This window comes from Enterobacter cloacae complex sp. ECC445 (assembly GCF_021892025.1).
GTDB lineage: Bacteria > Pseudomonadota > Gammaproteobacteria > Enterobacterales > Enterobacteriaceae > Enterobacter > Enterobacter chengduensis.
In genome coordinates this window covers 56,033-277,490 of the sequence record NZ_JAKLRZ010000007.1, presented here as the reverse complement: position 1 = coordinate 277,490, position 221,458 = coordinate 56,033, and the positions used below count along the sequence as shown (strand labels likewise).

Annotated in this window: 191 protein-coding genes, 2 tRNA genes, 3 pseudogenes and 3 CRISPR repeat arrays (1 of these 199 only partly in view); of the genes and pseudogenes, 107 read left to right on the top strand and 89 right to left on the bottom strand. The window is 56.1% G+C overall.

The features are described from left to right. The 4 genes from L6R44_RS09250 to L6R44_RS09235 all read right to left on the bottom strand — a co-directional run. Nucleotides 1-716, bottom strand: a 716-nt coding sequence (locus L6R44_RS09250; RefSeq protein WP_442876502.1) for a DDE-type integrase/transposase/recombinase, incomplete at its 3' end; no start/stop codon positions are given. Between the two features lie 130 nt (nt 717-846). After that, a complete protein-coding gene (gene deoR, locus L6R44_RS09245; RefSeq protein ID WP_032639124.1) occupies nt 847-1,605 on the bottom strand; it encodes a DNA-binding transcriptional repressor DeoR in 759 nt (252 codons plus the stop codon). A gap of 67 nt (nt 1,606-1,672) precedes the next feature. Continuing rightward, complete coding sequence (gene ybjG / locus L6R44_RS09240) at nt 1,673-2,281, bottom strand: undecaprenyl-diphosphate phosphatase (protein WP_032639129.1); 609 nt, start codon at nt 2,279-2,281, stop codon at nt 1,673-1,675. Nucleotides 2,282-2,288: 7 nt separating this feature from the next. Next, a complete protein-coding gene (locus tag L6R44_RS09235) occupies nt 2,289-3,017 on the bottom strand; it encodes a phosphatase PAP2 family protein (RefSeq protein ID WP_237423956.1) in 729 nt (242 codons plus the stop codon). A 168-nt stretch (nt 3,018-3,185) separates the two neighbouring features. Between L6R44_RS09235 and L6R44_RS09230 the strand changes: the two genes are divergently transcribed. Beyond that, a complete protein-coding gene (locus L6R44_RS09230; RefSeq protein ID WP_237423955.1) occupies nt 3,186-4,418 on the top strand; it encodes an MFS transporter in 1,233 nt (410 codons plus the stop codon). Between the two features lie 68 nt (nt 4,419-4,486). On the opposite strand, the gene L6R44_RS09225 is transcribed toward L6R44_RS09230, so the two are convergent. After that, nucleotides 4,487-5,299 (bottom strand): Cof-type HAD-IIB family hydrolase, encoded by an 813-nt coding sequence (locus L6R44_RS09225; RefSeq protein WP_032639133.1) that lies wholly within the window; start codon nt 5,297-5,299, stop codon nt 4,487-4,489. Continuing rightward, nucleotides 5,289-6,503: an MFS transporter gene (locus L6R44_RS09220; protein ID WP_080500328.1), complete on the bottom strand. Its 1,215-nt coding sequence runs from the start codon at nt 6,501-6,503 to the stop codon at nt 5,289-5,291. Before L6R44_RS09220 ends, L6R44_RS09225 begins: the two co-directional genes overlap by 11 nt. Before the next feature lie 81 nt (nt 6,504-6,584). Between L6R44_RS09220 and L6R44_RS09215 the strand changes: the two genes are divergently transcribed. Further along, nucleotides 6,585-7,136: a TetR/AcrR family transcriptional regulator gene (locus tag L6R44_RS09215; RefSeq protein WP_237423954.1), complete on the top strand. Its 552-nt coding sequence runs from the start codon at nt 6,585-6,587 to the stop codon at nt 7,134-7,136. A 21-nt stretch (nt 7,137-7,157) separates the two neighbouring features. On the opposite strand, the gene arsC is transcribed toward L6R44_RS09215, so the two are convergent. The 4 genes from arsC to L6R44_RS09195 form a co-directional block, all read right to left on the bottom strand. Then, nucleotides 7,158-7,589, bottom strand: a complete 432-nt coding sequence (gene arsC, locus L6R44_RS09210; RefSeq protein ID WP_032639143.1) for a glutaredoxin-dependent arsenate reductase — start codon at nt 7,587-7,589, stop codon at nt 7,158-7,160. A 12-nt stretch (nt 7,590-7,601) separates the two neighbouring features. After that, nucleotides 7,602-8,891, bottom strand: coding sequence for an arsenic transporter (locus L6R44_RS09205; RefSeq protein ID WP_237423953.1), 1,290 nt, complete (start codon nt 8,889-8,891; stop codon nt 7,602-7,604). Nucleotides 8,892-8,931: 40 nt separating this feature from the next. Beyond that, the gene (locus L6R44_RS09200) at nt 8,932-9,252 is read right to left on the bottom strand and encodes a metalloregulator ArsR/SmtB family transcription factor (RefSeq protein ID WP_087450787.1); all 321 of its coding nucleotides are present in this window, start codon (nt 9,250-9,252) and stop codon (nt 8,932-8,934) included. 253 nt (nt 9,253-9,505) lie between these two features. Beyond that, on the bottom strand, nt 9,506-11,191 hold the full coding sequence (locus tag L6R44_RS09195) for an aspartate:alanine antiporter (protein ID WP_014169303.1): 1,686 nt from the start codon (nt 11,189-11,191) through the stop codon (nt 9,506-9,508). Between the two features lie 279 nt (nt 11,192-11,470). Here L6R44_RS09195 and L6R44_RS09190 point away from each other — a divergent pair, with 279 nt between their 5' ends. Further along, nucleotides 11,471-11,839 (top strand): inner membrane protein YbjM, encoded by a 369-nt coding sequence (locus tag L6R44_RS09190; protein WP_080500327.1) that lies wholly within the window; start codon nt 11,471-11,473, stop codon nt 11,837-11,839. Between the two features lie 30 nt (nt 11,840-11,869). On the opposite strand, the gene L6R44_RS09185 is transcribed toward L6R44_RS09190, so the two are convergent. Further along, nucleotides 11,870-12,139 (bottom strand): GrxA family glutaredoxin, encoded by a 270-nt coding sequence (locus L6R44_RS09185; protein ID WP_028012502.1) that lies wholly within the window; start codon nt 12,137-12,139, stop codon nt 11,870-11,872. Nucleotides 12,140-12,321: 182 nt separating this feature from the next. On the opposite strand from L6R44_RS09185, the gene nfsA reads away from it, so the two are divergent. The 11 genes from nfsA (at nt 12,322) to L6R44_RS09130 (ending at nt 23,079) form a co-directional block, all read left to right on the top strand. Next, entirely contained in the window at nt 12,322-13,044 is a 723-nt protein-coding gene (nfsA, locus tag L6R44_RS09180; RefSeq protein ID WP_032639151.1) for a nitroreductase NfsA, read from the top strand. Nucleotides 13,045-13,113: 69 nt separating this feature from the next. Beyond that, on the top strand, nt 13,114-14,016 hold the full coding sequence (gene rimK, locus L6R44_RS09175) for a 30S ribosomal protein S6--L-glutamate ligase (RefSeq protein WP_237423952.1): 903 nt from the start codon (nt 13,114-13,116) through the stop codon (nt 14,014-14,016). 63 nt (nt 14,017-14,079) lie between these two features. Continuing rightward, nucleotides 14,080-14,556: a YbjN domain-containing protein gene (locus tag L6R44_RS09170; protein WP_032639153.1), complete on the top strand. Its 477-nt coding sequence runs from the start codon at nt 14,080-14,082 to the stop codon at nt 14,554-14,556. A gap of 351 nt (nt 14,557-14,907) precedes the next feature. Continuing rightward, nucleotides 14,908-16,020: a spermidine/putrescine ABC transporter substrate-binding protein PotF gene (gene potF, locus L6R44_RS09165; protein ID WP_032639154.1), complete on the top strand. Its 1,113-nt coding sequence runs from the start codon at nt 14,908-14,910 to the stop codon at nt 16,018-16,020. Between the two features lie 99 nt (nt 16,021-16,119). Further along, the gene (potG, locus tag L6R44_RS09160) at nt 16,120-17,253 is read left to right on the top strand and encodes a putrescine ABC transporter ATP-binding subunit PotG (protein WP_021240929.1); all 1,134 of its coding nucleotides are present in this window, start codon (nt 16,120-16,122) and stop codon (nt 17,251-17,253) included. Between the two features lie 9 nt (nt 17,254-17,262). Further along, nucleotides 17,263-18,216 carry a putrescine ABC transporter permease PotH gene (gene potH / locus L6R44_RS09155; RefSeq protein ID WP_032639155.1) on the top strand — a complete coding sequence of 318 codons (954 nt, stop codon included), beginning with the start codon at nt 17,263-17,265 and terminating at the stop codon, nt 18,214-18,216. Then, entirely contained in the window at nt 18,213-19,058 is an 846-nt protein-coding gene (potI, locus tag L6R44_RS09150) for a putrescine ABC transporter permease PotI (RefSeq protein ID WP_008503447.1), read from the top strand. Before potH ends, potI begins: the two co-directional genes overlap by 4 nt. Nucleotides 19,059-19,123: 65 nt before the next feature. Next, nucleotides 19,124-19,597 (top strand): YbjO family protein, encoded by a 474-nt coding sequence (locus tag L6R44_RS09145; RefSeq protein ID WP_032639156.1) that lies wholly within the window; start codon nt 19,124-19,126, stop codon nt 19,595-19,597. Between the two features lie 40 nt (nt 19,598-19,637). Further along, on the top strand, nt 19,638-20,768 hold the full coding sequence (gene rlmC, locus L6R44_RS09140) for a 23S rRNA (uracil(747)-C(5))-methyltransferase RlmC (RefSeq protein WP_237423951.1): 1,131 nt from the start codon (nt 19,638-19,640) through the stop codon (nt 20,766-20,768). Between the two features lie 150 nt (nt 20,769-20,918). Next, nucleotides 20,919-21,626: a response regulator transcription factor gene (locus tag L6R44_RS09135; protein ID WP_032639158.1), complete on the top strand. Its 708-nt coding sequence runs from the start codon at nt 20,919-20,921 to the stop codon at nt 21,624-21,626. After that, complete coding sequence (locus L6R44_RS09130) at nt 21,610-23,079, top strand: sensor histidine kinase (RefSeq protein ID WP_237423950.1); 1,470 nt, start codon at nt 21,610-21,612, stop codon at nt 23,077-23,079. The genes L6R44_RS09135 and L6R44_RS09130 overlap by 17 nt, the downstream gene beginning before the upstream one ends. Nucleotides 23,080-23,158: 79 nt before the next feature. Here L6R44_RS09130 and artJ read toward each other — a convergent pair whose 3' ends face one another. The 6 genes from artJ to L6R44_RS09100 form a co-directional block, all read right to left on the bottom strand. Continuing rightward, a complete protein-coding gene (gene artJ, locus L6R44_RS09125) occupies nt 23,159-23,890 on the bottom strand; it encodes an arginine ABC transporter substrate-binding protein ArtJ (RefSeq protein WP_033145047.1) in 732 nt (243 codons plus the stop codon). 173 nt (nt 23,891-24,063) lie between these two features. Then, complete coding sequence (gene artM, locus L6R44_RS09120) at nt 24,064-24,732, bottom strand: arginine ABC transporter permease ArtM (RefSeq protein WP_023310940.1); 669 nt, start codon at nt 24,730-24,732, stop codon at nt 24,064-24,066. Next, entirely contained in the window at nt 24,732-25,448 is a 717-nt protein-coding gene (gene artQ / locus L6R44_RS09115; RefSeq protein ID WP_045327345.1) for an arginine ABC transporter permease ArtQ, read from the bottom strand. Before artQ ends, artM begins: the two co-directional genes overlap by 1 nt. Nucleotides 25,449-25,454: 6 nt before the next feature. Next, nucleotides 25,455-26,186: an arginine ABC transporter substrate-binding protein ArtI gene (gene artI / locus L6R44_RS09110; RefSeq protein ID WP_008500032.1), complete on the bottom strand. Its 732-nt coding sequence runs from the start codon at nt 26,184-26,186 to the stop codon at nt 25,455-25,457. 19 nt (nt 26,187-26,205) lie between these two features. Beyond that, complete coding sequence (gene artP / locus L6R44_RS09105; RefSeq protein WP_237423949.1) at nt 26,206-26,934, bottom strand: arginine ABC transporter ATP-binding protein ArtP; 729 nt, start codon at nt 26,932-26,934, stop codon at nt 26,206-26,208. A gap of 226 nt (nt 26,935-27,160) precedes the next feature. Further along, the gene (locus tag L6R44_RS09100) at nt 27,161-27,679 is read right to left on the bottom strand and encodes a lipoprotein (RefSeq protein ID WP_021240920.1); all 519 of its coding nucleotides are present in this window, start codon (nt 27,677-27,679) and stop codon (nt 27,161-27,163) included. Between the two features lie 97 nt (nt 27,680-27,776). On the opposite strand from L6R44_RS09100, the gene L6R44_RS09095 reads away from it, so the two are divergent. From L6R44_RS09095 to L6R44_RS09085, 3 genes are all read left to right on the top strand, one after another. Further along, nucleotides 27,777-28,100 (top strand): heavy metal-binding domain-containing protein, encoded by a 324-nt coding sequence (locus L6R44_RS09095; RefSeq protein ID WP_023310944.1) that lies wholly within the window; start codon nt 27,777-27,779, stop codon nt 28,098-28,100. After that, entirely contained in the window at nt 28,097-28,927 is an 831-nt protein-coding gene (locus L6R44_RS09090; RefSeq protein ID WP_237423948.1) for an N-acetylmuramoyl-L-alanine amidase, read from the top strand. The genes L6R44_RS09095 and L6R44_RS09090 overlap by 4 nt, the downstream gene beginning before the upstream one ends. A gap of 274 nt (nt 28,928-29,201) precedes the next feature. Further along, nucleotides 29,202-29,825 carry a helix-turn-helix domain-containing protein gene (locus L6R44_RS09085; protein ID WP_237423947.1) on the top strand — a complete coding sequence of 208 codons (624 nt, stop codon included), beginning with the start codon at nt 29,202-29,204 and terminating at the stop codon, nt 29,823-29,825. Here the strand turns inward: L6R44_RS09085 and L6R44_RS09080 are convergent, their stop codons facing one another. Continuing rightward, nucleotides 29,826-30,458 (bottom strand): hypothetical protein, encoded by a 633-nt coding sequence (locus L6R44_RS09080; protein ID WP_237423946.1) that lies wholly within the window; start codon nt 30,456-30,458, stop codon nt 29,826-29,828. It lies immediately after the preceding gene. Then, the gene (locus L6R44_RS09075) at nt 30,458-32,023 is read right to left on the bottom strand and encodes a peptidoglycan-binding protein (protein ID WP_237423945.1); all 1,566 of its coding nucleotides are present in this window, start codon (nt 32,021-32,023) and stop codon (nt 30,458-30,460) included. The genes L6R44_RS09080 and L6R44_RS09075 overlap by 1 nt, the downstream gene beginning before the upstream one ends. Nucleotides 32,024-32,323: 300 nt before the next feature. On the opposite strand from L6R44_RS09075, the gene gspC reads away from it, so the two are divergent. From gspC to L6R44_RS09000, 15 genes are all read left to right on the top strand, one after another. Beyond that, nucleotides 32,324-33,055, top strand: a complete 732-nt coding sequence (gspC, locus tag L6R44_RS09070) for a type II secretion system protein GspC (protein ID WP_080283020.1) — start codon at nt 32,324-32,326, stop codon at nt 33,053-33,055. A gap of 13 nt (nt 33,056-33,068) precedes the next feature. Beyond that, entirely contained in the window at nt 33,069-35,000 is a 1,932-nt protein-coding gene (gene gspD, locus L6R44_RS09065; protein ID WP_237423944.1) for a type II secretion system secretin GspD, read from the top strand. A gap of 14 nt (nt 35,001-35,014) precedes the next feature. Further along, complete coding sequence (gene gspE, locus L6R44_RS09060; protein WP_237423943.1) at nt 35,015-36,493, top strand: type II secretion system ATPase GspE; 1,479 nt, start codon at nt 35,015-35,017, stop codon at nt 36,491-36,493. After that, a complete protein-coding gene (gene gspF / locus L6R44_RS09055; protein WP_032639172.1) occupies nt 36,493-37,701 on the top strand; it encodes a type II secretion system inner membrane protein GspF in 1,209 nt (402 codons plus the stop codon). Before gspE ends, gspF begins: the two co-directional genes overlap by 1 nt. Nucleotides 37,702-37,704: 3 nt before the next feature. Continuing rightward, nucleotides 37,705-38,154 carry a type II secretion system major pseudopilin GspG gene (gene gspG, locus L6R44_RS09050; RefSeq protein WP_032639173.1) on the top strand — a complete coding sequence of 150 codons (450 nt, stop codon included), beginning with the start codon at nt 37,705-37,707 and terminating at the stop codon, nt 38,152-38,154. Beyond that, nucleotides 38,154-38,639, top strand: a complete 486-nt coding sequence (gene gspH / locus L6R44_RS09045; protein ID WP_237423942.1) for a type II secretion system minor pseudopilin GspH — start codon at nt 38,154-38,156, stop codon at nt 38,637-38,639. Before gspG ends, gspH begins: the two co-directional genes overlap by 1 nt. Beyond that, the gene (gene gspI, locus L6R44_RS09040) at nt 38,632-39,012 is read left to right on the top strand and encodes a type II secretion system minor pseudopilin GspI (protein ID WP_237423941.1); all 381 of its coding nucleotides are present in this window, start codon (nt 38,632-38,634) and stop codon (nt 39,010-39,012) included. Before gspH ends, gspI begins: the two co-directional genes overlap by 8 nt. Next, complete coding sequence (gene gspJ / locus L6R44_RS09035) at nt 39,009-39,647, top strand: type II secretion system minor pseudopilin GspJ (RefSeq protein WP_237423940.1); 639 nt, start codon at nt 39,009-39,011, stop codon at nt 39,645-39,647. The genes gspI and gspJ overlap by 4 nt, the downstream gene beginning before the upstream one ends. Beyond that, nucleotides 39,644-40,654 (top strand): type II secretion system minor pseudopilin GspK, encoded by a 1,011-nt coding sequence (gene gspK / locus L6R44_RS09030; RefSeq protein WP_237423939.1) that lies wholly within the window; start codon nt 39,644-39,646, stop codon nt 40,652-40,654. The genes gspJ and gspK overlap by 4 nt, the downstream gene beginning before the upstream one ends. A 15-nt stretch (nt 40,655-40,669) precedes the next feature. Beyond that, nucleotides 40,670-41,803 carry a type II secretion system protein GspL gene (gspL, locus tag L6R44_RS09025; RefSeq protein ID WP_237423938.1) on the top strand — a complete coding sequence of 378 codons (1,134 nt, stop codon included), beginning with the start codon at nt 40,670-40,672 and terminating at the stop codon, nt 41,801-41,803. Further along, nucleotides 41,800-42,285 carry a type II secretion system protein GspM gene (gspM, locus tag L6R44_RS09020; protein ID WP_237423937.1) on the top strand — a complete coding sequence of 162 codons (486 nt, stop codon included), beginning with the start codon at nt 41,800-41,802 and terminating at the stop codon, nt 42,283-42,285. The genes gspL and gspM overlap by 4 nt, the downstream gene beginning before the upstream one ends. After that, the gene (locus tag L6R44_RS09015) at nt 42,282-43,079 is read left to right on the top strand and encodes a prepilin peptidase (RefSeq protein WP_237423936.1); all 798 of its coding nucleotides are present in this window, start codon (nt 42,282-42,284) and stop codon (nt 43,077-43,079) included. The genes gspM and L6R44_RS09015 overlap by 4 nt, the downstream gene beginning before the upstream one ends. Before the next feature lie 254 nt (nt 43,080-43,333). Next, entirely contained in the window at nt 43,334-46,048 is a 2,715-nt protein-coding gene (locus tag L6R44_RS09010; RefSeq protein WP_237423935.1) for a glycosyl hydrolase family 18 protein, read from the top strand. Between the two features lie 103 nt (nt 46,049-46,151). Next, entirely contained in the window at nt 46,152-46,592 is a 441-nt protein-coding gene (gene iagB, locus L6R44_RS09005; RefSeq protein WP_237423934.1) for a type III secretion system invasion protein IagB, read from the top strand. A gap of 133 nt (nt 46,593-46,725) precedes the next feature. Further along, nucleotides 46,726-48,549, top strand: a complete 1,824-nt coding sequence (locus L6R44_RS09000) for a glycoside hydrolase family 19 protein (RefSeq protein ID WP_237423933.1) — start codon at nt 46,726-46,728, stop codon at nt 48,547-48,549. Nucleotides 48,550-49,297: 748 nt separating this feature from the next. Here L6R44_RS09000 and L6R44_RS08995 read toward each other — a convergent pair. The 8 genes from L6R44_RS08995 to poxB form a co-directional block, all read right to left on the bottom strand. After that, complete coding sequence (locus L6R44_RS08995) at nt 49,298-49,477, bottom strand: hypothetical protein (RefSeq protein WP_237423932.1); 180 nt, start codon at nt 49,475-49,477, stop codon at nt 49,298-49,300. A gap of 119 nt (nt 49,478-49,596) precedes the next feature. After that, the gene (locus L6R44_RS08990) at nt 49,597-50,082 is read right to left on the bottom strand and encodes a hypothetical protein (protein WP_237423931.1); all 486 of its coding nucleotides are present in this window, start codon (nt 50,080-50,082) and stop codon (nt 49,597-49,599) included. A 3-nt stretch (nt 50,083-50,085) separates the two neighbouring features. Further along, nucleotides 50,086-52,083 (bottom strand): DUF3289 family protein, encoded by a 1,998-nt coding sequence (locus tag L6R44_RS08985; RefSeq protein WP_237423930.1) that lies wholly within the window; start codon nt 52,081-52,083, stop codon nt 50,086-50,088. Nucleotides 52,084-52,098: 15 nt separating this feature from the next. Further along, nucleotides 52,099-54,402, bottom strand: coding sequence for a type VI secretion system Vgr family protein (locus L6R44_RS08980; protein ID WP_237423929.1), 2,304 nt, complete (start codon nt 54,400-54,402; stop codon nt 52,099-52,101). A 208-nt stretch (nt 54,403-54,610) separates the two neighbouring features. Then, nucleotides 54,611-55,624, bottom strand: a complete 1,014-nt coding sequence (locus L6R44_RS08975) for an NAD-dependent epimerase/dehydratase family protein (protein ID WP_237423928.1) — start codon at nt 55,622-55,624, stop codon at nt 54,611-54,613. A gap of 91 nt (nt 55,625-55,715) precedes the next feature. Further along, nucleotides 55,716-57,152 (bottom strand): SDR family oxidoreductase, encoded by a 1,437-nt coding sequence (locus tag L6R44_RS08970; RefSeq protein ID WP_237423927.1) that lies wholly within the window; start codon nt 57,150-57,152, stop codon nt 55,716-55,718. A 10-nt stretch (nt 57,153-57,162) separates the two neighbouring features. Further along, complete coding sequence (gene ltaE / locus L6R44_RS08965; RefSeq protein WP_237423926.1) at nt 57,163-58,164, bottom strand: low-specificity L-threonine aldolase; 1,002 nt, start codon at nt 58,162-58,164, stop codon at nt 57,163-57,165. Nucleotides 58,165-58,202: 38 nt separating this feature from the next. Next, complete coding sequence (gene poxB, locus L6R44_RS08960; RefSeq protein WP_032639187.1) at nt 58,203-59,921, bottom strand: ubiquinone-dependent pyruvate dehydrogenase; 1,719 nt, start codon at nt 59,919-59,921, stop codon at nt 58,203-58,205. Between the two features lie 151 nt (nt 59,922-60,072). On the opposite strand from poxB, the gene L6R44_RS08955 reads away from it, so the two are divergent. Next, nucleotides 60,073-60,507 (top strand): DoxX family protein, encoded by a 435-nt coding sequence (locus tag L6R44_RS08955; protein WP_237423925.1) that lies wholly within the window; start codon nt 60,073-60,075, stop codon nt 60,505-60,507. Between the two features lie 166 nt (nt 60,508-60,673). Beyond that, nucleotides 60,674-61,484: a CRISPR direct-repeat array (repeat unit 28 nt; unit sequence GTTCACTGCCGTACAGGCAGCTTAGAAA). A 281-nt stretch (nt 61,485-61,765) separates the two neighbouring features. Here L6R44_RS08955 and hcr read toward each other — a convergent pair. From hcr to aqpZ, 4 genes are all read right to left on the bottom strand, one after another. Further along, the gene (gene hcr, locus L6R44_RS08950) at nt 61,766-62,734 is read right to left on the bottom strand and encodes an NADH oxidoreductase (RefSeq protein WP_237423924.1); all 969 of its coding nucleotides are present in this window, start codon (nt 62,732-62,734) and stop codon (nt 61,766-61,768) included. A gap of 10 nt (nt 62,735-62,744) precedes the next feature. Then, nucleotides 62,745-64,397 (bottom strand): hydroxylamine reductase, encoded by a 1,653-nt coding sequence (gene hcp, locus L6R44_RS08945; protein ID WP_237423923.1) that lies wholly within the window; start codon nt 64,395-64,397, stop codon nt 62,745-62,747. Between the two features lie 144 nt (nt 64,398-64,541). Beyond that, the gene (locus L6R44_RS08940) at nt 64,542-65,441 is read right to left on the bottom strand and encodes a lysine exporter LysO family protein (protein WP_237423922.1); all 900 of its coding nucleotides are present in this window, start codon (nt 65,439-65,441) and stop codon (nt 64,542-64,544) included. A 158-nt stretch (nt 65,442-65,599) separates the two neighbouring features. After that, nucleotides 65,600-66,295, bottom strand: a complete 696-nt coding sequence (gene aqpZ / locus L6R44_RS08935; protein ID WP_032642513.1) for an aquaporin Z — start codon at nt 66,293-66,295, stop codon at nt 65,600-65,602. A 290-nt stretch (nt 66,296-66,585) separates the two neighbouring features. Here aqpZ and L6R44_RS08930 point away from each other — a divergent pair, with 290 nt between their 5' ends. Continuing rightward, nucleotides 66,586-68,244 carry an ATP-dependent endonuclease gene (locus L6R44_RS08930; protein WP_237423921.1) on the top strand — a complete coding sequence of 553 codons (1,659 nt, stop codon included), beginning with the start codon at nt 66,586-66,588 and terminating at the stop codon, nt 68,242-68,244. Here L6R44_RS08930 and L6R44_RS08925 read toward each other — a convergent pair. Then, on the bottom strand, nt 68,241-69,197 hold the full coding sequence (locus tag L6R44_RS08925) for a VirK/YbjX family protein (RefSeq protein ID WP_237423920.1): 957 nt from the start codon (nt 69,195-69,197) through the stop codon (nt 68,241-68,243). The two genes, L6R44_RS08930 and L6R44_RS08925, sit on opposite strands and share 4 nt — an antisense overlap. A 159-nt stretch (nt 69,198-69,356) precedes the next feature. Between L6R44_RS08925 and macA the strand changes: the two genes are divergently transcribed. Together macA and macB are read left to right on the top strand one after the other, a co-directional pair. Further along, the gene (gene macA, locus L6R44_RS08920) at nt 69,357-70,472 is read left to right on the top strand and encodes a macrolide transporter subunit MacA (RefSeq protein ID WP_237423919.1); all 1,116 of its coding nucleotides are present in this window, start codon (nt 69,357-69,359) and stop codon (nt 70,470-70,472) included. Beyond that, nucleotides 70,469-72,409: a macrolide ABC transporter ATP-binding protein/permease MacB gene (gene macB, locus L6R44_RS08915; RefSeq protein WP_237423918.1), complete on the top strand. Its 1,941-nt coding sequence runs from the start codon at nt 70,469-70,471 to the stop codon at nt 72,407-72,409. Before macA ends, macB begins: the two co-directional genes overlap by 4 nt. A gap of 70 nt (nt 72,410-72,479) precedes the next feature. On the opposite strand, the gene cspD is transcribed toward macB, so the two are convergent. Further along, entirely contained in the window at nt 72,480-72,701 is a 222-nt protein-coding gene (cspD, locus tag L6R44_RS08910) for a cold shock-like protein CspD (RefSeq protein ID WP_008499993.1), read from the bottom strand. Between the two features lie 267 nt (nt 72,702-72,968). Between cspD and clpS the strand changes: the two genes are divergently transcribed. From clpS to cas6f, 9 genes are all read left to right on the top strand, one after another. Next, nucleotides 72,969-73,289 carry an ATP-dependent Clp protease adapter ClpS gene (gene clpS / locus L6R44_RS08905; protein ID WP_006174393.1) on the top strand — a complete coding sequence of 107 codons (321 nt, stop codon included), beginning with the start codon at nt 72,969-72,971 and terminating at the stop codon, nt 73,287-73,289. Between the two features lie 27 nt (nt 73,290-73,316). Next, a complete protein-coding gene (clpA, locus tag L6R44_RS08900; protein WP_237423917.1) occupies nt 73,317-75,596 on the top strand; it encodes an ATP-dependent Clp protease ATP-binding subunit ClpA in 2,280 nt (759 codons plus the stop codon). Between the two features lie 257 nt (nt 75,597-75,853). After that, nucleotides 75,854-76,294, top strand: a complete 441-nt coding sequence (locus tag L6R44_RS08895; protein ID WP_237423916.1) for a hypothetical protein — start codon at nt 75,854-75,856, stop codon at nt 76,292-76,294. Between the two features lie 175 nt (nt 76,295-76,469). Then, nucleotides 76,470-77,581: direct repeats of the CRISPR family, unit length 28 nt; unit sequence GTTCACTGCCGTACAGGCAGCTTAGAAA. 335 nt (nt 77,582-77,916) lie between these two features. Next, complete coding sequence (cas1f, locus tag L6R44_RS08890) at nt 77,917-78,900, top strand: type I-F CRISPR-associated endonuclease Cas1f (protein ID WP_237423915.1); 984 nt, start codon at nt 77,917-77,919, stop codon at nt 78,898-78,900. Next, nucleotides 78,897-82,163: a type I-F CRISPR-associated helicase Cas3f gene (gene cas3f / locus L6R44_RS08885; protein ID WP_237423914.1), complete on the top strand. Its 3,267-nt coding sequence runs from the start codon at nt 78,897-78,899 to the stop codon at nt 82,161-82,163. Before cas1f ends, cas3f begins: the two co-directional genes overlap by 4 nt. A gap of 355 nt (nt 82,164-82,518) precedes the next feature. Next, nucleotides 82,519-83,826, top strand: coding sequence for a type I-F CRISPR-associated protein Csy1 (csy1, locus tag L6R44_RS08880; protein WP_237423913.1), 1,308 nt, complete (start codon nt 82,519-82,521; stop codon nt 83,824-83,826). Then, entirely contained in the window at nt 83,823-84,758 is a 936-nt protein-coding gene (csy2, locus tag L6R44_RS08875; RefSeq protein WP_237423912.1) for a type I-F CRISPR-associated protein Csy2, read from the top strand. The genes csy1 and csy2 overlap by 4 nt, the downstream gene beginning before the upstream one ends. Before the next feature lie 13 nt (nt 84,759-84,771). Further along, nucleotides 84,772-85,770, top strand: coding sequence for a type I-F CRISPR-associated protein Csy3 (gene csy3, locus L6R44_RS08870; protein WP_237423911.1), 999 nt, complete (start codon nt 84,772-84,774; stop codon nt 85,768-85,770). Between the two features lie 9 nt (nt 85,771-85,779). Next, on the top strand, nt 85,780-86,334 hold the full coding sequence (gene cas6f, locus L6R44_RS08865; protein ID WP_237423910.1) for a type I-F CRISPR-associated endoribonuclease Cas6/Csy4: 555 nt from the start codon (nt 85,780-85,782) through the stop codon (nt 86,332-86,334). A gap of 21 nt (nt 86,335-86,355) precedes the next feature. On the opposite strand, the gene L6R44_RS08860 is transcribed toward cas6f, so the two are convergent. The 7 genes from L6R44_RS08860 to trxB form a co-directional block, all read right to left on the bottom strand. Next, nucleotides 86,356-86,829, bottom strand: a complete 474-nt coding sequence (locus tag L6R44_RS08860; RefSeq protein ID WP_237423909.1) for an RES family NAD+ phosphorylase — start codon at nt 86,827-86,829, stop codon at nt 86,356-86,358. After that, a complete protein-coding gene (gene parS, locus L6R44_RS08855) occupies nt 86,826-87,269 on the bottom strand; it encodes a type II RES/Xre toxin-antitoxin system antitoxin (protein ID WP_237423908.1) in 444 nt (147 codons plus the stop codon). The genes L6R44_RS08860 and parS overlap by 4 nt, the downstream gene beginning before the upstream one ends. Before the next feature lie 239 nt (nt 87,270-87,508). After that, nucleotides 87,509-88,439: direct repeats of the CRISPR family, unit length 28 nt; unit sequence GTGCACTGCCGTACAGGCAGCTTAGAAA. 164 nt (nt 88,440-88,603) lie between these two features. After that, entirely contained in the window at nt 88,604-88,822 is a 219-nt protein-coding gene (infA, locus tag L6R44_RS08850) for a translation initiation factor IF-1 (RefSeq protein ID WP_002211347.1), read from the bottom strand. A gap of 284 nt (nt 88,823-89,106) precedes the next feature. Then, nucleotides 89,107-89,811 (bottom strand): leucyl/phenylalanyl-tRNA--protein transferase, encoded by a 705-nt coding sequence (aat, locus tag L6R44_RS08845; RefSeq protein WP_237423907.1) that lies wholly within the window; start codon nt 89,809-89,811, stop codon nt 89,107-89,109. A 45-nt stretch (nt 89,812-89,856) separates the two neighbouring features. Beyond that, nucleotides 89,857-91,578, bottom strand: coding sequence for a heme ABC transporter ATP-binding protein/permease CydC (gene cydC, locus L6R44_RS08840; protein ID WP_237423906.1), 1,722 nt, complete (start codon nt 91,576-91,578; stop codon nt 89,857-89,859). Then, nucleotides 91,578-93,344, bottom strand: coding sequence for a heme ABC transporter permease/ATP-binding protein CydD (gene cydD, locus L6R44_RS08835; protein WP_237423905.1), 1,767 nt, complete (start codon nt 93,342-93,344; stop codon nt 91,578-91,580). The genes cydC and cydD overlap by 1 nt, the downstream gene beginning before the upstream one ends. Before the next feature lie 114 nt (nt 93,345-93,458). Further along, nucleotides 93,459-94,427 (bottom strand): thioredoxin-disulfide reductase, encoded by a 969-nt coding sequence (trxB, locus tag L6R44_RS08830; protein ID WP_032639235.1) that lies wholly within the window; start codon nt 94,425-94,427, stop codon nt 93,459-93,461. A gap of 544 nt (nt 94,428-94,971) precedes the next feature. Between trxB and lrp the strand changes: the two genes are divergently transcribed. From lrp to L6R44_RS08780, 10 genes are all read left to right on the top strand, one after another. Continuing rightward, nucleotides 94,972-95,466, top strand: a complete 495-nt coding sequence (lrp, locus tag L6R44_RS08825) for a leucine-responsive transcriptional regulator Lrp (protein WP_000228469.1) — start codon at nt 94,972-94,974, stop codon at nt 95,464-95,466. A gap of 135 nt (nt 95,467-95,601) precedes the next feature. Then, on the top strand, nt 95,602-99,285 hold the full coding sequence (locus L6R44_RS08820; protein WP_237423904.1) for a DNA translocase FtsK 4TM domain-containing protein: 3,684 nt from the start codon (nt 95,602-95,604) through the stop codon (nt 99,283-99,285). A 128-nt stretch (nt 99,286-99,413) separates the two neighbouring features. Beyond that, entirely contained in the window at nt 99,414-100,028 is a 615-nt protein-coding gene (gene lolA / locus L6R44_RS08815; RefSeq protein ID WP_032639238.1) for an outer membrane lipoprotein chaperone LolA, read from the top strand. Nucleotides 100,029-100,037: 9 nt separating this feature from the next. After that, on the top strand, nt 100,038-101,381 hold the full coding sequence (gene rarA / locus L6R44_RS08810) for a replication-associated recombination protein RarA (protein ID WP_237423903.1): 1,344 nt from the start codon (nt 100,038-100,040) through the stop codon (nt 101,379-101,381). A 92-nt stretch (nt 101,382-101,473) separates the two neighbouring features. Then, entirely contained in the window at nt 101,474-102,766 is a 1,293-nt protein-coding gene (gene serS / locus L6R44_RS08805; RefSeq protein WP_237423902.1) for a serine--tRNA ligase, read from the top strand. Between the two features lie 212 nt (nt 102,767-102,978). Further along, on the top strand, nt 102,979-105,423 hold the full coding sequence (gene dmsA / locus L6R44_RS08800; protein ID WP_237423901.1) for a dimethylsulfoxide reductase subunit A: 2,445 nt from the start codon (nt 102,979-102,981) through the stop codon (nt 105,421-105,423). Between the two features lie 10 nt (nt 105,424-105,433). Next, entirely contained in the window at nt 105,434-106,051 is a 618-nt protein-coding gene (locus tag L6R44_RS08795; protein ID WP_021240882.1) for a DMSO/selenate family reductase complex B subunit, read from the top strand. A 1-nt stretch (nt 106,052) separates the two neighbouring features. Further along, nucleotides 106,053-106,916, top strand: coding sequence for a dimethyl sulfoxide reductase anchor subunit family protein (locus tag L6R44_RS08790; protein WP_237423900.1), 864 nt, complete (start codon nt 106,053-106,055; stop codon nt 106,914-106,916). 274 nt (nt 106,917-107,190) lie between these two features. Next, nucleotides 107,191-108,339 carry an MFS transporter gene (locus L6R44_RS08785; protein WP_045261768.1) on the top strand — a complete coding sequence of 383 codons (1,149 nt, stop codon included), beginning with the start codon at nt 107,191-107,193 and terminating at the stop codon, nt 108,337-108,339. A gap of 123 nt (nt 108,340-108,462) precedes the next feature. After that, entirely contained in the window at nt 108,463-108,984 is a 522-nt protein-coding gene (locus L6R44_RS08780) for an anti-virulence regulator CigR family protein (RefSeq protein ID WP_237423899.1), read from the top strand. 35 nt (nt 108,985-109,019) lie between these two features. Here the strand turns inward: L6R44_RS08780 and pflA are convergent, their stop codons facing one another. From pflA to ycaO, 4 genes are all read right to left on the bottom strand, one after another. Next, a complete protein-coding gene (gene pflA, locus L6R44_RS08775; protein ID WP_024907799.1) occupies nt 109,020-109,760 on the bottom strand; it encodes a pyruvate formate lyase 1-activating protein in 741 nt (246 codons plus the stop codon). 203 nt (nt 109,761-109,963) lie between these two features. Next, complete coding sequence (gene pflB, locus L6R44_RS08770) at nt 109,964-112,246, bottom strand: formate C-acetyltransferase (RefSeq protein WP_237423898.1); 2,283 nt, start codon at nt 112,244-112,246, stop codon at nt 109,964-109,966. A 51-nt stretch (nt 112,247-112,297) separates the two neighbouring features. Continuing rightward, nucleotides 112,298-113,155, bottom strand: a complete 858-nt coding sequence (gene focA / locus L6R44_RS08765) for a formate transporter FocA (protein ID WP_129996308.1) — start codon at nt 113,153-113,155, stop codon at nt 112,298-112,300. A gap of 406 nt (nt 113,156-113,561) precedes the next feature. After that, a complete protein-coding gene (gene ycaO / locus L6R44_RS08760) occupies nt 113,562-115,322 on the bottom strand; it encodes a 30S ribosomal protein S12 methylthiotransferase accessory factor YcaO (RefSeq protein WP_237423897.1) in 1,761 nt (586 codons plus the stop codon). 127 nt (nt 115,323-115,449) lie between these two features. On the opposite strand from ycaO, the gene L6R44_RS08755 reads away from it, so the two are divergent. The 13 genes from L6R44_RS08755 to L6R44_RS08695 all read left to right on the top strand — a co-directional run bounded on the left by L6R44_RS08755 (nt 115,450) and on the right by L6R44_RS08695 (nt 130,373). Then, entirely contained in the window at nt 115,450-116,142 is a 693-nt protein-coding gene (locus tag L6R44_RS08755; RefSeq protein WP_237423896.1) for a DUF421 domain-containing protein, read from the top strand. A 162-nt stretch (nt 116,143-116,304) separates the two neighbouring features. Next, on the top strand, nt 116,305-117,393 hold the full coding sequence (serC, locus tag L6R44_RS08750) for a 3-phosphoserine/phosphohydroxythreonine transaminase (protein ID WP_032639261.1): 1,089 nt from the start codon (nt 116,305-116,307) through the stop codon (nt 117,391-117,393). A gap of 69 nt (nt 117,394-117,462) precedes the next feature. Continuing rightward, nucleotides 117,463-118,746, top strand: a complete 1,284-nt coding sequence (aroA, locus tag L6R44_RS08745) for a 3-phosphoshikimate 1-carboxyvinyltransferase (RefSeq protein WP_237423895.1) — start codon at nt 117,463-117,465, stop codon at nt 118,744-118,746. 185 nt (nt 118,747-118,931) lie between these two features. Continuing rightward, nucleotides 118,932-119,615, top strand: a complete 684-nt coding sequence (cmk, locus tag L6R44_RS08740; RefSeq protein WP_032639265.1) for a (d)CMP kinase — start codon at nt 118,932-118,934, stop codon at nt 119,613-119,615. 111 nt (nt 119,616-119,726) lie between these two features. Further along, nucleotides 119,727-121,400: a 30S ribosomal protein S1 gene (gene rpsA / locus L6R44_RS08735; protein WP_008499966.1), complete on the top strand. Its 1,674-nt coding sequence runs from the start codon at nt 119,727-119,729 to the stop codon at nt 121,398-121,400. A 170-nt stretch (nt 121,401-121,570) separates the two neighbouring features. Further along, a complete protein-coding gene (gene ihfB, locus L6R44_RS08730) occupies nt 121,571-121,858 on the top strand; it encodes an integration host factor subunit beta (RefSeq protein WP_008499965.1) in 288 nt (95 codons plus the stop codon). 214 nt (nt 121,859-122,072) lie between these two features. Beyond that, nucleotides 122,073-124,337, top strand: coding sequence for a ComEC family protein (locus L6R44_RS08725; RefSeq protein ID WP_237423894.1), 2,265 nt, complete (start codon nt 122,073-122,075; stop codon nt 124,335-124,337). A gap of 36 nt (nt 124,338-124,373) precedes the next feature. Continuing rightward, on the top strand, nt 124,374-126,122 hold the full coding sequence (msbA, locus tag L6R44_RS08720; RefSeq protein WP_032639269.1) for a lipid A ABC transporter ATP-binding protein/permease MsbA: 1,749 nt from the start codon (nt 124,374-124,376) through the stop codon (nt 126,120-126,122). Then, on the top strand, nt 126,119-127,096 hold the full coding sequence (gene lpxK, locus L6R44_RS08715) for a tetraacyldisaccharide 4'-kinase (protein ID WP_237423893.1): 978 nt from the start codon (nt 126,119-126,121) through the stop codon (nt 127,094-127,096). The genes msbA and lpxK overlap by 4 nt, the downstream gene beginning before the upstream one ends. 44 nt (nt 127,097-127,140) lie before the next feature. Next, nucleotides 127,141-128,370: a winged helix-turn-helix domain-containing protein gene (locus tag L6R44_RS08710; RefSeq protein WP_237423892.1), complete on the top strand. Its 1,230-nt coding sequence runs from the start codon at nt 127,141-127,143 to the stop codon at nt 128,368-128,370. A 45-nt stretch (nt 128,371-128,415) separates the two neighbouring features. Beyond that, on the top strand, nt 128,416-128,598 hold the full coding sequence (gene ycaR / locus L6R44_RS08705) for a protein YcaR (RefSeq protein ID WP_237423891.1): 183 nt from the start codon (nt 128,416-128,418) through the stop codon (nt 128,596-128,598). Next, entirely contained in the window at nt 128,595-129,341 is a 747-nt protein-coding gene (kdsB, locus tag L6R44_RS08700; protein WP_237423890.1) for a 3-deoxy-manno-octulosonate cytidylyltransferase, read from the top strand. Before ycaR ends, kdsB begins: the two co-directional genes overlap by 4 nt. 138 nt (nt 129,342-129,479) lie before the next feature. Further along, nucleotides 129,480-130,373, top strand: coding sequence for a YcbJ family phosphotransferase (locus L6R44_RS08695; RefSeq protein ID WP_237423889.1), 894 nt, complete (start codon nt 129,480-129,482; stop codon nt 130,371-130,373). On the opposite strand, the gene elyC is transcribed toward L6R44_RS08695, so the two are convergent. Beyond that, nucleotides 130,350-131,129 carry an envelope biogenesis factor ElyC gene (gene elyC / locus L6R44_RS08690; protein WP_237423888.1) on the bottom strand — a complete coding sequence of 260 codons (780 nt, stop codon included), beginning with the start codon at nt 131,127-131,129 and terminating at the stop codon, nt 130,350-130,352. The genes L6R44_RS08695 and elyC overlap by 24 nt on opposite strands. Nucleotides 131,130-131,253: 124 nt before the next feature. Here elyC and cmoM point away from each other — a divergent pair, with 124 nt between their 5' ends. The 7 genes from cmoM to L6R44_RS08655 all read left to right on the top strand — a co-directional run bounded on the left by cmoM (nt 131,254) and on the right by L6R44_RS08655 (nt 141,891). Continuing rightward, nucleotides 131,254-132,033, top strand: coding sequence for a tRNA uridine 5-oxyacetic acid(34) methyltransferase CmoM (gene cmoM, locus L6R44_RS08685; protein WP_023311004.1), 780 nt, complete (start codon nt 131,254-131,256; stop codon nt 132,031-132,033). Nucleotides 132,034-132,036: 3 nt separating this feature from the next. After that, nucleotides 132,037-133,359, top strand: coding sequence for a chromosome partition protein MukF (gene mukF, locus L6R44_RS08680; protein WP_032639283.1), 1,323 nt, complete (start codon nt 132,037-132,039; stop codon nt 133,357-133,359). Then, nucleotides 133,340-134,044, top strand: a complete 705-nt coding sequence (gene mukE, locus L6R44_RS08675) for a chromosome partition protein MukE (RefSeq protein ID WP_008499954.1) — start codon at nt 133,340-133,342, stop codon at nt 134,042-134,044. Before mukF ends, mukE begins: the two co-directional genes overlap by 20 nt. Beyond that, the gene (gene mukB, locus L6R44_RS08670; RefSeq protein WP_237423887.1) at nt 134,044-138,495 is read left to right on the top strand and encodes a chromosome partition protein MukB; all 4,452 of its coding nucleotides are present in this window, start codon (nt 134,044-134,046) and stop codon (nt 138,493-138,495) included. Before mukE ends, mukB begins: the two co-directional genes overlap by 1 nt. A 178-nt stretch (nt 138,496-138,673) precedes the next feature. After that, nucleotides 138,674-140,497, top strand: coding sequence for a L,D-transpeptidase (gene ldtD, locus L6R44_RS08665; protein ID WP_237423886.1), 1,824 nt, complete (start codon nt 138,674-138,676; stop codon nt 140,495-140,497). Between the two features lie 174 nt (nt 140,498-140,671). Then, complete coding sequence (locus L6R44_RS08660; RefSeq protein ID WP_032639289.1) at nt 140,672-141,223, top strand: YcbK family protein; 552 nt, start codon at nt 140,672-140,674, stop codon at nt 141,221-141,223. 20 nt (nt 141,224-141,243) lie between these two features. Then, nucleotides 141,244-141,891: an MBL fold metallo-hydrolase gene (locus L6R44_RS08655; RefSeq protein ID WP_112781204.1), complete on the top strand. Its 648-nt coding sequence runs from the start codon at nt 141,244-141,246 to the stop codon at nt 141,889-141,891. Between the two features lie 50 nt (nt 141,892-141,941). On the opposite strand, the gene aspC is transcribed toward L6R44_RS08655, so the two are convergent. From aspC to pncB, 4 genes are all read right to left on the bottom strand, one after another. Beyond that, complete coding sequence (gene aspC, locus L6R44_RS08650) at nt 141,942-143,132, bottom strand: aspartate transaminase (protein ID WP_237423885.1); 1,191 nt, start codon at nt 143,130-143,132, stop codon at nt 141,942-141,944. A gap of 184 nt (nt 143,133-143,316) precedes the next feature. Then, a complete protein-coding gene (locus L6R44_RS08645; RefSeq protein ID WP_272930053.1) occupies nt 143,317-144,423 on the bottom strand; it encodes a porin in 1,107 nt (368 codons plus the stop codon). Nucleotides 144,424-145,029: 606 nt separating this feature from the next. Continuing rightward, the gene (asnS, locus tag L6R44_RS08640; protein ID WP_032639297.1) at nt 145,030-146,430 is read right to left on the bottom strand and encodes an asparagine--tRNA ligase; all 1,401 of its coding nucleotides are present in this window, start codon (nt 146,428-146,430) and stop codon (nt 145,030-145,032) included. 165 nt (nt 146,431-146,595) lie between these two features. After that, nucleotides 146,596-147,798 (bottom strand): nicotinate phosphoribosyltransferase, encoded by a 1,203-nt coding sequence (pncB, locus tag L6R44_RS08635; protein ID WP_032639299.1) that lies wholly within the window; start codon nt 147,796-147,798, stop codon nt 146,596-146,598. A gap of 254 nt (nt 147,799-148,052) precedes the next feature. On the opposite strand from pncB, the gene pepN reads away from it, so the two are divergent. Then, nucleotides 148,053-150,665 (top strand): aminopeptidase N, encoded by a 2,613-nt coding sequence (gene pepN / locus L6R44_RS08630; RefSeq protein ID WP_237423884.1) that lies wholly within the window; start codon nt 148,053-148,055, stop codon nt 150,663-150,665. Between the two features lie 87 nt (nt 150,666-150,752). On the opposite strand, the gene ssuB is transcribed toward pepN, so the two are convergent. Genes ssuB through ssuE form a run of 5 tightly spaced genes read right to left on the bottom strand, consistent with a single transcriptional unit; the run spans nt 150,753 to nt 154,993 of the window. After that, complete coding sequence (gene ssuB, locus L6R44_RS08625) at nt 150,753-151,523, bottom strand: aliphatic sulfonates ABC transporter ATP-binding protein (protein ID WP_032639303.1); 771 nt, start codon at nt 151,521-151,523, stop codon at nt 150,753-150,755. Next, nucleotides 151,520-152,311: an aliphatic sulfonate ABC transporter permease SsuC gene (ssuC, locus tag L6R44_RS08620; RefSeq protein ID WP_237423883.1), complete on the bottom strand. Its 792-nt coding sequence runs from the start codon at nt 152,309-152,311 to the stop codon at nt 151,520-151,522. Before ssuC ends, ssuB begins: the two co-directional genes overlap by 4 nt. Nucleotides 152,312-152,320: 9 nt before the next feature. Further along, nucleotides 152,321-153,466 (bottom strand): FMNH2-dependent alkanesulfonate monooxygenase, encoded by a 1,146-nt coding sequence (gene ssuD, locus L6R44_RS08615; protein ID WP_032638814.1) that lies wholly within the window; start codon nt 153,464-153,466, stop codon nt 152,321-152,323. Beyond that, nucleotides 153,463-154,425: a sulfonate ABC transporter substrate-binding protein gene (locus L6R44_RS08610; RefSeq protein ID WP_237423882.1), complete on the bottom strand. Its 963-nt coding sequence runs from the start codon at nt 154,423-154,425 to the stop codon at nt 153,463-153,465. The genes ssuD and L6R44_RS08610 overlap by 4 nt, the downstream gene beginning before the upstream one ends. After that, complete coding sequence (gene ssuE, locus L6R44_RS08605; RefSeq protein ID WP_237423881.1) at nt 154,418-154,993, bottom strand: NADPH-dependent FMN reductase; 576 nt, start codon at nt 154,991-154,993, stop codon at nt 154,418-154,420. Before ssuE ends, L6R44_RS08610 begins: the two co-directional genes overlap by 8 nt. A 248-nt stretch (nt 154,994-155,241) precedes the next feature. On the opposite strand from ssuE, the gene pyrD reads away from it, so the two are divergent. Then, the gene (gene pyrD / locus L6R44_RS08600) at nt 155,242-156,252 is read left to right on the top strand and encodes a quinone-dependent dihydroorotate dehydrogenase (RefSeq protein ID WP_032639311.1); all 1,011 of its coding nucleotides are present in this window, start codon (nt 155,242-155,244) and stop codon (nt 156,250-156,252) included. Between the two features lie 166 nt (nt 156,253-156,418). Beyond that, nucleotides 156,419-156,961, top strand: a complete 543-nt coding sequence (gene zapC, locus L6R44_RS08595) for a cell division protein ZapC (RefSeq protein ID WP_023311020.1) — start codon at nt 156,419-156,421, stop codon at nt 156,959-156,961. Here zapC and L6R44_RS08590 read toward each other — a convergent pair. After that, nucleotides 156,958-158,067 carry a YcbX family protein gene (locus tag L6R44_RS08590; RefSeq protein WP_237423880.1) on the bottom strand — a complete coding sequence of 370 codons (1,110 nt, stop codon included), beginning with the start codon at nt 158,065-158,067 and terminating at the stop codon, nt 156,958-156,960. The genes zapC and L6R44_RS08590 overlap by 4 nt on opposite strands. 98 nt (nt 158,068-158,165) lie before the next feature. Here L6R44_RS08590 and rlmKL point away from each other — a divergent pair, with 98 nt between their 5' ends. The 6 genes from rlmKL to rmf all read left to right on the top strand — a co-directional run bounded on the left by rlmKL (nt 158,166) and on the right by rmf (nt 166,093). Next, the gene (gene rlmKL, locus L6R44_RS08585) at nt 158,166-160,274 is read left to right on the top strand and encodes a bifunctional 23S rRNA (guanine(2069)-N(7))-methyltransferase RlmK/23S rRNA (guanine(2445)-N(2))-methyltransferase RlmL (protein ID WP_237423879.1); all 2,109 of its coding nucleotides are present in this window, start codon (nt 158,166-158,168) and stop codon (nt 160,272-160,274) included. A 12-nt stretch (nt 160,275-160,286) separates the two neighbouring features. After that, nucleotides 160,287-162,194 (top strand): ABC transporter ATP-binding protein, encoded by a 1,908-nt coding sequence (locus L6R44_RS08580; protein WP_237423878.1) that lies wholly within the window; start codon nt 160,287-160,289, stop codon nt 162,192-162,194. A 13-nt stretch (nt 162,195-162,207) separates the two neighbouring features. Beyond that, a complete protein-coding gene (gene pqiA / locus L6R44_RS08575; protein ID WP_237423877.1) occupies nt 162,208-163,461 on the top strand; it encodes a membrane integrity-associated transporter subunit PqiA in 1,254 nt (417 codons plus the stop codon). Nucleotides 163,462-163,465: 4 nt separating this feature from the next. Continuing rightward, complete coding sequence (pqiB, locus tag L6R44_RS08570; RefSeq protein WP_237423876.1) at nt 163,466-165,106, top strand: intermembrane transport protein PqiB; 1,641 nt, start codon at nt 163,466-163,468, stop codon at nt 165,104-165,106. Continuing rightward, entirely contained in the window at nt 165,103-165,669 is a 567-nt protein-coding gene (pqiC, locus tag L6R44_RS08565) for a membrane integrity-associated transporter subunit PqiC (RefSeq protein WP_237423875.1), read from the top strand. Before pqiB ends, pqiC begins: the two co-directional genes overlap by 4 nt. A gap of 256 nt (nt 165,670-165,925) precedes the next feature. Further along, complete coding sequence (gene rmf, locus L6R44_RS08560; RefSeq protein ID WP_013097261.1) at nt 165,926-166,093, top strand: ribosome modulation factor; 168 nt, start codon at nt 165,926-165,928, stop codon at nt 166,091-166,093. A gap of 71 nt (nt 166,094-166,164) precedes the next feature. On the opposite strand, the gene fabA is transcribed toward rmf, so the two are convergent. Continuing rightward, the gene (gene fabA / locus L6R44_RS08555; protein ID WP_008499931.1) at nt 166,165-166,683 is read right to left on the bottom strand and encodes a 3-hydroxyacyl-[acyl-carrier-protein] dehydratase FabA; all 519 of its coding nucleotides are present in this window, start codon (nt 166,681-166,683) and stop codon (nt 166,165-166,167) included. A 68-nt stretch (nt 166,684-166,751) separates the two neighbouring features. Continuing rightward, nucleotides 166,752-168,512, bottom strand: coding sequence for an AAA family ATPase (locus L6R44_RS08550; protein WP_237423874.1), 1,761 nt, complete (start codon nt 168,510-168,512; stop codon nt 166,752-166,754). A 186-nt stretch (nt 168,513-168,698) separates the two neighbouring features. Here L6R44_RS08550 and matP point away from each other — a divergent pair, with 186 nt between their 5' ends. Continuing rightward, on the top strand, nt 168,699-169,151 hold the full coding sequence (matP, locus tag L6R44_RS08545) for a macrodomain Ter protein MatP (RefSeq protein WP_032639326.1): 453 nt from the start codon (nt 168,699-168,701) through the stop codon (nt 169,149-169,151). A 64-nt stretch (nt 169,152-169,215) separates the two neighbouring features. Here the strand turns inward: matP and ompA are convergent, their stop codons facing one another. Beyond that, the gene (gene ompA / locus L6R44_RS08540) at nt 169,216-170,271 is read right to left on the bottom strand and encodes a porin OmpA (protein WP_120286683.1); all 1,056 of its coding nucleotides are present in this window, start codon (nt 170,269-170,271) and stop codon (nt 169,216-169,218) included. Nucleotides 170,272-170,625: 354 nt separating this feature from the next. After that, complete coding sequence (gene sulA / locus L6R44_RS08535; RefSeq protein ID WP_032639331.1) at nt 170,626-171,135, bottom strand: SOS-induced cell division inhibitor SulA; 510 nt, start codon at nt 171,133-171,135, stop codon at nt 170,626-170,628. Between the two features lie 217 nt (nt 171,136-171,352). Here sulA and L6R44_RS08530 point away from each other — a divergent pair, with 217 nt between their 5' ends. Beyond that, nucleotides 171,353-171,979, top strand: coding sequence for a TfoX/Sxy family DNA transformation protein (locus L6R44_RS08530; RefSeq protein ID WP_237423873.1), 627 nt, complete (start codon nt 171,353-171,355; stop codon nt 171,977-171,979). On the opposite strand, the gene yccS is transcribed toward L6R44_RS08530, so the two are convergent. Next, the gene (gene yccS, locus L6R44_RS08525; RefSeq protein ID WP_237423872.1) at nt 171,936-174,098 is read right to left on the bottom strand and encodes a YccS family putative transporter; all 2,163 of its coding nucleotides are present in this window, start codon (nt 174,096-174,098) and stop codon (nt 171,936-171,938) included. The two genes, L6R44_RS08530 and yccS, sit on opposite strands and share 44 nt — an antisense overlap. A 19-nt stretch (nt 174,099-174,117) precedes the next feature. Then, nucleotides 174,118-174,564 carry a YccF domain-containing protein gene (locus L6R44_RS08520; protein WP_032639339.1) on the bottom strand — a complete coding sequence of 149 codons (447 nt, stop codon included), beginning with the start codon at nt 174,562-174,564 and terminating at the stop codon, nt 174,118-174,120. A gap of 123 nt (nt 174,565-174,687) precedes the next feature. Here L6R44_RS08520 and helD point away from each other — a divergent pair, with 123 nt between their 5' ends. Then, complete coding sequence (gene helD, locus L6R44_RS08515) at nt 174,688-176,742, top strand: DNA helicase IV (protein ID WP_237423871.1); 2,055 nt, start codon at nt 174,688-174,690, stop codon at nt 176,740-176,742. Nucleotides 176,743-176,800: 58 nt separating this feature from the next. On the opposite strand, the gene mgsA is transcribed toward helD, so the two are convergent. Continuing rightward, nucleotides 176,801-177,259, bottom strand: coding sequence for a methylglyoxal synthase (gene mgsA / locus L6R44_RS08510; protein WP_032642515.1), 459 nt, complete (start codon nt 177,257-177,259; stop codon nt 176,801-176,803). Between the two features lie 80 nt (nt 177,260-177,339). Next, nucleotides 177,340-178,002, bottom strand: coding sequence for a curli synthesis inhibitor (gene csgI / locus L6R44_RS08505; protein ID WP_032639343.1), 663 nt, complete (start codon nt 178,000-178,002; stop codon nt 177,340-177,342). 173 nt (nt 178,003-178,175) lie between these two features. Between csgI and L6R44_RS08500 the strand changes: the two genes are divergently transcribed. Further along, nucleotides 178,176-178,589 carry a CoA-binding protein gene (locus tag L6R44_RS08500; protein ID WP_008499920.1) on the top strand — a complete coding sequence of 138 codons (414 nt, stop codon included), beginning with the start codon at nt 178,176-178,178 and terminating at the stop codon, nt 178,587-178,589. Nucleotides 178,590-178,626: 37 nt separating this feature from the next. Here the strand turns inward: L6R44_RS08500 and hspQ are convergent, their stop codons facing one another. Together hspQ and rlmI are read right to left on the bottom strand one after the other, a co-directional pair. Then, nucleotides 178,627-178,944, bottom strand: a complete 318-nt coding sequence (hspQ, locus tag L6R44_RS08495) for a heat shock protein HspQ (RefSeq protein WP_008499919.1) — start codon at nt 178,942-178,944, stop codon at nt 178,627-178,629. A 60-nt stretch (nt 178,945-179,004) separates the two neighbouring features. Then, a complete protein-coding gene (gene rlmI / locus L6R44_RS08490; protein WP_237423870.1) occupies nt 179,005-180,195 on the bottom strand; it encodes a 23S rRNA (cytosine(1962)-C(5))-methyltransferase RlmI in 1,191 nt (396 codons plus the stop codon). Nucleotides 180,196-180,561: 366 nt separating this feature from the next. Between rlmI and L6R44_RS08485 the strand changes: the two are divergent. The 4 genes and pseudogenes from L6R44_RS08485 to L6R44_RS08475 all read left to right on the top strand — a co-directional run. After that, a pseudogene (locus tag L6R44_RS08485) lies at nt 180,562-181,071 on the top strand (PAAR domain-containing protein); the annotation flags it as partial. Nucleotides 181,072-181,078: 7 nt separating this feature from the next. Then, a pseudogene (locus tag L6R44_RS24920) lies at nt 181,079-181,306 on the top strand (hypothetical protein); the annotation flags it as partial. A 90-nt stretch (nt 181,307-181,396) separates the two neighbouring features. Then, nucleotides 181,397-182,821 carry a PAAR domain-containing protein gene (locus L6R44_RS08480; protein ID WP_237423868.1) on the top strand — a complete coding sequence of 475 codons (1,425 nt, stop codon included), beginning with the start codon at nt 181,397-181,399 and terminating at the stop codon, nt 182,819-182,821. Between the two features lie 804 nt (nt 182,822-183,625). Next, nucleotides 183,626-184,201, top strand: coding sequence for a recombinase family protein (locus L6R44_RS08475; RefSeq protein ID WP_237423867.1), 576 nt, complete (start codon nt 183,626-183,628; stop codon nt 184,199-184,201). A 211-nt stretch (nt 184,202-184,412) separates the two neighbouring features. On the opposite strand, the gene L6R44_RS08470 is transcribed toward L6R44_RS08475, so the two are convergent. From L6R44_RS08470 to L6R44_RS08460, 3 genes are read right to left on the bottom strand one after another with little or no spacing between them, the layout of a single operon-like run. Next, nucleotides 184,413-186,296, bottom strand: a complete 1,884-nt coding sequence (locus L6R44_RS08470; RefSeq protein WP_237423866.1) for a helicase-related protein — start codon at nt 186,294-186,296, stop codon at nt 184,413-184,415. Between the two features lie 47 nt (nt 186,297-186,343). Further along, on the bottom strand, nt 186,344-186,982 hold the full coding sequence (locus tag L6R44_RS08465) for a hypothetical protein (protein WP_237423865.1): 639 nt from the start codon (nt 186,980-186,982) through the stop codon (nt 186,344-186,346). Between the two features lie 5 nt (nt 186,983-186,987). Next, nucleotides 186,988-187,887 carry a HamA C-terminal domain-containing protein gene (locus L6R44_RS08460; protein ID WP_237423864.1) on the bottom strand — a complete coding sequence of 300 codons (900 nt, stop codon included), beginning with the start codon at nt 187,885-187,887 and terminating at the stop codon, nt 186,988-186,990. A gap of 337 nt (nt 187,888-188,224) precedes the next feature. Here L6R44_RS08460 and yccX point away from each other — a divergent pair, with 337 nt between their 5' ends. Further along, on the top strand, nt 188,225-188,518 hold the full coding sequence (gene yccX / locus L6R44_RS08455) for an acylphosphatase (RefSeq protein WP_237423863.1): 294 nt from the start codon (nt 188,225-188,227) through the stop codon (nt 188,516-188,518). On the opposite strand, the gene tusE is transcribed toward yccX, so the two are convergent. From tusE to L6R44_RS08425, 6 genes are all read right to left on the bottom strand, one after another. Next, nucleotides 188,515-188,844 carry a sulfurtransferase TusE gene (tusE, locus tag L6R44_RS08450; protein WP_032639348.1) on the bottom strand — a complete coding sequence of 110 codons (330 nt, stop codon included), beginning with the start codon at nt 188,842-188,844 and terminating at the stop codon, nt 188,515-188,517. The genes yccX and tusE overlap by 4 nt on opposite strands. Nucleotides 188,845-188,912: 68 nt before the next feature. After that, entirely contained in the window at nt 188,913-189,464 is a 552-nt protein-coding gene (locus L6R44_RS08445; RefSeq protein WP_237423862.1) for a LuxR C-terminal-related transcriptional regulator, read from the bottom strand. Between the two features lie 10 nt (nt 189,465-189,474). Continuing rightward, on the bottom strand, nt 189,475-190,632 hold the full coding sequence (locus L6R44_RS08440; protein WP_032639352.1) for a CfaE/CblD family pilus tip adhesin: 1,158 nt from the start codon (nt 190,630-190,632) through the stop codon (nt 189,475-189,477). 15 nt (nt 190,633-190,647) lie between these two features. Further along, the gene (locus tag L6R44_RS08435; RefSeq protein WP_237423861.1) at nt 190,648-193,350 is read right to left on the bottom strand and encodes a TcfC E-set like domain-containing protein; all 2,703 of its coding nucleotides are present in this window, start codon (nt 193,348-193,350) and stop codon (nt 190,648-190,650) included. 72 nt (nt 193,351-193,422) lie between these two features. Then, nucleotides 193,423-193,929 carry a CS1 type fimbrial major subunit gene (locus tag L6R44_RS08430; protein WP_032639357.1) on the bottom strand — a complete coding sequence of 169 codons (507 nt, stop codon included), beginning with the start codon at nt 193,927-193,929 and terminating at the stop codon, nt 193,423-193,425. Nucleotides 193,930-194,005: 76 nt separating this feature from the next. Continuing rightward, a complete protein-coding gene (locus L6R44_RS08425) occupies nt 194,006-194,749 on the bottom strand; it encodes a fimbrial protein (RefSeq protein ID WP_237423860.1) in 744 nt (247 codons plus the stop codon). A 309-nt stretch (nt 194,750-195,058) separates the two neighbouring features. Between L6R44_RS08425 and L6R44_RS08420 the strand changes: the two genes are divergently transcribed. After that, a complete protein-coding gene (locus L6R44_RS08420) occupies nt 195,059-195,814 on the top strand; it encodes a winged helix-turn-helix domain-containing protein (protein ID WP_237423859.1) in 756 nt (251 codons plus the stop codon). Then, nucleotides 195,811-196,287, top strand: coding sequence for a hypothetical protein (locus L6R44_RS08415; RefSeq protein WP_237423858.1), 477 nt, complete (start codon nt 195,811-195,813; stop codon nt 196,285-196,287). Before L6R44_RS08420 ends, L6R44_RS08415 begins: the two co-directional genes overlap by 4 nt. Before the next feature lie 55 nt (nt 196,288-196,342). Here the strand turns inward: L6R44_RS08415 and yccA are convergent, their stop codons facing one another. Further along, nucleotides 196,343-197,002 carry an FtsH protease modulator YccA gene (gene yccA / locus L6R44_RS08410; protein ID WP_023335168.1) on the bottom strand — a complete coding sequence of 220 codons (660 nt, stop codon included), beginning with the start codon at nt 197,000-197,002 and terminating at the stop codon, nt 196,343-196,345. Nucleotides 197,003-197,271: 269 nt separating this feature from the next. Between yccA and L6R44_RS08405 the strand changes: the two genes are divergently transcribed. Further along, nucleotides 197,272-198,900, top strand: coding sequence for an ABC transporter substrate-binding protein (locus tag L6R44_RS08405; protein WP_237423857.1), 1,629 nt, complete (start codon nt 197,272-197,274; stop codon nt 198,898-198,900). Nucleotides 198,901-199,030: 130 nt separating this feature from the next. Continuing rightward, nucleotides 199,031-199,118, top strand: a tRNA-Ser gene (locus L6R44_RS08400). Between the two features lie 127 nt (nt 199,119-199,245). Here the strand turns inward: L6R44_RS08400 and L6R44_RS08395 are convergent. The 6 genes from L6R44_RS08395 to L6R44_RS08375 form a co-directional block, all read right to left on the bottom strand. Next, nucleotides 199,246-200,082, bottom strand: coding sequence for an alpha/beta fold hydrolase (locus tag L6R44_RS08395; protein ID WP_032639368.1), 837 nt, complete (start codon nt 200,080-200,082; stop codon nt 199,246-199,248). Between the two features lie 156 nt (nt 200,083-200,238). Beyond that, a complete protein-coding gene (locus tag L6R44_RS08390) occupies nt 200,239-200,457 on the bottom strand; it encodes an acyl carrier protein (RefSeq protein ID WP_008499867.1) in 219 nt (72 codons plus the stop codon). Nucleotides 200,458-200,474: 17 nt separating this feature from the next. Beyond that, a complete protein-coding gene (locus tag L6R44_RS08385; protein WP_237423856.1) occupies nt 200,475-201,908 on the bottom strand; it encodes an AMP-binding protein in 1,434 nt (477 codons plus the stop codon). Further along, nucleotides 201,905-203,023, bottom strand: a complete 1,119-nt coding sequence (locus L6R44_RS08380) for an MBOAT family O-acyltransferase (RefSeq protein ID WP_237423959.1) — start codon at nt 203,021-203,023, stop codon at nt 201,905-201,907. Before L6R44_RS08380 ends, L6R44_RS08385 begins: the two co-directional genes overlap by 4 nt. Nucleotides 203,024-203,032: 9 nt before the next feature. Continuing rightward, nucleotides 203,033-203,155 carry a hypothetical protein gene (locus tag L6R44_RS24885; RefSeq protein WP_256371422.1) on the bottom strand — a complete coding sequence of 41 codons (123 nt, stop codon included), beginning with the start codon at nt 203,153-203,155 and terminating at the stop codon, nt 203,033-203,035. Then, nucleotides 203,152-204,288 (bottom strand): D-alanyl-lipoteichoic acid biosynthesis protein DltD, encoded by a 1,137-nt coding sequence (locus tag L6R44_RS08375; RefSeq protein WP_237423958.1) that lies wholly within the window; start codon nt 204,286-204,288, stop codon nt 203,152-203,154. The genes L6R44_RS24885 and L6R44_RS08375 overlap by 4 nt, the downstream gene beginning before the upstream one ends. A gap of 278 nt (nt 204,289-204,566) precedes the next feature. Between L6R44_RS08375 and L6R44_RS08370 the strand changes: the two genes are divergently transcribed. After that, nucleotides 204,567-204,654: transfer RNA gene (locus tag L6R44_RS08370), tRNA-Ser, on the top strand. A 79-nt stretch (nt 204,655-204,733) separates the two neighbouring features. On the opposite strand, the gene L6R44_RS08365 is transcribed toward L6R44_RS08370, so the two are convergent. After that, nucleotides 204,734-205,591 (bottom strand): AraC family transcriptional regulator, encoded by an 858-nt coding sequence (locus L6R44_RS08365; protein WP_237423855.1) that lies wholly within the window; start codon nt 205,589-205,591, stop codon nt 204,734-204,736. 228 nt (nt 205,592-205,819) lie between these two features. Here L6R44_RS08365 and L6R44_RS08360 point away from each other — a divergent pair, with 228 nt between their 5' ends. From L6R44_RS08360 to L6R44_RS08345, 4 genes are read left to right on the top strand one after another with little or no spacing between them, the layout of a single operon-like run. Continuing rightward, nucleotides 205,820-207,658 (top strand): DUF2264 domain-containing protein, encoded by a 1,839-nt coding sequence (locus L6R44_RS08360; RefSeq protein ID WP_237423854.1) that lies wholly within the window; start codon nt 205,820-205,822, stop codon nt 207,656-207,658. After that, a complete protein-coding gene (locus L6R44_RS08355; RefSeq protein WP_237423853.1) occupies nt 207,655-208,935 on the top strand; it encodes an oligosaccharide MFS transporter in 1,281 nt (426 codons plus the stop codon). The genes L6R44_RS08360 and L6R44_RS08355 overlap by 4 nt, the downstream gene beginning before the upstream one ends. A 13-nt stretch (nt 208,936-208,948) precedes the next feature. Then, complete coding sequence (locus L6R44_RS08350; RefSeq protein WP_237423852.1) at nt 208,949-210,139, top strand: glycoside hydrolase family 88 protein; 1,191 nt, start codon at nt 208,949-208,951, stop codon at nt 210,137-210,139. A 22-nt stretch (nt 210,140-210,161) separates the two neighbouring features. Then, nucleotides 210,162-210,761 carry a DJ-1/PfpI family protein gene (locus tag L6R44_RS08345; RefSeq protein ID WP_237423851.1) on the top strand — a complete coding sequence of 200 codons (600 nt, stop codon included), beginning with the start codon at nt 210,162-210,164 and terminating at the stop codon, nt 210,759-210,761. A 123-nt stretch (nt 210,762-210,884) separates the two neighbouring features. On the opposite strand, the gene L6R44_RS08340 is transcribed toward L6R44_RS08345, so the two are convergent. From L6R44_RS08340 to hpxO, 3 genes are read right to left on the bottom strand one after another with little or no spacing between them, the layout of a single operon-like run. Next, nucleotides 210,885-211,820 carry a PDR/VanB family oxidoreductase gene (locus L6R44_RS08340; protein WP_237423850.1) on the bottom strand — a complete coding sequence of 312 codons (936 nt, stop codon included), beginning with the start codon at nt 211,818-211,820 and terminating at the stop codon, nt 210,885-210,887. Nucleotides 211,821-211,831: 11 nt separating this feature from the next. Next, nucleotides 211,832-212,866 carry a molybdenum cofactor-independent xanthine hydroxylase subunit HpxD gene (hpxD, locus tag L6R44_RS08335; RefSeq protein ID WP_237423849.1) on the bottom strand — a complete coding sequence of 345 codons (1,035 nt, stop codon included), beginning with the start codon at nt 212,864-212,866 and terminating at the stop codon, nt 211,832-211,834. Nucleotides 212,867-212,883: 17 nt separating this feature from the next. Next, complete coding sequence (gene hpxO / locus L6R44_RS08330) at nt 212,884-214,038, bottom strand: FAD-dependent urate hydroxylase HpxO (protein WP_237423848.1); 1,155 nt, start codon at nt 214,036-214,038, stop codon at nt 212,884-212,886. Nucleotides 214,039-214,277: 239 nt separating this feature from the next. On the opposite strand from hpxO, the gene uraD reads away from it, so the two are divergent. Both uraD and uraH read left to right on the top strand, forming a co-directional pair. Then, entirely contained in the window at nt 214,278-214,778 is a 501-nt protein-coding gene (gene uraD / locus L6R44_RS08325) for a 2-oxo-4-hydroxy-4-carboxy-5-ureidoimidazoline decarboxylase (protein WP_237423847.1), read from the top strand. Further along, nucleotides 214,775-215,098, top strand: coding sequence for a hydroxyisourate hydrolase (gene uraH / locus L6R44_RS08320; protein ID WP_237423846.1), 324 nt, complete (start codon nt 214,775-214,777; stop codon nt 215,096-215,098). The genes uraD and uraH overlap by 4 nt, the downstream gene beginning before the upstream one ends. Here the strand turns inward: uraH and guaD are convergent. Together guaD and L6R44_RS08310 are read right to left on the bottom strand one after the other, a co-directional pair. After that, on the bottom strand, nt 215,078-216,397 hold the full coding sequence (gene guaD / locus L6R44_RS08315; protein WP_237423845.1) for a guanine deaminase: 1,320 nt from the start codon (nt 216,395-216,397) through the stop codon (nt 215,078-215,080). The genes uraH and guaD overlap by 21 nt on opposite strands. Before the next feature lie 104 nt (nt 216,398-216,501). Next, on the bottom strand, nt 216,502-217,998 hold the full coding sequence (locus L6R44_RS08310; protein WP_237423844.1) for an NCS1 family nucleobase:cation symporter-1: 1,497 nt from the start codon (nt 217,996-217,998) through the stop codon (nt 216,502-216,504). A gap of 144 nt (nt 217,999-218,142) precedes the next feature. Between L6R44_RS08310 and L6R44_RS08305 the strand changes: the two genes are divergently transcribed. The 3 genes and pseudogenes from L6R44_RS08305 to puuE all read left to right on the top strand — a co-directional run bounded on the left by L6R44_RS08305 (nt 218,143) and on the right by puuE (nt 220,547). After that, nucleotides 218,143-218,859, top strand: a complete 717-nt coding sequence (locus tag L6R44_RS08305; RefSeq protein ID WP_032639395.1) for a GntR family transcriptional regulator — start codon at nt 218,143-218,145, stop codon at nt 218,857-218,859. After that, nucleotides 218,859-219,727: pseudogene (locus L6R44_RS08300) on the top strand (aspartate/glutamate racemase family protein); the annotation flags it as partial. The gene L6R44_RS08305 and the pseudogene L6R44_RS08300, both read left to right, overlap by 1 nt. Beyond that, nucleotides 219,648-220,547, top strand: coding sequence for an allantoinase PuuE (puuE, locus tag L6R44_RS08295; RefSeq protein ID WP_229267783.1), 900 nt, complete (start codon nt 219,648-219,650; stop codon nt 220,545-220,547). The pseudogene L6R44_RS08300 and the gene puuE, both read left to right, overlap by 80 nt. Before the next feature lie 69 nt (nt 220,548-220,616). Here the strand turns inward: puuE and hpxZ are convergent, their stop codons facing one another. Together hpxZ and L6R44_RS08285 are read right to left on the bottom strand one after the other, a co-directional pair. Continuing rightward, on the bottom strand, nt 220,617-221,003 hold the full coding sequence (gene hpxZ, locus L6R44_RS08290; RefSeq protein WP_023311059.1) for an oxalurate catabolism protein HpxZ: 387 nt from the start codon (nt 221,001-221,003) through the stop codon (nt 220,617-220,619). Continuing rightward, nucleotides 221,000-221,458, bottom strand: partial view of an AtzE family amidohydrolase gene (locus L6R44_RS08285; protein ID WP_237423843.1) — the end only. The gene runs 939 nt beyond the window's last position; only the last 459 of its 1,398 coding nucleotides appear in the window; its start codon lies beyond the right edge, outside the window; the stop codon is at nt 221,000-221,002. The genes hpxZ and L6R44_RS08285 overlap by 4 nt, the downstream gene beginning before the upstream one ends.

The window sequence follows — 221,458 nt, the reverse complement described above, 5'->3', positions numbered from 1 at the left end:
GTCTGCGGATGATAAGGCCGGGAGTGGCCCACCCGGATACCGTGGCGCATCAGCCACAGCTCCAGCGCCGTCCAGGTGCCGGTGGTGTCGCCCCACGGTGCGCCGTTGTCCATGGTCATCCGGTCCGGCAGGCCGTAGCGTTCAAACACGCTGACCAGCTGCTGCTGCACGGTCTCAAGCCGTTCATCGGTACAGTGTGTGAGGCACAGGGAAAAACGGGAGTGGTCGTCGAGCAGGGTGAGCGGATGGCAACGGCCGCCGCCAAAGGGGAAGTGCCCCTTAAAATCCATCTGCCAGAGCCGGTTCGGGGCGTCATGTTCGAACCGTCCGGTGGCCGGAATACCCGGAGCCGTGCCGGGCAGCAGGCCGTGACGGGCCATCAGGTTATGGACAGTGCTGAAGGCAGGCATACGGTGGCCCTGGTCTTCCAGCCAGCGCTTAATCTTGCGGGCGCCCCAGCGTTCATGACGGTCATGGGCCATGCGCAGCAGGGCGGTGACGTCGTCAGACGAGCGGTTGGGGGAATGATGCGGCGTACGGGGACGGTCCTGCAGGCCGGGTTCGCCCTCGACAGCCCAGCGCTGAAGCCACTTGTAGCCGGTAGCAGGTGAAATGCCGAAGCGACGGCAGAGGGAACGGATGTTCGCCCCGTCCTGCGAGGCGAACAAAACAAACTCGGTACGTAATGACATGGTATCTCTCGCATCCCACGGCATAAGCGACTCCATAAACGGGTTCTTATGCCTTAGTTGTAAGTGTCTACCATGTCCCCGAACAAGTGTTCACTATGTCCCCGGACTGTACAGTGGGAGAGGGCCGGGGTGCGGGCATCAGACCGCACCCCGTTTAATACATCAACTTCACCTGCTGCGCCTTCGCGTGGGCCACAATCTCGTCGTCCGGGCGGCAATCGCTGACGATGGCGTCAAACTGCCCCAGCTCGCCCATTCTTGCCGAACGCACCTTGCCAAACTTACTGTGATCGACCACCAGCACGTGGTACTGCGCCGCGCTTAACGCCCAGTGCTTTACCGGCAGCTCCTCCAGATTAAAGCAGGTCGCCCCCTGACGCACATTCACGCCCGCGGCGGAATAGAACGCGATGTCCGGGCAGAGATTGCTGAGGGTGTCCTGCAGGTTGAGCGGCTTAAAGATAGCGTTGCTGGCGTGAAACTCGCCCCCGCAGAGGATCACCCGGCACTCGGGTTTCTCCTGAAGCGCCAGAAAGGTGTTCAGGGAGTAGCACACGGCGGTAAAAGGGATGCTGCTGTCGATGGCTTCGATAATCCACGGCGTGGTGGTCCCGCAGTCAAAAAACAGCGTCTGGTGCGGCTGCACCAGCGAGGCCGCAAGCCGCGCGGCTTTGCGTTTCTCTTCCACCAGGCGCGTCTTCTGGTCGCTGATCAGATAATGGCTGGCGCTGCGCGGCTCAAGAACGATGTATCCGCCCAGCAGCACGACGGGCGCGCTTTCGCTGTTCAGATCCCGACGAATGGTCATCTCTGAGACGCCGAGGAGGTTGGCGGCTTCCTTAAGATGCAGCTTATCGCTGCGCTTCAGCGCCTGAAGCAGCTGAGCTATGCGGTCATCGCGACGTGTTTCCATAGTTCCTCGGGATAAAAAAGTGAACCCCCGCAGGGCGGGGGTTCAAGTGTAACCTGTCAGGTCGGGGTTAGTCACGTATCCAGCCTTTGCGGATCGGGATAGCGAAAAGGGTGCGATAGAGTGAAGACAGCGTCCGGTAAAGCGCTTCGCCAAAGAGGCTCCACAGAATAGCCGCGCTTACGCAGCCAATCAGCCCTACCAGGAAACCGCCCACCATATCCAGCGGCCAGTGAACGCCCAGGTAAACGCGGGACCAGGCAATCGCCACGGCCGCCACCATCAGCACCGCACCAGACCACAGGCGATGCCAGAACAGGAAAGCCAGCGCGAAGGTGAAGATAACCGTACCGTGATCGCTCGGGAAAGAGTCATCGGGTGCGTGATGCAGGAAGGTATAACCGACATGGTCGACAAAAGGACGGTCGTGCGGGAACGCATGGCCAAGAATATAGCTGGCCAGTACGCTTACCCCGAGCGCCATCGCGACTTTGATCACCAGCTGGCGCTGTGCCTTCACCTGACTGCGGGGACCCCACAGCCAGAGAATGGCGGCCAGCGCGGGGACGATACCGATCAGGTCTTTTGCCAGAAAGGTGGCAAAGTCAATCATCCACTCTGGCGAGGCTGGCGTGGCGTTAATCAGATAAAACAGCTGATAATTCAGATTCTCTAACATAGCGTTATCACTCTTTAGCAAACCGGGTGGAAATCAGCCCGTAGACGGCCACCTGGGAAAACCAAACCCACCACCCGGCCCACAGGTTGTGAGAGAAAAAATGTGCCCCGCGCATCACCTGACCGAAGCCCATCGCCAGACCCAGCAGCACGCCGAGGGCGACGAAGCTCCAGGCGAGACGCGGACGCTCGCGCCAGAAGGCAAAAAACAGCCCCATCACCATAAACCCGCTGGAGGCATGACCGCCGGGGAAACAGCGCCCCGGACCGCTGTCAGCAGGGACGGCGCTGAACAGGGGATAAGACACCGCCTTACCGCCATATTCCACCAGATCCCACGGGCAGCTGTGATGGCTCACGCTTTTCAGCACGCCCACCACCAGCGCGCCAACGCCCATCAGCAGCGCCGCCGTCACCAGCCTTGCGTTACGCCTGTAAGCGCCGTAAAGCAGCGCCACGGCACCTAAGGCGATGGCGATATACTTCGCCAGGCGGTGGTTAAGCAGATCCAGCAGGTGGTCTTTCTGCAGCGGGAAACTCTGCGTTGCCGCGTCATACCAAAAGCCGGTGATCCATCTGTCGAGCGCTTCATCGCGCGAGAGCCACGTGAAAAGCACGGCAAGGACTAACAGCACGAAAAGCTGATAACCATAAAAGCGGCCCGGCAAGCGGTAAAGTCGTTTTGTCTTATTTGTCTGTAAGTTAGACAATTCTGAACGGCTGGAAGTGAGTGCCATAATTTGGGGTCGTTGACGAGTAATGGGGCTATCATAAATCTGTCAACTTAAGGAAACCTTAAACGAAGACGATATGTGCTTTATTTCTGTTTATCCTCGATAAATCACTATCTCGGGCTGCGGCATTTCATTAAACTCGTCGCGATTTTGTCATTATAAAGAGATTGCATGTTAAACCGTTGTTCTTCTGGTGCGCGTCTGGGTCGTCAGGCGTTGCTTTTCCCTCTGTGTCTGGTGCTCTACGAATTTTCTACCTATATCGGCAACGATATGATCCAGCCCGGTATGCTGACCGTTGTGGAGCAGTACAACGCGGGCATTGAGTGGGTACCGACCTCCATGACCGCCTATCTGGCCGGCGGCATGTTTTTGCAGTGGCTGTTAGGCCCGCTGTCGGATCGTATTGGCCGTCGCCCGGTGATGCTGACGGGCGTGGTGTGGTTTATCGTCACCTGTCTCGCCACGCTGCTGGCGCAAAACATCGAGCAATTTACCCTGCTGCGTTTCCTGCAGGGGGTGAGCCTGTGCTTTATCGGTGCCGTAGGGTACGCCGCCATTCAGGAGTCATTTGAAGAGGCGGTGTGTATCAAAATTACCGCGCTGATGGCCAACGTGGCGCTTATCGCCCCTTTACTCGGGCCGCTGGTGGGCGCGGCGTGGGTGCACGTTGCCCCGTGGGAAGGGATGTTTGTTCTCTTTGCGGTACTCGCCGCTATCGCATTCTTCGGCCTGCACCGGGCGATGCCGGAAACGGCTACCCGCATCGGCGAGAAACTCTCGCTCAAAGAGCTGGGCCGGGATTACAAAGAAGTGCTGAAGAATGGCCGCTTTGTGGCGGGCGCGCTGGCGACCGGGTTCGTGAGCCTGCCGCTGCTGACGTGGATTGCGCAGTCGCCGGTCATTATCATCAGCGGTGAAAAGCTCAGCAGCTATGAGTATGGCCTGCTGCAGGTGCCGATCTTCGGCGCGCTGATTATCGGGAACCTGGTGCTGGCCCGTCTGACGTCGCGCCGCACCGTGCGTTCACTGATTATCATGGGCGGCTGGCCGATTGCAGCCGGGCTGATTCTGGCGGCGGTGGCGACCGTTGCGTCATCACACGCTTATCTGTGGATGACGGCAGGACTCAGCATTTACGCCTTCGGGATTGGCGTGGCGAACGCCGGGCTGGTGCGCCTGACGCTGTTTGCCAGCGAGATGAGTAAAGGCACGGTCTCCGCGGCGATGGGGATGCTGCAGATGCTGATTTTTACCGTCGGTATCGAGGTAAGCAAGCATGCCTACGCGTTGGGCGGCAACGGGCTGTTCAGCCTGTTTAACCTCGCCAACGGCGCGCTGTGGGTTGGCCTGATGGTGGTATTCCTGAAGGACAAGCGCGTCGGCAACGCCCTGCAGCCTTAATCTGTCTTTTTCCTCTCCCCGTTGGGAGAGGGTCAGGGTGAGGGGGGAGGGCACCAGACCGCACGATATCAATTAAACGGCGCCTCGCCGTTCAACACCTTTTCAATCACATCCAGCACGCCTTCCTCGTTATTATGCGGCGCTTCGAAACGCGCCACCGCCTTGATGTGCGGTCTGGCATTCGCCATCGCAAAGCTGAACCCGGACTGACGCAGCATCTCAACGTCGTTGCCGCTGTCGCCGAAGGCCACCACTTCGCTGTCGTTTATGCCCCAGCGCTGTTGCAGGAGCCGCAGGCCGTTGGCTTTATGCACGCCGGGGATGATGAGGTCGATGCTGCCGTGACCGGTGGTGACGGGCACCATAATGTCGCTCAGCTTTTCATGCAGCATTGCCTGAATGCGCGGGATTTCATCGTCAGACACGTTAAGCCCGAACTTGAAGAAAATATCGTTCAGGTTGTCGAAATCACTCACCATTTCGAGACGGTGATAATACTTCGCCGCGATCGCCTTGAAGCCCTCGTCATAATCTTTCAAGGTGTAGGCGCTGCTCTTGCCGCAGGCGATAATCTCGATGCCCGGAACGTCGTTTAAGACCTTCGCGACGGACTCAAAATGGGCTTTCGACAGTTCACCGTTAAAGACGTCCTCACCTTCGCTCACCACCCAGCCGCCGTTTTCGGCGACGAATGAAATTTCATGCGCAATCTCCGGGAAAAAGGAGATCAGCTGGTAGTACTGGTTGCCGCTGGCGACCACGAAGCGAATGCCTTGCGCCTTCATGCGGGCGTACTGCGCCAGGAAGCGCGGGCGATTGTAGGTCTTGGCATCGCTCAGGAATGTACCATCCATGTCGACGGCGATCAGTTTAACGCTCATATCCCTTCTCCAGTGTCGTTTGATTCGTTTCCGGCTTCGCCACCGCGCGCGCCACCAGCGCCGCGACGATCACTAACCCCAATACCACCAGCATGGCGCTGCGCAGCCCGTAGTGTTCACCCAGGAAGCCGAGCAGCGGCGGCCCCACCAGGAAGGCGAGATAGCCGGTAGTCGCCACCACGCTGACGCGCGTCGGGGCATCCGGGCCGGTGTCGCTGGCGGCCGAAATGGTCAGCGGGAAGCCGAGCGACGCGCCCAGCCCCCAGAGGATCACCGAGACGCCGGCAATCCAGTCCACGTCCACAAAGATAATCATCGCGATACCCAGCCCGCCGAGCAGGGCGCTGGCGCGCACCACCGCCACGCGGCTGTAGCGGTCGATAAACCAGCCGCCGGTGAAGCGCCCGACGGTCATGCCCAGCGTAAACCCGGCGTAAATCAGCGAGCCGGAGGTTGGGCTAAAGCCGTGACCGTCCACCATCAGCAGCGGCAGCCAGTCGTTGGCGGAACCTTCCGCAAACGCCATCGCCAGCACCACCACGCCGATCAGCATCAGCTGGAAATCGCGGTAGAAGGGTAGTCCTTTTTCGGTCGAATGCTGTTCGTCAGCGGAGTTCTTGCCGGTGCCGGCCGGAATGGCCCGGATGCCGGTCAGGATCGGTATGATGCACACCAGCGCCGCCAGCAGAATATGCAGATTTGCGCTCACGCCCGTGGCCGTTAGCGCCATCCCCACGCCCGCACCGGCCAGCGTGCCGAGGCTGTAAAAGCCGTGCATCATCGGCAGCACGGTTTTGTTCATCTCGCGCTCGACCGCCGCCCCTTCAACGTTGATGGCCACTTCCGCCGAGCCGAAGCTGCCGCCAAATACCGTCAGCCCCAGGGCAAACAGCACCGGTGACGCACACCACAGCGCGGCGCTCAGCACGATCATCCCAACGACCGCGAAGCACATGGTGGTGCGGATCACCGCCCGCGTGCCAAAGCGCTTTACCAGCCACGCGGAGCAGAGTATGCCGCTCATCGAGCCTATCGACAGGCCAAACAGCACGATGCCCATCTCAGCGGTCGAGACGGACAAAATGTCGCGAATGGCGGGGGTGCGCGTGGCCCAGGAGGCCATCAGCAGGCCGGGGATAAAGAAGAACATAAACAGCGCCCACATGCGGAGCTGCAGGGCTTTGCGGGGAGAGGTCAGCGTCATTGGGGTAGCACCAGAAGTACAACAATAGCGACAACACTAGCAAGTTTGTGTACATTTGTACATAAACCACGTGAGGAATTTATGAGCAGACCACCGAACGATCCGCATCGCCGGGAAAAAATACTCCAGGCAACGCTCGATACCATCGCCGAGCACGGGATTCACGCCGTCACGCACCGTAAAATCGCCACCTGTGCGGGCGTGCCGCTGGGGTCGATGACCTACTATTTCGACGGCATGGAGCCGCTGCTGGAGGAGGCCTTCACGTGGTTTACCCGCCAGATGTCGCAGCAGTACCGGGATTACTTCGCAGGCGTCACCGGGCCGGAAATGGCGTGCGAATCCATCACCACCCTGATCCACAGCTCGCAGGTGACCACGCCGCACAACATGGCGCTGATGTACCAGCTCTACGCCTTTATGCACCGCAGTGCGGCGCTCAAGACGGTGATGCAGGACTGGATGAAGATGAGCCAGACTACGCTTGAGCAGTGGTTTGACCCGGTCACCACCCGCGCGCTGGACGCGTTTATCGAAGGGATGACGCTGCACTATGTGACTGACCGGACGCCGCTAACACGGGAAGAGATCCGGGCGATGGTGGGCAGGATTGCGGGCGAGGGGAACCCTTAGGTATCCCGCGCCCCGTCAGTTTTACCTGTGTTGAATTTTTTTCCCGCTGGCGTCCACGACCGCTTCGCCATCCTCTTTCGTAAAAGCCCCTTTCTGCGCATCCGGCAGGATGTCGAGAACGACTTCAGACGGGCGGCACAGGCGGGTGCCCAGCGGCGTGACCACGATCGGACGGTTAATCAGGATTGGGTACTGAAGCATAAAACCGATAAGCTGCTCGTCGGTGAACGTATCTTCCGCCAGGCCGAGCTGTTCATAGGGCTCCACGTTTTTACGCAGCAGATCCCGCACCGAAATCCCCATATCGGCAATAAGGGTGGTCAGCGTATCGTGCGACGGCGGGGTTTCCAGATAGAGGATTACCTCCGGCTCCGTGCCGCTGTTGCGGATCATCTCCAGCGTGTTGCGCGAGGTGCCGCAGGCGGGGTTGTGATAAATGGTGATGTGGCTCATATCGGTTGCTCATTACAGTGTGAAGGAGAGACGTAGCGCCAGCGCGGCGAGCGTCACAAACAGGACCGGCAGCGTCATGATGATGCCCGTCCGGAAATAGTAGCCCCAGGTAATCGTCATGTTTTTCTGCGCCAGCACGTGAAGCCAGAGCAGGGTGGCGAGGCTGCCGATAGGCGTGATTTTTGGCCCCAGATCGCAGCCAATCACATTGGCATAGATCATCGCTTCTTTGATTAGTCCTGTTGCCGTGCTGCCGTCAATGGAGAGCGCGCCAATCAGCACCGTGGGCATATTGTTCATTATGGATGACAGGAACGCGGTGATGAACCCGGTGCCCAGCGTGGTGGCCCACAATCCGTGCCCGGCCAGGCTATTCAGTACGCCAGTGAGAGAGTCCGTCAGCCCGGCATTGCGCAGGCCATACACCACCAGATACATCCCCAGCGAGAAGACAACGATCTGCCACGGTGCGCCGCGCAGCACTTTCCCGGTATTTATCGCATGGCCGCGTTTTGCGACGGTAAACAAAATCAGCGCGCCGACGGCCGCGATGGCGCTGACCGGAATGCCCAGAGGTTCAAGCACGAAGAAGCCGACGAGAAGAAGGAGCAGGACGAGCCAGCCCGTTCTGAACGTCGGAAGATCGTTTATCGCGCGCGCGGGCTCGCGAAGTTTCGACAGGTCATATTCCGGCGGGATTTCCTTGCGGAAGAACAGATGGAGCATCACCAGCGTCGCGGCAATTGCGGCGATATCTACCGGGATCATCACCGAGGCGTATTCGCTGAATCCCAGCTTAAAGAAATCTGCCGAGACGATGTTGACCAGGTTGGAGACAATCAGCGGCAGGCTGGCGGTATCGGCGATAAAACCTGCCGCCATCACAAACGCCAGCGTCGCCTGCTTGCTGAACCCCAGCGCCAGCAGCATGGCGATAACAATAGGCGTCAGGATCAGCGCCGCGCCGTCATTGGCAAACAGCGCCGCCACGGCTGCGCCCAGCAGCACGATATACGTAAACAGCAATCGCCCGCGACCGTTCCCCCAGCGGGCAACGTGCAGCGCCGCCCACTCGAAAAAGCCGGACTCATCCAGCAGCAGGCTGATGATGATGACGGCGATAAACGTCGCCGTGGCGTTCCAGACGATATTCCACACGACAGGGATATCGTTAACATGGATCACGCCGCTGGCGAGCGCCAGTACGGCGCCAAAAGTCGCGCTCCAGCCGATACTCAGTCCTTTGGGCTGCCAGATGACCAATACCAGCGTAAACAGAAAAATAGCCCCTGCCAGAAACATCTTTTACTCCGTTATATCTGTTTTTGTGAATGTGTTGTGATTAGCACGAACCCGGAAGCCGGTTTTTCAACTTCATACGCGTCTCTTCCCGCAGGCAGTTCCAGCTGGTGTCGATAACGGCTGCCGCCCATGCAGGCATGTTGGGAGAGAGACGGTAGTGAACCCATTTTCCCTCGCGACGGTCGATAACCAGCCCGGACTCGCGCAGCAGGGCCATATGGCGGGAGACCTTTGGCTGCGACTCAGCGGTGGCGGCGCAGAGATCGCAGACGCACAGCTCGCCCGCTTCGCGGAGCAGCATGACGATGGCGAGCCGCGTTTCGTCGGAGAGGGTTTTGAAGAGCTGGAGCGGGTGGAGCATGGGAGTTCCTGCTGGTGTTGTTTTAATATATGTTTAATCATATATGTTTTGGTGGCAGGAGAAAAGACGAGATTTGAGAAAGGGGAATTTCAGGCAACAAAAAACCCATCAACCTTGAACCAAAACGGCGGGGTTGATGGGCTCCACAAATTGGGGACATCAAAGAAAAGCAGTGGCACTAGTTATGACTGCCCCCTGCTAAAAAAGTTCTGCGCGTAACAAAAATATTTTCCGCCACGCGCATTCTTAGGAGTTATCCGAGCCCCGGCCAGATGATGATGATTAGCGTACCCGCCAGCGTCAGCAGCACGTTGGCGATAGCGTACGTGCCCGCATAGCCCAGCGCCGGGATGTTGCTGCGCGCGGTGTCGCTGATGATTTCCATCGCTGGGGCACAGGTACGCGCGCCCATCATCGCCCCGAACAGCAGGGCGCGGTTCATGCGCAGCACGTAGGCGCCGAACAGGAAGCAGATCACCACCGGCACCAGGCTGACGATAAGTCCGGAAACCAGCATCTGCCAGCCGACGGCGCCAAGGCTGTGGCCAATCCCGCTGCCCGCGCTCAAGCCTACGCCCGCCATAAAGACCATCAGACCGAACTCTTTCACCATGTTCAATGCGCCCTGCGGAATGTAGCCAAAGGTCGGGTGGTTCGCTCGCAGGAAGCCGAGCATGATCCCGGCAAACAGCAGCCCGGCGGCGTTACCGATGCCGAAGCTAAAGTTGCTGAACTGGAAGGTGATCATCCCGATCATCAGGCCAACGATAAAGAAGGCGCAGAAGGCCAGCAGGTCGGTGACCTGGCTGTGAATGGAGATAAAGCCGATGCGGTCGGCCACGGTTTTCACGCGTCGCGCGTCGCCGCTGACCTGCAAAACGTCGCCTTTGTTGAGCACGACGTTATCGTCGATCGGCATCTCAATCTGGCTGCGGATCACGCGGTTGAGGAAGCAGCCGTGGTCGGTCAGCTTCAGCTGCGCCAGGCGACGGCCCACGGCGTTATGGTTTTTCACCACGATCTCTTCGGTGACGATGCGCATGTCGAGCAGGTCGCGGTCGAACACCTCTTTGCCGTTACGGAAGCTCGGGTCGAGACGGGCGTGGGCGTCCGGGTAACCCACCAGCGCGATGTCGTCGCCCATCTGCAGCACCGCGTCGCCGTCCGGGTTCGCCAGAATGCCGTTGCGGCGGATACGTTCAATGTAGCACCCCGTCTGGCGGTAAATTCCCAGTTCGCGCAGATTTTTGCCGTCAGCCCAGGCCACCAGCTCTGGCCCAACGCGATAGGCGCGGATCACCGGGAGATAGACTTTACGTTTGGAGTCGGTATCGAGACCGCGCTCGCGGGCGATTTGCTGGGCGCTAGTCTGGAGATCCTGGTGCTGCAGTTTTGGCAGGTAGCGCGCGCCTACAATCAGGCTCACCAGACCAATCAGATAGGTCAGGGCATAGCCCAGGCTCAGGTGGTCGAGCGCGGTAGAGAGCTGCGCGCCGGCCATGCCGGAATGACGCAGGGTATCACCGGCACCCACGAGCACCGGGGTGGAGGTCATGGAGCCTGCCAGCATACCGGCCGTTAACCCGATATCCCAGCCAAACAGTTTACCCAGCCCCAACGCGATCAGCAGCGCGCTGCCGACCATCACCAGCGCCAGCATCAGATAATTTTTGCCGTCGCGGAAGAAAATTGAAAAAAAGTTAGGTCCCGCTTCAACGCCAACGCAAAAAATAAACAGCATAAAACCTAAGTTGAGCGCGTCCGTGTTAATGCTGAAGTGCTGCTGGCCTAATAATAGTGAGACGACTAAAACGCCAATGGAATTACCGAGTTGAACCGACCCCAGGCGCAATTTACCCAGGCAAAGACCCAGCGCCAGTACCACAAATAATAACAGGATGTAATTCCCATTTAACAAGTCTGCGACGTTTATATTCACGGAGGCTAACTTCTTGTTTACTAGTAAGTTGTTGAATGAAAGGACTTTTTGGGCTACTGTTTTCTGGGTCAGGGAAAGGCGTTAACGCTCCCTGTTTCCTGCTTTATTCCCTAAAACATTAGCTGGCGTGTAGTTTAATCGCATTAGCTACTGACAGCCACCTATTATCGCATCACCCTGTGCGTACTTTGGCAAGGATTGCCGCATTGCTTTATCTGACTGGGCGTCTACCCGACGAAAGTGTATTTGATAGAGATAAGTCAGGAGGATAGTTTGAATATGAAACGAAACTGGGCGGGAGTGATCAGCTGCTTTTTGCTGTTCACGGTCGTCTGCATGTCGCTCGCGTTTAATGTGAAAGGGGCATTCAGGGCATCGGGTCACCCGGAGCTGGGGCTACTCTTTTTCACGCTGCCGGGGGCTGCGGCCAGTTTTCTCTCCCGGAAAGGGGAGGTGGTAAAGCCGCTGCTGGGCGCTATGCTGGCCGCGCCGCTGTGTCTGCTGCTGATGCGCCTGCTGTACGTTTCAACCCGAAGTTTCTGGCAGGAACTGGCGTGGTTGTTGAGCGCCGTATTCTGGTGCGCCCTTGGCGCGCTCTGCTACCTGTTTGTGCGCAGCCTGCTTAAACATCGACGGCAGCACAAATAAAAACGCCCTCACGGTGAGGGCGTCTTGTCATTACTGCTCGGCAAACAGGCCAAGATGCTCTTTGGCGTAGGCTTCAAAGTCGGTGCAGCCGCCGATGTGTTTCTGATCGAGGAAGATCTGCGGCACGGTTTCAACCGGCTTGCCGACGGTTTTTTCGAGATCCGCTTTGGTGATGCCTTCCGCGTGGATGTCCACGTAGCGGAAGTTAAAGTCATCGCGTTCTTCGGTCAGTTTCTCAGCCAGCTCTTTCGCGCGCACACAGTAAGGGCACCCTGGACGACCAAAAATTACTGCAAACATTTCTCTCTCCTCAAAAACAAGCCTGACGGCGAATAGGCATATAGTGCCCGATAACCTGCCGCCATTAAAGAAGGTTTCGCCTGTCGCTTTGATACAGTCAGGCTATGTTTCGCCAATTACATCGCGCAAATCATTGCCTATACTGGCTGGCATAAGGTTTAAGCAAGACAAAGAGAGACAAGATGACACCCACGATTGACCTGCTCCAGTCCCACCGCTCCATTCGCCACTTCACCGACGAGCCGATTACCGACGCGCAGCGTACCGCCATCATTAACAGCGCCAGGGCGACCTCGAGTTCCAGCTTCCTGCAGTGCAGCTCCATTATTCGCATTACCGACAAGGCCATGCGTGAAGAGTTAGTGACGCTCACCGGCGGACAAAAGCATGTGGCTCAGGCCGCCGAGTTCTGGGTGTTCTGCGCCGACTTTAACCGCCACCTGCAGATCTGCCCTGAAGCGCAGCTGGGGCTGGCCGAACAGCTGCTGCTGGGCGTGGTGGATACCGCCCTGATGGCGCAAAACGCCTTTACGGCCGCGGAGTCGCTGGGGTTAGGCGGCGTCTACATCGGCGGGCTGCGTAACAACATCGAAAGCGTAACCGAGCTGCTGAAGCTGCCAAAACACGTGCTGCCGCTGTTCGGCCTGTGTCTCGGCTGGCCGGCGGATAACCCGGATCTCAAGCCGCGCATTCCTGCGGCGATGCTGGTGCACGAAAATCACTACCAGCCGGTCGATCGCGACGTCCTGCATCAATACGATGAAGAGCTGGCGAATTACTATCTGACGCGCGACAGCAATAACCGCCGCGACACCTGGAGCGACCATATTCGCCGCACCATCATTAAGGAAAATCGCCCGTTTATTCTCGATTATCTGCATAAACAGGGCTGGGCGACGCGATAGTCCATTTATCCTGTGCCTGCCTGCGTATATGATACGCAGGCTTTTTCCGTGTCTTCAGAGAGGTGCAGGGTGAAAATTGCCATATTGTCCCGGGATGGAACGCTCTATTCATGTAAACGCCTGCGAGAAGCGGCAGCCAAACGCGGGCATCAGGTTGAGATCCTCGACCCGATGTCCTGCTATATGAACATCGACCCGGCCGCTTCGTCGATTCACTACAAAGGCCGCAAGCTGCCGCACTTTGATGCGGTGATCCCGCGCATCGGCTCGCAGATTACCTATTACGGCACCGCCGCGCTGCGCCAGTTTGAGATGCTGGGCAGCTATCCGCTCAACGAATCCGTCGCCATTTCCCGCGCCCGCGACAAGCTGCGCTCGCTGCAGCTGCTCGCCCGTCAGGGGATCGATCTCCCCGTCACGGGGATTGCCCATTCCCCGGACGACACCAGCGATCTCATTGACATGGTGGGCGGCGCGCCTCTGGTGATCAAGCTGGTGGAAGGCACGCAGGGCATCGGCGTGGTGCTGGCGGAGACGCGTCAGGCGGCAGAAAGCGTGGTTGACGCCTTTCGGGGACTGAATGCGCACATTCTGGTGCAGGAGTATATTGAAGAGGCGAAAGGGCGCGATATTCGCTGCTTCGTGGTCGGTAACGAAGTGGTGGCGGCCATCGAGCGGCAGGCGAAAGAGGGCGACTTCCGCTCTAACCTTCACCGCGGCGGCGTTGCCAGAATCGCCGATATCAGCGATCGCGAGCGGGAAATTGCCGTGAAAGCGGCGCAAACCCTGGGGCTGGACGTGGCGGGCGTAGACCTTCTGCGGGCGACGCGCGGGCCGCTGGTCATGGAGGTCAATGCTTCTCCGGGGCTGGAAGGCGTGGAAAAAACCTCCGGCGTCGATATTGCGGGTAAAATGATCGCATGGATTGAGCGTCATGCGACGCCGGGCTACTGTCTGAAAACGGGCGGTTAAATGGCATTGAAAGCACTTTTTGCGTAATCTAAACGAAGTTTTTATTTAAGAGGCTGCACAGCGATGGATTTACAGGTCGTACCTACACTGGATACGTTACGTCAATGGCTCGATGATGCCGGAATTACGTTCTTCGAATGCGATTCCTGCCAGGCGCTGCATCTGCCTCATATGCAAAACTTCGACGGCATTTTTGATGCCAAAATCGATCTGATTAACGACGTGATCCTTTTCTCCGCGCTGGCCGAAGTGAAGCCGTCCGCGCTGCTGGCGCTGGCCTCCGACCTGTCGGCCATCAACGCCAGTTCTTTGACGGTGAAGGCATTTCTCGACATACAGGATGATAATCTGCCAAAACTGGTCGTTTGCCAGTCTTTATTCTCCGGTGCCGGGCTGTCTTTCAAGCAGTTCGCCTGGTTTATGCGCTTGAGCGAAGAGCAAATTTCCATGGTAATGATGGAAGCCAATGCACACCATCTGCTGTATAGCGCAGAAGAGGATGCAGAGAATAATGATGCATCTCCCAATTTTCTCCACTAAGGCTGTCTGACTTTTGCGCAGTCGCTGCCATGGCGACTGCAGAAGGCCATCTTTTCTGCTGCTTTTAACCTTTCTTTAAAGAATTTTTCACCTCCCTGAAGGCCGTTTCGGCTTATCACGTAGACGTAACCTGCATAAAAAATTGATAAAAGGCGTTTTTTCGTCTGGGCTATAGCCGGAGACACGGGCTACAGTTATTCTTGCGATGCTTCAAAAAGCGAGCGGATCCTGCCGGGTAAAGAGGTTTCTTTTTATTTTGAGCAGAGCGACAAACTATGCATGATTTTTGCATACATCCAGATTGCACAGTTTTAGTTCGTTTGTTAACGAGCTTTCAGAAGGAATAACACTATGATCGCCTTGAATAAAAAATGGTTATCGGGTCTGGTTGCGGGTGCTCTGATGGCCGTCTCTGCCGGCACGCTCGCTGCGGAACAAAAAACGCTGCACGTTTATAACTGGTCTGACTATATTGCGCCGGACACGGTGGCTAATTTTGAGAAAGAGACCGGCATTAAAGTGGTCTACGACGTGTTCGATTCCAACGAAGTGCTGGAAGGAAAGCTTATGGCGGGCAGCACCGGGTTTGACCTGGTCGTGCCTTCCGCAAGCTTCCTCGAGCGCCAGCTGACGGCGGGCGTCTTCCAGCCGCTGGACAAGAGCAAGTTACCGAACTGGAAAAACCTCGACCCGGACGTGCTGAAGCTGGTGGCTAAACACGACCCGGACAACAAATACGCGATGCCTTACCTGTGGGCGACCACCGGTATCGGCTTTAACGTGGATAAAGTGAAAGCGGCGCTGGGTCCGGACGTCAAGCTGGACAGCTGGGACGTGGTGCTGAAGCCGGAAAACCTTGCGAAGCTGAAAAGCTGCGGCGTCTCCTTCCTTGACGCGCCGGAAGAGATTTTCGCCACCGTGCTGAACTACCTCGGCAAAGATCCGAACAGTAGCAAGGCGGATGACTACACCGGTCCGGCGACCGATCTGCTGCTGAAGCTGCGTCCAAACATTCGTTACTTCCACTCGTCTCAGTACATCAACGACCTGGCGAACGGCGACATCTGCGTCGCGATCGGCTGGGCAGGGGACGTATGGCAGGCGGCGAACCGCGCGAAAGAGGCGAAAAACGGCGTAAACGTTTCTTACTTCATCCCGAAAGAGGGGGCGCTGGCCTTCTTTGACGTCTTCGCGATGCCGGCTGACGCTAAAAACAAAGACGAAGCCTACCAGTTCCTCAACTACCTGATGCGTCCGGAAGTGATCGCCCACATCAGCGACCACGTTTACTACGCCAACGGTAACAAGGCCTCCGTGCCGCTGGTGAGCGAGGAAATCCGTAATAACCCGGCTATCTATCCGCCAGCGGACGTGTTCGCCAAGCTCTTCACCCTGAAGGTTCAGGATCCGAAAATTGACCGCGTGCGGACCCGCGCGTGGACCAAGGTGAAAAGCGGTAAGTAACCCTTTGTCACAGGCCGGGCAAGCGAAGCGCCCCCCGGCAACAGGCGCACCGTTCTGGTGCGCCTGCACCATGATTTGATCTCTACCGGAGAACACCCCGTGAATGACGCGATCCCCCGCCCGCAGGCGAAAGTCCGTAAAGCGCTGACCCCGCTTCTTGAAATTCGTAACCTCACCAAATCTTTCGATGGCCAGCATGCCGTGGACGACGTCAGCCTGACTATCTATAAAGGCGAAATATTCGCGCTACTGGGCGCATCGGGCTGCGGCAAATCGACCCTGCTGCGCATGCTGGCCGGTTTTGAACAGCCGACCGCCGGGCAGATCGTGCTCGACGGCGTGGATCTCTCCAGCGTGCCGCCGTATCAGCGCCCGATCAACATGATGTTCCAGTCCTACGCGCTGTTCCCGCACATGACGGTGGAGCAGAACATCGCCTTTGGCCTGAAGCAGGACAAGCTGCCGAAGGCCGAAATTACCGCACGCGTGGCCGAGATGCTGAGCCTGGTGCACATGCAGGAGTTTGCGAAGCGTAAGCCGCACCAGCTCTCCGGCGGCCAGCGCCAGCGCGTGGCTCTGGCCCGCAGCCTGGCAAAACGCCCGAAGCTGCTGCTGCTCGACGAGCCGATGGGCGCGCTGGACAAAAAGCTGCGCGACCGTATGCAGCTTGAAGTGGTGGATATCCTCGAGCGCGTGGGGGTGACCTGCGTAATGGTGACCCACGACCAGGAAGAGGCGATGACCATGGCCGGACGTATCGCGATCATGAACCGCGGTAAATTCGTGCAGATTGGCGAGCCGGAAGAGATTTATGAGCATCCGACCACCCGCTACAGCGCGGAGTTCATCGGCTCGGTTAACGTCTTCGAAGGGCTGCTGAAAGATCGTCAGGAAGATGGCCTGGTCATCGAATCGCCGGGTCTGCAGCATCCGCTTAAGGTCGATCCTGATAACTCGGTGGTGGATAACGTGCCGGTCTACGTCGCGCTGCGGCCGGAGAAGATCATGCTCTGCGAGGATCCGCCTGCCGATGGCTATAACTTTGCCGTGGGCGAAGTGGTGCACATTGCCTATCTGGGCGATCTGTCCATCTATCACGTGCGCCTGAAAAGCGGACAGATGCTCAGCGCCCAGCTGCAAAACGAACACCGCTATCGCAAGGGGCAGCCAACATGGGGCGACGAAGTACGCCTGTGCTGGGATGCTGACAGTTGCGTCGTGCTGACGGTATAAGGGGCGATCATGAGTACACTTGAACCTCCAGCCCGCGTAGAAAAAGCGGGCGGCGTTGCCAGCTGGCTGACGCGCATGCAGATGAAGCACGGCCGCAAGCTGGTGATCGCCATGCCTTACGTGTGGCTGGTCCTGCTGTTCCTGCTGCCGTTCCTGATTGTTTTCAAGATAAGCCTGGCGGAAATGGCGCGGGCGATCCCGCCCTACACCAACCTGCTGGACTGGGCCGACGGGCAGCTGACGCTGACCTTAAACCTGGGTAACTTCCTGCAGCTGACGGACGACCCGCTCTATTTCGAAGCCTATCTGCAGTCGCTTCAGGTGGCGGCGATTTCGACGCTCTGCTGTCTGGCGATGGGCTACCCGCTGGCGTGGGCCGTGGCGCACAGCAAGCCGTCGACGCGTAACATCCTGCTGCTGCTGGTGATCCTGCCGTCGTGGACCTCGTTCCTGATCCGCGTTTACGCGTGGATGGGGATCCTGAAAAACAACGGCGTGCTCAACAACTTTCTGATGTGGCTAGGCGTTATCGATCAGCCGCTGACGATCCTGCACACCAACCTCGCGGTCTATATCGGCATTGTGTACGCCTATCTGCCGTTTATGGTGCTGCCGATCTACACGGCGCTGACGCGGATTGACTATTCGCTGGTGGAAGCGTCGCTCGATCTTGGGGCGCGTCCGCTGAAAACCTTTTTCAGCGTCATTGTCCCGCTCACGAAAGGCGGGATTATTGCCGGGTCAATGCTGGTCTTTATTCCGGCGGTAGGGGAGTTTGTGATCCCGGAACTGCTCGGCGGCCCGGACAGCATCATGATTGGCCGCGTGCTGTGGCAGGAGTTCTTCAATAACCGCGACTGGCCGGTGGCGTCGGCGGTGGCGATCGTGATGTTGCTGCTGCTGATCGTGCCGATCATGTGGTTCCACAAGCATCAGCAGAAACAGATGGGAGATCGCGGATGAACAACCTACCGGTAGTACGCTCCCCGTGGCGAATCGCGATCCTGGTTATCGGCTTTACCTTCCTGTATGCGCCGATGCTGATGCTGGTGATCTACTCCTTCAACAGCTCTAAGCTGGTAACGGTCTGGGCGGGCTGGTCGACGCGCTGGTACAGCGAGCTGTTCCACGACGATGCGATGATGAGCGCGGTGGGGCTGAGCCTCACCATTGCGGCGCTGGCGGCGACCATGGCGTCCGTGCTGGGCACGATCGCCGCGCTGGTGATGGTGCGCTTCGGGCGTTTTCGCGGCTCGAACGGGTTCGCCTTTATGATTACCGCCCCGCTGGTCATGCCGGACGTGATCACCGGTCTCGCGCTGCTGCTGCTGTTCGTGGCCCTGGCGCACGCCATCGGCTGGCCGGCGGATCGCGGCATGCTCACCATCTGGCTGGCGCACGTCACCTTCTGTACCGCCTATGTCGCGGTGGTGATCGCCTCGCGCCTGCGCGAGCTGGATCGCTCCATTGAAGAGGCGGCGATGGATCTCGGCGCGACGCCGCTGAAGGTCTTTTTCATCATCACGCTGCCGATGATTATGCCGGCGGTGATCTCCGGCTGGCTGCTGGCGTTTACCCTGTCGCTGGACGATCTGGTTATCGCCAGCTTTGTCTCCGGCCCGGGGGCGACGACGCTGCCGATGCTGGTCTTCTCCAGCGTGCGCATGGGGGTCAACCCGGAGATTAACGCCCTGGCCTCTATCATCCTCGGCGTGGTCGGAATTGTCGGATTTATCGCCTGGTATTTGATGGCGCGCGCGGAAAAACAGCGCGTGCGCGATATCCAGCGTGCAAGACGCGGCTGAAGGATTTAAAATTTCCAGTGATGTGCCGCGCATGACGCGGCACTGTTTTTCAGGGAAGTAAAACATTGGGATTATTAAAAAAATCACGTATTACGCACGCGCGTCCTAACGTCCCTGCGCTGGTTCAGGTGGCGGCGCTCGCCATTATTATGATCCGCTGCCTGGACGTGCTGATGATTCTGAACACCCTGGGCGTGCGCGGCATCGGTGAATTCATTCACCGCAGCGTGCAGACGTGGAATCTGACGCTGGTCTTTCTGAGCAGCCTGGTGCTGGTCTTTATCGAAATCTACTGCGCGTTTTCGCTGGTCAAAGGGCGCAACTGGGCGCGCTGGGTCTATCTGCTGACGCAGGTGACCGCCGCCAGCTATCTGTGGGCCGCCTCGCTGGGATACGGCTATCCGGAGCTGTTCAGCATTGCAGGCGGATCCAAACGCGAAATCTTCCATGCGCTGGTCATGCAGAAATTGCCAGATATGCTGGTGCTCCTGCTGCTCTTTGCGCCAGCCTCAAGCCGGCGGTTCTTCCGTCTGCAATAATGTGTATAATCGCAGCCCTCGTTTTCCTTAAGGTTTTCATATGCAGTGCGCACTCTATGACGCCGGACGCTGCCGCTCCTGTCAGTGGATAGAACAGCCGGTCTCTCAACAACTCACCGCCAAAATGGCCGACCTGCAACAGCTGCTGGCAGCCCGCGCGGTGGGCGAATGGTGCGCGCCCGTCAGCGGCCCGGAAAAGGGTTTTCGCAACAAAGCCAAAATGGTGGTCAGCGGCAGCGTCGAAAAACCGCTGCTGGGGATGCTGCACCGCGACGGCACGCCGGAAGATTTAACCGACTGCCCGCTCTATCCTGCGTCGTTTGAACCCGTCTTTGCCGGGCTGAAACCGTTTATTGCGCGGGCAGGGTTAACGCCCTACAGCGTCGCCCGCAGGCGCGGCGAGCTGAAATACCTCCTGCTGACCGAAAGCCAGCAAGACGGCGGCATGATGCTGCGCTTCGTGCTGCGCTCCGAAACCAAGCTGGAACAGCTGCGCGCGGCGCTGCCGTGGCTGCAGGAACAGCTGCCGCAGCTTAAGGTTATTACCGCAAACATTCAGCCGGTGCATATGGCGATCATGGAGGGGGAGAAAGAGATCTTCTTCACCGACCAGCACGCGCTGGCCGAAAGCTTCAACGGCGTGCCGCTGTGGATCCGCCCGCAAAGCTTCTTCCAGACCAACCCGGCCGTCGCGAGCGCGTTATACGCCACCGCCCGCGACTGGGTGCGCGCGTTACGCGTTAATCATATGTGGGATCTGTTCTGCGGCGTCGGCGGCTTTGGGCTGCACTGCGCCACGCCGGAGATGCAGCTCACCGGCATTGAGATTTCTGCCGAAGCGATTGCCTGCGCGAAGCAGTCCGCCGCCGAGCTGGGGTTAACGAATCTGCACTTCCAGGCGCTCGACTCCACGCAGTTCGCCACCGGCCAGGGCAACGTGCCGGAGCTGGTGCTGGTCAACCCGCCGCGCCGCGGCATCGGCAACGCGCTTTGCGATTACCTGAGCCAGATGGCGCCGGAATACATCATCTATTCCAGCTGCAACGCGCAGACCATGGCGAAAGACATCGCCAGCCTGCCGGGCTATCGCGTTGAGCGCGTTCAGCTTTTCGATATGTTCCCGCATACCGCGCATTATGAAGTGCTGACGTTGTTGGTAAAAACGCGCTAATCCTTAACATCGCCCGGTGGCTCGGGTAGGCCGGGTAAGGCGCAGCCGCCACCCGGCATGAACCCCGCACAATGTTCAACAAAATGTGAACTCTTCATCCCGGCGAAATCAGGTAAGCTTACGTCATAAGAATTGAATGAAGGCTTACCCATGAAGCAGATCCTGCTGGTGGAAGACGACCACGATATCGCGGCGCTTCTGCGACTCAATTTAGAAGACGAAGGCTACGCCATCACCCACGAGCCCGACGGGGGCAACGCCCTGCAGCGCCTGGAAAAACAGCCGTGGGATGCGGTGATCCTCGACCTGATGCTGCCCAACGTTGACGGGCTGGAGATTTGCCGCCGCATCCGGCAGATGACGCGCTACCTGCCGGTCATCATCATCAGCGCCCGCAGCAGTGAAACCGACCGCATCACCGGGCTGGAAACCGGCGCCGATGACTATCTGGCTAAGCCGTTTTCGGTGCAGGAGCTGATTGCGCGCATCAAAGCGCTGTTCCGCCGTCAGCAGGCGATGGGGCAGGCGCAAACGGACGGGCACATTCAGGCCCACGGTCTGACCATCGATCCGCTGGCGCGCAGCGTGCTGCTCCACGGCCAGGTGGTGGATCTCACCCCGCGTGAATTTGAGCTGCTCTACTTTTTTGCCCGCCACCCGGGCGAGGTCTTTTCCCGTCTGGCGCTGCTGGAGCAGGTCTGGGGCTACCAGCACGAAGGCTATGAGCATACCGTCAACACCCACATCAACCGCCTGCGCATCAAGATAGAGAAGGACGCCGCCGAGCCGGAGATTATTCGCACCGTCTGGGGCAAGGGCTATAAATTTGCGGAGCCAAACCATGATGCGCCGTTTTAGCCTGAGCCAGCGCCTGACGCTGCTGTTCATCCTGCTGATGATGCTCTGCGCCGCCGTTGCCTGCGCGGTGCAGCTCTACACCAGCACGCAGTACGGCAACGCGATGGTGCAGCGGCTGTCTGGCGGACTTGCGCAGCAGATCGTCCAGCGGGAACCGATTCTGGACGCGCAGGGCCGGGTTGACCGAACGGCGCTCAAGCCGCTGTTTGACCGGCTGATGACCTTCAATCCGAGCGTTGAGCTGTACGTTGTCTCGCCCGACGGCGATATCCTGGCCGATGCCGCGCCGCCGGGCCATATTCAGCGGCAAAAAATCGACCTGGCACCGGTTCAAACCTTCCTGAGCGGCACCGCCATTCCGGTACTGGGCGACGATCCGCGCAGCCAGAATAAAAAGGTCTTCAGCGCCACGCCGCTTCGGCAGGACGGCGAGCTTAAGGGCTATCTGTATATTATTTTGCAGGGCGAGGAGTCGAACGCGCTGGCGGAAATGGCCTGGCACAGGGCGCTGTGGAGCACGGTGCTTTGGTCGCTGCTGTGGGTGGCGCTGTTTGGCCTGCTGGCGGGCCTGCTGGTCTGGTACTGGGTCACGCGCCCGGTTAAACGTCTGACGGAAGAGGTTGCCGGGCTGGAGCAGGACAGCATTAGCGCAATCAGGCTGCTGGCTGCAGAGCCGCCGGAAGACGCGGCAAATGACGAAGTGGCGCGCCTGCGCAACAGCTTTATCGAGCTGGCGCGCAAAATCACCCAGCAGTGGGATCGGCTGGCCGACAGCGATCGCCAGCGCCGGGAGTTTATCGCCAATATTTCGCACGATCTCCGCACGCCGCTGACCTCGCTGCTGGGCTACCTGGAAACCCTGTCGCTCAAGTCCGCGACCCTGACGCCGCAGGAGCACCAGCAGTATCTCGCCACCGCCCTGCGTCAGGGGCAAAAGGTGCGCCATCTTTCACAGCAGCTGTTTGAGCTGGCGCGCCTTGAGCACGGCGGCATCAAGCCTCAGCGAGAGCGTTTCGCGATGGGGGAGCTGATCTCCGACGTGGCGCAGAAGTTTGAGCTTACCGCCCGCACGCGCGAGGTGAATTTGCATATTGACGTGCCGGGACCGCTGCCGCTGGTCAACGCCGACGTGTCGATGATCGAGCGCGTGGTGACTAACCTGCTCGATAACGCGATGCGCCATACGCCGACCGGCGGGGAAATTCGCCTGGCGGTCTGGCAGGAGAATGAACGGCTTCAGGTTGAAGTGGCCGACAGCGGTACGGGCGTGGATGCCTCGCTGCGCGACGATCTGTTCCAGCGGCCTTCGGCGCTGAATACCCAGGCCTCGCGGGAGAACCGCGGCGGGTTAGGGCTGTTAATCGTTAAGCGAATGCTGGAGCTGCACGGGGGGGGGATCAGGCTGATGGAGTCGGTGAGCGGGGCGCGGTTCAGATTCTTTGTGCCGCTTTAAGAAATTGCCGGGTGGCGGCTTCGCCTTACCCGGCCTACAGATTACCACCCCCGTAGGCCGAATCACCCGGCAAAAAACGTTACTGCGGGAACCACTGGTCGCTGATTTTCTGATACGTACCGTCCGCTTTAATCGCCTTCAGCGCGCCGTTCAGTTTTTCCAGCAGGGCTTTGTTATCCGGACGTACCGCGATGCCGAGGCCCGTGCCGAAGTACTGCGGATCGGTCACTTTTTCCGTTGCCGTGCCGAGCTGCGGGTTGGTTTTCAGCCACTCGTTCACCACCGCGGTGTCGCCGAAGACGCCGTCGATACGGCCATTTTTCAGGTCGATAATCGCGTTCTGGTAGCTGTCATAGGCCACGGTTTTCACTTCAGGATGTTTGTCCTGGAGGTATTTCTGGTGCGTGGTGCCGTTTTCCATCCCGATGCGTTTGCCTTTCAGCTGGTCGAAAGAGGTATAAGCGCCTTTCTTCGCAATCACTACCGCCGAGTTGGCATAGTACGGGTCGGTGAATGCCACCTGCTTGCTGCGCTCCGGCGTGATGTCCATCCCGGAGATCACCGCGTCATATTTTTTGAACTTCAGCGACGGGATCAGGCTGTCGAAGGCATGGTTGGTAAAGGTGCAGTCGGCCTGCATCTGTTTGCACAGGGCTTTCGCCAGGTCAATGTCGAAACCCACGATCTGGTTGCTGGCATCCAGCGATTCAAACGGCGGATAGGTGGCGGACACGCCAAAATTGATTTTATCCGCAGCGGATGCGCCAGCGGCGAAGGTTGCCAGTAATGCGGCCAGAACTAACTTTTTCATTGTAATGCTCCCGTCTGTCTTATTGATGCGCCGTGTCTGCGGCATGGATGTACAATGCCAGTTAATGAATTTGTATGCAATAAAAATGATTAAATAGTGTGTTTGTTGCAAAAAAAAGCGGATAACCCATCAGGTTACCCGCTTTATAAATACCGTTTTATGCATTCGCGTGGTTAATTTCTGCGCTCAAACGCCAACGCTTTACGCTCAATCAAACGCATCATCAGCGTCAGCAGACCGTTCACTACCAGATACACCACGCCCGCCGCGCCAAACACCATCACGTCATAGGTGCGCCCGTACAGCAGCTGCCCGTGGCCCATCACCTCCATCAGGGTGATAGTGTAGGCCAGGGAGGTACTTTTGAACACCAGCACCACTTCGTTGGAGTAAGAGGAGAGCGCGCGCTTAAAGGCGTACGGCAGCAGGATCGCCAGCGTGTCCTTCTTGCTCATGCCGAGCGCCCCGCAGGACTGCCACTGGCCTTCCGGAATGGCGCGGATCGCCCCGTAAAACAGCTGGGTGGTATAGGCCGCGCTGTTCAGGGAAAGGGCTATCAGGGCGCACAGCCACGGCTCAGAGAGCAGGTGCCAGATAACCGGATACTCCTGCAGCGACGGGAACTGGCCCGGGCCGTAGTAAATCAGGAAGATCTGCACCAGCAGCGGCGTACCGGTAAACAGGGTGATGTAGCCGCGCACAATCCACACCAGCACCGGCGTTTTCAGCGTCAGGATGATGGTGAAGATAAGGGCCAGGATCAGCGCCACGATGATGGACGCCACGGTCAGCGTCAGGCTGGTGTGCAGCCCTTTCATCAACTCGGGAAAGTATTCAAGCATCAGCCTGGTCTCCGTTCAAAGCGCGTCGCCCGCAGGTCAATACGCTTGAGGATGTACTGACTGAGCAACGTAATCACCAGGTAGATCGCCGCCGCCACAATGTACCAGGTGAAGGGCTCCTGGGTACGGGTGGCGATGCTTTTGGTTTGCAGCATCAAATCGTTAACGCTTATCAGGCTCACCAGCGCGGTATCCTTCAGCAGCACCAGCCACTGGTTGCCGAGGCCGGGCAGGGCATGACGCCACATCTGCGGCATCACCAGACGGAAGAAGATCGCCGATTTCGACAGTCCTAACGCCTGGCCCGATTCCCACTGCCCCTGCGGCACGGCCTTCAGCGCACCGCGCAGGGTTTGCGACGCGTACGCCGAGTAGAGCAGGGAGAGGGCAATCACGCCGCACAGGAACGGGCTGACGTCGAAGTTGTCAATCTGCATCTGCACCGGGATCTGCGCAAAGCCGAGATTGAGCGTGAAGCCGTCCGACAGCGTAAGCAGCAGCTGTGACGAGCCGAAATAGATAAACAGGACCACCAGAATTTCCGGTAGCCCACGCAGCACGGTGACCAGCGCGGAGCCTGCCCAGGCGACGGGGAACCATTTCGCGGATTCCCACACCGCAAAGAACATCGCCAGCACGAGGCCGATAATCAGCGCGCAAACGGCAAGGCCGACGGTCATCCCGGCGGCGCTTGCTAAAGGAAAAATTTCATTCATCAGGAATTACTTCTGGAACCATTTTTTGTAGATGGTTTCGTAGGTGCCGTCTTTCTTCACTTTTTCCAGCGCAGCGTTGAATTTCTGCTGCAGCTCGGTGTTGCCCTGACGAACGGCAATGCCCAGACCGGTACCGAAGTAGTCCTTATCGGTCACTTTGTCGCCCACCGGGGCCAGCTTGTCGTTGGCTTTCAGCCACTCGGTCACCACCGCGGTATCACCGAAAACGCCGTCGATACGGCCATTTTGCAGATCCAGCTTCGCGTTCTGGTAGCTGTCATACGGAACGGTGGTGATTTCCGGATGTTTATCCATGATGAATTTCTGGTGCGTGGTGCCGTTCTGCACGCCCACTTTTTTGCCTTTCAGCTGATCGACAGAGGTGAATTTCCCTTTCTGACCAATGAACAGGGCGGAGTTGTCGTAGTAAGGGGTGGTGAACAGCACCTGCTTTTCACGCTCTGGGGTGATGTCCATACCGGCCATCACGGCGTCGATACGGCGGAACTTCAGGCTTGGGATCAGGCTGTCGAACGCCTGGTTGCTGAAGGTACAGGTCGCATCGATCTCTTTACACAGGGCGTTCGCCAGGTCCACGTCGAAGCCCACAATTTTATTGTTCGCATCAATCGACTCAAACGGAGGGTAGGACGCTTCCGTGGCGAAACGAATGGTCTGGGCTGCGGTAGCAGAAAGGGTAACGCCAGCGAGCAGCACGGCAAGTAATACTTTTTTCATTATATTTCCCCTGACACAATCAATGAGATAAATAGTTTTTGAAGGCATCGGTTTGCGGGTTTGCGAAGCAGCTCGCATCACCTTGCTCGACGATATAGCCGTTTTCCATGTACACCACGCGGCTGGCGGTTTTACGCGCTACTTCCACTTCGTGGGTGACGATAACCTGCGTAATGTTGGTTTCCGCCAGCTCGCGAATGATGCTGACGATCTGGGCGGTGATCTCCGGGTCCAGCGCTGCGGTCGGTTCATCAAACAGCAGAACGGCGGGCTCCATCATCAGCGCGCGGGCAATGGCGACGCGCTGCTGCTGACCGCCGGAAAGGTGCAGCGGATAGCGGTCGCTGTAGGGCTTAAGGCGCAGACGATCCAGCAGCTTGTCGGCACGGGCAATCGCCTGATTCTTGCTTAACCCCAGCACGCGGCACGGCGCTTCAATCAGGTTTTGCAGGACGGTCAGATGCGGCCAGAGATTGTATTGCTGGAAGACCATGCCGACGTTTTGACGCAGTTCACGAATCGCTTTATCAGACGGCGTCTTTGCGAAATCAAAATGGTTACCGGCAATCGCCAGCGTACCCGAGCGGGGCATTTCAAGCAGATTAAGGACGCGCAGAAGGGAGCTTTTGCCTGCACCGCTTGGGCCAAGCAAAACCAGCGTTTCGCCTTCCGGGCAGTTCAGCGTGATGTCAAACAGCGCCTGGTGTGCGCCGTAGAAGCAGTTAATGCCGTTTAGTTTAATACTCATCGGGGCAGTCTTTACTCATCCAGGCAATCTATAGCAATTGAGGCCGCAGATAGTACCGTTGACAGAATAGTTATGCAATATTTCTGCGTTAAAAGTTAAATATAACCCGTGTTTCCTCTTAAACATAGCACAAAATAGCGACGGGCAAAGGCGGCGAGTATAAATGTCGGCATTCCGCAAGAAATGCCGGACATTTTACGGGGGTAACATTTTTATAACTGATGATTTAGCGGTTCTCAATGGACTGGCGAAGCGTGCCGGCCGGGGCATGAACGCTGCCGCCAACGTAGCGCACGTCGTCGACCGCCCAGCACTGTCCCTCACGGATCATCAGCACTTCATCCTGCCAGGTTTGGCTGCCCTGCGTCAGCTTCACGCGCAGCGGAATGTTTCGCGCATCGGTGTTCGGGATGGTTGATGCACTGGCCACCTCGGCGCTGTCCGGCAGCGTGGTACGGCTGGAGAACGGATCGGATTTCAGCAGCGCGTTGTGCTGCGGATCGCGGGTGGCGTCGTTAAGCAGTTTAGCCAGGCCATCGCTCAGGTACGGGCGCAAGCCGGTGAGGTCGTTGCTGCGGTGCTGAATGCGATAATCATAGAACTGCTGCGCCACGGCGTCCGGGCCGCCCTCAATGCAGGGGCCGCTGCGGGTACCGATATCCTTAAAGGCCGGCGTGACCGTGGTGGTACAGGCGCTGAGCACCAGCGCGCAGGGCACCAAAAGTGTTAAAGCTGAATAGCGCATGTTGATTTCCTTATTTATTAACTATCCTTTCAATCATAGCGTAACGAACCGATAATGCTGTGCCTAAGGCATTGAACGCTAAAGAAGGAGAGAAACCATGCAGTTTTCAACAACGCCAACCCTGGAAGGGCAGACAATAACCGAGTATTGCGGAGTGGTCACCGGCGAAGCGATTCTCGGTGCCAATATCTTCCGCGACTTTTTTGCCGGCATCCGCGATATCGTTGGCGGCCGCTCGGGCGCATACGAAAAAGAGCTGCGCAAAGCGCGCGAAATCGCGTTTAAGGAGCTTGGCGAGCAGGCGGAAGCCCTCGGCGCCGATGCGGTCGTGGGGATTGATATCGACTACGAAACGGTCGGAAAAGATGCCAGCATGCTGATGGTGAGCGTAAGCGGTACGGCGGTGAAAACCCTGCGATGAGGCGTTCGTTTGCCGCGCTTCTGCTGGCGCTGCTGCTGGCAGGATGCGCCACCGATAAAGGGATCGTCGACAAAGGCGCCTACGAGCTGGATACGCGTCATCAGGCGCAGGCGGCTTACCCGCGCATCAAGGTGCTGGTGATCCACTACACCGCGGACGATTTTGACAGCTCGCTGGCCACGCTGACGGATAAGAACGTCAGCTCTCACTATTTGATCCCGGCCAAGCCTCCGGCGCCGGACGGTAAGCCGCTCATCTGGCAACTGGTCCCCGAGAGCGAGCTGGCCTGGCATGCGGGCATCAGCTTCTGGCGCGGCACCAACCGGATAAACGATACGTCCGTCGGCATTGAGCTGGAGAACCGCGGCTGGCAAAAAGCGGCCGGGGTGAAGCACTTTACCCCGTTTGAGTCCGCGCAAATTGCGGCGCTGGTGCCCCTCGCCAAAGACATTATTACCCGCTACAACATCAGGCCCGAAAACGTGGTGGCCCATTCGGACATCGCCCCGCAGCGCAAAGACGATCCCGGCCCGCTGTTCCCGTGGCGAGAGCTTGCCCGGCAGGGCATTGGCGCATGGCCCGATCCGGCGCGCGTCGCGTTCTATATAAACGGGCGGCCGCGCTATCAGCAGGTGGACACCGGGGCATTGCTCGATCTCCTCGCGCGCTATGGCTATGAGGTGCCGGTTGACGGCACCCCGGCGCAGCAAAAGCGCGTCATCACGGCATTCCAGATGCATTTCCGGCCCGAGCGGTGGAACGGCGTCGCGGACGTTGAAACGATGGCCATTGCCGAAGCGCTTTTAGAGAAATACGGGCAGGGGTAATCCTTCGGATGCCCCCGAATGCGCCAGTTACCCCTAATCCCCTTGAGATTAATCTTAAGTACAAACTCAATTAATTTTTAGTTAATTGACTTAAAATTATCCGCATTTAAGATAGACACATAGCTTGCTAATTAATGCAGCAAATAAATATATCGCACTCTTTATTCATTTTTCTCCTTGAGCGTATCATCAGGAAAAATATTCTGCGGTTAAGGCATTTTTAGTGCTTTAGCCCTGCATTCTAAAAAATTTACATCTTAAATCGGGTATAACAATGTTAAGCATTTACGGTAAAAAATTACGTTCACAGGACGAAATGAATAGTATTATTTCTGCAACCGTCGGTTTTGAAGAGAAAACCTTAAAGAAATGGCAGAAAATATCCACGTCTGATTCACAATACATTCATATTATCGTCAGCGGCGAAGTTGAATTCCGACGCGAGTCCGACGAGCTGTGTATGTTCACCGTGACCGGCCAGTGTATTTTCGGCCTTTCCTCGATGTACTACAGCGCGACCCACATGTACGGCCTCGTTCGCGCCAATACCGTGGTGCGATCCATTAAAAAAGAGACCTTCGCACAGCTGATGACGGATAACAATCTGTGGCCTCAGTTAACCAAAGTTCTCTCCTGGTATATCTGCATGTTGAGCAAACGTGACGATGTTCTGGTTGCCCGCAGCGCTTATTCTGTGGTGCGTGAATTTTTATATGAGATCAACGACCTGATTGTTCATCACCAACGCGATATTAACGTTTATGATTATATTCAGGAGTACACCAACCTGGCCCGCAGCACCATCATTAAAATTCTCTCCGATCTGAAAAAAGGTCAATATATCGTTGTGGAAAAGGGTCGACTCCTTAACCTCACCACGTTGCCAGAAAAATATTAACTATTCCAGCCGGTCTCCTTTCTCACTTAAAGGAGACCGGGGATCCACTTTATGCACCACCTCTTTCTGCGAATGATCCTGCGTTTCGTCCACGGGCGGCGCGGGAATTTTGCCCTGCGCATAATCCTGCTCTTGCTCTTTTAATGCCTGCTTTAATAACTCGCTTAATGAGGCATCGTCAGTTCCAGCACTGCTGGAGGACGCCTCGTGCGCTTCGGTGCCGGGCAAGGTGTCGCGGGACGTATCATGCGGCACGTCGCCGTCAGGTGCCTGCTGCCAGTCGGCATCATCACTGTTAAGCGGCAGATCCTGCATAGCCGGAACATCCGCCTGCACCGGCGCGGGTTTTGGCTGCGGATGGGGATGCGGGAACGGCTTGCTCACATACACATAGTGCATATCTGAAAGCTGCGTTTCCGGCTTCGCGACGCTGGCTTTGACCGGTTCCGGCGCCGGATGGCGCAGGTTCCAGTAAATATGCGCGTACAGCCCTGCGAATATCACGGCGCACAGGCCCAGCGTGACCAAAAGAGCATGACTGACGATGTTTCTCAGACGGGGAAGGCGGTATGCAAACCAGACCGCCTCGCCGGTGGTGTAGCTGCGCTGAGCCGCAAGACAGATGGTAGACATCAGGAATGTTTCTCCTGCTTTTTCGCATCCGGCGTGGAATGCGAGGCTTGTATTAATACGCTCGGCGTGGAATGGGTTTCACGCATTAACTGCATCAGCGTATCTTCACCGGGAATGCCATCCACGTGCAGATGCTTTTCTTGCTGGAATTCACGGGTGCGTTTCATCATCTCCGCCGTCCAGGTCTGCGCATGGGTTTCCGGCTGGCTGAGGGCCAGGCTCAGCTGCTGGTCGAGCCAGGTCATGTCTTTCGCGTCGCTGGCGGCCGTGATCGCATCTTTGCCGTCCGGCGTCAGGCGGTGCAGCTGGGTATAGTTTCCGGTGGCATGCTGGTTAAACCAGCTGCGGCTTACCTGCCAGGTGCGGTTATTCATCAGCAGGTCGAGTGAATTATCCCCGACGCGGGCGACGACGGCATAGTTAAGGTGGTTACCGGTTTTCAGCTCGCTGACCCACGGATAACCCTCCTGCGCCAGCGCGTCCGGTGTGGCGCTACCCTGCTTACACATCAGGTTTACCTTCGCGGCGTTTTGACACAGGGCATCGTCCGCCGAGGCGTCATACCCCCACATCAGGTAGAGCTGATGCATCGCATCCGGCTGATTCACCATCTCGTTGTCAATAGCCGGCACCACCGGCGCCTCAGCTTTTGGCGTCTGCTGTTTCCAGCTGACGGGCACCGGCAGTTGAACAGGCAGCCTTGCGGTGATGGACGAGGTTAAATACCAGCCGCAGGCGGCGAACAGCACGGAGGCAAAAAGCCCTACGGTAGCCAGGCGCGTGCCGCGTTTTTTCGCGGGCAGGATCTCGCCGGAGGCCAGCCGTAAATGACGGGGGCTGACCTGGGCTGCGCGTTCGGTCCAGGCGGCCAGCATCGACAGGTGCGCCAGCTCATTTAGCTTGCTGATATTCCCTTTGGTCAGCGCATGCATTTTACGCACGCGCGCCGGGGTGAGCGGAACGCTCTCGCACCCGTGCTCTTCACACTGCGCCTGCACGTAGCTGAGAGACTCCCGGCAGGTGAGGGGGCGCAGGGTGTGGCGGGTATGCGCATATTCACGCAGTTCAGGCTGCTGCATCAGGACGGCGTCCCGATCTGCGGCACCCATCAATACGATGGCCAGGCGAAACTCCCGCTCCTGCGCGCGCGTCAGCAGCATCGCCAGCACGTCCCGACAGGTGTCCTTCATGGCTTCGGCATGGGTAATCACCAGCACTTTCGTCCGGGCTTTCTCCCCTTGCCACTGATGCAATACGGCATCCACCGCCTGGAGACGGTTCTTGCTCTCTTTCGTTCCCGGGTTGAGTTTGTACAGCAGGCTACTGGCACTCAGTTTCGGAAACGCGTTGACGGCAAGCGCGCCAGGATTCGCGGATTTCAGAGCATCGCTGAACTGGCCCAGAAGCGGGGCATCGTTGGAAAAGAGCCCGGTAATCCCCGCCTGTTGGGTCTTCTCTTTCAGCAGGTTGAACACGTCCTGATGATAAGGCACCAGAAAATCACCGGATAACCGGGTGATTTTCCGAAAGGGCGGATTTTTAAAATTAAAGTGGCTCTGATACATAACGACTTACCGTCTCTGATTAGGAATAGCAACAGGACGAGAAAGTAAAGCAACGCTATAGGGTGGTCAATTTGCGCACTGGGTAAAAATATCCTGCTGGCGAGGCCTAACATCTGGATTTTATACGGTCAATATTTTTCTGTATGAAAGTTAGCGGCAAAGTCAGTGGTTGTTTTTGCGGCCGGAAATTACTCTTTGCTCACATATTGGCGCAGCACGACGCTGCTTATTATTGCTTTATTAAAGGCCAGATGAAAAATGAGGTTCTCATTTCTGTCACGGTGGGTCACGCCTTGCATGCTGTTTGTGCTGTTAATTTTTTGCGGCCAGCAAGGGTATCTGACGTTCAAAGATTATAAAAAAGTTACGAATAAGTTGGCTAATTCTGACGCGCAGCCGCTGAAAAAACGTCGTGACGAAAAGACATTCACCCTCTTCACGGCGGCGGTACGCCAGGACAACCCGGCAGCGGCGGTAAAAACCCCGCTGGCCGCGGAGATCGAAGGCATCGTGCGCAGCGATGATGCCTGGCTTTCGTTCGCCGTTATCAAAACGCCGGGCGGTCAGAAGAGCTACCGCGAAGGCGAGCCGCTGGTCGGCTTTAACGATGCTTTTATCCAGGAAATTAATAAAGACAGTGTGGTGGTTAATTACGAAGGTGCTACGCAGGTACTGGCGTTAAATAAGCCGGATTATTTTAAGGGCGGCGTTGACAGCGGCCCGGTAACCAAATCGACGAAAGATGCAGGCGCGGAAAGCGTGCATCTGGATGATTATCTGGTGTTAAAACCCGTGATCGAAAAAGGCCAGCTGGAAGGCTACAACATTAATCCAAGGAATGCCTCCGCGTTCTTCAGCCATACAGGGCTGGAAAAAGGGGACGTGGCGGTAAAAGTAAACTCTGTCGATATGACCGACGAGGCAAAGGCAAAAAGTATTATTGCTAACTGGTCGAAAATGAAAGAAGCGGAGGTCGTCGTCAGACGTCACGCTCACCTTGAAAATATTCGGGTTAATGTTTTAAACAATTAACAAGTGTACAGCCATGAAGAAATTTCCTTGGGCGTGCGTGGCGCTGACCGCATTGTCGTTATATTCAGGTTCGCTGTTCGCAGCGAACTTTAGCGCGAGCTTTAAAAATACCGATATCCGCGAGTTTATCGATACGGTAGGTCGCAATCTTAATAAAACCATTCTCGTCGACCCGTCCGTTCAGGGCACGGTGTCGGTGCGAACCTACAACGTGCTGACGGAAGATGAATATTATCAGTTCTTCCTGAGCGTGCTGGATCTGTACGGCCTGTCGGTGATCCCGATGGACAACGGCATGGTGAAGGTGGTGCGTTCCAGCGTCGCCCGCACCGCCGGGGCGCCGCTGGCGGACAGCAGCAATCCGGGCAAAGGGGATGAAATCATCACCCGCGTCGTGCGCATGGAAAATGTGCCGGTGCGCGAGCTGGCCCCGCTGCTGCGCCAGCTCAACGACGCGACCGGCATCGGTAACGTGGTGCACTTTGAGCCGTCCAACGTGCTGCTGTTAACCGGCAAAGCCTCGGTGGTAAACCGCCTGGTGGACCTGGTTCAGCGCGTGGATAAAGACGGCGTTCAGCGCCGCGAAATTGTGCCGCTGCGCTTTGCCTCTGCCAAAGAGCTCTCTGACATGTTGAACAACCTCAACAACGAAGAGCAGAAAGGGCAGAACGCGCCGCAGCTGGCCACCAAAGTGGTGGCGGACGACGAAACCAACAGCCTGGTGATCAGCGGCTCGGAAGCGGCGCGCACCCGCACCCGCGCGCTGATCCATCAGCTGGATCGCGAGCAGAACAACGAGGGCAATACCCGCGTGTTCTACCTCAAATACGCCAGCGCCACCAAGGTGGTACCGGTGCTGACCGGGATTGGCGAACAGCTGAAAGACAAAGCGGGCGCGCCGAAGGCGAAAACCGCCACCGCCTCCAGCGATCTGAACATTACCGCCGACGAGTCAACCAACTCGCTGGTGATCACCGCGCAGCCAAACGTGATGAACTCCCTGGAGAAGGTGATCGATAAGCTCGATATTCGCCGTCCACAGGTGCTGGTGGAAGCCATCATCGCGGAGGTTCAGGACGGCAACGGCATGGATCTGGGCGTGCAGTGGACCAGCAAGCACGGCGGCGTCCAGTTCGGATCCACCGGACTGCCAATCAGCCAGGTCAAGAATGGCGCCATTAAGGGGCTGTCTTATACCGGCATGGCGACCGGCTTCTTTAACGGCGACTTCGGCGCGCTGATGACCGCGCTCTCCACGGGGTCCAAGAACGACATTCTCTCTACGCCAAGCGTGGTGACGCTGGACAACAAAGAGGCGTCGTTCAACGTCGGTCAGGACGTGCCGGTACTGTCCGGTTCGCAGACCACCAGCGGCGACAACGTCTTTAACTCCGTTGAGCGCAAGACGGTCGGTACCAAGCTGAAAATTGTGCCGCAGATTAACGACGGCGACATGATTCATCTCAAGATTGAGCAGGAAGTCTCCAGCGTGGACGCTAGCGCCACCGAAGACGCCAGCCTTGGCCCAACCTTCAACACCCGTACCATCAATAACGAAGTGATGGTGCACAGCGGTCAGACCGTGGTGCTGGGCGGCCTGATGGAAAACGTCACCAAAGAGACCGTCTCCAAGGTGCCGCTGCTGGGCGATATTCCGCTGGTGGGCCAGCTGTTCCGCTACACCTCGGAAGATACCTCCAAGCGTAACCTGATGGTGTTTATCCATACCACGGTGCTGCGCGACGACGATAACTACAGTGCGGCGTCGAAAGAGAAATATGACCAGATCCGCGCCCGCCAGCAGCAGCGCATGGAGGAGCAAAAGCTGGGCATCGTCTCAAACGGCAATAACCCGGTGATGCCAGCCTATCCGTCCGCGCCTGCCGCAGACGCGGTGCCGGTGAAAACCAGCGCGCCCGCAACGCGCAACCCGTTTAAAGAGTAGGGCGGAGGGGCCACGTGGACGAGCTGAGTAAAACCCTGTGTAGCAGCAGCTACGCAAAAGATAACGGCGTTTTATTTTACAACAATGACGTCTATATCCGTGAGGACACCCCGGCGTTCGCGCTGCTGGAGGTGCGTCGGGTGCTGGGACGCGCGTTCGTTCCGGTGACCCTGACGCCGGAAGCCTTTGACGAGCTGCTGGCGAAAATCTGGCAGCAGAGCAGCGGCGTATCGCAGCAGCTGGTGGATGATATGGACGCGGATATCGATCTGATGGCGTTAACCGAGGAGATCCCGGATAACGAGGATCTGCTCGACAACGACGAAAACTCGCCGGTGATCCGCCTGATCAACGCCATTCTTGGCGAGGCGGTGAAGGACGGCGCGTCGGATATTCATATCGAAACCTTCGAGCGTACGCTGAGCATTCGCTTTCGCGTCGACGGCGTGCTGCGCCCGGTGCTGCAGCCGGCGCGCAAGCTCGCGCCGCTGCTGGTGTCGCGCATCAAGGTGATGTCAAAACTCGACATCGCCGAGAAGCGTTTGCCGCAGGATGGCCGTATCTCCCTGCGCATTGGGCGCAAGGCGATCGACGTGCGCGTCTCGACCATTCCGTCCCAGTACGGCGAGCGCGTGGTCATGCGTCTGCTCGACAAAAGCAACCTGAAGCCCGACATCAACAAGCTTGGCCTGATTGATGAAGAGCTGGAGAAGTTAAAAGGGCTGATCGACCGCCCGCACGGCATTATCCTGGTCACCGGGCCGACCGGCTCCGGTAAAAGTACCACCCTGTACGCCATTCTTTCGGCGCTGAACGGCCATGAACGCAACATCCTGACCGTCGAAGACCCGATTGAATACGAGCTGGAAGGGGTGGGACAGACGCAGGTTAACCCGCGCGTGGACATGACCTTTGCCCGCGGGCTGCGCGCGATCCTGCGTCAGGACCCGGACGTGGTGATGATCGGGGAAATTCGTGACGGTGAAACCGCGCAAATTGCGGTGCAGGCGTCGCTCACCGGTCACCTGGTCATGTCTACGCTGCACACCAACAGCGCCGCAGGGGCGATTACGCGTCTGCGCGACATGGGGCTGGAGTCGTTTTTAATCGGTTCATCGCTGCTCGGCGTCATTGCCCAGCGTCTGGTGCGTCGGCTGTGCACGCACTGCCGGACCACCAGTCCGCTGGACGCCAATGAAAAAGCGCTGTTCAGCTTTATGGACGCGCCGCCGAAGGCGATCTATCGCGCGGTGGGCTGCGAGCACTGCCGCCAGAGCGGCTACCAGGGCCGTGCCGGTATTCATGAATTCCTGGTGGTGGACAGCACCATGCGCCGCGCCATTCATGAAGATAAGGACGAAATGTCCATCGAAACGCAGCTCTTTAAGCAGGCCTACAGCCTGCGCGAAAACGGACTGCTGAAGGTGATAAGCGGCATCACCTCTCTGGAAGAGGTGATGCGCGTCACCGCCGAGCGTGGAGGAGATGCGTAATGGCCTTCTACGCCTGGACGGCGACGGATGCGGCGGGGAAAACCCAGCGCGGCACGCTGCAGGCCGAGGGGCAAAAGCAGGTTCGCCAGATGCTGCGCGAGCAAAAGCTAATGCCCGTCAGCATCACCGAAACCCGCGAAGCGGCGGCTGCCGGAAAAGCGAAAACCGGGGCAAAGCTCTCCACGCCGGTGCTGTCGATGTTTACCCGCCAGCTCTCCACGCTGGTCAACGCCGCGCTGCCGCTGGAGAGCGCGCTGAAGGCCATCTCGAAGCAGACGGAGGACAAAAAGCTGGCGGCGATGGTGGTTGAAATTCGCGAGAAGGTGGTGGAGGGGCACACGCTCTTTGACGCCTTCAGCCAGTTTCCGCGCACCTTCGACAAACTCTACTGCACGCTGGTGATGGCCGGTGAAAAGACCGGTCACCTGGGCGACGTGCTGGAGAAGCTGGCGGAGTACAACGAGCAGCGTCAGAAGATGAAAAGCAAGCTGACGCAGGCGATGGTCTACCCGATCACCCTGACGGTGGTGGCCATTGCGGTCATCAGCATTCTGCTGGTCGCGGTGGTGCCGCAGGTGATCGAGCAGTTCACCCACATGAAGCAGCAGCTGCCGATCACCACACGCACGCTGATTGCGGTGAGCGACTTCCTGCAGGCTTACGGCATCTATATTGTCGGCGTGCTGGGCGGCGGAACGGTCGGATTTAAAACCTGGCTTCGAAACGCGAAAAACCGCTTTCGCTGGCACAGCTGGCTGGTCAACGGTTCGCCGATCAAAAAGCTGGTGTGCGCCATCAACAGCGCCCGCTATATCCGCACCCTGAGCATCCTGCAGGCCAGCAGCGTGCCGCTGCTGGAGGGGATGTATATCGCGATGGACGGTATCGAAAACCTCTATGCGCGGCAGGTGCTGGAGCAGGCGGCGGATACCGTGCGCCAGGGGGCATCGCTTTACGCCGCCCTGGAGCAGGCGAAGCTCTTTCCGCCCACCATGCTGTACATGATTGCCTCCGGGGAAGAGAGCGGCGAATTAGGCAACTTAATGGACCGCGCGGCGGAAAACCAGGAATCGGCATTACAGCATCGCATTACCTTAACGCTGTCGGTATTTGAACCGGCGCTGGTGGTCTCGATGGCAACGATTGTTTTATTCATCGTACTGTCAATATTACAACCGCTTCTGCAACTTAATAATATGGTAGGTTAAATCATGGCTTTAAAACGTAAAAACCTGGCGCGCCAGGCGGGCTTCACTTTGCTCGAATTAATGGTGGTCATTGTTATTCTCGGCGTACTGGCGAGCATGGTGGTGCCCAATTTAATGGGTAATAAAGAAAAAGCGGATGCCCAAAAGGCGACCAGCGATATTGTCGCCCTCGAAGGCTCGCTGGATATGTACAAGCTGGATAACCACCGTTATCCCACAACCGAGCAGGGCCTGCAGGCGCTGGTGACCAAGCCGGAAATCGCGCCAATCCCGAACGGCTACCGCGCGGATGGCTATATTCGCCGCCTGCCGCAGGATCCGTGGGGCAACGATTACCTGCTCGTGAGCCCGGGTGAACACGGTGCGGTTGACGTCTTCTCTGCCGGTCCGGACGGTGAAGCGAATACCGCCGATGATATTACGAACTGGTCTCTGGATAAGAAAGAGAAATAATGAAAAATCAACGCGGCTTTACGTTGCTGGAAATTATTCTGGCGCTGGTGATATTTGCCAGCTGCGCCATGATGGTGGTGTCAACAATACCTTCGCGCAGCGGTGCGGATATTTTTGGCCAGCAATTAAAAGCTCTCGTTGATTATGGTTCAGACCGTGCGGTGATGGACGGAAATATCGTTGGGCTGACGATCGCTTCGGATAAATATCAGCTGGTGACGCTCGAAGATAAAAATGGCGAGCGTCGCTGGGTGCCGTTATCCGCGGGGCGTATCACCACCAAAGGGGATTTCCCGGAAGAGATGCACGTTTCGCTCTCGCCGCAGCGTCTGGCCGCCACGCTGACGTCCGATCCGCAGGTGCTTTTTTTGCCGGACGGCGAAATCAGCCGCTTCACGCTGACGCTGCAAAGCTACGACAAAGCGCATCACTTCCGCGTGGTGTCGCAAGGTGCGGCCCCTGTATCGGTAGAAAACGATGGCTAACGGTAAGAAAAAGCAAACGGGGATGACGCTGCTGGAGGTCATGGTGGCGCTGGTCATCTTCTCCACCGCCGCGCTGGCGCTGATGAACTCGGTCTCTCTGAATGTGCGTTTTACCCACGGGCTGGCCGATACGCTGCAGGCCAGCTGGGTGGCCGAGAACCAGCTCGCGGAGGCGCAGCTCACGAAAACCGACTTCCCGGATGCAGAGCAGCAGGGAACCGAAATTATGGGCGGGCGCAGCTGGAACTGGCGCAAGCAGCGGGTCAAAACCGCCGACAACGGCTGGGCTAACGCCATCCGCGTGTATGCGGAGGGCGACGACAGCCAGCCGGTGATATCGCTGCAAATCATTCCGCCGGGAGAGAGCAAGTGAACAAAACCCGACGCCAGCGCGGATTTACCCTGCTGGAGATCATGATTGCGCTGACCATCTTCGCGGTGATCAGCACCCTGGCCTGGCAAATTCTGGATGGCGCAATGCGCACCAGCTCCGCCACCGACGCCAGCGCGGCGAAGCTTAACCAGCTTCAGCGCGCCTGGAGCCTGATGGAGCGTGATTTTTACCAGCTCCAGGCGCGCGCGCCGCGCAACGAGCCGGATCTGTTCCGCCAGGAGGATGACGCGCTTGAGCTGACCACGCTAAACGGCGTGAGCGGTACGGTGCAGCTTGAGCGCGTGCGCTGGCGGCTGGAAGAGGGGCGTCTGTATCGCGACGTCTGGCCGGTCATCGACAGCCCGGCGGACGTTAAGCCGGATGAAGTGCCGATCGTCAGCGACGTGAAATCCCTGGCGTGGCGTTTTTACCGCCAGGGCTGGCAGAAAAGCTGGAGCGATTCGGCGCACCTGCCGGACGGGGTGGAGCTGACGCTGACCATGGAAAACGGCGAGACCTGGCGCTGGGTGTTTATGACCCCGGGCGATCTGCCGCCACCGGCCGCCGCGCCGGAGGCCGCCCCTGCTGCGCAACCGCAACCCGCGCCGCAGGCCGTACCGGAAGCGAAACCATGAGTGGCTTACGCAAACAGAAAGGGGTGGCGCTGCTGGTGGTGCTGATCCTGCTGGTGATGATGTCGGCGCTGGCCGCCAAAATCAGCCAGCAGTTCTGCCGCAACCTGCAGAAGACGCATTACCAGGTGAGCCAGCAGCAGCTGCGCTGGGCGATGCAGGCCCAGGAAAAGGTGGTCAAAGACCGTCTGCAGAGCGACGCCAGCGGCGAGAGCAACGCGCTATCCCCTGATGGGGACTGGCATCAGCCGCTGGAAACGCAGGGGGATGACTACACGGTGGTCAGCCAGGTGGAAGACGCCCAGGACTGCTTCAACGTCAATAACCTGCTGGCCTTAGAAAAACCGGCCCAGGGGCAGGCCCAGTCTGCCGTGCCGGAAAAGCCGCGCAACGAGCGAATTGTTGAGCAGATCCTGACCCAGAGCGGGCTGAGCCAGTCCACGGCGGAAGAGGTTTACCTTCAGCTGGTGGACTATCTCGACGGTGACGCTACCACCGCCAAAGACGGCGCCGAGACCGACGCCTGGGCTGGCGTGGTGCCCGCCCGTCAGCCGGCTAACCAGATGATGCGCACTATCTCGGAGATCAAACTGCTGCCTGCGTTTCCGGCGGCGGCATACCCGAAGGTGAGCAAGCTGCTGTGCGCGCTGCCGGACTCCGCCAGCAAGGTGGATGTGAATACCCTGAAACCGGAGCAGGCCGCCCTGTTGGCCGCCCTGTTCCCGGGAAAATTAACTGAAGATGACGCGCTTCGCCTGATCGAATCGCGTCCTGAAAGCGGCTGGGAAAACATGGAGACCTTCAGCAAAGCGCTGGAGCTAACCTTCCCGCAGCTTAAGGACGATCTCCCGCAGGTGGCCGAGCTTCTCTCGATAAACAGCCGGTATTTTCGCGTTAACTATACCGGCAATACCGATGAATTAACGCTTCGCGTGGTGAGCCAGCTTCAGGTCAATAACGAAGCCGGTGAGATCGTGACGTGGCAACGTCGTTACCGAATGATTGAATAAGAAAAGTAGAACGCTATGAAACAGGTCCTTTTTGTTCGTCCCGACAGCCGCGAGGGCGGGAAAATAACGTGGTGTGTCTCCGGCAGCGAGCAGGTTGAGGTGCTGGAGAGCCTGGACGCCCTGGCCGACCATCCTCTGGCCGCCCGCGTTTGCCTGCTGCTGCCTGCCAGCAGCATGATCTTCCGCCACTTTACGCTGCCGAAAAAAGTCGCCTCGCAGGCGACGGCGTTCTCGTGGATGGCGGAAGAGACGCTGATTGGCGACGTGGATAACCTTCACTGGACGGTGCTTCATAAAAAGGGTGCCGAGGTGGACGCGGTGGCGATCGACGCCGACTGCCTGCGCGGGTGGTTAACCCGCTGTCATGAGGCCGGTTTGAAGGTGATTCAGGCGCTGCCGGATGCCTGGCTGCTGCCCGTGACGGCAGGCGGAAGCACGCTTGTCGCCATGGATCAGGGCTACTGGCTGCGCTTATCGCCCCATGTCGCCAGCGAAATGGAGTCGAGCCTGCTGCCGCTTCTGATGCAAAAAGCCGGAGAGGGGGAGGTGTGCTGCTACGGCGACGCGCCTGACGGTGTGGACGTTGACGTCGTGCTTCCCTGGCAGCATCCGCTGGTCCTGATCCAGCCGCAGTGGCGCACCTGCCGCGTCACGCTTCTGCACGGTGAATTCAGTGCGAAAGCGGGCACGGGGAAAGCCTCTAAGGGCATCAAGGCGGCGATGGCCGCGGCGGGCCTGCTCTCTCTCGGCCTGCTGCTGGGCCCGCGCATCGCGATGGCCTGGATGCTGGTGCAGCAGGAAAATCAGGTTCAGCAGGAGATCCTGCAGGTTTACCAGCACCATTTTCCCAGCATGCGTCAGCAGACCAATATCAAATATCACTTTGGTCAAAATATGAAAAAGCAGACCAAAGGGGTGTTCCTGCAGCTGGACGATCTGGAAAAAGCCCGGCAGGCCGTGCCCGCGCTGGAGATCACGCTGCTCGAATACGATGCTCAGCAAAACACGCTGACGCTGAGCGCCCGTTCGCAAAATCAATCCGCATTGCAGACGTTTGTAACACAGGCGGGGGAAAATTTTGATTTCACCTTACAGCCTGTGTCGACCTCTGCGCCTTATACCGCCATGATCGCAGGGAAACATAAATGAAAGAGCGAATCACGCAGCTTAAGTCTCGTTATCAAAATTACAGCACCAGGGAAAAAGTTATTCTGAAAATATGTGCCGCCGCGATAGCGGGGGCAGTTATTTATTACGCGGGTATGATCCCGCTGGATAATATGATTCAGAACAGCAAAGCCACGCTGAGCAGACAAAAAGAGACGCTGAACTGGATGCGCAGTGAAATTGATAAAAACCATCTCCAGGTCCAGATTGTCAAAACGGATAATCCGCGCGCGGTGGTGGAGAAAAGCGCGCAGGAAATTCATCTTCCTCTGACGGAGGTGCATCAGGATGGACAGACCTTGTCGTTCGTCGTTAATCGCGTAAACGTCTACGAATTAAAGAACTGGCTGCGGGAAATAAACCAGTATTCCGGCGTCAGGCTGCAGAAAATGGATCTTACCCCGGTCGATCATCTCAGCGATGTTAAGGCGCAAGTCCAGCTCACCTGGAGCAAGACCGCATGAACACCTTCGCGCTGATGCGGGAGGTTTACCCGGTGGGATTCCCGATAATGAGCGCAATCTTCGGCGGCATTGTCGGGAGCTTTCTTGGGGTGGTTGCCGAGCGCGTGCCGGGCATGGTGATGGAGGAGGAGGGGAGCGGTAATCTGCTCTTTCCGGCCTCGCACTGCCCGGTCTGCCAGCACAGGCTCTCCGCCTGGGAGAATATTCCGCTGGTTAGCTGGCTGGTATTACGCGGGCGCTGCCGCCGGTGCAGAACGGCTATCCCCCTGCGGATATTTTTAATCGAACTTTTTTCCGCACTGTTTTGTGGTATCACCGCCTGGTGTATGCCTGACGTCCAGTCCATCTTTGCCGTATGGCTGCTGGCCGCCTTTTTGCTGCCCCTGGCGATGATCGACTGGCGGCACCAGCTGCTGCCGGACTGCCTGACGCAGCCTCTGCTGTGGGCAGGACTGCTGTTCCATGCGGTTGGCCACTCGCTAGCGCTGCGCGATGCGCTGTTCGGCGCGGTGGCAGGCTACCTCTCCCTGTGGCTGCTCTACTGGGCATTTCGGTTGATGACCGGCCGGGAAGGGTTGGGATATGGCGATTTTAAGCTGCTGGCGGCCCTGGGCGCCTGGTGCGGCTGGCAGGCGCTGCCGACGATTGAGTTAGCCGCCGCGCTAAGCGGTATTATCGGATATTTCGCCTTAAATAATTTAAATAAAAATAACCTCACTATTTCTTTCGGACCTTATCTCTCTTTTGCTGGAATAGCGGTGTTTATTGGTCAGCAGTTTGCTTTCATATTTTAAATGTACTGGTCAAGAGTTTTTATAAGTTTTTTCGACGGTGGAAGAGAAGGACGTCTCTTTGCGCTCAGTGTATCGTAAGGGATATAAGCTACACGGAATTGGGGCTTGTATCTTTTTATGGAGGAATACAACGCAGCAAAACGTTTTTTGTCACGGTTGTCAGGTTAGTTAAATACGCATTACGCGAAACACGCCATGTTCTCAAGGAAGGCATGGGTATTAACGTTACGAATAAATTTATCGGGAAATAACAAATGAATTTTATGAAGCCTAAATATCTGGCGCTCTTTATTGCGGCAGCAACCAGCTCCGCATTCGCAGCGGCGCCAGGTGCACCGACCATTGGTTCCGGCAATGACAAATTTGCTCTGGTCGAAGTGGATCAGGCCGCTCAGGATTATAATAATCTGGTCAAAGTGCATAATGACGGCGTCGATGTCAAAGTGGAGTGGAACGTCTGGAGCGGCGATGCGCCAACCTCCGCGAAAGTTCTGCTGGACGGTAAAACCGTGTGGACCGGCGCTGGCGGCGCGGCAGGCTCTGCAACGTTCAAAGTGAAAAAAGGTGGACGTTATCAGGAGCAGGTTGAAGTTTGTAATAACAGCGGCTGTACGAAAAGCGCCAGCAAGCTGATCCTCGTTGCGGATACCGACGGTAGCCACCTGCTGCCGCTGAACACGTCGCTGCACGAGAACAACAAATCCTTCGCGAAGCATACCGATAAAGTGGTTGCGGCCTACTTCCCTGAGTGGGGCGTTTACGACCGTAACTTCCCGGTTGACAAAATTCCTGCCGCGAACCTCAACCACATTCTGTACGGCTTCATTCCAATCTGTGGCGGTGACGGCATCAACGACGGCCTGAAAACCGTTGAAGGCGGCAACAGCTTCGCCGTGCTGCAGCGCGACTGCCAGGGCCGTCCTGACTTTACCGTGGCAATCCACGACCCGTGGGCTGCTCTGCAAAAACCACAGTCTGGCGTCTCCAACTGGGACGACCCGTACAAAGGTAACTTTGGTCAGCTGATGGCGCTGAAAAAAGCGCATCCGGACCTGAAAGTGCTGCCATCTATCGGCGGCTGGACCCTGTCCGATCCGTTCTTCCACATGGGCGACCCGGCCATCCGCGCGCGCTTCGTCTCCTCTGTTAAAGACTTCCTGCAGACCTGGAAATTCTTTGACGGCGTGGATATCGACTGGGAATTCCCTGGCGGCGGCGGTGTGACCGAGACTAAAGGCAACCCGCAGCAGGATAAAGCGACCTATACCGCGCTGATGCACGATCTGCGCACCATGCTGAACGAGCTGTCTGCCCAGACTGGCCGTACCTATGAGCTGACCAGCGCTATCGGTGCCGGTAAAGACAAGATTGAAGATGTGGACTACACCACTGCTCAGCAGTACCTCGACCACATCTTCCTGATGAGCTACGACTTCTACGGCGGCTGGAGCAATACCGAGCTGGGCCACCAGGCTGCGCTGAATGCGCCAGCATGGCGACCAGACACCAACTACACCACCGCAAACGGGGTTGATGCCCTGCTGCAGCAAGGCGTACAGCCTGGCAAGATCGTGGTGGGTGCGGGCATGTATGGCCGCGGCTGGACCGGCGTACACGGCTACACCGGCAACAATCCATTCACCGGTACCGCGACCGGTATGGTGCGAGGCACCTGGGAACCGGGCGTTGTTGACTATCGCCAGATCGTTAACGAGTACAAAGGTAAACCAGGCTGGGAATACGGCTACGATGCTGACGCGGAAGCGCCATACGTGTTCAACAAGTCAACCGGCGACCTGATCTCGTATGAAGACGCGCGTTCTACTGCGGCAAAAGGCAAATACGTACTCCAGAAAAACCTGGGGGGTCTGTTTGCATGGTCTATTGATTCCGATACAGGGGACATTCTGAACGCCATGAACGAAAGCCTGCTGGGCAGCGGCACAACGCCGGTTGATCCTGTTGTGACCAACCATGCGCCAATCGCTTCCTCTGCAGACCAGAACGTTTCTGGCCCGGCAACCGTTACGCTTGATGGTTCAGCGTCCAGCGATCCTGACGGCGATGCGATTACCTACAAATGGACTCAGGTTTCTGGCCCATCAGTGACCCTGACCAACAGCACCAAAGCGAAAGCAACCTTCAACGTTGCGGCTGTCACCAGCGATCAGACCATGGTATTCCGTCTGACGGTAACCGACGCGAAAGGCCTGAGCAACGCGATTGACGTGCAGGTGGTTAACAAGGCGCCGAAGGCTAACCAGGCACCGGTTGTGAACCCAATGGAAGCGGTAACGCTGCAGGCGGGTGAAACCTATACCCTGCACGCGCAGGCTGCAGATCCAGACGGCGATAGCCTGACCTACACCTGGAGCGTTCCGGGAGATATGCACGCGACCGGTACTGATACCGCTAACGTGACCATCACTGCGCCAGAAGTGACCTCAACCTCTTCCTACACTCTGAGTGTGGTAGTGGGCGATGGCAAAACCAGCGTGCAGTCTAACGTCCAGGTTACGGTCAATCCGAAACCAGCTGACGTGACGCCACCTGCTGACGACGTGACGCCGCCTGCTGACGAGGTGACGCCGCCTGCTGATGACGTGACTCCACCATCTGATGAAGGCACTGCAACCGGCAGCTGCGACGCACCGGTTGACGCTAACGCCAGCAAATATGCTGCGTGGGATTCCAGCAAAATCTACAACACTGGCGACACCGTCAGCTTCGACCATCTGGTATGGAAAGCGAAGTACTGGACTCAGGGCAACCAGCCTGGCTTCGGCGTAGACGCGTGGGAACTCATGAGCAACGTGAAGATGAACTGGCGTTCTGACCTGGTGTACAACGGCGGCGAAACCACCACTTACCAGGGTAACGTTTACCGTGCCAAATGGTGGACCCGCGGTGATAACCCAGCGAACAGCGACGTATGGGTGAAAGAAGGCCCATCAACAGATTGCCGTTAATCTGAGCTGATAAAAACTCCCCCCGCTTAAGGGGGGAGTAAATTAAAAATGATTTTACAGGATGTTGTTAAGGAGAAATTAGCGAAACGGTCAGCAGGTAAAAATGAAAAAGTTATTTTTTTTATTATTGATACTCAGCCAGAGCGCGCTGGCAAACTGTTGGGATAAAGCTGCACATTATTATCACGTCGATCCTTATTTGCTGTACGCCATTGCGAACGTGGAATCGGGCATGAACCCGTATGCCGTTGGCGAAAATCATGACGGTACCCGCGACGTGGGGCTAATGCAAATTAACAGCTCGCATTTTTCCGAGCTGGAGAGCCGGGGAATAGATGAATATCGGCTGATAACCGAACCCTGTACCTCGATTATGGTTGGCGCATCGATATTGTCCAGCATGATTAAAGTGTATGGCTATAACTGGGAGGCGGTAGGCGCCTATAACGCCGGGTTAAAAAAAGCGAATTATCCTCAGCGCATGATATATGCCCGCAAGGTGTGGAGGAAATATCAGGAACTGAAAGCTACAGCGACCGAATGAGTTTTTTATTTTTGAAGAATTCCTGAAGGTGTTCTTCGAAAAGAGAAAACAGCTCTCCGCGGTTTATTTATTAACGGATTAATACATAAGCCTGGATTGTTAATATTTAACTTCAATTAACAGGAATAGTGAAATGAACAAAAGGACGTTACTGAGTGTACTCGTTGCCGGCGCATGCGTAGCCCCGTTTATGGCCCAGGCTGCCTCGCTGCAAGCGACCACCAGTGAACCATATACCATGAAAGCCAGCGATCTGGCGAAGAAAGAAAAAGAGCTGACCAGCTTCCCGCTGATGGCCTCCGTAAAAGAGACCATCCAGACGCTGGACAACGCTCAGGTTGAGTTGATTGAGCCAGGCCGTGCGGCGAACCCGGATAACGTGAAGCGCGTGGAAGGGATCGTGAAGGCCAGCGACTGGGAGTATCTCTTCCCGCTGCGCGCGCAGGCGTACACCTACAGCAACTTCCTGAAAGCGGTCGGTAAGTTCCCGGCGCTGTGTAAGACCTACAACGACGGTCGCGACAGTGACGCCATCTGCCGTAAAGAGCTGGCAACCATGTTTGCCCACTTTGCCCAGGAAACCGGCGGTCACGAAAGCTGGCGTCCGGAAGCCGAATGGCGTCAGGCCCTGGTTCACGTGCGTGAAATGGGCTGGAGCGAAGGCCAGAAGGGCGGCTATAACGGCGAATGTAACCCGGACGTCTGGCAGGGTCAGACCTGGCCGTGCGGTAAAGACAAAGACGGCGACTTCCTGAGCTACTTCGGTCGCGGCGCTAAGCAGCTGTCCTACAACTACAACTACGGTCCGTTCTCTGAAGCGATGTACGGCGACGTGCGTACGCTGCTCGACAAACCTGAGCTGGTGGCGGATACCTGGCTGAACCTGGCGAGTGCGATCTTCTTCTTCGCCTATCCACAGCCGCCAAAACCAAGCATGCTGCAGGTTATCGACGGTACTTGGCAGCCGAACGATCACGATAAAGCCAACGGCCTGGTCCCTGGCTTCGGCGTGACCACCCAGATCATCAACGGCGGCGTTGAGTGCGGCGGCCCAACTGAAATTGCACAGTCTGAGAACCGTATCAAGTACTACAAAGAGTTCGCGAACTACCTGAAAGTTCCCGTTCCGGCGAACGAAGTGCTGGGCTGCGCGAACATGAAGCAGTTCGACGAAGGCGGTGCTGGCGCGCTTAAGATCTACTGGGAGCAGGACTGGGGATGGAGCGCGGATACGCCAAGCGGCGCAACCTACGCTTGCCAGCTGGTTGGCTACCAGACGCCGTTTAGCGCCTTCAAAGAGGGTGACTACAGCAAGTGCGTGCAGAAGTTCTTTAACGTGAACATCGTTAACGACGACGGTTCCGTTACGCCGGATGAGACCCCGGTAACGCCAACGCCGACACCGTCAGAAGACGAAACGCCGGCACCAGCGCCAGTACCGGATGAAACGCCAGCAGAACCTGCTGCGGTGAACCACGCGCCAGTGGCGCATATCGCCGGTCCAATCGGTGCGGTTGACGCCGGTGCGCAGGTTTCACTGAGCGCAGAAGGCTCTACTGATGAAGACGGCAACGCGCTGACCTACACCTGGCGTTCCCAGGACGGCCAGACCGTGACCGGTCAGGATAAAGCGGTAGTGAACTTCAAGGCACCTGAATCAGCGACGGCTCAGCAGATTGAAATCAGCCTGACCGTAAGCGACGGAGAGCTGAGCAGCACGACCTCCTATCTGCTGAACGTGAAGGCCAAAGCGGCACCGTCTCAGGACGAAGGCACTTCTGGCGATTACGCCGCGTGGAGCGCGAACAGCAAGTACAAGGCGGGCGATATCGTGAACAACCACGGTAAACTGTTCCAGTGCAAACCGTTCCCGTACAGCGGCTGGTGTAACAACGCTCCGGCATACTATGAACCAGGTGCAGGCCTGGCATGGGCTGATGCCTGGACCGCTCTGTAAAAGCAAACGGCAACCGAAAGGTTGCCGTTTTAGTTTTTGCACCCTTTCCCTGTGGGGGATGAACGGGTGCGAGTAATGTTATTGAATTTAAAGTGATTTTAAAATCAATGATGATTTTTAGCCCCATAATCAGCCCCAAATGCAGAAATCAGGGCTGTTACAGGAAGTTACATTTTCAGAGAGAGGAAAAAGGAGAACCAGCATATTACCAGCGGAGAAGGAAGAGGAACTTTCTCCCTTGCTCCCGATGAACATCATTCCCATAATTCGGTATTCTTCGCTCAGACTCGCTATTATTCGAAATATGGAGTTTCCTGGCTACTCAGGGGCAAAAACGCAATACGAAATCATATGGGAGCTATAACATGCTGTCGTGCATTTTGCTCCTGGCGCCCGCAAAAACAGCGAATTAACAGGCATCGTTTCCGGAAAATAGTTTCTTATTTTCGACGCGTAAAAATTTGATGAAGTAAGCCGTCCTGCCGGGCAGGGCGCAGTGATTAAACCTGCCCCCGCTGGTAGTGAAAAGGTACTGTCCGGTACGGAAGTGCTGGGGGGCGACAGATGCGCAATAAATCGCTCGTTTTGAACATTTTTTCATTTCAGGTATTTCTGGTTCCGGCCAGGACGAAAGGCCCGGTCTGTCAGGGCTGACGTAAAAAACAAAGCGGAAATACCCCTGCGTAGTGACCCCGAAAAAATCTTTCGGTGCATCAGGCCATACGTGGCGTGGCTTGCGCAGAAATGTTTACCCGCTTGTTGTTGCCACGCCATGCAGCGAGGGCGATAAAATCCATCGTTTTTGTTCTGAGGCGCGGGCATCAATTGTACCGCCCACCAGCACAAGCCCACCTCTGGCGGTTCGGTCGTAGACGGTCTGACGGCTTACGCCTCTGTCCCGGGCGTAGGCGGCTTTGGTCATTAGCATATAGCCAGCTCGTGTGGGTTATGGCTTTTTGAAGGGAGTTTAATGTGATGGTTCTGATGAATGTCAGTATAACAGCTTATAGGGCACTGAAGTTTCAGCACCCTTTGTTTGATTAAAAATTAGTTATCGACAAAATGTAGGTAAAATTTTTCGCCATTTATGGTGTCCTTGACATCATCCTTAGAAAGCGGTTTGTCTCTCACGATATAGAACAACCTTTCATTTCTAGATATGCATTTTCCTGCACCTAACTTGCCTTCCAAACATATTTGTTCTTCTCCCATCCACTCTTTCATCCCCATACTATCAATTACTTGTTCTACATTGTTGCTTACAAATAAAACGTCATCGCATTTATTATTATCAAGCGGGGCCCATTTTTTTAATATATCATGTTTGCTTACATTCCATAATTCAATTTTTTGTTGATGGGTTATAGGTGCATGTTCAACCAGAACAACTGTTGATTTACATTCGCCTCGCCCCCATTGAGGATCGTAATAACTCTTCTGATATATAGCATCAATAGCCGGGCTTAATGTTAAGTACCTGACACAAATCACCAGTAAACCAAAAATAATAATTAACAATTTATAACTTTTCATATTTCACCCGCTTATATGAATGATGAAATTTGCTTCATTTACAAACGGCTTAAAGTCATAGTGTTTATAGCGTTGCAAGATGAACCATGAACAAAACCAGGGAATATCCTCAAATCCTTTACCGTTAAGGTCTGGAACATCCAGCCCAAAATGATCCTGTATCTGGAAACGCAGACCTGCGCGGTATCGGCGAGGACCATAGGCATCCGACGGCACATCAATATCCAGATAATCAAGATAAATCTTCGTTGAGTAGGTATCGTGGATGGTAATCCCCAAACCGTTAAACCAGTCCCAATCATTAAACTTAGGCAACGTGATTCTGGCAGTGATCTTATTGTTAATGTCACTAAGGTTATCTATTGATAATCTAGAAAAGCCATTGTCATCGAGCGTTTCTGATATAATTTTATTTATTTCAGTAGCACACTCTTTTGTCGTCTTGTGCTCCAGAAACGCTTTATTCAACAATTCGTGTCGCAAAATGCCGCCTTCATTTTTGCGGAATTTCTCAATCATAATCTGAATGAGCGGCGCATACCCTCCCCATGCAGTCCAGAAGGCCATTTGTTCCATGCGGGCAAAATGTTCATCAACTGATTTATTAAAATCTAAGAGATTAATTTTTAACTCATGCCCGAACAGATTGATTTTATTTAGCTGACCCTGTGCCAATATCTGCTCCCGCGTCAGGTCGCCGTGTCGCATATCATCGGTAATAAAATCGTTAAGCTCTCTTTTTGAACGACCATTCGCGCTGTAATAAATCAGACGCGGCTCTGCTTTCTGTAATAACGTAATAAATGTGCGTGGTTCAAAATGCCAGATTTCACCGCTCAGTTCGGCCTGAGCCTCCGGCGGTAGCCTGTCAAAAAAGCACAGCGCTCTGGCATGGGCTTTCAGTTCATTGTAATCGTCTTCGCTGAGTACCTTGCGCGAATCCGGCATTCTCAGCCATGAAAAACGTGCGTCAAAAGTTGAATAATTCCACTCAAACGGAAATTTACAGACAAAATGCGTCAGCAGGTCTGCCGGGCTGTTCAGGTGTTTTCTAACCATTTCAGAATTGCACTGGCTGTCCGCTGTCGGGTCGTCGTCCACAAAATGCCAGCCCGCCCATTCAGGCATATCCGCATCACTCCAGGATTTCACGTTGAGATCGGATACGTCCACCCAGCCCCGGCCCGTCGGGGTTTCGATGTTGAGCCATTCACTGTATTTTTTAAGCACTGCGCCCGGTGATGCGGGTTCGCCGATAAAGTCCACAGCCCCCGCCACGTCTCCCACGATTTCATAATCATCATGAATCTTACGAAGCGTCCGGGTTTTGCCCCCTTCATGAATAATATAAAGCGCTTCGCTGGTGGTCTGTGTTGGGATATTGACCTTATGCACGTTCTCAAAGACCGGAAGTCCTGCCGGAAGATAGTGATAGCGGTTTCCGTATAGCGGCTCCTTACGCCCGGAGGCGAGAAGGTTCAGCACGCCATGCGCACGCCCGCTGAGCGCTTCAAGTGATGAAGGGGGACAACAAATCTGAAAATGGTAACCATTTCGTCCGCTCACCATGCCTGACGTGCCGATAATCTGTCCGCGCCTGACACTAACGCCGCCCTTCATCTGAATTTCCGGCCTGACCTGCTTCATGTGCATCGTGAGTGAGTAAAACGTGAAGGCAACCGGATCTTCACCAATCAGCATATCGTGACGGATAAGAACACAGCCGTTATCCGTGCGCCCGCCATAGTTCAGCGGTTTCTGGTCCCGTTTCTCCGATGGGGCCGGGTAGTTCGCATAAACCACCACACCATCGGCGATAGCCCTTAATGGGTTCGCTAATGCTCCGGTGTCGGTATGGGGAATGTGAATACCGCCATGCCATGCTCCCACATGGTTTACGGGGTAACTGCGTTGAGTATCAACGGGCATACAACGGGCCAACCATTCCCCAAAGGTTTCATTATCGTTATGGGGAAAATGGATCGGCGGTGAAATTTGCATGGATACATTCCTTGTTTAGGAAAATAAATGATCGTCAGGGGATAAAACGGGCTCGCCCGGTTCCGGATGTGACGGAAATTCAACAAGTACTGTCGCGGGGCCTGCGGTTACCGTCCGTTTTGCGTAGCGCGTGTAAGTGTTCGTCGTGCCGTATTCAATCCCCGCCTCGTCAATTTTCAGGTAGCTGCCGCCGCCAATCAGCGTTACCCGTTTTTTTCCCGCAAACAGCATTTCGCTCAGGCTGGTGATGCGCAACTTCTGCTCTGCGCTCAGGTGCATACTGCCGTTCTGCGCCTGAAACTGCACCGGACCCTCTGCGGAAACCACGCTGAGCTTTCCGGTGTGCGCAAACAGACCCACCTTTTCACCCGCCAGCATGCTTACGTTACCTATTGCGCCTGCACTGATATCACCGCCCGCATTCACGGCGATATTCTCCGACGCTGCCAGTTGTATGTGCTCACCGCTGGTGAAGGCCATGCCTTCCGGGGCTGAAAAATGAATCATTTCTTCCAGTTCGCGGAAGCGTTCGGCAAACATCGCTTTCTGGCTGGCAATATCCGCTTCCAGTGCGCGGGCCTGCACAGCGGCAGAGTTCAGTGCCTGGAGTTGCTGCTGAAGGAATTCTATTTCGCGTAGGGCTGTGTCCATCTCCAGTATGTCGCCCTCAGCCTTCTGCTGTCCGTCGGCGGTGACAAGCAGCCCCTTTGCCACACGTATCACGCCGTGCTCGTCAGTGCGCAGTTCAAAGCCGCTGCCGCGTGGTTTGTCCTGTGCGTCGGTAATGTGCCCCTGATTAAGCTGTGTTGCACCAAATGGCGTGGTAAGGGCGATATGCTCCTCTTGCCGTTTGTCCTCCATCCGGAGTTCATTGTCTCCCGCCGTGCGCAGAATGTTCTGGCTGCGGTTGTCGCGGGTCACCACGTCGGCGTGCTCTGAGTCGTGGAAAACATACGCTATATAAGGCAGGTCAGGGTCGCCCGCATGGAAGGCCACAGCGACCTCTGTACCGTGCACAAGCGGGAAATGAAAGCCGTGCACGTCGCCCGCCACGGGGTTTGACAGCCTCAGCCAGGGGAAAGCATAGCCGGGTTCACAGTCCTGGTCCCGGTCAAAGTCCATACGTACCCGGTAGCGCCCCTGTTCATCCAGCCAGGCATACGGCTCGTCAGGACTGCGACTGTCCACTCTGCCGGGCAGCGTGCCGTGAATTTCGGGGCGGGGGATTTCCGGCGGGCGGTAGCAATAGCGTTCGGTGTAGGGCATGCCCCAGGCGGACACATGTAGACGGGAATCGTGGGAAGCAATAAAGGTGACAAGACCGATAACCACGCCTTCACGCATTTCTTCAATGATATTGCCCTGTGGCTCCAGCACCTGTCCGGGGGTAAGACCTGAAGCGTTGCTGAAAAGATGCAGAATGGCTGAGCGGTTCAGTTCGCGTTCATGATGAATTCTGGCATAGAATGCGCCGCTTTCGGTTTCCGGCTCCGGGTCGGTATCATCGCCCGCCGTTAAGTGCGTGCCGCCGTAGCGGTACGTTTCGCCCGTTGTGGTGGCACTGCTGCGCATGCTCACCTCAGCAGAAACCGGACGCGCCCAGTCCCGGTAATTGTCGTTGCGGGTGCTTACCCTGCCCGTGACGGCATTGTGCCAGGTGCGCACATTCCAGCAGCTTTCCTCTGCACCATCGTACAGGCCGGAGGGCTCACCATAGGGCAGGGTGACGTGAAATTCGTAGTTAAGCTGGCTGTCGGCAAAAATCAGCGTTTCCTGCCGGGTGACGGCGTGCATTTCGGAGCGGAACCAGATGCCCACCTCTGAGAGGATACGCTGAATAAACTGCAAATCGGTTTCGTTCCACTGAGTTATCGGCTCACGCACCGGATACTGACGCTCCAGACGAAAATCAAAATCAACCCCCACCAGTCCGTGACGGCGCAGCAGATGCTCCACCAGCTCCGGCACGGACATATTCTGGTAAATGGCACAGCGGCTGGTATGAGACAGCAGAGCCAGACGGGATTCAAGACGGACGGCGTAGCGTGACTGGTCGGCGCTGGTGCACAGGCATTTCAGGAAGGTGATAATGCCATGCACCTCCTTGCCGTTACGCATTCTGAGGCTGGCATATTTCAGCAGCACATCCTGCGCGGCAATGTCGCCCGGCGGGACGGTGAACTCAATATTCCATGAGAACGGCTCGCTGAGCGCCTCGCGTCCTCTGAATCGCAGCACGTCAGGCTGTACCGGGCTGTCATTTATATGCAGGCTGTAGCGGGATTGCCCCGTTTCGGCAACGGCCTGTGCAAATTCCATTTTTGTCTTTCCTGTCAGAATGGTCAATGACATTAAGACAAAAGCGTTTCATTATCCCCTTTTAAAAGCAAGGGAATACGTATTGTTGACATGAAACTTAACAGAAATTATTTCATCGATGCGCGGGCGGGATTAACGGATATCGCATCGGATGGTGTGATTTGCCGGGTAAGCGCAGGCTTACCCGGCCTATGTGTGGCAGGATCGCTTACCGGGGTAACTTCCCGTGATCCCGTAACCACGCCGCCGTGCGCACAATCCCTTCATCCAGCGTCACCACCGGCTGATACCCCAGCTCATTCTCCGCCCGCGAAATATCCAGCGTGAAGTCAAAGTTAAGCTTCGATACGCCGTAATGCGTCAGCGCAGGCTCTTTGGCCGATTTACTGCCAAAGCGCTCCATGCTGCGGGCAATCATGTCGAGCATCGGGTAGGGAACCGAACGGATACGGCAGTCGATCTGCAGCTCGTCGATCAGCCGCTGCACAATGCTGCGCAGCGTGCAAGGCTCACCGTTAGTGATGTTATAGGCGCGGCCGGAGATCAGCTTATCGCAGTCCGGCTGGCTTGCCAGCCACATGGCGTGGACGGCGTTTTCGTAATAGGTCATATCCACCAGCGCATCGCCACCGCGCGGCAGCAGCACGCTGCCGTAGTGATGCATCATCTGCGCCAGGCGTGGAATAAACACCTTGTCGTGCGGTCCGAACAGGCTTTGCGGACGCAGGATCGTAAACCGGGTGTGCGGGTTCGACTGCGCCAGCAGGTCAATGACCTCTTCGCTGGCCGCTTTGCTGCGGGCAAACTCGCAGGCAAAGCGAGCAGGGCGGAAATCTTCCTGCACGTCACGATGGTGGTGGTAGTCGAAATAGAGCGATGGTGATGAGATATGGATAAAGTTACGCACGCCCCAGGCGACGGCCCATTCGCCCAGACGGCGGGTGGCCCGCACGTTGGCGAGATCGAAGGCTTCCTGGGTTCCCCACGGCGAGGTAAAACTGGAGCAGTGCCACAGCGTGTCGATACCGGCGAGCATGACCTTCGCCTGCGAGGAGACCAGCTCCGTCAGGTCGGCATGGACGAACTCTGCGCCCATTTTTTGCAGCAGTTTCCCCATCGCTTCGTTGCGACCGGTAGCCCTGACGCTGATGCCCTTGCTGCGCAGAAATTCGACCGCATTTCGGCCTAAGCCGCTGGTCGCCCCGGTAACCAGTACCTTCATAACTATCCACTGTGTTGAAAAGAATTTCGTGCGCATTCTTTCGTGAATTACGGCGCTATGCAATGGGAAAGGTGAAAGAAAAAGGGTTTTATTAACTTATTTTCATCTTTTGTTCTGCACGTTGCGCAATCCGTTTCGCCATCCCGCGGAAGATAAACAGGTGGGCGGGGATCATCAACAGCCAGTAGAACAGACCCGGCATTCCGTGCGGATGCCACCAGGCGCGGACGTCCAGTTCCCGATAATCGCCTTTGTCTTTCAGCGTAAAGCAGAGTCGCCCCAGCCCGGGCGCTTTCATCCCGAACAGCAGCGCCAGCTGTTTTTCCGGCTCGACGATAATCACCTTCCAGCTGTCGACCGCGTCGCCCACCTCAAGATACGGGCGGGCCGGGCGGCCTTTCGCCAGCCGGTGCCCCACCAGCAGATCCATCGCCCCGCGCGTTTGCCAGAGGAGATTGCCGAAGAAATACCCTTCTTTGCCGCCAATCTGGTTCACCACCTCCCACTGCGCGGCCAGGCTGGCAGAGGTTTTCACCGTGCAGCCCGCCTGTTTCGGATAATAGCCGTACTCCGGCCGCCAGCGGGCAAACGCCTGGGCGTCGTAGCCCCAGTCGCTGGAGTTCACCAGCTGCTCTTCTTCTTTCAGCGTATTGCGCACCGCATCGTCGAAGCGGATCAGATCCTGCGGGATGAGCGCCCGCAGCGCGCGATCGTCCGCCAGCAGATCGTGCTTCAGCCCCTGGATCAGCGCTTTGGCGGTCGTCGGCGGCACGGAGGTGATCACATTCAAAAACCACACCGAAATCCAGCGGGTCGGGAAGGGAATGGGGATCAGCCAGCGTCGGCGTCCGCTGACGCGCATAAAATGTTCGAACTGCTCCTGATAGCTCAGCACTTCAGGACCGGCAGCCTCCAGCACGCGGTGTTGCGCCGCCGGATGGTCCAGCAGGGCCACCAGATAATGCAGTAAATTCTCCAGCGCAATCGGCGTGGTGCGCGAACGCACCCAGCGCGGCGGCGTGAGCACCGGCAGGTTGTAGACCATATCGCGCATCACTTCGAAGGCGGCGGACCCCGCGCCGACGATGATCCCCGCGCGCAGCTCGGTTACGGGGATATTGGCACCGCGCAGCGTGTCCGCCGTTAGCTGGCGGGCGCGCAGATGGTCGGACTGCTCATGTTCGGGCGCCTGGAGCGAGCTTAAAAAAATCACCTGCTTCACCGGCGTTTGCAGCAGGGCATCGCGGACGTTCATCGCCACCTGACGCTCGTGGGCGATAAAGTCCCCGCCTTCGCCCATGCTGTGCACCAGGTAGTAAAGCGTGTCGACCCCTTCCAGCAGCGCGGGAAGTTCCTTCGGCCAGTTGAGGTCAACGTTGTGGCAGGTGACGCCGGGCAAACTGAGTTTTTGCAGGCGTTCGGTGTTGCGTGCCGCTGCCAGCACCTGATGCCCCTGCTGGCTTAACGCCGTGGTCAGGTGCTGGCCAATGTATCCGCTGGCGCCGAGCACCAGAATGCGTTGCGGCACGTTGGGCTCCTTAGCGCTGTAAAAACGCCTGCCAGTGTTTCACCACGTCGGTCAGCTGCTCGCGGCTGACGTCGAGATGCATCACCAGGCGCACGATCGGTGAGGCGTTGATCAGCACGCCGCGCGCTTTCATAAATTCACCCAGCGCGGCGGCATGCTCGTCGCCGACGCGAACGAACAGCATGTTGGTGTCGTGACGCATCACGTCGGCGCCGATCTCGCGCAGCTGCGTGGCCATCCACGCGGCGTTATCGTGATCGTCCTTCAGGCGCGCCACGTTGTTTTTCAGCGCGTACAGCCCCGCCGCCGCCAGAATCCCCGCCTGGCGCATGCCGCCGCCGGTCATCTTCCGCCAGCGGTTGGCGCGCTTGATGTAGTCCGCATTGCCTACCAGCAGGGAACCCACCGGCGTGCCCAGCCCTTTAGAGAGGCAGATGGTGAACGAGTCGCAGTATTGCGTAATCTCCTTCAGCTCGCAGCCGTACGCCACGACGGCGTTGAAGATACGCGCGCCGTCCACGTGCAGGCCGAGCCCGCGCTCGCGGGTGAATTCCCACGCGGCTTTCAGGTACTCGCGCGGCAGCACCTTGCCGTTGTGGGTGTTTTCCAGGCTGAGCAGCCTGGTGCGGGCGAAGTGGATGTCGTCGGCTTTGATTTTCGCCGCCACTTTATCGAGCGGCAGGGAGCCGTCCGGCGCGGCGTCAATCGGCTGCGGCTGTATGCTGCCGAGCACCGCTGCGCCGCCGGCTTCGTAAAGGTAGTTATGCGCGCCCTGGCCGACGATGTACTCTTCACCGCGCTCGCAGTGGCTGAGCAGGGCGACCAGGTTCGCCTGCGTGCCGGTTGGCAGGAACAGGGCAGCCTCCTTGCCGCTCAGCTCTGCCGCATAGCGCTGCAGTTCATTAACCGTCGGGTCATCGCCGTAGACGTCGTCCCCGACCGGCGCGGCCATCATCTCTTCGAGCATGGTGCGGCTCGGACGGGTAACGGTATCACTGCGTAAATCAATCATGGCATGTCCTTATTGTTGAAAAGGCGATGCCAGATGTTTTACCTGAGCCAGTTGGTTTTTGCCAGTTCGATCACCTCATCACCGCGACCGCTGATGATGGCGCGGAGCATATACAGGCTAAAGCCTTTGGCCTGTTCGAGCTTGATCTGCGGCGGGATCGCCAGCTCCTCTTTGGCGACGACGACGTCCACCAGCACCGGGCCGTCGATGGAAAACGCGCGCTGCAGGGCTTCGTCTACCTCAGAGGCTTTCTCCACGCGAATACCGGTAATGCCGCAGGCCTCGGCGATGCGCGCGAAGTTGGTGTCGTGCAGTTCGGTGCCGTCCGTGAGATAGCCCCCGGCCTTCATCTCCATCGCCACAAAGCCGAGCACGCTGTTGTTAAAGACCACGATTTTGAGCGGCAGCTTCATCTGCACCACCGACAGGAAATCCCCCATCAGCATGCTGAACCCGCCGTCGCCGCACATCGCCACCACCTGACGTTCCGGCGCCGTGGCTTTCGCGCCCAGCGCCTGCGGCATGGCGTTGGCCATTGAGCCGTGGTTGAACGAGCCGAGCAGGCGGCGTTTGCCGTTCATCTTCAGGTAGCGCGCCGCCCAGACCGTTGGCGTGCCCACGTCGCAGGTAAAAATGGCGTCGTCGTCGGCAAAATGGCTGATCTGCTGCGCCAGGTACTGCGGGTGAATGGCCTTGTCGCTCGGTTTGGCGAGATCGTCCAGCCCCTTGCGGGCATCGCGATAGTCGCTTAACGCCTTATCAAGGAACGTGCGGTCCGTTTTCTCTTCGAGAAGCGGCAGCAGGGCGGCAAGGGTCGATTTGATGTCGCCCACCAGCGCCATATCGACCTTGCTGTGCGCGCCGATGCTGGCCGGGTTGATATCAATCTGAATGATTTTCGCATCCGCCGGGTAGAACGCGCGATACGGGAACTGGGTGCCGAGCAGGATCAGCGTGTCGGCGTTCATCATGGTGTGGAAGCCGCTCGAAAATCCGATCAGCCCGGTCATGCCCACATCATAGGGGTTGTCGTACTCGACGTGCTCTTTGCCGCGCAGGGCGTGAACGATCGGCGATTTAAGCTTACCGGCAAATTCCAGCAGCTCCCTGTGCGCGCCCGCGCAGCCGCTGCCGCACATCAGGGCAATATTGCTGGAGTAACGCAGCAGCTGCGCCAGCTTTTTCAGCTCCTCTTGCGCAGGCGTCACGACCGGCTGTGGGGCGTGATACCAGTGGGTGCTGGCCCCCTCAGGCGCGGCCTTAAGGGCCACGTCGCCAGGGATAACGACCACCGACACGCCGCGGTTCAGCACCGCCTTGCGCATGGCGATCGCCAGCACCTGCGGGATCTGCTCCGGGGATGAAACCAGCTCACAGTAGTGGCTGCATTCACGGAACAGCTCCTGCGGATGCGTCTCCTGGAAATAGCCGCTGCCGATTTCGGAAGAGGGGATATGGGCGGCAATCGCCAGGACCGGGACATGATTGCGGTGGCAGTCGAACAGGCCGTTGATCAGGTGCAGGTTACCCGGCCCGCACGAGCCTGCACAGACGGCCAGTTCACCGGTGAGCTGCGCTTCGGCACCAGCCGCAAAGGCGGCAACCTCTTCATGACGCGTCGGCATCCATTCGATGGTCTTCATCTTATTAAGGCTGTCGCTCAGTCCGTTGAGGGAATCGCCGGTGACGCCCCAGATACGTTTTACGCCAGCCTGTTCGAGCGTTTTCGCAATATATGCAGCCACGGTTTGTTTCATGGTTGTCCTTCTCCTTTTTGTGATATCGCTTACAAGCTTAGAAGAAAGTCTCCGTATTGCCCGTCATTTCCCCCCAATTAAAAGGTGCTTTTCATGCGCAATTACTCGGCATAATCTGTTCATACACTAGTGAAAACAGGAATCATTTCAAATGGTTAAATCATTGTTAATTGCTGTTAATGAAAAGCTATCATGCGACGATCTTGGCAAACTCTTGTTACGACTTGCCGTCGGCGGGCTGATGCTGTTTCACGGTTTGCACAAGCTTTTTGGCGGCGTCGGCTTTATTAGCGGCATGCTGGTGGAAAAAGGATTGCCGGGATTTATCGCCTACGGCGTGTTGGTTGGTGAAGTGGTTGCGCCGATCCTGATTATTATCGGGCTCTTTACGCGCCCGGCCGCGCTGGTGCTGGCGTTTACGATGATTGTGGCGTGGCTGATGGTGGGAATGGGTGAAACGCTCGCCCTCGATAAGGTAGGTGCATGGGCGATTGAAAGCCTGGTGTACTTCTTTATCGGCTCGCTGGCGGTGGCGTTTTTAGGGGCAGGGCGTTTTGCGCTGGGGAAAGACCCGGCGTGGCGTTGAGGTTTGGGCACTGGTATGAAGGAAGGGGTCTACGGACCCTTTTTTATTGGCGATTTGTAACTCATTGATTTTATTGGGCTGAAATATATGCGAAGAAAAAAGGGGTTGAGACGATTTTTTTAGGTAATTTCTTTATCTGACAAGGTGATAGGTGTAGATTGTTCCAGTTCACTGCCGTACAGGCAGCTTAGAAAAGAGTGAATTGTCAAATATCCCTTACGCTGGAGTTCACTGCCGTACAGGCAGCTTAGAAACCTGAACGTGCTGGCGTACATCTTGATCCATTTGTTCACTGCCGTACAGGCAGCTTAGAAACTGCGGTAATTCCTGCTGCGGCGTTACCGGATGTTCACTGCCGTACAGGCAGCTTAGAAAGGGAAAACAGACGACCTGGACAAAGAGCATAGGTTCACTGCCGTACAGGCAGCTTAGAAAGCAATTATTACCGTACATCGGCATCGGATAATGTTCACTGCCGTACAGGCAGCTTAGAAATGCCGCTGCTGCCGCAGGAAGTACAACAGCAGGTTCACTGCCGTACAGGCAGCTTAGAAATGGAGTTTCGGGGTTTTTTATTTTCATGCCCGGTTCACTGCCGTACAGGCAGCTTAGAAAGGTACGCGCGCCAAAACATGCCGCGCTTGTCGTGTTCACTGCCGTACAGGCAGCTTAGAAAGACAGCATTTTAAGCTAATTTTCTGTGTCATCGTTCACTGCCGTACAGGCAGCTTAGAAATTGCACCGTCGCTGCATTCACCGTTAGCGTGACGTTCACTGCCGTACAGGCAGCTTAGAAAGTAACACTCGCTCCGTTACCTTTTCGGCCTGCGTTCACTGCCGTACAGGCAGCTTAGAAAGCTCTTGGCGATGAGTGGTTTACAGATATCATGTTCACTGCCGTACAGGCAGCTTAGAAAGGATTGAATATCGTGCGTACAATCGAACGGAAGTTCACTGCCGTACAGGCAGCAATCACACCTGGTTCTGTCAAACACTGTGCCGCCTGATTATAAGCCCGGTGGCGCTGACGCTTACCGGGCATACGAAGAGCCAACATGGGGAAAGTAGGAACAGAGTCAATTAAGTTTTGTTCACTTCCGTACAGGCAGCAATCACACCTGGTTCTGTCAAACACTGCGCCCCCTGATTATAAGCCCGATGGCGCTGGCGCTTACCGGGCCTACGAAGAGCCAACATGGGGAAAGTAGGCCGGGTAAACGCAGTGCCACCCGGCAAAAAACGGCGGCACCGCGTCAGATTATGCGAGGACCAAATCCCCCTGCGGATGGCACGAACACGCCAGCACGTAACCCTCGGCAATTTCCGCGTCCGACAGCGTCATGGTGCTGGTGACGGTATACTCCCCGGAAACTACCTTCGTCTTACAGCAGCCGCACACGCCCGCGCGGCAGGCGGCCAAGACAGGCACCTTGTTGCTTTCCAGCGCCTCCAGCAGCGTGGTTCCCACGCGGCCAAAGAAGGTCTGCGCAGGCTGTAGCTTAGTGAACTGAATGCCGCTGGTTGCCGCCTCCGCCACGGGCGTGAAGAACTGCTCCTTGAAGAAGCGGGTCACGCCAAGCGCTTTCACTTCTTTCTCTACGCTGTCCATGTACGGCGCCGGGCCGCAGGTCATCACGGTGCGGTTCGCAATATCCGGCACGCTCTGCAGCAGCTCGCGGCTCAGGCGACCGGGCACAAAGCCGTGGGTCGCGTTGTGCTCGGCCACCAGCGTCACCGGATAGTTGCGCCACTCCTCGGCAAAGATCACATCGTCCGGGGAGCGCACGCTAAAGATCGCCTGCACGTCGGCCTGCGGACGGTTTTTCGCCAGCCAGCGGCGCATCGACATAATCGGCGTCACGCCACAGCCCGCCGCCAGCAGCAGGAATTTATCGTCTGCCTTGTCGTCACAGGTGAAATTACCCTGCGCGTCAGACAGCCAGATATAATCCCCGCGCTTCACGTCACGGGTCAGCCACTGGGAGCCCGCGCCGTCATCAATGCGGCGGACGGTGAGCGTAATGTACTCGCTCACGCCCGGCGTTGAGGAGATCGTGTAGGCGCGCAGGGTGTCCGCCGAATGTCGAACGCTGACCAGCGCATACTGACCTGCACGGTACGGATAGTAATCGTGGCAAATCAATGAGAGCGTCCACACGTCCGGCGTCTCCTGGCGGATGTGATGAACCTGCATCCGCCACGGACATTGTGAGGTTGGCATGGTCATGAATAACTCCTTACGCACTCAGCAGCTGCTTCATATCATCTTCAACGTTGGTCACGGAACGCAGACCGAATTTCTCGTTCAGCACCGCCAGCAGGTCCGGCGTCAGGAAGCCTGGTGCCGTCGGGCCGGTCACGATGTTGGTCACGCCCAGAGAGAGCAGGGTCAGCAGGATGACAATCGCTTTCTGCTCAAACCATGACAGCACCAGCGACAGCGGCAGGTCGTTCACGCCGCAGCCCAGTTTTTCCGCCAGGGTGACCGCCAGAATGATGGCCGAGTAGGCATCGTTACACTGGCCCGCATCGATCAGGCGCGGCAGGCCTTCGATGCTGCCGAAGTCCAGCTTGTTGAAACGGTATTTGCCGCACGCCAGGGTCAGTATCAGGCAGTCTTCCGGCACGCGGGTGGCGAAATCGGTGAAGTAGCTGCGCTCGCCGCGCGCGCCGTCGCAGCCGCCGACGAGGAAGATGTGGCGCAGCTTTTCACGGCTGACGAGATCGATCAGCGAATCGGCGGCGCCGAGCAGGGTTTCACGACCGAAGCCGACGGTAATAAGGTGCGGGATCTCGCTGTACGGGAAGCCCGCCATCTGCTGCGCCTGGGCGATAACCGGACCGAAATCGTCGCCTTCAAGATGGCTCACGCCCGGCCAGCCGACGATGCTGCGGGTCCAGATGCGGTCGTCGTACGCGCCTACGGTAGGGTCGATGATGCAGTTTGAAGTCATCACGATAGGGCCGGGGAAGCGGGCGAACTCCACCTGCTGGTTCTGCCAGCCGCTGCCGAAGTTGCCGATCAGATGCTTGAATTTACGCAGCTCCGGGTAGCCGTGTGCGGGCAGCATTTCGCCGTGGGTATAGACGTTCACGCCGGTGCCTTCGGTCTGCTTAAGCAGGTTGTAGAGATCTTTCAGGTCATGGCCGGAAATCAGGATGCACTTGCCTTCGGTCGCCTTAACGTTGACCTGGGTCGGCGTCGGGTGGCCGTAGGTACTGGTCTCACCAGCATCCAGAATGCTCATCACGCGGAAGTTCATCTGGCCGATTTCCATTGAGCACTCAAGGAGGGCATTCATATCGGCAGGCCAGGTGCCCAGCCACGCCATGATTTTGTGGTACTGCGCGTAGATATCGTTGTCGTACTGACCGAGCACGTGCGCGTGTTCCATATAGGCCGCCGCGCCTTTCAGACCGTACAGGCACAGCAGGCGCAGGCCGAGAATGTTCTCGCCAATCGCCGCTTTGTCTTTATTCGGGGTGAATTCTGCCGCCTGACGCTGGAGGTCGCCGAGATCGTCACTCGCCAGCTGAAGTTCTGACATCGGGTTGTCCACGCGGGCGTTAGCATCAGCGTTCAGGCACTGCGCCTTCAGCGCTTCCCGCAGTGCGATGGCTTCTCGGGCGTAGCCAACAATGCGCGGCGAATCGAAGTTAACGTTGGTCAGCGTGGAGAAGAAGGCGCGCGGGGCGAAGCTGTCGACGTAATGGTCAACAATGCCGTATTCGCGTGCCTTGAGCGCCCAGGCGGAAAGGCCTTGCAGGGCCGCAATCAGCAGGTCCTGCAGGTCAGATGTTTCTGCGGTTTTGCCGCACATACCCTGCGCGTAAGAGCAGCCGTTGCCTGCCGGGGTACGGATGGTTTGTTCACATTGCACACAAAACATAATCACACCTGTTAAAGTTATATTTGATATACATGTTTAAGGTTATGCCTGTGCCAGAACGGTGAAAAGGGCTTTCTGCTACAAAATAGAGGGAGATTGATTTAGCGCAATTTTGGCGGCAGGAAACCTACCGCCAAAGAAGTATCAGGCGGAGAAAAACGCCATCAGAATGGGAACCAGCAGGCTCAGGATAAAGCCGTGAACGATGGCGGCAGGCACCAGCTCCAGCCCGCCGGAGCGCTGGAGTACCGGAAGGGTAAAGTCCATCGACGTTGCGCCGCACAGGCCCAGCGCGGTAGAACGACTGCGGCGAACCAGTCCCGGGATCAGCATGATGGCAATCAGCTCTCGCGCCAGATCGTTAAAGAAGGCGGCGCTGCCGATGACCGGGCCGAATGATTCCGTTAGCAGAATACCGGACAGGGAGTACCAGCCAAATCCGGAGGCCATTGCCAGGCCGGTTTTCAGCGGCAGATCGAGAATAAAGGCGTTAATGACCCCCGCCACCATTGAGCTGGCGACAACCATTACGGCAATAATCATCCCCCGGCGGTTGAGGACAATTTGCTTCAGCGTCATGCCGTTATTTCGCAGCTGGATACCGATCAGGAACAGCAGGAAGATGAGCGTATATTCACTGGCCTCCGTCGCATGCTGTAAAAATGCCCAACCGGTCAGCCCAAGAACAAAACCGAGCACCACGACGCCGCACAGTTTTAATGATTCAAGCGCCATCGCAATTCGGGAAGGGAGTTTTTCCTGATGATGGTGGTTTTTCCATGGAATAGTCCGTTCCAGCCACAGCAGGGCGGCAATATTGCACAGCAAAATAACGACCACGGTGACCGCAGAATAATGGAGAATGGAGAGTAAATTCGCTGACAGGTTGTCCAGAAATGCCAGGCTAATCCCCATAAAGAAAAGAATCACGTAGACAATCCAGCTCAGGAATCGATTAATGAGCCTTAATGCGGATTCACGATGGAGCGGAATAAGATAGCCCGCAATCAGGGGCAGCAGAATAATGAGGAGTCCTGAAAACATGAACAGCCGGTCCTTTTGAGTATCTGGTGAGCGCCAGAGACACTACCCAATAAAGGCTGTCCAGTAAAGCGGCATAAAAAAGCCGGGCGGCGGCTGCGCCTTACCCGGCTTGTATGTACGGCCTGTTGCCCTCTCCCACGTGGAGAGGGAGGGAAAGATTAATCGCGTTTTTCCAGCAGGGTGCGGTACAGCACGCCGCCCAGAATACCGCCGACAATCGGCATCACCCAGAACAGCCACAGCTGCTCAAGCGCCCAGCCGCCCTGGAAGATGGCGACGGCGGTGCTGCGCGCCGGGTTAACGGAGGTGTTGGTGACGGGAATAGAAATCAGGTGAATAAGGGTCAGCGCCAGACCAATCGCAATCGGGGCAAAGCCTGCCGGAGCGTGTTTGTCCGTTGCGCCGTGGATCACCAGCAGGAAGCCGGCGGTGAGCACAATTTCAATCACGATGGCTGACAGCATGGAGTAACCGCCCGGGGAATGTTCGCCGAAGCCGTTAGAGGCGAAGCCGCTGGCCGCTGCGTCGAAGCCCGCTTTGCCGCTGGCAATCACGTACAGCACGCCAGCTGCAATAATTCCGCCCACCACCTGCGCCACGATATAGCCAATCACGTCTTTAGCCGGGAAACGACCGCCCGCCCATAAGCCTAACGTCACTGCCGGGTTAAAATGACCGCCGGAAATATGCCCCACGGCAAACGCCATGGTTAATACGGTTAAGCCAAACGCCAGCGCGACGCCGACAAAACCAATGCCTAATTCCGGGAATGCTGCTGCCAGAACGGCGCTACCGCAGCCGCCAAATACCAGCCAGAATGTACCAAAGCATTCTGCCGCCAATTTTCTAAACATAACCACCTCTAAATAATTTTCCGCACGCTTCCCGCGCGCGGGATATATCGCCATAAAGGGATGACGACTCAAAGAGCCCGTATTTTAGAAACCAACAACATCCCTTCGCCACTTAAATAAATTCGATTAATTTGATTTAAGGCAATGTGATGTCAATCCTTGTTCGAATCAGCGGTAAATAGAGCATAGACCAATTCTCGCAAGGGTGAATGTTGTGCTGTCGTGACAGAACGCCTCCCGCTATACTGCTGATAACTTGAAGGAAAAAGTGATCATTTCGCGGGGGATTTATGCTTCTCGAACGTGTGGAAATTGTCGGGTTTCGCGGTATTAACCGCCTGTCGCTGCAGCTGGAGCAGAACAACGTCCTGATCGGCGAGAACGCGTGGGGGAAGTCCAGCCTGCTGGATGCGCTGACGTTGCTGCTTTCCCCCGAAGACGATCTGTATCACTTCGTCCGCGAGGATTTCTGGTTCCCGCCGGGCGACGTGACGGGGCGCGAGAAGCACCTGCATATCATCCTGACGTTCCGCGAATCCGAGCCTGGCCGCCACCGCGTGCGTCGCTTCCGTCCGCTGTCACCCTGCTGGGTGCCGTGCGATGACGGTTTCCACCGGATTTTCTATCGGCTGGAAGGGGAGATGGCGGAGAACGAAGGGGTACTCACCCTGCGTGATTTTCTCGATGAGACAGCCAACCCGATCCCGCTGGACAACATCGACGACCTCGCCCGCCACCTGATCCGCCTGACGCCCGTATTGCGGCTGCGCGATGCGCGCTTTATGCGGCGTATCCGTAACGGCACGGTGCCGAATATGCCGGAGGTGGAAGTCACCGCCCGCGAGCTGGATTTTCTGGCGCGTGAGCTGGTGTCGCGTCCGCAGAATCTGACCGATGGTCAGATTCGCCAGGGGCTGTCCGCGATGGTGCAGCTTCTGGAGCACTATTTTTCCGAGCAGGGCACGTCCGAGTCGCGCCATCGGCTGATGCGCCGTCGCTCTCATGACGAGCAGCGCAGCTGGCGCTACCTCGATATCATTAACCGAATGATCGACCGGCCCGGCGGCCGTACCCATCGGGTGATTCTGCTGGGGCTGTTCTCAACGCTCCTGCAGGCCAAAGGCACCGTCCGTCTCGACCGGGACGCGCGGCCGCTGCTGCTGGTGGAAGACCCGGAAACGCGCCTGCATCCCATCATGCTCTCCGTGGCCTGGCATCTGCTGAATCTGCTGCCGCTCCAGCGTATTACGACCACCAATTCCGGGGAATTATTGTCCCTGACGCCGGTAGAACACGTCTGCCGTCTGGTGCGTGAATCCTCCCGCGTCTCGGCTTTCCGGCTTGGGCCGAGCGGTTTGAACGCGGAAGACGGGCGGCGCATCGCGTTTCATATTCGCTTTAACCGCGCGTCGTCGCTCTTTGCCCGCTGCTGGCTGCTGGTGGAGGGTGAAACGGAAACCTGGGTCATCAACGAACTGGCGCGCCAGTGCGGCCACCATTTTGATGCGGAAGGCATTAAGGTGATTGAATTCGCCCAGTCGGGATTAAAGCCGCTGATAAAATTTGCCCGCCGGATGGGCATCGAGTGGCACGTCCTGGTCGACGGTGATGAGGCGGGCAAAAAATATGCCTCGACCGTGCGTAGCCTGCTGAATAACGAGCGGGAAGAAGAGCGCGACCACTTAACCATGCTCCCCGCGATGGACATGGAGCACTTTATGTATCGTCAGGGGTTTGACGACGTCTTCCACCGCGTTGCGATGGTGCCGGTCGATGTCCCGATGAACATGCGGCGGGTGATCGCCAAAGCCATTCATCGTTCGTCAAAGCCGGATCTCGCCATTGAAGTGGCGACGGAGGCGGGAAGGCGGGGCGTGGAGGCGGTACCGACCTTGCTGCGGAAGATGTTTTCCCGCGTGCTGTGGCTGGCGCGCGGGAGAGCGGATTAACCTCGGGTCGCCTGTTTCACCTGCTGAATCAGGCTATCCAGCAGTTCGTAGCGGCGGCGATATTCCGAACGTTTTTTGCTGGCGATTTCTTCCATCGGCTTACGCGGCATAGCGAGCGGCAGCGTAAAGTTACCGTTATCCTGCTTTTCACCGCCGAGGGAGAGCCAGAAGCTGTCGTAATCGGCCAGCAGTTTTCCCTCTTTTTTCCTGCGGTAGCGCCAGCTGCGATAAATATGGGTATCGTTACTGACGGCGATAATCTTCTCTACCGGGAACGCGGCGCCGAGGGTCATGGCGGCCTCGACCAGCAGACGTTTCGGGAACAGGCCATGGCAGGCTTTCGTCGCCCCCTGGATCCGCTCATGAGGGACATGCGCTTTTGCGCCCTGCAAACCGCCAATGAACAGCGTCGATTTTCCCTCGAACGGGCAAAGCGTAAAGGTCATTTCCGCCAGCGCGGTGTTTTGAGCGTCACAGAAAACGAGGGTTGCTTCTCCCTCTTTATCCATAAACGCATCGGCGCACAGGCGAACGGTAAATTGCCGTTCATCTTTTCCGGTTATGGTCAGCAGCGTCGCGCCGTGCTTTGAAAGATAGCCATTCATCAGCGTCGCCGGCAGCTGGCGAGACATGACCTGATAGTGCCAGGACAGCGATTCCAGCGTACGCTGTCGATCCATATTGACGGTCAGCCACGGGCGATGCAGGCGGCAGGGCAGGCCGGGCTGAACCTGGAGCATTTGCATCAGGTACGGATGCTTTGCCAGCGCAGAGAGCAGGCGAGCGGTGCTGAACGGTGTTGCCAGCGAGCGCAGCATAAACTTGCGTCGGTAGTCGGTGTTTTCCCATGCCAGCCCGGGGGCGATCTCACCGAAAGCCAGGCTTTTGAAGAGCTGCCAGCCGGATTTTGGCTGCGGCAGGTTGGAAAGTGATGTATCGACGATAGAAGACATGGTAGATCCTGATCCTTTTGGAATATCGCTATTTCAACAGGGGAAATGTCAACGTCTCGTAAACAAATTGGGGCGATTTCGGAGAACAGGGCTTTCGTTGAAGAGTCGTTTAGTTAGAATCAACCTTTATCATTGCCAGAACATTTATTTGGAATATTTATGAATCTCAAGGGAAAACGCAGAACGCTGTTTCTGCTGCTGGCGGTCGCGGTTTTAGCCGTTGGGTACTGGCTATGGCAGGTGCTGAATGCGCCGGTGCCGCAGTATCAGACGCTGATTGTTCGCCCTGGCGAACTGCAGCAAAACGTCCTGGCGACGGGCAAGCTTGATGCCCTGCGCAAGGTTGACGTCGGTGCGCAGGTCAGCGGTCAGCTGAAAACGCTGTCGGTTGAGATTGGCGACAAGGTGAAAAAAGGCCAGCTGCTTGGCGTGATCGATCCTGAACAGGCTGAGAACCAGATCCGCGAGGTGGAAGCCACGCTGATGGAGCTGCGCGCGCAGCGTGCGCAGGCGCTGGCCGAGCGTAACCTGGCCCAGGTCACGCTGACCCGTCAGCAGGCGCTGGCCAAAACCCAGGCTATCTCGAAGCAAGATTTAGACACGGCCACCACGGAGCTGGCGGTAAAACAGGCGCAGATTGGCACGATTGACGCGCAGATCAAACGTAATCAGGCCTCGCTGGATACGGCGAAAACCAACCTCGACTACACCCAAATCGTCGCGCCGATGGCCGGTGAAGTCACCCAGATCACCACCCTGCAGGGCCAGACGGTGATTGCCGCCCAGCAGGCGCCAAACATTTTGACCCTGGCAGACATGAGCACCATGCTGGTGAAGGCCCAGGTCTCAGAGGCGGATGTCATCCATCTGAAGCCGGGACAAAACGCCTGGTTTACGGTGCTGGGCGACCCGCAGACCCGCTACGAAGGCGTGCTGAAAGACATTCTCCCGACGCCGGAAAAGGTTAACGACGCCATCTTCTACTATGCCCGCTTTGAGGTACCCAACCCGAAGGGCGTGCTGCGTCTGGACATGACCGCGCAGGTGCATATCCAGCTGACCGGCGTGAAGAACGTGCTGACCATTCCGCTCTCGGCGCTGGGTGAATCCGCCGGGGAGAGCCGCTACAAAGTGAAGGTGCTGCGCAACGGCGAAACGCGCGAGCGTGAAGTGGTGATTGGCGCGCGCAACGACACCGACGTGGTGGTGGTCAAAGGGCTGGAAGAGGGCGAGGAGGTTGTTGTCAGCGAAAGCCTGCCCGGAGCCGCCAAATGACGGCGCTGCTTGAGCTGAATGACATTCGCCGCAGCTATCCCTCCGGCGATGGCCCGGTGGAGGTGCTGAAGGGCATCTCCCTGCGCGTGGAGGCGGGCGAGATGGTGGCGATTGTCGGCGCGTCGGGCTCCGGTAAATCGACGCTGATGAACATTCTCGGCTGCCTGGATAAACCGACCAGCGGCACCTATCGCGTGGCCGGAACGGATGTCTCCACGCTGGACGGCGACGCGCTGGCGAAGCTGCGCCGGGAACATTTTGGCTTTATCTTCCAGCGCTACCACCTGCTTTCTCATCTTAGTGCGGCCCAGAACGTCGAAGTACCGGCGGTGTATGCGGGCGTCGAGCGGAAAAAACGTCTTGAGCGTGCGCAGATGCTGCTGACGCGCCTGGGGCTGGCGGAGCGCGTAGATTACCAGCCCTCGCAGTTGTCCGGCGGCCAGCAGCAGCGCGTGAGTATCGCCCGCGCCCTGATGAACGGCGGGCAGGTGATCCTCGCGGATGAACCGACCGGCGCGCTCGACAGTCATTCCGGCGAAGAGGTGATGGCGATCCTGCATCAGCTTCGCGATCGGGGGCACACGGTCATTATCGTCACCCACGATCCGCAGGTGGCGGCGCAGGCGGAACGCATTATTGAGATCCACGACGGCGAGCTGGTCAGCAACCCGCCGCCGCGGGCGTCCAGAGCGGCGGCGCCGAAAGAAGCGCTGCCGGCCGCAACTGGCTGGGGACAGTTTTCCAGCGGCTTTCGTGAAGCGCTAACCATGGCCTGGCTGGCGATGGCGGCCAATAAAATGCGCACCCTGCTGACCATGCTCGGGATTATCATCGGCATCGCCTCGGTGGTGTCGATCGTGGTGGTGGGCGACGCGGCGAAGCAGCTGGTGCTGGCCGATATCCGCGCCATCGGCACCAATACCATTGACGTCTATCCCGGCAAAGACTTTGGCGACGACGAGCCGCAGTATCAGCAGGCGCTGAAATACGACGATCTGGCGGCGATTCAGAAGCAGCCGTGGGTCAACTCCGCCACGCCGGCCGTTTCGCAGAACCTGCGCCTGCGCGTGGGCAATGTGGACGTGGCCGCCAGCGCGAACGGCGTCAGCGGAGACTACTTCAACGTCTACGGCATGACCTTCAGCGAAGGGGCGACCTTCAACGCCGAACAGCTGGCGGGCAGGGCGCAGGTGGTGGTGCTGGACGCGAACTCGCGCAGGCAGCTTTTCCCCAATAAAGCCAACGTGGTCGGCGAAGTGATCCTGGTCGGCAACATGCCTGCCACGGTCATTGGCGTGGCGGAGGAGAAGCAGTCGATGTTTGGCAGCAGCAAGATCCTGCGCGTCTGGTTGCCCTACACAACGATTTCCGGGCGGATTATGGGGCAGTCCTGGCTTAACTCCATCACCGTACGCGTGAAGGAGGGCTACGACAGCGCGCTGGCCGAGCAGCAGCTTGAGCGGCTGTTAACCCTGCGCCACGGGAAGAAAGATTTCTTCACCTGGAACATGGACGGCCTCTTGAAAACGGCGGAAAAGACCACACGTACTCTTCAGCTGTTCCTCACGCTGGTGGCGGTGATTTCGCTGGTCGTCGGCGGCATCGGGGTGATGAATATCATGCTGGTGTCGGTCACCGAGCGCACCCGGGAGATCGGCATCCGCATGGCGGTTGGGGCCAGATCCAGCGACGTGCTGCAGCAGTTTTTGATTGAGGCGGTGCTGGTGTGCCTGGTTGGCGGGGCGATGGGGATTGCGCTCTCAATGATGATCGCCTTTGCGCTCCAGCTCTTTTTACCCGGCTGGGAGATTGGCTTCTCGCCGGTTGCCATTATTACCGCGTTCCTGTGTTCGACCTTTACCGGCATTTTGTTCGGCTGGCTCCCCGCCCGCAACGCGGCGCGGCTGGATCCGGTGGACGCGCTTGCTCGGGAATAACCCGAAAATAAAAATGCCAGCCGATCGCGCTGGCATTTTGACGGCGGGATGTACACAATAAAACAGAGCGCTAGGCAACCGTCTCTGCTTCAATGGGGACGATAAGGCTTGCATGATTGCCTTTAGGTCCCTGGTGTACATCGAACCGGACGGACTGCCCGGCTTTGAGCGTTCTGTAACCATCCATCTGAATGGTGGAATAGTGAGCGAAGATATCCTCGCCGCCGCCTTCGGGGCAGATGAAGCCAAACCCTTTGGCGTTGTTGAACCACTTAACAGTACCCATTTCCATGCTTCGACATCCTTCGTAAATCTTATAAGTTAAGATGGAATGAACCGGTGGTGGAGTGGGGGCTGTTCAAAACCTCGCCATCTCACGCTTGTACAATTTAGAGAAACGGAAGACGTCGTCAAGCGTTTGGCGCTGGAGTTGGGACAATAATCAACCAAAGTTTGAAGCAGTTAACGCTATTGCGACAGTTTGTGACAGACATCGCGGATGACAGTAATAGATGATTGTTATCTAACATCTGAGGTAGATTCAAAGTGGCTATGCATCATGGGTAAGACCAACGATTGGCTGGATTTTGACCAGCTGGCGGAAGACAAAGTGCGCGACGCGCTAAAACCGCCATCTATGTATAAAGTTATGTTAATGAACGATGATTACACGCCGATGGAATTTGTTATTGACGTGCTACAAAAGTTCTTTTCTTATGATGTAGAACGTGCAACGCAACTGATGCTTACCGTTCATTATCGAGGCAAAGCCATCTGCGGCATCTTTACGGCAGAAGTGGCGGAAACCAAAGTGGCGATGGTGAACGACTATGCGAGGGAGAACGAGCATCCGTTGCTGTGTACGCTGGAAAAGGCCTGATAAGGCATAAAATTGGGGGAGGTGCCTATGCTCAATCAAGAACTGGAACTCAGTTTAAACATGGCTTTCGCCAGAGCGCGTGAGCACCGACATGAGTTTATGACCGTCGAGCATCTGCTGCTCGCACTGCTTAGCAACCCATCTGCCCGCGAAGCGCTGGAAGCCTGCTCCGTGGATCTGGTGGCGCTGCGTCAGGAACTCGAAGCCTTCATCGAACAAACCACACCGGTGCTGCCAGCCAGTGAAGAGGAGCGCGACACGCAGCCGACGCTTAGCTTCCAGCGCGTGCTGCAGCGCGCGGTTTTCCACGTCCAGTCTTCTGGACGTAGCGAAGTGACTGGCGCAAACGTCTTAGTCGCCATCTTCAGCGAGCAGGAGTCGCAGGCTGCCTATCTGCTGCGCAAACACGAAGTCAGCCGCCTCGACGTGGTGAACTTTATTTCTCACGGAACGCGCAAAGACGAGCCTAACCAGGCATCGGATTCCGGCAACCAGATCAATAACAATGAAGAGCAAGCAGGCGGGGAGGATCGTATGGAAAACTTCACCACCAACCTTAACCAGCTTGCTCGCGTTGGCGGTATCGACCCGCTGATCGGTCGTGATAAAGAGCTGGAGCGCGCGATTCAGGTGCTGTGCCGTCGCCGCAAGAACAACCCGCTGCTGGTGGGTGAGTCAGGCGTGGGTAAAACCGCGATTGCCGAAGGGCTTGCCTGGCGCATTGTGCAGGGCGACGTGCCGGAAGTGATTGCCGACTGCACTATCTACTCGCTGGATATCGGCTCGCTGCTGGCGGGCACAAAATACCGCGGTGATTTTGAAAAACGCTTCAAGGCGCTGTTAAAACAGCTGGAGCAGGACACTAACAGCATCCTGTTTATCGATGAGATCCACACCATCATCGGCGCAGGTGCGGCCTCCGGTGGCCAGGTGGATGCCGCAAACCTGATCAAACCGCTGCTCTCCAGCGGCAAGATCCGCGTGATTGGCTCCACTACCTATCAGGAGTTCAGCAACATCTTTGAGAAAGACCGCGCGCTGGCGCGCCGCTTCCAGAAAATCGACGTGACCGAACCGTCCGTCGAGGAAACGGTGCAGATCATCAACGGCCTGAAGCCGAAGTACGAAGCGCACCACGACGTGCGTTACACCGCGAAAGCGGTCCGTGCGGCGGTGGAGCTGGCGGTGAAATACATCAACGACCGTCATCTGCCGGATAAGGCCATTGACGTAATTGATGAGGCGGGGGCGCGTGCGCGCCTGATGCCGGCCAGCAAGCGTAAGAAAACCGTTAACGTGGCGGATATTGAGTCCGTGGTGGCCCGCATCGCGCGTATCCCTGAGAAGAGCGTTTCTCAGAGCGACCGCGACACGCTGCGCACCCTCGGCAATCGCCTGAAAATGCTGGTCTTTGGTCAGGATAAAGCCATTGAGGCTTTAACCGAAGCGATCAAGATGGCCCGTGCCGGACTGGGGCATGACCACAAGCCTGTCGGTTCATTCCTGTTCGCCGGTCCGACCGGCGTGGGTAAAACCGAGGTAACGGTGCAGCTCTCTAAAGCGCTCGGCATTGAGCTGCTGCGCTTTGATATGTCCGAGTATATGGAGCGTCACACCGTCAGCCGTTTGATTGGTGCGCCTCCGGGCTACGTCGGCTTTGACCAGGGCGGCCTGCTCACCGACGCGGTGATCAAGCATCCGCACGCGGTTCTGCTGCTCGATGAAATCGAGAAAGCGCACCCGGACGTGTTCAACATCCTGCTGCAGGTGATGGACAACGGGACGCTGACCGACAACAACGGGCGCAAGGCGGACTTCCGCAACGTGGTGCTGGTGATGACCACCAACGCCGGGGTACGTGAAACCGAGCGTAAATCCATCGGCCTGATCCACCAGGATAACAGCACCGATGCGATGGAGGAGATCAAGAAGATCTTCACGCCGGAGTTCCGTAACCGTCTGGACAACATTATCTGGTTCGATCACCTGTCTACCGAGGTGATCCATCAGGTGGTGGACAAGTTCATCGTCGAGCTGCAGGTACAGCTGGACCAGAAAGGCGTGTCGCTGGAAGTAAGCCAGGAGGCCCGCAACTGGCTGGCCGAGAAAGGCTACGACCGTGCGATGGGCGCTCGTCCAATGGCGCGAGTGATTCAGGACAACCTGAAAAAACCGCTGGCGAACGAGCTGCTGTTTGGCTCGCTGGTGGACGGCGGCCAGGTGACCGTGGCGCTGGACCAGGCGAAGAACGAGCTGACGTACGATTTCCAGAGTGCGGCGAAGCACAAGCCGGAAGCGGCACATTAAGTCGTTTTAGTATAAAAGCCGGGTTTTTTAACCCGGTTTTTTTGTGCCCGTTTTTCTCCCTCTCCCCATGGGAGAGGGCCGGGGTGAGGGCGTCAGGCCGCAGAGGAATTTTGCGAGGCGCTTTCCAGATTCTTTCGAAGTCAGTTGCTGGATAAATCCACAGTAATAAAATGGCGGCGCACCTGCAAAATCAGGTGTCGGGATTGGCGTCCTGAAAGTGTGTGCACATACAATCTTGCGTGCATAAAGGATCACATATGATTGATATTAATGGCTTCACCCAACTTTACACCGAACTCTCCCTCAATCCCGATCTCCCAACCCTTGCTGAGCGCTGCACACTGCTCACCGAAATCCTCCTCGACTGCAAATCACTCCCGCAGACGCAGCCCGTATGCCGTTGCCTTGGTGCATACCTGGAAGAAATGAAAATCGGCCTCACAGAATCAATGCGTGATTTTCAGGTGGTGGAATTTGAGGACGAAGCGGAACAACCGCGACAAAAAGAGTGGTTGCTGGAAGATACCGAAACGAAATGCGACTACTGCCGGTCGTTAAACCATGTGCTGCTGGTGGCGAATTTTGACGGCGATATGTTGCCGCACATCACGGGGCTACTCCATGACATTACGCATTCTATGGCCGCAGACGTTGTTGCGCCTCGAAATGCAGAACCGGTAATTCACATTATTTCCTGAGTTCGAGCCCAGGCGTCGGGGGCATTTCTCTGACGCCGTTGCTGTAACCCTTTTTTTTGATGTATACGTAACGTATTGATTTATCTGGTGAGGATTTACGTGCCAAAAAAAAGGGTTTTATACGTGTAAGTTGATTATTTTTTTGCTAACAATAAGATGGCGTCGTTTCTTTCCAGTTCACTGCCGTACAGGCAGCTTAGAAAAGTGACGCCTGCGGCAAACTTCCCTGCCTCGGGTTCACTGCCGTACAGGCAGCTTAGAAAAGTAGCAAAAGCGAACCACTTCGATAGCTTCGGTTCACTGCCGTACAGGCAGCTTAGAAAGCAGAAAAAGGGCTATGAAGACGAAGCCGCGAGTTCACTGCCGTACAGGCAGCTTAGAAAGGCCAGTATTACCTTCTTGCAAAACCCGAATCGTTCACTGCCGTACAGGCAGCTTAGAAAATGTGAACGCCAAAACCACAGAACATGCAGCCGTTCACTGCCGTACAGGCAGCTTAGAAATGCGAAACAATTAACATTTAACTTTGTTACCGAGTTCACTGCCGTACAGGCAGCTTAGAAAATTGCTGCGTCATTCAGTCACCCAACGCTGCCGGTTCACTGCCGTACAGGCAGCTTAGAAATCACCGGTAAGACGTGGGAAGAGACTATGGCAGGTTCACTGCCGTACAGGCAGCTTAGAAAATCAGCTGATCCGCCAAGCTGGCGGCCTGCTTGTTCACTGCCGTACAGGCAGCTTAGAAAGGTATAACCGGCAGCCACTCCGGCAGCGGCTGGTTCACTGCCTTACAGGCAGCTTAGAAATGGGAAATGATAGCTGGCGGCCTTGTCTGCTTGTTCACTGCCGTACAGGCAGCTTAGAAATGCTGCGCGTGAGCGTGTACTGGTGCGATCAGGTTCACTGCCGTACAGGCAGCTTAGAAAAGTATGACCCGCAACGCCTGATCGCCATCATGGTTCACTGCCGTACAGGCAGCTTAGAAAACTTCTCGCCCGTGTTCGGGTCGCGTTCGCTGGTTCACTGCCGTACAGGCAGCTTAGAAAGTGATGGCATCCACACCCGCATCAACGGTTTTGTTCACTGCCGTACAGGCAGCTTAGAAATCAATTGCGGCCGCGCGGGCCGCCTGTTGGTCGTTCACTGCCGTACAGGCAGCTTAGAAAAGGACTCCGGCGAAACGGTCGAAGCCGTTAACGTTCACTGCCGTACAGGCAGCTTAGAAATATTCCGCCGCCCCCGCCGCCATACAGCGCAAGGTTCACTGCCGTACAGGCAGTTTAGAAAGATGCACGTTTAGCGATAGTCGGGGCAAAAAGGGTCACTGCCCCACAGGCTGCCCCTCTCAAACCAACCCACCGTATAATATTCACCAAACCAATTTAAAACCTAATCCCATCAAACCTGCACTCTCTATTTTCACAATAAATAAAAAAACCATTCACACATGAATTATATTCTAGCGAATATATTATTCGCAAAAATAATACTTCACCTAAAAACATGATTTCCCACCTCATTATCACGGTGATTATTATTCATTTGATACCCGTCACATTTGTTTCCATCCGATGTTCGCTAACATATTGCGCATTCAACACCTTGAAATAAAAGCCCTTGCCATGTCCGTAAAGAGCATCACCCCTACAGACTTAAAAACCATTCTGCATTCAAAGCGTGCCAATATTTATTATCTGGAGAAATGTCGTGTTCAGGTGAATGGTGGACGTGTTGAATATGTCACCCAGGAAGGACAAGAGTCGTTTTACTGGAATATTCCCATCGCGAATACGACTGCGGTGATGCTGGGAATGGGAACATCCGTTACGCAAATGGCAATGCGCGAGTTTGCGCGGGCAGGCGTAATGGTTGGTTTTTGCGGAACGGACGGCACGCCGCTTTATTCCGCAAACGAGGTAGATATCGACGTCTTATGGCTCAGCCCGCAAAGCGAATACCGCCCGACCGCATATTTACAAAACTGGGTCTCATTCTGGTTTGATGAGGAAAAACGCCTGCAGGCGGCAAAACGGTTTCAGTTTATTCGTCTACAGCAAATCGAAACGCAGTGGGCGAGAGCGCGGATGCAGCGAGACACTGCTTTTCAGCCTGATAAGGGTGCGCTGGAAACTATTCTGGAACGTGCCAGACAGGGTATGGAAAACGCACAGGATCACACGTCGCTGATGCTTCAGGAAGCGCAGCTTACCAAATCGCTCTATAAACTGGTCAGCCAGACGGTGGGTTACGGCAGCTTTACCCGCGCCAAACGCGGCGGCGGGGCAGATATGGCGAACCGTTTTCTCGACCAGGGCAATTATCTGGCCTACGGGCTGGCGGCCGTCGCGGCCTGGGTAACGGGCATTCCACATGGTCTGGCCGTCATGCACGGTAAAACCCGACGCGGCGGGCTGGTTTTTGATATTGCTGATTTAATCAAAGACGCCCTCGTTATGCCGCAGGCATTTATGGCGGCGATGGAGGGCGAGGATAATCAACAGTTTCGCCAGCGCTGCATCAACGCGTTTCAACAGGCTGACGCGCTGGATGTGATGATCGCCACCCTGCAGGAAACCGCGCACGCGCTGGCGGGCGCCGCAAAATGAATGTGCTGATTATCTCTCGATGCACCAAACGCGCGCGCGAGCAAAGCTGCCAGATTATCGATCAGTTTGCTGAGCGAACGGGTGACGCGGCGTGGCTGACGACGATAACGATGGAAGGCGTCACCACCCTGCGCAAGCTGCTGCGCAAAACGGCACGTCGTAACACTGCCGTAGCCTGCCACTGGTTGAAAAAAAACGGACAAACCGAGCTGCTGTGGATTGTCGGGAATTTGCGACGCTTTAACGCGCAAGGGCGCGTGCCAACTAATCGCACGAGCCTGCAAATTATCCGCAACGACGGCGAACACCGCTGGCAAAGTGCGGAAAGTATCGCCCTGCTGGCGGCGATTGCCGGGCTGTTTCATGATTTTGGTAAAGCGGGGATGTGCTTCCAGCAGACGCTTAAAGGAGAAAGCAAGCATATTTGTCAGCCTTACCGCCACGAATGGATCTCGGTTCGTCTGTTTGAGGCCTTTGTCGGGGAGCGCACCGATGAACAGTGGCTGACATCGTTGAAGCAGCTCAAAGCCGCTGACGAAAAGGCCATGCTGAACGCGCTGAAGATGGATACAGACAAGAACGGCAGCCTGTTGGGAAAACTCCCGCCTCTGGCTAAGGTGGTGGTATGGCTGATTTTGTCGCATCACCGCTTACCGCAGTCGCACTCGACGCGTCCTCAACTGGACTATTGCGAAGGCTGGTTTGAGAAACAGCTGAACCCGGAATGGAGCTCGCTTAATCATAAATCCACCGAAAAACATCCGTGGAAAGCGCGTGATTTTAAAAATGTCTGGAAATTCTCCGATGGTACGCCGCTAAAAAGTAAAACGTGGCGCGAGAAGGCCCGGCAGATTGGTAAGCGCATCCGGAACCTGCCCGCACTGCTTCACGCGGGATCGCTGGATAATCTCTTTACTCTTCATCTTGCCCGCCTGTCGCTGATGCTGGCCGACCACGTTTACTCCTCTCAACCGGCTTATTCCGGATGGCAGGATGATGCCGTTCCGTGCTGGGCCAACAGCGACCGCCAGTCCGGAGAGCTTCGGCAAAAGCTGGATGAACACAATGTCGGCGTCGCGCATCTGGCGCTGTTGATGGGGCGCTCGCTTCCGGCACTGCGCCGCTCGTTGCCCGCCATCGCAAGACACAGGACGTTCCGGGAAAGAGCGAAAGATCCGCGTTTTCACTGGCAAAACAGGGCATGGGACGTGGCGTCTTCCCTGCGTGAGAAAAGTGCAGAGCAGGGCTTCTTCGGCATCAATATGGCCTCGACCGGATGCGGTAAAACCTTTGCGAATGCCCGGATCATGTACGCTCTGGCAGATGAGCAGGCAGGATGTCGTTTTAGCGTGGCGCTGGGGTTACGCACGCTCACGCTGCAAACGGGTCAGGCTTTGCAGTCGCGCCTGGGGCTGGATGACGACACGCTGGCCGTGGTGACCGGCGCTGCAGCAGTGAAGGAGTTGTATCAGGGTAATGATGCTGAAGATACCCGCGTCGCCAGCGACGAAGCGTTCTTCGCCAGCCATCACTACGTACATTACGAAGGGGCGACCAGCAGCGGTATCGCCCAGCAGTGGCTGGCGAAAGAACCGGCGCTGAATCGCCTGGTCAGCGCCCCGGTGCTGGTGACAACACTCGATCACCTGATGCCTGCAACGGAAGGCGTGCGCGGCGGCAGGCAGATCCCCGCCATGCTGCGCCTGCTGACCAGCGATCTGGTGCTTGATGAGCCCGATGATTTTGACGTTGATGATTTGCACGCCCTTTGTCGGCTGGTGAACTGGGCGGGCATGCTCGGCGCCCGCGTGCTGCTTTCCTCTGCCACGCTGCCCCCGGCATTAACGGAAGCGCTGTTCGAAGCCTACCGGGAAGGGCGCAAAGCCTGGCAGGCCGCGTGCGGTCAGTCGGACAGACCGACGAGTATCTGCTGCGCCTGGTTTGATGAGTATGGCGCGCAGTCGCAGGATGTGGCCGACGATGCTCAATTTCGTCAGGCGCATGGCGATTTTGTCAGGCAGCGGATTAAACGTCTGCCAGACCAGCCCCGGCTTCGTCTGGGTAAACTGGTCTCCGTCGCGCCGCTATCCACCCGCAGCACCGATACGATTTCCGCGCTGGCGGAGACATTGCATCAGCAAATGCTTGCGCTGCATTACCACCATCACACCGCGCATCCCAACGGTAAAACGGTCTCGTTCGGGCTGGTGAGGATGGCAAACATCAACCCACTGGTTGCTGTCGCACAAACGTTGATGGCTACGCCCTCGCCGAAAAATTACCGCATTCATTACTGTGTTTACCACGCCCAGCACCCGCTTGCGGTGCGCGCCGAGGTTGAAAAACGGCTTGATCGGGCTTTCACCCGACACGACGCGGAGCAGGTCTGGCAGTTGCCTGAAGTGCAACAGGCTATGAATTCACAGGAGCAGCACCATCTTTTCGTCGTGCTGGGAAACGCCGTTTTAGAGGTTGGTAGGGATTTTGATGCTGATTGGGGAATAGTCGAGCCAAGCTCAATGCGTTCGCTGATTCAGTTCGCCGGACGTATTCAACGCCACCGTCAGCAGGTGCCTGAGTACGAAAATCTGGTGATTCTGGATCGCAACGTGCGCGCGCTTCGCGGAGAGAAGATCGCCTACTGCCGACCCGGTTTTGAGACCGAGCAGCATCCGCTGGCTCATCACGATCTTCATGAGCTTCTTACTGAAGAAGACTACCGCACGCTGAATGCGATCCCGCGCATCGTTGAAAATCTGCCCGGCAACGCGCTGGCGGCGCTGGAGCATGAGCGTTTGCGCGCCGCGCTGCTGGGCGATGGCAAGAAATCAGATGCGGTGGCGGCGTCCTGGTGGCGGCTACCGCTGACGTGGAACGGTGAGCTGCAGCTGCGGACGCCTTTTCGCCGTGCGTCACCGCAGGACACTTTCTTTTTGCGCATGGAAGAGGAAGACGGTGAACCTGAGTTTTGCCTGATGCAGGAAGACGGCAGGTTAAAACCCGCAGGACGGTTTTGCGAACAGGCGTTGTTTATGGCTGACGGCGTAGAGCCGTGGGTCGCAATCGAATATGCCGAGATATTACAGGCGCTCGCCGAAACGAAGCAGATGGAGCTGGCTGCGGTGTCTCGACGGTATGGCGAAATTACGTTGAGAGTGACCCGGGAGGAGGAAACAGAGAAATGGTTGTATCACCCGGTGTTGGGGGTGTTTCGCGCCCTCTCAGAGAGGGCGCGGGCTGCTTGTACAGCAGTGAACATTTGAAGCGAATCGTTTTACAAGTACTTCTAAGCTGTCAGTACGACAGTTACGTCAATGAGATTAAAGAAGATTTTAGAGAAAATAAAATATAATAAATTTAAAGAGAATCTATTTATAAGTAGGATGAAAATTTAGTTGTTGGTAATAAAAACCAAGCATTCACTACCCATAAAGTTTGCAAGGGAATAGTGTGATGCTTATCAAACTGATGCGTTTTTTGCTTCTGGTCGGGGTTTTTGTCGCCGTTGCTTACTCTGGCCCGTTGTTTTGATGTGGCCCATAGCCACCATGTCCGAAACGATCCAAAAACAGTATCAACAACGGATAATTGGAAAATAGACAAGTTCAGGAAGGTGTTATGTCACAAAGCGTTGTTACTGCTTTCATCAGTGAGTACATTGCCGGACGACGGCAAACAAAGCTGGAAGCATTTGATAAAGCGGCCGCAAAGCGCAGCGAAGATAGCGCAACGCTTGCGGCTGAACGCCGGGAACTGGAGCTTCGCTATGAGCCAAAAGCATGGCTGACGGATGCCGCAAAGCGAGCATGGCAAATTAACCTCGTAACCCATGCGGCGAAATTTACCCACGGGGATTCAAAAAGTAGCAGTATTTACAGCGAGGCAGTGGCGCAGGAAGGGTATCTCAGCACCGCTGCGTTGTCAGGTCTGGAACCGGATGCGGTGGGCAACGCCGCTGCGCTTGACGTCGCGAAATTATTGCAAACGCGGGTTGAGGGCGGCGATTCCCTTCTGGCAAGCCTGAAACGTGGCGACTGCGCCGCGCTGGCCGCGTTTACCGATGACGAGAGTCAACTGCGTGAATGGATTGCGGGTTTTTCTCGCGCGTTAACGTCCGGCGAACCCGCTTCGCACAAGCTGGCTAAACAGGGGTATTTTCCGGTAGGTGAAAATTACCATCTGTTAAGCCCGTTGTTTGCCACCTCGCTTGTTCACGCTATGCATCAGAAGATGATTGCCTGTCGTTTTGGCGACAATGTAAAAGCCATCTGGAAAGCGCGTCGAGAGAAAACCTGGCATCCCACTCCGCTTACGCTTTTCCCGGATTCAGCAGAAATACACTTTGGTGGCACTAAACCGCAAAACATTTCCTATCTGAACAGCGTACGCGGCGGACGTAGCTGGCTGCTCTCCTGCCAGCCGCCGCAGTGGAAAAGGGCAGAAAAGCCACCAACGAGCTTACGTTCTGTTTTCACCTCGGGTGGGCAATTTGACCGCCGTGCGAAGAGTCATATTCAGCTGCTTGTTTCCCTACTGACGAAGGCGGGCGATTACACCAATTTTCGTATTCGTGAAGCGCGCGACGGCTACATCAATATGATTATCGATCTGCTGTTTGAGATCGCCTCTGTATTTCAACGGGAAACCGCGCAGAACTGGACGCTCAACTGTCCCGATCTGAAACCTCATCAGCAGCTCTGGCTCGATCCCTGGCGCACCAAAACCGATGAAGCTTTTCGTCTTGAGCGGGATAAAGACGACTGGCAGGACGCGGTGGCGGAAGATTTTGCCCAGTGGCTCAACGCCCGTCTGCGCAAGTCGCTGCCGGATGTCGGTAATGTGGAAAAACGAGAGTGGGAAACCCGCGAACGTTTACGCAGCAACCTGCGTGAAATGGAAAAAATCATCCGGGAGGCGCTGAAATGAGCTCACTGATCCTGCTTCGCCGTATTAGCGTCGAAAACGCCAACGCGATTGCTGGCCTGACCTGGGGTTTTCCCGCCATCACTCATTTCCTGGGATTTGCCCATGCGCTGTCGCGCAGGCTGACGGAAACGCACGGGCTGCGCATCGAGGGCTGTGCCGTCGTCAGCCACGAACACCAGATCCACGCGCACACGTCTGGTCGCGATTATCAGTTTGCCCTGACGCGTAATCCCCTTACCCGTGAAGCGAAAACGGCCTCATTTAATGAAGAGGGGCGCATGCATATGACGGTTTCGCTCCTGCTTGAGTGTCACGGGGAAATTCCGAACGGTGAATACGGACAGCGTGACCTGGCCGAATACCTTTCGCAGGTGTGCCCGACGCTCCGACTGGCGGGCGGCATAGTCGTTGATATTGAGGCGATTACCGTTATGGCGATGCCGTCTACCGATCGCGAAATGCGTCGGTTGCAGTGGCAGCTTATGCCCGGTTTTGCCTTACGCGATCGGAGCAGCTGGCTGGTTCAACATCATCAAACCCTGCTTGAAAACCATCCTGATGCCACATTGCTTGATGCCTGGCTTGATTTCGCCGCGCTGAAAATCCAGGCGGAAATGCCGGAGAGCGGCAACCTGCGCGAAGGCGAGCCGGCTGACTGGCACGTTGTTCCCAAACCTAATCCCGGTTATCTGGTGCCGTTAATGACGGGCTACCAGCGTATCTCTGAACTTTACGCCCCCGGCGTCGTGGAAAACGCGCGCGATGCAGAAACGCCCTTCGCGTTTACCGAAGCGGTGTATGGCGTGGGCGAGTGGTGCGGTCTGCATCGGATTCGGTCGCTTGACGACATTTTCTGGCGCTATCGCACGACGGAAACAGGCTACTACTGTCAGGGCGCGGGCGCGCCGTTGACTTCTGAACCTCTTAATTAAAAAGGACTTATCTATGGCAAAGGCTCCAACTGCCGTTAAAACGGCATCTGTACTGGCATTTGAACGTAAACTGGCAACCTCGGATGCGGTGATGTATTCAGGACGCTGGGCGGGGGAGACCTGGCAGCCGATTCGGATTCAGGAAAAAGCGGTACGCGGCACCATTTCTAACCGTCTGAAAAATGCGCTGACCAACGATCCGGCAAAGCTGGATGCGGAGATCCAGAAAGCGAACCTGCAGCGTGTGGACGTGGCGTCGCTGCCCGCCGATGCAGACACCCTGAAGGTGAAATTTACCCTTCGCGTGCTGGGCAACCTGTCGACGCCATCAGTGTGTAACGATCGTGCCTACCAGGATGAACTTCAGCAGGTTATCGACGGTTATATCAGTGAACACGGTTTCAAAGAGCTGGCGCGTCGCTATGCAACCAATCTGGCAAATGGTCGTTTTTTATGGCGTAACCGCGTCGGGGCAGAAAAAATTATCGTGAACGTGACGGGCAGTAAAGCGTGGACGTTTGATGCGTACAATTATGCGCTTCGAGATTTTTCTGCCTGCGATGAGCGCTTAAACGCACTGGCGCAGGAGATCGAAAAAGGGCTTAGCGGTGAAGAATTTGTTCTCCTGAACGTCGACGCGCAGGTGCTGCTCGGTGCCGGGCAGGAGATCTTCCCGTCGCAGGAGCTGGTCCTGGACAGCAACAGCAGCAAGAGCCGTCTGTTGTATCAGGTAGACAGCGTTGCAGGCATGCACTCGCAGAAAATCGGTAATGCCATTCGAACAATTGATACATGGCACCCTCAGGTCGATGAGCTGGGTGCTATCGCTGTCGAACCGTATGGCTCTGTCACCAGCCGTGGTGTGGCCTGCCGCCAGCCGAAAGAGAAGATGGACTTCTACACCCTGCTGGATAACTGGGTGACGAAAGGCCAAAAGCCTGACGTTGAACAGCAGCATTACGTCATGGCCGTGCTGATCCGCGGCGGCGTCTTCGGTGAGAAGGGCGAGTAAGGAGTGGTTATGGATCACTACATTGAGATCCGCGTCCTGCCCGACCCGGAGTTCAGCGAGGAGATGCTGATGGCCGCGCTGATGGCTAAGCTGCATCGCGCGCTGGGCCAGCGGGGGCAGGGGGATATTGGCATCAGCTTGCCTGCGCACGGCATGAAGCCCGGCCCGGTGTTACGTCTGCACGGTACTCGCCCAGCGTTAAGCGAACTCGAATCAATCACATGGCGAAAAGGACTGAGCGACTACTGCATATCTTCGGACATCCAGCCCGTGCCCGTCGTCAGCCAGTGGCGGTGCGTGAGCCGCGTCCAGGTGAAAAGCAGCGCGCAGCGTCTGATGCGACGCTCGGTAAAAAAAGGATGGCTAACGGAGGACGAGGCGCAGCAGCGTTTGCTGACGATGCAGGAGGCGAGGACGGATCTGCCCTGGCTCAACTTGCGTAGTCTCTCAACAGGCCAGTCTTTTAAGCTTTTTATTCGCCACGGGGATGTGCTGTCTGCGCCTGTCTCGGGGACATTTACGACCTACGGACTCAGCGCGACGGCAACGGTTCCCTGGTTCTGAAGCGCATAACCGCATCCGCGTTCAGGGTGCGGTTTTTTCAGCCAGGCGGGCATCAAAAATAAAGGGCATTTGCTGAACTGAATTGAGCGCCGTGTGGAATGCCGGATGTAAGGGGTTAAGGATGGCATTGTTTTCATAAGGGATGATGCAGGACGGTAGGATAAGCGCGAGGGCGCTGTTAGCCTGTAACCATCCGGTTCCCAGATCCATCGTTGATACCGGCGCTGGATTTTCCTGCCAGTCTTCGGGGAGCCACGCTTTATCCAGGTAATCAATCTGGTCATCCGGGATATCGATGCTGAAAAGATGGTACTGATTCAACACGCTATCTTTCCGAACGTGCACCAGAATTTCCAGTGAGGCCAGCGAGATGGAGGTGGACACATACACCGCTGGATGGCCTTTATGGTTCCAGCATCCGCCATACTGGTTTGCGCCGCTTCCGCTCCACGCTTCGCTGGCATAGCGTCCCGTCACCAGACGATAAAAAATCATGCGAACACGCCATGTTCGAGTCGACCAATCAAGTCGGTGACTTCCAGGGCACCGGTTTCCGTCGCGATCAGGTCGACAGGGGCAACATTTCCAAGCCCGCGCACCGGCGCCTGCAGCCAGTTCCATGCCTCTTCTTTACTGCCAAAATAGTCGACAGCAGCATCCAGCACCCGAACGAAACGGGCCACGCGTTCGCTTTCATCCGGCGTCAGCGTCCGTCCCGCGCTTTTGCGGCGGGCTACGTTACGTTCATTAATTCCGGTGACGCGCAAAATGTCCGCTTTCGACATCGCCGTCCACTCATGGATATTGTCGAGCACGCTGACGGGTAACCCCTGATTGAGAAACTCAATCAGCCGCATACCCCTGTTTGCAGGTAAACCAGCGTACCGCCAAAGCGCGTTATCAGCAGGTTGCTGGTCGGGGATCCATGTTCTCATGTTACCTCCGGATTGGTGTCATTTGTCATGATTAAGTATAGTCATTTGTCATAATGAATGAAATGGATGTTTTTTGTGCAAGGTGGTTTATAAGAAGAATGGCGTTTGACCCTAATTTTTAGGGTGTTTGTAATACATTGATATTAAATGGATATTTTGAGGGGGTGATAAAGAGGGTGAAAGAAGGGTTTTTAGCTTTTTTTGTATGAAAATCATAATGGTGTGAAGATATTATTTCAGTGCACTGCCGTACAGGCAGCTTAGAAAGTCTGCATATGACGCGGCGTACTGCACACGATGTGCACTGCCGTACAGGCAGCTTAGAAAACGATATCGCCCTTAAGTTCAGCAATGCCAATGTGCACTGCCGTACAGGCAGCTTAGAAAGCGAAAAGCTGGAGAAAGACGGAGCGCTAAACGTGCACTGCCGTACAGGCAGCTTAGAAAGCGCAACGGAGATTGCCACGCCGGAAATCATCGTGCACTGCCGTACAGGCAGCTTAGAAAAATTGCCGAGCCGAATCCCATATAAACTCCTTAGTGCACTGCCGTACAGGCAGCTTAGAAAGTACCGTCGAGGGCACCAACAAGCAGCAGCTGGTGCACTGCCGTACAGGCAGCTTAGAAAAATCTGGTCACCCCAGCCATATATCTCATAATGTGCACTGCCGTACAGGCAGCTTAGAAATCCGGCGGGTCTCCCGACGGGTTGAGCGGACCGTGCACTGCCGTACAGGCAGCTTAGAAATTAACGCGGGTCTGGACGCTCGTAGAAGCCATGTGCACTGCCGTACAGGCAGCTTAGAAAGACTTAACGGGGCTTTTGATTTAAGTGAAACGGTGCACTGCCGTACAGGGAGATTAGAAACTCGTGAGCACATCCTGCTGGGTCGTCAGGTAGTGCACTGCCGTACAGGCAGCTTAGAAAAGTGTAGACGTGACCCCGGCTTGAGAGCTGAATGTGCACTGCCGTACAGGCAGCTTAGAAAAGGCTGACAACTACGTGCAAGAGCAGCCTCGCGTGCACTGCCGTACAGGCAGCTTAGAAAGGAAACAATGCGGTTACGGAACGTCAGGCATTTGTGCACTGCCGTACAGGCAGCTTAGAAATCATCGGTCAGGTGCGAATCGATAGCGTTGCTGTGCACTGCCGTACCCGCAGCTTAGCAAAATAGAAAATAAGGTCTCTCCCCCTTACTTTCTACACTGTCGAACAGACAGCCTGAAACGAACCGCCAAATAATTGTTCAAATAATCAACTGCACCACAAAAAAATAAGGCCGGGAAAATCCCGGCCTTATTTAATATTCATCTGCCATTACAGGCGAAAACAATTAGCGACTACGGAAGACAATGCGGCCTTTGCTCAGGTCGTACGGGGTCAGTTCAACAGTCACTTTGTCGCCCGTCAAAATGCGGATGTAGTTTTTGCGCATTTTACCGGAGATGTGCGCAGTTACCACGTGACCGTTTTCCAGCTCTACGCGAAACATGGTATTAGGCAACGTATCAAGTACGGTACCCTGCATTTCAATATTGTCTTCTTTGGCCATCTAATCCTCTGGGGTATCACTACCAAGTTTTGAACCGGCAAGATAATGCCGAAATTCATCAATTAAGTAAAGAATTGCGCGATTAAAACGCAGCAAAACAGTTTCGGCGCATTGCCCAAGCGTCACGGTACAACCGAACAGGAAGCGCATTCGCAAAGGGGAGACGACAGGATAAACGTCAGGACGTTATCTGAAGCGAGGGTCCCAAACGGCGGCGGGGCAACAGGCAGAAGCTACTCTGCGGCGTAATTATAACACCCTCACAAAAAATATGCGGAAAACATTTAGGCATTGGGCACAAAGAGCGTTTTCGGTATCCAGAAGTCGCGCGGGAGCTTCTCCTGACGGCTGGCTTCAAGCTGTTCGATGTACTGGCGGCGCGGGATTTCAACAGCCCCGAGGGAGGCCGTATGCTCGTTGAGCACCTGACAATCGATGAGGCGTCCGCCGCGCTGGGCAAACGTCTCGCAGAAGACCAGCAGCGCGGTTTTCGAGGCGTTAACCGCACGGGAGAACATCGATTCGCCACAAAACAGCGACCCTTGCGCCACGCCGTACATGCCGCCGACGAGAGCGGTGCCTTCCCATACTTCGATGGAGTGGGCGTAGCCAAGCTCATGAAGCTGGTGGTAGGCGGTAATGATATCGCGGGTTATCCATGTCCCTTCATAGCGGTCTTCGGCGCAGCCTTCAATGACCTGACCAAAAGCGTGATTGAGGGTAACGCGATAGGGTGATTTCGCATGGAAACGCTTCATGCTGCGGCTCAGGTGAAACTGCGCAGGCCACAGCACGGCACGCGGATCGGGAGACCACCATAAAATCGGGTCGCCGGGAGAAAACCAGGGGAAGATACCGCGCTGGTACGCCATCAACAGCCGCGCAGGACTGAGGTCACCGCCCAGGGCCAGCAGCCCGTTGGGCTCACGCAGCGCCCCTTCCGGAGACGGGAACGCAATGTTATGACGAGAAAGCTGGACCAGGCGCATGACAGCAAAACTCCAGTACGCGAGTGAGGACGCTACAAATATAGTCTACAGACGCTGTTTAAACTGGTAGTAGCGACCCTGTTTCGCCAGCAGCTCTGCGTGATTACCTTGCTCAATAATGTGCCCGTTGTCCATCACAATTATCCGATCAAAACTCGCCAGTCCGCGCAGGCGATGCGTGACCATCAGCACGGTTTTGCCCGTCATGACATTGGCCAGTAAATCAAGGATTTGGCTCTCGGTCGTGGCGTCAAGCCCTTCTGTGGGCTCGTCGAGCAGCATCAGAGGCGCATCGTGCAGCAGCGCGCGCGCAATCGCCAGACGGCGCAGCTCACCGCCGGAGAGCTGGCGGCCGCCTTCGCCCAGCCAGGCGTTCAACCCATCGTCCTCAAGCAGTTTTTGCAGGCCGACCTGTTCAAGCACGGCACGAAGCGCGTCGTCAGAGGCCTCCGGTGCGGCCAGCAGCAGGTTATCGCGCAGCGTGGCGCTAAACAGATGCACGCGCTGAGGAACAACGCTCACGGTCTTACGCAGGGCCGGTTCGCTGAAATCAGTCAGCAGCGTATTGTTGAAGCGAATCTGACCGCGCTGCGGATCCCAGGCGCGGGTCAGCAGCTGCAGCAGCGTCGATTTACCGCAGCCGGTACGGCCGAGGATCGCAATCCGCTGACCTGCATTGACCGAAAGAGTGATACCGTCCAGCGCGTTCTGCGCCTGCCTGTCATAGCTGAAGGTGACATCTTCAAGCGTCAGTGCAACCTGCTCGGGTACAGCGGTCTGCCCGGCGCTGAACGTCACTTCAGGCTTCTGCTCGGCAATTTGCGTGATGCGCAGGGCAGAGGCGATCACCTGGCCCAGATGCTGGAAGGCACCCGTGACAGGGGCCAGCGCTTCAAACGCGGCCAGCGCGCAGAAGACGAAAAGGGCGATAAGCGGACCCGGCTGGGTGTTTCCGCCGATATCGCCGGATGCCAGCCACAGCATGGCAATGACCGCCACGCCGCCGATTAACATCATCAGCGCCTGAGAGAAGGCCGTCAGCTCCGACTGACGGCGCTGGGCCTCATGCCAGTTCAGCTCCGTACTTTCCATTCGGGCGCGGTAGCGCTTGCTGGCGCCAAAAATGGTCAGCTCTGCCTGTCCCTGAAGCCAGGAGGTCAGCTGCTGGCGGTAGTCCCCGCGCAGTCGCGTCAGGTTTTCCCCGGTGGATTTCCCGGCGCGGTAAAACAGCGGGGGAAGAATGATGAGCGTCAGCAGCATGATCCCGCCGAGCGTCAGCGCAACGGGAACATCGAGAACAGACAGCCCCAGCGTAACCACCACAATCACCACAAACGCGCCCACGATCGGGGAGATTACGCGCAGATACAGGTGATCCAGCGTGTCGACATCGGCAACGACGCGGTTAAGCAGCTCGCCCTGACGAAAACGCGCCAGCCCGGCAGGGGAGAGGGGCAGCAGCTTGCTGAAGGTGTAGATACGCAGGTGCTGCAGCACGCGGAAAGTGGCGTCGTGGCTGACCAGCCGTTCGAAATAGCGTCCGGCCGTGCGGGTGATGGCGGTGCCGCGAACGCCCGCTGCCGGAAGCATATAGTTGAAGCTGTATAACCCGGCGAACCCCGCGACGGCCGAGGCCGACAGGAACCAGCCGGAAAGCGTGAGCAGGCCGATGCTGGCGAGCAGCGTGACAATCGCCAGCACAATCCCCAGCGTCAGCATCCATTTGTGGCGTTTATAGAGCGCCAGATAAGGCAGCAGAGCACGCATCAGATGTCCTCCTGACGGTTCGCCAGCAGGGCGGCAAACGGCCCCTGCGCGGCAACGAGAGAGGCGTAATCGCCTTGCTCAACAATACGACCATTCTCCATGACCCAGATCTGGTCCCAGTCGGCAATGCCCTCCAGCTGGTGGGTGACCATCAGGGTGGTTTGCTGCCGGGAGGCGGCGTTCAGGGCCTCCATTACGCGCTGCTCGCTGTGGGCATCCAGGCTGGCGGCGGGCTCGTCCAGCAGCATCAGCTGGCATGGGTTAAGCAGCGCGCGGGCAACGGCCACACGCTGCGCCTGTCCGACCGACAGCCCGGCGGACTGGTCGCCGACCACGGTATCCACCCCTTGCGGGAGCAGCGGCAAAAACTCGCTGACCCATGCGCGCTCGAGGACCGATTGGAGTTCATCTTCACGCGCGTCCGGGCGCGCCAGCAGGACGTTTTCACGCAGCGTAGCGGCGGGCAGCTGCGGGTTTTGTCCGACCCAGCTGAGCTGTTTACGCCAGGCGTCAGGATCGAGGTTGCGCAGTTCGGTTTTGTTGATCCGCAGTGAGCCCGTGTAGGCCATAAAGCCGGATAGCGCATTCAGCAGCGAGCTTTTACCGGAACCGCTGGTGCCGACGAGCACCACGCGCTGTCCGGCCGATAAGGTAAAGTCCAGCGGACCGGCGAGCACTTTGCCCTCGGGGGACAGAATGGAAAAGTCCTGCGCTTCAATGGTCACGGGTTCGTTAGCGTTCAGCGTCACGTCACCCCGTTCCGGGTGGGCCAGCGGCGTTTCAAGGAACGTTTTCAGGCTGTCGGCAGCGCCAACCGCCTGCGCTTTGGCGTGATAGAACGTCCCCAGATCGCGAAGCGGCTGGAAAAACTCCGGGGCCAGGATCAGCGCCAGGAACCCGGCGGAAAGGGTCACCGCCGTGCCGTAATGGCCGAAATCCAGCGCGCCGAGGTAGGAGAAGCCAAAGTAGACCGCCACGAGGGCAATCGACAGCGAGGTAAAGAATTCCAGTACGCCGGAAGACAGGAAGGCGAGGCGGAGCACTTCCATGGTGCGCTGGCGGAAGTCCTGCGATGCCTGACGAATGTTTTCGGTTTCCGCTTCACCGCGGCCAAAAATGCGCAGCGTCTCCATGCCGCGAAGGCGATCGAGGAAATGGCCGCTGAGGCGACCCAGCGCCAGGAAGTTGCGGCGGTTGGCATCCGCTGCTCCCATGCCGACCAGCGCCATAAAGAGCGGGATCAGCGGGGCGGTGCCCATCAGAATCAGCGCCGCCATCCAGTTCACCGGGAAGATGGCGATGACGATCAGCACCGGAACGAAGACGGCAAGGGCCATCTGCGGCAAATAGCGCGCGTAGTAGTCGTGCATATCGTCAATCTGCTCAAGGATCAGCGTCGCCCAGCTTCCGGCAGGTTTGCCCTGGATCCACGCGGGCCCGGCTTCCTGAAGCCTGTCGAGCACCTGACGACGGATCTCGTAGCGGATATGCTGTCCGGCGTGAAAACCGACGCGCTCACGCAGCCATACCACCCAGGCGCGCAGGATAAAAATCAGGATCAGGACAATAAAGGGCAGCAGGAGCGCTTCGCGCGGGATGTTCTCCATGATCATGTGATTAAGAATGCGGGCCAGCAGCCATGCCTGGGCAACAATCAACAGACCGCTAACGAACCCCAGCAGACGGGAAATCATAAGCCAGCGGCGGGAAATAACGCTTTGCTGTTTCAGCCAGCGTGTTAACTCTTGTTGACGGGTTTTTTCCATTGCGTACTTTGCAGGTGACGTTATTAGAAATTGGGCAGCGCAATGTTACAACGGGGAGACAATAAAGGCGACTTATCGCCGCCTTTATTTACGTTTGTTACTGACTTGTAAAGATTATTTACCTTGTTCAGCCAGCCCATCGAGGTAGCGTTCAGCGTCCAGCGCGGCCATACAGCCGGTGCCCGCAGAGGTGATCGCCTGACGGTAGATATGGTCCATCACGTCGCCAGCCGCGAACACGCCCGGGATGCTGGTCTGGGTCGCGTTACCGTGAATGCCGGACTGCACTTTGATGTAGCCGTTTTCCAGCTCCAGCTGGCCGTCGAAGATGGCGGTGTTCGGGCTGTGACCGATCGCCACAAACAGACCCGCTACTTCCAGCGTTTCGACCTTATCGGTGTTCTGGGTATCGCGGATACGCAGACCGGCAACGCCCATCTGATCGCCCGTCACCTCTTCCAGAGTACGGTTGGTGTGCAGCACGATGTTGCCGCTTGCCACTTTATCCATCAGGCGCTTGATCAGGATCTTCTCCGCGCGGAAGGTCTCGCGACGGTGGATCAGGTGCACCTCAGAGGCAATGTTCGCCAGGTAGAGCGCTTCTTCCACCGCGGTGTTACCGCCGCCGATGACCGCAACCTTCTGATTGCGGTAGAAGAAACCGTCACAGGTGGCGCAGGCAGAGACGCCGCGGCCTTTGAACGCCTCTTCGGATGGCAGGCCGAGGTAGCGGGCAGAGGCACCGGTGGCGACGATCAGCGCGTCGCAGGTGTATTCGCCGCTGTCGCCCGTCAGGCGGAACGGACGGTTCTGCAGATCGACCTTGTTGATGTGGTCGAACAGAATTTCGGTTTCGAATTTCGCGGCATGCTCGTGCATACGTTCCATCAGCAGCGGCCCGGTCAGGTCGTTCGGGTCCCCTGGCCAGTTTTCCACTTCGGTGGTGGTGGTCAGCTGACCGCCTTTTTCCATACCGGTGATGAGTACCGGGTGCAGGTTAGCGCGTGCAGCATAGACCGCTGCGGTGTATCCCGCAGGTCCAGAACCAAGGATTAGCAGCTTACTGTGTTTGGCCGTGCCCATGAGATCCCCATTGTTGTTGGCAGACATTTGGCTGGATTGTAGGGAATTTGTTGTCGTAAAAAAAGAGCACAGCAATTTTGATATCAATCTGTGTAATAGCCGCGGACGATGAATGATGCGCTATAACATCACGCTTTCTGCTGAAAATCGGTCGTTTGTAAGGCAATAAAATGAGGATTAATCCCCCGGCGTAATGAATATCCGGCATGTTGTACTAAAAAACGATGTTTTGCTTTGACAATCCCCTGCGCTTTTGCGAAAACATTCAAGGAAGAAAAAAAACTGCGTTAACCGTATGCCGCATAGGCATGCACGTAAATGCCATTTTTACCGGGTCAGTGAAATCTACGCATGGCGTGGACAGACGCCATACGTGATGTCGGTGACGGCCTTCGGGCAACGGTCTTCTTACCAACAGAACCCGAATCCGCATCGCGTCTAATACAAAATCAGGCGATGTGATGACTAACGGGTACAGGCTCTGAACAGTGATGTGCACAGGGTCCAGGCAGGAGTAGGGAAGGAATACAGAGAGACAATAATAATGGTAGATAGCAAGAAGCGCCCTGGCAAAGATCTCGACCGTATCGATCGTAACATTCTTAATGAATTGCAAAAGGATGGGCGTATTTCCAACGTCGAGCTTTCAAAACGTGTGGGACTTTCCCCGACGCCGTGCCTTGAGCGTGTGCGCCGACTGGAAAGACAGGGTTTCATTCAGGGCTATACTGCTCTGCTGAACCCGCATTATCTGGATGCCTCACTTCTGGTATTTGTTGAGATTACTCTGAATCGTGGTGCGCCGGATGTGTTTGAGCAATTTAACGCCGCTGTACAAAAACTTGAAGAAATTCAAGAGTGTCACCTGGTTTCCGGTGATTTCGACTACCTGTTGAAAACCCGTGTGCCTGATATGTCCGCCTACCGCAAGCTGCTGGGTGAAACCCTGCTGCGTCTGCCAGGCGTGAACGACACCCGTACTTATGTGGTGATGGAAGAGGTCAAACAGAGCAATCGTCTGGTTATTAAGACGCGCTAACACGGAACAGGTGCAAAATCAGCGTAGTTTGATTACACTCCTGTTAATCCATACAGCAACAGTGCCGGGGACCCCCGGCGCTGTTGTCCGTTTTAGCAAACAGGCAGGATATGCCTGATACCTGGAGAGCCTTTCTTGAGCCAGGAATACACTGAAGACAAAGAAGTCACACTATCGAAGCTAAGCAGCGGACGTCGTCTCCTCGAGGCTTTGCTGATTGTTATTGCCCTTTTTGCCGTCTGGCTGATGGCAGCCTTACTCAGTTTCAACCCCTCAGATCCCAGCTGGTCACAAACTGCATGGCATGAACCTATCCATAATTTAGGCGGCGTCCCCGGTGCCTGGCTTGCGGACACGCTGTTTTTCATTTTCGGTGTAATGGCCTATACGCTTCCCGTGATTATCATTGGCGGATGCTGGTTTGCGTGGCGTCATCGTCAGAACGACGATTACATCGACTATTTCGCCGTGTCGCTGCGCCTGATTGGCGCGCTGGCGCTGATCCTCACCTCCTGCGGGCTGGCCGCAATCAATGCGGATGATATCTGGTACTTCGCCTCAGGCGGGGTCATCGGCAGCTTATTAAGTTCTGCACTGCAACCAATGCTGCACAGCAGCGGCGGTACGCTGGCGCTGCTCTGCATCTGGGCGGCCGGTCTGACGCTGTTTACCGGCTGGTCCTGGGTGAGCATTGCCGAGAAAATAGGCAGTTTTATCCTCACCATTCTTACCTTCGCCAGCAACCGTACCCGCCGCGACGATACGTGGGTTGATGAAGACGAGTACGAAGATGAAGAGGAAGATGACGCGCCTGTGCAGCGTCGCGAGTCTCGCCGTGCCCGTATTCTGCGCGGCGCGCTGGCGCGCCGTCAGCGCGTTGCGGAGAAATTTGCCAACCCGCTAGGGCGTAAAACCGATGCGGCGCTCTTCTCCGGTAAACGTATGGATGAAGACGAGCAGGTGGCGTATCGCGCTGCGGGTGTCGCCGTCGATCCTGACGATGTGCTCTTCTCCGGCAGCCGGGCCACGCCGGGCGATTTCGACGAATACGATCCGTTGTTAAACGGCCACTCGGTGACCGAACCGGTTGCCGCAGCCGCAGCCGCGACGACCGCTGCGCAGGCGTATGCCGCGCCTGTCGACGCCGTGACGCCATCCGCGCCGGTGTCGCCGCCGGAGTCCGTTATTCAGCAGCCTCAGGTTGACTGGCAAACTGCGCCAGGCGTTCATACGCCGGAGCCGACTATCGCGCCTGAACCTGAAAGCTACATCCCAGTGCAACAGGAGCAGTGGCAGCAGCCTTATCAGCCGCCGCAGCCTGAGTATGAACCGCAGCCATATCAGCAGCCAGTGGCCCAGCCTTATCAGGAATATGCACCTGACCCGGTCGAGCCGGTGCAGCCTTATGCCGAGCCGCAGCCTGAACCTGAAATCGTGGAAGAGGTGAAGCCTGCGCGTCCACCGCTGTACTATTTTGAAGAAGTAGAAGAGCGCCGTGCGCGTGAACGCGAGCAGCTGGCGGCCTGGTATCAGCCTGTGCCTGAACCGGTGCAGGAGCCGGTTACGAAAACGCCTTCTGTATCTGTTCCACCTGTCGACCCGACGCCTGCTGTTGCACCCGTAGCGGAAAGCGTGAAGCAGGCTACCGCGGCGGCGGCCGTGGCTGCACCTGTCTTTAGCCTGGCAACCGGGGGGGCACCTCGTCCTCAGGTGAAAGAGGGGATTGGTCCGCAGCTGCCTCGCCCTAACCGCGTCCGCGTGCCCACCCGCCGTGAGCTTGCCTCTTATGGCATCAAGCTGCCTTCCCAGCGTATGGCAGAAGAGAAAGCGCGCGAGCCCGAGTATGAAGATGACGCCGATGACATGCAGCAGGACGAGCTGGCCCGCCAGTTCGCTGCGCAGCAGAATCAACGCTACGGCGAAGACTATCAGCACGATGAACCTGCGGTGGAAGACGAAAATGACGCGGCAGAGGCCGAGTTAGCGCGTCAGTTTGCCGCCACCCAGCAGCAGCGCTATTCCGGTGAACAACCGGCTGGCGCAAATCCGTTCTCGCTGTCTGATTTCGAATTCTCACCGATGAAGGATCTGGTGGATGATGGCCCGAGCGAGCCGTTATTTACCCCGAGCGTGATGCCGGAAGCAGAGCCGGTTCGCCAGCAGCCTGCGCCGCAGGCCTACGCGCAGCCGCAGCAGCCTGTTCAGCAGCCGTATGCGCAACCGCAGCAGCCACCTCACCAGGCGCCGCAGTTCCAGCAGCCTGCGCCTCAGCCGCAGGAAAGCCTGATTCACCCACTGCTGATGCGTAACGGCGACAGTCGTCCGCTGCAGCGTCCCAGCACGCCGCTGCCGTCTCTGGATCTGTTAACGCCGCCGCCATCAGAAGTGGAACCTGTTGATACCTTCGCGCTGGAGCAGATGGCGCGTCTGGTGGAGGCCCGTCTGGCTGATTTCCGCATTAAGGCGGACGTGGTGAACTACTCGCCGGGCCCCGTTATCACCCGTTTCGAACTGAACCTGGCGCCGGGCGTTAAGGCTGCGCGTATTTCCAACCTCTCTCGCGACCTGGCGCGTTCGCTGTCGACCGTTGCGGTGCGCGTGGTGGAAGTGATACCGGGTAAACCGTACGTGGGCCTTGAGCTGCCGAACAAGAAACGTCAGACCGTCTACCTGCGTGAAGTGCTGGATAACACCAAATTCCGCGATAACCCCTCTCCGCTGACCGTGGTGCTGGGTAAAGATATCGCCGGCGATCCGGTGGTGGCCGATCTCGCGAAAATGCCTCACCTGCTGGTGGCGGGTACCACTGGTTCCGGTAAATCCGTCGGCGTGAACGCCATGATCCTCAGCATGCTCTATAAAGCGCAGCCGGAAGATGTGCGTTTCATCATGATCGACCCGAAAATGCTGGAACTGTCGGTCTACGAAGGCATCCCGCATCTGCTGACCGAAGTGGTGACCGACATGAAGGACGCCGCTAACGCGCTGCGCTGGAGCGTCAACGAGATGGAGCGCCGCTACAAGCTGATGTCTGCGCTGGGCGTGCGTAACCTGGCTGGCTATAACGAGAAAATCGCCCAGGCGATGCGCATGGGGCGTCCGATTCCGGATCCTTACTGGAAGCCGGGCGACAGCATGGATGCCCAGCATCCGGTGCTGGAAAAACTGCCTTATATCGTCGTGCTTGTCGATGAATTCGCTGACCTGATGATGACCGTCGGTAAGAAAGTGGAAGAGTTGATTGCCCGTCTGGCGCAGAAAGCGCGTGCGGCCGGTATTCACCTTGTGCTGGCGACCCAGCGTCCTTCCGTGGACGTGATTACCGGTCTTATCAAAGCGAACATTCCGACGCGTATCGCCTTTACCGTATCAAGTAAAATTGACTCCCGCACCATTCTTGACCAGGGCGGCGCTGAGTCCCTGCTGGGTATGGGTGACATGCTCTATTCCGGCCCGAACTCCACCTCTCCGGTGCGCGTCCACGGTGCGTTTGTCCGCGATGAGGAAGTTCACGCCGTCGTGCAGGACTGGAAAGCGCGCGGCCGTCCACAATACGTGGACGGCATTACCAGTGATTCGGAAAGCGAAGGCGGCGGCGGTGGCTTCGACGGCGGTGAAGAGCTGGACCCGTTATTCGATCAGGCGGTTAACTTCGTTACCGAAAAGCGCAAGGCGTCCATTTCCGGCGTACAGCGCCAGTTCCGCATCGGCTATAACCGCGCAGCGCGTATCATCGAGCAGATGGAAGCGCAGGGCATCGTGAGCGAGCAGGGGCACAACGGCAACCGCGAGGTGCTGGCGCCGCCGCCGTTTGATTAACCTTCAGCGATTGCAAAGAAGGGTAAATCAGCAAAAATTAAGCATTTTCTTCTGTCGCCTGCCTCCGGGCAGGTCCAGAATAGAAGACGGAAACCCCATATCGGGAAGACGTATTTTAAGGAATAACAATGAAAAAAATCGCCATCGCCTGTGCATTACTCACCAGTTTTGTCGCCAGCAGCGTCTGGGCTGATGCAGCCAGCGACCTTAAAAGCCGACTGGATAAAGTAAGCAGCTTCCACGCCAGCTTCACGCAAAAAGTGACTGACGGCAGCGGCAACGCGGTGCAGGAAGGTCAGGGGGATTTGTGGGTAAAACGCCCAAATCTGTTTAACTGGCACATGACCCAGCCGGATGAAAGCATCCTGGTCTCTGACGGTAAAACACTGTGGTTCTTCAACCCGTTCGTTGAGCAGGCCACGGCGACCTGGCTGAAAGATGCCACCAGCAATACGCCATTTATGCTGATTGCCCGCAACCAGGCCAGCGACTGGCAGCAGTACAATATTAAACAGACGGGTGACGAGTTTGTCCTGACGCCGAAAGGCAGCAACGGCAACCTGAAGCAGTTCACCATTAACGTAAGCACCAACGGTACCATCAATCAGTTCGGCGCGGTTGAGCAGGACGATCAGCGCAGCAGTTACCAGCTCAAGTCTCAGCAGAACGGCGCCGTGGATGCATCGAAATTCACCTTTACCCCGCCGCAGGGCGTAACGGTGGACGATCAACGCAATAAGTAAGAGGCGTGAGTGAGCAACCTGTCGCTCGATTTTTCGGATAACGCGTTTCAACCTCTGGCCGCTCGTATGCGGCCAGAAAATTTAGCGCAGTACATCGGCCAGCAGCACCTGCTGGCTGCCGGTAAGCCTTTGCCCCGTGCCATTGAGGCCGGGCATCTTCACTCCATGATCCTCTGGGGGCCCCCGGGCACCGGCAAGACCACGCTTGCAGAAGTGATTGCCCGCTATGCCAACGCGGACGTCGAACGCATCTCGGCGGTGACCTCCGGCGTGAAGGAGATCCGTGAAGCGATCGAGCGTGCGCGGCAGAACCGTAATGCCGGGCGGCGCACCATCCTCTTCGTGGACGAAGTCCACCGCTTCAACAAGAGCCAGCAGGATGCTTTCCTGCCGCATATTGAAGACGGCACGATCTTCTTCATCGGCGCGACCACCGAAAACCCGTCGTTTGAACTGAACTCGGCGCTGCTTTCCCGCGCGCGCGTTTACCTGCTCAAATCGCTGACGACCGAGGATATCGAAAAGGTCCTCACCCAGGCGATGGACGACAACGCGCGCGGCTACGGCGGGCAGGATATCGTTCTGCCTGAGGACACCCGTCGTGCGATTGCCGAGCTGGTTAACGGCGATGCGCGTCGGGCGCTGAACACGCTGGAGATGATGGCCGATATGGCCGAGGTCGACGATGCCGGCAAGCGGGTGCTGAAACCGGAACTGCTCACTGAAATAGCCGGGGAACGCAGCGCGCGTTTCGATAACAAAGGCGACCGTTTTTACGACCTGATCTCGGCGCTGCACAAGTCCGTGCGCGGCAGCGCGCCGGATGCGGCGCTCTACTGGTACGCGCGTATTATCACGGCGGGTGGCGATCCGCTCTACGTCGCGCGTCGCTGTCTGGCGATAGCCTCAGAAGACGTCGGCAATGCCGATCCGCGCGCCATGCAGGTCGCGCTGTCGGCCTGGGACTGCTTCACCCGCGTTGGACCCGCGGAAGGTGAACGCGCCATTGCGCAGGCCATTGTCTATCTGGCCTGTGCACCGAAAAGCAATGCGGTTTATACCGCATTCAAAGCCGCAATGTCCGATGCACGCGAACGGCCGGACTACGATGTGCCGGTTCACCTGCGTAACGCGCCGACCAAACTGATGAAAGAGATGGGGTATGGGCAGGAGTACCGTTACGCTCATGATGAACCCAATGCCTACGCCGCCGGGGAAGAATATTTCCCGCAGGAGATGGCACAAACGCGTTATTATCACCCCACAAACAGAGGTCTTGAAGGCAAGATTGGTGAAAAGCTCACCTGGCTCGCCGGACAGGATCAAAATAGCCCTATAAAACGCTACCGTTAGTTCAGTCGTTGCGGTAATGTTGGCAATTGTATCCTTGTGGCCGCAGGCTGTGGCCACATTTCCTATTTTAATTCGATAAGCACAGGATAAGCATGCTCGATCCCAATCTGCTGCGTAATGAGCCAGACGCAGTCGCTGAAAAACTGGCACGCCGGGGCTTTAAGCTGGATGTAGATAAGCTGCGCGCTCTCGAAGAGCGTCGTAAAGTTCTGCAGGTACAAACTGAAAATCTGCAGGCAGAGCGTAACTCTCGATCGAAATCCATCGGCCAGGCGAAAGCACGCGGGGAAGACATTGAGCCATTACGCCTGGAAGTGAATAAACTGGGTGAAGAGCTGGATCAGGCGAAAGCCGAGCTGGACGTTCTTCAGGCCGAGATTCGCGATATTGCCCTGGCTATTCCGAACATTCCTGACGACAGCGTGCCTGTCGGTAAAGATGAAAACGACAACGTTGAAGTGAAACGCTGGGGCACGCCTCGCGAGTTTGACTTCGAGGTGCGCGATCACGTGACGCTGGGCGAAATGCACGCGGGCCTGGACTTTGCGGCCGCGGTTAAGCTGACCGGCTCCCGCTTCGTGGTGATGAAGGGCCAGATTGCCCACCTGCACCGCGCGCTGGCGCAGTTCATGATTGATCTGCACACCGAGCAGCACGGCTACAGCGAAACCTACGTGCCGTATCTGGTCAACCACGATACGCTGTACGGTACGGGCCAGCTGCCGAAATTTGCCGGCGATCTGTTCCACACTCGTCCGCTGGATGAAGAAGCAGACAGCAGCAACTACGCGCTGATCCCAACCGCGGAAGTGCCGCTGACTAACCTCGTGCGCGATGAGATCATCGACGAAGACGACCTGCCAATCAAGCTGACGGCGCACTCTCCGTGCTTCCGTTCTGAAGCAGGATCTTACGGTCGCGACACGCGCGGTCTGATCCGTATGCACCAGTTCGATAAAGTCGAGATGGTGCAGATCGTTCGTCCTGAAGAGTCTATGGACGCGCTGGAAGAGATGACCGGCCACGCTGAGAAAGTGCTTGAGCTGCTGGGTCTGCCGTACCGTCGTATGGCCCTTTGCACCGGAGATATGGGCTTTGGCGCCTGCAAAACCTTCGATCTGGAAGTGTGGGTGCCTGCGCAGAACACCTACCGTGAGATCTCCTCCTGCTCTAACGTCTGGGATTTCCAGGCGCGCCGCATGCAGGCTCGCTGCCGCAGCAAATCTGACAAGAAAACCCGCCTGGTGCATACCCTGAACGGTTCGGGTCTGGCCGTGGGACGTACGCTGGTTGCCGTGCTGGAAAACTATCAGCAGGCAGATGGCCGTATCGAGATCCCTGAAGTGCTGCGCCCATACATGAAAGGCCAGCAGTACATCGGCTAAATATGTGCCTCGAAACAAAAAAAGCGCCTTCGGGCGCTTTTTTTATGCCCGTGAATTGATACGACGCAATACCCCCTGCCTCTAAAGTAGTAATACTCCTCCGAATGAAAGTCAGCAGAAAAAGCTGATAACGAATCGTTTCGTTATATATAAAACTACATAGCGGTTTGCGCCGCCTCTCTTTTCTTTGTGAGCAACCAAAGTGAGTCTCTATGAAAATCAACGCGCCTGAAGAATTACTGGCTGCCGAGGTCACTCGCCGTGGGTTGATGAAAACCACGGCAATTGGTGGTCTGGCCGTAGCCAGCAGCGCCTTCACGCTCCCTTTCACCCGACTGGCGTCAGCGGCGGATGCGTTATCCCCCGCCTCAGCACCGGAAAAAGTGGTCTGGAGTGCGTGTACGGTCAACTGCGGTAGCCGTTGCCCGCTGCGTATGCACGTGGTGGATGGCGAAATTAAATATGTCGAAACCGACAATACCGGGGACGATAATTACGAAGGGTTACACCAGGTCCGCGCCTGCCTGCGCGGACGCTCCATGCGTCGCCGCGTCTATAACCCGGATCGCCTGAAGTATCCGATGAAGCGCGTCGGTAAGCGTGGGGAAGGGAAGTTCGAGCGTATCAGCTGGGACGAAGCCTACGACATCATCGCGACCAACATGCAGCGTTTGATTAAAGAGTACGGCAACGAATCCATCTATCTGAACTACGGCACCGGGACGCTCGGCGGTACGCTGACCCGCTCCTGGCCACCGGGTAAAACGCTGGTAGCGCGCCTGATGAACTGCTGCGGCGGGTATCTTAATCATTACGGTGACTACTCCTCAGCGCAGATCGCTGCTGGCCTGAACTATACCTACGGCGGCTGGGCCGACGGCAACAGCCCGTCCGATATCGAAAACAGCAGGCTTGTCGTCCTGTTCGGGAACAACCCGGGTGAGACGCGCATGAGCGGTGGCGGGGTAACCTACTACCTCGAGCAGGCGCGCGCTAAATCCAATGCCCGTATGATTATTATCGATCCGCGCTATACCGACACCGGTGCAGGGCGCGAAGACGAGTGGATCCCCATCCGTCCCGGTACCGATGCGGCACTGGTCTCCGCGCTGGCGTGGGTAATGATCACCGAAAACCTCGTCGATCAGCCCTTCCTGGATAAATACTGCGTCGGCTATGACGAGAAAACCCTGCCAGCCAGCGCGCCTGCGAATGGCCATTATAAGGCCTATATCCTTGGCCAGGGCAGCGACGGCGTGGCCAAAACGCCGGAGTGGGCGTCCACCATCACCGGGATCCCGGTCGAGCGTATCGTTCAACTGGCGCGTGAGATTGGCTCAGCCAAACCGGCCTACATCAGCCAGGGTTGGGGCCCGCAGCGTCATGCGAACGGTGAAATCGCGACCCGCGCCATCTCCATGCTCTCCATTCTGACCGGTAACGTCGGCATTCACGGCGGTAACACCGGCGCGCGCGAAGGCTCGTATGAAGTGCCGTTCGAACGTATGCCAACGCTGGATAACCCGGTTCAGACCAGCATCTCCATGTTTATGTGGACCGATGCGATTGAACGTGGCCCGGAAATGACCGCCCTGCGCGACGGCGTGCGCGGCAAGGACAAGCTGGACGTGCCGATCAAGATGATCTGGAACTATGCCGGTAACTGTCTGATCAACCAGCATTCGGAAATCAACCGTACCCATGAAATCCTGCAGGACGACAAGAAGTGCGAGATGATTGTGGTGATCGACTGCCATATGACCTCCTCGGCAAAATACGCCGACATTCTGCTGCCGGACTGCACCGCGTCTGAGCAGATGGACTTCGCGCTGGATGCCTCCTGCGGCAACATGTCTTACGTGATCTTCACCGATCAGGCGATCAAACCGCGCTTCGAGTGCAAAACCATCTATGAGATGACCTCCGAGCTGGCGAAACGTCTTGGCGTTGAGCAGCAGTTTACCGAGGGACGTACTCAGGAAGGGTGGATGCGCCATCTGCATGAACTTTCCCGCAAGGCCATCCCGGACCTGCCGGACTTCGATACCTTCCGCAAGCAGGGGATGTACAAGCAGCGCGATCCGGAAGGGCACCACGTGGCGTACAAAGCGTTCCGTGAAGATCCGCAGGCGAACCCGCTGACCACGCCGTCGGGCAAAATTGAAATCTACTCCGAAGAACTGGCAAAAATTGCGTCTACCTGGGAGCTGCCGGAAGGGGACGTTATCGATCCGCTGCCGATCTACACGCCGGGCTTTGAAAACTATAACGATCCGCTCACGGCGAAATTCCCGCTGCAGTTGACCGGTTTCCACTACAAAGCCCGCGTTCACTCCACCTACGGTAACGTCGACGTGCTTAAAGCCGCCTGCCGTCAGGAGATGTGGATCAATCCGATGGATGCTAAAGCGCGCGGCATCAGCAATGGCGATCGCGTACGCATCTTTAACGGCCGCGGTGAGGTGCACATTGAAGCCAAAGTCACGCCGCGCATGATGCCGGGCGTCGTGGCGCTGGGAGAAGGGGCATGGTACAGCCCTGATGCCAACCGCATCGATCAGGCAGGCAGCATTAACGTGCTGACCACGCAGCGTCCATCGCCGTTGGCGAAGGGCAACCCGTCTCACACAAACCTTGTTCAGGTTGAAAAGGTTTAAGGAGTAACCGATGACAACCCAGTATGGATTTTTCATTGATTCCAGCCGTTGCACCGGGTGCAAAACCTGCGAGCTGGCCTGTAAAGATTACAAAGACCTCACGCCGGACGTGAGCTTCCGCCGCATCTACGAATACGCCGGTGGCGACTGGCAGGAAGATAACGGCGTCTGGCATCAGAACGTTTTTGCCTATTACCTGTCGATTGCCTGTAACCACTGCGAAGATCCGGCCTGTACCAAGGTTTGCCCGAGCGGGGCGATGCACAAGCGCGAAGACGGTTTTGTGGTGGTGGATGAAGATGTCTGCATTGGCTGCCGCTACTGCCATATGGCCTGCCCGTACGGCGCGCCGCAGTACAACGCTGCTAAAGGCCATATGACCAAGTGCGACGGTTGCCACACCCGCGTGGCGGACGGCAAAAAGCCGATCTGCGTCGAGTCCTGCCCGCTGCGTGCCCTGGATTTCGGTCCCATTGAAGAGCTGCGTCAAAAACACGGTCAGCTTGCCGCAGTGGCACCGCTGCCGTCTGCGCACTTCACGAAGCCGAGTATTGTGATTAAACCTAACGCCAACAGCCGTCCTACAGGTGACACCACCGGCTACCTGGCAAATCCGAAGGAGGTGTGAGATGGGGAGTGGATGGCATGAATGGCCGCTGATGATCTTCACGGTCTTTGGTCAGTGCGTGGCGGGCGGCTTCATTGTGCTCGCGCTGGCGCTGTTGAAAGGTCGTCTTAATGCCGAGCAGCAGCAGCGTCTGGTGTTGAGCATGTTTGGCCTGTGGGTGCTGATGGGGATTGGCTTTATCGCCTCTACGCTGCACTTGGGGTCGCCGATGCGCGCGTTTAACTCGCTGAACCGCGTCGGGGCATCGTCCCTCAGTAACGAAATTGCCAGCGGGGCAATTTTCTTTGCCGTCGGCGGTCTGGGCTGGCTGCTGGCCGCGTTGAAGAAGCTGCCAGCGGGCCTGCGCAGCCTGTGGCTGATCGTAACCATGGTACTGGGCGTGGTGTTCGTGTGGATGATGGTGCGCGTCTATAACACCATCGATACCGTCCCAACCTGGTACAGCGTCTGGACGCCGATGAGCTTCTTCCTGACGATGTTTATCGGGGGGCCGCTGCTCGGCTATCTTCTGCTGCGCGTGGCGGGGGTAGACGGCTGGGCAATGCGTTTGTTGCCCGCTGTTTCGCTGCTGGCGCTGGTGGTGAGTGCGATAGTCGCCCTGATGCAGGGGGCCGAGCTGGCAACTATTCACAGCTCTATCCAGCAGGCTTCTGCCCTGGTGCCGGACTACGGTTCTCTGATGGCCTGGCGTATCGTGCTGCTGGTCGCCGCGCTGGTATTCTGGATCGCTCCTCAGCTCAAGGGCTATCAGCCCGCGCTGCCGCTGCTGTCACTGGCTTTTGTGCTGGTCGTGGCGGGTGAGCTGATTGGCCGCGGCGTGTTCTACGGGTTGCATATGACCGTAGGTATGGCTGTCGCCAGCTAACGCTGCTTTTGGTTATATCAAGCCGGGCCTGAGTGCCCGGCTTTTTCTTTTTCGATCATGAAATTTTTCGACTGTCGTTTTGTTTTAATTTTACCCATTAATAAATGAAAACAGAGACATAATTAATATCTATAGCAGGCGTGGCATTAGCAGGATAAGTTTTTTAAATCGACAGGGAACATATTGTGCGAGGCGGCTAAATCAGTGGATTGACTTTGTTTTTGCCAGTGGCATGATGCGCACGAAATCTGAACTTCCTCACGGTTTTTAATCCATGACCACCTATACCCGGCCAGTGCTGCTGTTGCTCTGTGGCCTGCTTCTGTTGACCCTGGCGATCGCAGTGTTAAATACGCTCGTCCCGCTGTGGCTCGCCCATGAAAACTTACCGACCTGGCAGGTGGGTATGGTCAGCTCGTCCTTTTTTACCGGCAACCTGCTGGGCACGTTATTAACCGGTAGCCTGATTAAGCGCTTTGGCTTTAACCGCAGCTATTATCTGGCTTCGCTGATTTTTGCTGCAGGATGTGCGGGGCTGGGCCTGATGGTCGGCTTCTGGAGCTGGATGGCATGGCGCTTTATCGCCGGCGTAGGCTGCGCGATGATTTGGGTGGTGGTTGAGAGTGCGCTGATGTGCAGCGGTACCTCCCGCAACCGTGGACGCCTGCTGGCTGCGTATATGATGGTTTACTACGTCGGCACCGTGCTGGGTCAGCTGATGGTCAGCAAGCTGCCTACTGACCTGATGAGCGTTCTGCCGTGGGTGACGGGCATGGTGCTGGCCGCGATCCTGCCGCTGCTCTTCACGCGCATTGTGAACCAGAACAGCGAGCACCAGGAAGCAACCCACGTCTGGCCAATGCTGAGACTTCGTCAGGCGCGTCTGGGCGTGAACGGCTGCATTATCTCCGGTATTGTACTGGGCTCGCTCTATGGCCTGATGCCGCTCTACCTGAATCATCAGGGCGTCAGCGATTCCGGCATCGGTTTCTGGATGGCGGTCATGGTGAGTGCGGGTATTGTCGGGCAGTGGCCGATTGGCCGCCTGGCGGACCGCTTCGGTCGTCTGCTGGTGCTGCGCGTTCAGGTTTTCGTGGTGATCATGGGCTGTCTTGCCATGCTCAGTAACGCCGCGATGGCGCCTGCGCTGTTCATTCTCGGGGCTGCCGGCTTTACGCTCTATCCGGTGGCGATGGCGTGGGCCTGTGAGAAAGTCGAGCATCATCAGCTGGTGGCAATGAACCAGGCGCTGTTGCTGAGCTATACCATCGGCAGTTTGTTAGGGCCGACGTTTACCGCGATGCTGATGCAGAATTATTCCGACAATTTGCTGTTTATCATGATCGCCAGCGTGTCGTTTATTTATCTCTTAATGCTGCTGCGTAAAGCTGGCGAGCATCCAACGCCTGTGGCGCACGCCTGATTAAATAAAAGCCTGTCAATGACAGGCTTTTTTGTCCCTGTCACATATAAGACTTTTACGTATTGTTTGTTTTCCCCGCCCGGCGATAATTCAAATGAGTTCTATCACTAAAAGGCAACAATCATGTCTAAACGTCGTTTCTCCACTACCGCACTTGCCGTAGTGTTGTCTTTTACGTTTGCAGCGGCTCCGGTCATGGCTAATCCTGGAAACGGGAATGGCAATGGCCACGGAAACGGTGGCGGACAAGGTAATGGCGGCAATCATGGTAACGGAAATTCTGGTAACCATGGTAATAAGCAAAATAGCGGTCAGGATAACCCTGGTAAATCGGATAAGAGCTTCAAAAACAGCAAGGATGTCGGCAACGATGTCGACGCTCGCGTGAGCTTCGATCATGCCCGTCACCTGGCACTGAATTACGGCTTAACGGGCTATGAGTCTCTGCCTCCGGGTATTGCGAAAAACCTGGCGCGCGGTAAGCCGTTGCCTCCGGGTATTGCGAAGAAAACCGTACCGGCTTCTATGCTGGATCAGCTTCCTTCCTACCCAGGTTATGAATGGCGCGTGGTGGGTGACGATCTGGTCTTAATTGCGCTCAGTACGGCGATTGTGACTTCCGTTATTAACGGCGTCTTTAAATAGAATATAAAAAGGCCCGGTTCTCACCGGGCCTTTCTTTAATACATGACCTTGTGGCCGTACTGCTCAAGAATACCTTTCACGCGTTCCATCGTCTCTTTTTTCGGCGGCTTCACGCCATCAAGCTTGTACTCTTCACCCATCGCCACCCATTTGTGTTTGCCCAGCTCGTGATAGGGCAGAAGCTCGATTTTCTCGACGTTGCCCATATCGCGGGTAAATTCACCCAGGCGGTGCGCTGAATCATCGTCATCTGACCAGCCGGGCACCACCACGTAGCGGATCCAGGTTTTGATGCCTTTATCGGCAATGTATTTGGCAAACTCCAGCGTGCGGTGGTTTGACACGCCGACCAGGTTTTGGTGGATCTCATCGTTCATCTGTTTGAGATCGAGCATCACCAGATCGGTCACTTCAAGCAGTTCATCAATAACCGGATCGTAGCGGCGCACGAAGCCGTTGGTATCGAGGCAGGTGTGAATGCCTTCTTTGCGGCAGGCGCGGAACCAGTCGCGGACAAATTCAGCCTGAAGAATGGCTTCACCACCGGAGGCGGTCACGCCGCCGCCGGATGCGTTCATAAAGTGGCGATAGGTCACCACCTCTTTCATCAGGTCGTCGACGGTGACTTCTTTACCGCCGTGCGTATCCCAGGTGTCGCGGTTGTGGCAGTACAGGCAGCGCATCAGGCAGCCCTGGAAGAAGGTGATAAAGCGGATACCCGGGCCATCGACGGTGCCACAGGATTCAAAGGAGTGAATGCGACCAATAGTTGACATTGCGGTGATATCTCCGAATTTGGCCCATCCGGGGGCCTATGTAGATGCACAGCTCAAAGGCTATGTCGAGTCTGTTTTGGCTGTTATCCATTAAGTATAGATAGCGGACAAAAGAGACTGATAAAGCGAGGGTGTTAAAAAGGCCCCACTTGCGTGGAGCCTTTATTGTACGCCTTTTAACGCGTGATTTCAGTCAATTCCACTTACATGGACTGAGTGAAAGTACGGGTGATAACGTCCTGCTGCTGTTCTTTAGTCAGGGAGTTAAAACGTACTGCGTAGCCAGATACGCGGATGGTCAGCTGAGGATATTTCTCAGGGTGTTCCATCGCGTCGAGCAGCATTTCACGGTTCATCACGTTCACGTTCAGGTGCTGACCACCTTCGATGGACGCTTCGTGGTGGAAGTAACCATCCATCAGACCCGCGAGGTTAGTTTTACGCACTTCGTCGTCTTTACCCAGCGCGTTTGGCACGATAGAGAAGGTGTAAGAGATACCATCTTTCGCGTAAGCAAACGGCAGTTTAGCAACGGAAGTCAGAGAGGCAACTGCACCTTTCTGGTCACGACCGTGCATTGGGTTAGCGCCTGGGCCGAATGGCGCGCCAGCGCGACGACCGTCTGGGGTGTTACCGGTTTTCTTACCATACACCACGTTAGAGGTGATGGTCAGAACAGACTGAGTCGGGATAGCGTTACGGTAGGTAGTGAGTTTCTGAATTTTCTTCATGAAACGTTCTACCAGGTCAACCGCCATGTCATCAACGCGAGAGTCGTTGTTACCAAACTGCGGGTATTCGCCTTCGATTTCGAAGTCTACGGCCAGGCCGTCTTCGTCACGAATGGGTTTAACTTTCGCATATTTGATTGCAGACAGGGAGTCAGCAGCAACGGACAGACCAGCGATACCACACGCCATGGTGCGGATAACGTCACGGTCGTGCAGCGCCATCAGAGAAGCTTCGTAGCTGTACTTGTCGTGCATGTAGTGGATAACGTTCAGCGCAGTGACGTACTGTTTCGCCAGCCAGTCCATAAAGTGATCCATGCGGTCCATGACTTCGTCATAGTTCAGCACGTCGCCTTTGATTGGCTCAGACTTAGGACCAACCTGCATTTTCAGTTTTTCATCAACGCCGCCGTTGATAGCGTACAGCATGGTTTTCGCCAGGTTTGCACGCGCACCGAAGAACTGCATTTGTTTACCAACAACCATTGGGCTTACGCAGCAAGCGATAGCGTAATCGTCGTTGTTGAAGTCCGGACGCATCAGGTCATCGTTCTCGTACTGCAGAGAAGAGGTGTCGATGGACACTTTAGCGGCGAATTTCTTGAAGTTCAGAGGCAGTTTTTCAGACCACAGAACGGTGATGTTCGGCTCCGGAGAAGGACCCATGGTGTACAGGGTGTTCAGGAAGCGGAAGCTGTTTTTGGTTACCAGAGTACGGCCGTCAACGCCCATACCGCCGATAGATTCAGTTGCCCAGATTGGGTCACCGGAGAACAGCTCATCGTATTCTGGGGTACGCAGGAAGCGAACCATACGCAGTTTCATGACCAGGTGGTCAATCATTTCCTGAGCGTCTTGCTCGGTGATTTTGCCTGCTTTCAGGTCACGTTCGATGTAGGCATCCAGGAAGGTGGATACGCGACCGAAGGACATTGCTGCGCCGTTCTGAGACTTAACAGCGGCCAGGTAGCCGAAGTAGGTCCACTGGATAGCTTCCTGAGCGTTGGTAGCCGGACCAGAGATATCGCAGCCGTATTTCGCCGCCATCTCTTTGATCTGACCCAGCGCACGGTGCTGTTCAGCGATCTCTTCACGCAGACGGATAGTCGCTTCCAGGTTTACGCCGTTTTCCAGATCGGACTGCAGGGAAACAAACTGCGCGTACTTGTCTTTCATCAGGAAGTCGATACCGTACAGCGCAACGCGACGGTAGTCACCGATGATACGGCCACGGCCATACGCATCTGGCAGACCGGTCAGAACGCCAGACTTACGGCAGTTCAGAATGTCTTTGGTGTAAACATCGAATACGCCCTGGTTGTGGGTTTTGCGGTATTCGGTGAAGATTTTTTTCAGCATTGGGTCCAGCTCGCGGTTATACGCTTTGCAGGAACCTTCAACCATTTTGATACCACCGAACGGGATGATTGCGCGTTTCAGTGGTGCTTCAGTCTGCAGACCAACGATTTTCTCAAGGGCTTTGTTGATATAGCCAGCATCGTGAGAAGTGATGGTGGAAGCAACGGAGGTGTCAAAATCAACTGGCGCGTGAGTGCGGTTTTCCAGTTTAACGCCTTCCATTACGCTGTCCCACAGCTTGGTGGTCGCGTCAGTGGCGCCAGCCAGGAAGGATTCGTCACCTTCATACGGGGTATAGTTTTTCTGAATGAAGTCACGGACGTTGACTTCATTCTGCCAGTCACCTTTCGCAAAACCTTCCCAGGCTGTGGCTAACTTTTCATTAAGCTCGGACATGTAACACCTACCTTCTTAAGTGGATTTTTTATTTACTGCCTGAGAAAACCATCAATGATGATCGTCGCCACGCAGGTAAATGACCCAGTATGTCAACCCAACTAACAGACCCCCACCGATAATGTTCCCGATAGTGACAGGGATCAGGTTATCAGTAATGAAATTCATAATAGTCAGGTGAGAGAAATTTTCCGGGGATGAACCAACTGCGGTCCAGAACTCCGGGCTCGCAAAGTCGCGGATAACAATGCCCATTGGGATCATGAACATATTCGCGATACTGTGCTCAAAGCCGCTGGCAACAAACATCGCAACCGGCAGAACCATAATTAAGGCTTTGTCCATCAGGCTACGACCCGAGTAGCTCATCCATACAGCCAGGCAGACCATCAGGTTAGCGAGGATGCCGAGAGCAACGGCTTCGATAAATGTGTGGTGCATTTTGTGGTCGGCGGTTTGCAGAACGTTAAGACCCCAGCCACCGTTGGCGGTCATGTATTCGCCAGAAAGCCACATCAACAAAACAAAGAGCAGACAGCCAACCAGGTTACCCACGTAGACGTTAAGCCAGTTACGTGCCAGTTGACCCCAGGTAATTCTTCCGCTGGCCTTTGCCACGACAATCAGCACCGTTGAGGTGAAGAGGTCGGCGCCACAGATGACGCAGAGAATCAGACCCAGTGAGAAGCAAATGCCGCCAATCAGTTTGGCCATGCCGAAAGGCATTCCGGCAGTACCGGTGGTGGCGGTGATGTAGAAGACGAAAGCGATAGAGATGAACACACCAGCCGTGATCGCCAGATAGAACGTCTTCATCGGGTGTTTCGTTGCTTTATAGACACCCGCTTCTTCGGCCACTTTGGCCATCGCGGCGGGGAGTAAAAGATCAAAAGGGTTGTCAGCTTTCACACTAACTCTCTCTTTATTAAGTCGGCGACGAGATACTAACAAAGCATTATAGAAGAGAAATTGATATAGATCATATCTCGCCTGGCTTATAGGCCCGCAGTGTGTATGGTTTTACGACAAATGCGGAGTAAGTGTTTGATTATCCGTATAAAAATAAATTTTAAAAGTTATGAAAAGAGTTGAATTTTTTCGCTCGGCCACCTCTGAAACAGTTAATTAATATGGAGTATTTACCATAAAAAGTAACAGTAAAGCCCAGGTAAATATTATTATATTTACCCATGTTTAACTTTATTATTACAATCAACAGTCATTGCCGAAGAAAATAAAAAAAGGGGCAATGAAATTGCCCCGTAATATAGCTCAGACGATTGAATACGCCTACTGCCGGTAATGTTATGTGCGCTTATTTTGACCAGTAAGCGGCTTTTGCTTTCTGCAGCTTCTCATAGGCTTTCAGCAACGACTGATGCGCAGGGAAGGCGTGAAGATCGCTGTCGACAGCCTGCAAACCGTAGAATGGTTCTTCACCGCTCAGCGCCGCGCTGGCGGCTTCAACCGCCTCTGCACCGTACATACGCACGAAGGCATTAAGATATTGCAGCGGCTCGCGGTCTTCTTCCTGAGAGAGCAGCAGCAGCGTCTGCAGGCAGCGGTAGTAGTTAGTGCGCTCGGCAGAGAAGACGGACTGGTTGAATTCCATCGTCCATTCCGTCCACGCAAGCGCCTGATCCAGATCGCCGCCCGCCAGCGCCAGCATGGCCTTCAGCTCGCCAATGCGCAGGGTATACCAGCCGTTGTCTTTTCCGGTTGCCAGACCCAGCAGTTCACGCACGCGGGTGAAGTCATCGTGACCTTCTTCGTCCAGCTGGGCGATCAGGTTCAGATAATCTTCTTTCTCCCACTCGCTGCCCGGCAGGGACAGGATCGTTTCGCGCAGGTGTGCGCCCATGCTGTTATTCGCCAGCCACAGATCTTCGGCCGGATAGATGTCGGACATGCCCGGAACAATAATGCGGCACGCGTAGACGCCCAGGTGTTCGTAATCGGCAATGTAAACTTCCTGGTCTTCCGCTTCAAAGATGGCCATTAAGGTGGCGAACTCTTCTTCCGTGGTACCCGCAAAGCTCCAGTCCACGAACGGATAGTCCGCGTCCTGCTTGAACATATCCCAGGAGATCAGGCCGCTGGAGTCGATGAAGTGCGTTTCGAGGTTAGTGTGCTCGGCCACTTCTTCGTCATCAAACGTTGGCGGGGTGAAGACGTCGAGATCCTTCAGGCTGCGGCCCTGCAGCAGCTCGGTGACGGTACGCTCCAGCGCCACGCCGAAGTCCGGGTGCGCGCCAAAGGAGGCGAAGCAGGTGCCGTTTTCCGGGTTAAACAGCACTACGCAGATAACCGGGTACTTGCCGCCCAGCGAGCCATCGTAGGCAAAGATAGGGAAACCTTCCGCTTCAAGCTTGGCGATGGATTCCACCACGCCCGGGTAGCGCGCCAGCACGTCGGCCGGAATTTCAGGCAGGCTGATAGATTCGGCAATAATGCGGTTTTTAATATGACGCTCGAACACTTCAGACAAGCCCTGAACGCGCGCTTCGTTACGGGTGTTCCCGGCGGACATCCCGTTGGACACGTACAGGTTACCGACGATGTTCATCGGAATATAAACGGTCTGCTCGTCGGATTGACGCGTGAAGGGCAGAGCGCAAATACCACGATCTTCATTACCTGACTGGAGATCGATCAGCATGCTGGCGGTCAGCTCGTTTTCCGGATCGTAAAACGCGCGCAGGCGTGGATCCAGAATGCCCTCCGGCAGTTCGTCGTCTTCGGTCAGCGGGAACCATTTTTCGTTCGGATAGTGCACGAACGGGCCGTTCGCGATGGTTTCGCCCAGCCAGAAGTCAGCGAAGAAATAGTTGGTGGACAGACGCTCAAAATACTCACCCAGCGCGGAGGCCAGTGCCGCTTTTTTTGTCGCGCCTTTACCGTTGGTAAAGCACAGGGCACAGTCTTTATCGCGAATATGCACGGACCAGACATGAGGCACCGGATTGAGCCAGGAGGCTTCTTCGATGTTAAAACCCAGGTCGGTCAGTTTCTGCTGGAAGCGAGCGATGGAATCTTCCAGAGCGGCATCTTTGCCGGGGATAAACGTTTGAGTCATGGCGTTCACTTTTATCGTACGTAAAGCGCGCAATGATACGGGTTTTGCGTGACGGGTGCTATCTTCGGCGAAAATAAATGGCTGGGCTATGCTTAGTGGCAGTAACTGACTGTTAAGGCATAGAAAAATGAAAGCATTTGATCTCCATCGGATGGCGTTTGATAAAGTTCCTCCCGAGTTTTTAGGCGAAGTGGCGCTGCGCAGCCTGTATACCTTCGTACTCGTCTTCCTGTTTCTTAAAATCACCGGCCGTCGCGGCGTACGGCAGATGTCGCTCTTTGAGGTGTTGATCATCCTGACGCTGGGGTCAGCGGCGGGAGATGTCGCTTTTTATGATGACGTGCCGATGGTGCCGGTGTTTATCGTTTTTGTCTCACTGGCGCTGCTTTACCGTCTCGTCATGTGGCTGATGTCGAAAAGCGAGAAGCTGGAAGATTTGCTTGAAGGGAAGCCGGTCGTGATCGTCGAGGACGGACAGCTGGCCTGGGAAAATGTAAAAAGCGCCAATATGACCGAGTTTGAGTTCTTTATGGAGCTACGCCTGAACAGCGTTGAACAGCTCGGGCAGGTGCGTCTTGCGATCATGGAAACCAACGGGCAGATCAGCGTCTATTACTATTCTGACGATGAGGTGAAGCCGGGACTCTGCATCCTGCCGGATATGCTCATCGAACGTTTCAGAACCGTACCGGAATCAGGCGAGTATGCTTGTGTAAGATGCAGCCACGTTGTTGCGATGCAGCCGGGTGATCATCAATTATGTCCCCGCTGTGCAAATCCGGAATGGACGAAGGTTAGCCGGGCCAAACGTATCAACTGACAGCCATTTTGTCGGTTTTGTCTTAGCGAGGCGGCAGATTGTTTTGTGTGATGCGGGGCACATTTTCCCGGTCATAAGTTTTAGACATTGCGGCGCGTGTCACTGAATGATAAAACCGATATCCACAGTTATAACTTATGGCTTTTAGCGTGGTGAGGGGAAATGGCTCAGGTCTTTAATTTCAGTTCAGGTCCGGCAATGTTACCGGCAGACGTGCTCAAACAGGCTCAACAGGAACTTTGTGACTGGAACGGTCTCGGTACGTCGGTGATGGAAATCAGCCACCGGGGTAAAGAGTTTATTCAGGTGGCGGAAGAGGCAGAAAAGGATTTTCGCGATCTGCTGAATATCCCCTCTAACTACAAAGTTTTGTTCTGTCACGGCGGCGGGCGCGGCCAGTTTGCTGGCGTTCCGCTGAATATCCTCGGTGATAAAACAGCGGCTGACTACGTTGACGCGGGCTACTGGGCGGCAAGCGCCGTTAAAGAAGCGCATAAATACTGCACGCCGAACGTCATCGACGCCAAAGTGACCGTTGACGGTCTGCGCGCCGTGAAGCCAATGCGCGAGTGGCAGCTTTCTGATAACGCAGCGTATCTGCACTACTGCCCGAACGAAACCATTGACGGGATCGCCATCGACGAGACGCCGGACTTCGGCAGCGATGTCGTGGTTGCCGCCGACTTCTCCTCCACCATTCTTTCTTCGCCCATTGACGTCAGCCGCTATGGTGTGATCTATGCCGGCGCGCAGAAAAATATCGGCCCGGCCGGTTTGACTATTGTCGTCGTGCGTGAAGACCTGCTGGGTAAAGCGCATACATCCTGCCCGTCCATTCTCGATTACACCGTGCTGAACGATAACGACTCTATGTTCAACACCCCGCCGACGTTTGCGTGGTACCTCTCCGGCCTGGTCTTCAAATGGCTGAAGCAAAACGGCGGCGTGGCGCAGATGGACAAGGTGAATCAGCAGAAAGCCGAGCTGCTGTATGGCGTTATCGACAAAAGCGATTTCTACCGCAACGATGTGGCGAAAGCGAACCGTTCCCGCATGAACGTGCCGTTCCAGCTGGCGGACAGCAACCTGGATAAAGTGTTCCTGGAAGAGTCCTTCGCGGCAGGCCTGCACGCGCTTAAAGGTCACCGTGTTGTTGGCGGCATGCGCGCCTCCATCTATAACGCGATGCCGCTGGAAGGCGTTAAGGCCCTGACGGATTTCATGATCGACTTCGAACGTCGTCACGGTTAATGTGCTGTTTTTCACCCCCGCAGCATCCCTGCGGGGTTTTTATTATGTTGAGTTGAGAGTTTAGTTTTCATGGAATCCCTGACGTTACAACCTATCGCGCGGGTAGATGGCACCATTAATCTGCCTGGTTCAAAAAGTGTCTCGAACCGCGCTCTGCTGCTGGCAGCTCTGGCAAACGGCACCACCGTCCTTACAAACCTGCTGGACAGCGATGACGTGCGCCATATGCTCAATGCGCTGAAAGCGTTGGGCGTTCATTACACTCTCTCCGACGATCGTACCCGCTGTGAAGTGACCGGGAACGGCGGCGCGCTGCGCTCGGGTGAAGAGCTTGAGCTGTTTCTGGGGAATGCGGGTACCGCGATGCGTCCGCTGGCGGCAGCCCTGTGTCTGGGCAGCAACAACATCGTGCTGACCGGCGAGCCGCGCATGAAAGAGCGTCCGATTGGTCACCTGGTGGATGCCCTGCGTCAGGGCGGCGCGCAGATTGCGTATCTGGAGCAGGAAAACTATCCGCCACTGCGTCTGCGCGGGGGCTTTACCGGCGGTCACGTCGAGGTTGACGGCAGCGTCTCCAGCCAGTTCCTCACGGCGCTGCTGATGACCGCGCCGCTGGCGCCGCAGGACACGGTTATCACGATTAAAGGCGAGCTGGTCTCCAAACCGTACATTGATATCACGCTGCACCTGATGAAAACCTTCGGCGTTGAGGTGGAAAACCAGTCTTATCAGCGCTTTATTGTGCGCGGGGCACAGCGGTACCAGTCTCCGGGCAACTACCTTGTTGAAGGCGATGCCTCATCCGCGTCCTACTTCCTGGCCGCGGGGGCAATAAAAGGCGGCACGGTTAAAGTGACCGGTATTGGCCGTAACAGCGTGCAGGGCGACATTCGTTTTGCTGACGTGCTGGAAAAAATGGGGGCTAAGGTCACCTGGGGGGATGACTTTATCTCCTGTACCCACGGCGAGCTGAACGCCATCGACATGGACATGAACCATATCCCGGATGCGGCGATGACCATTGCCACGGCGTCGCTGTTTGCCAAAGGCACCACCACGCTGCGTAACATCTACAACTGGCGCGTCAAAGAGACGGACCGCCTGTTCGCGATGGCGACCGAGCTGCGCAAAGTCGGTGCCGAGGTAGAGGAGGGCGAAGACTACATTCGCGTGACCCCTCCAGCAAAACTGCAGTTTGCGGAAATTGGCACCTACAACGATCACCGTATGGCGATGTGCTTCTCGCTGGTGGCGTTGTCCGACACGCCTGTAACGATTCTTGACCCGAAATGTACCGCGAAAACCTTCCCGGACTACTTCGAACAGCTGGCACGCATTAGCACGCCGGCCTGATAACGTAATGCCGCATCGCCCGATGCGGCATTTGCTTACGCTTCATTACGCACATCTCCGCTCATTTCTTCTACACTCTGCTTCAATCATTCCGTAATTTGCACGCAAAGGTAACAGTTGCGCACGTTGGCGCGTATAATGCGCGGCGTTCATGTAAACGGTATGCCTTATTTAAGGAGAAAAAGATGACGGCAGTTGCCCCGGTAATCACCATTGATGGGCCGAGTGGCGCAGGGAAAGGGACTCTGTGCAAAGCGATGGCGGAAGCATTGCAATGGCATCTTTTAGATTCGGGAGCAATCTATCGCGTGCTGGCGCTGGCCGCGCTTCATCATCATGTGGACGTGGCCTCTGAAGACGCGCTGGTTCCGCTGGCTGCGCATCTGGATGTGCGTTTCGTATCGACCAATGGCAACCTGGAAGTCATCCTTGAAGGGGAAGACGTGAGTGGCGAAATTCGCACTCAGGAGGTTGCCAATGCGGCCTCTCAGGTGGCGGCCTTCCCGCGCGTACGTGAGGCGCTGCTGCGTCGTCAGCGCGCGTTCCGTGAAGCCCCGGGTTTGATTGCGGACGGACGCGATATGGGAACCGTGGTATTCCCTGATGCACCTGTGAAAATTTTCCTCGACGCCTCTTCGGAAGAACGTGCTCAACGCCGCATGCTTCAGTTGCAGGAAAAGGGGTTTAGTGTTAACTTTGATCGCCTTTTATCCGAGATAAAAGAGCGCGATGACCGCGATCGTAACCGCGCCGTCGCCCCACTTGTTCCCGCAGAAGATGCATTAGTTCTGGATTCAACCAGTTTAACTATTGAGCAAGTGATTGAAAAAGCGCTACAATATGCGCGCCAAAAACTGGCACTCGCGTAAACGCGACCGATTTAGCAGTACCCCCGCTGCAATGGATTGACGGCGGGTATGTGAAACAACCCCATCCGGCACGGAGCCAGGTGGACGTTAATATTAACCTGAAGATTAAACATGACTGAATCTTTTGCTCAACTGTTTGAAGAATCCTTAAAAGAAATCGAAACCCGCCCGGGTTCCATCGTTCGCGGTGTTGTTGTTGCTATCGACAAAGACGTAGTACTGGTTGACGCCGGTCTGAAATCTGAGTCCGCCATTCCGGCAGAGCAGTTCAAAAACGCCCAGGGCGAGCTGGAAATCCAGGTTGGTGACGAAGTTGACGTTGCGCTGGACGCAGTAGAAGACGGCTTCGGTGAAACCCTGCTTTCTCGTGAGAAAGCGAAACGTCACGAAGCATGGATCACCCTGGAAAAAGCTTACGAAGAAGCTGAAACTGTGGTCGGTGTTATCAACGGCAAAGTTAAAGGTGGCTTCACTGTTGAGCTGAATGGTATTCGTGCGTTCCTGCCAGGTTCACTGGTAGACGTTCGTCCAGTCCGTGACACTCTGCACCTGGAAGGCAAAGAGCTTGAGTTCAAAGTAATCAAGCTGGACCAGAAGCGTAACAACGTTGTTGTTTCCCGTCGTGCCGTTATCGAATCCGAAAACAGCGCAGAACGCGATCAGCTGCTGGAAAACCTGCAGGAAGGCATGGAAGTCAAAGGTATCGTTAAGAACCTCACTGACTACGGCGCATTCGTTGACCTGGGCGGCGTTGATGGCCTGCTGCACATCACCGACATGGCGTGGAAACGCGTTAAGCACCCAAGCGAAATCGTGAACGTGGGCGACGAAATCACTGTTAAAGTGCTGAAGTTCGACCGCGAGCGTACTCGTGTATCCCTCGGCCTGAAACAGCTGGGCGAAGATCCATGGGTAGCTATCGCTAAGCGTTACCCAGAAGGTACTAAACTGACTGGTCGCGTAACCAACCTGACTGACTACGGCTGCTTCGTTGAAATCGAAGAAGGCGTTGAAGGTCTGGTGCACGTTTCCGAAATGGACTGGACCAACAAAAACATCCACCCATCCAAAGTTGTTAACGTTGGTGATGTAGTGGAAGTGATGGTTCTGGATATCGACGAAGAACGTCGTCGTATCTCCCTGGGCCTGAAACAGTGCAAAAACAACCCATGGCAGCAGTTCGCGGAAACCCACAACAAGGGCGACCGTGTTGAAGGTAAAATCAAGTCTATCACTGACTTCGGTATCTTCATCGGCCTGGACGGCGGCATCGATGGCCTGGTTCACCTGTCTGACATCTCCTGGAACGTTGCAGGCGAAGAAGCAGTTCGTGAATACAAAAAAGGCGACGAAATCGCTGCAGTTGTTCTGCAGGTTGACGCAGAGCGTGAGCGTATCTCCCTGGGCGTTAAACAGCTCGCAGAAGATCCGTTCAACAACTGGGTTGCACTGAACAAGAAAGGCGCAATCGTAAACGGTAAAGTGACTGCAGTTGACGCTAAAGGCGCAACCGTAGAACTGGCTGACGGCGTTGAAGGTTACCTGCGCGCTTCTGAAGCTTCACGTGACCGCGTTGAAGATGCGACCCTGGTTCTGAACGTAGGCGACGATGTTGAAGCTAAGTTCACCGGCGTTGACCGTAAGAACCGTGCAATCAGCCTGTCTGTTCGTGCTAAAGACGAAGCTGATGAGAAAGATGCAATCGCAACTGTTAACAAACAGGAAGATGCAAACTTCTCTAACAACGCAATGGCTGAAGCTTTCAAAGCAGCTAAAGGCGAGTAATATCAGGTTCTCAGCATCATTTGCGCGGTAATACATTTACAGTGTGAAGGATGAGGAGCAAACTTGACAGATTGCAGGATTCGTCCTGTAATCAATAACAAAGGGCGGCTACGGCCGCCCTTGTTTAATGAGCTGTTCAGCTAATTGGTTTGAAAGGAACCGGAGGAATCATGACCAAGTCAGAATTGATTGAAAGACTTGCCAGTCAGCAACCGCATATCCCTGCCAAGGCAGTGGAAGATGCCGTAAAAGAGATGCTGGAGCATATGGCTTCCACTCTTGCCCAGGGCGAGCGCATTGAAATCCGCGGTTTCGGTAGTTTTTCTCTGCACTATCGTGCTCCACGTACCGGGCGTAACCCGAAAACGGGTGATAAAGTCGAGCTGGAAGGTAAATACGTTCCACACTTTAAACCGGGTAAAGAACTGCGCGATCGCGCCAATATTTACGGTAACTGAGTTTAGCCAGCCGGTTAAACTGGGTTCAAAAGAAAGCACCTGCGGGTGCTTTTTTTGTGCCTGTTACTTTCATTCTGAAGATGCCCCGCATTTTCCGTTTCATTTTCTGCAAGCCGATAAAAACACCGCAGCGCGCGCCGTAAAACACAATCTTCTCACCTGACAACCCGCTCTGCCTGCTTACATACTGCCTGCCTGAAACAGGGAGGTAGCAATGGGAATTCCCGCGCTGAGTGTCTGCGCCATTCTTGCGATAGCTCCGTTACTTTGGTTACCGGAACTGCCATCACGTCATGCCGTGTGGATAATGATTGTTGGCGGGATCGTGCTGGCCGCACGGCGAAACATGCGACTGAAGTATGTCGGTATCACGCTGTTATTTTGCGTGTGGGGCGTTCTGGCCGCGCAGGAGAGCGTCTGGCCGATGCGGCATCTCATCACCGGCGCCGTGCATGCTGAGGTAGCGATCGCTGCGACCGATGGCGCCACTCTGCATCAGGCGCGCATTCTCAGCGTCGATGGCAAGCGCTGGTGGGCATCTACCGGCGTCACGCTGTATGGCAATTATCTCCCACAGAAAGCGTGTGCCGGTCAACGCTGGAACATGACGCTCAGACTCCGGCCTGCCCACGGCGAACTGAACGACGGGGGTTATGATGCTCAGCGCAGCGCTTTTGCTCAGCATCAAACGCTGAGCGGGCGCTTCACCCATGCTGAACTCGTCGACGGGCGCTGCAGCCTGCGCGCGCAATATCTCGCGTCATTGCAAACCCGCCTGTCTGCCTACCGTTGGGGGGCGGTTATCCTCGGGCTGGGAATGGGGGAACGTCTGGATGTGCCTCAGGATATAAAAGTCCTGATGCGTGAAACCGGGACGCTGCATTTGATGGCGATTTCGGGTCTGCATATCGCGCTGGCGGCCTCCCTCGTCTGGTTACTCGCGCGTGGGTTCCAGTTTTTCTTGCCCAGCCATCGTGTTCGCTGGCAAATGCCTCTCCTGGCCGGGCTGTGCTTTGCCGCCTTCTACGCCTGGCTTACCGGTCTGCAACCTCCAGCGCTCCGAACGGTTATCGGGCTTGCAGTGCTTGCAACGTTGCGGCTCGCTGCCCGCCAATGGTCGCCCTGGCAGGTATGGGTTTGCTGTATCGCGGCGATCCTGATAAGCGATCCCCTGGCCGTACTCTCGCAGAGTCTGATCTTGTCTGCCTTTGCCGTCGCCGCGCTGATTTTCTGGTTTCAGTGGCTGCCGCTTCCTGACTGGCACCGGGCACGACGTATACGACCTCTGCTGAACCTGATTTATCTGCAGGTCGGCATGTTGCTGCTGCTCATGCCGTTACAGGTCCTGATTTTCCATGGCTTCAGCCTCTCTTCCCTGGTGGCGAATCTCTTTGCCGTTCCCCTGGTGACGTTTGTCTCCGTGCCGCTGATCCTGCTCGGTATGCTGCTCCATCTGCTACCGCTGGCGACGCTGGAGAGCATCATCTGGTTTGCAGCCGATCGATCGCTTGCGGGACTTTTCTGGTTACTGATGCGCCTGCCTGACGGCTGGCAAAATGTCGATCAGCGCTGGCAATACATGGCGTTGCTGCCGTGGATGAGCATCATTGCCTGGCGTTTTCGTGCCTGGAAAACCCTTCCAGCCGTTTGTCTTGCAGGCAGCGTCTTGCTGACATTTCCTCTCTGGCGCACGGCAAAAAGCGAGAGCTGGACCCTGCATATGCTGGATGTAGGACAGGGGCTGGCTATGGTCATTGAACGTCAGGGGAAAGCCATTCTCTATGATACCGGTCTTGCCTGGCCCGGCGGGGATAGCGCACAGCGGCTCATTATCCCGTGGCTTCGCTGGCATCATCTTCGCCCGGAAGGGGTGATACTCAGTCATGAGCATCTCGACCACGCGGGAGGCCTCGCATCGTTGCAAAAAGCATGGCCTGAGGTATGGGTAAGAAGCCCATTGCGCCTGACGGGGCATCGCCCCTGCTTTCGCGGGCAGCGATGGAAATGGCAGGGACTTACCTTCACCGTCCATTGGCCCCCTGAAAATTACCCGGCCCAGGGAAATAACCGCTCCTGCGTGGTTAAAATTGATGACGGGGAGCAGAGTGTTCTGCTAACAGGGGACATTGAAGCGCAAGCGGAACAGGCTATGCTTAGCCATTACTGGCGTTATCTGACGTCCACGCTCATCCAGGTTCCCCATCACGGCAGCAATACCTCGTCTTCATTGCCGTTGGTACAGCGGGTGGAAGGTCAGATTGCCCTGGATTCAGCGGCCCGGTTTAACGCGTGGCGATTCCCGTCGGCAAAAGTTGTCCGACGCTATCGAAAAGAGGGGTATATCTGGCACGATACCCCTCACTCTGGACAAATATCGGTGACATTCTCGCAACATCACTGGCAAATCCGGCGCTTGCGAGAGCAAATTTTATCCGTTTGGTACCATCAGTGGTTTGGCGCGCCCGTCGATAACGGGTAGAATATGCGGCTATTTCAACGAATGCTGGTTTTTTGAATGCATAACGACAAAGATCTCTCCACGTGGCAAACCTTCCGCCGACTCTGGCCGATGATTGCACCTTTTAAAGCAGGCTTGATCGTGGCGGGCGTAGCGTTAATCCTCAACGCAGCCAGCGATACTTTTATGTTATCGCTCCTCAAACCGTTACTGGATGACGGTTTTGGTAAAACGGATCGCTCAGTGCTGCTATGGATGCCGCTGGTGGTTATCGGGCTGATGATCTTACGCGGCATCACCAGCTATATTTCCAGCTACTGTATTTCCTGGGTATCCGGGAAAGTGGTGATGACCATGCGCCGTCGGCTGTTCAGCCACATGATGGGCATGCCGGTCTCATTCTTTGACAAGCAGTCTACCGGGACGCTGCTCTCCCGAATTACCTACGACTCCGAGCAGGTTGCCTCCTCGTCCTCAAGCGCGCTGATCACCGTTGTGCGTGAGGGTGCGTCAATCATCGGCCTGTTTGCGATGATGTTCTATTACAGCTGGCAGCTGTCGATCATCCTTATTGTTCTGGCACCGATCGTTTCTATTGCCATCCGTGTCGTCTCAAAGCGCTTCCGCAATATCAGTAAGAATATGCAGAACACGATGGGGCAGGTGACGACCAGCGCGGAACAGATGCTGAAAGGGCATAAGGAAGTGTTGATCTTCGGCGGCCAGGACGTCGAGACCAAACGCTTTGATAAAGTCAGCAACAAGATGCGTCTGCAGGGGATGAAAATGGTCTCGGCCTCGTCTATCTCTGACCCGATTATTCAGCTGATTGCGTCCCTGGCGCTGGCCTTCGTTCTCTATGCGGCAAGCTTCCCAAGCGTGATGGAGACCCTGACGGCGGGGACCATCACCGTGGTCTTCTCCTCGATGATCGCCCTGATGCGTCCGCTGAAATCCCTGACGAACGTGAACGCGCAGTTCCAGCGCGGGATGGCCGCCTGCCAGACCCTGTTCAGCATTCTGGATTCTGAGCAGGAAAAAGACGAAGGCAAACGCGTCATTGAGCGCGCGAACGGCGACGTTGAGTTCCGCAACGTGACCTTTACCTATCCTGGTCGCGAAACCCCGGCGCTGCGCAATATCAACCTGTCTATTCCGGCGGGGAAAACCGTTGCGCTGGTGGGCCGTTCCGGCTCCGGTAAGTCGACCATTGCCAGCCTGATCACCCGTTTCTACGATATTAACGAAGGTGAGATCCTGTTAGACGGTCACGATCTGCGGGAGTATACCCTGCAGTCGCTGCGTAACCAGGTGGCGCTGGTCTCCCAGAACGTGCACCTGTTCAACGATACGGTGGCAAACAACATTGCCTATGCGCGCACGGATGAGTACAGCCGCGAGCAGATTGAGAACGCGGCGCGTATGGCCTATGCAATGGACTTTATCAGCAAGATGGATAATGGTCTGGATACCATTATCGGTGAGAACGGGGTACTGCTCTCCGGTGGTCAGCGTCAGCGTATTGCCATAGCGCGTGCGCTGCTGCGCGACAGCCCGATTTTGATTCTGGACGAAGCGACCTCGGCGCTGGATACGGAATCTGAACGCGCCATTCAGTCTGCGCTGGATGAGCTGCAAAAGAACCGTACCTCGCTGGTAATTGCGCACCGCCTGTCGACTATCGAGCAGGCCGATGAAATCGTCGTGGTTGAGGATGGCATCATTGTTGAACGCGGTAGCCATGCAGATTTGCTGGAACACCGCGGGGTTTATGCCCAGCTTCATAAGATGCAGTTCGGCCAATGATTGCACGCATCTGGTCCGGTGAATCCCCGCTGTGGCTGCTGCTTTTGCCGCTCTCCTGGCTCTACGGCCTGGTGAGCGGCATTATCCGCCTGCTTTACCGTCTGGGGATCAAGCGTGCCTGGCGCGCGCCGGTACCGGTTGTGGTTGTGGGTAATCTTACGGCGGGTGGCAACGGTAAAACGCCGGTCGTCATCTGGCTGGTGGAGCAGTTGCAAAAACGCGGTATTCGCCCCGGGGTGGTATCGCGCGGATATGGCGGTAAAGCGGCGCATTACCCGCTGCTGCTGACGGCGGAAACCACGACCGCCGAAGCGGGTGATGAACCGGTCCTGATTTTCCAGCGTACGGGTGCGCCAGTTGCGGTCTCCCCGGTGCGCAGCGATGCCGTGCAGGCGCTGCTTGCCGAACACGCGGTACAAATTATTATCACTGACGATGGCCTGCAGCATTACGCCCTGGCGCGTGATAAAGAGATTGTCGTCATCGACGGCGTTCGCCGCTTCGGTAACGGCTGGTGGCTGCCGGCTGGCCCGATGCGCGAACGCGCTTCACGTCTTAAGTCCGTTGATGCGGTGATTGTGAACGGCGGTGAGGCAAGCGCGGGTGAAATCCCGATGCACCTGCGGCCGGGTCTGGCGATCAACCTGGTGACGGGCGAACGCCGGTCGGTTGCAGAGCTGCCTTCACGGGTGGCGATGGCGGGGATTGGTCATCCACCGCGCTTTTTCGCGACGCTGGAACAGTGTGGTGCCCGGCCAGAAAAATGCGTTCCGCTGGCCGACCACCAGGCGCTGATGGAAGAGCAGGTAGACGCCCTGACCTTACCCGGGCAGTCGCTGATCATGACCGAAAAAGATGCGGTGAAATGCCGCGCCTTTGCGAAAGATAACTGGTGGTATCTGCCGGTTGACGCTGAACTCAGCGGCGAGCAGCCGGAACACTTGCTCAAGGAACTGATTGCGTTGGTGCGGTAAAGGCTTACGCGGTTCCGGTGGCGCTTTGACTGACAGGAAAACGCATGTCTTTACCGCAACTCTCGCTAACAGCTGCACGTAATCTACACCTTGCCGCGCAGGGGCTGCTCAAAAAGCCCCGCCGCCGCGCGCAGCCTGCCGATATTCTCTCCACCGTCCAGCGCATGTCGCTGCTTCAAATCGACACCATTAACATTGTGGCGCGCAGCCCTTACCTGGTGCTGTTCAGCCGTCTCGGGAATTATTCTGCGCAGTGGCTGGACGAGGCGCTCAGCAAGGGGGAATTGATGGAGTACTGGGCGCACGAAGCCTGTTTCCTGCCCCGCAGCGATTTTGCCCTGGTGCGTCACCGCATGCTTGCCCCGGAAAAGATGGGCTGGAAATACCGGCAGGCGTGGATGCTGGAACATGCGGCAGAAATTGAGCAGCTTATCGCGCATATTCAGGATAACGGTCCCGTCCGCTCCGCCGATTTTGAACACCCGCGCAAAGGCACCAGCGGCTGGTGGGAGTGGAAGCCGCATAAGCGTCATCTCGAAGGGCTGTTCACCTCAGGAAAGGTCATGGTGATTGAGCGGCGTAATTTTCAGCGCGTCTACGACCTGACGCATCGCGTGATGCCGCACTGGGACGACGCGCGTGACCTGCTTACCCAGGAGGCGGCCGAGGCCATCATGCTGGAGAACAGCGCCCGCAGCCTGGGGATTTTCCGCCCACAGTGGCTGGCTGATTATTATCGCCTTCGCCAGCCCGCGCTGAAACCGCTGCTGGAGATATGGCAACGTGAACAGCGCGTCATTCCCGTCACGGTAGAAACGCTGGGTGAAATGTGGCTGCATGCGGATCTCCTCCCGCTACTGCCTCTGGCTCTGGAGGGTAAACTTCAGGCGACCCACAGCGCGGTGTTGTCGCCTTTCGACCCGGTCGTCTGGGACAGAAAACGCGCCGAGCAGCTCTTTGATTTTAGCTACCGGCTGGAATGTTACACCCCGGCACCGAAGCGCCAGTATGGCTACTTTGTTTTACCTCTGCTGCATAAGGGGCAGCTGGTCGGGCGCATGGATGCCAAAATGCACCGCAAGACCGGCACGCTTGAAGTCATTGCGCTCTATCTGGAAGAGGGCGTCAGGGTGACGGCGGGCCTGGAAAAAGGGTTCACGACCGCCATTAGCGAATTCGCGCGCTGGCAGGGTGCTCGCGATGTAACGCTGGGTCGGGTGCCCGACGGATTGTTTACATCCTGTCGAAGTGGCTGGGAAACAGGCACGCCCTGAAAAGGGAATGTGTTAAGCTTTAGCGATTACCCATACGGAGGAACTATGGATCACCGTTTACTTGAAATTATTGCCTGCCCGGTATGCAACGGCAAACTCTACTACAGCCAGGACAAACAGGAGCTGATTTGCAAGCTGGACAGCCTCGCATTCCCGCTGCGCGACGGCATTCCGGTACTGCTGGAAAATGAAGCGCGTTCCCTGGTGTCAGAAGAGAGCAAACCATGAGTTTTGTTGTCATTATTCCTGCGCGTTATGCCTCAACGCGCCTGCCGGGTAAACCGCTGGTGGATATCAACGGCAAGCCGATGATTGTGCACGTCCTTGATCGTGCGCGTGAATCCGGTGCCGACCGCGTGATTGTCGCGACCGATCATCCTGACGTCGCCCGTGCGGTTGAGGCGGCAGGCGGTGAGGTATGCATGACCCGCGCCGATCACCAGTCCGGCACCGAGCGTCTGGCAGAAGTGGTTGAGAAATGTGGCTTCAGCGATGATACGGTCATCGTAAACGTGCAGGGTGACGAGCCGATGATCCCGGCGGTGATTATCCGTCAGGTGGCAGAAAACCTGGCTCAGCGTCAGGTCGGAATGGCGACGCTCGCGGTGCCCATTCACCACGCGGAAGAGGCATTCAATCCGAATGCGGTGAAGGTGGTCATGGATGCCGAAGGCTATGCGCTCTATTTCTCCCGCGCCACGATCCCGTGGGATCGCGATCGCTTTGCGCGCTCTAAAGAGACCATCGGTGAAACCTTCCTGCGCCACATTGGGATCTACGGCTATCGGGCCGGTTTTATCCGTCGGTATGTGACCTGGGCGCCGAGTCCTCTTGAGCATATCGAAATGCTGGAGCAGCTTCGCGTGCTCTGGTATGGCGAAAAAATTCACGTTGCCGTTGCCAGCGAAGTCCCTGGAACGGGGGTTGATACGCCGGAAGATCTTGAGCGCGTCCGCGCCGAGCTGCGCTAATACCGCCTGCATCCCTCCTGTCGGAGGGATGTTCTCTGTCTCCTTCTCCTTTCTTTTCCCGAATTGATCGCTTCCGGGTGACATCTTCCTTCAGGACGCTCATTATAAAAGCAGTAGTCTTAATGGGGGTAATCTCATATGGAACAGCTGCGTGCCGAACTTAGCCATCTGCTGGGTGAGAAATTAAGTCGTGTCGAATGCGTGAGTGAAAAGGCCGATACCGTGCTTTGGTCGTTATATGACAGTCAGGGCAACCCGATGCCGCTGATGGCCAGAAGCTTCACCTCACCTGGCGTTGCCAGGCAGCTAGCGTGGAAAATGTCGATGCTGGCGAGGGAGGGGACCGTCCGGATGCCGACGGTGTACGGCGTGATGACCCACGAGGAACACCCCGGTCCGGACGTGCTGCTGATTGAGCGCTTACGCGGCGTGCCCGTTGAAGCGCCCGCGCGCACGCCGGAACGCTGGGAGCAGCTGAAAGATCAGATTGTCGAGGCCCTGCTGGCCTGGCACCGTCAGGATAGCCGTGGGCTTGTCGGTCCGGTCGACAGCACCCAGGAAAACCTGTGGCCGCTGTGGTATCGCCAGCGGGTTGAGGTCCTGTGGGGAACCCTAAACCAGTTTAACAATACCGGTTTGACCATGCAGGACAAACGCATTCTGTTTCGCACCCGCGAGTGCTTGCCGGCGCTGTTCGAGGGTTTTAGTGACAACTGCGTGCTGATCCACGGTAATTTCACCCTGCGCAGCATGCTCAAAGACTCCCGCAGCGATCAGCTTCTGGCAATGCTAGGGCCGGGCATAATGCTTTGGGCTCCGCGCGAATATGAGCTGTTCAGGCTCAGCGACAGCGGGGCGGCGGAGGGGCTGCTGTGGCATTACCTTCAACGCGCCCCCGTTGCAGAAGCGTTTCTCTGGCGGCGCTGGCTTTACCTGCTCTGGGACGAAGTCGCGCAGCTGGTGAACACCGGACGTTTTAATCGCGCAAACTTCGACCTGGCAGCAAAATCACTCCTGCCCTGGCTCGCCTGACGAGCCTTTGAGCCACTGCCAGAGGCGTCCGAGCGTCTCGTAGCCGACGCGATCGCTATGCATCAGCCACGCCGGGGAGGGGATCGCCCGCTCCCACGGGTTAAGCGGCGCGTCGATGGCCATCTGGTTTGCCGGTGCGGGGAGCGGGTGCAGGCCCTGCTTTTCAAAGAAAATCATTGCGCGCGGCAGGTGCGAGGCGGAGGTGACCAGCAAGAACGGAACATCGCCAATCGCCCGCTTCACCGCAGCGGCCTCTTCTTCGGTATCTTTTGGGCTGTCCAGCGTGATAATCGAGGATCGCGGTACGCCGAGGGATTCCGCGACCCTGGCGCCCGCTTCAGCCGTACTCACCGGGTTCGTTTTGGCCGCCGCGCCGGTGAAGATCATTTTTGATCCCGGGTTCGCCAGCCACAGGCGGATACCTTCGTTTAGCCGTGGCAGGCTGTTGTTGATCAGGTTCGAACTGGGGGCCCAGTCAGGGTCCCAGGTATATCCGCCGCCCAGCACCACGATGTACGCCACTTTCTGATTTCCCTGCCATGTCGGGTACTTATTTTCGATGGGGCGTAACAGGCCATCCGCGACCGGTTGCAGGCTCAACAGCAGCAGCATAAGCCAGCCGAGCGTGATAAGCGTTTTGCCACCTCTCTGAAAGCGGCTGAACCACACCAGCACCAGCCCCAGCGCGATGATGATGAGCAGCAGCGGAAGGGGAAGCATCATCCCTCCAATGTATTTCTTAAGGGTAAAAAGCATCCTTTTTGGTTCCTTTTTTGACCATATAGCAGGTGATTACCCGTGATATTACACCAGAGAGGTTCATTCTCCGCGCGGGTGTGACAAAATAGCGGTTTTGCAGTTAGCGAGTGGAACTCTCCCAATGCGGGATCGCAATTTTGATGACATCGCGGAAAAGTTTTCGCGCAACATTTATGGCACTACGAAAGGGCAGCTTCGTCAGACGATCCTCTGGCAGGATCTGGACACCATTCTGGCCACCTTTGGCGGCCAGACGTTGCGTGTGCTGGATGCCGGTGGCGGTGAAGGGCAGACGGCGATAAAAATGGCCGAGCGCGGTCATCACGTCACGCTTTGCGATCTTTCGGCTGAAATGGTTGCCCGCGCGACGCGTGCTGCAGAAGAGAAAGGTGTGAGCGACAACATGCATTTTATACAATGCGCCGCTCAGGACATCGCCCAGCATTTGGAAACCCAGGTTGATCTGATATTGTTTCATGCGGTGCTGGAGTGGGTAGCCGATCCGCAAAGCGTGTTACAAACCCTGTGGTCGATGCTGCGCCCCGGCGGTACGCTGTCGCTGATGTTCTACAATGCAAACGGCTTTCTGATGCACAACATGGTTGCAGGAAACTTCGACTATGTTCAGGTCGGGATGCCCAAAAAGAAAAAGCGCACGCTTTCCCCGGACTATCCGCGCGATCCGCAGCAGGTTTACGGCTGGCTGGAAGCGATTGGCTGGCAGATTGTCGGGAAAACGGGCGTCAGGGTGTTTCATGATTATCTGCGTGAAAAACACAAACAGCGTGACTGTTTTGACACCTTAACAGAATTAGAAACGCGGTATTGCCGTCAGGAGCCTTTTATCAGCCTTGGCCGCTATATTCACGTCACCGCGCACAAGCCGCAGATGCAAGGATAACCTATGAGTGAATTTTCCCAGACAGTCCCCGAACTGGTTGCCTGGGCCAGGAAAAACGATTTCTCCATCTCGCTGCCGGTCGACAGACTCTCTTTCCTGCTGGCGGTTGCCACGCTGAACGGCGAACGGCTGGATGGCGAAATGAGCGAGGGTGAACTGGTGGATGCGTTCCGCCACGTCAGTGATGCGTTTGAGCAAACCAGCGAAACCATTAGCGTGCGTGCCAACAACGCGATCAACGATATGGTGCGTCAACGTCTGCTGAACCGCTTTACCAGCGAGCAGGCGGAAGGAAACGCCATCTATCGCCTGACGCCGCTGGGCATCGGCATCACCGATTACTATATTCGCCAGCGTGAATTTTCCACGCTGCGCCTTTCCATGCAGCTGTCGATCGTGGCGGGTGAGCTTAAGCGCGCCGCCGACGCGGCGGATGAAAACGGTGACGAATTCCACTGGCACCGTAACGTCTATGCCCCGCTGAAATACTCGGTGGCGGAAATCTTCGACAGCATCGATCTCACCCAGCGCCTGATGGACGAACAGCAGCAGCAGGTGAAAGACGATATCGCCCAACTGCTGAACAAAGACTGGCGAGCGGCCATCTCCAGCTGTGAGCTTTTGCTGTCAGAAACCTCCGGCACGCTGCGTGAGCTCCAGGATACGCTGGAAGCCGCAGGAGACAAGCTGCAGGCCAACCTGCTGCGCATTCAGGATGCGACCCTGGCGCATGACGATCTGCATTTTATCGACCGCCTGGTGTTCGATCTGCAGAGCAAGCTCGACCGCATCATCAGCTGGGGTCAGCAGTCGATCGACCTGTGGATCGGCTACGACCGACACGTGCATAAATTTATCCGTACCGCGATCGATATGGATAAAAACCGCGTGTTTGCCCAGCGCCTGCGCCAGTCGGTTCAAACCTATTTCGATGCGCCGTGGGCGCTGACCTATGCCAACGCCGATCGTCTGCTGGATATGCGCGACGAAGAGATGGCGCTGCGCGATGAAGAGGTGACCGGTGAACTGCCGCCGGATCTGGAGTACGAAGAATTTAACGAAATTCGCGAGCAGCTTGCGGCGATGATCGAAGAACAGCTCGCGGTCTACAAAACCAGACAAGCACCGCTGGATCTTGGGCTCGTGGTGCGCGACTATCTGGCGCAATATCCGCGCGCGCGCCACTTCGACGTTGCCCGCATCGTGGTAGACCAGGCGGTACGCCTGGGCGTCGCGCAAGCAGATTTCACCGGACTGCCGCCGAAGTGGCAGCCAATTAACGATTACGGAGCCAAGGTACAGGCGCATGTCATTGACAAATATTGAACAAGTGATGCCGGTTAAGCTGGCACAGGCGCTGGCGAATCCGTTATTTCCGGCGCTGGACAGCCAGCTGCGTGCCGGTCGTCACATTGGCTTAGACGAGCTGGATAATCACGCCTTTTTGATGGACTTCCAGGAGTACCTGGAAGAGTTTTACGCCCGCTACAACGTGGAGCTGATCCGCGCGCCGGAAGGCTTTTTCTACCTGCGCCCGCGCTCCACGACGCTGATCCCGCGTTCCGTGCTCTCCGAGCTGGATATGATGGTCGGCAAAATTCTTTGCTACCTCTACCTCAGCCCGGAACGTCTGGCGAATGAAGGCATCTTCACCCAGCAGGAACTTTACGACGAGCTGCTGACGCTGGCGGATGAGAGCAAGCTGCTCAAGCTGGTGAACAACCGCTCCACGGGGTCGGATCTTGACCGTCAGAAATTACAGGAAAAGGTGCGCTCTTCCCTGAACCGCCTGCGTCGCCTGGGGATGGTCTGGTTTATGGGCCACGACAGCAGCAAATTCCGCATCACGGAATCTGTCTTCCGCTTCGGCGCCGACGTGCGTGCGGGCGATGACGCGCGTGAAGCGCAGCTTCGCATGATCCGCGACGGTGAAGCGATGCCGGTGGAAAACCATTTGCAGCTCAATGATGAGCATGAAGAAAATCTGCCGGATAGCGGGGAGGAAGAGTAATGATTGAACGCGGTAAATTTCGCTCACTGACGCTGATTAACTGGAACGGCTTCTTCGCCCGAACGTTCGATCTGGACGAGCTGGTGACAACCCTCTCCGGCGGTAACGGTGCGGGTAAATCCACCACCATGGCGGCGTTTGTCACGGCGCTGATCCCTGACCTGACGCTGCTTCACTTCCGTAACACTACCGAAGCGGGCGCGACAAGCGGCTCTCGCGATAAGGGCCTGCACGGTAAGCTGAAAGCGGGCGTCTGTTATTCGGTTCTGGACGTCATTAACTCCCGCCATCAGCGCGTGGTCGTGGGCGTGCGCCTGCAGCAGGTTGCCGGTCGCGACCGTAAAGTGGATATCAAACCGTTTGCCATCCAGGGGCTGCCAACCTCCGTGCAGCCGACGGCGCTGCTGACGGAAACCCTGAACGAACGACAGGCGCGCGTGCTGACGCTGCAGGAGCTGAAAGATAAGCTTGAAGCGATCGAAGGCGTGCAGTTCAAGCAGTTCAACTCGATTACCGACTATCACTCGCTGATGTTCGATCTGGGCGTGGTGGCGCGTCGTCTGCGCAGTGCATCAGACCGTAGCAAATACTACCGCCTGATCGAAGCGTCCCTGTACGGCGGGATCTCCAGCGCCATTACCCGCTCCCTGCGCGACTACCTGCTGCCGGAAAACAGCGGCGTGCGTAAGGCCTTCCAGGATATGGAAGCGGCGCTGCGTGAAAACCGCATGACGCTGGAAGCGATCCGCGTGACCCAGTCGGACCGAGACCTGTTTAAACACCTGATAAGCGAAGCCACCAACTACGTGGCCGCAGACTACATGCGCCACGCCAACGAGCGCCGCGTGCATCTCGATCAGGCATTAGAATACCGTCGCGAGCTGTTTACCTCCCGCAAACAGCTGGTGGCAGAGCAGTACAAGCACGTCGAAATGGCGCGCGAGCTGGGCGAGCACAACGGTGCCGAGGGCGATCTGGAAGCCGACTACCAGGCCGCCAGCGATCACCTGAACCTGGTGCAGACCGCGCTGCGTCAGCAGGAAAAAATCGAGCGCTATGAAGCGGACCTCGACGAGCTGCAGATTCGTCTCGAAGAGCAGAATGAGGTGGTGGCCGAAGCCGCCGAGATGCAGGAAGAGAACGAAGCCCGCGCCGAAGCCGCCGAGCTGGAAGTGGATGAGCTGAAAAGCCAGCTTGCCGATTACCAGCAGGCACTGGACGTGCAGCAGACGCGAGCGATTCAGTACAACCAGGCGCTGCAGGCGTTACAGCGCGCGAAAGAGCTGTGTCATTTGCCTGACCTGACGCCGGAAAGCGCCGACGAGTGGCTGGACACCTTCCAGGCCAAAGAGCAGGAAGCGACCGAGAAACTGCTTTCACTCGAACAGAAAATGAGCGTTGCGCAAACGGCGCACAGCCAGTTTGAGCAGGCGTATCAGCTGGTGGTAGCGATTAACGGCCCGCTGGCGCGTAACGAAGCCTGGGACGTTGCCCGTGAACTGCTGCGCGACGGCGTTAACCAGCGCCATCTGGCGGAACAGGTTCAGCCGCTGCGCATGCGTCTGAACGAGCTGGAGCAGCGCCTGCGCGAGCAGCAGGAAGCCGAACGTCTGCTGGCGGAATTCTGCAAGCGTCAGGGAAAACATTACGATTTCGACGAGCTCGAGGCCCTGCATCAGGAGCTGGAAGCGCGTATTGCGGCCCTGTCCGATACCGTATCAAACGCCAGCGAACAGCGCATGACGCTGCGTCAGGAGCTGGAGCAGATTCAGGCTCGTTCGAAGAGGCTCCTGGAGCGTGCGCCGGTCTGGCTGGCAGCACAGAGCAGCCTGAACCAGCTTGGTGAACAGTGCGGCGAGCAGTTCGAATCCAGTCAGGAAGTGACTGAATACCTTCAGCAGCTGCTGGAGCGCGAGCGCGAAGCCATCGTTGAGCGTGACGAGGTGGGTGCCCGCAAGCGCGACGTCGACGACGAAATTGAGCGCTTAAGCCAGCCGGGCGGGTCAGAGGATCCGCGCCTGAATGCGCTGGCCGAGCGTTTCGGCGGCGTGCTGCTGTCCGAGATTTATGACGATGTTGGCCTCGACGATGCCCCGTACTTCTCCGCGCTGTACGGTCCATCCCGTAACGCGATTGTGGTCCCGGATCTGTCGCTGATTTCAGAGCAGCTAGCTGGTCTGGAAGATTGCCCGGAAGATCTCTACCTGATCGAAGGGGATCCGCAGTCGTTCGATGACAGCGTATTCAGCGTCGACGAGTTGGAAAAAGCGGTGGTGGTGAAGATCGCCGACCGCCAGTGGCGTTACTCCCGCTTCCCGGAACTGCCGCTGTTTGGCCGCGCCGCGCGCGAAAGCCGCATCGAAAGCCTGCACGCCGAGCGTGAAACGCTGTCTGAACGTTTTGCGACCCTGTCGTTTGACGTGCAGAAAACCCAGCGCCTGCACCAGGCGTTCAGCCGCTTTATCGGCAGCCATCTCGCCGTAGCGTTTGAAGCAGACCCGGAAGCCGAAATCCGCAAGCTCAACACCCGCCGTGGCGAGCTGGAGCGGGCCATTGCCAGCCATGAAAGTGATAACCAGCAGAGTCGCGTTCAGTTTGAACAGGCGAAAGAGGGCGTCGCTGCCCTTAACCGCATCCTGCCGCGCCTGAATCTGCTGGCGGATGACACGCTGGCCGATCGCGTGGATGAGATCCAGGAGCGTCTGGATGAAGCGCAGGAAGCCGCGCGCTTCGTCCAGCAGCACGGCAATCAGCTGGCGAAGCTGGAGCCCGTCGTCTCTGTCCTGCAGAGCGATCCGGAACAGTTCGAGCAGTTAAAAGAAGATTATGCCTGGTCGCAGCAGGTGCAACGCGAAGCGCGTCAGCAGGCGTTTGCCCTGACGGAGGTGGTGCAGCGTCGCGCCCACTTTGGCTACTCCGATTCGGCTGAAATGCTGAGCGGTAACAGCGACCTGAACGAAAAGCTGCGTCAGCGCCTTGAGCAGGCGGAGGGGGAACGTACCCGCGCCCGCGAAGCAATGCGCAGCCACTCCGCACAGCTGAACCAGTACAATCAGGTGCTGGCCTCGCTGAAAAGCTCCTTCGACACCAAGAAAGAGCTGTTAAACGACCTGCAGAAAGAGCTTCAGGACATTGGGGTTCGCGCCGATAGCGGGGCGGAAGAGCGCGCGCGTATCCGTCGTGACGAGCTGCATTCACAGCTCAGCAATAACCGCGCGCGTCGCAATCAGCTCGAAAAAGCGCTGACCTTCTGCGAAGCGGAAATGGATAACCTGACCCGTCGCCTGCGCAAGCTGGAGCGCGACTACTTTGAGATGCGCGAGCAGGTGGTGACGGCGAAGGCGGGCTGGTGCGCGGTGATGCGCATGGTGAAAGACAACAACGTTGAGCGTCGCCTGCACCGTCGCGAGCTGGCGTACCTCTCCGCCGATGAGCTGCGCTCCATGTCGGATAAGGCGTTGGGTGCCCTGCGTCTGGCGGTGGCGGATAACGAACACCTTCGCGATGTCCTGCGCATGTCCGAAGATCCGAAACGTCCTGAACGTAAAATCCAGTTCTTCGTGGCGGTTTACCAGCACCTGCGCGAGCGTATTCGTCAGGACATTATCCGTACCGACGATCCGGTTGAAGCCATCGAACAGATGGAAATCGAGCTGGGGCGTCTGACGGAAGAGCTGACCTCCCGCGAGCAGAAGCTGGCGATCAGCTCCCGCAGCGTGGCGAACATCATACGCAAAACCATTCAGCGCGAGCAGAACCGTATCCGCCAGCTGAACCAGGGGCTGCAGAGCGTGTCGTTTGGCCAGGTGAACAGCGTGCGCCTTAACGTCAACGTGCGTGAAGCCCACGCGACGCTGCTCGACGTGCTCTCCGAGCAGCACGAGCAGCACCAGGATCTGTTCAACAGCAACCGTCTGACCTTCTCCGAAGCGCTGGCGAAGCTGTACCAGCGCCTGAACCCGCAGATTGATATGGGACAGCGCACGCCGCAAACCATCGGTGAAGAGCTGCTGGACTACCGTAACTACCTGGAAATGGAGGTTGAGGTAAACCGTGGCTCTGACGGCTGGCTGCGCGCGGAATCCGGAGCGCTCTCTACCGGTGAAGCGATTGGTACCGGGATGTCCATTCTGGTGATGGTGGTACAGAGCTGGGAAGATGAAGCGCGACGCCTGCGCGGAAAAGACATCTCCCCTTGCCGACTGCTGTTCCTGGATGAAGCGGCGCGTCTTGACGCCCGCTCCATTGCCACGCTGTTCGAGCTGTGCGAACGTCTGGATATGCAGCTCATTATCGCTGCGCCGGAAAACATCAGCCCCGAGAAGGGCACGACCTACAAGCTGGTGCGTAAAGTGTTCCAGAACAGCGAACACGTGCACGTTGTCGGGCTGCGTGGCTTTGCGCCGCAGCCGCCTGAGTCATTGCCGGAAACCACGGCGGACGCTTCCTGAAGCGTCTTCTGACATGAAGCGGCGCCCTGGCGCCGCTTTTTTTTTAAACTTAACTTGTGCTTAGGGCTGCGTTATCTTTAAACTTCTTTACATAAGGTAAGGCAACAGCTTAGCCGTCTACCTATAATGAAAGAAAGCCCCAACGTGATGGGCATGTCGTGAAAACAGGGGGCAAGGGATGTTGCTTAAGAAAGAATGTGGTCGTCAGCTGTCTGCGCTGAGTTTATGCCTGGCAGTGATGTTTGCTCCACTGTTAACCGCCCAGGCCGACGAGCCTGAAATTGTGCCGACTGACAGTTCGGCAACGACAGGCGCGCAGCCAACGTCGTTGTCACAGCCGCTGGAGCAGTCTCCGGCGACGGCTATTATGGCCGGTATTAAGCCGCTGCCTGAAGGCATCGACGCTGAATCGCTCAGCCAGCAGCTGCAGTCGGGGCTGCCGTCAGGCTACGCGCCTGTCTATCTCAATCAGCTCACGCTCCTTTATGCTGCCCGCGATATGAAACCGATGTGGGAAAACCGCGATGCCGTGCGCGCCTTCCAGCAGCAGCTGGCGGAGGTCGCGATTGCAGGGTTTCAGCCGCAGTTTACAAAGTGGGTCGAGCTGTTAACCGATCCTGCCGTCACCGGGCAGGCGCGGGACGTGGTGCTTTCCGATGCCATGATGGGCTATCTGCAGTTCGTGGCGGGCATTCCGGTCAATGGCAACCGCTGGCTTTACAGCGATAAACCCTACAAGCTGGCGACCCCCGCGCTGTCGGTAATTAACCAGTGGCAGTTAGCCCTGGACAATGGCGATTTGCCGCACTTTATTGCCAGCCTCGCACCGGCGCATCCACACTATGCCACCCTGCACCAGTCGCTCCTCGCGCTGGTGGGCGACTCGCGTCCGTGGCCGCAAATGCGCGGCACCGCGACGCTGCGTCCGGGACAGTGGAGCAGCGACGTGCCAGCCCTGCGCGAGATCCTGACGCGCTCCGGTCTTCTTGATGGCGGGCCGCATATCGCCTTACCCGGCGACGATCCGCAAAGCGCGGTGGTGAGTCCGTCAGCCCCCGTGAAAGAGAAAAAAGCGATTGCCGTCAGCAATAAACCTGCGGCATACGATCGCGAGCTGGTTGCGGCGGTTAAACAATTCCAGGCGGCCCAGGGGCTGGGTGCCGATGGCGTCATTGGCCAGACGACGCGCGACTGGCTGAACGTATCGCCTGCGCAGCGGGCAGGGGTGCTGGCACTCAATATCCAGCGTCTGCGCCTGCTGCCGGGAACGCTCTCGACCGGGATTATGGTTAACATTCCGGCGTATTCCCTGGTTTATTATCAGGACGGTAGCGAAAAGCTGGCGTCGCGCGTGATTGTCGGGCGTCCGGATCGTAAAACACCGATGATGAGCAGCGCGTTAAATAACGTGGTGGTTAACCCGCCGTGGAACGTGCCGCCGACCCTGGCGCGTAAAGACATTCTGCCGAAGGTCTGGAACGATCCGGGGTATCTGGAGCGTCATGGCTATACGGTGATGCGCGGCTGGAACAGCAAAGAGGCCATCGATCCTTATATGGTCGACTGGTCGACGATCACCGCGTCGAACCTGCCGTTCCGCTTCCAGCAGGCTCCCGGGGCGCATAACTCGTTAGGGCGCTACAAATTCAATATGCCGAGTTCAGATGCTATCTATCTGCACGATACGCCGAACCACAACCTGTTCCAGAAAGATACGCGCGCGCTGAGCTCTGGCTGCGTGCGCGTGAACAAAGCCTCGGAGCTGGCCAATATGCTGTTGCAGGATGCGGGCTGGAACGATACGCGCATCTCGGATGCCCTGAAGCAGGGGGATACGCGTTACGTTAATATTCGCCACAATATTCCGGTCAATCTTTACTATCTGACGGCGTTTGTGGGCGAAGACGGGCGTACCCAGTATCGTACAGATATTTACAATTATGATCTCACCGCGCGATCCAGCGCACAAATTTTGCCAAAAGCGGAACAATTAATCAGGTAAATGAAGCAGTTCGGGAAAAATGATTGTCGTAAGTTAGGGTGAATAAGGGGCTATATCGCTGCAAGCCGCGTATTCACTGGGGTTGGGCGCCTTGACGTACCCGGTTTTGCCAGTTAAGGTGCCCTTCGTGCGCTAAGCATATTACGATTTCTTTTACCTGTAGACCTGATTATCATGGACAAATTTGACGCTAATCGCCGCAAACTGCTGGCGTTAGGTGGTGTTGCGCTTGGCGCAGCGGCCATCTTGCCGACGCCAGCATTTGCCACCCTCTCGACACCTCGTCCGCGCGTTTTAACGCTCAACAATCTGCATACCGGTGAGTCGCTAAAAGCGGAGTTTTTCGATGGCAGAGGCTATATTCAGGATGAATTAGCAAGACTTAACCATTTTTTCCGTGATTTCCGCGCGAATAAAATAAAAGCCATCGACCCAGGACTGTTTGATCAGCTTTTCCGCCTTCAGGGCCTGCTGGGTACCAGCAAGCCGGTGCAGCTCATTTCTGGCTATCGCTCGATTGATACCAACAACGAACTGCGCGCCCACAGCCGCGGGGTAGCGAAAAAAAGCTATCACACGAAGGGACAGGCAATGGATTTCCATATTGAAGGCGTTTCGTTAGCCAATATTCGCAAAGCCGCGTTATCTATGCGCGCAGGTGGTGTAGGATATTACCCCAGCAGCAACTTTGTGCATATTGATACCGGTCCGGTTCGGCACTGGTAATAACGAAACACAGGAGCAGTATGAACTATCGTATTATTCCGGTTACCGCGTTCTCCCAGAATTGTTCACTCATCTGGTGCGAACAGACTAAACTGGCCGCGCTTGTCGATCCCGGCGGTGACGCTGAGAAAATCAAGCAGGAAGTCGCCGACAGCGGCGTGACGCTCATGCAGATTCTACTGACGCATGGCCATCTCGACCATGTAGGCGCAGCAGCTGAACTGGCTGCACACTACGGCGTGCCGATTATCGGTCCGGAAAAAGAAGATGAGTTCTGGCTGCAGGGGTTACCTGCTCAAAGCCGCATGTTTGGCCTGGATGAGTGTCAGCCGCTGACGCCCGATCGCTGGCTGAACGAGGGAGAGCGTATTAACGTAGGGAATGTGACTTTACAGGTGTTGCATTGTCCTGGGCATACGCCAGGCCATATCGTCTTCTTTGATGACCAGTCTCGTCTGCTGATTTCCGGCGATGTGATCTTCAAAGGTGGCGTAGGACGCAGCGATTTTCCGCGCGGCGACCACGGGCAGCTGATTCAGTCGATCAAACAGAAGTTGTTGCCGCTGGGTGATGACGTGACGTTTATCCCTGGGCACGGTCCGATGTCGACGCTGGGCTATGAACGGCTCCATAACCCGTTCCTTCAGGATGAAATGCCTGTCTGGTAACCCGAATAAAAAAAAGCCTGCATAACGCAGGCTTTTTTTATGGGCGCAAATTACAGTACGGCGACAATCGCTTCGCACAGTGGCGCCATGTTGTCAGGCGTCATGCCTGCCACGTTCACGCGGCCAGAGGCCACGGCGTACACGCCAAACTCTTCACGCAGACGCAGAACCTGCTCTTTGGTCAGGCCGCTGAAAGAGAACATGCCGTTCTGTTTGATGATAAAGCTGAAGTCGCGGTCCGCGCCTTTCTCAGCCAGGGTGTTCACAAACAGCAGGCGCATGCGCTGAATACGCTGACGCATATCGTTCAGCTCTTGTTCCCAGATCGCGCGCAGCGCATCGTTGCTCAGGATAGTAGCAACAACAGACGCACCGTGTGCCGGTGGGTTAGAGTAGTTCGCGCGGATAACCGATTTCATCTGGCTGAACGCGCGATCGACGGTCTCTTCGCTAGCGGCAACCAGCGTACAGGCACCTACACGCTCGTTGTACAGACCGAAGTTCTTGGAATAGGAGCTGGCAACGATCAGTTCCTGATGCACGGCTGCGAACGCGCGCAGGCCTTCGGCATCTTCTTCCAGACCGCGGGCGAAGCCCTGGTAGGCGAAGTCGAACAGCGGCAGCCAGCCTTTTTCTACGGACAGCTTCGCCAGGTGTTCCCACTGCTCAAGCGTAGGATCGATACCGGTTGGGTTGTGGCAGCAGCCGTGGAACAGCACCACGTCACCCGCCTGCGCTTCGCTCAGGCTCGCCAGCAGGCCGTCAAAGTCGAGAGAGTGGTTTGCCGCGTCGTAGTAGGCGTATTCACGCACTTCCAGACCCGCAGAGTTAAACACGCTCTTGTGGTTTGGCCAGCTTGGGTTGCTCACCCAGACACGCTTAACAGAGGTGTTTTTCGCAAGGAAATCCGCCGCCACGCGCAGCGCACCGGTACCGCCCGGGGTCTGTGCTGTACGCGCACGTTTGTCATTCACAATTGCGCTGCCTTTACCGAACAGCAGCTCCTGGGTGCAGCGACCAAATTCAGGAATACCATCAATACCGAGGTAGTTTTTGGTGGTTTCGTTTTCCAGCAGATACTGCTCGGCTTTCTTAACGCTGGTCAGTACCGGAGTTTTGCCGGTTTCATCTTTATATACACCAATACCCAGGTTGATTTTGCCAGGGCGGTCGTCGGCACGAAACAGATCGGCCAGGCCCAGGATCGGGTCGGCAGGAGCGGCGGTAATGTTCTCAAACATGACGAAGTTCCATTGTGATTACAGAAGTGAAATCCGCTATCAGGTTAACGGTAGATTTACAAAATGCCAACCGTTTGCGACGAAAAGCGTGCGGCTTTTCAAAAGTCGCCATTATTTTCTGTCATGCATAAAAAAACAGGGCCGAAGCCCTGTTCATTAAGCATATAACATCGTGGTGTACGGATTAGAACTGGTAGGTCACGCCCACAGCAGCCATGTCGTCGTTGCCGTTCAGGCCGCCAACGGCTTTCGCGTAGTCGGAGTCTTTGTCCAGCAGGTTGATGTAGTAGTCAGCCCACACGTTGAAGTTCTTGTTGAAGTAGTAAGTGGTACCAACCTGGATGAATTTAGCCAGATCTGCATCGCCACCGCTGAAGCCGCCAACGGCAGCCAGGTCTTTACCTTTGGTCTGCACGTAGGAGATTGCTGGACGCAGGCCGAAATCGAACTGGTACTGAGCAACCACTTCGAAGTTCTGCGTTTTGTTAGCGAAGCCAGCGTCACCGTTAGAACCGGTACGGGTGGTGTTACGGGTTTCTGCATAGGTGGTTGCCAGGTAGATGTTGTTAGCGTCGTATTTCAGACCAACACCCCATGCTTCAGCTTTATCACCTTCCCCATCAGCTTTCTGGTTCAGAGTACGGTTAGCGTTGCTATAAGATGCGATTGCACCGAAGCCTTCGCCGAAATCGTAGCCCAGAGAGTAGCCTACGCCGTCACCGTTAGAGGTTTTAACGTCAGTACGGTCGTTTTTGCCCTGGTACTGAACGCCCAGGCTCAGGCCGTCAACCAGACCGAAGAAGTTGCTGTTACGGTAGGTAAGCAGACCGGTGCTGCGGCTGGTCATAAAGTTATCAACATAGTTACCGCCCCAGGTCATACCTGAGAAGGACGGCGCCATATCGGTGTAAGATTCTACGTCGTAAACGATACCGTAGTTACGACCGTAGTCGATGCTGCCAGCGTCGCCCGCTTTCAGGCCAGCGAATGCCAGACGGTTTTTGTTAGTCTGAGTACCATTTTCAGCCTGGTTGGCCAGGAAACGGTATTCCCACTGGCCGTAACCGGTCAGCTGGTCGTTGATCTGGGTTTCGCCTTTGAAACCGATCTGCGCGTAGGTCGCGTCGTTATTGTTGGTGTTATCACCGGAGGTCACGAAATCGTGCTCGGCGTTAACTTTCCCGTAGAAGTCCAGTTTGTTGCCGTTCTTGTTATAGATTTCTGCAGCGTTCGCTGCACCGGCTACCAGCAGGGCAGGGATTACCACTGCCAGAATATTGCGCTTCATCATTATTTATTACCCTCATTGGTTTTTTTATGACACTCGCCACTGCCGTCAATAAATTCTGTCAATAAATATTTCCGGAACTATTGATGAGAGTTAGGTGTCTTTATGTATCTGACAGGCATCTTTCCATTCGCCGAAGCGTTTCGCTAGCCTGAAAGTGCTACAATTCTCAAGATTAAGTAACTGAAAGAAAATATGTGTAACTAAATGTGTAATATTGGGAACTTTGTGAAGCACCTCAAACTTCAGAGTGACCTGGCGAATTAAACGACAAAACCTATCCTATATATATGAATTGCTTATGATTAATTGAGATAAAGGTGATTCGTATAAACAGACAGTAAACGACTCTGTTTTTCTTATGACCTCAAAAAGACTTCTGGATGGCTGCAAGAGTGGTTGAAATTTGTGCTATTGCTTGAGCGTGTAATAATCGCAATAAGAATGGGGTTTATTTTTTGTCTCTGGATATTTCACGGAAACAAAACGTAACAGGTAGAGGTTGTGACGGGGTGAAGGTTTAAAGACGCTGACTTTGCACTGACGAAAACTGACAATACAGCATAAAATAATGGCCAGCATTTGCTGGCCATTTTAGCGTTTTACCGATTAGAAGCTGGCGTTACGTGGCGTACGTGGGAACGGAATCACGTCGCGGACGTTCTGAACACCGGTCACGTAAGCGATCAGACGCTCGAAGCCCAGACCAAAACCGGCGTGCGGTACGGTACCGTAACGACGCAGATCGCGGTACCAGCTGTAGTCGGCAGGGTTGAGCCCCATCTCTTCCATACGCGCGTCCAGCACGTCAAGACGCTCTTCACGCTGAGAACCCCCGATGATTTCACCGATGCCCGGCGCCAGGACGTCCATCGCTGCCACGGTTTTACCGTCTTCGTTAAGGCGCATATAGAAGGCCTTAATGTCTTTCGGGTAGTTTTTCACGACAACTGGCGCTTTGAAGTGCTTCTCAGCCAGGTAACGCTCATGCTCGGAAGAGAGATCCACGCCCCAGTAAACCGGGTTCTCAAACTTCTCACCGCATTTCTCGAGGATAGCTACCGCATCGGTATAGTCCACCTGGGCAAAGTCAGAGGACACAAAGCGCTCCAGACGTGCAATCGCTTCGTTATCGACACGCTCGGCGAAGAATTTCATGTCGTCAGGACGTTCTTCCAGCACCGCTTTGAAGACATACTTCAGCATCGCTTCCGCCAGACCGGCAACGTCGTCGAGGTCGGCAAACGCCACTTCAGGTTCCAGCATCCAGAATTCCGCCAGGTGACGGCTGGTGTTGGAGTTTTCGGCGCGGAAGGTTGGGCCAAAGGTGTAGATCTTAGACAGCGCGCAGGCGTACGTTTCGCCGTTGAGCTGGCCGGATACGGTCAGGAAGGCTTCTTTACCAAAGAAGTCTTTGTCGTAGTCCACTTTACCTTCCGGCGTGCGCGGCAGGTTTTCCATGTCCAGCGTGGAAACGCGGAACATCTCACCCGCACCTTCCGTATCGGACGCGGTGATAAGCGGAGTAGACACCCAGAAGTAACCCTGCTCATCGAAGAAACGATGCAGCGCCTGCGCCAGCGTGTGACGCACGCGCGCCACCGCACCAATCAGGTTGGTACGCGGACGCAGGTGGGCAACTTCACGCAGATATTCGATGCTGTGACGTTTTGCCGCCATCGGGTAGGTGTCCGGATCTTCAACCCAGCCGGTGACTTCAACGGCTGTGGCCTGAATTTCGAAACTCTGGCCCTGGCCCGGGGATGCCACGACCACGCCGGTGACAATAACGGAACAGCCCGTCGTCAGGTGCAGAACGTCATCATTGTAATTGGGCAGAGAATTATTAATGACGGCCTGTACAGGATCAAAGCAGGAACCGTCATAGACGGCGAGGAAGGAGATGCCAGCTTTAGAATCTCGGCGGGTACGCACCCATCCGCGCACGGTGACTTGTTGGTCAACGGCGACACGGCCCTGGAGTACGTCGGCTACAGGCACAACGCTCATAATATTCTCTCTGTTAATAGTCGGAAAAAATAAACACTTGTCCACCCTTATGGGGGATATCTATGTTACCTGCCATCCGCCATCAGACAAGTAAATTTCGCAGTCAAAAGAGAAGAATTGAGAAATAAATAAGAAGAGGGGAGCCATCAAGGCTCCCGTAAGCGCTTAACTGGCTTTTTTAATCTGCGGGAGATCGAACGCTTTGCGCAGCGCGCGGACAAACGCTTTGTCATGGCAGATGGTTTTGCCCGGGCTGTCGGAGAGTTTTGCTACCGGCTTGCCGTTACATTCCACCAGCTTTATAACGATGTTCAGTGGTTTCACCTGTGGAATGTCGCAGGTCAAACGGGTACCAATCCCGAAGCTCAGGTTCACCCGGCTGTTGAAATGGCGATAGAGGTCGACCGCTTTCGCCAGGTCGAGATTGTCCGAGAAGACCAGCACCTTGCTCATCGGGTCGATGCCGAGCTTCTCGTAATGGGCAATCGCCTTCTCGCCCCACTCAACCGGATCCCCGGAGTCGTGGCGTAACCCCTGGTAACGTTCCGCGAACTCAGGACCAAAGTCGCGCAGGAAGGCATCCATCGTAATACAGTCCGTAAGGGCGATCCCGAGTTGGTTCGGGTACTCATTAAGCCATGCGGCCAGCGCCGCGCGCTGGCTATTGGCCAGGTCGGGGCTGATCTGCTGATGCGCCTGGAACCACTCGTGCGCCTGGGTGCCCATTGGCGTCAGGCCGAGGCGGCGGGCCAGATCGTAGTTACTGGTGCCCACGAACCACGGCTCCTGCTGCAGACGTTTAACGATGGCCTCCTGAACGTCACGCGAGAAGCGGCGGCGGGTGCCAAAGTCCATCAGGCGGAAGCGGGACATGTCCAGCCCTGCGGTCAGCGTGGAGAAGTCAGCGAGTTTATTTTCCAGTGCGGCAACCGCCTGCGCGACGCCCGTTTCCGGCGAACGGTAGCGGTGAGCCAGTTCGCTGATGACCGCCAGAAGCGGCACTTCCCACATGATCACTTCCCGCCACGGACCTTCAAGGCGAATATCCAGCTTGCCGTTATCGTTAACCACGGTGACCTGCTCCGGCTTATAGCGGAAGTCGCGCAGCCAGTTCAGGTAGTCGGCTTTGAAGAAAGGCAGGCCAGAAAGCCACTGATATTCCTCGTCCTGCAGCGTTAGATGCTGCATAGCATCGACCTGTTCACGAATGGTGTCTGCGTAGATACCGAGCAGGTCGTCGCCACGACAGCGGAATTCCGCCGCGACATGCACGTCATAGTAGTGGTGGAAAACGGCTTGCTGCATATGCAGTTTATACGCGTCGGTATCCAGCAACGTATGCAGAACTGGAGAAGCGAATTGAGTCATAGGTGCGCAGTAGCATCCTCTCACAGGAGCGTTTAGTACAATAAACAACTCCGGAGTATACCTTGTTTAGTGATTTATTGAACCCCGATCACAACATAAGCGCGTTTTAGGGTCGAGGGCATTTTGTGCCCCGTGTTATACAAATGTAGCAAAAAAGGGTTTTGCCCCTGAAAAGATGAACATTCTGCATAGCGAGATTTGTGCAACAGGAATATATTGAAACGTTACTCGACAAACGATGCATAAGGTTTTCTATGACACAACAGCCACAAGCCAAATACCGCCACGACTACCGTGCGCCGGATTACCTGATTAGCGAAATCGATCTGACTTTTGACCTGGATGCCACTAAAACCGTTGTGACGGCGGTGAGCCAGGTGACGCGCCACGGCGCAACTGCGGTGCCGCTGCGTCTGGACGGTGAAGACCTGACGCTGGTCTCCCTGCATATTAATGATGAAGCCTGGTCGGACTATAAAGAAGAAAATAACCAGCTGGTCATCGACAACCTGCCGGAGCAGTTTACGCTGCGCATCGTCAATGAAATCAGCCCGGCCGCCAACACCGCGCTGGAAGGGCTTTACCAGTCCGGCGTGGCGCTGTGTACCCAGTGTGAAGCGGAAGGGTTCCGCCATATTACCTGGTATCTTGACCGCCCGGACGTCCTGGCGCGCTTCACCACCAAAATCATCGCCGATAAAACCCTGTATCCCTTCCTGCTCTCCAACGGCAACCGCGTAGGCGAAGGCGAGCTGGAGAATGGCCGTCACTGGGTGCAGTGGCAGGATCCGTTCCCGAAACCGTGCTACCTGTTCGCGCTGGTGGCAGGGGACTTCGACGTGCTGCGCGACACCTTTAAAACCCGCTCAGGCCGCGACGTGGCGCTGGAGCTGTTTGTCGATCGCGGCAACCTCGACCGCGCGCCGTGGGCGATGACTTCGCTGATCAACTCCATGAAGTGGGACGAAGAGCGCTTCGGCCTCGAATACGATCTCGACATCTATATGATCGTCGCCGTCGATTTCTTCAACATGGGCGCCATGGAGAATAAAGGCCTGAACGTCTTTAACTCCAAATACGTGCTGGCGCGCACCGATACCGCAACGGACAAAGACTATCTCGATATTGAACGCGTCATCGGCCACGAGTATTTCCACAACTGGACCGGTAACCGCGTCACCTGCCGCGACTGGTTCCAGCTGAGCCTGAAAGAGGGCCTGACCGTCTTCCGTGACCAGGAGTTCAGCTCCGATCTGGGTTCACGCGCGGTGAACCGCATCAATAACGTGCGCACCATGCGCGGCCTGCAGTTTGCGGAAGATGCCAGCCCGATGGCGCACCCGATCCGTCCGGATAAAGTCATCGAGATGAACAACTTTTACACCCTGACGGTGTATGAGAAGGGCGCTGAAATTATCCGCATGATCCACACCCTGCTGGGTGAAGAGAACTTCCAGAAAGGGATGCAGCTCTACTTCGAGCGTCACGACGGCAGCGCGGCCACCTGCGACGATTTTGTCCAGGCGATGGAAGATGCCTCTAACGTGGATCTCTCCCACTTCCGCCGCTGGTACAGCCAGGCCGGTACGCCGGTTGTCACCGTCAAAGACGACTACAATCCGGAAACCGAGCAGTACACGCTGACCATCAGCCAGCGCACGCCGCCGACGGCAGAGCAGGAAGAGAAATACCCGCTGCATATTCCGTTCAGCATTGAGCTGTACGATAACGAAGGCAACGTCATCCCGCTGCAGAAGGGCGGCCACCCGGTACACCACGTGCTGAACGTGACCCAGGCCGAGCAGACCTTTATCTTCGATAACGTCTACTTCCAGCCGGTGCCTGCGCTGCTGTGTGAATTCTCCGCGCCGGTGAAGCTGGAGTACAAGTGGAGCGATCAGCAGCTGACGTTCCTGATGCGCCACGCGCGTAACGACTTCTCCCGCTGGGATGCGGCGCAGAGCCTGCTGGCGACCTACATCAAGCTTAACGTAAACCGTCATCAGCAGGGCCAGCCGCTGTCGCTGCCCGTTCACGTGGCTGACGCGTTCCGCGCGATCCTACTGGATGAGAAGATTGACCCGGCGCTGGCCGCTGAAATTCTGACCCTGCCGTCAGCGACTGAAATCGCCGAGTTGTTCGAGATTATCGATCCGATTGCGATCGTGGCGGTGCGTGAAGCGCTGACCCGCACGCTGGCTGCTGAACTGGCGGACGAGTTCCTCGCCATCTATAACGCCAACAAGCTTGACGCCTATCGCGTTGAGCACGCGGACATTGGTAAACGTTCTCTGCGCAACACCTGCCTGCGCTATCTGGCGTTCGGTGAAACCGAGCTGGCGAACACCCTGGTAAGCAAGCAATATCACGACGCGGATAACATGACCGACGCGCTGGCGGCGCTGGGCGCAAGCGTTGCTGCCGAACTGCCGTGCCGCGATGCGCTAATGCAGGAGTACGACGACAAGTGGCATCAGGATGGCCTGGTGATGGACAAGTGGTTCATCCTGCAGGCGACCAGCCCGGCGGCCGATGCGCTCAGCAAAGTCCGCAGCCTGCTGAAGCATCGTTCGTTCACCATGAGTAACCCGAACCGCGTGCGTTCCCTGATTGGCGCGTTTGCCAGCAGCAACCCGGCGGCGTTCCACGCCGAAGACGGCAGCGGTTATCAGTTCATGGTGGAAATGCTGACCGAGCTGAACAGCCGTAACCCGCAGGTGGCGTCGCGCCTGATTGAGCCGCTGATCCGTCTGAAACGCTACGATGCGAAGCGTCAGGCGAAGATGCGTGCCGCGCTTGAGCAGCTGAAAGGGCTGGAAAACCTGTCTGGCGATCTGTACGAGAAGATTGCTAAGGCACTGGCCTGATGTAAAAAAAGCCCGGTGGCGCTGCGCTTACCGGGCCTACGTAGGGTTTTCTCCCTCTCCCCGTGGGAGAGGGCCGGGATGAGGGCATCAGGCATTAGCCTTAGCTCGCGCTAACTCCGTACCCCCACGCCTCATTACCCGATCCAACACTTCCGCCTCCAGCTCCGCCAGTCGTGCAGAGCCTACGCGACGAGGTCGAGGAAGATCCACCGTCAGATCCAGACCAATTTTCCCATCCTCTATCAACAGCACCCGATCCGCCATCGCGACGGCTTCGCTCACGTCATGCGTCACCAGCAGCACCGTAAAGCCGTGCGCCTGCCACAGGGATACAATCAGATCCTGCATTTCGATCCGCGTCAGGGCGTCGAGCGCGCCAAGGGGCTCATCAAGCAGCAGCAGGCCCGGACGGTGAATCAACGCTCGCGCCAGCGCCACGCGCTGCTTCTGCCCGCCCGAGAGGGCAGCAGGCCATTCACCCGCTCGATTTTCCAGCCCAACGGCCGCCAGCGCCTGACGGGCTTCGTCCCGCCAGCTGCCCTTAAGACCGAGCCCGACATTGTCGATAACCGTCTTCCACGGCAGCAGGCGCGCGTCCTGGAACATCATGCGGGTATCGTCCTGAATATTCGCAAGCGGCGTTGTCCCTGCCAGAATGTCGCCGCCGTTGGGGGCTTCCAGTCCGGCCAGCAGGCGTAGCAGGGTACTCTTGCCGCCGCCGCTGCGCCCGACAACGGCCACAAACTGGCCGGCGGGAATATGCAGATCCAGCCCGTTAAGAATGGTGTTTTCGCCGTAGCGTTTGGTCACGCCGTTCAGCAGCAACGGCGTTCCCTGGTTCAGTCGTGCCGTATTCATGCTTTCACCTCCTGAAGGGTATAGGCCGGGTTCCAGCGCAGCCAGCTGCGTTCGAGCCACTGGGCGCTGACGTCGGCGAGTTTGCCGAGCAGGGCATACAGAATGATGGCAACCACCACCACGTCCGTTTGCAGGAATTCGCGGGCGTTCATCGCCAGGTAGCCAATGCCGGAGTTGGCCGAGATGGTCTCCGCCACAATCAGCGTCAGCCACATCAGGCCGAGCGCGAAACGCACCCCAACCATGATGGAGGGCAGGGCGCCCGGCAGAATCACGTGAACAAAGAGGGAAAAACCCGACAAGCCGTAGCTGCGCGCCATCTCCACCAGCCCGCGATCGATATTGCGGATGCCGTGCCAGGTGTTGATGTAAATCGGGAACAATGTGCCCAGCGCCACGAGGAAGATCTTGGCGCTCTCATCGATTCCAAACCACAAAATTACCAGCGGGATCAGCGCCAGATGCGGCACGTTGCGCAGCATCTGTATCGACGTATCCAGCAGCCGCTCGCCCCAGCGGGACAGGCCGCTGATCAGGCCCAGAACCAGGCCGATGCTGCCGCCGATGGAAAACCCGATTACCGCGCGCCAGGAGCTGATCGCCAGATGCTGCCACAGCTCGCCGCTCACGCTGAGCGACCAGAACGCTTCTACAACGCCCTCAGGTGAGGGCAGAATGCGGCTCGACAGCCAGCCGGTGGACGACGCGAGCTGCCAGAGAGCCACAATGCCGACGGGTAAAAACCACGGCGCGGCGCGCAGCAGCCATTTTTGTGAGGTGGCAGACATGGTCACTCCTTAGCTCTGCGCGGCTTTGCGTGGAATAAACTCGTTCGCCACGGCTTCGCCCTGAAGCTGCAGCCGCTGCGGCTGCGGAATTTCCGGAATGGCGACGTCCAGGTGCGGGAACAGCAGTTCGCCCACCTTGTAGGCCTCTTCCAGGTGCGGATAGCCGGAGAGAATAAAGCTGTCGATGCCCAGCTCGGCGTATTCATTGATGCGCGCGGCCACGGTCGGACCGTCGCCAACCAGCGCCGTGCCCGCACCGCCGCGCACCAGGCCGACGCCCGCCCACAGGTTCGGGCTAATCTCCAGGTTCTCGCGCTTGCCGTTGTGCAGGGACGCCATCCGGTGCTGCCCGACGGAGTCGGTTTTGGCAAACGCGGCCTGCGCCTTCGCGATGGTCTCATCATCCAGATGGGAAATCAGACGGTCGGCGGCCTGCCACGCTTCTTCATTGGTTTCGCGCACGATTACGTGCAGGCGAATACCGAAGCGAACCTTGCGGCCATGGGCGGCCGCCTTAGCGCGTACCTGGGCAATTTTTTCTTTCACCAGCTCGGGCGGTTCGCCCCAGGTCAGATAGAGATCGACCTGCTCGGCCGCCAGATCCTGGGCAACGTCCGACGAACCGCCAAAATAGAGCGGCGGACGCGGCTGCTGCACCGGCGGGAAGTAGAGCTTCGCGTCGCGAACGTGAATATGCTTGCCTTCAAAGGTGACGGTTTCCCCTTCGAGCAGGCGTCGCCAGACGCGGGTGAACTCGGCGGAGGCCTCATAGCGCTCGGTATGGTCGAGGAACACCCCATCGCCCGCCAGCTCCTGCGGATCGCTGCCCGTCACCAGGTTAAACAGGGCGCGGCCGTTGGACAGTCTGTCAAGCGTAGCCGCCTGACGCGCCGCCACGGTGGGAGAGACAACGCTCGGGCGTAACGCCACCAGGAACTTCAGACGCTGGGTGACCGGGATCATCGACGCGGCGACCAGCCAGGCATCTTCACATGAGCGTCCGGTTGGGATCAGTACCCCGGTGAAGCCGATGCGGTCCGCCGCCTGCGCAATCTGCTGCAGGTAGCCGTGGTCAACCGGGCGCGAGCCCTCTTCGGTGCCAAGATAGTGCCCATCACCGTGGGTAGGTAAAAACCAGAAAAGATTCAGACTCATGATTTAGCTCCTTCTTTGCCTGCGGGCTGCCAGATGCGTTCGCGAATAGTGACCTGTTTTGGCACCAGGTGGTTTTGATAGAAGAGGTCAGCGGTTTGCTGCTGAAGCGCGGCGACGTGCGCGTCGACGGGCGTAATGGTGGTCGGTGGACGATGGTTGAGATAGCTCGCGATCACCGGCTCAGGTAAGCCCATGGTTTTCGCCAGCAGGGCAATGCTCTCCTGACGCTGGGTCTGGGTCAGCGCATCGGCCTGGGTAAAGGTATCCAGCACGCCCTGAATAAATGCGCCGTTCTTTTCCGCATAAGGGCGCGCGGCCAGATAAAATGAGCCGGTCTGCTTCAGCGTGGTGCCGTCTTTCAGCACGCGAACGCCGCCCTGCAGTAACGCGGCGGAGTAGTACGGATCCCAGATGGCCCAGGCATCCACGTTCTTCTGCTGGAACGCAGCGCGCGCGTCGGCAGGCGTCAGGTAAACGGGCTGAATGTCGGTGAACTTAAGCCCGGCCTCCTGCAGGGCGCGCAGCAGCAGGTTGTGTGAGCTGGAGCCTTTCTGGAACGCGACCTTATGACCTTTAAGGTCGGCGACGCTTTTAATGCCGCTGTTTTCAGGCACCAGAATCACTTCGGCCTTCGGCTTGGGCGGCTCTACGCCTACATAGACGAGATCCGCCCCTGCCGCCTGGGCGAATATGGGTGGAATATCCCCCGTACTGCCGAGATCGATACTGCCGACGTTCAGGGCCTCCAGCATCTGCGGGCCAGCCGGGAACTCCACCCAGGAGAATTTGGTGTCCGGGAAGCGTTTTTCCAGCAGCTGGTGGCTTTTCGCCAGCACCATGCTGACGCTGCCCTTCTGATAGCCGATACGTAAACTTTCCGGCGCCGTTTCTGCGGCATGGGCCAGCGAGGCGAGCGCCATCAGTCCTGCCAGTCCGATGCGGGTTAACGTTTTAAACATGGGCGACTCCTTGTGGCTGACCAAACGCCGGGGCCTGGATATCCCGGCGGTGCAGGGCATGCCAGAAGGTTTCCAGAGCGTTGTCGAGGCGGGTTTGCAGGTTGGGCGTAAAGTGGGGTTTGTGCTGATAGTCGATGACCTGGGAATCATCGGCGAAAACGCCGTGGAGGATCTCCTGCGCCTTCAGCGCGTTCAGCACCGGCTTGAGGGCGTAATCTACGGCCAGCAAATGGGCGACCGTACCGCCCGTTGCCAGCGGCAGCACCACCTTACCGTCCAGGGCGCGTTCCGGAAGCAGGTCGAGCAGGGTTTTCAGCGCACCGGAAAAAGAGGCCTTATAAATGGGCGTTGCCACAACTAAGCCGTCAGCGCCGTTAAGCTGCTCGATGAGCGTTTTCAGCGCCGGGCTGTCGAAACGGGCATAGAGCAGATCTTCAGGTTCGAAGTTATGCAGGTTCCAGTGACACACTTCCACATCATGCGCATTGAGTTTTTCGCGGGCATATTCCAGCAGGGCGCTGGAGCGAGAGGGGAATCGTGGACTTCCGGCCAGGGTAATGACGCGCATACTTCCTCCTTATAACCAATTGTTTGCTTTTATCTAACATTCATAACAATTTGAAGGAGTGTGACACCGCGCGGTTATTCCACTAAATGATTTATCTGCAATTAAAATGCGAAAAAGTGCATAAGAATTAAACGGGCAGGAAAACGATTGCGCTTTGCGCTGATTTTTTGCCGCAGGTCAATTCCCTTTCGCGCGCGGATCGCCCATAATCCCCTCCCGGTTTGCACACCGGGAATCCAGGAGAGTTCATGTACTACCCCTTCGTTCGTAAAGCCCTTTTCCAGCTCGACCCTGAGCGCGCTCATGAATTGACATTCCAGCAGTTACGTCGCATTACCGGAACGCCACTGGCCGCGCTGGTGCGTCAGCATGTGCCGGTAAAACCGGTGCAGTGTATGGGTCTGACCTTTAAAAATCCGCTGGGTCTGGCGGCGGGTCTGGACAAAAACGGCGAGTGCATCGATGCCCTGGGCGCGATGGGCTTTGGCTCCATTGAAATCGGTACCGTCACCCCGCGCCCGCAGCCGGGAAATGACAAGCCGCGCCTGTTCCGCCTGGTTGAAGCCGAAGGGCTGATCAACCGCATGGGCTTTAATAACCTCGGTGTTGATCACCTCGTTGAGAACGTAAAAAAAGCCCATTTTGACGGAATATTAGGCATCAATATCGGCAAAAATAAAGACACGCCGGTAGAGCAGGGTAAAGATGACTACCTGATTTGTATGGAAAAAGTTTACGCCTATGCCGGTTATATCGCGGTGAATATTTCTTCACCCAATACCCCGGGTCTGCGTTCCTTACAATATGGCGAAGCGCTGGACGATCTTCTGAGCGCCATTAAAAATAAGCAAAATGAACTCCAGGCGATCCACCATAAATATGTTCCGGTCGCGGTTAAGATCGCCCCGGATCTTTCTACCGAAGAATTGATCCAGGTTGCCGACAGTTTAGTCCGTCATAATATTGATGGCGTGATTGCGACCAATACGACGCTCGATCGTTCTCTCGTGCAGGGAATGAAAAACTGTGACGAAGCGGGTGGGTTAAGCGGACGTCCGGTGCAATTAAAAAGCACCGAGATTATTCGCGCCCTGTCTGCGGAATTAAAAGGACGCCTGCCGATTATTGGCGTCGGCGGTATCGACTCCGTCATTGCTGCGCGTGAGAAGATGGCGGCGGGTGCGTCACTGGTGCAAATCTATTCCGGCTTTATTTTTAAAGGACCGCCGCTGATTAAAGAAATCGTTACGCATATCTAATCTTTTCTCCTAATCAGACAACCGGGGCTTTATTTCCAGCCCTGGTTGTTTTATATTCCGTCACTGTTGCTTATTTAAACATTATAGTCTTTTATTAATGGTGTTATAAACGAGGCGGCAAACAGGACATTTTTAGTACAGGACGTTTCGGGGACGGGAGAGAGACATGCGAATTAAGCCTGACGATAACTGGCGCTGGTATTTTTGCGACGAGCACGATCGTATGATGCTCGATTTGGCCAATGGCATGTTGTTTCGTTCTCGTTTTGCCCGCCGCATGTTAACTCCGGACGCGTTTTCCCCGTCGGGCTTTTGCGTTGACGACGCTGCGCTTTATTTCTCCTTTGAAGAAAAATGCCGCGATCTGGTGCTGTCAAAAGAGCAGCGTGCCGAGCTGGTATTAAATGCGCTGGTGGCGATTCGTTTCCTGAAGCCGCAAATGCCAAAAAGCTGGCATTTTCTTGCGCATGGTATGAGCTGGACTCCGGCAACGGGCGATGCGGCCAGCGTCAATTTGAGCGATACCGCCGAAGAGGTGAGCTTGTTAGTGGTAGAGCCGGGTGAAAATGCCGCGCTTTGCCTGCTGGCGCAGCCCGGCGTAACGATTGCCGGGCGGACGATGCAGCTTGGCGACGCCATTAAAGTGATGAACGACAGGCTGAAGCCACAGCTGCGCGTCGATTCCTTCAGCCTCGAGCAGGCGGTTTAAGCTTCCAGCTGGACGGACGTTTTCGGTACGCAGCTGCAGCACAGAATGGTTCCGTCATCCCCCACCGCCGATTTCTTCAGCGCAGTCACTTCCCCCTCTACCAGCTTAATGCGGCAGCATCCGCAAATTCCCGCGCGACAGGAATAGGGTACGCGAATACCGGCCTGCTCCAGCTGTTCCAGCAGCACCTGCTGATTGTTGCCACGAATCACGTTGCCCTGCCAGTGAATATCCACCGCAGAGGCGACGTTCGTCTCAACGTCGACAAACTCCTCCTCCTGGCCCGAACCGTACACTCTTGCAGGCCCGCGGGCGAGGATCTCGACCTCATCACCGACGCGGATGGCGCCGCTGGAGCGCGGGATCAGGTTCTGGCCGAAATCGACGTCGCCGTTATCCTGCGCGGTGCGGAAAGACTGCAGCGTCTTCAGCGGTTCGCCGGAAGGGTGCTTCTGGCCTTTCTCCGGGCTTACCGTCGTGAAAATGCAGCGGCTGCACGGCTTCACCACGTCAAAAATGACGCTGCCGATGCGAATCACTTTCCAGGTGTCTTCTTCCCAGGCATCGGCACCCGTTACCACCAGGTTAGGACGGAACTGTTCCATCTGAACGCTGGCTTTGCAGCGGCCTTGTAAATCACGCAACGAGGCTTCGTTGGTCAGCAGGAACGGGAAGCCATCGGCGAAGGAGAGGGGAACGGCGTCATGACGCTTCACGCGCCGCGTCAGTTCAGGCCCCACCCAGCGCAGCTGCACGTCGCGGGAGAAGAAGCCGCTCAGCCAGCGGTTTATCTCATCCGGGGCGATGCGTGCGGTAAAATGGTTACCCCACACTTCCGTTGGCGCGTCGACGGGCGCAAAATCAGCAAAGCGAATCACCGCGCTGGAACCGTCCGGCGCGGTCAAATGCAAACCGTCGTGAAGCGGGGAAGGGGTAAAGCGAACCATCTGCGGGAACTGGCGTGCGGTAATGAACGTGCCGTCCGGCTCGGTGACCATAAAAATGCGATCGAAGGCGAATCCGCTCATGTCGGCCAGCGCGTGAGAGACGCCGATGCCGCGCATGGATTTCACCGGATGAATAAAAAGCCTGGATAACGTCGCCACTGCACACTCCCACAAATGAAAATAAGCCTTCAACTTTATGACATACACGCCATATTAGCTATAATGCGCGACAATTTTCTAAGAGTAAAAGTGACGATATGAATTCTCTGTTTGCCAGTACGGCCCGTGGGCTGGAAGAGCTGTTAAAAACTGAACTGGAAAGCCTGGGCGCGCAAGAGTGCCAGGTGGTTCAGGGTGGTGTCCATTTTGAGGGCGACACGCGGCTTATTTACCAGAGCCTGATGTGGAGCCGTCTGGCGTCGCGCATCATGCTGCCGATGAAGGAGTGCAGGGTCTACAGCGACCTGGATCTCTATACCGGCGTTCAGATGATCGACTGGACAGAGATCTTCACCCCGAATGCTACCTTTGCGGTGCACTTTAACGGCGTGAACGACGAGATCCGCAACAGCCAGTACGGTGCCCTGCGCGTAAAAGACGCCATCGTGGACTGCTTCACGCGCAAAAATAAGGAACGTCCGAACGTCGATCGCGAAAATCCGGATCTGCGTATCAACGTCTGGCTGAACGGCGACACGGCGAGCATCTCTCTCGATCTGAGCGGCGCGGGCCTGCACCTGCGCGGCTACCGCGATCGCACCGGGATGGCGCCAATCAAAGAAACGCTGGCCGCCGCGATCGTCATGCGTTCCGGCTGGCAGCCGGGTACGCCGCTGCTCGATCCGATGTGTGGTTCCGGTACATTGCTGATTGAAGCCGCGATGCTGGCCACCGATCGTGCGCCAGGGCTGCACCGTGGGCACTGGGGCTTTAAAGGCTGGGCGCAGCACGATGAAGCCCTCTGGAAAGAGGTCAAAGACGATGCGCAGACCCGCGCGCGTAAAGGCCTGGCGGAGTACACCTCGCATTTCTACGGTTCAGACAGCGACCCGCGCGTGATTGAGCGCGCGCGCAGCAACGCCCGCCGCGCCGGTATCGGCGAGCTGGTCACCTTCGAGGTGAAGGACGTGGCGAACCTGACCAACCCGCTGCCGAAAGGCCCGTACGGTACCGTCATCAGCAACCCGCCATACGGCGAGCGTCTCGACAGCGAACCGGCGCTGATCGCCCTGCACAGCCTGCTGGGCCGCAACATGAAGGACCACTTCGGCGGCTGGAACCTGTCTCTGTTCAGCGCCTCGCCGGAACTGCTGAGCTGCCTGCAGCTGCGCGCCGATCGCCAGTTTAAGGCGAAAAACGGCCCGCTGGACTGCGTGCAGAAAAACTATCATCTGGCGGAGAAGGCGGCCGACAGCAAGCCGTCCGGCGTGGCGGAAGATTACGCCAACCGCCTGCGCAAGAACCTGAAGAAATTTGAGAAGTGGGCGAAGCAGGAGGGCATTGAATGCTATCGCCTGTACGATGCCGACCTGCCGGAATACAACGTGGCAGTTGACCGCTACGCGGACTGGGTGGTGATTCAGGAATATGCGCCGCCGAAAACCATTGATGCACAAAAAGCGCGCCAGCGCATGCTGGACGTCATTGCCGCCACCATCGCCGTGCTGGGTATTGCGCCAAACAGGCTGGTGTTGAAAACCCGCGAGCGTCAGAAAGGCAAAAACCAGTATCAGAAGATGGGCGAGAAGGGCGACTTTATCGAAGTGGGCGAATACAACGCCCGCCTGTGGGTCAACCTGACCGACTATCTGGACACCGGCCTGTTCCTCGACCACCGTATCGCCCGCCGCATGCTGGGCCAGATGAGCAAAGGCAAGGACTTCCTGAACCTCTTCTCCTATACCGGCAGCGCCAGCGTGCATGCCGGTCTGGGCGGCGCGCGCAGCACCACCACGGTGGATATGTCACGTACCTATCTGGAGTGGGCGGAGCGCAATCTGCGTCTGAACGGTCTGACCGGACGTCAGCACCGCCTGATGCAGGCCGACGTGCTGGGCTGGCTGCGCGATACCGACGAGCAGTTTGACCTGATCTTTATCGATCCGCCGACCTTCTCTAACTCCAAGCGTATGGAAGATAGCTTTGACGTTCAACGCGATCACCTGCGCCTGATGACCGACCTGAAGCGCCTGCTGCGCAAAGGCGGCACCATTATGTTCTCGAACAACAAACGCGGCTTCCGTATGGATCACGACGGCTTAGCGGCCCTGGGACTGAAAGCACAAGAAATCAGCCAAAAAACGCTGTCTCAGGACTTTGCCCGTAACCGTCAAATCCATAACTGCTGGTTGATCACCGCGGTCTGAAAGGAAAAATAAATGTCTTTAATTAGTATGCACGGCGCGTGGCTCTCTTTCAGCGACTCACCGCTTCTCGATAATGCAGAGCTGCACATCGAAGATAACGAGCGCGTCTGTCTGGTGGGCCGTAACGGCGCGGGTAAATCCACGCTGATGAAGATCCTCAACCGCGAGCAGGGCCTGGATGACGGGCGCATTGTTTACGAGCAGGATCTGATTGTCTCCCGCCTTCAGCAGGATCCGCCGCGTCACGTGACCGGCAGCGTATACGATTTCGTGGCGGAGGGGATCTCCGAGCAGGCAGAATACCTGAAGCGCTATCACGAGATTTCGCATCTGGTGATGACCGATCCGAGCGACAAAAATCTCAACGAGCTGGCGAAAGTGCAGGAGATGCTCGATCACCACGGCCTGTGGCAGCTTGAAAACCGCATTAATGAGGTGCTGGCGCAGCTCGGTCTGGAACCGGATATGGAGCTGTCGGCGCTCTCGGGCGGCTGGCTGCGTAAAGCGGCCCTGGGCCGCGCGCTGGTCAGCGGGCCGAAGGTGCTGCTGCTGGACGAACCGACTAACCACCTGGATATTGAAGCGATCGACTGGCTGGAAGGGTTCCTGAAAACCTTCAGCGGCACCATCATCTTTATCTCGCACGACCGTTCGTTTATCCGCAATATGGCGACCCGCATTGTCGACCTCGACCGCGGCAAGCTGGTGACCTATCCCGGTGATTACGATACCTATCTGCTGGAAAAAGAAGAAAACCTGCGCGTGGAAGAGCTGCAAAATGCCGAGTTTGACCGCAAGCTGGCGCAGGAAGAGGTCTGGATCCGCCAGGGCATCAAAGCCCGCCGTACCCGTAACGAAGGCCGCGTGCGTGCCCTGAAGGCGATGCGCCGCGAGCGCAGCGAACGCCGTGAAGTGATGGGCAGCGCCAAAATGCAGGTGGAAGAGGCATCCCGCTCCGGCAAGATTGTCTTCGAAATGGAGAACGTTAACTATCAGGTCGACGGTAAAGTGCTGGTGAACGATTTCTCCGCGCAGGTTCAGCGCGGCGACAAAATCGCGCTGATTGGCCCGAACGGCTGCGGGAAAACCACGCTGCTGAAGCTGATGCTGGGCCAGCTGCAGGCCGACAGCGGCCGCATTCACTGCGGGACCAAGCTGGAAGTGGCCTACTTCGACCAGCACCGCGCGGAGCTGGATCCTGACAGGACGGTGATGGATAACCTCGCCGAAGGCAAGCAGGAGGTGATGGTGAACGGCAAGCCGCGCCACGTGCTGGGCTACCTGCAGGACTTCCTGTTCCATCCAAAACGCGCCATGACGCCGGTGCGTGCGCTGTCGGGGGGTGAGCGAAACCGCCTGCTGCTGGCGCGCCTGTTCCTCAAGCCAAGCAACCTGCTGATCCTCGATGAACCAACGAACGACCTGGATGTCGAAACGCTGGAACTGCTCGAAGAGCTGATTGACGGTTATCAGGGTACCGTGATGCTGGTCAGCCACGATCGTCAGTTCGTGGATAACACCGTGACCGAGTGCTGGATCTTCGAAGGTGAAGGGCGAATTGGCCAATACGTTGGCGGTTACCATGATGCGAAAGGGCAGCAGTCACAGTCTCTGGCGATAAAACAGGCGAAATCCAGGAATGTACCGGAACCTGCTGTCGCAAAAGCAGAAACTGTTAAAAAATCTCCTGCTAAAATGAGCTATAACCTGCAGCGCGAACTTGAGGGGCTTCCTCAGCGTCTTGAAGAGCTGGAAGCGGCTCTCGAAACGCTGCAAGCGCAGGTGGCCGATGCGTCATTCTTTACGCAGCCGCACGACTATACTCAGAAAGTACTGGCAGAACTGTCCGCGGCTGAAAAAGCCCTGGAAGAAGCATTTGAGCGCTGGGAGTACCTTGAGTCTCTGAAAAACGGCGCATAAACAGGGATAACATATGTGTGACCAGCACCATGCCGACAGGCATATTTTATGCTCGCAATGCGATATGCTCGTGGCGTTGCCAGAGCTTGGTCACGGTCATAAAGCCCTGTGTCCACGTTGCGGGACGACGTTGACAACCGAGTGGGACGCGCCAAGGCAGCGTCCCACAGCCTACGCGCTGGCGGCGCTGTTCATGCTGCTGCTCTCCAATCTCTTCCCCTTCATCTCTATGAAGGTGGGGGGGATCACCAGCCAGGTGGATCTGCTTGAGATCCCGGGCGTGATGTTCTCGGAAGATTACGCCAGCCTCGGCACCTTTTTTCTCCTGTTTGTCCAGATAGTCCCGGCGTTGTGCCTGGTCGTCATCCTGCTGCTGGTGAACCGCGTCAGGATGCCGACATCACTGAAAATCCGGCTCGCGCGGATCCTGTTTCAGCTCAAAAGCTGGGGCATGGCCGAGATTTTTCTGGCGGGCATTCTGGTCAGCTTCGTGAAGCTGATGGCCTACGGCGATGTGGGCATCGGCAGCAGCTTTATTCCGTGGTGCCTGTACTGCGTTCTGCAGCTGCGCGCATTCCAGTGCGTGGACAGGCGCTGGGCGTGGGATGATATCGCCCCGGCACCGACGCTTGCGCAGACGGTGAAGGTCGGCGTGCCCGGTATTCGTCAGGGGCTACGTTCTTGTTCGTGCTGCACCGCCGTGCTGCCCGCCGATCTCGACGTGTGTCCGCGCTGTGAAACGAAAGGTCACGTACGCCGCAAAAATAGCCTGCAGTGGACGATGGCGCTGCTGGTCACGTCCATCATGCTGTATCTGCCGGCCAATATTTTGCCAATCATGATCACCGACCTGCTCGGTGACAAAATGCCCTCGACGATCCTGGCCGGGGTCATTCTGCTGTGGGGTGAAGGTTCTTATCCGGTTGCCGGGGTCATCTTTATCGCCAGTATTATGGTACCCACCTTAAAAATGATCGCTATCGCCTGGCTCTGCTGGGATGCGAAAGGTCATGGCAAACGCGACAGCGAACGCATGCACCTGATTTATGAAGTGGTCGAGTTTGTCGGACGCTGGTCAATGATTGACGTGTTTGTCATCGCCGTTCTCTCTGCACTGGTGCGGATGGGCGGTTTGATGAGTATTTATCCCGCGATGGGGGCTTTAATGTTTGCACTGGTTGTGATTATGACCATGTTTGCGGCCATGACCTTCGACCCTCGTTTATCGTGGGATCGTGAGCCTGAATCAAGCCATGAGGAAGAGTAAGAGCATGGAAAATAAGAGTGGAGAGGCGAAAGTGCAGAAGGTCAAAAACTGGTCGCCGGTGTGGATATTTCCCATCGTGACTGCGCTGATCGGTGCCTGGATCCTGTTTTATCATTACAGCCATCAGGGACCGGAAGTCACGTTGATCACCACCAATGCGGAGGGCATTGAGGGCGGTAAAACGACCATCAAAAGCCGTAGCGTGGACGTGGGCGTGGTGGAAAGCGCAACCCTGACCGACGATTTAACCCATGTAGAGATTAAGGCGCGTCTGAATGCCGGCATGGAAAAACTGCTGCACGGCGATTCCGTTTTCTGGGTCGTTAAGCCGCAGGTGGGACGTGAAGGGATTAGCGGCTTAGGGACGCTCCTCTCCGGTGCCTATATCGAACTGCAGCCCGGCACGAAGGGTAGCCAGCCTGGGCAATACCAGCTTCTCGACTCGCCGCCGCTCGCGCCGCCGGATGCCAAGGGCATCCGCGTGATCCTCGACAGCAAAAAAGCAGGTCAGCTTACGGCGGGCGACCCGGTCCTGTTCCGCGGCTACCGCGTCGGATCGGTGGAGAAAAGTACGTTCGATCCGCAGAAACGCGCGATCAGCTATCAGCTCTTCATCAATGCGCCTAACGATCGTCTGGTTACCAGCAATGTCCGCTTCTGGAAAGACAGCGGGATTGCGGTGGATCTGACGTCGGCAGGCATGCGCGTTGAAATGGGCTCGCTGACAACGCTGTTTGGCGGTGGCGTAAGTTTTGACGTACCGGAAGGCCTGGATCTTGGGCAGCCGGTGGCAGAGAACACCGCTTTTCGTCTCTTTGACGATCAAAAAAGCATTCAGGATGCGCTCTATACCGATCACGTTGACTTCCTGATGTTCTTTAAAGACTCCGTTCGCGGCCTGCAGCCGGGTGCGCCTGTTGAGTTCCGCGGTATTCGTTTGGGTACGGTTGGGCAAGTGCCGTTCTTTGTGCCTGGCCTGCAGCAGGTTCTGGATGATGATTACCGCATTCCGGTGCTGATTCGTATCGAACCTGAACGCTTGATCAACCAGATTGGCGAGAATCAGGATATTGCTACGCATATTTCTCAACTGATGGAGCGCGGTCTGCGCGGATCCCTGAAGACGGGTAACCTGGTGACCGGCGCGCTGTATGTGGATATGGACTTCTACCCGAAAGCACCGCCGATTACCGGTATCCGTGAATTCGGGGGGTACAAAATCATCCCAACGGTGAGCAGCGGTCTGGCGCAGATCCAGCAGCGTCTGATGGAAACCCTGGATAAGATCAACAATCTGCCACTGAATCCGATGATTGAAGCGGCAACCGGCTCGCTCCATCAGAGTCAGGAGACAATGCAGCGTCTGCAAACCACGCTGGATAACATCAACAAGATCACGGCGAGCCAGAGTATGCAGCAGCTGCCGCAGGACATGCAGAAAACGCTGCGCGAGCTTAACCGCAGTATGCAGGGCTTCCAGCCGGGCTCGGCGGCCTACAACAAGATGGTGGCAGACATGCAGCGTCTTGATCAGGTCTTGCGCGAACTGCAGCCGGTGCTGAAAACGCTCAACGAGAAGAGCAACGCGCTGGTGTTTGAAGCGAAAGATAAAAAGGATCCTGAGCCGAAGAGGGCGAAACAATGAAAAAATGGCTAGCGATTGTAGGAGCGATGGTACTCACGGCCTGTAGCTCAGGCAGTGAAACGAAAAGCTACTATCAGCTACCGCTGATGGCGCACGCAGGTACCCAGAGTACCGCTTCGCAAGGCAACCGTCTGCTGTGGGTTGAGCAAGTTGCCGTGCCGGACTACCTGGCCGGCAACGGGGTGGTCTACCAGACCAGCGATGTACAGTACACCATTGCCAACAATAACCTTTGGGCCAGCCCGCTGGATCAACAGCTGCGCAATACGCTGGTGGCAAATCTGAGCAGCCAGCTTCCGGGCTGGGTTGTTGCTTCCCAGCCACTGGGTAGCGATCAGGATACGCTGAACGTCACGGTAACGGGCTTCCATGGTCGGTATGACGGTGCCGTTATCATCAGCGGGGAGTGGCTGCTGAACCATCAGGGGCAGCTGATTAAGCGTCCTTTCCATCTGGAGCTGAAGCAGCAAAAAGATGGCTATGACGAAATGGTGAAAGTCCTGGCGCAGGGTTGGGCCCAGGAGTCGGCCAGCATCGCGAGGGAGATTTCCCGGCTGCCATAAGTAAAATTCATCATCAAAAACCGCAATTGGCCTGGCGCTGATTGCGGTTTTTTTTTCGTTTTGGCTTCAGGTTGTTACTTGTGCCGGGTCACACTTTTTGTACAAATGATCTTCTGGCTAGCTCACAAATATGACACCCGTATGAATTTTGAACATTGACGCTGCAATGAATTCGGGGTATTCGTTATCTGTGCCTGTGCAATGAGTGCAGACACTGTTTTCTTTCCACCAGACAAAAGAATGAGGGAAACGAGGCATGAAGAGACAGAAACGAGATCGCCTGGAACGGGCTCATCAACGTGGTTATCAGGCCGGCATCGCTGGACGTTCTAAAGAAATGTGTCCTTATCAGACGATAAATCAAAGGTCACAATGGCTTGGAGGCTGGCGAGAAGCCATCGGCGACAGGGCACTCATAGCCTGATAACGTCTCTTTAAAAAAAGAAACCTCCGCATTGCGGAGGTTTCGCCTTTCTGGAGGTGCCAAAAGCACAATCAGAACGCGGAAGTGTCCTGGAACAGGCCAACTTTCAGGTCGCTTGCGCTATAGATCAGACGACCGTCGACCAGCACTTCGCCATCTGCCAGGCCCATAATCAGGCGACGGTTAACGATGCGCTTGAAGTGAATACGATAGGTCACTTTCTTCGCTGTAGGCAGAACCTGGCCGGTGAATTTTACTTCGCCCACGCCCAGCGCGCGGCCTTTACCTTCGCCGCCCAGCCATCCCAGATAGAAGCCAACCAGCTGCCACATGGCATCCAGGCCCAGACAGCCAGGCATTACCGGATCGCCAATAAAGTGGCAACCGAAGAACCACAGGTCCGGGTTGATATCGAGTTCTGCTTCTACGTAACCCTTATCGAAGTTGCCGCCGGTTTCGGTCATTTTCACGACACGGTCCATCATCAGCATGTTCGGGGCCGGTAACTGTGGGCCTTTCGCGCCAAACAGTTCACCGCGACCAGAGGCAAGAAGATCTTCTTTTGTATAGGATTCGCGTTTATCTACCATGTTCTCAGTAAGCCTTATTTTAGTGAAGGACGCAGGATAGCTAACACGTGTACGCTGAACAAGTCCGATCAGTTCGAACTAAACCAGCCCAGCCAGCGTAACGGCCATGGATAACGGTGGCGAGCATCCTGCTGTGTCGCCTGAGCAATGCGCTCCTGGATAGTCTGCATCAGGGTGGTTTGCCCTTCACCATCCCACACAAGGTTTGTCAGTAAGGGTAGTGCATCCTCAATCCCTTCGATGGCCCAGATAGCGAACTGCTCTTGTTCAACCGCATCCAGAATATCCTGGCTGAGGCTCAAATGGCGCGCGTTGGGCGCAGGAATAATCACGCCCTGTTTGCCGTTTAAACCGCGCTGCTGACAGATAGCGAAGAAGCCTTCAATTTTTTCGTTGAGGCCACCCACTGGCTGCGCACGACCAAACTGGTCCACCGAACCGGTGATCGCGATATTCTGATTGATAGGCACTTCCGCCAGGGCACTGATTAAGGCGCACAGCTCCGCCATAGAGGCGCTATCGCCATCCACTTCGCTGTAGGACTGCTCAAACGTCAGCGAGGCGGAGAAGGGGATCTGTTGCTCGAGCTGCAGCTCTGACATCAAAAACGCCTGCATGATCATCATGCCTTTCGCATGAATGTTGCCGCCTAGCTCGGCTTTCCGTTCGATATCGGTGAACTCGCCATCGCCAATGTGCACAACGCAGCTGATTCGGGACGGTTCCCCGAATGCGCGCGGATGGCCAGGAAATTCAATGACCGACAGGGCGTTGATCTGCCCAACGCGTTCGCCTTCGGTTTCCACCAGAATTTGTTCCAGCAGAATTTCATCCTGCATACGGTCAGCAAGGTAGCCTTCTCGCCACTCGCGCTGGGCCAGCATCTGGGAGAGCTGTTCGCCGGTGAACGCGCCGTCACCGCCGATCGCGCCCACTTCACGCAGCTGTTTGCCGATCCAGAGCGGGCAAAGCGGCAGCGTTTCCTGATCACCGGTGTAGCGTACCGCTTCACGGATTAAGCCCGGCCACGCGTCAGCCGCAGGCGTTGGCAAGGCAAAACGTTCCGCAACGGCCATCACCCACTGGCACCACTGCGCCATATCGTCGGCATCGGCAATCTGGATGTTGTCTTCGTATTCGCTATACACCGCCTGCTCAGCCAGTTCCGGCTCCATTTCCTGGAAGTCAGCCAGCGATTCACGGTCTCCCGTCAGCACGACGGTCAGCGACAGCGGCATAGACGGAACAGAGACTGGCAGAGGACGAGACTCGTCGTAGCCGACCCAGTCGAAACGCTGCTGGTGCACGATGGTTTTCAGACGCATCCACAACAGCGGCTGCGAGAGCAGGGTGCGCAGAGAGATGATGAGAACACCGCCATTTGCGCGGTGTACCAGCCCCGGCTGCAGCGAAAGTTCTCCGTTAAACTGGCGCAGACACCCAAAAAGCTGTTCAGCCTCGACCCAGTTAGCGGTAATCACTTCACCCTTAGCGGCAAAACCGCCATCGGCCTGCGCCGGCGGTTCGAATGTAACATCACGTCCCGCGATACGATACTGGCCGCCAAAAACTGCGTTCGCTTCCGGCTTCAGCTGGCGTACGGCATCTCCAAGCAGCGTCAGGTATTCCGCTTCTTCCGGAGCCTTGAGCAGCATGAAAGGCGCAGTTGCCCACGGGCTTAACACCTGCTCCAGCGCATAATGCAAACGGGGCTGCGTATCGCTAAGGATGAATTCGTGTTCTTTTGCGAGATCTGGCTGTGTAAACAGTTCCTGATAACTTTCGGTATCCGGAACAAGGTCACGCCATGCAAGTTTCGTAATGGTCAAAGTTGATGTTTTTTAGTCAGATGTAAAAGCGTGGAGTATACCGTAAGCGGGGGGCTCTACCCAAGCAGGATTGGGTATTTCGGCAGGCCGATTGGCTGCATTCACTCACAGGATATGATTTCTTTTCAGCAGATTGCTAAAAAACTGATATTCTGAACAGAGTTACGTGGTAACACTGAGATCGCAATGAAATATCAACAACTGGAAAATCTCGAAAGCGGCTGGAAATGGAAGTACCTGGTCAAAAAGCACCGTGAAGGGGAGCTGATCACCTGCTACATCGAAGCCAGCGCTGCGCAAGAAGCCGTGGATATTTTGCTGACCCTCGAAAATGAACCGGTTCAGGTTAACGGCTGGATAGAGAAACACATTAATCCTGCATTGTTAAACCGGATGAAGCAAACTATTCGCGCGCGACGCAAACGGCATTTTAATGCTGAGCATCAGCACACGCGCAAAAAATCAATCGACCTGGAGTTCGTTGTCTGGCAGCGTCTGGCCGGGCTTGCCCAACGACGGGGCAAAACGCTTTCGGAAACCATCGTGCAGTTGATTGAAGACGCCGAGCATAAAGAGAAGTACGCCAGCCAGATGTCGACGCTGAAGAACGACCTTCAGGCGCTGTTGGGCAAGAAGTAGATTTTTACTTTTCTTCAGACAATAAAAAACCCCGCATGGCGGGGTTTTTTTATAAGACGATAACTTATGCCGCTGGCTGAGTTACAACGTCTTTGATGCCTTTAACTTCGATCTCTACGCGACGATCTGGAGCCAGGCAGTCGATCAGTGCAGCGCGAGCTTTCACGTTGTCACAGGTGTTGCCAGTCACTGGGTTAGATTCGCCCATACCACGTGGGGAGATCTTGTTAGCTGGGATACCTTTAGAGATCAGGTAATCAACAACAGACTGAGCACGTTTCTCAGACAGTTTCTGGTTGTAAGCGTCAGAACCGATACGGTCGGTGAAGCCCAGAACCACTACGGAACCGTCTTTAGGATCCAGGTTGCTCAGCTGGGTGTACAGCTGATCCAGTGCCTGCTGGCCTTCTGGTTTCAGAGTCGCTTTGTTGAAGTTGAACAGAACGTCAGACTTCAGAGTGAAGTGCTTGGTCTGTACTTCTGGAGCTGGAGCCGGCGCTGGAGCAACAACTGGTGCTGCGTCTTCCTGCTGGCCGAAACGGTAGGAAACACCTACGCTCAGCATGCCGTTGTCTGGACGAACGCCAACGGTAGCACCGTCGCCGATGTTGTTAACCCACTGGTATTCCAGACGGGTAGCGATGTCACGGGTCATAGCCCACTCAACGCCACCAGCGAATACTGGGGAAACACCGGTGTCATGGTCGTCGCCAGCGATGCTGTTGCTGGAGTCAGCGCGCCATACCATGCCGCCCAGACGGGTGTACACGTCCAGATCGTCAGTTACTGGGTAACCCAGTTTAGCGGTCAGCTGAACGCCCTGTGCTTTGAAAGCGCCGTTTACGGTGTCGCCTTTGTATGGCATACGACCTAACCAGTCGTAACCCATTTCAAAACCAACATACGGGTTAACCTGATAGCCACCGAACGCACCTGCACCAAGCTGGCTCTCGTGAGTAGGGCCATCGTTGTTCAGGCTGCTGTTGTACCAGCCGGTGTCGTGGAACTGAGACCAGCCCAGTTTACCACCTGCATACCAGGTATTATCTTTCGGAGCGGCCTGCGCTACGGTAGCGAAGCCAGCCAGTGCCACTGCAATCGCGATAGCTGTCTTTTTCATTTTTTGCGCCTCGTTATCATCCAAAATTCGCCATGAATGTCTCAACTGAGAATCACGGTTAAATCCTTCACCGGGGGGCGTGGTCAAATATAAATCTACCGATATCTTCGGCTTAGGCCGAGCACCCCTGGCGATGTAAAGTCTACAACGTAGCTGAAAACTTACAAGTGTGAAGTCCGTCAGGCATATGAAAAAAAAAGTTCCGTATACCGATTATTTAACATTTTTCGAACGAATTTTGTGCAATAAAATTAAGGAGAACCGCACCAGACAAGCCTTGCCGCAATTTTGAGACCGGGAACTTAAATCCCATCTTGCTGTCAAAAAAAATTCCAGGAAAAATCTTAATTTCGCTCAGTGATACAAATTTGAGTGAATTTTTAGCCCAGAAAGTTGTCCTTTGCGGTAAGAATCCGATCGAACCGGACGCATAATGAATCCGATCGCATTTCCTTCTTCAGCGGCTTCCGTCAGACGAAAATGCTCTTCTTCCGTCAACTCTTCCGATAACCATCCAATCACCACGCTGTAATTTCCGGTGCGTAACGCACGAATCATTGACTCAACGGTATCGCACGGTGCGAGCTGATTAATCTGCATGACCTTGGTTAGCGGAAGGCCTGCGGACTGAACCCACTCACGGCTCAGTTTTTGCTGAGGCGTAAGCCAAAGCTGCCAGCGCGATTGCTGACCAAGCTGTTGCAATAACGGCAACAACAGAAGCTGCGTCAACAGGGGCTGGTCTTCACGATAAACCACTTCACTGATAAGCCCCGTGGAAACACGCTCGACGGATTTCTGCGCGACATTGCCTGCGGTCGAAGAGAGAGAGGTTGAGCGATTTGCATAGCCTGAAGTGTGCATATTCATTCCAGCCCTGTAGTTACTGTATGAATATACAGTAACCCCTGTATGCATAAAGATCAACCTCATTTTCGGAAAGCGACTCGCAAAATTCATTCAATCTTGAGGCCCCTTGAAAAATCATCTTGCTCAACGGAGATAAGTTGCCTATTTTCCTGCTAACGGATCCGCTAGTAAGAAATTTCGTTGTTACTTTATGATTTTGAAGGGAAATATCATGAAAAAGATATCTTATGAACGGATTTATAAATCCCAGGAATACCTTTCACCACTGGGCGAGATCCATCATCGCGCGCTGTTTGGAGGCTACACCCTGGCGGTGGATGACGCCGTCTTTGCCATGGTGTCTGATGGCGAACTTTATCTGCGGGCCTGTGAGGAGAGCGCAAAATACTGTGTCAAAAATGCCTCTTCATTTTTAACGCTGATGAAGCGAGGCCGCCCGGTGCTGCTTAACTATTACCGCGTGGATGACGGATTATGGCAGGACAGGGAGCGGTTGCTCCAGCTCTCTTCCTTTGCGCTCAGCGCGGCAAGAAAAGAGCGCTATCAGCGCCATCAGCGTAACCGACTAAAAGATCTGCCAAACCTGACCTTTCAGATTGAGGTCTTGCTCTTTGAAGCAGGCATCACCAATGAAGAAACGCTGCGGGCGCTGGGAGCCAGGGCGAGCTGGCTAAAGATGCGGGCAAAAAATAAAGCGCTCAGCATCAAGGTTCTCTTTGCGCTTGAGGGGGCAATCGAAGGGCTGCATGAGGCGGCACTCCCGGCAGGCATTCGCCGGGAGCTGACGGAGTGGTTTAATGCGCTGCCTGAGCCACAGGAGAACTACTCCTCCAGGTAGCAATTTGCTGTTGCAGCCGGCAAATTTCAGGCAGCAGAGCGATAAGCAGGCCTATCTGCTGTAGCACCAGCGGCGCTTTGCTGTCGTTTCCTGGATCAAGATGCGCAATGCGTTGAGCCAGTTCATCCAGCGCCTGCTGAACGCGCGGCTCATCGGCCGGGCGGTGGTGAAGTGCGTCATCGACATAGCAGACGGCGTCATCAAGCAGGCTGAGAATTCCCGGGTTGGTGAGCTTCTCTCGGTGGGCGCCCAGCGTTGAAATATAGCTGGTGAACGTATGGTTCAGGCAGAGCAGGCGGAACGCAGTCTCGCGAATCTCCTCCGTGGCGCGAGGCTCCGTCGACATGTTCGAGACAACGGAGGCCAGTTCTGCATCACTATTGTGCGCATCGCGACGGGCTATCCGGTACGCCAGGCGGTTATCGCGCCCCTGGTGGTACTGCTCCAGAATAGCGTCAAGGTAGCGACAGTTGGCGTTCATTGCCCTGTCTACCACCCGCGGCAGATTGCGGAAACGCCAGTCTGGCCAGATAAAGCTGACTGCGGCCCAGGCAATCGCGCAGCCAATCAGCGTATCAATCACGCGGGGCAAGGCGACTTCAAACCCTTCGCCCAGCAGATTAAAGCACAGCAGCACCAGCAGCGTGATGAACATGGTGGCATGGGCATACTGCACGTTGCGAAACGCGAAGAACAGCACGCCGGTAATTACGATGAGGATCAGCTGGCCTTCAACGGAGGGCACGAAATAGAGCACCGGAAGGCCGATCGCGACGCCCACCAGCGTGCCGATAATGCGCAGCGCAAGACGGTGTCGGGTGGCGTTGTAGTTCGGCTGGCAGACGAACAGGCTGGTCAGCAGGATCCAGTAGCCGTGTTGCAGCCCGGTTATCTGGATAAAGGCGTAACCCACGCACAGCACCAGCGACATTCTCACTGCGTGGCGAAAGAGCGCCGACTCCGGCGTAAAGTTACGGCTCAGCCGTAGCCACATATCGCTAACGCTGTGCACGCTGTCATCAGCAAGCTGATTGTCCACCTCGCTGCCCGGTAGCGCCATCGCCTGTTCGGACTCAATGGTCGCCAGTTGAGCGTCAATCGCCCGCAGGTTGTTCAGCAAAAAACCAAGTGCTTTGATGTGTTCCGGCGACGTTCCGCTGGCCTGAACGCGGTCGAGGGCCGCATCAAGGTGGCTAAAAACGCGTTCAAAGCGCGGGTCATGCTGATAGGGCGTGCGCAGCAGAATGCAGCGCGAGAGCTGCTGGCAGGCCTGGGACTGCATGGACAGCAGACGCTGGAAGCGAAACATCACGTCGCTGTAGCGGAACTTCTCGCGCAGGGCAGCATACTGAACGTGCGATGAGCTGGCGCGTTCATGTATATCCTGGGCAGCAAAATAGTAGTGTAAGGTCCTTCGGGTTCCGCGCTGGCCGCGGTCGCCTCGCAGGCGGGTAAGCAGCGAGGCCTTTGTCTGGTTAAGGGTGGCGACCAGTTGGCCATTTGCCAGCGCCAGATCGTAGAGCGGAGCCTGACTTTCTTCTTCGATATCGGGGTCGAACAGCCGGGATTTGAGTTCCAGATAGTGGGCCAGCTGCTCAAAGCTGCGGGCAAGGTTATCCTGCAGCGGGCGAACCGGGAAGATCAGATGACCGGTCAGCGTCAGCAGGTTGTACCAGACGGCGCCCAGCAGCAGCAGAACCGGCTGCTGATACCAGTGGTCGTACAGGGAAACGCCCAGCATGGTGTAGATGGCGATCAGCAGTGCCCCAAACGCGATGGTGGCATAGCGCTGTCCAAGGCCGCCCAGCAAAATAAACCCGCTGGTCGAGAGCGTCAGACCCAGGGCAAACAGCCAGGGCCAGGGGAAAAGCAGCTCAACGGACGCTGACGCGATAAAAAAGCAGACGAGCGTGATGACCAGGTTACGTAAACGCCCGGCCAGGCGATCGTCCAGGTCCGCCAGCGCCCCGGCCACTACGCCAAGGGTGAGCGGAATGGTGAGCTTGACGTCATTCAGCCACCAGGGCAGGGCAACCGTGCCGCAAAGCGCGATAAATATCCTGACGTTATAAAGCCAGGTGCTGTTCCAGGTATAACGGCGAAGCAGTGGGCTTAGCATAAACGCGGCCAGTCCTTATTTACTGAAAACGACGGCGAGCGTTTGCTTCACGCGCCGCCTGGGCCACTTCTACCGGAACAACCCTGCGCCCGACGGGCCAAAGCGCGATAGCGGCGATCTTAAAGTTTGCGATCCCCACCGGAATACCAATAATCGTGATGCATTGTGCAATACCGGCAAAAATATGCATGATGCACAGCCACCAGCCGAAGAATATCAGCCACAGAATGTTAAGCAGGGTTCCGCCCGTGTTCATCAGGGCGTTTTTGCTCTCCGGGTTCAGCTCGTCAACGTGGACGGCTTCGTTCCCGTAAGGGACCAGGGAGAGTTTTGTGATTTCCCAGCAGGAGCGGGTCAGGGGGAGCGTGAAAATCAGGACGATGCTCACCAGCGTGGCAAAAAGCCAGGAAAGGGTGGTGGCAAAACCGCCCAGCACAAAATTCAACACATTCAGAACGGTACGCATAAACCCTCACTTCCTTTCGATAAAATTAACGCCCAATGATTGTAACGTTTTTTTAGGCTGGAGCACCTTAAAACTGGCAGTTAAACTGTCAGGTAAATTATCTCTTCGTGGATGTGGCGGAACATGGAACTGAAAGCAACGTCGTTAGGCAAACGCCTGGCGCAACACCCTTACGACAGGGTGGTTCTCCTTAATGCCGGGGTGAAAGTCTCCGGGGAACGCCACGAATACCTTATTCCGTTTAATCAGCTTCTGGCTATCCACTGCAAACGCGGGCTGGTGTGGGGCGAGCTGGAGTTCGTTCTGCCTGACGATAAAGTCGTGCGCCTTCACGGCACCGAGTGGGCGGAAACCCAGCGTTTCCATCATCACCTCAACGCGCTCTGGCAGCAGTGGAGCCAGGAGATGAGCGTAATTGCCGCCGGGGTGCTTCAGAAGGTGCTGGACGATATTGCGCAAACCAACGCGCAGCATTCGTGGCTCACCCGTCAGCAGACCGCCGGGCTGCAGCAAAAAATCCGCCAGGCGCTCTCGGCGCTGCCGATATCCGTGACGCGCCTCGAGGAGTTTGACAATTGTCGCGACGCCTGGCGACAGTGCCAGGCCTGGCTGAATGATAAGGATAAAAGCCGTCTCGCCCATAACCAGGCCTGGACGGACGCCATGCTTACCCAATACGCCGACTTTTTCAGCACGGTGGAGTCTTCTCCGCTTAATCCGGCTCAGGCGCGCGCGGTGGTCAACGGCGAGCAGTCGCTGCTGGTGCTGGCGGGCGCCGGTAGCGGTAAAACGTCGGTGCTGGTCGCGCGTGCCGGCTGGCTACTGACGACGGGCGAGGCGGTAGCCGACCAGATTCTGCTGCTGGCTTTTGGCCGCAAGGCAGCCCAGGAGATGGACGAACGGATCCAGGAACGTCTCCATACTCGGGACATAACCGCCAGAACCTTCCATGCCCTTGCGCTGCATATTATTCAGCAGGGCAGTAAAAAAGTGCCTGCCGTCAGCAAGCTGGAAAACGACGCGCAGGCGCGTCAGGCGCTGTTCATCAAAACGTGGCGCCAGCAGTGCAGCGAGAAAAAAGCGCAGGCGAAAGGGTGGCGTCAGTGGCTGGAGGAGGAGCTCAACTGGGAGGTGCCTGAGGGCAGCTTCTGGCAGGATGACAAGCTGGCGCGTAGGCTGGGTTCGCGGCTTGACCGCTGGGTCAGCCTGATGCGAATGCACGGCGGAACGCAGGCAGAGATGATTGAAAGCGCGCCGGAGGCGATCCGCGATCTGTTTTCGAAGCGGGTCAAGCTGATGGCGCCGCTGCTGAAGGCCTGGAAAACCGCGCTAAAAGAGGAAAATGCCGTCGACTTCTCCGGCCTAATCCATCAGGCCATCATCATTCTTGAGAAGGGCCGTTTTGTCAGCCCGTGGAAGCATATTCTGGTGGACGAGTTCCAGGATATCTCGCCGCAGCGTGCGGCGCTGCTCTCGGCGCTGCGGGCACAAAATAAGCATACGTCGCTTTTTGCGGTGGGCGACGACTGGCAGGCCATCTATCGCTTCAGCGGGGCACAGCTTTCGCTGACGACCGCGTTCCACCACTATTTTGGTGAAGGGGACCGCAGCGATTTGGACACCACCTACCGCTTCAACTCCCGGATTGGTGAAATCGCCAACCGCTTTATCCAGCAGAACCCACACCAGCTGGCCAAGCCGCTCAATAGCCTGCGCCCGGGGGATAAAAAAGCCGTCACCCTGCTGGCGGAAGACCAGCTGGAGCCGCTGCTGGACAAGCTCAGCGGCTACGCGAAGCCCGATGAACGGATCCTGGTGCTGGCGCGCTACCATCACCTTAAACCCGCGGCGCTGGAAAAAGCGGCCACCCGCTGGCCGAAGCTGCAGCTGGAATTTATGACCATTCACGCCAGCAAAGGGCAGCAGGCCGACTATGTCATTGTGGTGGGGCTGAAAGAGGGCAGCGACGGTTTCCCGGCTCCGGCCCGCGAGTCGGTAATGGAAGAGGCCCTGCTGCCGGTGCCGGAAGACTTCCCGGATGCCGAAGAGCGTCGTTTGCTGTATGTGGCCATCACCCGCGCGCGCCATCGCGTGTGGCTGCTGTTCAATAAAGACGAGCCATCCGCGTTTGTCGATATTTTGAAGAGTCTGGACGTGCCGGTTGCGAGAAAGCCGTAGCGACGACGGGCAAGGATGGGTAGGCCGGGTAAGGCGAAGCCGCCACCCGGCAAAAAAGCTACTTCAGTCTCTCAGAAAGATAACGCTGATAGTCCGGAATCAGGATATCAACCGGCGAACTGAACTGCGGTGATTCGATGATGAAATCCGCCGTCGAGAGGTTTGTCGCCACCGGAATATTCCACACCGTCGCCAGGCGCAGCAGCGCTTTAACATCCGGATCGTGCGGAACCGCGTTGAGCGGATCCCAGAAGAAGATCAGCACATCAATTTTCCCTTCGGAAATCTGCGCGCCGACCTGCTGATCGCCGCCCATCGGGCCGCTCAGCATGGCATTCACCTGCAGACCCGTTTCGCGCTGGATCAGGTTTCCGGTGGTGCCGGTCGCCGACAGGGCGTGCTTTTCCAGCAAAGACTGATGGCGGCGAACCCAGTTAAGCAGCATTTGTTTACAGTGGTCGTGTGCCACCAGCGCAATGTGTTTGCGTTCAGGCAGCGTGCGTGTTGTCAATTCCATAATCATATCCATCAGGTTAACTCACTACACGATGACGGGAACCGCCTGACGCTGCAAGAGAAAGGCGTAAAAAATGTGGCTTATGATGACGGCTGTTGTTTTGCCCACTGTAAAAACCGGGCCCGCGTGTCGGGATCGGCCTGCTGGAACCAGAATTTAAGGCGCTGTTCCGTCAGCGTCTGGGACTGAGGGGGTATAACGTCCAGCTCAGAGACGCCGGACAGCAGCGTGCTGTCGTCCGCCATCATGGTGGCAAATTGCGGAAGCGACGCGCGTTTGCCTGCTTTGTTGTAGGTCTGGGTCGCGGCCTCGTAGTCCGGACCTTTCGGTGAGGCCGTCAACGCCAGAATATCCAGCTTCACCGGAATCGGCATCGCATCCCCGTCCAGCAGCTCAATGCGGGGTGACGCGTCGAAGGCCGCCGATTCCTTCTCCGTTTCAAGGCGAGGAAGGGTGATGTTCACCTGACTGATTTGCCGCGTATTAAAGCTGACGATCAGCGGTGGGGAGATGTACATTCGTTGCTCGTGATTCGCCAGAGCGATCGATTTTTCTACCCGGAAGACCAGCTGGTGCGGCCCGTTATCCAGCTCAATGCTGTCCGCACCGCGCAATAGCGAACTGGAGACCTTTTTTCCGTCCAGGATCAGGAGATCGATGTCGGTCGAGAGCCGGAGCGTCGTAGCAAAAACGCAGGCCGGCATCACTAACGCAATCAGAGCAGTGGCAATACCGGTTTTCATAGAAGGCTCCCGTCAGAAATCCTGTCGCCGCAATAATGTATCTAAATTTTTCGATAATCATGTTTACTAACATATAGACATATTTCGCCGTTTTGCCCTCATGCATCCGTATGGGATGGATGGTTGAGATGTGCGGTTTGGCGTACACTTTTAAAAAAGCCAGGAGAAAAACCATGAAAGAGAACGACATTGCCGAGATTCTGACATCCACGCGTACCATTGCGCTGGTGGGCGCGAGCGATAAACCCGATCGTCCAAGCTATCGGGTGATGAAATACCTTCTCGATCAGGGTTATCACGTCATCCCGGTCTCGCCAAAAGTGGCGGGGAAAACCTTACTGGGCCAGCAGGGATATGCCACGCTCGCTGACGTGCCGGAAAAAATTGATATGGTCGACGTTTTCCGTAATTCCGAGGCCGCGTGGGAAGTGGCGCAGGACGCTATCGCCGTCGGGGCGAAAACCCTGTGGATGCAGCTGGGCGTGATTAACGAGCAGGCCGCGGTGCTGGCGCGGGATGCGGGGTTGAACGTCGTCATGGACCGATGCCCGGCGATCGACATCCCGCGACTGGGGCTGGCGAAGTAATAAAAAAAAGCCCGTTCATCGGGCTTTTTTTACACGCTTAGTTCCGCAGGCGCGGAGCCTGTAACTGTTTGCGGATAGTCTGAGCAAGTTCATCCATTGTGGGTTGTTCCGGATGTTCTTCCTGCAGCTCGCTGCTCAGCTGCGCTTCGGCCAGATAGGTGTGAACGGGTTGTCCATCGTCACCTTCCATCACCACATGGTACCAGGGCGCGGCGCGAAGCTCGGCATTCACCGCCAGCTCGTCTGCTGACGGTTCATCAAGGGAATACTCCGGGTCGATATCCACGACCACACCCAAATACCCGAGCAAAGTGTGGCGGACCTGCTGGCCGATACCGAATTTGCTGGCAATCATAGTCACCTCCCGGGAAATACGACTTACACGTTATGTGCGGGCAATATTTCTCTTTTCAAGTTACATGACGCGACAGGCAAACCCTTTCAGATACAGTCCTTCCGGGTAGGTAGCAATCACGGGGTGATCGGCTGCCTGACGGAACTGCTCTATAAATTGTACATCACGGCCAGCATCTATTGCGGCATCGGCGATGATTTTCTGAAATAAATCTGTGGTCATCAGGCCGGAGCAGGAGAAGGTGAGCAGGATCCCGCCCGGGCTCAGCAGCTGGATGGCCAACATATTGATATCTTTATATCCACGGCAGGCACCCATCAGCTGGTTTTTGTTTTCCACAAACTTGGGCGGATCCATCACGATGACGTCGAACGTCTCGCCCTGGTCGCGATACTTACGCAGCAGCTTGAAGACGTCGTCGCGCACAAACTCCGCTTTGCTCAGATCCAGCTTATTCAGCTCAACGTTCTGTTTTGCCACGTCCAGCGCTTCCTGCGACGTATCCACGCTGACGACCTGCGCACAGCCGCCCATCAGCGCCGAAACGGCAAAGCCGCCGGTATAGGAGAAGCAGTTCAGCACGCGCTTGTCGGCGACGTACTGACGCGTCGCCAGGCGGCTGTCGCGCTGGTCAAGGTAGTAACCCGTTTTGTGCCCGCCCTGAATATCCACCAGCAGCTTCATGCCGTGCTCTTCAATCGGCAGCAGGGCTGGCGGCAGCTCACCCGTGACGGGGCCCTGCGTCAGCTCCATCCCCTCTTTTTTGCGCACGGCAACATCGCTGCGGTCATAAATGGCGCACTGCGGGAACAGCGTTTGCAGCGCGCTAATCAGCGCGGCGCGCTGGTATTCCGCCCCTGCGCTCAGGAGCTGCAGCACCAGGAAGTTACCGAAGCGGTCGATGGTCACGCCCGGCAGACCGTCTGACTCACCGGCAATCAGGCGATAGCTGTCCAGACCGTCGCGTTTTGCCAGCCACTCGCGCCACTGCTGCGCCTGCTGCAGGCGGCGGACGAAGAAGTCGATGTCGATGGTTTCGTCTTTATCGAACGTCCAGACGCGCGCGCGGATCTGGGACGCGGGCGAGTAGGCGCCTCGCGCTAACCATTTGCCCTGGTGGTCAACGATATCAATGGTTTCACCGAGGCTGGCTTTGCCTTCCATACGGGCAACCGCGCCGGAAAAGACCCAGGGATGACGGCGCAGTAATGACTTCTCGCGCCCTTTGGCTAACACTAAACGTACACTCATAATTTGCTGTTCTGTCGATTTCAGGGAAATGGCGCGTAGACTATCACATTCAGCAAGTCGCAATCATCTGTGGATGCCATTGAGCGTTTCGACTCAAGGTTCATCACTACTACGTCAATTGGAGACGGCGCGTAGGGTAGCAATTGAAAACGATTTAGAGCATGTTGAAATCATCGATGCTGGATTATCTGCGTTAAGATCGAAACATATCGAAATAGGCAGCTTAATGTCCCTTTTCTTTAGCGCTACTTAATTTAAATTCATCCACAATCAGAATTTGATTGTGTTCATCTGCGCGTTTACTCGCCAGCGCCAAAAGCCTACACTTTCCGCATGGACTTACAAGCAGGTTAAGGACAAGGATGAATGACTGTTGGTCATTTTTTATTTAGGGGTGATAAGACAGCTTGCGGTGGTAGGATTCTTGAAGGATGTCCCGACCATCAATTTTTCCAAAAAGACATGGCATGTGAAGGCCATCAAGTGACCTGTGGTAAACATGCGGGTAGATTCCGCATCGTGGGAGGACTTGATAGCGACGACATACATGGTAAAAGGGTAGCCGGTACACTGCACAGCCGTAGTTCCTGCCCTTGCAGTTCGCGTTTTATTCCTTCCATCGATGACACTTACGAATTTTCTACAGGAACAGCGAAAGCCTGCACTGCCCAATCTGACATGGTTGAATTTCCCTTTCTCCCCGGCCCGATTGCCGATCCTCAAATTAATAGCTTTGCTAATACCTGCAAGCCAGAAGATAACCCGCTATTGAATGGTGTTTACATCTGGACTGAAATCACGGACGCAGGACACGCTTTTGTATCAGTACATCAAGACAATTCGATATACGTTTATACATACGGGCGTTTTGGTCGAAGAGGGCCAGCGAATGACTCCTTTTCTTAAACAGTTTGAACAAGAAAATGGCGTTAAGTACAAATACAATGTTAAATCCGGTCTGTCCTATAAGGACACTGTAGGGCTTCGACTACAGATCAACCGTGCAGATTCGGGGCTGAATGTGCGTATAGCCGATCTTGATTATTACTGGCTTGAGGAGCGTGGCAGTATGTGCCAGCCAGCGTATATGGTACTTGATCGTTCTGAGTGAGTGTTTGTACTGGCATTGATCTTACCCACCAACAGTAAAGTACTAAAATCACATCATGTAATGTTTATAACATCATAAGGAACAAAGGAAATGTCAATTGGTTACTGGATAGTGCAAGGCGATAAAACATCATGTGGAGGAAGTGTTCTGGAAGGGCATCCGAAAGGAACAAAATTTGGCCCGAACCAGAACCGGCAGGCAGTCAATGGGAGTAAAGTGTCCTGCGGAAAACATCCAGGCGTCTACAGTGTAGGCGGAGGACACCTCGGAGAGATCATTCATGGGTGTTATGCTGCCAGTACACTTTACAGCCGCTCAACTTGCCCTTGTAAGGCATTTTTTATCCCAACGCATACATGGGCAAAACATGGGCCGTATCAGGGAGATACGCGTATAGTTACTCCAGTAACGGTTCCAATGGCAGCTACCCCTGTGGCTCCTGCTCCTCCTGAATTTGAAGAACCCGTACAACATGCTCAGACAGCTAAAAAGCTGCATAAGGAAGAAACTAAACGCGAACCAGTAGATGCTGGCTTCTGTGTACTCCCTTACGGTGCTGAGGCTGGAGCCTATGAAAGATATCTGTTCGAAAGTGAACCGCCAGCAGGAACACGAGAACTTTACCGTTCACTGAATGGAGAAGGTAAGGAATACAAAGCTGGTTCTATCCTTCTTGTTGTTGATCCAGAAAAACAGGACAGTGATCAGATCGCACATATGCAGGCTGCTAAACAACGTATTGATGCAGCATTAGAACCGCTTACGCATAAAGAAGCTAACTTCTTACACGAGCACTATGCAACAATAGCTAACTTTAGCAACATCGCCGATAAAGGGATCGGGCTTGCTGCTGATCCTGTCGGAAAGTACTTTGAGAATATAGAAAAAATTCTGAAGGAAATTCAGGAAACGTACAAGAATACATACATGACAAAAGGGGCTTTAATTGGCGAGCAATTCCATGTAAAACGTGCTCAACTATTCAATGAACTTGATCGTGTACTTAAAGTCGGCTTCCTTAATAAAGGTATGAAACTTGGTGAGTACAGCAACTTAAAAAGTGCACTTGGTCTATCAACTAAATCAATAACTCATAAATGGAATGAGACAGGAATTAGTGATATTGAAGGTTATGCTACGAATATAGAAAGAGCCGCAAAATATGTAGCAGCTATGCGATATGTTGGCTATGTGGGAATCGGCTTTAGTGCCCTGCATTCAATCAATGAAATAAATGAGGCTTGTTCTGTTGGTCGTGAAGACGAATGTACTAAAAAGAAATATACTGAAATAGGGAGTTTTTCTGGTGGTCTAATTGGAGGCATCGGAGGTGGAGCGATAGGCACAGGTATATGTACTGTAGTATTAGGTGCTTTGACAATAGAAGCAGCGGGAGCAGGTGCATTAGCGTGTGGTGTAATTCTTGGTACTGGTGGAGGTTATATAGGTGGTGAATTTCTATCAGATCAAGGTGAAAATCTCGGTGAACTTATTTATAAAACGGTTGGTGAATAGTGGGTATCCTATCTGCGACCTCAACACTATTGTGTATAATCTTCGGATTTATCGCAATTGGGTATTCTGTTCTAAAAAACAAACAACATCTTTTATTGTGCGATATTTTTAAAGAACGATTTGGTTATATACCAGCAGGAATTACTCTTGCACAAGCAGGTGGAATATTCTTAACTTTTCAGAAAGATTTCTATTTCATCCTCCCATTCGTATTTAAAAAAGGGAGTTTTCCGGTCAGAAATATGGATTCTGATCATTATGATTTCATCAAAGATTTACCTAATGATAAGGTATCTTGGCTAAAAGTTAAGTTTACTTTATTTTTTGTAATGGTTGTTTTGTTTTTTTTTACTATTATAACTTCTCTCCTATCCATCTAAGCATTATTTATAAAGCCGCGAAAGCGGCTTTTTTAATGTACAATTCAAACTCGCTAAAAGTACTGGTCTTTAGAACACAAAAAAAATCAAATCCCAGGTATCCTGATTTTTAGCAAAAAAACTTAAGTAATCTTTTACTCAGGAAAAAGTACAATCAGTTTTAATCTGGCTGATTTGAAACCTTGTTCATCTGATCAGCTTTAACCCAGCCGACAAAATACCGTGTACTCAGATCTCAGTATCGACCTTTTCATTAACCCTATATCGACTAAAAAACGAACGATCAAAAATCTCTTTTGGGTAGTCCCTTGTGAACTCCCCTTTTGCGTCTAGTTTAGTATCATTTAGATGCTGATATGGTTTAAATGATACTATATCATTCAGTTAATTCAAATGATACTTATCGGTAGTGAGAGGCAGGAAAATGATTTTTGGTTATGCGAGAGTCTCAACAAAAGATCAGAATCTTGAGCGTCAGTTGGCAGTACTGGAACCGGTTTGTGATGAAATCGTTACAGAGACAGAATCATGTAAGTCCACCAGCGATAGACCTGAATTGTTGAACCTGCTTTCTCACCTCCGCAAAGGTGACACCCTCATTACCCATTCTATCGATCGCCTTGCACGTAACACCCGCGATTTGCTGGAAATGATTGATAGCCTTGTTGCTCGTGGGATCACCGTGCAGTTTCTTGCAAACTCTATGAGTTTTGATAATTCCCCACAATCACGTCTGATCCTAACCATGATGGGGGCTGTTTCCGAATTTGAACGTGGAATGATCGCGTCACGTCGCAACGAGGGAATTGCCCTTGCTAAAAAGGCTAATAAGTACAAAGGCAAACAAAAAAACAAAGAATTACACAGTAAAATCACTGAGATGCTTCAAGCAGGAAAAAACACACCAGATGAGATCGCAAAGCTGTGCGATTGCGGCAGAGCTACGGTGTTTCGTGTGAAGAAAGAAATGCTTGCCAGTACTGCCAATATTGCAGACTGATATAGCGGCAGGGGAGGGTTAAATTGACTATGTCTTTTATAGGCATTCAAATCCTTTCTATAAAATGAAAGTATCACATAGCAGATTGTATTATTAATCAAGATCTAAAGACTAGCTTTTGGTGCTGCCAAGCTATTGAAGAATCTCTTCTGTAAGGTGTTGTCGGATTGTGGAGCGAAGTGGGGGCATATACCCCCTTTATATCGTATAGCTATAACAACGAATGTATTTCTAAGGAGTAAAGTCTGTCACTTCTGATTGAAGATTTAATTAAATCTTTATTTAATATAGTCAATTTATTGCTTTCAGAATTTAGTCTCAGATGCTTTGGGAAATTTCTTTTAAGGTATACTGCACTATCTCTTGAAAAACCCATCATTTGCAAATGCCACACTATAGGATCATTTGAACCAAACTCTATAAATTGCGACCAGTTTGCACCGGGATTGCTATGCAAGACAAAAGTCAGAAGTTGACAATAATGAGAAATATAGTTCTGTAACTGATATCCAACCCTCAATTCTATATCCTTGATTGTATCGTTAACCAAAGTTGTTATATGAGCAGGATTAGCATGTTGAAAATCAACAAGCTCATTTTTTATTTTTATTTTTTTATTTTTTATATACGAAATAGCCTCCGCTATAATATTTTGTAGGCTATTGCCATTAATCCATTGTAAAAAAATAACGGAATAATAAGGGATTGAATTTGAATTCAATCGATCTCTACCTGTTTCAAACTCATCAATTTTGTACAAATCAAATATAAACTCTAGCTTTGATTTAACATCTTCATAAGTAGGCTGCCATGGCAGCTTTAATTTATCTGGTGGTGTTCTCTTTATTTTATTAAAGGCGTACTGCTGTGAGTTAATAGCAATGTGACTATTTGCCAATAGTATATTAAGTGGGATATAAATATTCTTCGTACTGTTTTTAGCACTCAGCACAATATCTGAATTGCCACTATTTCTGAAGTAACTTATCAGCGGAAGTTTGTCGCTATTTTGCTCTCTTATAGTATCTATTCTAAGCATGTCTCCGAGTGTTCTTAAATACTCTGCATTTTTAATACCGGAAGTGTCACCAGTATTGATTATTGTATTGAGTTCATTAAGTCTTTTTTTATCTTCGATATGAAAACTTGGCTTCAATAAAATATCGTTTTTATCCGATAATAAAATCCCTTTAACAGCATTTTTACTCCATAATTTTTCTTTGTCACGAATGCAAAAAATATCGCCTGATAATTCCATAGCTAGCCTACCGGCTCGACCAGTCAAATTCCAAAAATCTACCGCATCTAAAGTGTTGAGGCCTTTTTTGTGCGTTAATATGAATACAGACTTTGCTGGCAGATTAACACCTTCAAGAAGTGTGGAGGTACAAAATAAATAATCAATATTCCCACATTTGAAATGATATTCAATCAAATCTCTTATGGATTGTGGCAGATTACCAAAATGAAATGCCACTCCATAGTTGATTGCTTCTGCAAGCTCATAATTGTCGTGTACAAATTCTTTGATTTGAGTTGCTATTTCAATATTTTTAAATTTTGGTTGTGTGTTTTTTTTAAGATATTGAATGAAGTTTCTAGTACGTTCGAGAGTGCTTTCAATTCCACCACAGTATATAATCTTACTTTTGCCATGATTTAATCTATAAATCAAATCATTAGTGTTTTTGTAACGAGACGGAAGATCCTTGGGTTTTTCAAGTTTAGTTTCTTGAGTGTTGACATAGCTGATATTGTTAGAAAACAAATCGATGTAATACAAATTCTGTATTGTTGCACCTTCAGTATTTCTATAAGTGACAGCGTCTTTTCGATCAAATAACTTATTGAAAACATCAGGGTTAGATAAATTAGGTGATGAAAAAAATAATTTTGAATTGGGGTTTGAATTAAGCGTCTGTTCTATTGCAGAGTAAGTAACAAGGCTTCTTGAATCATTTTTTGTGGTAAGCTTCTGAGCTTCATCAACAAAAATATAGTCAATTTCAACCTCAGGTTTTGAACTTATGATACTAACTAATCTTTCTGGAGTTAAAACAAATATATAGCCTTTATTATTATCGCTGGTAATCATGTATGAAGTTGTAATGATTTCGTATCTATCTGTATATAATAAGCTGTCTAGATCATTTTTAATTTTAATGCATTTTGACTTATCAATGCTCTAGTAGGAACAATAAGTGCGATGTTTTTATGATCACTTTTAGCTACAATTTCTTTAATATAAGCATTAATAACAAATGACTTTCCCATCGAGGTTGGACCAGCGAAACTGATGGTAGAACTTCTTTTTAGTAGTTGATATAGATCATATTGTTTATCTGTGAAATATACACCATCAAGGTCTGTTTGTTGTATGGACTTTTTTATTGCTGAATCTATCTCACGATCTAGAGGAAGTATAGTTTCTTCCGAAATTAGTTTTTCAGCAGCATAGATTCCTAATCTGTTAATTACAGCTAATGAAATAAACTTAAAGTAGGCATCATCATTTACTAGCGATGACATTTTACTGACTATTTCAAATGCACTTGTTCTATATTCTTCTTTGTTGGAATTAGATAATATATCTGCAAAACGCAGTGCATGTTGAAGTCTTAAATTATCTCGTAATTCAATGCTGAAATTGTTATCAAATAATTGATTATTGTAAAGCTCAACAATATATGTGTAAACTTCCTTAAAATAAGGGCTATTGAACGCATCATCAGCAAGACGTGTTGCTATGTGAATATTTTTTTCTTGAGGAATATCATTCATAATGTTTACTCGATTGTTAACATTTCTTGAATTATTTTTTTGCGTGTTTCATCAATTGCTGTAAAAGGTACAATGTATATGTGAAACTCGTGCCCGAATAATTTGTGACTATTAATCCTACGCTTAATTGTTTCGATGACACTAGAAGCTCTTTCGCTCACATAGTTATTCACCCACAATCTAAAACCCTTACTGCTCATTGAAAGTATCGAATCATTAACTGGAAGCTCGAATCCTAAAAAAATGCCAAAAGATAAATCAAGATCTGGTCCGTTATTACCTGAAGGAAGAAGGATGGATTTTATTTTCTCATAACCATCTTCTGAAACCATTTCATTTATGACATGTGTATCTATCAGGCCTCTCTCAAATTTTAATCCATTGGTTTTAAATTCTGCGATTGAATCAAATGCATTGCGAGCACCATCTAAAAGATCAGCATACATTTTTGATTCACCAAAAATTAGCTGGTAACAGCCATTATCCTCTAATAAATGAATTCCATCTGAACCTTTAATATAGTCATTGGAGTCAGTCTTTAATTCCATCTTTGAGAGTAATTTAGGAGCTCTTAGCCCTGATTCGAGAAATGCATAAAGTAGTAATTCACCAAGTTCACCTTCATTAGATGTATATTGACGAAATTTTCTTATCGCTTCTATAAATGGTTTAGGGCTAAATGAAGGATTATTTTCATTAAACTCCTTAAGTCGTCTATTTGAATGGACATACGTGACAATTATATCTCGTAGTTCATCCACTAACTTCTCGTATATGAACCTATTACTTTCAATATTGAGTATGTGAAGATTGACATTTGATTGCTGTAAAGTGTATTGCAAAGGCAATGTTTTGAATAAGTCTAAAAAGCTTTTTTTAACACGTATCGGAAGCAACATATCCATAATACCTTCATCTTATCATGGATAAAAACTATCACGTCTACAGCCACTTGTCGATTTTGCATTGAGTTGCTTGGTATGTATATATATACAGTTGTTCTGGGTTTGTGTCAACTGATGTTATGAGACAAACATCTCGAAATGTAATCTATCCATGATGTGCCTGTAGATTAATTTGCCCGCTCTATACATTGCACAGAGTTATCACTAAAACTAATGTTTTCTCGTGATAATAATTTAAGTTAATGGAGATAGCGTGATGATATGCCTGCGTCAAAAACTTATCTGACAGGTCATTTGTAAGCGGTGTATGAGGCATTTAAAACAAACTGAGGTATCTATGAGTCAAAAAACTGGTTGTATTTGTGTTAGGTGTTGGGTTCACGGCATCGTTCAGGGCGTTGGGTTCCGCTACAGCACCCAGCGTGAGGCTCTTCAGCTCGGGATCACGGGATACGCGCGCAACATGGATGACGGCAGCGTTGAGGTGGTCGCCTGCGGCGAAGCGGAACAGGTTGAAAAATTGATGGCGTGGCTGAAAGCGGGGGGACCGCGCAGCGCGCGGGTTGATAAGGTCTTAACGGAACCGCATCAACCCGGTCGGGAGTACGTTAACTTCGGTATTCGTTATTAAATGCACTTTACCGGCTTAGGCAGGCCAGCAATTTTTGTTGCCTGTTTTGCCGGGCCCTTCGGGAACAGACGATAGAGATAGCGGCTGTTGCCTTTCTCTTCGCCGAACTTACTTGCCATGGCTTTGACCAGCATGCGGATAGCCGGAGAGGTGTTGAATTCAAGATAGAACTCGCGGACAAAACGCACCACTTCCCAGTGTTCAGGGGAAAGGGTAATCCCTTCGTTTTCCGCAATTTTCTCCGCCAGCGGTTCGCTCCAGAGCGTTGTATCTTTTAGATAGCCTTCGCTATCGGTCTCAATTTCATGGCCTGCAAAAATGAACATAATCTTCTGTCGTAGGTGAAAAATCGGCGACAGTGTAGCAAAAAAGCCGCCTCAGGATAAACCGTGACCTACAGGAGCAGCTGCAGCAGATTGTTGGCATTGAGCTTTTTCAGCGCGTTGCATTTGTGGGTCGACACCTGTTTCTCAGACATGCGCGTCACGATGGCAATGTGGCGCACCGGCAGCCCGGTGAGCATCAGATCGAGCACGTTGAATTCAAGTCCGGTAAGACAGCAGTCCAGACTGCGCACGCGGCGAGGCTCTTTTGCCAGCAGATATGCCGCATCTGCGACGGCGATCCTGTCATCGATGATATAAACGGTTAGCGTGGCAAAACGCTTGCGTAAATGCGTCGCCAGCGCCCATCCCTTTTCATTGCAGACCAGATAAAGGCTGCCTTGCCAGCGGGCGGCTTCCAGTCTGAGTAAAATGTTAATCAGCGCCTGATGCGTACCCGCAACGGAAAAACGACAGCGTACGACAACCACGCGGCGGGTAAGCAGGGTTGGCTGCCATTGTACGGTATCGCTTATGACCTCTGGCTGGACGCCACGACGCAGCAGCGCATAGCGCAACCCTTCGGCGTAAAATCGATTATTGTCGAGAATGGCGTAACTCACGGTGACCTCGTTATAACGTGCTGGGCGTATAGATAACGCGCAGCGTGCCGGTATAGTCACCCGCATTTTTGCTGCTGGCGGCAAATGCAGGCGTTTTCAGGATAATAGGGGCGGGAATGCACAGCACGCTCTCCCGCCCGCCGGGCAGCACGACCTGACGCAGATACTGCGGATCGTTCGTGCCTTGCCAGACGATGGTTTTACCATTGGCGACAGTGTCGGTTGCGCCGGTAACGGGATGGGTAACAAAGACCTGATAGTCGAGACGATCCCGCGCGTCGGTCGGGCTGCCACCGCGTCGCCGGATAGAAAATGCACCTTCGGCACGGCCCGCTGAGGCGAGTCCGTCATCCTCAAATCGCAGATAGGTACGGGTGCTGGTGGCGTTTTTGCCGTCGTACAGGCACATGTCCAGCGAGGCTTCGCCCTGAATCTCGCTGCCGCCGGGGCGACCCGGGAAGTTGGTCAGGTTGAGGTTAACGATCGGCGTTGAGTGGGGGAAGGCGGGCAGATAAATCTGCTGATTGCCGGGATCGACCACCTCGATGCGGATCGATGCCTGCCAGCTGGCGATGGTCAAATACCCCGGGCAGCCCACGTTGCCGTCGTTAAAATTACCGCCGCAGGCGGCGCTGCCCCATTCGCGCAGGTTTTGCCTGAGCGTGGCGGTCCAGATGCCGGCCTGATTGAGCTTGTTCAGCTCGCTTTTCACGATGTAGTAATCAAAATAGGGCTCGCGGTCCCACGCCGCGAGATCGCCCGCGCCGCCGGTGACGTAGCTGGCGAAGGCGTAGGTTTTGCCGTTCATGAACATGTGCTTTTCGCCGTAAACCTTTACGTCCACCGTTTTTTTAGTCACCGAATGGGTAAAGCGCAGGTTAATCGGATAAGGCGATGCCGGGTTGGCCGTAAACCATACCGGTGCGGTCATGCACGCGCCGTAGGTGGGGTCGGTGCGCGACTGGCAGGTGAGGGTATTTCGCCCCCACTTCTGCGGATCGTTGGCGATAAAGCCGCCCGACTCGTGCAGCCAGATGTCCAGGCGCGCCGGGGAGGCCATGCGATCGACGCTCATCCCGACGCTGGTGTTTCTGCCCCCCGCGCTGGCCGCCAGCGCCTGGCCGGATCCTGTGCTTAACAGCAATAAAACTAAGAGTAATTTTTTCACATCACGTTCCTGTCATTATTTTTCAGCGTTCATCGCCGTTGGGCCTGCAGGCGGCATGCGTCCGGCAAGCATCAGCTGCGCCTGCTGCTGCACGGTTTCCGGCAGCGCGGAGAAGGTCAGCTCCTGACAGGTCACCGCGCCGACGTAGCGCACGACGTCGCGCATACTTTTTACGTTCAGCGCACACTGATAAAACTGCTGCTGACGCACCAGGTAGAGGTTATGCAGCAGGGCGTCGCTCTGGGCGCTAAACCCGCCGTTGCCGAGATCGCTCCAGCCGTTAACGTTTAGCGGCACGCCGCCGATAAACGGCGCATGACGCTCGTCGGTTAGCTGGCCGAGCCAGGTGTAGCTTGCGGTGGTTTGCACATCCCGACGCAGCAGTTTGCCCGGCACCATAAACAACGTTCTGCTGCCTGAACCTTGCGTGATCTCGCTGCTGGCCCCCCGGGAGACGTCCAGCGATTCGTTAATCGTCAACGTGGTTTGCTGATAGCCCGGCACCGCGAAGAGGGCGCGGCCATTGCCCGGAATGTCTGCACTGCCGCCGTTATCCAGCGACACGGCGACGCGCGGATCCTGGGTATCTTCCGGCGTTGCCACGTTCACCGCGACGGCGGAAGCAGGGCGCCCGTCGCTCCAGCGGCCCAGCCACAGGCCAGAACGCGACAGCGCGAGCGTTGAGCTGTAGTTGCCGCTGCTGCTGAGCGTATGGCGGCTGTCCTGACGATCCCAGGCGTCGCTGACCGTCAGGCTACCGTTGCCGTATCGGCCGCCCTGTCGCGTATACGCCGAGGCGTTGACCGAGTCGCTATTAATGCCCGAGGCGTTGAGGCCAAATTCATTTTCCCCGCGCGCGTCGGTGTACCAGTTATGCGAGGCGCTGTAGGTCATCTGGTCTTTTTGACGCTGCTGGTGCTGCCATGTCGCGCCCAGCGAGGTATAGCTTGATGCATTGCCCTGGCGGTTGTGCGCCATTGACACGCTTACGCTGAGAAATCCGCCCTTGCCGCGCCCCTCCTGAGCGTGGTCGTTACGCATAAACAGGTTGATGCTGCTGTTAACGTTCAGACCTCGCACGCTGAAGGCGTTGCTCAGCCCACCCTGCCACGCCTGCGAGCGCGAGCGGGTCATGTAGACGCTGTCCCATGGAAGCCCCTGGTCGTGACGATCGTCGCGATCCGGGAGCTCGCGGCGCGAGACGTAGCGCCCTTCGTTGCGGTTATCCGAGTAGCCCAGGCTTGCGTACCAGCTGCCGACGGGCACGGAAAACATCACCGACAGCGAGCGGTAGCAGCCGCCGATCGCGTCAAAACCGGTGCTGAAAGAATCACAGCTCTCCGCCGACAGCGCGTTACGGTAGAAGCTCAGCGAAAAGCCGTCGTTGTAGCTCACCTGCTGGATATTGCCGCGCTCGCCTTTGCTGCCATAGAGGTAGCTAAAGCGGGTGCTCAAGACCCCGTCAACGGGGCCAGCGTTGAACCCGCGGCTCCAGTCGAGCGCATTTTCCATGAACTGGTGCTGTTTTGTGGTGGTCGCGCCGCTGGTCAGCGCCAGCGTTGGCGTAACGGGCAGGCGAACGCCCGCCTGCGCCACGGCTGAACGGGATGCGTCAGTACCGTCATTGTCCGTTTCTCCCGCCTGCACAAACCACTCTACCCGGTCAAACGGCGTAATGCCGGTACGCGTAAACGGCACCTGCTCGGTGCGCGTCAGGCGGTTATTTTCATAGACGGACAGGGTCACGGTGTAGCTGCCGTCCGGGAAGGCGCGTGTATCCAGGGTTTGCGCCCCGGCATTCAGGTAAAAGCTGGCCAGCAGCTGGTTGCCGCGGCGGGCGTCGACACGCGCGTCATGGGAAAGCAGCACGGTAATCGGGGTTCCCTTCGACTGCTGAACCGGATTCATCCATGCCCTTGTCGAACCCGCCCGCAGGCCGCGAATTTTGCCCAGCGGCAGCTGGCTCAGCGTGATATTTCCGCCGGCGTTACTGAACAGATCGCGGGTATCCATCTCGCCAAGCTGGACATAGTACTGACGCAAAATGTCCTGGCGGAACCAGGCGTTGTTGACGGTGATGTCCTGCTGCTGCTGGTGCTTTGAACGCTGCACCAGCCAGGTCCAGTCGAGATTCACATAGCCGTCCCGGGTGAGCGCCAGCGCGCCGTTCCCCTGCACGGTGGCTGACTGGTAATTCCTGTCGGCCACAAAATTAATATTCTGTTGATGGATGAGGGCATTTTCGCTGTCCTGCGTGGGCTGATACCACTGATTTTCTGCGGTGGCTTTAGGCAGAAATGTCTTGTCCAAAAACAGGTTAATGCGGGCGTTATTCTCATCATAAATAATGGCCGCGCGGTCGGTATCCATGTAATCACAGCCCGCTGCGGAGCCGTTGCTGCTGCAGGCCAGGTTGCCGTTTCGGGCCAGGGGAACGGCCAGCGCGGCGGACACGGTGGAGACGAGAGCGGGATCGTCATTAAACCGGCGCTTGATAGCCGCTACCACGTTTTCAGGCGCGACAAAACTGACCGTTTCAAGCGTGATATCCGTTTCAAAAAGACCAAGCGATTCGCCGTAGAGGTTCACCTCAGTCCAGAGGCGCTGCGTTTTTGCCAGATCTTCAAAACCTGCCGGGACGGCCATGTCGGCACAGGCGAGTTGGATGGAAGCGGGTAACAAAGCAACAAAGAGGAGAGTATTTCTGTGAAACGCCATGAACGAGCCTCGACATCATCCTGACGTCAGAGGGTAGACACCCTCTGACGTTATTCCTTAGGTGCTGTGGTGTTACGCACCGCCTTCCGTGGTTGTCGCTTGCGTCAGCATCAGGCTGACAACGCCGCTGTACTGACCGGTTTTCAGAATACCTTTGGTGGTCTGAGAAATGGTCAGGGGCAGCACCGCTGAACCGTTTTCAATGCTGCCCGGGAACAGTTCGGTGCCGGTATATTCAACATCGGCGGTGGTGAGGGTTTTATCGCCCAGCTTTACCGTCATCGGGATGGTGTCAGCGCCGTCGGCATTCGCCAGCTTCGCCGCGCTGACCAGACGAACCTTCACGTTGCTGGTCGCGGAGTTAGACCATACCTTGGTGTTCAGACGGTAGCTTTCCAGACCGCGACCGGGCAGGTACTGCATATCGATGCTTGCCGGCAGCGGCGTGTTATCGGCCTGGGTCATATCCAGCTGTGAATCGACGCTGGCGTTAACGGTAATATCCTTTTGAATCGCCAGCGCGCTAACGGACGTGGTCATCGCGGCAACAATCATCAGAGGTTTAAAATACTTACGCATTGATATCTCCATATTTACAAATGAGCACCCTGGCTCTTTAAACAAACCCTGTGGGGGTTTTTACAGTGGCGTCGTGTTATTGCACGACGGGTAAATCAGCTTCTTCAGCGGTTTTATTCAACCAGTTGAAGTAGCGGAATTTATATTTCTGTCCTTGTACCTTCGCGAGCGTTTTTAATTTCCGCTCGGTGTCCGGATAAATCGTCGCGTCTTCTTTAATCCATTTACACGATGAATCTGCATCACAAATACCGATCTCTCTGAGCGGCACGCGCAGCGTGCCGTTGTTTTTTAACGTTCCCCTGAGAGGGTCAATCGATAGTGAAACCACGCTCTTTTCCGGGGCGAGGTGGATAAGCGCACCCCAAATCACGTTGACGCCCAATGTTGCCGTGGCCGCAGGGCTTTCCGTCTTGCCGGGGATAATGCTGTCAGGTTGCTTTACCCCTTCAAAATAGATGCGCCAGGTGGTCTCTTTTTCCGGCGGCGTAAGCGATATCAGGCGAACCACGCGCATTGCACCCGCCGCAAGGGCAAATTTTTCGGGCGTGACAACAACGCCACCCGCTTTCCAGGAGGCCACATCAACCTCTTTTTCCTGTGCCGTGCCGGGATTAAGAATTTTCTTTTGCCTCACCCGAATGAACTGAATATCATCCGTTTTCGACGCCACCTTAATTTGCGCCGCACCGGACTTATCTACGTTAAGTTCCATGGGGTACACGCTCATATTGGCCATTGCCATTTCTGAGAAAAATGGCAATGACATCGCGGCGACATAAAAGGCGGTTGTCATGTTCACTCTATTTTTCTGTTTCATATTCAGACTGCCTGCTCTGCGTTTTATCGGCGGCGCGTTAACACCAGGACACCGTCTGCTTTCGTCTTGCTTCAGGGCAGGGAAACTTTAACCAGAACAGGGGTTTGTGAAAATTTGTATTAGTTAACTCGCTAAATACAGTTTTTTATCCTGATTTCCTGGCTTTAAGGTTGTATAGTTAAGCGAAAATGCCGCGACCAGGGATAGGAAGAAAATTCCTTCTGATTGCAAAATAAGCAGATCGGGAGGCAGTTTTCATGTCGATGTACCATGGATTAAAAAGCATGCGGTAACAGCCGAGAATAAAAGATGTTTTTTATATGCAATAATTCGTTGTTATTTGATCCTGAAGCACATGCAATAAGTCTTGTTGGACAACCAGAATCTGTATTAACGCTGTCGGCACCCGCCGTTCGGCTTTTACAGGAATTTATTAAGCATAGAGGCCGCGATCTGAGTCGGGAGGAATTGATCGCCCGGGTGTGGGAGGAGTTTGGCTTTACGCCGTCAGGAAATAATCTCAATAAAGCGGTGAGTGAATTACGTAAAAGCGTCCAGGCACTGGGAGAGGGGCATGAATTTATCGTCACCGTGCCCCGCTATGGGTTTCGTTTTGAGGCCGATGTGATTTTTCAACCCAGAGAGAATATTCCGTCCGCCGTGCCTCAGCCCTCGTCCACGCCGCAAGAGGTAAAGCCTCAGCGCGCAACCATAAAAAAACGGGCGATGATAGCCGGATCGATCGTTGCCGCGTTGGGGGCGGGCGTCTACTTCAGCCTACAGCAGGGGATATTCGTTCCGGCGAAGCTCAACCCGGTTAAGGAAAAAATTGCGCGGTGCAGCATCTGGATTATCAACGATCACGGAAGACCATTGGTGCTGTCGAAATTAGCGAAGCAGCTGGAGGCGAATAACGTGGCATGCGAGCGGGAGGCGTATGATATTTATTATTTCAGCGCCCGCTTTGCTATATCCGCCGCGGATGAAGTTTTCATTGGTGCCTGTCCGGCCAGTCAAACCAGCCTGTGCAAAACCATTCGTTATAAAAGCGGGGCTGAAAAATGAAAAGAAAACTTCTTTTTGCCCTGGGGGGAACCCTTATCGGGGGGGCAATCGCGTTATTTTACTGTTCCGGCGTCTTTGATAAAAAGGACGTGCTGGCCTGCAGCACCGAATTTAACTTCACGCGCAATGAGGGAAGAGCAAGTGAAGTGAAGGTCAATAGCGTGGCACAGTTCTATTTTCATCGGGACGGTACCGGGGTGACGACCTACAAAGGCGCGGCAAAGGCCGGCGGGCAATGCCTGATTGTTGACAGAGATGTCGACTTTACCTGGGAGCAGCGGGACGATGATAAGGTCATTGTGTTGAGCTACACCAAAACCTGGCGTCGGCACAATGATAATACCCCGGATGACCAGTGGGGAAGCTTCGCCAGGCCGACCGCACGTTACTACCTCACGATCTCTGAACTCTCGCCCTCCGTGTGGCTAATTCAGGACCGGCGTTATCCGACCTATATTTGCCGGGGCGAGTAGGGCATAAAAAAAGGAGAATGCCGCGGCATTCTCCTTTTTATTTCAGCGAGTCGGCTTAATCGCGGCTGGCGAAGCCCAGGATGCTCAACAGGCTGACGAAGATGTTGTACAGCGACACGTACAGGCTCACGGTGGCGCGAATATAGTTCGTCTCGCCGCCGCGAATGATGTTGCTGGTTTCAAACAGGATCGCGCCGGAGGAGATCAGAATAAACACGGCGCTGATCGCCAGGTGCAGAGCAGGCAGCTGCAGGAAGATGTTCGCCACCATACCCACCAGCACCACCACGACGCCCGCCATCAGCATACCGCCGAGGAAGGACATGTCCTTACGGGTGGTCAGCACGTAGGCCGAGCAGCAGAAGAACACCAGCGCGGTACCGCCCAGCGCCATGCCGATAAGGTCACCCATTCCGGCAGACAGGTACGCATTCAGCATCGGCCCGAGAATGTAGCCCAGGAAGCCGGTGAAGGCGAACGCGGACAGAATACCGACCGGTTTATCAGCGGTTTTGTAGGTCAGGAACATCAGACCATACATCCCCACCAGCGTCAGGATCAGCCCCGGAGACGGCAGCATCAGCACGGTGCTGGCGGTGGCGGTGATGGCTGAGAATGCCAGCGTCAGGCTGAGCATGAAATAGGTATTGCGCAGCACCTTGTGGGTGCTGAGTAGCGATGTGCGGTCGCGCGACGAAGTAATTATACGATCCATGAGTCACTCTCTTATGACAGATGTAATTAGCGGAAAGAATAGGAAACCGCACGCCAGTCTCAAAGTGGTTTTACCCATCTTTACTCAGCACCTTAGCGCCGGAGGCGGTTATTTCTTCTGCAGAAATGCGTTTCATTAGTAGGAATAGCGGTTTGAGAAAATTTACCAGATCAACCTCTTATAGGTTACTGAAAAATATTGCGTTATTACCATCCGAGCGCTAAGAGTTATCTCCGGATCGTCATAAAACAGACAATAAGGCGAAGGACATGAAACCACAAACACGCACGCGCTTTACACTTTCTTCACTCACCGCCGGGATCCTGTGCGCCAGCACGGCAGCCTGGGCGGCTAACGTGCCGGCAGGAACCGCGCTGGCCGATAAGCAGGAACTGGTCAGGAATAACGGCAGTGAACCGGCCTCGCTCGACCCGCATAAAGTTGAAAGCGATGTCGAATTCAATATTATCAGCGATTTATTCGAAGGTCTGGTCGGCGTCTCTCCTTCAGGCGAGATTCAACCCCGGCTGGCGGAAAAATGGGAGAACAAGGACAACACCGTCTGGACGTTCCATTTGCGTCCGGGCATCACCTGGAGCGACGGCACGGCGATTACCGCAGAAGATGTGGTCTGGAGCTGGCAGCGCCTGATCGATCCGAAAACGGCGTCACCGTATGCCAGCTATCCGGGCAACATGCATATCGCTAACGCGGCCGAGATCGCCCAGGGGAAAAAAGCGCCCGATACGCTGGGCGTAAAAGCGATAAACGACACCACCCTGGAAGTGACGCTCACGCAGCCCAACGCGGCGTTCCTCCCGATGCTGGCGCACCCGTCGCTGGTGCCGGTGGACAAAGTGCTGATTGGGCGATTCGGGGATAAGTGGACCAAGCCGGAGCATTTCGTCAGCAGCGGGGCGTATAAGCTGTCGCAGTGGGTGGTCAACGAGCGCATCGTGGCGGAGCGCAACCCGCGCTACTGGGATAATGCGCATACGGTAATCAACAAGGTGACCTATTTACCCATCACCTCCGAGGCCTCGGACGTGAACCGCTATAAGGCGGGCGAAATCGATATTGTCTACACGGTGCCGATTAACCAGTTTGCCCAGCTGAAGAAAACTCTCGGCAGCCAGCTGGACGTTTCTCCACAGCTGGCGACCTATTATTACGAGTTCAACACCACGCGCCCGCCGTTCAACGATGCTCGCGTGCGTAAGGCGCTAAACATGGCCCTGGATAAGGACATCATTGCCGGAAAAGTGTTAGGGCAGGGGCAGCGCCCGGCGTGGCTGATCAGCCAGCCGGACATTGGCGGCGTTAAGCTACAGAACCCGGATTACGCCAGCTGGCCGCTGGACAAGCGCATCGCGGAGGCGAAAAAGCTGCTGAACGAGGCCGGATATAACGCCAGCCACCCGCTGAGCTTTAACCTGCTGTACAACACCTCAGAATCGCACCAGCGCATTGCGATTGCCGCCAGCTCCATGTGGAAGAAAAACCTCGGCGTGGAGGCAAAGCTGCAAAACCAGGAGTGGAAAACCATGCTGGATACCATGCACACCCACAACTTTGACGCGGTGCGTTACGCGTGGATTGCCGATTATGACGATGCGGCGACCTTCCTGAACACCTTCCGCACGGGAGACAGCGAAAACACCAGCCAGTACAGCAATCCGGACTACGACCAGGCGCTGCTCAATGCCGCCAAAGCCAAAACAGCGGAGGAGCGGGGCAAGTTCTACCAGCAGGCGGAAGATCTGCTGGGGCGCGATGTGCCCGCCATTCCGGTGTATCACTACGTCCGCACGCATCTGGTCAAACCGTGGGTGGGCGGATTTACGCCGGATAAGCTGGGGTACTATTACACGAAGGACATGTACATCAAGAAACACTAGCCCTGTGCTGATAAAATCGTCGATGTGTCGTCAGTTCAACCGATTAAACACGTTTTGACTATTTTTACAGCGAACGAATGACGCCACTCTTTACAGCGCGCGGGGAGGTGTTTATAGTTCGCCTCACTTAGGAAGTGTGGCCGAGCGGTTGAAGGCACCGGTCTTGAAAACCGGCGACCCGAAAGGGTTCCAGAGTTCGAATCTCTGCGCTTCCGCCAGATATAAACCCCAGGTTACTCGTTAACCTGGGGTTTTTCTTTTGGCGTGAATGTAAAACCCGACTTTATGAACGAATAAAGACATGTAGGTCGGGTAGCGCAGCGCCACCCGGCAACAAACGCGGCGTTATGAGCGGATAAACGCCAGAATGTCCGCGTTGATGGTATCCGCATGGGTGGTGTGCATCCCGTGCGGGAAGCCCGGATAAATTTTCAGCACGCTGTTCGCCAGCAGCTGGTCCTGCAGCAGGGCCGCATTCTTATACGGCACGACCTGATCGTCATCGCCCTGCATCACCAGAACGGGGACCGTGATGGCTTTTAAATCTTCCGTCTGGTCGGTCTCAGAAAACGCCTTAATCCCCTCATAGTGCGCTTTGGCGCTGCCGATCATTCCCTGACGCCACCAGTTCTGGATCGTACCCTGTGAAACCTCGGCGCCATCACGGTTAAAGCCGTAGAAAGGCCCGCTGGCGACGTCGAGATAAAACTGAGCGCGATTGGCCGCCAGCGCGCTGCGGAAGCCGTCGAAAACCTCGATGGGCGTTCCGCCGGGGTTATTGTCCGTTTTGACCATCAGCGGCGGTACGGCGCTGACGAGCACCGCTTTGGCGACGCGCCCCTGCGGCTGGCCATACTTTGCGACATAGCGGGCGACCTGGCCGCCGCCGGTGGAGTGGCCCACGTGCACGGCATTGCGCAGGTCCAGGCTTTCAACCACGGCCGACGCGTCGGCCGCATAATGATCCATATCGTGGCCGTCACTCACCTGGTCCGAACGCCCATGACCGCGACGATCGATAGCGATAACGCGATAGCCTTCTGCGAGGAAGAAGAGCATCTGGTTATCCCAGTCATCGGCACTGAGAGGCCAGCCGTGGTGAAATACAATAGGTTGAGCTTCTTTCGGACCCCAGTCTTTATAAAAAATATTGACGCCGTCTTTCGTGGTTACGAATGCCATACCGCAGACTCCTCTGTTAAAAACAACACGACCCCTAAAGTGTAGGAGAAATCATAAACGCGGTGGGTTTCATTCCGGTGAAGGATATTCAACTGGCGTTCTGGGCTCTGGCACGCGGTGCCAGAGCCTTCAGGGGAGGGGCTACGGCAGAGGCGTTTAGCGGTTTTCTTCAATATAGCGGGCCAGATCGGCCGGGGTTTTCAGCACCGTCGCCACGTCGGTTGGCGGAATCATACAGCCGTAAACGTCCTGCACTTCCAGCACCATGTCGACCGCCAGGATGGAGTCGAGAATGTCGGATTCAATCAGCTCATCGTGAAAGCCCACCTTACGGGATAACACTTTTTCGAACAGGGCGAGAATTTCTTGTTCCATAATTTTTCCTGGGGTCATTAATTTGTGCGGGCGTAAGCGTCCAGCAGCTTGCGGTCAATTTTGCCGTTAGGATTCAGCGGCAAAGCGTCTTTTACGATAATTTGTGACGGCACCATATAGGGCGGAACCACCTTCGACAGCGAGGTTTTGATGGTATCCGGCGCCAGCTCCGTCACGCAGAACGCGGCAATGCGCAGCACGCTGCCGCAGGATTTCATCAGCGGCAGCACCACCGCTTCGTTGATGCCGGACATCGCCAGCAGGCGGTTTTCGATCTCGTTGATTTCAATACGGTAGCCGTTCAGTTTGACCTGGCTGTCGTTGCGGCCCTGGCAGTAGATGAGCCCGTCTTCATAGCCCAGATCGCCGGTCCGGTAGCCGCGAAACGCGTCATCTTCCCGATGAAGTAATTTCGCCGCGTTCTCCTGGGGCAGGCCAAGGTAGCCGCGCATGACGTTTTTCCCCCAGATAATCAGCTCGCCTTCAGCGGAAATTTCCATTTTGCTCTCAGGCATCATGACCCCTACCGGCAGCACGGCACCGTCGCTGTTCAGGATCGCATCCGTGATTTCAACCACGGTTGTCGCGATGGTCGCTTCCGTTGGGCCATAGGAGTTGATGATTTTTGCCTGCGGGAAGCGGCGGCGTAGCTGTTTAACCAGTGCCTTGTTTAACACTTCACCAATGAAGATAAACACGCCGAGTTCAGGCAAATACTCGCTGTTGAACTGCGGGGAAAGCAGCTGCTGGTAGGCAAAAGAGGGGGTGGAGACCCAGGCGGAGACGGCGTTGCTTTTCAGTCGCGCCAGCCAGGTCTCTTTCTGAATGTCCTCTTTGGCGTTCAGGACGATGTGTCCGCCCATCGCCAGATTCGCCAGCAACGGGATCAGGGAGAGGTCAAAGCTGAACACCGCGTGGTTCATCAGGACCGGTTTTTCCGGCAGGGAAAAGTCCTTGCTGACCCATTTCATGAAGTGCCATACGCTTTCACGGCCAATCTGCACCCCTTTAGGCTTGCCGGTGCTGCCCGAGGTAAACATGATGTAGGCCAGATCCTGCTCTTCCAGCACCTTGCCCGACTCACCGGTGGCGATGAACTGCCGGGTCGCGACGTCGTAATAGTAAGGGGCACTCGCCAGATGGCAGATCTCCCGAAGGCGCTCCTGCGGGTAAATGCAGTCCACCGGGATGTACGGAATGTTGTGCAGCAGGCAGCTGTAAATCGCCACGGCGAACTCGGCCTGCTGGTGGCCATATAACACGACCGGCGTCCCGACAGCAGGCTGGCAACGCTGATAGCGCGCTGCCCAGTCCGCCACGGCGGCGGAAAGCTGCAGCCAGCTTAAGGCTTCGTCGCTGCCGCTGATGGCCAGCTGCTGCGGGGAGGCGGGATCGCACAATGCCGCACGCAGGAAATCCTGCAGTTCCTGAAGCTCGGAGTGATTTTTCATAGAGGTGACATTCCACTAAAGATGTAAAGGGATCCCGCGGCGCTCGCCAGCGTCAGAATTCGCCCTAAAAACGCAACGGCCGGATACTGCAGCCCGCGGTGCAGTGCCGGGCTACGTTTGGCCGACCACAGCAGCATGTTGTGCGCGACGGAAATCGCGCCAAACAGCGCGCCGCTAATGACGTAATGGCGCTCCAGACCATTCCATGCCCCCATGCAGAACAGGGTGCAAAAAATACCGATATTTTGCGCCAGCGTTTTGTTTTGACGGAAAAAGTTGAACTTCATCAGGTTCATATAAACGGGCATAAAGACCACATCGCGCAGCCATTCAGACAGGCTAATATGAAAGCGGCGCCAGAAATCCTGCGGGTTTTTAGCCAGAAGCGGCATATTGAAGTTTGCCGGAATGTTGAGCCCAAACAGGCGGCCCGCGCCGATGGCCATATTGCTGTAGCCCGCAAAATCAAAGTAGAGGTAGGCGCTATAGGCAATCGACATCACCACGCCCACGGTCAGCGTAAACGGCTTATGGCTCCAGGGCTGGACAACAAGCGAATCAATCAGCATGGCAAACAGGAACTTCTGGACAATGCCGGTAATGATTTGCTCTAGCGCGACTAAAAACTGTTCGCGGTTAAGGGCAAATACGGGCCTGCTGACGTCACTCATCCATGTCCGCCAGCGGTACATCGGGCCAGCCAGGATAATAAAGGGCATAAACAGGTAGCAGAAATAGTGCAGGAAATTCTGCCCTTCCTTTTTGCTGCGATAGAGCAGCACGTCCACCGCGCGGAACGTCATGAAGGAGAGGCCAATCATGCCGAGATGATGATTAACGTGCAGTTTCACCAAAAATAAAGGAAGCAGCGTTAACACAATCGCCTGCCAGGTTTTTAACCATCCCTTTTCTTTTAACGTGGCGACAAGATAAAAGCTGAAAAATACGGCCGCGGGAACCCGGTAGTCACCCTGAAAAATATAGCCCCAGCCTAACGCGGCCAGCACGGATAACGCCGATATATAGGTCAGGCGATGGCGTAATACGCGATTGACCAGCGCAAACGCCAGGGCGGATGAAAATAAATAGACAAAAAACATTCCCGAGCTGTACATCATTCGGCCTCAGAACTTTTGATATTCAAAATGCAGCTGCATACTCATGCTGTCATCGACAGAGGTCCACGCGACGACGGTGATCGCCAGCAGGAGATAAAGGAAAAAAAGACGGATCGCAATTTTCATCATTTAAAACTCTGTGCAATAAAACGAATCATAGGAACCCAGGCCAGTTCGGAAGGGTGCAAACGATCCCAGTTCCAGCCATTCTGATACGGCATGGCGTACATATCTAAATAGGGGATCTGGTTCTCTTCCAGAATGGTTTTAATTTGCTTATCAACCGGGCGGAAGGTGTCGGTATTGTAAAGTGCCCAGGGGTTAACCGGGTCGACGATAGCAATCACCTGCACGTGACGATCTTTCAGCAGCTGAACGGTTTTACGGAAAGCGGCAATTTGCGCAGGCACGACCGGCGTGTCATCCCACTGCTGCGGCTTACCGTCCTCTTCGTAAATCGTTTTGTCCATCCACAGCGTTGCCGCGCTCTGCTGGCGTTTTTTATTTAACTCGCGCGCATTCGCCAGCTCTTTATCCCAGTCCGGTGACATGTGGGCGGCTGGCTGCTGCGGCCAGGGCTGCACAGTCTGGGGCGTCACGTTGAGCAGCGCCAGCCAGTCGTTTTTTATCTGGGTGCAGATGTTCGCAAACTGGAAGCTCAGCTCGTCCCACATCAGGTCGGGATGCCAGCCAAAGACGCGCATTTGGCCAAAGGTTAAATGGCTTATTTCTTTAGCATCAATATGTTTTAAGTAATTAACCAGCAGCGGGCGAGCCTGCGGATCTTTCATCAGCGGATTGAAGATAGAGCCTGGGAAGTTATCGGCATAAATAGCCGGCGGCAGCCCTTTTGAGTAAAAGCTGTCAGGCGCCAAAAGTAACACCACTTTACTGTTTGCGTTAAGGCTATTTTTAAAACGAGAGAACAGTAAAAATTGCGTTTCATCATCAACAAACGCATCGCCATACGCCACGACGGGCTGGTGCAATTGCTTATTAAAGTAATTATATACCGCGTAATGTTCATCTTCTGAGGTGGCAACCTCAGACGCGCCAATGAAAAAAATAGCATTCCCCTGTAAGGCATGGGAAATAGTCGCAATTTTTTCCGCTTGTTCTTTAGGCGTGCCCGTCATGGATTTAATCAGCGGCTGGAAGGTGAGCGGTGGATTGACGCTCGTCATCAGCGGATGAACACAAATGAACATAATGGCCAGCGTCGCCATCAGGATATGTAAGCAAAACGTATTTTTGATTTTCATCATTAACCAGTAAAACTACGTGGCAGTAATTTCTACAATCTGTAGGCGCTCAGATTTATAACAATTACACAACAAATGGCCGTCTATTTTTGTGGCATTCTATACCAGAGCGATTTAAAAGGATGAGCGTCGCTGTGTTACGGTTTGTACAAGGGAGAAGAGCGTCATGCAGGGAACGCGTTTCGGTGGCTTTTTGCGCAGTCAAACGCCCATGGGTAAAAATAGAAAAATTCCTGCTTTACAAGGCGCTAATAGATGTTTATAGTGCGCCTCACTTTGGAAGCGTGGCCGAGCGGTTGAAGGCACCGGTCTTGAAAACCGGCGACCCGAAAGGGTTCTAGAGTTCGAATCTCTACGCTTCCGCCAAATTCGAAACCCAGGTCGTTATGCGACCTGGGTTTTTTTGTGCGCGCAGAAAATCCCGTTTTGATTGGTAAAAACTGCCTTAAGCGGGAATCCTGGTGCTGAGGATACTGCGTCGATACTGCAGCGGCGTCTGGCGCATCATCTTTTTAAAGCAGGTAATGAAATAGGTCACCTCGCTAAAGCCCACCGCCAGCGCAATGGCGTCAACAGGCTCATCGCTGTACCGCAGCAGATCGCAGCTGCTTTTTATCCGGCGGGTTAGCAAATACTCATGGATGCTGCCGCCGGTCTGCTGGCGAAAAATGCGTGAGGTATAGCTGCGCGAGAGCCCCAGGTCGTGCGCTAGCTGGTCGAGTGAAAACTTGCTGGCATAGTGGGCTTCGACCCAGCTCATAATCCGCGAGGCGACGGTCTGCTGGCGCGGCGGGTAGGGCTGCGGCTGCTCGGGCAGAAATGCCATGAGCTGCATCGCCAGAAATGCCACCTCGCAGGCCGCGGTCTGCTCGTTATCCTCCAGGCCCTGAAACTGTTCAAGGATCCTCTCGATAAACGCCGCGTGCACGCTGAGATCGTAGATTTGCGCCGGCAGATTGCTGGCGGCCAGCGCGGCGAACCGGGCCTGATGGCGCGGGAAGGCGCTGAGCGCACTTTCGATGACGGATTGCTCAATGTGCATGGTGGTGCGGTGATAGGGGTTCTTATCGCTATGATCCACCTGCACCTTGTGCAAACGGAAGGGCGGGAAGATAAATAGTCGCCCCGGACGCGCGGTATAGTGCTGATTATCCACCACCACGATGCCGTAACCGCTGGAAATATAGAGCAATTCAACGCACTGATGCCAGTGGTAATAAATCGCGCTGGTGGTATACATGCGGTTAAATGATATTGCCTGCCGATCGAGCGTGATCCGTTCCAGCAGTTGCGTTTCCCTCATTTTACCTCCAGGACAACAGATTTAAATTTTTAGGCCATCGTTTGTAATTTATCCCTCTCGCGGCCAGCAAAATCCAGAAAAAATGAAATAGCGGTTCAATTTTGTGAGTCTGCTCACTCAGCGCCGGGAATAAAAGCAGTTACTCTTCATCCAGACGTCGCACTCATGGCGTTAAAAAGCCTAATAACAACAACTTATCTCTACCCTCGTGTAATGCGGGAGGACCCTGTGCAACCTAAAAACATCAATCTGGATAATCCACTGACAGGCCGGGAAGAGGTGCAGCGGCTGGTCAACGAGATGCTCAACGCGGTGGCGCCCTGGTTTGAAAAAGACGCCAGCCGCATTGATTTAGCAAACTTCACCGCTCACTACGGCCAGCAGGTCGCGAGCATGGAAGCCTTTTCCCGCCTGCTGTGGGGCGTCACGCCGCTGCTGGCTGGCGGCAGCGAGCCGCAGCGCTTCTCCTTCTATTTACAGGCGATAAAAAACGGCACCAATCCGCAGCACGCTGACTACTGGGGGGATGTTGGCCCTTACGATCAGCGCATCGTCGAGATGGCGGCCTACGGTCTGCTGCTGGCGCTGGCGGGTGAAACCGTCCTGGCACACTTCACCGAGACGGAGAAAGCGAATTTATGGCGCTGGCTAAGGCAGTGCGAGACCCAGGACATCCCCGATAACAACTGGCACTTCTTCCCGATTCTGGTGCAGGTCGGCTTCCATCATTGCGGCATGCCGACCAACCCGCAGGCGCTGGAGGACCATTTTGCTGCCATGGAGCATTACTATCTCGGCGATGGCTGGTACGCCGATGGTCCGGGCCGGCCGCGCGACTATTACATCTCGATGGGCTTCCATTTCTATGGCCTGATCTACGCGAAGCTGATGGTCGATGTCGATCCTAAGCGGTGTGCAACCCTGCGCGATCGCGCCGCGCGTTTCTCCTCTGACTTCATCCATTTCTTCGCCGAAGACGGCGCGGCGATCCCGTTTGGCCGTAGCCTGACCTACCGCTTTGCCGAGGCGGCGTTCTGGAGTGCGGCGGCCTTCGCCGGGCTGGAGGTCTTTTCGCCGGGCGTGATGAAGGGCATCGTGCTGCGCCATCTGCGCTGGTGGCTGAAGCAGCCGATATTTGACCGCGACGGCATACTGAGCGTCGGCTACAGCTACCCGAATCTGGCGATGGCGGAAGACTACAACGCGCCGGGTTCGCCCTACTGGGGCCTGAAGACCCTGCTGGTGCTGGCACTAGATGAGGGCGACGCCTTCTGGCAGTCCGCAGAGCTGCCGCTGCCGCCGCTGGCAGCGCAGCACACGATAGCCCACGCGGATCAGGTCGTGGTGCATCAGGCCGATCACCTGTGGATGCTGACGTCCGGCCAGCTTGAGCTGAACAACTTCGTCAATACCGAAGCGAAATACTGCAAGTTTGCCTATTCCACCCGCTTTGGCTTCACCCTCGAACGCGGGCGCTATGGCCTGAACCACGCCGCGCCCGATTCGATGCTGCTGCTGGCCGAAAAGGATAACTACTGGCGTGGCCGCCGTGAATGCCAGCAGGTGGTCACCGCTGACGGCACCATTTACAGCCGCTGGCTGCCGTGGCGCGACGTGGTGATTGAGAGCTGGCTGCTGGCGCTGGGCGACTGGCAGCTGCGCGTCCATCGTATCAACACCCGGCGCGCGCTGGACTGCGCGGAGGGGGGCTTTAGCCTGGCGAACCGCCCGCAGCCGCAGGTTCACGAGGGTGACGGCGCCTGCTGGTTGCGCAGCCCCCGGGATGCAACGGCCATTTTCTGTTTACATCCCCACATCCGCCGCGGCGAAACGGTACTGACGCCGCCAAACAGTAATCTGCTGTTCGCCGAGCGCGCGGCGGTGCCGGTGCTGCGCGGCGAGCTCGACCCCGGTAAGCATGTGTTAATCAGCGCGGTGTGGGCGGGAAATGCCGCCGACTTCGATCCGCAACATTGCCCACAGGCCATCATTAGCGACGACGCGGTACGCTTCGTGACGGCACGACAGGAAACGACGCTCGTTCTGGCCCCGGAGGCATCGCTATGAGCACATCATCGTCCGTACGCGCCGCGCAGTACAAAATGAGTACCTTTATTTTTCTCTATTTCTTCACGTGGTCATCAAGCTTTGGCCTGTACGCCCTGTGGCTGAGCCAGAAAGTGGGCCTCGATAGCGTCACCATCGGCAGCGTGTTCGCCATCAATGGCGTCTTCGCGGTGATTCTGAAGCCGGTTTACGGCTACATCATGGACAAAATCGGCATGAGCAAGTGGCTGCTCTATTTTGTCTGCGCCATTTCCGCGCTGATGGCGCCGTTTTTTGCGCTGGTATACCAGCCGCTGCTGCAAAGCCATGCGATGGCGGGGATTATCATCGGCGCGCTGTACCTGAGCCTGGGCTGGTACGCCGGCGTGGCGGCGTCTGAATCCTACGCCGACCGCTTTAGCCGCCTGTACGGGCTGGAGTTTGGCCGCATCAGAATGTGGGGTTCGCTGGGCTGGGCGATGGCGGCGTCGGTCTCCGGACTGTTGTTTAACGTCACGCCGCTGGCCAACTTTCTGCTCAGCAGCGGCACCTCGGTACTGATGCTGCTGGTGCTGATTAGCCTCAAAATCGGCGATGAGCAGCTGCGCAATAACAGCGTTATTTCCGCCAATAAGATCGTCTTTGCCGACGTGCTGATGCTCCTGAAAAACCGCAAGTTCTGGATGTTCAGCCTCTACGTCGCCGGGGTGGCGTGGATGATGTTTATCGCCGAACAGCAGTTCCCGCGCTACTTCGTGTCGTTCTTCGCCACCAAAGAGCAGGGTAATGCCTGGTACGGCTACCTGAGCACCGTCCAGTCGGGGATGGAGTTCGTGATGATGATGTTTATCCCGTGGCTGGTGAACCATTACGGGGCCAAGCGCGGCCTGCTGTTTTGCGGCTGCGTGGTAGGGGCTCGGCTGATCGCCTCCGGGCTCACCAGCGACCCGATTGTGATCTCCATCATCAAACCGTTTTACGGCGTCGAGATCGCGCTGCTGCTGATCTCGGTCTTCAAATACATCGCCGAACATTTTCATCGCCGGGTTAACGCCACGATGTACCTGCTGGGCTACCAGGCGATGATTTACGTGGGTTCAATTGTGGTCGCGCCGCCTGCCGGCTATCTGTACGACAGGATAGGCTTTGAGCATACCTATCTGCTGATGGGCTGCTGCGCCCTGCTATTTACGCTGATTTCCGCCTTTACGCTGTCGCGCTGCCGGTCGACGCGCGATGACTCACGATCCTTTGCTCCGGCGTTAGATACCGCCCCGGCTGAACCGGCCAAACATTAATTCAGGAGTTGTTATGACCCAATCTGTTATCACCGAAGCGCTGCGGCCGATCGAACTGCATCTGGTCGATCGCCTGGCCCTGAGCCAGAAGCTGGAAGCGGCGTTAACCCGCGTCACGCGCAAGCTCGACAGCAATATTGTCGCCTTCGGCGATAAATTTCCCGGCGAAGCCTGCGAGAAGGGGGTTTGGCCGCGCACCGATAACGTGGAGTGGACCACCAGCTTTTGGCCCGGCCAGCTGTGGCTGGCGTGGGAGATGACCGGCAAAGCGCATTATCGCGAAGCCGCCGAGCGCTATTTACCGTCGTTCGCCCGGCGTATTGAGCAGCGCATCGATACCGCAACGCACGATCTCGGGTTCCTCTATTCGCTCTCCTGCATCAGCGCCTGGCGCCTCACCGGCAACGAAGCCGCTCGCCGGTCGGCGCTGCTGGCAGCCGAGCGCCTGATGGAGCGTTTTAATCCGACGGCCAAAATTATTCAGGCATGGGGTGATTTAAACGACCCGGAGCAGCAGGGGCGAATGATCATCGACTGCAATATGAACCTGCCGCTGCTGTACTGGGCCAGCGAACAGACCGGCGATCCGCGCTATGCGCAAGCGGCGACGGCTCACGCCGGACAGGCAGCGAAGTATATCGTGCGTGAAGATGCCTCGACGTATCACACTTACTATATGGACGTGCAGACGGGCGAGCCGCGCTTTGGCAACACCCACCAGGGCTACAGCGATACCTCCTGCTGGTCGCGCGGCCAGGCATGGGGCATCTACGGTTTCCTGCTTAGCTATCAGCACACCGGCGATAAGCAGATGGTTGAGCTGTCGCGCAGCCTCGCGCATTACTTCCTCAACCGTCTGCCGGACGATGATGTCTGCCACTGGGATCTGGCGCTGCTCGGGACTGACGCCGTGCGCGACAGTTCAGCGGCGGCGATTGCCGCCTGCGGCCTGCTGGAGCTGGTCAAGGCGCTGCCGACGCTCGACCCAAACCGCGCGTATTACGAAGAGATGGCGCTGCGCATTGCGCTGTCCCTGACCGATAACTACCTTGCTCGCGACGACGATCCGACCGAAGGGCTGCTGCAGCACTCGGTTTATCATATGGGCAGCGGCAAGGGCGTCGATCAGTGCTGTAGCTGGGGAGACTATTTCTATCTTGAGCTGCTGGCGCGGCTGCGACAGATTTGGCACCCGTACTGGTAACCCTGAAGTCATGGAGAGCAAAATGAAAAGCGTAGCCGTACTATTAGCCCCGGGTTTTGAAGAGGGGGAGGCGATCGTCACCATCGATATCCTGCGCCGCCTGAATCTGACGGTGCAGACGATTGCCTGCGGCGAGAGCCGCGACGTGTTGAGCTATCACGGCATCCCAACGGTGGCGGACAGCACCCTGAAGGCCAGCCTCGAACAGACCTTTGACGCCGTGGTGTTGCCGGGCGGTCCGGAAGGCAGCGTCAACCTGGCGAAAAGCGCGGAGGTTATCGCCTTCGTCCGCCGCCACGATGACATGGGCAAATATATCTGCCCGATCTGTTCCGCCGCCGCCCGCGTGTTGGGCGGTAACGGGCTGCTGAAGGGCCGCCGCTATGTCTGTTCCGGCGAGTTGTGGAAAACGGTCAGCGACGGCATATACGTCAATGCCGACGTGGTGGAGGACGGTAATCTGCTCAGCGGCCGCGGGCTGGGCAACGTGTTCGATTTCGCCTTTACCCTGGCGGCGCGATTGCAGGGCGATGGGGCACTGGCGCGCGAGCAGGCCAGCCATATTGAGTACGCGTGGCAGGATAGCGAGCCCGCTTACGGGCTGGCAAAGTGCGATTTGTGAGTTTCGCCCGGCGGCGCTACGCCTGCACGGGCCTACAATAAAACGTGCAACCAATTGAAAAGTCTGCGCAATGTAGGCCGGGTAAGCGCAGCGCCACCCGGCAAGAAAGACTGTGCAGGTGGTTTACAACCCGATCACCAGCTCCCCCGAGTGGCTCCGCGAGCAGCACAGCGCCACCTGCTGCTCCGTTGCGCTTTTTTCCGCCTCCGACTGCACGCTGTCCCGGTGATCCACCACGCCATCAATCACCGGCGTCAGGCAGGCGCCGCAGATCCCCATTTCGCAGGACAGCGGCACGTCCACGCCGTTTGCCTGCAGCACCTGGGCGATGGTCTTATCCGCAGGCACCGGCCAGCGTTCGCCGGTTGAGGCCAGCTTGACCGTAAAGATCTCGCCGGCTTCACCGCCAGCGGCGGGCGCGGCGGGCTGAAACGCCTCGCTGTGAATGTGGGCGTCATCCCATCCCTTCGCCGCTGCCACGTCTCGCACTTTGTCCATAAAACCCGCCGGTCCGCACACCCAGGCGTGCAGTCCCGCTCCCGGCGTCGGGAGATGCTCTGCCAGCGCGGTGCGGGGGCTGATGGTGTGTATGAGGCACTCACCGCACTGCGAGAGCTCCCGAACAAACGCCGCGTTTTCCCGGCGTTTAACGTAGTAGTGCAGCGTGAACGGCGTTCCGGCCGCCTTCAGCTGCAGGGCCATGGCGTACAGCGGCGTAATGCCAATGCCCGCCGCCAGCAGCAACACCCGCTCTGCCTGCTGAAGCGGAAACAGATTGCGCGGGGCAGAGATCGCTAATTTCTGCCCGGGCCGCAGCGTCTCGTGAACGTAGCGCGATCCGCCGCGCGAGGCGGTTTCCCGCCCCACGCAGATAAGATAGCTCTCGTCTCCACATGCCCCGGTCAGGGAATACTGACGCACCACGCCGCAGGGCAGGTGCACGTCAATATGCGCCCCGGGCTGCCACGCCGGCAGCGCGTTACCGTCTTCAGCCACCAGCCTGACGGCGAGGCTCCTGTCGCCTTCCCGCCACAGCCCGTCAACAATTACGCTCAGCATATCGGCCTCCGTTATGCCAGGAAAAATTCGCCAAAGCCCATCTTCTTCAGACCCCGACGGTAGGCAATTGAGCTTTTATCCGCGGGGATATGGGCCTCCAGCGTCAGGTCCAGCGGCAGGCTTTCCGGGCGCTGGGTTTCGACCATCAGGCGATCCTCTTCAAATATCCGCAGATTGAAGGCATGCACGTCCTCCACCGGAATATGCAGATCAAAGTTGCGCGCGATGGGCGCGAACATCCGGGTGACCCGCGAGGACACCGGCGACGCGGCGTTCATGATGACCAGCCGCGATTCTCCCGGGAAATGGATCGTCAGGGTGGCGGTAAACGGCAGATGCATTTCAAAATGGCGCAGCCACTGGAATCCTTCCGGCGCCTGCACGGGTGAACTGGCGGGGTAGTTGCTCACGCTGCTCCAGTAATCGGCCACGAAGCCAAACGGCGTCTCCTGTGGCTGATAGTGGGGCACCAGCGGGTTATCCGGATCCGCAAAGGTATCGGTGTGGATCCACGCAAAGTGCGCCACGTCCAGAAACCCTTCCACCTGACGCCCGGCGAAGCCGTTCACCTCAAACGCCGGACAGTTAATCTGCTGAAATCCGTCGTCATCCCAGTGCGGCATGGTGGGCAGCGGCACGGGATTGTCCGGATCAAACGCCAGGCAGGTCCAGATCAGGCCAAAGCGCTCCTCCACGGCGTAGTTAATCAGGTTCAGCTTCGCCGGAACGGGCTGGTCGGGGCTGGACGGGATACGGTTGCAGCGCCCGTCCTCCCCGAAGCGTAGGCCGTGGTACGGGCAGATAATGCCGTGCTCGTCGTGAAAGCCCAGCGTCAGCGGCACGCCGCGGTGCGGACACACGTCACGGGCGACCACGACCCGGTCGTTAATCCGGTAAATGACCAGCTGTTCATCCAGCAGGGTCGCTTTAACCGGCGCCGGGCCGACGTCGCAGGCGCGCGCGACCGGGTGCCAGCATTTCGCCAGGCGCAGCCAGTCCTCTGGCTCAAAGGTGCAGTGGGCGGGTGGAGTCGGTTCTCTTTTCATCGTTGTCCCTCTTACGTTCAGCCTAACGGGCCGCCCTGAATGGTCTCGCACAGACCGTTGATGATGCGCTCCCCGGTCTCCTCTTTCAGCTCCTGATACCAGGCCTGGGTCAACGCCATGTCTTTCCCGTGGGTGACGTCGCAGCGCTTGCGTGCCTTCAGCACCAGGTCGCGCACCCGGTCGCAGCGCAGCGCTTCGTACTGGCGCAGCGCCAGCGTGATGCTGTGGTTTTCACGCAGGCACTCGCCCAGCACCACGGCATCTTCCATCGCCGCGCAGCCGCCCTGGCCGATATCCGGCGTGGTGCTGTGCGCGGCATCGCCCAATAGCGCGACGTTGCCGCGCACCAGGGTGTCGAACGGCTCGATATCGTGGATCTCAATGCGGTTGGTGGTCTCGGGATCCAGCGCCGCGATAAGCTTCTGCACCGGCGGGGCCCAGCCGCGGAAGTAGCCCGTGAGATCGGCGCGCAGGGTGGTGCGATCTTCTGCCAGACCCGCAGGTAGCGGCACGTCAAAAAAGAAATAGAAGCGACCGGCGGAGACGGGCATCAGCGACACGCGTTTGCCTTCGCCGACGAAGGTGGTCCACTGGTGCGCCGGGGCGATCTCTTCGTCAATCTTCACCAGCCCGTTCCAGTTCACGTACCCGGCGTAGCGGCGCTCCGGCGTATACCCCAGCACGTACGGCCGAACCGCAGAGTGGCTGCCGTCGGCGGCAATCAGGAAATCGCCGGTTGCCGTGGTGCCGTCGGTAAAGGTGACGCTCACGCCCGCGTCGTCTTCCCGCACACGTTCGACGCGCTTGCCAAACTGCACGTTATCGCGCCCCCAGAAGTCCAGCATTTCGCGCTGAAGCTCGGCGCGCGAGACGGGGCAGGGACGCCCGCCGGTGCGCTCGACCAGCGGGGCAAGGCTAAAGCGGGTCAGGGTCTCGCCGCGCCGGTAATCCTTGTAGGCCATAAACCGCATCGGGCCGCCGTAGGTCTCGATGATGTCGCCCATGCCGAGGTGCTGCATGCACTTCACGCCGTTCGGCCAGATGGAGATGGCCGCCCCGACGGGCCGGATCTCTTTGACGGCTTCAAACACGGTACAGTCGATGCCCGCTTTCTTCAGCGCGACGGCGGCGCTCAGGCCGCCAATACCCGCGCCAATGACGATTGCTCTCATGCTTCTCTCCTTTTGCAGGGTGTAAATACCTTCAGCAATTTGCGTACCAGGCTGCAGAGTGGCGAAATCGGCGTTGTGGGGCGGGCGTTTGCACTGCTAAGGTGCGCAAACGCCGTGAGCGTGCCTTTTTTTGAATCAAAAATTTCCCGTTGAGCTATGCGGAATCGACTGTTTCACGCCCTCGCTCAGAGTGGCGTGGTTTGTGCAATAACCCGGAGGAAGACAATAAAGGAGACGCTATGATCGCACTGCACGACTTCAATCATCTTTCCCACGAAAAGGCGTTAGCGTTGGTTCACCCCTGCGTGGCGCTGCCCGACTGGGCCGATGCGCTGGTTCGCGGGCGGCCTTACGCCAGCCGGGACGAATTGCTCAGTACGGCAAAAGCGCTGACGCAAGCCTGGGACGACGCGGCATTAACGCAGGCATTGAGCGCCCATCCGCGCATCGGGGAAAAGCCCGCGGGTTCAGCGGCGGAGGCAGCGCTGTCGCGCCAGGAGCAGAGCGCGGTGAATGAAGGCGACGCTGACCTCGCCCGGGCGCTGCGCGAGGGCAATGCCCGCTACGAGGCCCGTTTCGGACGGGTCTTTCTGATCCGCGCGAAGGGCCGCAGCGGCGAGGAGATATTACAGGCCCTGCACGCGAGGCTGGAAAACAGCGCCGCGCAGGAGGCGCTCGCCGCGCTGGAACAGTTGCGGGACATCACGCTGCTACGGCTGGAAGGAGTGATTGGCAAATGAGCACGCTCAGCACCCATATTCTCGATATTTCGACGGGCAAGCCCGCACAGGGCGTGACGGTTCACCTGCAGCAGGACGGGAACACGCTGGCCACGGGCGTGACCAACGCCCAGGGGCGTATCGCCGCGTTTGTGCCTTCTCTTCCCGCAGGCCGCTACCGGCTAGTGGCGGAGATCGGCCCGTGGTTTAGCGAAACCGGTCGCAACACGATCTATCCCTGCGCGCAGATTGAGTTTGTGACGGGAGACGCGGCAGACGAGCATTTCCATCTGCCGTTTGTGATTGCGCCCGGCGGGTGGTCAACCTACCGGGGCAGCTGACCACGCCCGCTCGCCGTTGACCCAGGTCTCGCTGATGTTGCGCTCGTCGCCCAGGGTCATCAGCACAAAGAGCTGCTCGTAAATATCTCTGCAGCGGCGATTGCGCAGGCGCTGCAGCGGCGTGACGTCCGGGTCGATGACGACGAAATCAGCCTCTTTGCCGGGCGCGAAGTTGCCGATCTTATCGTCCAGCCTGAGCGCATGCGCGCCGCCCAGCGTGGCGTGATAAAACGCCTCGCTGGCGCGCAGGCGGTAGCTCTGGAGCTGGCCCACCTTGTAGGCTTCCCCCAGCGTGCGCAGCATGCTGAAGGTGGTGCCCGCGCCCACGTCGGTGCCGATGCCCATCCGCACGCCGTGCTGCCAGCAGGCGGGCAGGCGAAACAGCCCGCTGCCGAGAAACAGGTTCGAGGTGGGGCAAAACGCTACCGCCGAGCCGGTGTCATGCAGGCACTGCCACTCGCTGTGGTGCAGATGGATCGCGTGGGCAAACACGCTGCGCTCGCCGGTCAGGCCGTAGTGGTGATACACGTCCAGATAGCGCTCGTGCTCCGGCCAGAGGTCGCTCACCCAGGCCACTTCGTTGGGGTTTTCGCTCAGGTGGGTCTGCAGCCAGGTATCCGGAAACTCCTCTCTCAGCAGGCTGACCGCGGCGAGCAGCTCGGGGGATGACGTCGGGGCAAAGCGTGGCGTAATGGCGTAGCCCAGCCGCCCCCGGTGGTGCCAGCGCCGGATCTGCTCACGCGTCTGCCGGTAGCTCTGCTTCGCGTCCTCGCTCAGGTAGTCCGGCGCGTGTCTGTCCATCATCACCTTCCCGGCGATAAGGCGCATGTTGAGGCGCAGCGCCTCAGTAAACAGCGCCTCGACCGATTCCGGATGCAGCGTGCAGAACACCAGCGCGGTGGTGGTGCCGTTGCTCACCAGCTGGTGAATGAAAAATTCGGCGATCTCTTTCGCGTAGGCCTCATCGGCAAACTGGCTCTCCACCGGGAAGGTGTAGGTGGTCAGCCACTCCAGCAGCTGCTCGCCAAAGGCGCCGATCATCTCCGTTTGCGGATAATGAACGTGGGTATCGATAAAACCGGGCAAAAGCAGCCTGCCGCGCATATCGGTGTAGCCCTTGTGGGGGTCAAGATACTGCTCGCCCTCCTGCCACGCCATGTGCGCCAGAATTTTACCGTTCTGGATAAACAGCAGTCCGTCCTCAAGGTAGCGCGCGTGTTCGGCAATGGCGTCTGCGCTGTCGCAGACCTGGGCAATGTCAAAAAATGCACCGCGTATCGCAGTCTGGTATTCCATCATGGTTCCTGCCTTCGGGTTTGCGTAGCGGGGTGAGAAAGCGCAGCAAGAACGGTGCCAGAATGAACGGGCCGCAGTGACGCTGCGGCCAGAAGGGGAGGGAAGGGTTACTCTTTTTGCGTTGCCACGCGGGAGCTGAAGGTGGTCGCGCCTGCCGTCTCGCGATCTTCCCGCGCCAGCCAGCGGTAGGTCACGCCGCCGAGGAAGACGCCGATGAACCAGCTGAAGTTTGCCACCTCATGCAGGGCCGGGATAAAGCTAATGACCAGGCCCACGGCAACGGAGGGGATCAGCGCGCCGATGGCTTTCGGGTTAAAGCCGTTGCGATACCAGTATTTGCCCTTTGGTGTGTCGTCGAACAGGTCGTCAACCGACACCTTGCCGCGTTTAATCAGGTAGAAATCGGCAATCAGTATGCCGAACAGCGGGCCGATAAACGCCCCGAGCACGTCCAGGGTGTAGTGGATAAGCTCCGGGGAGTTGAACAGGTTCCACGGGGTGAGCAGGATTGAGCCGACGGCGGCAATCATCCCCCCGGTGCGGAAGCTAATTTTCTGCGGCGAGCAGTTAGAGAAATCAAAGGCCGGTGAGACGAAGTTCGCCACAATGTTAATCCCGATGGTGGCGGTGATCATCGTCAGCAGGCCAATCGCCACGGCCAGATCGTTACCCACGCGGCTGACGGTTTCAATCGGGTCGGTGATCATGCGGCCAAACAGCGACTGCGTGCCGGAGACAATCACCACCGTGACGATGGAGAACAGCAGAAAGTTAAACGGCAGTCCCCAGCGGTTGCCGCGGCGGATCTCCCCCATGCTTTTGCCGTAGCGGGAGAAGTCGCCAAAGTTGAGCAGCGGGCCGGAGAAGTAGGAGACCACCAGCGCGGTCGCGGTGATCATCTGCCAGGTTTGCTCGCCCGCGGTCAGGGATTTGCTGGCGAGGGTAAAGGAGATCCCGTCAAAACCGGTCTTGTATACAATCCAGCCCGCAAGGGCCAGCATCACCACGTAGACCGCCGGACCGGCGATATCAATAAAGCGCTTGATGGCGCTCATCCCGTGCCAGAAAACCATCGCCTGCAATACCCACATAATGGCGAAGCAGATCCAGCCCAGATGCGACAGGCCGAGGAACGCGCCTGCGGTGAGCGAAGAGAGTGACGGGCAGAACTTCAGCGCCACCAGCATCAGGGCGTTGGCGGCCAGGTAGGTCTGGATGCCATACCACGCAAAGGCGATAAGCCCGCGGATCACCGCCGGAATGTTCGCCCCGAAGACGCCGAACGCCTGACGGCTGATCACCGCATAGGGCACGCCCGCCATCTGGCTCGGTTTGGCCACCAGGTTGGCGCACAGCTGCACGATGCAAATCCCCACCAGCAGGCAGAGCAGCACCTGCCAGCTTGCCAGCCCGAGCGTGAAGAAGCTCGCGGCGACCACATACCCCCCCATGCTGTGCACGTCCGACATCCAGAACGAAAAGATGTTGTACCAGCTCCAGTTCTGGTCACGCGTGGGTGCCAGATCCTCATTGCAAAGACGTGGGCTGTAAACCGCACCGGAATCAGCGGCCGTACCCTGCTGCGCGTTTTGACTATTTGGCATGAAACCTGCTCCTGTGAATGAAAACCCCTTGAGTGGGCGTGCAGATGGTGTTGCAGGATCCAGGCCAAAATAATAAATCTTGTATGCAATATTTTATTTTTATGTATACGATTCGATAACGAAGAGTAAAAGACGGAGTGGTGAATGAACAATATAAACGCCCTGCAGACCGCGCCAGACCTGCATGATAAAGACGAATCCATCTTTCAGGCGCTGATGACCGCGATAGTCGAACATCAGCTGCTGCCGGGGAGCAAATTGCCGGAAGAGGCGCTGGCCGAGGTCTTTGGCGTCAGCCGCACGGGCATCCGCAAGGTGCTGCAGCGACTCGCCGCAGTGCAAATGGTCACCTTATCGCCCAGGCGTGGTGCACACGTCGCCAGCCCGACGGTAGAAGAGGCGAGGCACATCTTCCGCACCCGCGCCCTGCTGGAGGTCGCCAACCTGCCGGACGTGCTGGCCCACTGCCAGCCGCCGCACCTTGCCGCGCTGGAGGCCATTATTCGCCAGGAGCAGCAGGCGCACGAGGCGTACGACGGCCCGGCGGCGATCCGCCACTCCGCCAGTTTCCACATTCAGCTGCAGGCCATCTCCGGCAATCAGGTGCTCACCGAGATGGTGACCGGCCTGAGCCAGCGCTCGTCGCTGGTGATTGCCACCTGGGGCGCGCCCTGGCGGCAGGGCTGCCGCTGCAACGATCACGAACAGCTGGTGGATCTGCTGCGCCAGAAGGCGCTCCAGCCGCTAAGCGATGCCTTAATGCACCATTTTGAACATATCGTTGCCAGCCTTTGCTTTGAGCGGGCGGGCGAATGTCTGCCTGATTTTGCCCGGCTGTTTGCCGGCCACAAGGAGTCGTAATGTCCGTCCGTATACAAGTGATCAACCCCAACACCAGCCTCGCGATGACGGAAACCATCGGCGCGGCGGCCCGCGCGGTCGCGGCACCGGGAACGGAGATCCTCGCCGTCTGCCCCAGCGCGGGCGTGCCGTCTATCGAGGGACACTTTGATGAAGCTATCGCCGCCGTGGGGGTTCTCGAACAGGTCAAGCTCGGCAGAGAGCAGGGGGTGGACGGTCACGTCATCGCCTGCTTTGGCGATCCGGGCCTGCTGGCGGCGCGCGAGCTGGCGCAGGGGCCGGTTATCGGCATCGCCGAAGCCGCCATGCATATGGCGACGCTGGTGGCGACGCGCTTTTCGGTGGTCACCACGCTGCCGCGCACGCTGATTATTGCCCGCCATCTGCTGCACCAGTATGGCTTTCACGACCGCTGCGCGGCGCTGCACGCCATCGATCTCCCGGTGCTGGCGCTGGAAGACGGCAGCGGTCTGGCGCAGGAAAAGGTGCGCGCGCGCTGTATACAGGCGCTGAAAGAGGACGGCTGCGGCGCCATCGTGCTGGGCTGCGGCGGCATGGCGACGCTGGCGCAGGAGCTGACCCGCGAGCTGCGCGTGCCGGTGATCGACGGCGTCAGCGCGGCGGTGAAGATGGTGGAGTCGCTGGCGGCGCTGGGGCTGTCGACCAGCAAGCATGGGGATCTGGCGTTCCCGGAGAAAAAAGCGTTAAGCGGACAATTTCAGGCACTGAATCCATTTTAATTTTTGGGGGTGGCAATGGGGCTTTTTGAACAGGATTACCCGCGGGATCTGCGCGGCTACGCGGGCAGCCCGCCGCACGCGCGGTGGCCGAATCAGGCGCGCATCGCCGTGCAGTTTGTGCTCAATTACGAAGAGGGGGCGGAAAACCACGTTCTGCACGGCGATGCCGGATCCGAGCAGTTCCTGTCGGACATCATCGGTGCGGCCAGCTACCCGGACAGGCACATGTCGATGGACTCGCTCTACGAGTACGGCAGCCGCGCCGGGTTCTGGCGGATCCACAGTGAATTTCAGAAGCGCGGCCTGCCGCTGACGGTCTTCGGCGTGGCGATGGCGCTGGCGCGTCACCCGGAGATCGTTGAGGCGATCAAAGCCGCGGATTACGACGTGGTCAGCCACGGCTGGCGCTGGATCCACTATCAGCATATGGACATCGCCCAGGAGCGCGAGCATCTGCATAAAGCGGTGCAGGTGCTGACCGACCTGTTCGGCAAGCCGCCAACGGGCTGGTACACCGGCCGCGATAGCCCCAACACGCGCCAGCTGGTGGTGGAGCACGGCGGCTTCGACTACGACAGCGACTACTATGGCGACGACCTGCCTTTCTGGACGGAAGTGGCCTGCAGCGACGGTACCCGCAAACCGCACCTGATCGTGCCGTATACGCTGGATGCGAACGACATGCGCTTCGCCACCGCGCAGGGGTTTAACACCGCCGAGCAGTTCTATACCTATCTCAAGGACAGTTTTGACGTGCTGTACGAAGAGGGGGAAAGCGCGCCGAAAATGATGTCCATCGGCATGCACTGCCGCCTGCTGGGGCGGCCGGGGCGTTTTCGCGCGCTGCAGCGGTTCCTGGATTACGTGCAGCAGCACGAGCGGGTGTGGATCTGTACCCGCCAGCAGATTGCCGATCGCTGGCGGGAGGTGCATCCGTTTCAGAAGTAATTGAGCCGTGTTTTGCCGGGTGGCGGCTGCGCCTTACCCGGCCTACGGAATCTCGTATTCCCGGCGGTGTTACACCATCAAACTCACCTGAGCCGCCACGATCCGCCATCCGTAGGCAAACCGCACCCACGTCTGCTGCTGGCGGCCAATGCGTTCCGTCCCCTCGCGGGTAAACTCGGTGCTGCACACCGCGTAATCCTCCCCGAAGGTGGTGATGACGGTGTGGCGCAGCGTCCGCTGCAGCCCGGCGGCGGGGCGCGCCGCACGGAAGGCGCGGATTTCATCAATGCCGTACAGGTTTTCACCCGCCCCCAGCCGCACCGTGTTTTTGTCGTGCCAGAACAGCTCGTCCAGCACCGCAACGTTGTTGCTCACCAGCGCGTCTTCGTAGCGGTAAAACGCGGCGGTCACCTCGGCAACTACCCACGGCAGGTTAATGTCGTCGTGATTCATCATGCCGCCACCTCCGCCGGGCGGGCATCGGTGATGCCGCGCTCTTCCAGCACGCGCGCGACGCGCAGGCAGGCCTGCTCGTTAAACGGCGCGGCTATCAGCTGCAGGCCTATCGGCATACCCTGAGCGGTGCGCAGCGGAACGGTGGTCACCGGCAGGCCCAGGAACGAAATCGGCTGGGTGAGCATGCCCATGCTGGCGCGAATGGGCAGCAGTTGGCCGTTAATCTCCATGGTCTGCTCACCCGCGAGCGTAGCGCCGCGCGGGGTGGCCGGGGCGATCAGCACGTCGGCCTGGGCGAACAGGGTTTTAAACGCCTGCCGGGCGTGCGCGCGAAACCGCTGGGCCTGAATGTACCAGGCGGAGGGGAGCATCGCCCCTGCCAGCAGCCGTTCGCGGGAATGGGGTTCGAAACGCTCCGGCTCGCGACGAAGCGCGGGCAGGTACTGATTCCCCCC

Excerpts from the sequence above, each read along its gene's own strand:
- helD (WP_237423871.1), top strand. The coding sequence starts at position 174,688 with ATGGAACTGAAAGCAACGTCGTTAGGCAAACGCCTGGCGCAACACCCT.
- cmoM (WP_023311004.1), top strand. The coding sequence starts at position 131,254 with ATGCGGGATCGCAATTTTGATGACATCGCGGAAAAGTTTTCGCGCAAC.
- macA (WP_237423919.1), top strand. The coding sequence starts at position 69,357 with ATGAATCTCAAGGGAAAACGCAGAACGCTGTTTCTGCTGCTGGCGGTC.
- L6R44_RS08780 (WP_237423899.1), top strand. The coding sequence starts at position 108,463 with ATGTCTAAACGTCGTTTCTCCACTACCGCACTTGCCGTAGTGTTGTCT.
- L6R44_RS08785 (WP_045261768.1), top strand. The coding sequence starts at position 107,191 with ATGACCACCTATACCCGGCCAGTGCTGCTGTTGCTCTGTGGCCTGCTT.
- potH (WP_032639155.1), top strand. The coding sequence starts at position 17,263 with ATGAGTACACTTGAACCTCCAGCCCGCGTAGAAAAAGCGGGCGGCGTT.
- uraD (WP_237423847.1), top strand. The coding sequence starts at position 214,278 with ATGATCGCACTGCACGACTTCAATCATCTTTCCCACGAAAAGGCGTTA.
- ssuC (WP_237423883.1), bottom strand. The coding sequence starts at position 152,311 with ATGTCTGCCACCTCACAAAAATGGCTGCTGCGCGCCGCGCCGTGGTTT.
- trxB (WP_032639235.1), bottom strand. The coding sequence starts at position 94,427 with ATGGGCACGGCCAAACACAGTAAGCTGCTAATCCTTGGTTCTGGACCT.
- L6R44_RS09135 (WP_032639158.1), top strand. The coding sequence starts at position 20,919 with ATGAAGCAGATCCTGCTGGTGGAAGACGACCACGATATCGCGGCGCTT.
- L6R44_RS09085 (WP_237423947.1), top strand. The coding sequence starts at position 29,202 with ATGTTAAGCATTTACGGTAAAAAATTACGTTCACAGGACGAAATGAAT.
- L6R44_RS08310 (WP_237423844.1), bottom strand. The coding sequence starts at position 217,998 with ATGCCAAATAGTCAAAACGCGCAGCAGGGTACGGCCGCTGATTCCGGT.
- dmsA (WP_237423901.1), top strand. The coding sequence starts at position 102,979 with ATGAAAATCAACGCGCCTGAAGAATTACTGGCTGCCGAGGTCACTCGC.
- L6R44_RS08385 (WP_237423856.1), bottom strand. The coding sequence starts at position 201,908 with ATGAAAAATCACTCCGAGCTTCAGGAACTGCAGGATTTCCTGCGTGCG.
- L6R44_RS09010 (WP_237423935.1), top strand. The coding sequence starts at position 43,334 with ATGAATTTTATGAAGCCTAAATATCTGGCGCTCTTTATTGCGGCAGCA.
- hcp (WP_237423923.1), bottom strand. The coding sequence starts at position 64,397 with ATGTTTTGTGTGCAATGTGAACAAACCATCCGTACCCCGGCAGGCAAC.
- L6R44_RS08350 (WP_237423852.1), top strand. The coding sequence starts at position 208,949 with ATGACCCAATCTGTTATCACCGAAGCGCTGCGGCCGATCGAACTGCAT.
- L6R44_RS09170 (WP_032639153.1), top strand. The coding sequence starts at position 14,080 with ATGGATTTACAGGTCGTACCTACACTGGATACGTTACGTCAATGGCTC.
- L6R44_RS08985 (WP_237423930.1), bottom strand. The coding sequence starts at position 52,083 with ATGCAAATTTCACCGCCGATCCATTTTCCCCATAACGATAATGAAACC.
- L6R44_RS08430 (WP_032639357.1), bottom strand. The coding sequence starts at position 193,929 with ATGCGTAAGTATTTTAAACCTCTGATGATTGTTGCCGCGATGACCACG.
- gspL (WP_237423938.1), top strand. The coding sequence starts at position 40,670 with ATGAAACAGGTCCTTTTTGTTCGTCCCGACAGCCGCGAGGGCGGGAAA.
- cydC (WP_237423906.1), bottom strand. The coding sequence starts at position 91,578 with ATGCGTGCTCTGCTGCCTTATCTGGCGCTCTATAAACGCCACAAATGG.
- L6R44_RS08610 (WP_237423882.1), bottom strand. The coding sequence starts at position 154,425 with ATGTTTAAAACGTTAACCCGCATCGGACTGGCAGGACTGATGGCGCTC.
- aroA (WP_237423895.1), top strand. The coding sequence starts at position 117,463 with ATGGAATCCCTGACGTTACAACCTATCGCGCGGGTAGATGGCACCATT.
- L6R44_RS08305 (WP_032639395.1), top strand. The coding sequence starts at position 218,143 with ATGAACAATATAAACGCCCTGCAGACCGCGCCAGACCTGCATGATAAA.
- nfsA (WP_032639151.1), top strand. The coding sequence starts at position 12,322 with ATGACACCCACGATTGACCTGCTCCAGTCCCACCGCTCCATTCGCCAC.
- L6R44_RS08995 (WP_237423932.1), bottom strand. The coding sequence starts at position 49,477 with ATGCTAATGACCAAAGCCGCCTACGCCCGGGACAGAGGCGTAAGCCGT.
- L6R44_RS08580 (WP_237423878.1), top strand. The coding sequence starts at position 160,287 with ATGTCTTTAATTAGTATGCACGGCGCGTGGCTCTCTTTCAGCGACTCA.
- fabA (WP_008499931.1), bottom strand. The coding sequence starts at position 166,683 with ATGGTAGATAAACGCGAATCCTATACAAAAGAAGATCTTCTTGCCTCT.
- L6R44_RS08755 (WP_237423896.1), top strand. The coding sequence starts at position 115,450 with ATGAAAGCATTTGATCTCCATCGGATGGCGTTTGATAAAGTTCCTCCC.
- csy2 (WP_237423912.1), top strand. The coding sequence starts at position 83,823 with ATGAGCTCACTGATCCTGCTTCGCCGTATTAGCGTCGAAAACGCCAAC.
- L6R44_RS08500 (WP_008499920.1), top strand. The coding sequence starts at position 178,176 with ATGAAAGAGAACGACATTGCCGAGATTCTGACATCCACGCGTACCATT.
- L6R44_RS08380 (WP_237423959.1), bottom strand. The coding sequence starts at position 203,023 with ATGTACAGCTCGGGAATGTTTTTTGTCTATTTATTTTCATCCGCCCTG.
- L6R44_RS08390 (WP_008499867.1), bottom strand. The coding sequence starts at position 200,457 with ATGGAACAAGAAATTCTCGCCCTGTTCGAAAAAGTGTTATCCCGTAAG.
- L6R44_RS08375 (WP_237423958.1), bottom strand. The coding sequence starts at position 204,288 with ATGAAAATCAAAAATACGTTTTGCTTACATATCCTGATGGCGACGCTG.
- pflB (WP_237423898.1), bottom strand. The coding sequence starts at position 112,246 with ATGTCCGAGCTTAATGAAAAGTTAGCCACAGCCTGGGAAGGTTTTGCG.
- gspG (WP_032639173.1), top strand. The coding sequence starts at position 37,705 with ATGGCTTTAAAACGTAAAAACCTGGCGCGCCAGGCGGGCTTCACTTTG.
- guaD (WP_237423845.1), bottom strand. The coding sequence starts at position 216,397 with ATGATGGAATACCAGACTGCGATACGCGGTGCATTTTTTGACATTGCC.
- ssuE (WP_237423881.1), bottom strand. The coding sequence starts at position 154,993 with ATGCGCGTCATTACCCTGGCCGGAAGTCCACGATTCCCCTCTCGCTCC.
- hpxD (WP_237423849.1), bottom strand. The coding sequence starts at position 212,866 with ATGAAAAGAGAACCGACTCCACCCGCCCACTGCACCTTTGAGCCAGAG.
- L6R44_RS09220 (WP_080500328.1), bottom strand. The coding sequence starts at position 6,503 with ATGACGCTGACCTCTCCCCGCAAAGCCCTGCAGCTCCGCATGTGGGCG.
- L6R44_RS08470 (WP_237423866.1), bottom strand. The coding sequence starts at position 186,296 with ATGATTACCAGCGATAATAATAAAGGCTATATATTTGTTTTAACTCCA.
- hpxO (WP_237423848.1), bottom strand. The coding sequence starts at position 214,038 with ATGAGAGCAATCGTCATTGGCGCGGGTATTGGCGGCCTGAGCGCCGCC.
- ldtD (WP_237423886.1), top strand. The coding sequence starts at position 138,674 with ATGTTGCTTAAGAAAGAATGTGGTCGTCAGCTGTCTGCGCTGAGTTTA.
- L6R44_RS08340 (WP_237423850.1), bottom strand. The coding sequence starts at position 211,820 with ATGCTGAGCGTAATTGTTGACGGGCTGTGGCGGGAAGGCGACAGGAGC.
- L6R44_RS08435 (WP_237423861.1), bottom strand. The coding sequence starts at position 193,350 with ATGGCGTTTCACAGAAATACTCTCCTCTTTGTTGCTTTGTTACCCGCT.
- lolA (WP_032639238.1), top strand. The coding sequence starts at position 99,414 with ATGAAAAAAATCGCCATCGCCTGTGCATTACTCACCAGTTTTGTCGCC.
- L6R44_RS08725 (WP_237423894.1), top strand. The coding sequence starts at position 122,073 with ATGGGAATTCCCGCGCTGAGTGTCTGCGCCATTCTTGCGATAGCTCCG.
- serC (WP_032639261.1), top strand. The coding sequence starts at position 116,305 with ATGGCTCAGGTCTTTAATTTCAGTTCAGGTCCGGCAATGTTACCGGCA.
- cas3f (WP_237423914.1), top strand. The coding sequence starts at position 78,897 with ATGAATGTGCTGATTATCTCTCGATGCACCAAACGCGCGCGCGAGCAA.
- rpsA (WP_008499966.1), top strand. The coding sequence starts at position 119,727 with ATGACTGAATCTTTTGCTCAACTGTTTGAAGAATCCTTAAAAGAAATC.
- artM (WP_023310940.1), bottom strand. The coding sequence starts at position 24,732 with ATGCTTGAATACTTTCCCGAGTTGATGAAAGGGCTGCACACCAGCCTG.
- yccX (WP_237423863.1), top strand. The coding sequence starts at position 188,225 with ATGAGTCAAAAAACTGGTTGTATTTGTGTTAGGTGTTGGGTTCACGGC.
- rlmC (WP_237423951.1), top strand. The coding sequence starts at position 19,638 with ATGCAGTGCGCACTCTATGACGCCGGACGCTGCCGCTCCTGTCAGTGG.
- csy3 (WP_237423911.1), top strand. The coding sequence starts at position 84,772 with ATGGCAAAGGCTCCAACTGCCGTTAAAACGGCATCTGTACTGGCATTT.
- L6R44_RS08475 (WP_237423867.1), top strand. The coding sequence starts at position 183,626 with ATGATTTTTGGTTATGCGAGAGTCTCAACAAAAGATCAGAATCTTGAG.
- infA (WP_002211347.1), bottom strand. The coding sequence starts at position 88,822 with ATGGCCAAAGAAGACAATATTGAAATGCAGGGTACCGTACTTGATACG.
- pqiC (WP_237423875.1), top strand. The coding sequence starts at position 165,103 with ATGAAAAAATGGCTAGCGATTGTAGGAGCGATGGTACTCACGGCCTGT.
- yccA (WP_023335168.1), bottom strand. The coding sequence starts at position 197,002 with ATGGATCGTATAATTACTTCGTCGCGCGACCGCACATCGCTACTCAGC.
- clpA (WP_237423917.1), top strand. The coding sequence starts at position 73,317 with ATGCTCAATCAAGAACTGGAACTCAGTTTAAACATGGCTTTCGCCAGA.
- ycaR (WP_237423891.1), top strand. The coding sequence starts at position 128,416 with ATGGATCACCGTTTACTTGAAATTATTGCCTGCCCGGTATGCAACGGC.
- gspK (WP_237423939.1), top strand. The coding sequence starts at position 39,644 with ATGAGTGGCTTACGCAAACAGAAAGGGGTGGCGCTGCTGGTGGTGCTG.
- pqiA (WP_237423877.1), top strand. The coding sequence starts at position 162,208 with ATGTGTGACCAGCACCATGCCGACAGGCATATTTTATGCTCGCAATGC.
- L6R44_RS08355 (WP_237423853.1), top strand. The coding sequence starts at position 207,655 with ATGAGCACATCATCGTCCGTACGCGCCGCGCAGTACAAAATGAGTACC.
- L6R44_RS08530 (WP_237423873.1), top strand. The coding sequence starts at position 171,353 with ATGAAAAAGATATCTTATGAACGGATTTATAAATCCCAGGAATACCTT.
- lpxK (WP_237423893.1), top strand. The coding sequence starts at position 126,119 with ATGATTGCACGCATCTGGTCCGGTGAATCCCCGCTGTGGCTGCTGCTT.
- L6R44_RS09075 (WP_237423945.1), bottom strand. The coding sequence starts at position 32,023 with ATGTATCAGAGCCACTTTAATTTTAAAAATCCGCCCTTTCGGAAAATC.
- L6R44_RS08990 (WP_237423931.1), bottom strand. The coding sequence starts at position 50,082 with ATGAAAAGTTATAAATTGTTAATTATTATTTTTGGTTTACTGGTGATT.
- L6R44_RS09215 (WP_237423954.1), top strand. The coding sequence starts at position 6,585 with ATGAGCAGACCACCGAACGATCCGCATCGCCGGGAAAAAATACTCCAG.
- L6R44_RS08895 (WP_237423916.1), top strand. The coding sequence starts at position 75,854 with ATGATTGATATTAATGGCTTCACCCAACTTTACACCGAACTCTCCCTC.
- aqpZ (WP_032642513.1), bottom strand. The coding sequence starts at position 66,295 with ATGTTTAGAAAATTGGCGGCAGAATGCTTTGGTACATTCTGGCTGGTA.
- ihfB (WP_008499965.1), top strand. The coding sequence starts at position 121,571 with ATGACCAAGTCAGAATTGATTGAAAGACTTGCCAGTCAGCAACCGCAT.
- L6R44_RS08345 (WP_237423851.1), top strand. The coding sequence starts at position 210,162 with ATGAAAAGCGTAGCCGTACTATTAGCCCCGGGTTTTGAAGAGGGGGAG.
- poxB (WP_032639187.1), bottom strand. The coding sequence starts at position 59,921 with ATGAAACAAACCGTGGCTGCATATATTGCGAAAACGCTCGAACAGGCT.
- L6R44_RS09225 (WP_032639133.1), bottom strand. The coding sequence starts at position 5,299 with ATGAGCGTTAAACTGATCGCCGTCGACATGGATGGTACATTCCTGAGC.
- mgsA (WP_032642515.1), bottom strand. The coding sequence starts at position 177,259 with ATGGAATTGACAACACGCACGCTGCCTGAACGCAAACACATTGCGCTG.
- clpS (WP_006174393.1), top strand. The coding sequence starts at position 72,969 with ATGGGTAAGACCAACGATTGGCTGGATTTTGACCAGCTGGCGGAAGAC.
- L6R44_RS08645 (WP_272930053.1), bottom strand. The coding sequence starts at position 144,423 with ATGATGAAGCGCAATATTCTGGCAGTGGTAATCCCTGCCCTGCTGGTA.
- yccS (WP_237423872.1), bottom strand. The coding sequence starts at position 174,098 with ATGCTAAGCCCACTGCTTCGCCGTTATACCTGGAACAGCACCTGGCTT.
- pyrD (WP_032639311.1), top strand. The coding sequence starts at position 155,242 with ATGTACTACCCCTTCGTTCGTAAAGCCCTTTTCCAGCTCGACCCTGAG.
- hpxZ (WP_023311059.1), bottom strand. The coding sequence starts at position 221,003 with ATGATGAATCACGACGACATTAACCTGCCGTGGGTAGTTGCCGAGGTG.
- L6R44_RS09230 (WP_237423955.1), top strand. The coding sequence starts at position 3,186 with ATGTTAAACCGTTGTTCTTCTGGTGCGCGTCTGGGTCGTCAGGCGTTG.
- hcr (WP_237423924.1), bottom strand. The coding sequence starts at position 62,734 with ATGACCATGCCAACCTCACAATGTCCGTGGCGGATGCAGGTTCATCAC.
- elyC (WP_237423888.1), bottom strand. The coding sequence starts at position 131,129 with ATGCTTTTTACCCTTAAGAAATACATTGGAGGGATGATGCTTCCCCTT.
- L6R44_RS08660 (WP_032639289.1), top strand. The coding sequence starts at position 140,672 with ATGGACAAATTTGACGCTAATCGCCGCAAACTGCTGGCGTTAGGTGGT.
- L6R44_RS08695 (WP_237423889.1), top strand. The coding sequence starts at position 129,480 with ATGGAACAGCTGCGTGCCGAACTTAGCCATCTGCTGGGTGAGAAATTA.
- L6R44_RS08405 (WP_237423857.1), top strand. The coding sequence starts at position 197,272 with ATGAAACCACAAACACGCACGCGCTTTACACTTTCTTCACTCACCGCC.
- sulA (WP_032639331.1), bottom strand. The coding sequence starts at position 171,135 with ATGCACACTTCAGGCTATGCAAATCGCTCAACCTCTCTCTCTTCGACC.
- pncB (WP_032639299.1), bottom strand. The coding sequence starts at position 147,798 with ATGACTCAATTCGCTTCTCCAGTTCTGCATACGTTGCTGGATACCGAC.
- lrp (WP_000228469.1), top strand. The coding sequence starts at position 94,972 with ATGGTAGATAGCAAGAAGCGCCCTGGCAAAGATCTCGACCGTATCGAT.
- uraH (WP_237423846.1), top strand. The coding sequence starts at position 214,775 with ATGAGCACGCTCAGCACCCATATTCTCGATATTTCGACGGGCAAGCCC.
- mukF (WP_032639283.1), top strand. The coding sequence starts at position 132,037 with ATGAGTGAATTTTCCCAGACAGTCCCCGAACTGGTTGCCTGGGCCAGG.
- msbA (WP_032639269.1), top strand. The coding sequence starts at position 124,374 with ATGCATAACGACAAAGATCTCTCCACGTGGCAAACCTTCCGCCGACTC.
- L6R44_RS08980 (WP_237423929.1), bottom strand. The coding sequence starts at position 54,402 with ATGGAATTTGCACAGGCCGTTGCCGAAACGGGGCAATCCCGCTACAGC.
- kdsB (WP_237423890.1), top strand. The coding sequence starts at position 128,595 with ATGAGTTTTGTTGTCATTATTCCTGCGCGTTATGCCTCAACGCGCCTG.
- aspC (WP_237423885.1), bottom strand. The coding sequence starts at position 143,132 with ATGTTTGAGAACATTACCGCCGCTCCTGCCGACCCGATCCTGGGCCTG.
- L6R44_RS08465 (WP_237423865.1), bottom strand. The coding sequence starts at position 186,982 with ATGAATGATATTCCTCAAGAAAAAAATATTCACATAGCAACACGTCTT.
- L6R44_RS08860 (WP_237423909.1), bottom strand. The coding sequence starts at position 86,829 with ATGATTTTTTATCGTCTGGTGACGGGACGCTATGCCAGCGAAGCGTGG.
- L6R44_RS09200 (WP_087450787.1), bottom strand. The coding sequence starts at position 9,252 with ATGCTCCACCCGCTCCAGCTCTTCAAAACCCTCTCCGACGAAACGCGG.
- L6R44_RS09095 (WP_023310944.1), top strand. The coding sequence starts at position 27,777 with ATGCAGTTTTCAACAACGCCAACCCTGGAAGGGCAGACAATAACCGAG.
- L6R44_RS09205 (WP_237423953.1), bottom strand. The coding sequence starts at position 8,891 with ATGTTTCTGGCAGGGGCTATTTTTCTGTTTACGCTGGTATTGGTCATC.
- ssuB (WP_032639303.1), bottom strand. The coding sequence starts at position 151,523 with ATGAATACGGCACGACTGAACCAGGGAACGCCGTTGCTGCTGAACGGC.
- L6R44_RS09235 (WP_237423956.1), bottom strand. The coding sequence starts at position 3,017 with ATGGCACTCACTTCCAGCCGTTCAGAATTGTCTAACTTACAGACAAAT.
- L6R44_RS08425 (WP_237423860.1), bottom strand. The coding sequence starts at position 194,749 with ATGAAACAGAAAAATAGAGTGAACATGACAACCGCCTTTTATGTCGCC.
- parS (WP_237423908.1), bottom strand. The coding sequence starts at position 87,269 with ATGAGAACATGGATCCCCGACCAGCAACCTGCTGATAACGCGCTTTGG.
- L6R44_RS08790 (WP_237423900.1), top strand. The coding sequence starts at position 106,053 with ATGGGGAGTGGATGGCATGAATGGCCGCTGATGATCTTCACGGTCTTT.
- artQ (WP_045327345.1), bottom strand. The coding sequence starts at position 25,448 with ATGAATGAAATTTTTCCTTTAGCAAGCGCCGCCGGGATGACCGTCGGC.
- L6R44_RS08925 (WP_237423920.1), bottom strand. The coding sequence starts at position 69,197 with ATGTCTTCTATCGTCGATACATCACTTTCCAACCTGCCGCAGCCAAAA.
- serS (WP_237423902.1), top strand. The coding sequence starts at position 101,474 with ATGCTCGATCCCAATCTGCTGCGTAATGAGCCAGACGCAGTCGCTGAA.
- L6R44_RS08520 (WP_032639339.1), bottom strand. The coding sequence starts at position 174,564 with ATGCGTACCGTTCTGAATGTGTTGAATTTTGTGCTGGGCGGTTTTGCC.
- L6R44_RS08975 (WP_237423928.1), bottom strand. The coding sequence starts at position 55,624 with ATGAAGGTACTGGTTACCGGGGCGACCAGCGGCTTAGGCCGAAATGCG.
- potF (WP_032639154.1), top strand. The coding sequence starts at position 14,908 with ATGATCGCCTTGAATAAAAAATGGTTATCGGGTCTGGTTGCGGGTGCT.
- ssuD (WP_032638814.1), bottom strand. The coding sequence starts at position 153,466 with ATGAGTCTGAATCTTTTCTGGTTTTTACCTACCCACGGTGATGGGCAC.
- potI (WP_008503447.1), top strand. The coding sequence starts at position 18,213 with ATGAACAACCTACCGGTAGTACGCTCCCCGTGGCGAATCGCGATCCTG.
- arsC (WP_032639143.1), bottom strand. The coding sequence starts at position 7,589 with ATGAGCCACATCACCATTTATCACAACCCCGCCTGCGGCACCTCGCGC.
- tusE (WP_032639348.1), bottom strand. The coding sequence starts at position 188,844 with ATGTTCATTTTTGCAGGCCATGAAATTGAGACCGATAGCGAAGGCTAT.
- deoR (WP_032639124.1), bottom strand. The coding sequence starts at position 1,605 with ATGGAAACACGTCGCGATGACCGCATAGCTCAGCTGCTTCAGGCGCTG.
- mukE (WP_008499954.1), top strand. The coding sequence starts at position 133,340 with ATGTCATTGACAAATATTGAACAAGTGATGCCGGTTAAGCTGGCACAG.
- pflA (WP_024907799.1), bottom strand. The coding sequence starts at position 109,760 with ATGTCAACTATTGGTCGCATTCACTCCTTTGAATCCTGTGGCACCGTC.
- L6R44_RS08460 (WP_237423864.1), bottom strand. The coding sequence starts at position 187,887 with ATGGATATGTTGCTTCCGATACGTGTTAAAAAAAGCTTTTTAGACTTA.
- L6R44_RS08420 (WP_237423859.1), top strand. The coding sequence starts at position 195,059 with ATGTTTTTTATATGCAATAATTCGTTGTTATTTGATCCTGAAGCACAT.
- L6R44_RS08365 (WP_237423855.1), bottom strand. The coding sequence starts at position 205,591 with ATGAGGGAAACGCAACTGCTGGAACGGATCACGCTCGATCGGCAGGCA.
- L6R44_RS09080 (WP_237423946.1), bottom strand. The coding sequence starts at position 30,458 with ATGTCTACCATCTGTCTTGCGGCTCAGCGCAGCTACACCACCGGCGAG.
- ycaO (WP_237423897.1), bottom strand. The coding sequence starts at position 115,322 with ATGACTCAAACGTTTATCCCCGGCAAAGATGCCGCTCTGGAAGATTCC.
- mukB (WP_237423887.1), top strand. The coding sequence starts at position 134,044 with ATGATTGAACGCGGTAAATTTCGCTCACTGACGCTGATTAACTGGAAC.
- ompA (WP_120286683.1), bottom strand. The coding sequence starts at position 170,271 with ATGAAAAAGACAGCTATCGCGATTGCAGTGGCACTGGCTGGCTTCGCT.
- L6R44_RS08480 (WP_237423868.1), top strand. The coding sequence starts at position 181,397 with ATGTCAATTGGTTACTGGATAGTGCAAGGCGATAAAACATCATGTGGA.
- L6R44_RS08955 (WP_237423925.1), top strand. The coding sequence starts at position 60,073 with ATGGTTAAATCATTGTTAATTGCTGTTAATGAAAAGCTATCATGCGAC.
- asnS (WP_032639297.1), bottom strand. The coding sequence starts at position 146,430 with ATGAGCGTTGTGCCTGTAGCCGACGTACTCCAGGGCCGTGTCGCCGTT.
- artI (WP_008500032.1), bottom strand. The coding sequence starts at position 26,186 with ATGAAAAAAGTATTACTTGCCGTGCTGCTCGCTGGCGTTACCCTTTCT.
- cydD (WP_237423905.1), bottom strand. The coding sequence starts at position 93,344 with ATGGAAAAAACCCGTCAACAAGAGTTAACACGCTGGCTGAAACAGCAA.
- L6R44_RS09000 (WP_237423933.1), top strand. The coding sequence starts at position 46,726 with ATGAACAAAAGGACGTTACTGAGTGTACTCGTTGCCGGCGCATGCGTA.
- cas6f (WP_237423910.1), top strand. The coding sequence starts at position 85,780 with ATGGATCACTACATTGAGATCCGCGTCCTGCCCGACCCGGAGTTCAGC.
- pqiB (WP_237423876.1), top strand. The coding sequence starts at position 163,466 with ATGGAAAATAAGAGTGGAGAGGCGAAAGTGCAGAAGGTCAAAAACTGG.
- L6R44_RS24885 (WP_256371422.1), bottom strand. The coding sequence starts at position 203,155 with ATGATGAAAATTGCGATCCGTCTTTTTTTCCTTTATCTCCTGCTGGCG.
- L6R44_RS09100 (WP_021240920.1), bottom strand. The coding sequence starts at position 27,679 with ATGCGCTATTCAGCTTTAACACTTTTGGTGCCCTGCGCGCTGGTGCTC.
- csgI (WP_032639343.1), bottom strand. The coding sequence starts at position 178,002 with ATGAAAACCGGTATTGCCACTGCTCTGATTGCGTTAGTGATGCCGGCC.
- gspD (WP_237423944.1), top strand. The coding sequence starts at position 33,069 with ATGAAGAAATTTCCTTGGGCGTGCGTGGCGCTGACCGCATTGTCGTTA.
- L6R44_RS09015 (WP_237423936.1), top strand. The coding sequence starts at position 42,282 with ATGAACACCTTCGCGCTGATGCGGGAGGTTTACCCGGTGGGATTCCCG.
- hspQ (WP_008499919.1), bottom strand. The coding sequence starts at position 178,944 with ATGATTGCCAGCAAATTCGGTATCGGCCAGCAGGTCCGCCACACTTTG.
- L6R44_RS08710 (WP_237423892.1), top strand. The coding sequence starts at position 127,141 with ATGTCTTTACCGCAACTCTCGCTAACAGCTGCACGTAATCTACACCTT.
- pepN (WP_237423884.1), top strand. The coding sequence starts at position 148,053 with ATGACACAACAGCCACAAGCCAAATACCGCCACGACTACCGTGCGCCG.
- L6R44_RS09130 (WP_237423950.1), top strand. The coding sequence starts at position 21,610 with ATGATGCGCCGTTTTAGCCTGAGCCAGCGCCTGACGCTGCTGTTCATC.
- L6R44_RS09190 (WP_080500327.1), top strand. The coding sequence starts at position 11,471 with ATGAAACGAAACTGGGCGGGAGTGATCAGCTGCTTTTTGCTGTTCACG.
- cas1f (WP_237423915.1), top strand. The coding sequence starts at position 77,917 with ATGTCCGTAAAGAGCATCACCCCTACAGACTTAAAAACCATTCTGCAT.
- artJ (WP_033145047.1), bottom strand. The coding sequence starts at position 23,890 with ATGAAAAAGTTAGTTCTGGCCGCATTACTGGCAACCTTCGCCGCTGGC.
- L6R44_RS09090 (WP_237423948.1), top strand. The coding sequence starts at position 28,097 with ATGAGGCGTTCGTTTGCCGCGCTTCTGCTGGCGCTGCTGCTGGCAGGA.
- matP (WP_032639326.1), top strand. The coding sequence starts at position 168,699 with ATGAAATATCAACAACTGGAAAATCTCGAAAGCGGCTGGAAATGGAAG.
- zapC (WP_023311020.1), top strand. The coding sequence starts at position 156,419 with ATGCGAATTAAGCCTGACGATAACTGGCGCTGGTATTTTTGCGACGAG.
- artP (WP_237423949.1), bottom strand. The coding sequence starts at position 26,934 with ATGAGTATTAAACTAAACGGCATTAACTGCTTCTACGGCGCACACCAG.
- ybjG (WP_032639129.1), bottom strand. The coding sequence starts at position 2,281 with ATGTTAGAGAATCTGAATTATCAGCTGTTTTATCTGATTAACGCCACG.
- gspI (WP_237423941.1), top strand. The coding sequence starts at position 38,632 with ATGGCTAACGGTAAGAAAAAGCAAACGGGGATGACGCTGCTGGAGGTC.
- cspD (WP_008499993.1), bottom strand. The coding sequence starts at position 72,701 with ATGGAAATGGGTACTGTTAAGTGGTTCAACAACGCCAAAGGGTTTGGC.
- L6R44_RS09185 (WP_028012502.1), bottom strand. The coding sequence starts at position 12,139 with ATGTTTGCAGTAATTTTTGGTCGTCCAGGGTGCCCTTACTGTGTGCGC.
- gspM (WP_237423937.1), top strand. The coding sequence starts at position 41,800 with ATGAAAGAGCGAATCACGCAGCTTAAGTCTCGTTATCAAAATTACAGC.
- ltaE (WP_237423926.1), bottom strand. The coding sequence starts at position 58,164 with ATGATTGATTTACGCAGTGATACCGTTACCCGTCCGAGCCGCACCATG.
- L6R44_RS08940 (WP_237423922.1), bottom strand. The coding sequence starts at position 65,441 with ATGTTTTCAGGACTCCTCATTATTCTGCTGCCCCTGATTGCGGGCTAT.
- rlmKL (WP_237423879.1), top strand. The coding sequence starts at position 158,166 with ATGAATTCTCTGTTTGCCAGTACGGCCCGTGGGCTGGAAGAGCTGTTA.
- L6R44_RS08930 (WP_237423921.1), top strand. The coding sequence starts at position 66,586 with ATGCTTCTCGAACGTGTGGAAATTGTCGGGTTTCGCGGTATTAACCGC.
- aat (WP_237423907.1), bottom strand. The coding sequence starts at position 89,811 with ATGCGCCTGGTCCAGCTTTCTCGTCATAACATTGCGTTCCCGTCTCCG.
- iagB (WP_237423934.1), top strand. The coding sequence starts at position 46,152 with ATGAAAAAGTTATTTTTTTTATTATTGATACTCAGCCAGAGCGCGCTG.
- L6R44_RS08795 (WP_021240882.1), top strand. The coding sequence starts at position 105,434 with ATGACAACCCAGTATGGATTTTTCATTGATTCCAGCCGTTGCACCGGG.
- cmk (WP_032639265.1), top strand. The coding sequence starts at position 118,932 with ATGACGGCAGTTGCCCCGGTAATCACCATTGATGGGCCGAGTGGCGCA.
- gspF (WP_032639172.1), top strand. The coding sequence starts at position 36,493 with ATGGCCTTCTACGCCTGGACGGCGACGGATGCGGCGGGGAAAACCCAG.
- gspH (WP_237423942.1), top strand. The coding sequence starts at position 38,154 with ATGAAAAATCAACGCGGCTTTACGTTGCTGGAAATTATTCTGGCGCTG.
- rmf (WP_013097261.1), top strand. The coding sequence starts at position 165,926 with ATGAAGAGACAGAAACGAGATCGCCTGGAACGGGCTCATCAACGTGGT.
- L6R44_RS08415 (WP_237423858.1), top strand. The coding sequence starts at position 195,811 with ATGAAAAGAAAACTTCTTTTTGCCCTGGGGGGAACCCTTATCGGGGGG.
- csy1 (WP_237423913.1), top strand. The coding sequence starts at position 82,519 with ATGTCACAAAGCGTTGTTACTGCTTTCATCAGTGAGTACATTGCCGGA.
- rlmI (WP_237423870.1), bottom strand. The coding sequence starts at position 180,195 with ATGAGTGTACGTTTAGTGTTAGCCAAAGGGCGCGAGAAGTCATTACTG.
- L6R44_RS08395 (WP_032639368.1), bottom strand. The coding sequence starts at position 200,082 with ATGGCATTCGTAACCACGAAAGACGGCGTCAATATTTTTTATAAAGAC.
- L6R44_RS08655 (WP_112781204.1), top strand. The coding sequence starts at position 141,244 with ATGAACTATCGTATTATTCCGGTTACCGCGTTCTCCCAGAATTGTTCA.
- macB (WP_237423918.1), top strand. The coding sequence starts at position 70,469 with ATGACGGCGCTGCTTGAGCTGAATGACATTCGCCGCAGCTATCCCTCC.